The organism is Arthrobacter alpinus, from assembly GCF_900105965.1.
Classification (GTDB): Bacteria; Actinomycetota; Actinomycetes; order Actinomycetales; family Micrococcaceae; genus Specibacter; species Specibacter alpinus.
Map to the genome: position 1 here is coordinate 2,874,506 of NZ_FNTV01000001.1, position 225,259 is coordinate 3,099,764.

Consider the following 225,259-nt stretch of genomic DNA (forward strand, 5'->3'; position numbering starts at 1 on the left):
CGAGCTCGCCAAGGCTGATGCTGCAGCCCGCGCCGCGATTGAAAATCCCTTCGCCGAGCTGGATAAGGAACTGCTCCTGCTGCAGGCTGTTGAAAAGTCCCGCAGCGACCGCCTCGAGCAGGTTGGCCCCGAGGCCCGCGTGATTCTGGAAGTAAAGAACCTTTCCATCCGCTTCCCGGCTCGCTTTGACGACACCCCCATTGTGGAAAACGTCTCCTTCACGGTTCGCGAAGGCGAAACCATGGGCCTGGTGGGCGAGTCCGGTTGTGGCAAGTCCATTACCTCCCTGGCCATCATGGGCTTGCTGCCCAAGACCGCTGTGGTCACCGGCTCCATCAAGTTTGACGGCAAGGAACTGCTGGACCCCGTAACGAAGCACAGCTCCGTGAAGGCGTATGAGGGCCTGCGCGGCGAGCAGATCGCCATGGTCTACCAGGATGCGTTGAGCTCCCTCAATCCGTCCATGTTGATCAAGGACCAGATGTTGCAGCTCACCCGCCGCAACGGCCGCAAGACCCCGGCCGAGTTGCTGGAACTGGTCAAGCTGGATCCCGTGCGCACGCTCAAGAGCTACCCGCACGAACTCTCCGGTGGCCAGCGTCAGCGCGTACTGATCGCCATGGCGCTTTCCCGGTCGCCCAAGATCGTGGTTGCCGATGAGCCCACCACCGCCTTGGACGTCACGGTTCAGAAGCAAGTTGTTGACCTGCTCAATGAACTGCGGGAGCAGCTTGGCTTTGCCATGGTGTTCGTGAGCCATGACTTGGCCCTGGTTGCCTCTCTGGCACACAAGATCACTGTCATGTACGCCGGCCAGGTAGTTGAATCTGCCCAGGCTGCGGAACTGCTCACGCACCCCACCCACGAATACACCCGTGGCCTGCTCGGCGCCGTGCTCTCCATTGAGTCCGACGCCGTCCGCCTCCACCAGATTCCCGGCACGGTTCCGTCACCGCGTGAATTCGCCTTCGGTGACAGGTTTGCCAGCCGTTCACAGCGTCCCGACGCTGATCCGAGCCAGAAGTTGGCTTTTGTTCCCATCACCCGTGATGGTGTGACAACCGATCACTTCTGGGCCAGCCACACGTCCGAGGATGCACTGGCAGTTTCCGGAACAGAAAAGGAAAACGCAAAATGAGCAAGCACACAGCGCCCGTTTCCGCGACGACCCCGGTCATCGAGCTGAAAGACCTGCACGTCCACCACAGGACGCGTTCCGGCGGCCTGTTCAAGCCCAGCTACGTCAAGGCCGTCAACGGCGTTGACTTCTCCATCAGCCGAGGCGAGACCGTTGGCATTGTGGGCGAATCCGGCTGTGGCAAGTCCACGCTGGCTTCGGTTCTGGTTGGTTTGCAGACACCCACCTCCGGTGAAGTGTTGTTCCACGGCAAGCCCGCCATCAAGCGCAACGCTGCCATGCGCAAGGAATTCGGCCGTTCCGTATCCGTGGTCTTCCAAGACCCTTCCACGGCGTTGAACCCGCGCATGACCATCCAGGACATCCTGCTCGATCCCCTGGTTATCCACGGCATCGGCAACGGCGCATCGCGCCTGGCCAAGGTCGCTGAACTGCTCTCGCTGGTTGGCTTGCCGCAGTCGGCAGCCGAGGTCACGCCGTCGCAGGTTTCCGGCGGACAGCGCCAGCGTGTGGCAATTGCCCGCGCGTTGGCCCTGGGCCCGGACATCATGGTGGCCGATGAGCCCACCTCCGCGCTGGACGTTTCCGTCCGCGCGCAGGTGTTGAACCTGCTCTCCGACCTGAAGAAGGAACTGAACCTGGGCATGGTCTTCATCAGCCATGACATCCAGACGGTTCGCTATGTTTCAGATCGAATCTGCGTCATGTACTACGGCGAGATTGTTGAACAGGGCTCGGCTGAGCAGATCTTCGACAACCCCACCAATGACTACACGAAGAAGCTTCTCGGCGCCGCGCCGTCGCTCCTCCACATCTAGTCCCCCCATCCTCCCGGGCTGGCGATGATTCGTCAGCCCGGGCGAGCGAACCCCTAGTTTTTCCACAATAATCAAGCACAAATTTGGAGTAATCCCGTGACTACCGTCGCTTCCCGTTTCCAGGGTGTCATTCCCCCCGTTTGCACCCCCCGCACCGCTGATGGCGCCATTGACGTCCCCTCACTGGAAAACCTGACCCGCCACCTGCTCGACGGCGGCGTGACCGGCCTGTTCGTCAACGGCTCCTCAGGTGAAGTCACCCACCAGACCAACGACGAGCGCGACACCGTGCTGAAGACCATTGCCGGCGTCAACGCCGGACAGGTCCCCCTGCTCGTTGGCGCTGTTGAGCAGACCACCAACCGCGTTGTTGAAGAAGCCCGCCGCATGGTCTCCTTGGGTGCCGACGCGATCGTAGCCACGAGCCAGTACTACGCCATCAGCAACGCTGAAGAGACCGGCCGCCACATCCGCACCGTAGCCGCCTCGGTGGATGTTCCGTTGTTCGTCTACGACGTTCCGGTCCGCACCCACTTCAAGATGCCTACCGACCTGCTGTTGGAGCTGGGCCGCGAAGGCATCATCGCCGGAGTCAAGGACTCCTCCGGTGACGATGTTTCCTTCCGCCAGCTGCTTATCGGCGCCAAGGACATCCCGAACTTCGACATCTTCACGGGTCACGAAGTTGTTGTTGACGGTGCACTGCTCGGCGGCGCCCAGGGTGTTGTTCCGGGTCTGGGTAACGTTGACCCGGCCGCTTACCGCCGCATGTACGACCTCTCCGTTGCCGGCGACTGGGCCGGTGTTGCAGCCGAGCAGGACCGCGTCGCCGATGTCTTCAACATCGTCTACACCCCTAAGGCTGGCCGTGTATCCGGCAACGCAGCAGGCCTGGGCGCGTTCAAGACCGCACTGGTCCTGATGGGCGTCATCAAGACGAACGTCATGAGTGCACCCATGCTCGCCTTGGATGAGGACGAGACCGCAGCCATCAAGGTCATCCTTGAGCGCACGGGCTTGATCTAATCCCCACGCCCTCCCCAACCGAATCCGCTGGCGCGAATTCGGTTGGGGCCCCTCGGGCGCGTGGGCCCAGGGACGCGGTTGGGGGAACACTCCGGCTCCGCTCCCTAGCCGAATCCGCTGTTGCGAATTCGGCTGGGGAGTGTTCGTTTTTGCTTGACCTAAACTTTCGAAGGATTTCTCAATGCGGTACGTAGTTGGCGTTGACCTTGGCGGAACCAAAACAGCTGCCGGCGTGGTGGCGCAGGACGGCTCGGTGCTGCTCACCGATCAGATCCCCACGTTGAACCGCGACGGCGGCGAAGCCATCCTGGACGCCACAGCAGCCATGGTGCGTTCCCTCATTGAACGCGCCGAAGCCCAAGGCGCAGTGGTGGACGCCGTTGGCGTAGGCTCCGCCGGCGTCATCGATGCCAGCGAAGGTACCGTGATTTCCGCCACCGACGCCATCCTCGGATGGACCGGAACGGCGATTACAGCGGGACTGACTCAGCGGCTGGGACTGCCGTCCGCCGTCGTCAATGATGTGCATGCCCACGCACTCGGCGAAGCTTGGCACGGTGCCGGGGAAGGCGCCACCACCGCACTGATGGTGGCCTTTGGCACCGGTGTTGGCGGCAGCTTTGTTGTCAACGGCCAACCCCTGCTGGGACACCATTTTGTGGGCGGGCACGTGGGCCACTTCGCCTCACCGTTGGCCGTCCACGAGGGCACGCCGTTACCCTGTTCCTGCGGACACGCGGGACATGTTGAGGCCATTTCATCGGGTCCGGCCATTCACGCGGCTTACCTTCGTTTGGGTGGCAGCGCCGCACTCCCCGATACCCGGGCCGTGTTCGATTCAGCACGGGCCGGAGATGACCTCGCCCTGCAGGCAATCGCCCATGCGGCAACCGCGGCAGGTCAAGCGGTGGGAGGATTGATCAATATCCTTGATCCTGCGGTGGTGGTCGTCTCGGGTGGCTTGGCAGATGCCGGGGAGCTTTGGTGGGACACTATGGAAGCGGCAGCACGTGTGGAACTACTAGCACCGCTGGCTTCCGTGCCGATCGTGAAGGCAGCCTTGGGCAACACAGCCGCGATTGTTGGCGCAGCTTCTTTGGTATTTGCGAAATAATTAGTTCTATTTTTTCTAGGAGTTACAGTGACGCTGAAATTGACCAACCTTGATGACCTTGCCGGTCAGCTTGTTGTCTCCGCCCAGGCCTACCCGGGCGAGCCCATGCGCGATCCCCGCACCATGGCACAGATCGCGGCATCAGCAGTAATCGGTGGCGCCGCAGCGATCCGTGTCCAAGGCATCGCCGACATCCAGTTTGCACGCGCCGCTGTTGAGGTTCCTGTCATTGGTCTCTGGAAGGACGGGCACGACGGCGTTTTCATCACCCCCACGCTGCGCCACGCCCTTTCCTGTGCCAGCGCCGGAGCCCACATCGTTGCCATCGACGGCACCCGCCGCCCCCGTCCAGACGGCCTAACACTGGCCGAAACCATTGCCGGCATTCACGCGAACTCCAACTCATTGGTGATGGCGGACTGTGGTTCCTTTGAGGACGCCGTTGCTGCCGCCGAGGCTGGCGCCGACCTGATCGGCACCACGTTGGCCGGCTACACGGGCGAACGCCCCAAGACTGATGGTCCAGATCTGGAGCTCATCGCCGAGATCGCTGCCGCCAGCCTGGGCAAGCCGCTGATCGCTGAAGGACGCATCCACTCCCCCGCCCAGGCCCGCGCGGCCCTGGACGCCGGCGCTTTTGCCGTGGTTGTTGGTACGGCCATCACCCACCCCTCAACGATCACCGGATGGTTTAGGGACGCACTGAGCGCCTAACGGCTCCCCAGCTTGCATGGCAAGGCGGTTTCCCCGAGGTTCAAATGGGGGAGCCGCCTTTTTGCGCTCCGAGCAACAGCTCCGCGCCCCGGCGCCGCATGTGCTGCAGATTGGAATTGAGGCATCGGGTGCGGGGCACCCTTGGGTTCAACTCGCCCATGTGGAAAAGTGGAACGTGATTCACCTCATGTTTACTTGTACTGACCGGTCAGTTCTTGGTATTTTATGGCAGCCCCTCCGGATGAAGGAACGTCAATGCTCACCACCAACCAGCTCCACATCGATGGTCGGCACCACACCTTGCTGCCCGCCACCACCGTTGAAGCCCGCCGTTCCGAAGTCCTACTAATTCAGGCCGATGGACAGGAACGCCGCACCGCTTTGGCGCTGGCCCTGACCGGACGAATGAAGCCCTCGGCCGGAACCGTGTCGATCGGCCACGACGCGTCGCTGGCAGGTTTACGCCGCCGCAGCGCCATCATCGATGCGCCGGAGGTCAATGCTCCGGAGAACCACCTCACGGTCAAATCCCTGGCATCAGAGGACTTGGCCCTGGTCCCGTACAAATTTCGGGATCGCACCCGCCCCACGGCATGGCTGGTCAAACATGGTTTTCGCGACATTCTCGATGAATGGATCGAAGCATTGGAGCCCACCCGGCTGCTCCATCTGCAGCTGGAGTTGGCCCTCGCCAACCGGGATGTTGACCTGGTGGTGGTTGATTCGCCCGACCGCCACACGGCAGACACTTCAGCCTGGCTGCCCCTCCTTGAACAGCTTGCCGCCGGCACCCTGGGCCGCGGCGAGGAAGTCAACGCGAGCACTCCGCTCCGCCCACTCGTGGTGGTGGGCGTCGTGGGCCGCATCCCCGATGAATGGGACGGTGCCGTGGACGTGGCTGGCAATGCGCTGCTGACACACGCGGACCGCGCCGATCTCCCACCTTCGCCCGATCCCGGCGGCGCTGGTGATGACCCAGGCGACGGCGACGAGGCTGGGCTAGGCGCTCAGGACGACGCCACCGAAACCTCCGAACTCCCCGCGCTTGTTGTTGAGGCGCAAGAACACGGCATCTCCGCAGCAGGCGAAGCTGACGAGGTAGACGAAACAATCAGTGCACCCGGAACCGAACAGGTCCCGTCACAGCAGGAAGAGGAAACCCGATGACCGTCTTCAGGCTGGCCATGTCCGAGCTCAAACGCATGACAGGCGGCATCCTGCCTAAGCTGACCATCGTGGCCATGGTCATGGTCCCCTTGCTGTACGGCGCCGTGTATCTCTATGCCAACTGGGATCCGTACGGCAACCTCGATCAGCTGCAGGCCGCCGTCGTTGTTCAGGACGAGGGTGCGCTCACCAAGGACGGCAAGGAGCTGAAGGTTGGTGAGGAAGTAGCCCAAACCCTCATAGACGGCCACAAGTTCGATTGGCAGGTCGTAGACACCCCGAGGAAGCCAGCGACGGCGTCCGGGACGGGCAATTTGCCTTTGCCCTGACCATCCCCAAGGATTTTTCGGCCAATCTGGCCTCACCCGAGAACTTTGATTCGGCCACGCAGGCCATGATGAGCGTGACCACCAGCGACGCCAACAACTACCTGCTGACTTCCATTGTGGACAAGGTGACCACGCAGGTCCACGAATCGGTGGCGCAACAGGTGGGTGAGCAAACCGCCAACTCGCTGCTGACCGGCTATGGCACCATTCACGCCCAGCTCGTAAAGGCGGCCGACGGCGCCCAACAGTTGGCCGATGGCGCCGCCACCCTGGATGGTGGGGTGGGGACGTTGAAAACCGGTACGGGAGATCTGGTAACCGGCACCAATGATCTGGTGGCCGGGCAGACTCAGCTGGTCACGGGCGCCAAAAAGTTGCAGGCTGGTGCTGCCGCCCTCAACAAGGGGTTGGGGCAGCTGGAAACGCAGACGGCCACCTTGCCTGATGACACCAAGCAGCTATCCGACGGCGCCACTGCGGTTTCCGACGGCAACGCGGCCCTGAATGCGAAGGTCCAAGAGGCGATCGGATCGGCCGACAAGCTCGATGATGCCGCTACGGCGGCCATCTCGGACAAACTTGGGTCCCTTGTGACTGATGGAACCCTCACATCTGAACAGGCCGGAAAGATTAGCGCAGCGCTGGCCAAGGATGCCGCGAGCCCCAGCATTACCGAACTCAAGGGCAAGCTGGCCACTGATGCCGCCGCTGTTCAAAAGCTAGCGGACGGTTCGGCCGCAGTTGCCGCGGGAGCGCAGAAGCTGGCAGGTGCCACGCCCACCCTCACCGCCGCGATTGGCCAGGCGCATGCCGGGGCCGGGGAGCTGACCACGGGTGCCGGAACACTGGCCGACGGACAGGAATCGGCCCTGGATGGGGCCAATCAACTGGCCGCCGGCGCAACGAAGCTGGACACCGGAGCAGGCGATCTCAAGGACGGTTCAAGCAAGCTCTCCACGGGCGCCGCAGAGCTGTCCAAGCAATTGCGCAGCGGTGCAGGTTCCGTCCCGGATCCCAATGACAAGGACAAGCAGAATGCCGCGGGAGTCATTGCCGATCCCATCCGCGTGGATTCGGTGTCCCAGGCCAAGGCTGCCAACTACGGCTCGGGACTGGCGCCGTTCTTCCTGGTGCTCGCACTGTGGATTGGTGCGTTCATGCTGGTGCAGGTCATGCGCCCGCTCACCGTACGGGCCCTGGCATCCAACGCACCGGCGTGGAAGATCGCCGTGGGCGGCTGGATTCCCTTTGCCACCGTTGCCACGGTGCAGGCCATTGTGCTGTATGCGGTGGTGCACTTTGGGCTTGGACTGGAGCCCAGCCATCCGTGGCTGACGCTGGGCCTGCTCCTGTTGGCCTCCATGGCTTTCACAGCCTTGATCCAGGGAATCGTGGCCCTCATGGGGACGCCAGGCAAGTTTGTGGTGCTGATCCTGCTGGTGCTCCAGCTGGTGTCCTCCGGCGGAACATTCCCGTGGCAGACCACACCGGAGCCACTGCACATCATGCACCAGATCCTGCCCATGGGGCATGTGGTGGAGGGTATGCGACACCTGATTTACGGTGCCGATCTAGCACCGCTGTTGCCCATTGTGCTCGGCCTGCTGGGCTACACCATCCTTGGTTTGCTGTTCGCCTGGGCCGCAGTGTCCAAGAAGAAGACGTGGACCTTGAAGGCGCTCATGCCAGAGATCGAGTCCTAAGCGCTCGCAGGTTAGCGCGGCACCACAAAACTGTTTAGCTGGGCATCCTGTCCGTCAAGGGATGCCCAGTCGCCGCTATGTTCCAACACCGCGAAGGCACTTGTGGGGAATCCGGACGCCAGGTCCATGTAAGCGTCCTGGTCCGAATCCCGTGACGCCAACCGCAGTGCCAAGGATTGAACACCTGGCATGTGGCTGATCACCATGAGCGTGTTGACGGTTTCCGGCACGTGATTGATGACCGAGAGCATGGACGTTGCCCCCGCCGCGTAAAGCCCCGATTCCAGCTTGGGCGTGGGCGCTTTATCGCCGAGCTGTTGGCACACCCACGTGCACGTCTGGCGGGTTCGCAGCGCCGAGGAACAAAGGATAAAGTCCGGCACCACGCCATTGTCCACGAGCCATTTGCCGGCCAGTGGCGCCTCGGTGTGGCCGCGCTGGGCCAGCGGCCTGTCGTGGTCGTCCACTCCCAGCGGGAAGGCCGCCTTGGCGTGGCGCATCAGGATCAGCCGTTTAATGTGGTGTTCGCTCATTCCCACAGTTTAGTGAGGTTTAAAGCAGTGCGACGGCGGATCGCCCAACTGAGGTGGGCGATCCGCCGTCGAACGTGGCATAACTACTCCGGTGCCGACAGGGGCCGCGTGCCCGAGGGCCCCACACCGGGCTTGCGAGGTGCGGGAGGGCGTGGGTGGGCCCACGCCGGCAGGGTTCCCTGGCCGAGGTACGAGGCTAGGGTGCCGACGGGGATTAGATGGAGTATTCCGGGGCGGCCCAGACAACCACTTCGGGGTGCTCGTAGAAGCGGTAACCTTCGCCACGGACGGTGCGCACCGTATTGGCCAGGCGGCCCAACTTCGAGCGCAGGCGGCGGATGTGGACGTCGATGGTGCGCTCGTTGGGGACCTCGTCCGCGTTGCTCCAGAGACTTTCAAGAAGTTCGTCGCGACCCACGGTGCGGGTGCCGTTTTCCACCAGGTAGTTCAGCAGCTCGAACTCCTTGAACGTCAGGTTCAGGGTGTCGCCGTCGAGGTGAACTTCGCGGCGAGCCAGATCGATCAGCACGCCGGTGGGGCGCTGATCCACGGCTGCCACACGGACGGTTTCCTGACGGGGGCGGGCGGCCACGGTGGGATCGCCGAAGGTGGAACGCACCACGTCCAGCGCGGTGCCAACAGCGTCCGACGGTGCAATGGCCACGGCCGCGTAGCTCTGGGCCTGCGGCACGAGGGACTGGGCGTAGGCCCTGATGTCCTGCGCCAGCTTGGCCAGCGAGGTGCCGGCAGCAGCAGCCGTGTCCTCGTCCACGCCTACGTACAGAACAAAGCCCCGGGCCACATTGTCGGGGCTGACGCCGCGCAATTTGTCGGCACCGGCAATGACGGGGGTGGGTGCGGTCATGGGGTTGATCTCACTCGCGGGAACGGCACGCAAGCGGGCAGCAGGAGCTACTGCCTCCGGGCGGTAGCTGTTGCCGTAGCCGGGGGCATCGACGTGGGAGGTGCGGGCCGAGGGGCCTGCGTTGCGGGCAACTGCCCTGGCGGCGTTGCGGACTGAGATGTGGACGTATCCGGATGCTACTGACATTGAACTACCTAAGTGTATGGCCGTACTCAACGGCGCGAATGCTTCCATGAGTCCTGAGGTTCCAGAACTATTTATGCCCCTACCGTCGGGGCGGGCCCATGGGCCAAGACTGGAGCCGCCACTAATTTGCCGTGCGTGGCGTCCAGGGTTGTGCGTTAGGCCTGCATTCGACAACCACAGATAAACCGTCCGGTGGTTCCGAGGCGGACAGCTGCTGCGGCTGCAGGATTCACTGAGTGGGTGTTCACGTAGCCAGTGTGCTACGTAACAAAGCGAACTTGCAAGTAACATAGGCTCAAAACGTCCACATTGTGGGATTGTGTACTAATTTGTGACGAACGACACTTTGTCATTTTGCTCTCAATTGACGAGCAAATGACGTAATGCGTCAAACTAAATGAGCTATGTGACGCCAAAAGTTGCCATAAATTCTATGAATAGTCGTTTTGAAAGAAAATAGTTCATTCACACAAAAAGCACGCTTATGATGCCCTCGGCAACTCGACTCGGGAACTCAGCGTACTCCCAGAGTTTGACGCTAAGGCAACAGCTGTTTACGTTATGCGCATGACGTAATCGGCCCTTTCGACCACATCCACCTAATTCACCTCGCGCCGCAAACCCGGCACCATAAACGACGGACGTAGATCTCGGATCTGATCGCGCAGCCGGACATGGTTGCGCCGGTTCATCAAGATGAGCGCGGTAAATCCGGCCACGACAGCAACTACTGCTCCCAAACCGAGCGACCATCTGGCGCCAAACTCAGTAGCAATCCACCCCACCAGCGGCGCACCGATGGGTGTCCCGCCCTGCAGGACAACCATGTAAACGGCGAGCACCCGTCCACGCATGGTCGCATCGGTGGTCAGCTGCACGGTGGTGTTGCACGCGTTCATGAACGTCAGGGACGCCAACCCTACGGGTACCAACGCCACCGCGTACCAAAAATAGCTGGGCATGATCGCTGCGACGGCCACAGTGACGCCGAAGGCCAAGGCGCCGCCCACAATGTAGAGCATTCGCATGTTTTTTCGCTTGGCCGCCAGAAGGGCAGCGGCCAGTGTGCCGATGGCCATGACCGAACCCAGCAAGCCGTACTCCCCCGGCCCCAGGTTGAAGACAGTCGTGGCCATGAGCGCGTTGGTGATCTGGAAATTCATGCCAAATGTGCCAACCACAAACACCAGGATCATAATCATCAGCAGATCGGGACGCTGGCGGATGTAGCGCAGCCCTTCCCGAATCTGGCCCTTGGCGCGTGGGACCCGAACGGGAGGAAGAAGTTCATTGACGCGCATTCTCCAGAGAGAGAAAATCGCGGCCACAAAGCTGGCGGCGTTGATCAAGAAGGCTGGACCGGTTCCCACCAGGGCAATGACAAGACCTGCCACACCAGGGCCGGCTAGACGGGCCAGATTGAATGATGCGCTATTCAGAGCGACGGCGTTGGGAACATCGGCCTTGCCGACCACTTCCGAGACAAATGCCTGCCGGGACGGAGCGTCAAAAGCGCTTGCCACACCCAGCAGAAGCGCCAGAGCATAAACATGCCACAGTTGTACAGACCCTGTGACTACTAAAATTCCCAACAAAAGCGCACAAAAACCCATGGCTGCCTGTGTAATCAGCAGCAATTTGCGCTTGTTGACCCGGTCACCGAGCAGCCCCGCGTAGGGTCCGAGGAAGATGATCGGCAGGAATTGCAGACCCGTGGTGATGCCGGCGGCCGTGCCTGAATGATTGGTCAGGACGGTCAGCACCAGCCAGTCCTGAGCGACACGCTGCATCCAGGTGCCGATATTGGAGACCAGCGCACCCGTCACCCAGAGTCGGTAATTGAATACCTTCAGCGCCCGGAACATTGAATTCATCTAGGCACTCATCTCCTGCAAAATGAGGGCCGCCTCGTGCAGCGTGGCGCGTTGCTGGGGCGTTAGGGCAGCAACGCGGCGTGCCAGCCATTCCGTCCGTTTGGAACGGGCCCGCAAGAGAGCGGCCGATCCCGAATCGGTGATGCGGACCAAGACCTGGCGTTTGTCCTGCGGGTTCTCTTCTCGAGCAACGAACGCCGCGTCCGCCAGCCCGTTGACAATCCGGGTCATGGACGGCGCCTGAATCTGTTCCCGCGCCGCGAGCTGGCCCACGGTCCTTGGCCCGTTCATGAGTGCGGCCAAGACCGAATACTGGCCGGGGCTGATCTCTCGTGAGGCTGCTTCGGCGCGAAGTCTGCGTGAGGTGCGCATGACGGCCACCCGCAGTTCCGCGGCCAGTGGTCCTGCGCCGATCCCCCGCGTGGACTTTCGCACTGGCGCCACGCGGTCCGGCGCCGGGCCTTCCGGCGCAAGGGGACCCGGGCCACACAGGCCGGGGTCCGGCGTCGTACTTGGCGGAGATTTTTTCGAGGCTGAGTCTGGGGGGAAAGTTTCGGTCATGGTCGCTGCGCTATCTACATCAAGAGTTTCGTATCGTCTGAAGCTAAGCCTAGATCGTTAGCAATGCTAAGTAAATACCCGTCTCGTCACTTGGTACAAAGGTTGTTACCAAAATGTGACATAAGGAAATGCTTCAGTTATTCTGACTAGAGTGCCCGCCTACCATTAACGGTTTTTGGCACCGATGGACGGTTCGCCGAGCTCTGCCGCCGACCATCTCCCTACACACCCCATGGCAGAGACGGGGGACCCAATCTTTACGGGCCCTTCCGCATGGAAGCCCTTGGGGTTAAGCCGACGCAGCCGAGCAGTGGAATCCACTGCCGATCTGGCGTTGACCGGATTCTCTAGTCCGTTCCCGACAGCTCACCTCGCAGGCGTAGAGAGGCAATAAAATCATGACCGCTGCACCGCAGCGCGGCAGACGCCGCGCAGAACAAGTACGCCGCCAGTCGCTTTTTGGGCTGAGCTTCGCCCGCACCGCCCGCATGGGAACCCATGCCGCCGGTGCCGCAACATCCCCGGTCACCAAGACCGCCAAGTGCATGGCCGCCGTAGCAGTTGTTGGCGGATTGGTAGCCGCAGGCGCAATTGCCCAGCAGGTAAACCACACCGTGGACCCGACCCTGGCGAGCATGGTTTCATCCGCCGAAACTTCGGCAGCACCTGAGTCCATTTCAGCCTCGGACAACGCCACCATCAGCTTCCCCGGCCTATCCGTCACCTCGAAAGCCTCGGCAAGCGCATCGCCCAGTGCCTCGGCAACACCGAGCGCTGCGGCGCTCGGTTCCGATGTCTTGCCCGCGGCCGCTGAGGTAACACCGGTGGCCCCGTCACCAACACCTGTCCCGGCAGTTGCTGTGGATGACCCCGCAGCAGCAAAAGCGTACGCCGCGACACAAGTGAGCGCCCGCGGCTGGGGCGCCGGCGAAATGAGTTGCCTGACCCAACTATGGGAACGGGAATCCAACTGGCGCACCACTGCAATGAATCCCGACGGCGGAGCTTACGGGATCGTGCAGTCGCTGCCAGCTGAGAAGATGGCCAGCGTTGGCGCTGACTATCTCACCAATTACGAGACCCAAATCAAGTGGGGCTTGAACTACATCACGGACACATACTCCACACCATGCGGCGCGTGGGCGCACTCAAATGCTGTGAACTGGTACTAACTTTCAAGGAGGGGCATGGATCGGCAGGAATATCTGGGCCTGGTTCCCATCCCCGGCGGCACCATCGCCATGCGCGACGCCCGTTCGGCAACCACCCGCGATGTCATGTTGCGCCCGTTTTCTCTGGGCCGGATCCAACTCACCCGGGCTGATTGGTCCGCAGTAATGGACGACGCCGGGACTCCACCTTCACTGCCTCGCCTGCCTATGCATCCCCTCACCTGGTTTGACGCCATCGATTGGTGCAACGCAGCGTCAGGGATGGCTGGCTTCCCGCCGGCCTATGCCGTAGATGGACGTGAAGTTCATTGGGATGTTGGTGCCGACGGTTACCGGCTTCCCACCGAGTCCGAGTGGGAGTGGGCTGCCAGGGCAGGAACAACCACCCCGGTCTACGGACCGTTGGCGGACATTGCCTGGACGGCGGCGGATGCTGTCGCGGGGCCGCAGCTCGTTGCCGGTAAGTTGGCGAATGACTTCGGCCTCTTCGACATGATCGGCAACGTTTGGGAGTGGTGCTGGGATTATGCGGACACTGCCCGCTACGGCGACTACAGGAGTTTGCGCGGAGCCGGCTGGGACGATCCCCACTGGAGCGCACGCGCCTCGGTCCGCCGGGGCAGCGCCCCCGATGCACTTCTGGAAGATGTGGGATTCCGGGTTGCCCGCGGAGCAGTTGGAGTTACTGGCACCTTGTCCGCGCAGGGCTGGTCAGCCGATGCGGACAAAACACGCGCCTCCATCAAGGGGCCCCGGCCCGTCGGCTGGACACCGTTGCGCAGCCTCTAAACCCCTTCGCAACGAAAAATGACACCGATTCCGCTTTACGACACCGGGATATCGGTGTCGTAAAGCGGAATCGGTGTCATTGGCTAAATTCTTTAGTCCACGACGCCGTAGAGGCGGTCGCCGGCGTCGCCCAGGCCCGGAACAATGTAGGAGTTCTCGTCGAGGCCCTCATCGATGGAGGCCAGGACAACGTGAACGTTGTCGCGGTCGCCGTGAGCGGCTTCGAGCTTGGCCAGACCCTCCGGCGCGGCAAGCAGGCAGATGCAGGTGATGTCCGCGGCGCCGCGATCAAAGAGGAACTTGAAGGCCTCGATCAAGGTTCCACCGGTGGCCAACATGGGATCGAGCACGTAGACCTGACGGCCCGTGAGGTCCTCCGGAAGGCGCTCGGCGTAGGTGATGGCCTCGAGGGTTTCCTCGTTGCGTGCCATGCCCAGAAAGCCGACTTCGGCGGTGGGCAGGAGGCGGGTCATGCCCTCGAGCATGCCGAGCCCGGCGCGCAGAATCGGCACGACCAAAGGCGTGGGCTTGACCAGTCCGGTGCCAATGGCGCTGGTAACGGGGGTTTCGATGTTGACCGGTTCCACACGCACTTGGCGGGTTGCTTCATAGGCCAACAACGTGACCAGTTCTTCGGTCAGCTGACGAAAAATGGGGGACGGAGTGTTCTTGTCCCGCAGAACGGTCAATTTGTGGGCAATAAGCGGATGATCCGCAACGAATACGCGCATAAATAAAAGCTACCATTGAGCCGTGCCCAATTCCCCTAAAATCCCGCGATTCGAGACCACCACCACGGCACTTCACGCCCAATGGATGGGCCTTGCACTCTCGGAAGCACAGCGCGCCTTATTGACGGCGGATGTGCCGATTGGCGCCGTCGTCATTGGACCGTCCGGGGAGATCCTTGGTTTGGGCCGCAACGAACGTGAAGCGCATGGGGATCCGACGGCGCACGCGGAGATTGTCGCGATCCGTGAGGCTGCCGCAAAATTGGGCGAATGGCGGCTGTCCGATTGCACGCTGGTCGTGACGCTTGAGCCGTGCACCATGTGTGCCGGGGCGATCGTGCTGGCGAGAATTCCGCGCGTCGTTTTCGGTGCGTGGGATGAAAAGGCGGGCGCGGCCGGGTCGGTCTTTGATGTGTTGCGCGAGCGCCGGCTAAATCACTGGGTTGAAGTATTTCCGGGAGTTCGCGAAGAGGAGTGCGCGGCGCTGCTCAAGGACTTTTTCGGCAACCACCGCTAGAGCTTGGGTGTGATGGTCAACGGCGCCGATGGCATGACACAAGAGACACGTTCGATGCCCGTTCCTGCTGCGAGGCCCACGCGGTTGTTCCGCCCGGTGTCATCACACCAATCCAGGTTGTGCGGATAAGCGCTCACCATTCCTGGGCCGGGGACGGCAGTGGCCGGGAGGTCAAGCATGATACTGAACCCGCCGGCGTCGTTCATGGGAGCGAGTTCCGTGACGATCGTGGCTCCGGAAGCGTCCATCACTTCCACCTGGATCTGGGCACCATCGCCGTATCGGGGATCGCATGTGGCGTCTTCGGCACTGATCGAGAGGCTCCCGCCGGCGCTGGCGGTGTCCTGACTCAAGGAAAACGGCGGCGGGAAGCACGCCTGCGACGCGGGAAACTGCGAACACGAGACCACCCCGGCTGCGGCAAGCAAGATTGTGCCTGCCGCCGCAGTAGTTCTCAGCCATCGCATGCGGGCCACCTTTACTTGTTGGCGTCGTTGATGGCGTCGATTCGCTTTTGCCGGCTCGCAGGAGAATCGAGGCTGAACGACCGAAAATCACCCAGATCCTCGCGAATGAAGTCCTCAACCTCCGCGATCCGCTTTGTCACGGCCTTTGTCGGGGCGTCGAAGAGCCAATGGGCAATGCGCTCGTGCCCGGGATCGTACTGCCACAGGCCGATGATGCGGCCGCGATCAACGATGGGGTGATCCGGCAAATCGGCCTGGAGCGCGAGCTTGGCGCTGAGCAGCTGGCGGTCCCGATCATCCTCGGCAAAGTGATTGGCGGCGTTGCGGCGCAGCAGGAAGAGGGAGTCGGTGCCCGCGAGCAACTGGATTTGCTCGTCCTTTGGGGCTACGAAGTTGGCTGATTCTTCCGCATCCGCAGGAAGCATCCACAAGCCGGGAGTGTCGGAGTCCGGGGATTCCACGGCCCCCGCGGCTGCGAGCGCGGCCTTGGTTTGGGCAACCGTGAAGGCCGTGAACCATTGGGTTTGGTTGAGCGTGGCGCCACCCGTCCAGCCCAGATACTTCTCCATCAGCTTCGCGCGGGACTGATCCGCTGTTTCCGCAGCCGGGCTCAGACCCCACATGGTGTAGGCGTAGCGCTGCTGGTCCATCCTCCCGTTGACGGGCACACGGCGTATCCTGCCGTCGGCTTGCAACAGTCCAAGGACCGTAGGGAGAGTTGTGGAGGCGCCCTTCTTCTTGCCTTCCTCCCCCAGACTGTGCACGGCATCGCCCAGCTGATCCTTGAGCTGCTTGGGATCCAGGGGCTGACCCGCATCCTGGAGAACCTGCAGTGTCTTGTCAGTCAGCTCCGTGACCTCGCCGCGTTCGACGCCGAGCTTGTCCAGAATCTTCACGGTCGCCTCGGCTGCCCCTTGGCCAAGCTTCAGCGCCCAGGCGAAGTCGCCTGCTCCCAGCACATAGGTGCAGCCCCGCGCCGTCGGAAGTTCATGGATGCGCAGGGCGGCCACATCGGCGTCGGCCTGTTCGCGCCGGATGCCTGCCCTGGAGAACAGCGTGAGGTACGGATTGGCGCCGCCCACCGATCGTGCCCACCCCGCTTTGGCGAACACCTCCGCGGCGTTGTTGCCCGAAAGCGAGCCGTCCAGGCCTTGTTTGTGCCAGCTCCAGGCACGTTGCGTTGCACTGTCCATGTGCTCATCCTGCCCTATTCATGAACGGGCGTCTTGGCTCATTTTTGATGTTGGGCTTTGAGCCGGTAAGGTTGACGCGTTGGTGACGTGTCCGAGCGGCCGAAGGTGCAACACTCGAAATGTTGTTCAGGTGAGAGCCTGACGTGGGTTCAAATCCCACCGTCACCGCGTAGAGTAACCCCGTAGATCCTTTGATCTACGGGGTTTTTCTTTGCCCCGAACGATCGGTGTTGACTCAGACGCCGGTTTTGTTGATTCATGCTCAAGGAGGCATTCGGTGGCAAGCATAAGAGTGAACACACTAAGGGACGGGACGCACACGTGGACGGTCCTGTGGCGAGACCCGATCAAGGGCCATAAATCCAAGACCTACCCGGTGGAGGAAAAGGCTGAAGAACTCGCTGAGTTTCTCACTGCGAACCGCAACAGCCACACTCTTGCCAACAAGGCGAAGGGCATCAAGAAATCCAAATCCCCCAACGTTGCTGAAATTATCAGCCGACACATCGACCAACTGGGCGGCGACGTAGAGCCTGGAACGAAGGGGACATACAGGGGCATGGTCCCCATCTATTTCCCTCAAGCAGGACTCGGCGGGACACCCATAGATAAGCTCACCGTCAAGGCTGTCAGGGATTGGTTTGACGCCATGGAGCGCGCACCCAAGACGAAGAAGAACGTTCATGCCCTACTATCAGCGGCCCTAAGAACTGAACTTCGGTCATCAGATCCCCGCATAACAAGCAACGTTGCTGAGGGCATCCGCACTCCAAAGTCCACCAAGAGGACCAAGGACCCGGTGTTCTTGACGAAACAAGAAGTCTCCGACTTGGTAGATGCCATGCCCGACGAGGTTTATAAGCGGATGGTGGATCTCATTGCCTATACCGGAATGCGCTTCGGTGAGGTTACGGCGCTACATGGACGCAACGTCAGCCACTACAGGGGACGTGTGCAAATTAGAGTTCGTGAGGCATGGAAGCGGCACGCTGGGAAGGATCTAGGGCAACCACTAGGCGCTCCAAAGACCTCCAAGGGAACGCGGACCATAACACTTGGCTCAAAGGCGGCAGAGCGCTTCCTGCCATGGGCGGAGGATATTGCGGATGACGAGCTGGTGTTCAAAGTTCCATCGACTGGGACGCACATAACGAGTTCCTACTTTGGGCGCATCGTCTGGAATCCCGCCGTCGAATCACTAATGGATACAAGCGATGGCAAGAAGAAGAAGCTGCACTCACGCCCTACCCCGCACGATTTGAGGCACACGCACGCGTCGATGCTGATAGAGCAAGGCAACGATCTGGTGGTTATCCAAGATCGGCTAGGGCATGAGTCGATCACCACAACGGTGGGAACATATGGACATCTGCGGATCGACGCAGACGCCAACGCTGCTGACTCACTCGACTAGTGCCGACATAATAGTGCGATGTCACACCCTGCATATAGACTGCAATTTCATACACTGGCACCACTTTATGGGGAACAAATGAAGAAGATCATCACGGCTCTGGCCATCGCCGCGGCGCTTGCGCTCACCGGCTGCTCAGCCGCCACGGACACCGCAGACTCTAGCAAGGCTGCAAGCTCAGAAACGAAGGCACCCGACGCGCCAGCCGCGGAAGAAAAGAAAGCTGACGATGTTCCGAGTGAATACAAGTCAGCACTAAAGAGTGCCGAGAACTACAACAAAATCATGCCGATGAGCAAGGCTGGCCTATTGGCACAACTGACCAGCGATGCTGGTGACAAGTTCTCTCCGGAGGCCGGACAGTATGCCGTTGACACCATCAAGGCAGACTGGAATGCGAACGCTCTGAAGTCTGCAAAGAACTACCAGGACATGATGTCAATGTCTCCCGAAGGTATTCGCGAGCAGTTGACTAGTGAGGCCGGAGACAAGTACACCGCCGAAGAAGCTGACTACGCCGTCTCGAATCTCGGCTGATTTCGGGCAACAAAAAATGGCGGCACCCGGTGAGGGGTGCCGCCATTGTTATGCGTCGTCGCGGGTTGCGAGGTGGTAAGTGTCCGTCAGGTTGGGTTCCGCTACATCGGTCTTGGGCTTCGGCTCAGCACCCAGCCCAACGCGCTGCAGGAGCTCGTTGACGTACGGGACGGCCATGAGTCGGGTGATTGCTGCGGACACGCCAAGGAAGACGGCCAGTGCGCCTCCTGCTGCTTCTGCCGAGTCGCCTGTGATCGCTGCGACCACGAGTGGGGCGGCGACTGCGAGGCCGATCACGAGCTGCAACACTGTCCGCGCCACAGCTTTCCATGGGTACTGTTCCTGTGTGGACACTGCCACCCGCCGGCCGGTCACTTGTCACCGCCAGCCACAGTTACGTCCACCTTCACGACAGACTCAGCAATGGAAGCCTTCACGGCGTCCTTGATCTGGTCCACCGTCGCACCATCAGATGCCGCTGCTGCTGCGACGGCCGCGAGAACTTGAATGACATGGTCATCGTTCCAGGCAATCATCAGCCCGAGTGAAGTCTTCCGGCCCTTCATGGCGCCGGCACTAGTCATGGGTCGGCTCATGACCTCATCGACAACACGCTTCACTCGGTCACCGCGGCCCCATGGCGTGCAGAGTTCCGCGTAAATATCTTCTTGCTGCTTATCTGTCAGTGCCATGAGAAAGCCTTCTTCCTTGATTGGTGTGATGTTCCCGGACTGCGGGTTGGCGGGCTGGAATTCTGATTCCCAGAGATCCCAGTCGGCGGGGCTGTTGTAGTCGGCGGGGTTGCCGGCCACAGCGTCGCCCCAGTAGTAGTCGAAGACGGCTGAGACGTGGATGTGGTCGCCGTGCCAGTCAGTTCCGGTGTAGGCGACCCACTCCCAGCCGGTGTGGTCGCCTGCGATTCGGCCACGATGGATGATGTAGGCGAGCCGGTCAGGATGGCCGGGGATTGAGCCGCGCTTGCCCTCGGCTCGGAGCCGTTCGGCAAGGTCGATGCCCTGCGCTTCGGTCAGGTTGCCGGGCCCGACAAAGATGTCCATGGCGTGGGCTTGCCCGTTCGCGTCGGCGTTGTGGCCGGAGACATTCCCTGCTGACTTGTAGCCGGTCACGAATTCGTAAGTGCGCGCCGGGTTGCCGTAGACCTTGCGCAGCTTCGAGGCAAGAACTGTGAGGCCACCATTCGGCCCTGCGTAGGGGATTAGAAGATTGACCATGCGCCCTCCTTAGGGGGTTGGTTCTGCTGTTGATTCGGGCTTTGATTCGACTTTGCAGGGACCGGATGAGTGGTCGGTGGTGCCGTCTGTGTAGGTGATCTGCCAATAGGACTCATCACCGTCACCCACACACTGGACGTCAGCAACCCCGCGCCCGTTGGCGCCAGTCGTTCCGGTCGCCCCCGTGGCTCCCGGTGCGCCGTCCTTACCTGCCGGTCCAGCTGGGCCGGGAACGCCTGGCTCACCCGCGTTGCCTGGTTGGCCTTGTATGGATTGACCATCGGTACCCGCGGCACCGGGAACGGTTGAATCTTTTCCGTCCTTGCCTGCCGGACCGCTGGGGCCTGGGACGGTGGAGTCCGCCCCATCTTCACCGTCGAGGCCGTCCTTGCCGGGATCACCCTTAGGCCCGGGGATCGCCTGCGAGGGGTCCTCCTGAACCTGCGTAGCCTTTTCGCACACGTCCCTGTCGTCAACGAGCAGCGTGCCGCTTGTGTCGCAAATGCGAATGATGTCCGCGGAAAGCGTTTGAGAGTTGGCCTGAGCTGTGCGGGTGTCGGACTGGGCTTTGAGCTGGAGGCCGACGGTCAGCATCACCCCGATGAGGATGATGCACCAGAACAGGATCGCCAACCACCTAGGCGGGAAAGGCCGTGCGTGATTTCCAGTGGAGTCATTCATACGGCACTTTCCTCGTCTCGGGTTCGGCGTTCCGCTTCGGCTTCCTTGAGGTCTTTCCGGAGTTGGTCGCGTTCCTCGCGGAGGGTTTTGTTGTCCTCGCGAAGAGACTCCCGCATCTCTGCTTCGAACTTCCGGTACAAGAGGTAGAAGCCAAGGACGCCTCCACCGCTAAGGACAGGCCCAACGACGGCCTTGAGAGTTTCCACAATCTGGGGGTCCACATTTAGCCCTCCTGGGACGGTCCGGTTGGCCAGTGCCCGGTCATTCCGTGGCCTTCAAAGGTGATTGCATGTGAGCCCCTTTCGGGCATAAAAAAGGGCCCGAGGTGGGCCATTGGAGATGGGGAAGATACCGGTCTTATCGGCCCCTTAGCACTTGGCTGCTATGCTTCCGCCATGGGGAAAATACCGCCGATCTACCGGCTACGCGCATGGTTCACCGAAGCTACAGCCGACAATGAGACACGCAATCCTCGCGAGTGCCGCTATGGCAAAGCATCGGGAGCCGTAGATAACTGCACCGAAGTAGTTCAGCCGGGCGCGGGCGTCATGTACTCCGGTGCAGTCTTCTGTTCAGAAGATCACGCGATCCTAGATCAGGCCGAAGCCCTCATCTAGGCCGCGTCGCTGTACACGGATCCAGTGGCAGCACAATAGGCCTGACCGGTGGCCGCGTGAAGTCCAGCCATGAGCCACGTGGCCGCGGTGTCAGTGAATTGGCCCTTGAGCGTTCCATCGATGTAGACCTTTAGCGCATTGGTCGTGGCATCGTAGTCGATCTCAATCATGGTTCGGACAGTTCCTGTGGCGGGAAATACGCCAGTGATTACCTGATCTACGATGCTCGTTGCCGAATCGAATGTTCGCAAGATTAGGTTTGCGCCATTGCGTAGGGCCAGGTACCCATACCGGATCAGAGCGCTATTGTCCGAGACGGATTGTGCGAGCATCGGACCGTCCGCACCTGTTCCCAGCGTGGCCTCGAACATCCACCGTGCAGGGATCTTTGTTGCACCATCACGCAAGCTGACGCCTGAGAGTGTGTCAATCATGGCATCCGATCCGGTGAGGGAGAACCGGTTGGCCACTCCACCGACTGGATGCAGTGCCAGTGCCTTGTACTTCTGGCTAATTGCGGCAGGCTGTGAGGGGCGTACTGCAACGAAAGTAATGGCGTCAATTTCGATTCGGCCAGCGGTGCACGTAATCGTGATGTTGTCCGGCCCCAATCCACGGTATTCGTGCAGTGGAACGTAGGCCCAATGATTGCCAGATGCTGTTGGTGGCGCGGTTAGTGTTACCCGCTTCGTGGCCTTGCCCAGCGCCCCGCCGTTGTAAATGATTTCGAAGGTTCCGAATCCTTCTTCCGCCCGGTACATGTACAACTTGAGTACAGGCGTTACAGGAGCTTGTACATCAATTGCTAGGGTCAGAGTCTGCCCAGCAATGACAGCAATGGTTTGGCCCGTGGCTGATCCCGTCAGCGTGGAGTGCGTACCGCCTACATGTGCGCGCTGCCGTGCAACGTATTTCATTCCTGGTGCTACACGGATTGGGTAAGCACCCTTGGGGCCGGTTAGTGCGGCCAGTCGGCGTCCGACTGTTCCATAAAAGGCCGGGGTCCCGTGAATGCCATCAGTCCAATAGGCGTCCAATTCAGGGAGACCCTGCACGAGCTCAGCGATATCGACGTACCGTGCCCCGTACCGCAGTGCGGTTGCTCGGTCCGCGGCGGCCGCGGCGAAGATCCTTCGTGCGTGTGCAGTGGTGGTTACCGGCGAACCGCCAACAACAATAACCTCAGCACCGCGGGCGTTGGCTCGGTCGATGAGGGCACGAAAGTTAGCCAAGGTTTGGGCGTCCGTAAGGATTCCGCCCCGGTTCCCGTAGTCCATGGCGTCGTTGGTGTCGAGCCAGAACAACTCTACGTCACCCGATTGCCCCGCTACCCATCGCGTGAGGGCTTGCTTGGTCTGGTCTCCGGGGTAGGACTGGTTTATGACACTGACCGCAGACGGGTTATTCAGTGTTGCTTGGGATTCGAAGGCCACGGTGGTTGGCGTGGATGAGCGGGCTTGGGTGGCACCGTTCGTGGCGGGGGTGGTTCCTGATGCGCTAACGTCCTGCCCGTACAACAACGAGTGCCCCGTTAGCGCAATGGTCTTGGTTGCCCCATCGGCGGACTTCTTGAGACCCTGACCTTCGGACGGTCGATCGAGGGCAACACCGTCTACGATGGCGGCGGTTAGGACGACTTCCGCAGCTCCCCCCGGACCGATTGCAGCGATTACCGCTGACCCTGCCGGCGCACCAACAAGACCTGCCGCTGCCTGTGCCGCAGCCTTGGCGGCTTCGGCCTGGGCCACCGTGGATGCGAGTTGTTCAGCCACAGCGTTAGCGGCATTTGTAGCCGCTGTCTGCGCGGCAACTCTCGATGCGTCCGCGTCGGCAGCCACGCCCGCAAGAGTCTCAGCGACCTCCCCAGCAGCGTTCGTAGCTGCCAGCGCAGCAGCACCAGCCGACGCATCTGCGGCACCCGCCGAAGCATTCGCAGCAGCAGCCGACGACTCAGCAGCATCCTTCATGCCCCGGTACGACTCGAAAGTGCCAGTGAAACCGCCACCATCCCACGCGACCTGGTCCAACGTGGCATGCCTGAACGCCGGGCCAAACCCATTGGCGTTAATCGCCACCGGGTTAGCAATCGTCAAGGAACCGCTAATATCAGTGATCGTCACCGGAGTCTTGGTCGGGTCGCCCGGAGCGTAGAGAAGAATCGTCCCACCCTTGGCAACATTTTCTGAGTTGTTCGGGTCAACCGCAAACATCTGCGTGAAGGTATAAGGTGCTGGCATTGAAGCCTCCTAAAGAAGTTGAGACAGAAAGGTCAAGAGACGGGAAGCTTCCATGCGATGGTTGCCGTGATGCGAGACCCGTTAGAAATTGGTGTGTTGCCGCCCGTTGAACGGACTGTCACAGTGCCAGCGAGGTTGACGCAGATGCCTACGCCACCCCATGACGGGCCAGAAACCACGCCAGCACCGAACACGGATGCATCAGCAGGCCGCCACCCAGCCGGGATGAGCGTGCCAGTTACCAGATTTCGCTCAGAAGCGGCCTCAATAGTGAACGCCGGGCCAGAGATGCGAACGACAAGGAGGCTCATAACGATCTGCGCTTCCTTGCCATCCACAGACAAAGTACGAGACAACCGAACCCCATACGCCCAACCAGTATCCGGGGCGCTAACAGCAATAACATCAGCACCAATCGAGTACGGCGCCGACCATGCCCACGTCCCATTCGGCCCCTGCGCAAACCGCCACGGGGTGGAGCCGATCATCACATCAGCACCCGGGCGAGCCAAGTAATTCAAGGCCAGAACATCAGCCGCAACCATGCCGCCATTACCAGCCCAGCAACGCAGGTCAATGATCTGGGAAGGAGTATTGACACCACCAACCCACTTGACCAAAGCAAGCGGCTGATCGTCCTCAACACCGGGGCCCTTGGTTCGTAGCGTCTCAATGTTCGGGGTTGTCGAGCCACCCTGAATAGCAACGAGCGTTGACGGTCCACCAAGCAAGGGTTGCCAGTTACGGCGCACCACAATCAGATCCCAACGAGTCCCGCTAGCAAGCGTGGAGCACTGGACCGTCTGCGTCGTCTCAGCCGTATCCGACACACCGTAACCGTGAGCCTTCCCGGCAGCAACGTTCAACGCATAGGGAATGGACGGGTGTGTGGCAACCATGAAATCACCCTCACCAATAACGCCATAGTCCGCGGCGCCAGCACGATTGGTTGCCCGGTCAGTCTCAGTCACCGGGCCGTCATAAAACTTGCTCACCAAAACCATTAGCGGGCCATCCTATCCATGTTGTCGCGCTTCAAATCGCGGATTCGTTTAGCAAGCTTCACGTCGGGATCGTCCGTGCGCTCGCCGATGATTGGGGTGGCAAGGTCGCCGTCTTTGTTCCAAGACAGCTGCACCTCGCGCAGGGTATCCGTGAATAGTTGGCCATTGATTCGGGCAGTCACCCTGTCCCCGATCCGCAGCCCATCACCGCCATAACGGAAGTGCGGCGTCTCGGAGAGCTCCAAGGACAGGCCCGACATGGGCGCCCCGTCGCCCAGTGCCTCGGCCGCACGTTCGGCGTACACGTCACCAACAGAAGAATCGCGAGCATCTTGGAACACCTCGATGATGTCCACCCACTCGGATTCACGGGCCCCATCTGAGAAGCCCTTGAAGGTGCGCGCAACTCCCTCGCCCTGTCCACCGACGACTACGCGGGTGGCTGTTGGCGCGGCGAGTGAGTATGTGCCACCAATTACGGTTCCGGATGCAGGGCTAAGAATGTGTGGGTAGTCGCGGGGTGTGTAGCAATCCAGCAGAAGCCCGTCACCGTCCTGTCGAACAGTTACGCCAATGCCTGCCTGATCGACTGCGGGAAACAGCCGGTCATAGGTGGGATGGAAGCGGAAGGTGTACGTTCCCACGGCGCCACGGCCAAGGTCAGGGGCAATGGTCAGCGGGTAGCCAAGGCGTGTAGCAGCCTCGGCCATGACCGTCTTGACTACCGTCTCGGCCGGGCCGGTGATCGTCCGATACTCCACGTTCTGCCCGGTCAGTGGCGCCGTTGGTTTCGGCCATGCCAGCCAGTTATGCAGGATGCGAAAGTCACCCTCGACGTTGAATGTCAGCACCGATGCCATGTTGAAATCGCCGGTAGCGAGTCGCACCGGGCCGGACATTTGAAACTCGCCATGGCGGTAGATCATGACCCGCGCACCCGGGGCCATGAGATCCGCGGCGCGCAGGTGATCGGAATCAATCGCGAACGTCGCCGTGGGCTTCATGTTGTGCCGTGGAGTTGGCTTCAAATCGATCGGGTTGCCCACCCAGCCCTTGAACGTCCAGCCCTGGTAGACCACGATTGAATACGGTGTCTCGTTAGCCATTAGCGGGCCCTCCAATACTTATTGCGAACTTCCGCAATGACCGCGCCTTGGCCGGTCATTGTGATTGTCAGGGCGCGATTCTGGCCGCGAGGAATAGCAACGAACTTTGATTCAGGGTCAAGGTCGCTGGTTCGGTCTACGGGGTCGGTGATCTTGCTGCCGTCCCATTCGCCGTACCAGAGCACCTGGCCGTTGATCGGGTCCGTGTCGATCTGCACCGCGTACCCCCCGGCGATGTCGAAGGGAACCGCGATATTGGAACCCTCAACACCGACAGAGACCGCCGTCGTAGGGCCAACCACCGTCCAGATCGGATAGGTGGGCACATCTCCATCGTTAGAGAACTTAGCGCTGCCCAAACTGCCACCAGCGGACAGGTAATGAATGACATCATCGGCGTACCCGTAAGTGATGCGGTCTTCTGCGGTGACGTAGTAGTTCCGCAAGTCACCCTGCGCCCACGAATTCCTGACCGTCTCACCCAACCAATAAGGCTGATCAGCAAGCAGGGTCACCCCATACTTTGCCCAACCCCGATACACCGAGTCATGCAAAGTCTCATCATCAGAGCTCACAAGGCGAAGGTTCAGAGTGCGCCGGCCGCCACCTGGAATGTGGCTAGTCCAAGTGCCCTCAAAGTCAGGATCGAGACTCCGCCAAAATGCCGAATCACGGGCCATGAACTCATCAGAACCAGTGTCCGAATAGAGGAACAGCGGCCAGAAGCACTCCCGATCATTCGTAGATGTGCCACGATGACGCGACCCAGCAACCATGGGAGACTTCGTTGACTGCCGCTCAAAGTCAGGCAGGTGCAAACCGCGCACACCCGGCATAAGGAACAGGCCAGACTTCGGGTTAGTCAGCTCCCACTCAGACCCATCCCACCCCCGCCACGACAAGTCCTGCGCCTGCCATGGCGGGGCTGGTGGCGCCGGAGGAACGTACGGCAACGCATAAGCAAAATTCACCATACTGGCCTCCTAGAAGTAGACACTGAAGGTGTCACGTCGCTTCGTTTCAATGCGGTTGGCAATCTCGTATGGATCCCAGCCAACGTTTCCGTTGAAGATGACGTCACCGCCGCCAGCCTTACCGCCCACGCCTTCTGGGAGGTGCTGTGAAAGCTTGGACAGTGGGATGACAGCCTCGGGCCCAGCCTCACCAACAACGGCGAGAGTGGGCCGGGTGATCACACCGCCCTCAGCGAGCATGGGGATGGATGGAACAGACCAGCCATTGCCGCCCACGCCAGGAACCCAGTCAGGAATCTTGAAGCTGATCTGCCCAACAGTGCCGTTCCAGAAGCCCGCGATGGCGTTGAATGCGTTCCGGAATGGGGACATGATCGAATTGGCGATGCTCTGGAAGATCCCAGACACAGTGCCAATGGCGCCACTGAAAAATCCAATGATTCCGTTCCAAGCGCCGGATACGAAAGAACTTATTCCGTTCCATGCGCCGGCCCAGATGGAGCTAATAGCACCAAGGACGTTTGAAATTACGGCTCGAACCGTGTTGATGTAGCCGGTTATGAAGCCGACTATTCCGCCCCAGATCGCAGAGGCCACGGAGCTGACCAGATTCCACGTATTGGCCCAGATCATCTGAGCCGCCATGACCCCGACGGTGATTATTGTCCGGATCGTGTTTATGTAGCCAGTTATGAAACCGACAATTCCGGACCAGACGGCCATTGCCACCGACGAAACAAAGCCCCATACAGCGGCCCATGTGGTACTAATCCAGCTCAGGACTGTTCCGATAAGGTTGCCGGCGTTGGTGATCGTGGCCTGAATGAACCCCCACACCGCGCTCCACACGTCTTGGAAGAATGTTGTCTGAGTTGCCAAGTAGATGATGCCTGCCACCAGCGCGACAATGATCAGAATGAGCCACGTGATCGGGTTCGCAAGCAGGGCTGCGTTCGCTGCCCAGATACTCGCTGTCCATGCAACAAAGGCACCCACGAGGGTGGCGCCAATAATTCCGGCAACCACGCCTAACACCCACGTGTTCTCGCTAAGCCATGCGCCGAATTGCTGCAACATGGGCATCGCGCCCGCTAGCGCCCCGGATATCTGACCGAAAACATTTGACGCCAAAGGCTCCAGGGCCAGCATTGCGTTGTTCTTGACAAGCTGCCACGACTCAGCAAAGTCGGCAGTGTCGGCGGCCGTTCCAAGGATGGAATCCGACGTCTGCCCAGCAGCCTTACTAAGGTCATCAAGGTTGATAGATCCGGACTTGAGTGCACCAACAAACTGTGATGCGCCCTTAGTTCCGAAGACCTTGGCCGCCAGATTGATCGCACCAGCCTCGTCACCGCTCGCGATGAAGCCTTGCAGCTCACCAGTCACGCGCTTGAACGCGTCCTTAGGTGCCTCGCCATCCTTCGCCAGTGTCACAAGTGACTTGCTCATGGATGCCATGACGGCGCTAGAGTTCAGGCCAGCCTTATCGAGTGAACCAACCAGCACGGCGGTCTCTTCGAAATTGAACCCAAGCGCCTGAACTGCCGGCGCATTCTTTTGCACCGACGCGGCAAGGTCATTCATGCCAACGCCGGTTGCCTGCGACACCTGAAAGAGGTGGTCCATGGCGCCGGAGACATCATCACCAGTGATCTTGAACGCGCTGAAAGCTGCCGATGTCTTTCCAATATCGACGGACTCCCCGAGGATGTTCCCGGCCTGCAGGTACTGTGACGCCACGGTTTGCAGTGTGTCCCCAGTGAGGCCCATGCGAGTGTTGATGTCAGCCACGGCAGTACCAATGTCACCAAATTCGGCAGGCACCGTCTTGCCAACGTTCTTGGCTACATCAACGAGGCCGTCCAGGGCCTCGCCTGTGGCTCCCGTTCCAATGCGGATCGTGTCAGCAACGTCATCAAATGATTCCGCAATCTTCCACAGGCCAGTGAATGCGCCAGTGACAGCGGCCGCCCCGGCAAGGGCCGCCAAGCCCTTGCCGAAACTGCCGGAGAACTTACTGCCAGCAGCGGAACCAGCCCCATCACCGGCCTTGGAGGCGCTAGGAATGAGGGCATCAGCAATCGCACCCTGACCACCCTCGAAAGACGGGATCAGATGGACATACGCCTTGGCAATATCAACGCCGTTCTCAGCCAACGTGACCCCCTTTTGGGCATAATGGTGATAGAATATATGTATGGCAAAAGAATGCAGTTTCGACGGATGCGAACGAGTTCACGAATCACGCGGCCTGTGCAAATCACACGCCCAACAGCAGCGCGAAGGGAGGTCATTAAAGCCCATCCACACGAAGACTTCCTCCAAGGAGGTGTTCTTTTGGGAACGTGTGGAAAAGTCCAGCGGGTGCTGGAACTGGACGGGAAAGAAGACAACCCATGGATACGGACAGATGAAGCACGGCGGAACCGTACGGGCCGCGCACCGGTACTCGTGGGAGCTAGCGCACGGGGAACTGGACGAGAATCTTTCGATTGATCACTTGTGCCATAACCCACCGTGCGTAAACCCTGATCATCTAAGGGCCGTAAGCCACCGGAGCAATATGGAGAACCGGATTTCTTCCCATAGCAATAGCAAGTCCGGAGTCAGGGGAGTTATGTGGGACGCCGAAAAGAAGAACTGGCGAGCCCGCGTAGCGTCGGACGGAAAGAAAATAAACGTCGGAAGATTTTCTAGTCTCGAAGAAGCCAATGCAGCTGCTCTAGAGGTGCGCGCAAAACTATTCGAAGTAACCGACTGATCGCCCCGACAGTCGGTTACTTCGGCAATAAAAAAGACCCCTAAAGGTCAGTTGGATTCCCACCAGTCATTGAATTGACTGATCGGTATTGGCTCACTGCCGAATGTTTTATCGCCAGATTCCACACCGGGCCGTTTGATCGGCTTCGGGTGCGGGGAATTCTTGCGCCCCGCTCGTTGCCAATTGCCCTCAGCGAGCATGTCTCCGATGAGGGCTAGTAGCTGTGCGTTGACTTCGCCATTCGCCCAGGCTGCCGTCTCTGGATGCATCACCCGAGCAATGGACGATGATGTGGGAGCGTGCCGAATGATCACCCATAGGTCACGCCACGACAAGGCCGGTGTGCCAAGGTCGCCAATGTGCTTCCCGATGGTCAGCAGATGGTACTCAATGGCCTCGCCGAACTCGTCTAGGAGTTGGACAAGGCCGAAGATTCCCCCAAGCTCACGGAAGACTCGTCACGGCTCTGTGACCATGCCGTCCAAATCTGAGTAATCTCATCCTGTGTGCCCACCATGAACGCGCCGGGTGCGTACTTGTCGAACACCTCACGCTGCAACACGACCACATTGGAAAGCGCCGACTGATCGAATGACTCGGGAAGAACAATTTCCTCGCCGGTCGCGTCAGCAATCGCCTTAGCCTTGTCGTAGATTTCTTTGCCGGCGTTGGCTGCCATTGCCGCGTTGGTCAGGCGTGATGCAAGATCCGCGTTCAAGTACTCCTTGGTCGGAAGGGTGTAAACCTTCTTCGGCGCACTGGCGAAACTAAACTCAAAAACGTTTTGCTTGAAGCTGGGAGTGAAAACCATTTGCGGGAACACCTTTCAAAGAATGGGATGGGAGCGCATGAGGGTGGAACGGCGGGCCGGGGAGCGCTCCCGCAAGAAGAAACCCCGGCCCGCCAGCTTGTTAGGCGACTTCCAGAACAGAAGCCGCTTTGTTTACGGACTCAACAACACTCGATGCGCGTGAGTTTTCCAGATATGAAATGGCAGTTGAAAGCGTGTCGATACTGTCGCCCAGCAAGCCAAGCGACATGTTGCACCGCTGGCACAAAAGCCCACGAACTCGACCGGTCTCATGGTCATGATCAACTGCTAGGCCCTTGTAACTTTCCTCTGGGAGGGTGCCGCATATCGCGCAGCAACCATTTTGCAGTTCAAGGATTGCGTCGTAAATTTCCGCCGTTATCCCGAAGTTGAACATCAGGTGACGCTCACGACGCTTATCGACGTTCGCAGCATTCCATGCGTTAGATGTGAGCCGAGCGCGCTCACGATTCTTGGACCGCCATTTGGCGTTGGTTTCTTTGCCCGCCGCATGAGCGCAAGGTTTGCACCTTGCTTGTCGCCCATCCGTCTTATTGTGCGGCGCCTTGTGGAACCGATCCAGTGGCTTAGTTTCCCCGCAGAGCTTGCATGTTTTCTCTGCAATGAGGGGACTATGCACTATAGATTCCATCGTCGGTGTAGATGTAGACATTGACGCCGGCCGCGTCAGGGAAAGTCTTGAGCGTGATCGGCCACGTGATAGCACCAGACTTGGTAAAAGCGATCTCGCCCTGCTCTGAAACCTGGGCATCAGGGACAACGATAAGGATCTTCGCTGCGCCATCCTTGACACGGAAGATCCATGACTTGCGCGGCATCTCAGTCGCGCCCATCGTGGCCTTAATGATCTTGCCGGACGTGGGAGTTGCCGCAGTGACAGTCACGTTGTCATCGCCGAAGTAGTTCTTCAACGCGGCCTCATTGGTTTCAAGATGAGCCCATGCCAGGGTGCCGTTGAATTCCTCCAACGTCTCCTTGACGGTCGCACCTGACCAGTCCTTGATCCCGGCCATGGAACGCTCAGGCGTCATGGTCAGACCGTCTTCGGAGATGTAACCCGAGTCATCAAACTCAGCACTGGGAGCTTCGGACGGCAATACGGGCAGGTCAGTTCCCAACGGCGCCGAAAGGATGGCGCCGGTAGTCGCCTGATCGGGACCACCTACTAGAACATTTTTGGCATCAACAGCCATGATTTTTACCCCTTCCGGGCGTTAGAGAACTTCGCCTCGTACCGCTAACTGGTACGTGGCTGTGAATCGTGCATGAGTTGGTGCGAGCGGGTCCGGGTCGTTGTAAGCGCCGGAGAATTCATTGACAGAATCAACTTGATTGCCGCCCAGAAGATTGCCCTCTAAGGCGTTCATAAGGGAGCGGACGAACTGGGCCACCCGGAACGCCAGCGACTCATCAGGCGAGCTCTTGGAGCGGCCGTAACACTCGATGGTGAGCTGGGGCTGATCGGTCACCATGTCCCGACGAGGCCCGCCCGTGCGGTGAATGTAAATGAACGACTCCGGCAAGGTCGCCGGCCGCTTTACATAGGAGGGTTGACCGAAGCCAAACCCCGGAAGAGTCGCATTGAAATGCTGCCGAAGATCATCCTCAACATCAGCGAACAGGACCAGATCACCCATCAGCCACGCCCCGCATCAATAGCCTTCGTAAGCACCTTGTCAGTAGCCTCGGCCTTGCGCGCCTCAGACGTGTTCGCAACCACCATCACACCCGAACGCTGTGGATTCTCCGTCTTGACGATGACAAACCCATCAACACCCGTCGCTTCTAAGATCCGCTCGGCACGCGCCAGCAGATCAGCGCGCACACCCTCAGAACGACGAACCGCATTGAACCCCTCAATATTGGGAACAATCTTGATCTTCGTAGCCATCAGCCCTCCCAATCCACAAGCTGCAAAGTGGTGTTCGAGACAGCACCAGAAGGAGACTTCCAGTAAGCGGCCGATCCAGAGAGTGAGTACCGGACGCCATCAAAGACAACCGCCACATGATCACCGACCGGAACAATCCGCTTGATGAACACCGTCCATCGGATCGTGTTCTGAGTACGGTTCTGCAGATCCTCCGACGACGCCCCAGGCTGCACAGAGCAACCATCAATAGGCGTCACCGAAACAGGGCTGTCAAAGTCAGGCCGCGGCGTGCCACGATCATCAACCCATGACGGATCAACCACCTGCACGGACTCACTGAAAATCATCAGACCCCCTTGAAGATCCGGTAACGATCCAACATGACCCGCTCGTGATCCATCAGCACGACGCCACCAGCAACCCCAGGGGCGACCAGCGAGAACGACACGGACACTTGGCCCGCTTGCTCCCGCGTGATGCCGCTAGGGGACAGTGACGCACGCCCAGCAATGGCGCGCACAATCTCGGCAACCTCGGGCACGGACTCAAAGCCATGCTCAACAGTCAGCCGCACACCACGCAGGCGTGAAGTCCAACAGCCATCAGCACGCAAGAAGCCAGCCTTCGACCACTCCAACGTCAACGGGTCCATGACCGCGCCGGCATTTGTTGCGGCCGTAATGTCCACGACACGCAACGACGGGATAGGTAGCGAGTAGGCGCCGTTACCGTCGATCACCATTTCCTCAGTGATCACCGGGGCAATATGCCAGCCGCAATAAGACCGAACGGCAGCCTCAGCAGCGGCCAAATAATCGGCCTCTCGGTCAGCGCTTGGTGCGGGTAGCAGGCTTTCCATCAGCCACCGCCTTATTGTCAGGCTCGACCGCCTTGTTCTCCGGCACGTCAGCCTTAGCCTCGGCGGCAGGCTCGATCTCCGGCACATCAACGACCGTTGCGGCGATTACTTCGAGTGCTCCATCCGGTACATCCTGGTCATCGAACTGGAAGGTGAGACCGTTCAATTCATAAATCTTCAACGCCATTTTGACTCCTTGGTAAAGGTGCTGCGCTGGGGACTCGAAAGCCCCCAGCGCAGCGTCCGGTTACGGGGTGGGCTCAGCCGCCGACAGGGTGACCTTGACGAATGCAGCCGGGTACTTGACCTGCAAGCCCAGGCGTTCGCGAACTCGGATCGTGATCTTGTCGTTCGTGAAGTCGTCAGCGTGGGAGTTGGTGGACTCAACGCGAACGCCTCCCTTGCGGAAGACCTTGGCGGAAGTGAACGCACCAACCAGCACGGTGCCGGCGGCAACGGCGTTGGTCACTACCGTGCGCAGACCCCACAGCGGGGGCTGCTCGATGATTCCGCCCTGGCCGTACTGGCCAGCGAAGAAGCCACCACCGAAGTACTGGCCGTTGCCGTCCTTACGCAGGCGCAATGCCTGGTAGTCCAGGGGGTTGATGACGATGCCATCAGCGGAGAAGATCGAGCCGAGACCGACCTTGGTCATGGCGCGGAAGATCGCGTCAGCGTTGTCCGTTTTGTCAGCCGAAGCTTCCACCTGGACACCGACACGGTTCAGCAGGCCGCGCAAATTCGGGCTGGTGCCGTTACCGGACAGCAGCGCCGCTTCTTCCTTGGAAGCCAGATCGTACAGCGCGGTCGAGTTGACCTCGGACACGACGTAAGGCAGATCCTCAGCCATGTCATCGCTGATCTTGAACCAGCCAGCGACCTCGCCGAGCGCGTCCGTGACCCAAGTCGGATCGGCAACGTGCATCTGTGGCTTCTGGCCACCCTCACCAACGGCGCCGGTTCCACCTTCGAGCGCGCCATAGACGGGGTAGGAGATCGCATTTCCGGAGACGTTGCCGCCACCCAGTAGGTCGGCGATAACAAGACGCTGTCGAACCGGCTTGACGAACTCGGTATCGATGTCCGTAACCAGCGGACCGTACGCGCCGCCGTTGCGTCCAACGAGCTGCGTGTCAGTTGCGGCCTTGAACTCCGGAGTAGCAATGGTGCCGGGAGTCTTGAGGCTGCGACCCTTGAGGGACTTCACAAAGTGATCACCCAAGGACTTCGCGCCAACCTCGTCCGGGCGAACCTCAGGATCGGCTTCACTCATGGACTTAACCAGAGCCTCGCCATCGGCGATTGCCTTCTCGTGAGCCTTTGCCTTCACGATGTCACCCTTGATGGATTCCATGCGTGCGGCCTGCTCGTCGGACAACTGACCGGACTTACCGGCAGCGACCAGGCCCTTGGCCTCGTTCATCAGTTCATCAAACTTAGACATTTGAAATTCCCCTTTCAAGGGATTCAGTTAGGAAAAAGGATTCAAACGACTTCGCATTGACGGACACCTCGGCGGCAGGTTCCTCGGACTTGACCTTGCCCAGTTCCTCAGGCTTATCGCCCTTGACCGCGCTCAGTTCCTCGTCCTTGACCTGGTGGCCGGTGCTGGTCTTGCCTTCGTCATTCGTTGCTGCATCAAGCAGCGCGGACAGGGCCAGTTTGGCCGCGTCCAAAGCGTCGATCGTCTTGGTGACAACCGCCGCGTTCTTGGCCGAGAGAACCCGGCCGGCCTTGACGCCATCAATGACGTCAAGAAGATCTGATTTTGCAGACAGCAAATCGGTCGCCTGATTTGCCCCGACGAGCGTTGGCCCAACCTCGTAAACCTTCAAGGCTCGAAGCTCGGTCGCATCCTTGCCACCCACTTTCGTGGGGCCGGAGTCTTCCACCGAGTAGGCGAAGGAGAACTGTGTGACACGGCGGGCCTTGAGTAGCTTGAAGACCTGGACCGCTTTCGGGTTATCCATGTCCAGCTGGGCTTTGACCTGTAGGCCGGCGTCGGTCTCGGACGCCTCAACGACGTGGCCGATGTGTGAGAACGGGTCACTGGAATCGTGCGACCACACCACGGGGATAGGGTCACCGCTGTCTGACCAGTCCTTCAACGTCGCAGCAAAGGCGCCCTTCACGATCACGTCCCCGTACGAGTCAATGTTTCCGAACACGGCCACAACAGCCTCAAATTCGCCAGCATCACCAGCCGCAGCCTTGACGCGGACGGGCATATTCTTCGTAAGCACTAGCCCTCCTTGGGCAATAAAAAAGACCCTCTCGGGTCACGGTTGATGATGCGGATTATGGGATAGTGATCTCGACTTCGCACATGCAATTTGCTACGCCCTCAGCACCGCCAGCCGGATCGCCCGGCCAGTTTTGTCCGGATGAGAAGGTGTCATTCATGCCCACCGTCTCGCCGTCCATCGCCGCATGTTCCGGCCTTGGATTGCCAGAGCTAGTCACCCATGTCTTCGTTGCCTGGTCACCGCCGCGCTGCTTGGCCGCCTCAGTAACAGCGAACCCGGCAAAGGTAGTCAGCAACGTTTGAGCGATACCCTTGCCTCGCCCTTCCTCCGCAACATCGAAGACATGCTCAGGCGAGTTGTCCTCACCCTCATAGTCCTCATCCTCGGAGTTATCAATGGCGTCCTGAACCTGGGCCTCGGTGGTCTGGTTGATCATCTCCGCCCGCGACTTAGCCACGGACTGCAAGAACTTCTGAGTGCGGCCCATGTCGTACGCATCAGGGTCATCCCCGATACTGTCCAACGTGTCCGCCGCGACCTGACCAGTCACGCTCACAGCCGCCTTGTACAGGTCGTCTGCAAGCTCCTTGTCCCAGCGCTCCTTGTCCCACCAAGCGGCCGAAGCTTTAGAGTTGATCTTCGCCAACACGCTCTTGCGCTGGCGCTTGAAGAACTGCGCTAACAACTGCTCGACGGTCTTCTCAGACTCACGAGTAGGCGCACCCTTCAACTTGATAGGGTCACGTTTCGTCAATACCCGGCCAGACTTAGGGGCCGAGTCACGCGGGGATGCCTGCCCACCAACAAGGACGTTCAACGGAGTCACAAGCGCAGCAGCATCGCCGCCCAACGCTGGCATATTCTCCAACGCCCGAGCCTCATCAGCAGTCATCCAAGGACGACCAACAGAAGACGAGAGAACCGCAGCCTGCTCATCGAACGATGCAGCAAGTTTGGCCTTCACATTGAACTCAACATAAGCGGCCGGATCTTCCCCAATCATGGGGATAAGGAACCGGTTGATGCGGTCCTGAATCATCTTGAGCCAGGGCCCAAGCGTTTCGCCGTACAGCATCTTGCGGAACTCGCGCACGTTCGCATAGGAGACACCGCCAGTAGCGCCCAGCATCGCCGGGTTGATATGGAAAGCACGAGCAACAGTCTCAAGAGCAAGCTGTGCAGCCTCGGCCCACTGCTCATCCTTGGCATTGAAGCGGGTTTGGTTGATCGTCATGCCGTCTTCAAGGACTGGCATCTTCCCTTCCTTGCCACCGCCACTGCTGTAGCCGGCCATGCCTTCCCTGAATCTGTCCGCTGCCTCAGCAGACCACGCCGCAGCATCCTTAGGACGGGTGATGTACTGGCTAATCTGTCCGCCGTTCTCCCACACCTTGAGCCGGAACTCTTGGGAAGCGACCTGCTCAGCCAGTACATCCCGCAACGTACGGACCGCGGGGGAAACCGTTCGGCCGTAGCCAGGGTCCCAGCCGCGGAAATGAAGTAGCTGCTCCTGCTCGATGACTAGCGGCTTATTACCGGTGCCCATCGAATAGGAGACAACAAGGTTCCCGTCGATCTCATACCCGGAAGTAATCGACACGCGGTCAACAGCCAGCGGGCGGATCTCCCAGCCACCCTCACGGGTCGGCCTAACCAGCCACCACGCCTCATCGAACAACGCCAGGTCAGACACCAGCGCAACCATCAAGTCATAGCCGGTCATCTGCGCATTAGGCGCGGACAACAACCGAGTCAACGGCGAATCACGCAACCGCTCACGGCCACCATCGCCAGCCATCTTGAACGACTGCAAACCAAGCTGGCCAATATTGCGCGAAAGGAAATCAACGACCATGCGGACGCTATGCTGCGTCTCCCACAACCGACGCGGGCCCATGCCCTTGATCGAATGAGCGAGAGCGCGCACCATCTCATCAGTAACCGTCGTCTGACCAGCCGGCAACTCAATGCTCATCATGCCCTGAGGCGCGAACGCACCAGCAGACTTCGCCTGATTGATAATCGAATCCTTACGGAACAAGTCACCGAGACCCATCAGACCACCACCAATCCACGTGTTTCATACGAGCTCACTGTTTGCTTACCTGCCCTAGTCTTCAAAATGGACAAGCCCCAACGAGCCTGCTCAACAGCAACCAGCGGGGCCACATCAACAGGGGACTTCGAACGGTTCAACACCTGAACATCCCCCAAATCCTTGACCACCGCAGCCGCAGCAGCCACGTTCAAAACATCCTGATCACCAACATGGAAGACATCACCAGAGCGCACAGCATCGAACATGCCGCCATGAACCGCAGCCAAGTCCGAACCCTCACACCGAGTCACCGGAATACCAGCAGCCTCAAGATGCTCGATCAGTGCAGACGCCGGAGCGCCGCGGCCCTGAACCACAATCGACTCAGCACCCAACTCATGGAAGTGTTCGGACAGATACGGCACAACCCACTCAGTGCCAGCACGTTGCAGAATGACTTCGACGTGAGTCTTGCCATCAGGTCGGAAACCAGCCACCGCCAGATACGCCATCGCCCTGTTATGAGAGACATCAACCGAAGCGACAATCTGCGAACCCTTCACGATCTCCGAAGTAGGATCACCCTGCGTCTCCCAGAACCCATCACCAAAGATTGCCGACACATCAGCCGTCACCCACTGGCAAAGATTCTCAGTACGGAACACATACTCAGGCACGCCATCCTCACCAGGCTTACCCACAAGGGCGGCCTTAGAGGCGAGCGTTTCCTCAGTGATTAGAGCGATGCCGTTCTCATCCTCATGGCCCATGGACGGGTTAGCCTCGGCCCACCCGTCACGGTCCCAGATGTCACAGCCATCAGGCGCCGACCACTCCATAAGGGCAAGGGTTGTGTCGTGCTGGTTAGCGAACGTCTCAGCGTCCATGAGGCCAGACTCAACGTACTTCTCCCAGTCCGCAATCCGGTCAAGCCCTTGCTTGCGCAAACCGCGCAGCACATCAGACTTAGCGGTGCCAGCGTTCGACACGGCCAATGTCTGTGAGGAATACCGGGCGTTCGTCGTGTTCGTCAGCGCAGACCAGGACTCCCAGTCACGCTGCTGCCGGAGCTCATCAAAGGCAAGATCCGTTACAGACAATCCGCGGCCACCATCGTCAGACGCAGCCTCGCACTTGTAACGGGAGCCGTTCGTAAGCTCCAAGTATTTGTTGCCGTTCACGTTCGACTTATGCGCAATGTACTTGCGCGCAGCAGACCGACGCAACGCCATCGTCGTCAAGTCAAGGATTTCCTCGGCCGCAGACAGCTTATGAGCGGCGCCAAGAATCAGAGGGGACTCAACCTCGGGCCCATCCCACATCAACATGCGCCAAAGAAGGCGGGTAGACATAATGAACGACTTGCCGTTCTGCCGGCTAACCAGCAACAGCACGGTCTTGAACCGCAGCTTCGGGAACTCGTCATAAGAGAACGATCCAAGAGCCAGCTCCAACGAATGAATCAGGAACCATTCCTGCCAAGGATGCAGGCGACGGCCAGCAATCTTCGCCGCCTCAATCGCCTCATAGCCAAGCGACGTATCCTCATTCAATTCACGCAGCGGCTTCGTGTGAATCCGCGGAACAGTCTTACCCAGACGCCGCTTGCTTCCGGCCCCGTCGCTTCTTGAGCTCGTCAACAGCATCACCCTCAGCCTTCACCTCGGCAACAAGTGCCCGTCGCGTGGCAGGCGTCAAGCCCAGCGCCTCGCAATATCGAAGGAACGTCGGAAGGGAAGTATTGTCATGCGCCGGGACAGTCGGCTTACGCTCAGACTCCGCAGCCTGCTCCATCGCAAGATCCACAATCTCGTCCCAAGCATCAATCTTCTTAGCCAAGGCCAGCATCGCCTCCACCGTGCCAGCATCAGCACCCACCCGATCCACATAAGGCGCCGAAGCAATAGCCATCAAAGTGGCCTCATGAACGCCCATGTCACATCCTTAGGTATAATCACGCACGCACACGCGGGCGACCCCAGGTAGAACTTGCAGGGGGAGAGATTAGTTTCGAGGTGGACCTTGCCGGTGTTTTGGGATTCTCAACATTGGGACGCCCCTACCCCTGCACTTACCCGCTGAACCATTTGCGTGAGAGGGTGCCTAGTCCGGTCACGTGTAGTTTGTTGCTGCGTGTGCGGTTGCATCCTCGGTGGCTAGCACGAAGCCCACCAGGATCTTCCGCATGCTGCGGGTGCGTAGAGCGCGGATACAGATGATCAGGTTCCCATACTCCATCGTCGTGTATGTCGACAATGGAGTAGTCGATGGTCATGCCGCAGAGCCAGCAGTTCGCGTCTTCTTCGATGCACTTGGCTTTGAATTGCGGGCGGATTACTTCGCGCCATCGCCTGCTTGTCTGTCCGTCGCCTGCCATACCCCACCCCCTAGGTAGTACCCCCGGGCGTTAGTAGTACCCGACGATGTCCCCACCCTTGATGGAGAGGGCCGGCCGGATCGTCATCATGTCGTCATGGCTGGTTCCGATTGGGACGATGGCGAGGGTTGCTGAGTATCCGCGGAACCGGTCAGCCGTGCGGACAAGTGCGATCTGTCCTCCCGAGTGGAACTCCATGCCTTCGCTGCCGTTTGTTCTGCGTGTGGTGTGTGCGAGTTCTTGGCCGCTGTTGTTCAGCAGGTCGGTAAGTACGTCACGTGGCTGCTTGGTGAGGATGACGACTAGGCCGCCTTGGTTGGCGACCTGCACGGCTTCCCATGCGATGAATGCTGGCAGTGTCACTGTGCCTCCGTAAGTAATACCCCTGATCTGCCCGCTGCATTGCTGCGCAATAGTGTGTCGGGGTCAGGGGAAGTGTTGGTGCAAGAGGGCCGGCGCATATGGGGATACGCCAGCCTTCTTGCTCGTGGATATGGGCTGAGTCGAACAGCCGCCAGTGCCCGCCTGACATACCCTTGCCGTCATCATCCCGACGATGGCGTGTGCGGCTAGACGCTTAGCATTACCTGAATTTTATTAGGGGCGATCGGAACCGGAACCTCTACGCGCTTAGCGGAGGCCCACTGATTCGCATTGTAAGACGCCAGATTGCCAGTTGCGCTGACCACGTGGAGGCGCCCATCGTCGTCAATGACCCAATTGGTGCCATCCGAGTAGCTGTCATCGTCAAGGTCTGGATGTTTGTTGACTGTAATTGCCACGGCTCTCCTATGGTTATTTTTATGATCATGCACCCCAAGGGGCTTAGCTGCTTGCTACAGCGTGGAACGGGTTGGAGTTGAACCAACGCACCTGCACGGCCTAAGCGGGCCCGCTTACCGTCAGAGCTCTAACCATCTGAGCTACCGTCCCTTGTGCCGCTGTCTCTCGACTGTGGCGGTGCGCGTGACCCTGCGCGGGAGATAAGCCTCCTAGGAGATCCATCCATGCCTGCCCACTGTGGATTTGGGCATAAAAATAACCTCGACCAGTTGATGCTGGTGAGGTTTATCAGAGACTTGTGGGCCTCTTTGGAACACTTTACATGGGTTTTTTAACACATGCAAGCTATGTTGCCATGCGATCCTTTCGTGCCTCTAAGACTTCATGCGGCCAGTAGGTGGGTGATGGGTCGCGGGTGACGGGTTTGAGGTAGCCGCGTTGTGCCCAGTGTCGTATCTGCTGGGAGGTGATGGTGATCTTAGAGTTCGTCCTGAGCCATGGCAGCAATTGCTTCGTGGTCATGGGTGGCGCAATCTCCTTGACCCTCTCAGCGTTGGCGGCGTGGTCGATGCGTGGTTCTTGTGGGCCGCTGATTATTGCTTCGGCTTTGGTTTCCCATTCGGCGATGATCCAGGCGGTTCCTGCTGCATGGTCCATGAGTGCGTACTGGGCGGCGGTGTTGGTGACTGTCAGCATTCGCGCCTTGAGTTCGATTGCGTCAAGGTTGGCGGGTGCTGCTGAGCCAGCATCGTTGCTGCTTTTGGTCTCCGGGTTGCCGGGCCTTGTCACATCCAGCCGCGCAATGGCCACGTCCATTTCTGGCAGTAGGAAGTGAATGCTATCGATACGCGCTTGCAGGTCGGATACGCAGGCGACACATAGGTAGGTTTCGGTCGGCTCTTCACAGTCTGGCGTGGTGCAATTCATTTGCCGCTGGCTCCTTGCCTTAGTAGTTCGATGGTGGCGAGTTCGGCGTTCGGAGCGCTCCATCCGGCTTTGATGAATTGGGCTTTCACTCCGGTGAGTGATGCGACGGCTGTTGCTACTTGTTCCTGCATCATCATCAGTTGCTCGACGTGGCTGGGCGCTTGGTTGGGCTTCATGTTCAGCCTTTCGTTTGGTATCGGTTGGTGCGTCCGCGTGTTCGGAGTGGCTCTGGTGCCGGCCCGGTGCCGCGGTGAAGTTGAGTCCAGAGCGCACGTTCTCGCGGGTCGGTTGGTGGTTGGGTTGCGATGACGCCGAGGTCTTGAAGGGCCTTGATGGTTGGCTGGACTGCTTCGGAGAGTTGCTGGAAAACGTCCGTGAATGCGTCCCAGATTCCCTGTGCTGCTTCTGCGAGTGTTGGCGGCTTGGGTTTGGCTGGCATCGGTATCCGCCCGTCCAGCAGGTCGCGGAATAGGTCGTTGGTCATGGCTTACTTTCCAGTTGCATGTCGTATTTTCGGGTAAGTCGGAGGAAGTGGTCGGCCCGTTCTTTGGCGGTTTCAAGTTCTTGCCAGATCCGTTGTCCGGCGTTGGCTTCACGTGCTCGTGGCCCAACTGGCGTGTTGAGCATGCCGTGGTCGAATGGGTGCCGGTTGGCTTCGCGGTTGTCGAGCTTGGCTTGCGTGCGCTCAACAGCGTCGGCCCACCATTTGGCGCGGTTCTCGGCTTGGTCCCGGAGTCGCTGGACTTCGTAACGTGACCTGCCACCGCGCTTGGGTTGCTGGGTCTTGTCTGGCGGGCAGCAGATCGCCGGGTGCTGGTCGGGCGTCCATCCTGCTGCGATTGCGTCCTTGGCTTGCTGTAGCCGCTCTGCTTCAACACGGGCGATGGTGGCGCCGAAAGTGTTCAGCTTCATCGTGTCTCCTTGGTTTCGGGCAATAAAAAAGCCCCGGTGCCGGGGCAGTGGTCGAGGTGGGTGGTTTGTCCGGTCCAGCCTCCGGGTATTGGTGTGAGTCGCATGGTGACGCCGCAGCATAGGTAGGTGTCAATGGGGTCCGTGGGTTGCGGTCTCGCTGCCCGGATGTTGACGCATGGCGGGCACGGGCAACCCTCGTAGTGTTCCTGTGGTTGGTGGCAGTCGCAGGGACACGGCACGGCATGCTCCGTTGCCTCGCACCATCCGTCTGTGCTGCATGCTTTGTGAGAACCATCCAAGCAGTCAGGACTCTTGAGGACGCTCATCTTCCATCTCCTTGCATACGTCGGCCATTGCTTTGTCTAGTGCGCGGTACAGAATTGCGGAGCGTTGTTGGTCGCGCTTATCGGTGCCATAAACGACCATGATGGCGAGGCCGCTGGTAATACGAACCGTGAAGCCCTTCATTCCCGTAAGCAGCAATGACAGGAATGCGCCACGGGTTCCTGATTTGCCTAGTGTCCATCCGTTCCAGCCCTTGGGGTCGCCATACTGAACGGGCATCTCGACGGGCGGTAGTTTTCGCCAACGCGCTTGGCTCCACTGGTCGATGAGATGCCATGCGCCGATGGTCGCTCCAACTGCTGCGGCTGCGGCCAGGACGATGATTGGGAGCGAGAGTACGCCCCACCAAAACTCGGTCATTTTGCTTTCCCTTTGAATTCGTCATTGAGTTTGTCGAGTTTGCGGAGGGCTTTGAGAGTTCGTCTGGACCATCGTTCAGCGCCCCGGAGTGTTGAGAATGGCTTTTGGTTGACGCGGATCCCGTTCGAGCGAAGTTCACCCCACCATGGGTATGTGCCGTCGTGCGGCACGATCCTTACTTCGTAGTCGTTCATCGTGCCCTCGTTGCGTAGGCGTGTGCCACCTGTACCCATCGAGCATCTTCCAAGGCGTCATGCTGGCCTGTCTTCTGCTGGGGTAGGTGTTTGTCTGGCAGGTAGTCGATGAGTGCGCGCAGGTCGTGCGTGTACATCGGGATGCCCTCGGGCAGGTCAAGCATGCGGCCGAACAGTTGTGATAGAACAACGTGATCATAGGCGGCAAACCATGCCCACAGCTCTGGCAGTGTGTCGGCCAACAGGAACGCTGTCACTTCTCGCTTGATCTGCTCCTTGGGCTTCCACTCGCCGGGGTGTGGCAGCTGATTGACGACGTTGGCAGCAAGCCAGTCATGCTTCTTGATTCGCGCCCAATCAGCCTCAGCGTTGACGGCGTAGTATTCGCGGCCATCCTCAGCGACGATCCCGATGCTGATGAGGTCGATGGTGTGGCCGTCATCGTGGAACTCAGTGTCGTAGAAGTACTTCATGCCTTGTTGCCTTTCGTTCGGTGTTGCTTGGCGATGTTGCCGCCGGCCCATTTGGGTTTCGGGAGTGGTGGTTTGGTGCGGGCTCCATTGTCGTGGTGGTCGCATTTGAACCCGACTGTTGGCTTTTCTTCTCGAAGCTCGTGCAGTCGGTGCGTGGGGCAATGGTCGTCAGGTGCCAGTCCGAGCTTCGTGAGGCAGTCGGGGCATACCGCGCAGATCAGGTTCATCCTCGTCCTTCTCTCATTGCGTTTAGGTAGACGTCATGGTTTTGCGGTTCGGGCAGTGGTTCGATCAGGTAGAGCCGCCCGTATCGTTCGGCGCATTTTCCGCATTCCTTGATGGTTAATGGCACCGTGTATGGGTTGCCGTCGTCGCTGGGGAATAGGACGGCTCGCAGGTACACGTCACCAGCGCGGATTACTCGACGGTCGCAGCTTGTGCATCGGTGACTCTTTCGCGCCTCAACCCGTCGCTCCTGGTAGGCGCTCATTCACTTTTCCCTTCGAGATGGTCAGCACGGCGCCGTAGTTCTTCGGCGTTTTCGTGGGTCATCTGCATGGCGGCGGCAACATCTCGGTCCTCGTTGCCGTCTGACTTGAGCTCGGCGCCATATGCCCAGCCAGCCTCAAGTGCGTCCGCAGCGTCCCGCAAAGCCTGCGCGGCGACGTAGGGTACTGCGGCACCAACTGCAGCCGTGGCGTCTCGGCGGTAGGAGCGCTTCCAGTTTGGCTGCACCTCGTCCCAGCCCTTGGTGTCAGCATGTCCACGGTTGACACTGCGGTAGATTGCCCGTGCTGCGGCTTCGATTGCTTCGGTGGGCGCGGTGCTCATTTTACTTCCTTTCGGTCGTGGTCGTTGTGAGTGAAAAGTTCATTTCGCTTGGCGATCGCGGCCCGTTCAGCATCGGCAGCAGTGCTGAACGTTCCGAGATTGACTTGTCGGCCGCAGTGCCTGACGCTGGCTATCCACGCATTTCTAGTGGGTGCCCAATAGACTCCCCGGATGCCTGATTTGCTGTTTTTCTGAGCGCCGATTCGATGCTCAGAGTTTTGCTTGTGGGTAACAAGTCTTAGGTGAACTGGCCTAACGCATTTCTCGTTGTGGCACCGGTGGTCAACGACCATGCCTGCCGGAACTTCGCCGTTCTCCATCTCAAAGGAACGAATATGTGCACGGATGAATTTTCCGTCAATCTTCAATCGGCCATACCCGCTCTTGTTGAATCCGCCTATCCAGTTCCAACAAGTTTCCGTCTTATCAACCTTTGACCAGAACCGTTCTTCAACTGAGGCCCAATGCCTCTTTTGCGCCAGCAGGTGACCATTGTCTTTCTTCCAGCGCTGGTAGTGCATAGTGCACATGCGCCTACAGATGGAAGGCTGTTCGCACTCTTTGACTAAGCATGTCGATGCCATGATTTTCCTTTCGAGTTCTGGGGGCGGGTGGTTACTTGGTGATGGCGAGGGCGATGAATTCGATCATCGACAACTCGGTTTCGTAGTCGTACATGAACACGTCCAGTTCGGGGCGGATCTCCGGGTGGCGATTGATGAGCACTTCGCAGATGGCGGCGCTTGTCATGCGCTCGACAGGTCCGGTGAGATTGTCAGCCAGAAGGGCCGCGCCGATCAGCACATCATCACTCTTGTTCTGATCGGTGATTACCTTGATGAGCTTCTGCGTGGCGTTCATGTTGACTCCTTGTTAGTGGCTTGCTCTTGATAGTTACTGTACACCAAGAACTAGGTTTATGTAAACCACTATCCACATGTTCTTGTAAACCTGTATCCTAGGAGCATGGAACCCAACAAAGGCGGACGCCCGCCACTTGAAAACGCCAAGAGCCGATCCCGCCAAATCCGCCTCACCAAAGAGCAGGACGACTACATCACCGAGCAGCTAGAGCCCGGCGAGTCATTCGCCGATTACGTGCGCGCCAAGATCCTGCCTAAGCGATTGCGGTAATCGTCAGCACCATTTGTTTTGGTTCGCCCGGTCGATAGACGATGCGCGGCATGTGCTTGACCATGAGATCCGGCGTGTCATCCTCTACGATCTTGTGATCTCCGGGTTTCGTGCCTGCCAGCGCGTCGCATAGCGGCTTTGTTGTCCAAACAAGGTTGTCTGCATCCCGCTTGATCTTGTCCGGCACGTACCAGGTCAGCACCACATCGCACCTGCCCAGCCATGGAATGCCCGCGCTTCTTGCGAGCAGGCCCATGGTTCGGCGGGTGCTTTTTACTTTGGCGGCGTGTGCGTAGATGTTTCCGTGGCCACCGTTGGGCTTCACGGGCGGCACTGACCATGGGAGGGTGATTTCCCATGAACGCACAGGAGGCGATTTAACGGGCTGGTTTTGGTCGGGGCCAACATCTCCCCGCTCAGCCTCTCCGGATGCGCTGGTGACGTCACCGGGCTTTAATGGCGGGGTCACTGTGCGGCCTCGGTTGTTGCGGGTTCCTCGGCGAGCACGAGGAAGTGTTCTTCGATGGGTCCGAACGCGATGCCGTTCACGACGATCACGTATTCCCACCAACGAACCCAGCGGCTGATGTTCCGAACCTGACCCACCTCGTCAAAGATGGTCGAATCTGCCCGGGTCACACGCACCCAGTTGCCGACGCTGAACTTGCTCATGATGCGTTCTCCTTGGGGAAGTGTTGGGCGAGTAGGTCCGGGCGGAAACCACTCCAATGCGTGTCTGCGTCGATCCAGATCACGGGGGCTTGTGCGTAGTTCAGTGCAACGATCTTGGCCAGTGCGTCGGTGTCCACGGTCACGTCAACGATGGGTAGCACGGTGCCGTTACGATCCAGCCACTTCTTCGTCATCGTGCACTGAACACACGCGGGCTTGGAGTAGAGGGTTGGGGTAGTCATTTGGCGGCCTCCGGGTTGTAGTCGAGGTCTAGGCGGGTGACTGTCTCGCCAATGAGCGCGTCGTAAACGGCATGGTTTCGGTAGTTCAGTGGGTTGCGCTTCTTCTCACCACCGTTCCTGCTAGATGTTGCAGATCCGAGGTGGTAGCCACGTCCACCGAACCAGACAACGGGGGTTCCCTCTGCGCTCTTCTTGATCTTGGATGGCTTCGGCAGTTCGTCATCCGGGACGGCGGCGAGAATGGCCTTGATCGCTTCAACTGCTGTTTCGTACTTCATTGCTTCTCCTTGGCATAGCAAAGGCCCCGACGTGCGCCGGAGCCTTGAGGTGGTTTTTATTTGGGCCTGCCATACAACTTCTGGCGTGTGGCTGGGTTGATCTCGGGTGCGCACCAGGGGAACGGGCCACCTTTTTCGAGCGTCTTGGGCCAGACTCGTTTGCGGTCTCGCTCTCCACGCCAACGCTGAACAATTGCATTGCCGTTCTCGTCTGGCGCTAGGCCGAATCCGAACTCTGGCCATCCCATGAGTGCGGCTGATCCTCGTGGGGAAAGGTCACGTGCAGCATTGGCCGATCCCTTGGGCGAGTGGCCTTCCATGACGAGCACCAATCCACGGTCCCTGAGTGAGTCAAGGGCCGTGATGAGTGGCGCCGCATCGTCATCGTTGCTGATGCCATGCGGGACCAACTTGTAAATCGGGCCAATGAACAACACGGAAGGCTTGTGAATGTCCACGAGCCGGTGAATCTCTCCCAGTGACGAGCCCTTGGTGATGTCCACCCGACCATTGCAGGACAGATGAAGGTTCTCCATAGGCGACACTGGGCCGTAGCCCTGTGCCGTCTTGGCCATGCCGCGGACCTCGTTGCGCCACTGCGATTCGGTGTTCTCAACGTCGATCACAAGAACTTTCTGCGGTTCGCAATGGTCCAGCGTGACCGGGTTGATGCCGGCCGCCATACAGATTGCCATCTGCCGTATCCAGGTCGTCTTGCCCAGACCCTCATATCCGGTAATGATCATCCGATCGCCACGCTCAAATAAGCCCTCGATAACCCAGTCGTACGAGTCCTCGACGGCTAGCAGGTCGCCTAGCGTGATGGTCTTCATGCCGTTGCCCGGTGAGTTGTCGCTGATGCCTGTGAGTGCCGTCATGGCTTCACTGAGAACCTGCGCTGATGGGACTGCTTCGTTCTGCGACTGCTGAATCATGGATTGGCCAGCACGAGCGATGGACCTGCGCACTGATGCTTCACGAACCAGCTTGGCGTAGAAGTCCACCGAATGAGATGAACCAACAGCTTCCATCCACTTGAACAACTCAGTAAAGCCGACGCCACGGATGCCAGCCTCAGCAACACCGGCCGTTACGCTTGCCGGCTCGATAGGTTTACCCGCGGCCCGCATAGCAACCATCACGTCAAACACGTTGCCAAGAACCATCGATGCGAAGTCGGTTGATTCGACGTGATCAACCGCAAACCTGATAGCCTCGCCATCCAGCAAGCAGGCACCGATGACTTGTTCCTCGTAGCCCATCAGTTAGCCCACCCATGCTGAGACGCAACCTGAGCGGGTGCGGCTGTCTGATTGTTGACCGCCTGGGCTTTGAGTTTCAACTGCTCGAACTTGGCGCGCAGTGTTGACATGGACATGATGTTGGTTTTCCAGAATGAATCGGTGGTCGCGTATCGGATGACAATCTTGATCTGTTCGACGGTGTACTTGTCGATGTCAATCAAGCGCCGGCCTTCGACGTGCCAGGACTTGCCTACTTTGAATCGCACGTCGTTCCTTTCAAGTGCTGCGGATAGGTAGTCGATGATTTCTTGGACATCGAAGCGGGGAGGAATCACATCGTCAGGACCGTCAGGTTCGGACGTAGTTTTCTTTTTAGTAGCTGTAGTAGTAGCTGTAGTAGTAGGCAGGGCTTGGGTTTGCCTCGCCGTTGGGGTAACCGGAAGGGTAAAGGCAGGGGTAACGCCAAGGGTAAATTCATCCATTGACCGACCTGGCTGCTTGAGCAATGTGAGAACCTTCGTATTCTCAAACGCCTTAGTCCCCGGCGCTTCTGCGTAGAGCCGATTGAGCTCATGCACGATGACCTCACGGATATTGTTTGACGACACCGCGGCATAAGCGTTGACCATTGAGATAGTCAGCTTGGGCTGCTTCAAGATCCCGTCGTGACGCAGGAAAGAACGGATCAGGACTTCTTCCGTGTCCTCATCAATGAAGATGAACCGCTCGGCCTGTAGCTCAGCGCCGATACGTTCAATCTCCTGCCGTGAAGTCCCGGCCGAGAACTGCATGAGCCTGCCCGGACGCCAATCAGATACGCCGGCATAGGAAAGTTCCGGGTGAGTCAGTAGGAGCTCGTACAACCACTGCTGATCACGGGTGAGCTGTCGCCAATGCGTATCCGTCCAAATGTTCGTGTTGATATTCGCTCTGTCGCGAGCCATTTACGGATCTCCTTTCTTGTTCATTGGTTAGTCATTCACCCAGTCGCGTTTGCGCATCTCGCGGTAGGTGGCACTGCTATACATGGAGTCGCCCCCCCTGGCTTCCTCGTCGTACGCGAGCATCCACCAGAGACCTACGCCGGGTGCGCGGTCGAGCACCTGCCATAGCCCGGGGTTAGTGGTTAGCCGGACGGTCATGCCGATGCGGGGCTTGATGTTTTCTACGAACTTCGATTGCGCGGTCATGTCATCTTCCTTTTTGCGTCGTAGTGGACTTGCCGGATGCCTTTTCGTGGGCCTTCGTTGATGCGTCTGACTGCGGTGGTGTAGTCGATGCACTCTTGTTTGGTCCACTGGCATCCGGGAAAGTGGCGGTTCAGGGTGTCTACATGGACGCCGGTTGTGCGGATAATTTCGGCGAATGAGCAACCGTCATCGAGTAGGGCTTTCACTTCTTGCCGGCGCTCGTCGGTGAACCAGTTCTGTGTCCCGGCGAATGGCGGCAGCTCTAGGCGCTTGTGCATGCGTGATGTTGTGGCCGGGTTGCATCCGAAGTGCGCGGTGAGTTCGGCGTGGTTTAGTCCCGCGTCGAACTGCCGGCGAAACTCGGTCCGGTCAACGTGCTTGTACGTCATATCCGCTTCCTTCCTCTTGTTCGGGCTCGCCGTTCGATGCGGTTTATTGCTTGGCCGGGGACTGGATCGTGGTAGTAGTGCTTGGTGATTGGAGCCTCTTGTGTGGGCAGTACGGGATCGTCCGAGTGGCAGGCGCATTGGCGTTTGGTGCTGCATGTGAATGGGTTCCAGCAGCAGCCGCGTTGGCACCGGGTTATCGGGTCACGCGTCGGGTTTAGTGGGTCATGCACGAAGTCTCCTTCCGAGTGCCCTGCGCAGATGGTGAGTCTGCGCAGGGCGGGTTTTGGGTACAAAAAAGACCCGCATGTGACGGGCCTAGAGGATGGTGGTGCGGTCGTGCTATTTACGCTTGCTTGGCGGTATCTTTCCAATCAGCCACGCGAGGCCGAAGCAGATGACGGCGATTGCGAACCATGGAACGTCGCTCATCAGAAGGGGGCCTCCGAAGTTTGTCCGTTGCCCCAGCCGCCGCTGTTCTGTTGCTGCTGTCCGCCGCCGAACCCTTGCTGCTGCGACTGCTGGCCTGGCTGCTGCTGCTGCTGGTAGCCGCCCTGGTTGTTCTGCTGTGCGAGCTGGCCGTTCTGCTGTTGGGGATTCTTTGGCACGAGTCCGACAAAATCAGCCACAACATCCAAGGATTGGCGCTGCTGGCCATCCTTTTCGTAGTCGCGGGTGTTCATCCGGCCAGCGAACGTCACTCGGCCCTTGCCCTGGTTCGCGGTGATCTGCAAGTCGAGCGCTTCGGATGCGCCGCCGAACAAGGTCACGTTGAACCAAGTCGTCCCGCCGTCCGTCCAGTTGCCGGACTGATCCTTGATGCGGGCAGTCTCGGCAGCTGAGAAGCTGATTCGCGCCTTGCCGTCCTGCCCGAACTTGAGCCCGTAGTACGTGCCGATGTTTGCTGTTGTTGCTATCTGCGCCATTAGTTGGCTTCTTTCAGTTGTGCTGCTCGGGTTTCGATGTCTGCTTGGAGGTTTTGTGGTGCTTGGCCCCAGAGTTGCTTGAGTCCGTCAATGTCGGCCGCCGCTATCTCAGCCGCCCAGTCACGCTGCCCGGGTTCGGCAAGGGGCTTGACAGTGAATGGCTTCCTGTTGCCTCGCGTGGCAGTAAGTTGCAAGGTCAACGCCTTGCCGATGTGGCTAAGGTGCGAGATCTCAACACCACCAAGCGTCTTGCCGCCATAGGTGACAGTCGGGTTGCCGAACAGTGTTAGTGCCCGGCCAACGTATGCGGCCGATTTGTCGCCCCATGCCTTGATAAGAACGCGCCTCATGGACTTGTTGGGCTTGAATGGTCGGCCCGGGTACTCGGCCAGCTCGATATGGACTGGCTGCTGATCTCCCTTGATTACCTTGACGCCAGTGACCGTTACCGTGCGTGGTCCAGTTTGGTAATCGTCAAAGCTCTGCTGGTCACTCTTTGGGTCTACTGTGTCGCCGATGTCAGCCATCAGAAAATCTCCATTTCTTCCCAGTGGTCGATGCGCTCAGTGGGCGGGTTACCCTCGGTCGCTTTCAGGTATTTGTCGAGCATGTCCTCGGCGTTGGTTTCGAACTGAACCAACGCTGCGATGATGGCGGCGAACCATTTTTGATCCGGGTACACGCGATGGACGAACGGTGGCATCCCACCTGTGTAGCTGAAGTAATCGAGCCAGTCACGGCCAGAGACGAGCAGCCCTGTTTGAATCTGGGCCATGTTCGCGCCGGGTACTTCATCGTCCAGGAACGTTGCGAGCTGGATCTTCTGCTTGCGTGACTTGATCTCAATGAGCCCATCTTCAGCAACTAAGCCATCTGGTGAATAGCCCAGTCGGTAGCCGTTGATCTCGCGCACCATGAACCCAACCTCAGTGACCGGCGCGTATCGTTCGCTGTAGACCTCACGGGCGTAGGGCTCGTCAAGGTTTCCGCGCTCCATGTCGCGTGTGGTGGCCATCGGTTCCACGTAGTTCGTGATCCGTTCGGCGGCCAGTGCCATCGTCAAGCTCTTTGATGTGAGGTTGTCGGCAACCTTTAGCCCCGCCGTGAGTAGTTGGTGAACCACGGACGCGGTAAGAACACCACAGCGCGCCTCGAACCATTCCGGCGTGCCCTGCTCCAACTCTTTGTAGACGGTGAGTTTGTCGGCAGGCAAGGAGAGCTTGGGTGGCACGTACGCTGGCATGTCCTTGTAGCTTGGTGAGTCGAACGGATCAGGCGCGGCGGGTGCTGGCTTGCTGGATACAACTGCGGGCGGCGTATCCACTTTCGGAGCCACCGCCCGCGCACCTGTCTTGATCATCATGCGAGTTCACCATCCGAGAAGAAGTACTCTTCGTCGCCCTTATCTTCCTTGACGATCTCGATGAAGATTTGGAAGTCAGTGGACTCTGCCATGTCCGTCAACAGCTCCATGCCTTCCATGTCGAGAACGTTTCCGTCACGGATTACGATGACGCGGATCTCAGGGTTGGTGGCCATGATCATGGCGCAGGAGACAATCAGCTGTTCGCGGCCCGATGCGCGGCTGAATGGTACGCCCTGGTAGAGCACACCTTCCTCATCGAACGTCAGCCCCTCGATGGGCATCTCAGCCGCGGCCAGTCCGTCAGCCTTGCGTTTGTCGATGGCTCCAAGTTCGGCAGTCAATTCTGTGTACTTCTCACGCAGGTTATGTTGGCGCTTGGCCTGCTGAATGGCTGCGTTGTTGGTGCGGATTGCCGCGTTGGATTCCTCGGCGCCGTCGATGCTGGCACGGATCGCTGGCACGTCAGGCATTGGAGCGTGGTTGCCGATCTTTTCCTTGAGTGAATCCACGTCCCTTTCGTGCGTGGACCGCAGCGCGATGAGATTGCCGATCTCGGCGTTGATCCGATCAATCTCGGCATGAGCTCCGGTGAGGCAGTCGCGATCATCTCGATGCGACTGCTCCAAAGCTTCGGCGGCGCGGTACTCTTCCAGCAAAGCGGCCACGCTGGTTTCTTCGGTCGGCAATGACTTGTCAAACACGACGTCACCGATTGCCTTGCCGTCGCGCCCAACGTTTGCGCGCTCATCAAACACGCGCTTGCGTTCGGCGTCCATCTCGGCGGGATCGAACGGCAGGTCCACGATGGACAGTAGCGCCTTGAGTTGATCCTTCTCGCCCATGCTGATGAACTTTCGGCCGTCGATACCCAGGCTGCTAATGCGTGCGTCAAGTTCCCTCTGCCCGAACTTGTTGCCCGCAGCATCAAGGCCCTTCAATGTGGTGCCAGACGGTGTGTAGCCGCGGATCAGTGTTGAGCCATCGGAAAGCTTGACCTCGATTGACGCCTTGCCATGTCCGTCCTTCACTGGCCGCTTGATGTTGCGACCATTGTGTCCGGTCAAGGTCGCTTCCAGGCCGTCGTTGGTGGACGTCTTGCCAGCGCCATTCTTGCCAGCCAGAACGACGAGGTTCCCAGTCGGTTCGATCTTGGCGTAGCTGACCTTCTGGAAGTTGTTCAGTTCTGCGGTAGTGATTTTCGTACTCATAGTGATTCTCCTAGTGAGTTGGTTTGTTGTCCCTCGGTGATGAGGTAGGCGAGGTGTTCGTTGCTGGCCCAAACAGTGCGTAGGGCTTGGTTGGTGCGTTTCCAGCTGTGCGCTGTGGTCTTCGTGAAGTGCCAGACGAACGGCTGATTCGCGAACCGGATATGGATCTGTGAGCCGATGGGCTTAGCGATCAGATCAACCTCAGTGCACACGCTCACGGGGTTGGCTGCTCTCGTAGGACCGTGATGGTTTCGTAGTCATCCAGAACGGAAATGACTGAGTATGTGATGAAGTGATTTCGCCATGCTGGCCTGCCTGCGAGATTGAGGACCAGAGTGAAAGTCTGATCGCCATCCCCTTCACCTGTTCGCTCGCCGGCGCAATGGATCACGTCGCCCAGATGTAGGGCCTTGAGCTCATCCTCAGTAGTGACTGTGCGTTCCTTGGTCCATCCGACGGCAATAAGCGCGGCAGCCATCTCCTTGTAGCGTTCGATGCGGATGGCGTACCGCGGCGTTTCCTCAAACCATTCCCAGTCCACGATTGATTGCTCTCGTGGCTGGTTGCTGTTGTCCGCGATGAAGATTTCGCGGGCTAGGTCGTCTCGTTGGGTGGTCATTGGGCTGCTGCTTTCTGTAGGTCGCGAAGTGTTTTGCGTTTGGTGTTGGCTGCGGTTCGGCATGGTTCGCAGTCGTCGTCGCCGCGTGCTTTGTGCTGCTGATATCCCCAGACGGTGCCGTGGGTGATTTCGCCTAGTACACGCGCCCGGTGTCGTGGCTTCGGTACGGGCCTAGGCTTTGACTTCGAGGCGGGCTTGGTCTTGGTTACCTTGGGCTGCGGTAGCTTCGGGTCATAGGGTGCACAGAATTCGCAACACCGCGTGTTCGCCGCCTTATGTTGCTGCCAACCCTTCAACGTGCCGCAGTTCATCGTCCCCACCACCATTGGTCGAAGCTGCGGCAGTTGAGCGCGAACAAGGCGCCGATGAGGACAGCCAGGATAAGGACGCTCACTTGATCACCTCGGGCATCAATTGGTGCGGGGTGTCTCGTGGCTCAATACCGGCAGCAAGACACGCCGGGCAGATGTCGCCGAACGTTTTGCCAATGAACCAGCCCGCCGCAACGAACTGATCCAACGGCGGCTGCTGAACACTCGGCTCAGACTTAGTAGCGCACCCCGTCTCGTCACACCGCATCACCCATCGCTTATCCAGCGGGAACGGTGAGCGGTCATCCACCCATTCGCGGCTCACTTGGAGGCTCCTACGATGGCGACGGCTCGGTTTCGCAGATCCTTGATTGTTGTGATTGCCTGATCGAACTGAGGACCGGACATTGGGCGTTCGCGGTTCTCAAGCGCCGTTAGCATGTCCTCGGCAAAAGCAATAAGCGCTTCGGCCTTTGCTTGGGCGGTGATGATCGGCAGTGCGGCCACCAAGGTGGCCTCAGCACATTTGAGCCACGTAGCTTGGTAGCCGTCTGCTAGGTCGCGCCACTCCCAGTGGTTGAACTCGGCCATCGACCGCGCTGCTGCTGCGATTGCTTCTGCGGGGATTGTCATGGGGTTACTCCTTCTTCGACGCCGCGCCATGAGCAGATAGCTGAGCCTGCGCGGGATGGGACGGTTGAACGTTTGTGGTGCACGTACTTGATGTAGCCGCGTCGTGCTGCGGTGGAGAATGCGGGGCCGACCATGTTCCCGTGCGGTGGTGGGCGGAAGTCTCGGCGGAGATCATCGGCGCTGAATAATCCGGGCTTCTTAGCGCGGCCCTCGATCCATTCCAGAGCGTCATCCAACCAACCGACATCCTCAAGAGCTGCGGGCCTAGCCACGAGTGAGCTCCGTAATCAACATGTCAATGGCCGCTTGCGTTTCGCTCGTGTGTTGGTTGTAACTGCCGTCTCGCCAGTCATTCCATCCAGCGTTCTTAGCGACTTCCCTAGCCATTTCGTCCTGTCGGCTGCGGAGACGTTCAGAGGCTTCCTTCTCGGCGGCTGCGGATTCCTTTTCTCGGGCATCCAAGAGCTCGACGGCAGATAGGTATTGAAGTGCAATGAGTCGAAGTGTTGCCGTCTTAGCGGAATCGATGTGCGCGAGGTAATTGTTATCCGCTTTCATCCAGCCAGCCTCGTTCACCACCACCTTGGGCAGGTCGGCGCGGTCGATGGTGATCACGTCCGCGGTTGCCAGTTCAACCTCGTCACGGGTAACAAAGTCCTGATTGTCGTTACCGCAGTCAATGACCAGCCCGGATTCGTCCGCGCTGACTACTTTTACAATGTCTCCGTGGCTGTAGTGCGTGGCGTTTCTGGGGGCAACAATCCGTACTCGGTCACCTTTATTGAAGTCGTTCATGAGATAATTTCCTTTGAGTAGGTATAACGAAAGCCCGTCACCGTGCATGGTGGCGGGCTTGCTTATTTGGGTGGGGTTACAGGCTGGCGTAGTGCTTGCGTGCGGCGTCACGTACCAACAAACGCATAGCCTCAGCGCGCTCAGCCTTGGCTTCCTCTAGTCGGATTGATGCTCGAGCGACCGGTTCAGCTTGGTTGCGAGTGACGTTTTGTTCCCGCATGATGCGACGAATAGCTGCTTCAAGTTCAGCCTCGGCGGAATTCATTGGCGCTCCTTATTTCTTGGTCATTCGGTCGATCCAGTCACGAGCGCAGAACTTGCACGCATGGTCAACGTGGTTGCAGGTCATAGCCCGTCCAATCGGTCCAGTCGCGAATACTGCGGGTCAGGGTCAGCGGCGATGATGTGACGGGCAAACCACGACGCGATAAGGGCGATCATGCTGTGACTCCTGTCATGACGTTCTTGATTGCCTTATTGGCGGTGGGGTCTGAGTGACCTATGAAGCGGTACAAGCCCATGGGGTCAAGGGCCATTAGGTGGTTGTAGTTGCGATCGAAGAAGGACTTCGACTTATGCGGGTGGGATTCGTGCAGGAACGTGACGGCATTCTTCTTGTCCATGCCGTGAACGTCAGCCTGCAATTGGGCATAGTTCAACAAGGGAGAACCTCCGACTAAAAAGCCAGTAGGGGAAAGGTGGGGGTTGCCTTGATTAGGCGAAGTGGTCGATCTCGCCAGTGGCGGTGACCTTGTTTTCGTTCTGGGTAACTACGAATTCTTGCAGTTGCTCAAGCTGCTCGCGGGTGAATACGATCTTCCCGCGGCTGATCTTGCTGTAGATGCCGGACTCTTTGGCGAATCGGCGGATCTCATGCTTGCTTACGAAGGGACGGTTCTGCTCGTCGTACCCAAAGGCCTCAACGGCTTGCTCTGGGGTTTGGTAAACGTTCACTCAGCGGTGCTTTCCACGCTGGGTTTTGCAACTGGGAAAAGACTCTCAACCGGCAGACGCAGCGCGTCTGCCATGCGAAGGAGGTCACGGTAGGTGAAGCTGTACGGGTTCATCAGGCGGCTATTGAACGTCTCTCGGCTGATGCCGATTGCGTTGTAGATGAAGGTCTTGGAGACTCCGCTGTTGGCGACGAGGCTTCGGATGTGGGCCGACATATTCTGTTCGGCGTTCTGGGTGGTGATCATGGTTCGACTCTAAGTCGTAAATCCATCACATGTCAACACCCAATGTCGTAAAACTTTCGCACGAAGTCGGGTTTTGCACTTGATTTGTCGATCCTCCATCACATATAGTGATGTTCATGAGCGATCTAGAAGATAAGAAAATCCTTGCACTCGGCAAGGCCATCAAGATGGAGATGGTCGGCCAAGACCTTACACAAAAGGTCCTGGCCGACAAGATAGGCATCCACCGCGAAACACTATCCCGATACCTGAGTGGGGCGGCTGGCTATAACATGCCAATCGGAATCCTGTTTCAGATATCAAACACCCTCGGAGTCAGCGTCCAAGATCTTGTCGAACGAGCTGAAGCTCGTCTATAAGATCCTTGGTAGGAACGCCTTGGAGGTGCGCGGCCCTAAAAAGGTCGCGCACCGTTTTGATTTCTTCACTCGGCACCATCCAATCACCCCCGTTCTACTAGAACATAACTTCGAACTAGTGCATGACCCTTATCGTACTTCAAGGGTCCGACAAAGAACATGTGTGACGTGAGATCGACATGATGTCGGCTAGTGATTTGTTGATTAAATCAACAACACCGTGGCGGGGTCGTAAATGCATCACACTGGGTTGATAGTGATAACTGCGCGGTCATGGGCAAGTCGTAGCGATCTGGACATATACCAGACGGCTAGGTGAGTTTTCAAATCCCACCGTCACCGCCAATGAAAGCCCCGTGGATCCTTGGATCTACGGGGCTTTTCTCTTTCCTGGAGCACCCGCGATGGCCGCTACGTCGCGAGAGCGGGGTGAACTCGCCAACCGCCCCACAACATACACCGTCTTCGCGGGTTGGCCCCGTCTTCAGGGATTCAGTCCGTGGCGCGAGCGGTTTTGCCCCTGTTTCGGCGCCTTGGTCCCAACCGTCATCATCCGGACAGCCTCATACACAGACAACACTCGGGAATCATCCAGCCAACTACGTGGCGCATAACAGAGAATAAAGTCATGGCATCTTCCACTCCCGCATCAGCCTTGCCCAAGCTCACCAGGGCTGACGGTCAACCCATCCGCGCCTTGGTGGTTGATGACGAACCCGAGCTCGCGGACCTCATGCGCCGCGGTCTGGAAATCACCGGTTGGGAAGTTGCCACGGCCCATGACGGTTTTGAGGCGCTGAAGATTGCCCGCGAGTTCATCCCCGATGTGCTGGTCCTGGACGTCATGATGCCGGGCATGGACGGTGTGGAATTGTTGCATAAAATCCGCAACATCTACCCAGAGGTTCCTGCCCTATTCCTCACCGCCAAGGACGGCGTCTCGGACAAGGTCACGGGGTTGCAAGCCGGCGGGGATGATTACGTCAGTAAGCCGTTCAGCATGAAAGAAGTCCTACTCCGCCTGCACCGGATCGTCCAACGTTCCGGCATTACTGCCCCGCAATTTGCGCTGTTGACGGTAGGCGATCTGACTCTCAACAAGGACACCAAGGCCGTGCAACGCGCTGGCGTGGACATTGCCCTGACCTCCACCGAGTTTGAGCTCTTGAAATTCCTGATGGAAAACCCGCGCCACGTGGTGAGTAAATCACGCATCCTGGACCGCGTCTGGAACTACGATTTCGGCGGTCAAAGCAACATCGTGGAGCTTTACATCTCCTACCTCCGGAAGAAGATCGACGCCGATCGGGAACCCATGATCCACACCGTCCGCGGCTCCGGCTACGTGATTAAGCCATGTCCCTGAGCAGCACAACGCGCCAGCTCCTGCACCCGGGCAACTGGCATCTGAGCACCCGTCTGGTGGTCGTCATGTTGGCGCTCTTGACAGTCATCTGCGCGTTGGTGGGCATGGTGGCCTACACAACCTTGAGCGTTACGGCCAATAGCCAACTCGATACCGCCGTCCAGCAGGCCTCCGTTCGCACCGCCGCGTACTACACCGGATCCCCCACCCAGCGCGATCCCCTCGACGCCCGTGCCACCAGCGCAGGCCAGTTGAGTGCGGTTCTCAGTGATGACGTGGTCCATTACGCGGGAATCCTTGCCGCCGACGGAACCCGTCAACAGCTGACCATCACCGACGCCACCGTTCTGGCAGCCTTGCCCACCGATGGGACGTTCACCGACAAGACACTGACCCTGGGCGATTACCGTTTGCAGGCTCAGGCCGTCCCCAACGGTGGCATCCTGATCACCGGTCTGCCCCGCGCCGCCACTGAGCAGACGTTGTCCACCCTGGTTCTCTCCATCGTGCTGGTCTCGCTAGCCGGGCTCATGGCGCTTGGCTGGGCTGGCACCGTCATCATCCGCCGCAGCCTGCGCCCCCTGGGTCAGCTCTCGGACACGGCCACCCAAGTTTCCACGCTAAGGCTCGACGCCGGAGAGGTCGCCTTGAGTGCGCGGGTCCCGGACGCCGCGGCCCGGCCGGGCACCGAGGTGGGCAATGTGGGCAACGCGTTCAACGCCATGCTGGACAATGTGTCCCACGCACTGCAAGCGAGGCAACACAGCGAGACCAAGCTGCGGCGTTTTGTGGCCGATGCCAGCCACGAATTGCGCACTCCACTAACGGCCATCCGCGGCTATGCCGAGCTGCTGTCCATGACCGAACCCCTCAGTGACGACGGACAAACCGCCTTGAGCCGCGTCCAAGACCAATCGGTCCGCATGAGCAGGCTCGTCGAAGACCTGTTGACGCTGGCCCGGCTGGATGAAGCGAAGCAAACCGTCACCGATGGCGCAACCGGCACCGCCACGACTGGAAATACAGCCTTGGCCCTGTCGAAGAGTGTGAATGTGAGTCCGCTCGTCATGGAGGCCGTGAGCGACCTCCAGGTAGCCGCCCCCGATCACCAGTGGACCTTCGCTGTCCCGGATGAACCGGTTGAAGTGTGCGCTGATGACAGCGCCCTGCGCCAGATCCTCTTGAATCTTCTGTCCAACGCAGCCAAGCACACACCCGCCGGAACAGCGGTCCACGCGTCCCTGGCTCAGGCGCCCGGTGGTTGGTGCCTGCTGGAAGTAACTGACAACGGCCCAGGGATCGATCCCGATTTCCAAAAGATCGTCTTTGACAGATTCTCCCGCGCCGATCAGGCCCGCACGGGAACCACAGGGAGCACCGGCCTCGGCCTGAGCATTGTTCAGGGACTTCTCCAAGCCAATGGCGGATCCGTCAGCGTGACCAGCGCCCCGGGAAAAACCACCTTCACCGTCCGGCTGCCGAGCACACCAGCCCACTAGGCACGGCCGGTGCCCGGCTCCCTGACAGACCTGTCCAATCCGCAAGGCCCTCCGCCCCGAATGCCAGACAGAGGAATTCCCCGATAAGATGGGAAAGTTGGCTGGACGGCGGAAGGGAGCAGAAGTGGACCACGCGCCCTTTAAATTGCTCCGAACCACCCTGGTGGGCTCTACCATCCTCGGCCTTGCGGCCGGTGCGCACCTCCTGGCCGGCGGCACGCTCCCGGCCTGGCCCGTCATGGCCGCCATCGTGGCTTTACACATCATGTTCTCAACGATTGTCACAAAGTTCCGCCTGACACTTCCCACCATGTTGGGTCTCCTGGCTGGCAGCCAGGTAGTGCTGCACAAGGGCTTTGACGTCCTGTCCCACAGCGCGCATTTGATGCCGGGCGCTGTAACAAATAGCGGCTCCGCCCAAACTCTGGGCCACCACACCCTTTCCCCGGAAGCACATGCCTCGGCCATGCTGACCCAGGCCACTTCCACGGGCGCCAGCGGCCTTGAAACCATCGGCCATGCCAGCGCGATGTCCGGTTGGATGTTGGCAGCCCACATCGTGGCAACTTTGGCCGCGGCCGGTCTGCTGGCCTACGGCGAAAATGCGCTTTGGTCCTTGGCACGCTGGTTGCGACCGCTATACCGGCGCGCCGCCGTGGTACTCCTCCAGCCAGCACCAAGTGCCCCTGCCGGCGTCATTCCGCGTCCGCTCCCCAGGCTTCCATGGCGCAACATTCGCCCGGATACACGTCGCGGGCCGCCGGTACGGACGGCAATTTTCGCTTAACACCCCTCGAACTCGTCGCGGGGTGTCCATTCCCCGTACCTTGCGCGTAATCCGCGTTCGAAAGGCTTTATCCCATGCGTATTTCCCGTACCCTCAAGACCACCGCAGCTCTCGGCTCCACCGCCGCCCTGATGATGCTTGGCCTCGGCGCAGCCTCCGCCCACGTGTCCGCAACGCCCACAGAAACCGCTGCTGGTGCGTCCTCTCTGGTCACTTTCTCGGTGGGCCACGGCTGCGACGGTTCGCCCACCACAGCCGTGAGGATCTCCCTGCCAGAGGAGCTCAACGACGCTACGCCCACCGTCAACCCGAACTGGACCATTAGCAAGTCGGTGGAAAAGCTCGATACCCCGATCACCTTGGCCAACGGCAGTAAGGTCAGCGAGCGCACCGCGTCCATCACCTACACAGCGAAGACCCCGCTGGAGGATCACCAGCGCGACACCTTCACACTGTCCCTGCAACTGCCCGAAACCGCCGGAACCACGCTGCATTTCCCCACTCTGCAGACCTGTGAGACCGGGCAGACGGACTGGAAGGAAATCCCCGCAGCCGGTGCTGACCATGACTCAGTGAAAGCACCGGCGCCGGAACTGACAATCACCGCCGCGGTAGCCGAGGATGCTCACGGCGCCCATGGTTCTGCCGATGTCGCCGCGTCAACTGACACGAACGACGCCGGCACCTCCTGGCCGGCATGGATTGGCTTGGCAGCCGGGCTGGCCGGGTTGGTTCTGGGTGGCTTGGCCTTCTGGCGCACCACCCGCAAGGCGTAACACCTCCCTGCCCTGTGCTTGCTCTCCACCTGCTCTCTGCGCAGGTGGAGAGCAAGCGGAGAGCGGCGTCATATCGCGCTCGCGCGGCGGGGGAGATTGACTCTAGAAACCATGAACGCAAAAGTGGGGTCATGACAACTGATCAGCGAACCCCGACCAAGCGACTTCACACAGGCAAGTTCCTTACACTGGCGGCCCTGATCGGACTGGGCACAGTGCTCGCCGCCTGTGGCGCCCAGGACTTGCCCCTTGCCGCGGAAACCACCTCCTCACCCGCCACCACCCAGGCGAGCCCCAGCGCAACTGCCACGGCCAGCCCCACGGAGGCAACGCCGTCGTCCGCGCCAACAACTGCACCAACAACCACGCCGGCCACACCCCTCTGCACAGCAGCCTCGCTCACGGGCGCCCTGGATGACACCGGGGGCGGCGCGGCAGGGAGCATCTACATGAGTCTTGTGCTGACCAATGGCTCCAAAGCCAGCTGCATTCTAGATGGCTACCCCGGAGTTTCCTTGGTTCAGGCCGGCACTATTGAGCCCATCGGCGCACCGGCGGAGCGTGACGCGCAGGCTCCGTCGAACGGCCCCATCACGCTTGCCCCAGGCGAGCACGCCACCGCCACGTTCCGCTACACCCAGGCCGGAAATTACCAGGACTGCCAACACGTGGATACCGATGCGGTGCTGGTCTACCCGCCGAGTGCAACCGACAGCTTGGAAATCCCGCACGCATTGACCGCGTGCAGCAACGCCGACATTAAGTTGCTGACCATCGGCGCGTTCCAGCCGTAACAACCCTTAAAAGTTACGGGCGCAGTGCCTCGTCGGGATCGAATTCTTCGAAGGACCCGATGAAGCCCGGGTCGCTGTCCTGTGCCTCGCGACGTCGTCCGTGGCGCAGGACGTGCAGCTTGTTCGAACCAAATGCCAGCAGGGCCGCGGTCAGCAGTTGCAGGGCTCCGCCCCACACGTCGGCGTGAATAACCATCGTGAGGAAACCGGTGAAAGCCACGGCACCGCCAATGGTCATGAGAAGGCGCAATCGCTCAAAGTGGCCATAAACAATCACGGCACCGCCAAGTATGAACCAAGGCCCCGCACCATTGAGGAAGGGCACGAGGGAAGCCAGGATCATGCCGACGAGCGCTCCACCGGCCAGGTAGAGGTAATGATTTCGCGGCGCCAACCACCAGGAGGGATTTTTCCACAGCCAGGCCGCACTCAACACCGCCAGCAAGAGTGACGCCAGCACGAAGAAGCCGGATGAGGCACCGTTTCCGCGCAAGGTCATCATGCTGATGGCGCTGCCGAGCAAGAACAGGAACGACATGCCCAGCAACGGAACCCAATTGTTCCCAATGTGCCGTGTCTGCACTGCCTCCGCCCTCCCCCTCAAAACATCCTTCAGGAGCTAAGGCAGGCACACGATTTACGCCGGACCGGCCCCGGCAACCATTGCCGCTCCTACCGATAGATTACCGCCTGCTACTGACACTCATGCACCGGAGGCGGTGTCGCCCTCGCCACGTCGCAACAATGTCCCAGGCATGCGGCATGATGGAGCCGTGGAGGGAACAAAGTCAACAGCCCCAATGAGCCAATTCGCCGCACCCACGCGCGAATGGTTCCTTGGCGCGTTCGGCTCCCCTACGCCCGCACAAACCGGCGCCTGGAAAGCAATCGCAGGCGGCGCCCACTCGCTGGTGGTGGCCCCCACCGGCTCGGGTAAAACCCTTGCCGCTTTCCTCTGGGCACTGGACGGTCTCATCGCCAAGACCGCTTCTTCAGGTACGACGCCGGATCCTGGGCAATTGCCGGGCCTCACCTTGCCCCCCGTCGCCGGTCATAAGACTGGCACGAGGGTCCTTTACATCTCACCCTTGAAAGCCCTGGGAGTTGATGTTGAGCGGAACCTGCGGGCGCCGTTGATCGGCATCACGCAGACCTCGGCCCGGCTGGGATTCGCGGCACCCCATGTCAGCGTGGGCGTACGATCCGGGGATACCCCGGCCAATGAGCGCCGCCGTTTGCTGACCAACCCACCTGACATTCTCATCACCACGCCCGAATCCCTGTACTTGATGCTGACCTCCAAGGCGCGCGAAACGCTGGGCGATGTCCGCACCATCATCATCGACGAGGTCCACGCGGTCGCCGGGACCAAGCGCGGCGCGCACCTGGCAGTGTCCCTTGAACGGCTCGATGCCTTGTTGGAAATTCCGGCCCAGCGCATCGGCCTCTCGGCCACGGTAGAACCACATTCCACGGTGGCACGCTTCCTCGGCGGCAACGCCCCGGTGACGATCGTGGCACCTAGCAGCACTAAAACCTGGGACCTGACCGTCACAGTGCCCGTCGCCGACATGACTGAACTTCCCGCACTCGCCTCAGCTCACGATCTCGGCCCAGCCTCGGGTCTTGCCCCGAATTCGTCCATCTGGCCGCACGTTGAGGAAAAGATCGTCGACGCCGTGCTGGCCAAGAACTCCACCATCATCTTCGCGAACTCCCGCCGATTGGCCGAGCGGCTCACGGGCAGGCTCAATGAGATTTATGTGGAGCGGCTGGAGCTCGATTCGCTGGTCGAGCCGGTCCAGACCCCGGCGACCGATATCAACGAACTCAATCAGCGATCCCCAACTCGACTCCCGGCGGAGATGATGGCGCAGGCCGGTGCCACGGCCGGAGCGCCCAATGTGCTGGCCAAGGCGCACCATGGCTCGGTGTCCAAGGAGCAGCGTGCGCTCATTGAGGACGATCTAAAATCGGGCCGGCTGCGCGCTGTGGTGGCCACCTCCAGCCTGGAACTGGGCATCGATATGGGTTCCGTGGATTTGGTGATCCAGGTGGAGTCACCGCCGTCGGTGGCCAGTGGCCTGCAGCGTGTGGGGCGAGCCGGGCACCAGGTGGGCGAGATTTCCGAGGGTCTGCTGTTCCCGAAGCACCGGGCGGACCTGTTGCATTCAGCGGTGACCGTTGAACGGATGTTGGCCGGCCAGATTGAGCCGCTCTCCATTCCCACGAACCCACTGGACATCCTGGCCCAGCAAACCGTTGCGGCCACGGCGCTGGAAGCCCTCGACGTCGACGTGTGGTTTGAAACCGTGCGCCGCAGTGCACCTTTTCTTGCCCTGCCCCGCTCAGCCTTCGATGCCACCTTGGACCTGCTGGCCGGGCGCTACCCCTCGGACGAGTTTGCCGAACTCCGTCCACGCATCATCTGGGACAGGACCGCCGGCACCATCACGGGGCGGCCAGGTGCGCAGCGGCTCGCAGTAACCTCCGGAGGAACCATCCCGGACCGCGGACTGTTCGGGGTCTTCATTGTCGGTTCCGAAGAACCAGGGACGCCCGGGACAGCCAACAAGGGAGGGCGGCGTGTTGGCGAGCTCGACGAGGAGATGGTCTACGAGTCCCGCGTTGGCGATGTCTTTGCGCTCGGCGCCACGAGCTGGAAGATCGAGGACATCACCTTTGACAGGGTTCTGGTCTCCCCCGCGTTTGGACAACCGGGCAAGCTGCCGTTCTGGAAGGGCGACTCCCTGGGCCGCCCTGTGGAGTTGGGCCGGGCACTGGGCGCGTTCATCCGCGAGGTCAGCGCCGCCCCGCGCAAGAAAGCGCTGGCCCGCTGCACGGCCACAGGTCTGGATGAGTGGGCGGCCAACAACCTACTCGGATATCTGGACGAGCAAAAAGCCGCAACCACGGTAGTCCCGGACGACAAAACCCTCATGGTGGAGCGCTTCCACGATGAGCTGGGCGACTGGCGCGTGGTGCTGCACAGTCCCTTCGGCATGCCGGTCCACGCCCCGTGGGCCCTCGCCGTCGCCGCCCGCCTGCACGAACGCTACGGTCTGGACGGCTCCGCCATGGCCTCCGACGACGGCATCGTGCTGCGGGTGCCCCTCATGGACGACGAGCCTCCCGGCGCCGACCTGTTCCTTTTTGATCCGGAGGAACTCGATGGCATCGTGACCGCCGAGGTGGGCGGCTCCGCCCTGTTCGCCAGCCGTTTCCGGGAGTGCGCCGCCCGCGCACTGCTCCTGCCCCGGCAGAATCCGGGCAAGCGCTCACCCCTGTGGCAGCAGCGCCAACGCTCGGCCCAGCTGCTGGACGTAGCGCGGAAGTATCCGCAGTTCCCGATCGTGCTGGAAACGGTACGCGAATGCCTGCAGGATGTGTACGATCTGCCCGCCCTGAAGGACATCGCCGCCTCGATTGAGCGTCGCGAGCTGCGCATCGTGGAAACCACCACCAGCGAACCTTCGCCTTTTGCCCGTTCCCTGCTCTTTGGTTACGTGGCGAGCTTCCTTTACGAAGGCGATTCCCCTCTGGCCGAGCGCCGTGCCGCGGCGCTCTCTCTGGACCCGGCCTTGCTGGACGAACTTCTGGGCAGGGCCGAGCTCCGCGAGCTTTTGGACCCCACAGTCATCGCCACCACCGAGGCCCAGCTCCAGCGGCTCGCCGGCCGCGGCAAAGACCAAGACCGCCGCGCCCGCGGCATGGAAGGTGCGGCAGATCTGCTGCGCCTGCTCGGCCCCCTCACAGTTTCAGAGCTTGCCGAAAGATTGGTCCCCGCCAACGCCTTGGAGGCGCCTTCCCCAGTATGGGACGACGCCGGGCACTCGCCTGACGCTGCCATCTCACCGGCCCACCTGGCCGACACTGCGGCGCATTTGGCAGGGCTGACCGGCGCGAACCGCGCATTGCGAGTGAACCTGGGCGGTGAGGAACGCTTCGCCGCCATAGAAGACGCCGCCCGCCTGCGTGATGCCCTCGGGATTCCGCTGCCCATGGGCGTGCCACTGGCTTTCATCGAGCCCGTGGCCGATCCGCTCGGGGACTTGATCGGCCGTTATGCCCGCACTCACGGGCCCTTTACCGCAGCGGACGTTGCGGCAAGGCTGGGACTGGGTATCGCCGTCGTGCATTCCGGGCTTGCCAGGCTTGCCGCGGACAAGCGGGTCACGGAGGGGGAGTTTTTGCCAGCCGGGTTGGCGCGCACCGACGGAGGCAGCGAGTGGTGCGATGTTCAGGTGCTGCGGCAGTTGCGAAGCCGCTCGCTCGCCGCGTTGCGGGCCGAGGTGGAGCCGGTTGATGCTGGGACTTACGGGCGGTTCCTGCCTGCCTGGCAACACATCACAGCAGCTTCCAACTCGCCTGCTTTGCGCGGATTGGACGGTGTGCTGACGGTGGTGGACCAGCTGGCGGGCGTGCCCATTCCGGCGTCGGCGTGGGAACCCTTGGTGCTGGCGGCGAGGGTTGCTGACTACTCACCCGCCATGTTGGACGAGCTGACGGCGACGGGCGAGGTTCTGGTATCCGGCGCCGGTTCGCTGGGCTCCAATGATGGCTGGCTGAGTCTGCACATTGCGGAATCGGCTGATCTCACACTTGCGCCAACCGTTGACTTCACCCCGGGCGAACTGCACCAGAAGGTGCTTGCAGCCTTGGAAAACGGCGGCGCGTACTTCTTCCATCAACTGCGGGAAATGACGGCCGAGGGTCCTGACATTATCGCTTCAGATACCGAGCTGACCACGTCTTTGTGGGATCTGCTGTGGGCTGGGCGCGTCAGCAACGACACGTTCTCGCCCATCCGGGCGCTGCTTGCCGGCGGTCACACGGCCCACAAGCAAAAGACACCTCCCTCGCGGTTGCGACCTGCCAGGGCGGGACGATACGGGCGGCTGCCCGGACGGGCCGCCGGTGTGCAACGCGGCGCACCTCCCATGGGTGCCGGGCGTTGGAGCCTCCTGCCTGCAGGCCCCAACGAGGAAGTATCCAGTGCCCAGGCCACGCTGCGCGGCCACGCCCTCGCCGAGCTGTTCCTCGATAGGTACGGTGTGGTGACGCGCGGATCCGTCATGAATCAAGGGATTCCGGGCGGATTCGGGCTCATGTACAAAGTCCTCGCACGGCTGGAAGAAGGCGGAAAATGTCGCCGTGGTTACTTCATCGAGCATCTTGGCGCAGCACAATTTGCGGTGTCGGCCACCGTGGATCGGTTGCGCACCTTCAGCGAGGATGCGGCCCTGAAGATACGTGCGCCGCAGGCCCTGGCCCTGGCGGCCACCGACCCCGCCAACCCATATGGCGCTGCACTGCCGTGGCCGCCCCTGGATTCCGGACACAGGCCTGGGCGCAAGGCCGGGGCCTTGGTGGTGATGGTCGACGGCACTTTGGTTCTGTATGTTGAACGGGGCGGGCGCACCTTGTTGTGCTTTAGCGAGGATGAAGCCGCTGTTTCGCTGGCCGCCGCAGCCCTGGTTCAGGTGGTCAAGCGCGGAGCGATAGACAAGATGGCCATAGAGAAGGTCAACGGCGTGGAGGTCCTGACCACTCCCCTGGCAGCAGCCTTGTTGACCGCCGGCGCCTACAGCTCCCCGCGAGGGGTGCGGATCCGTGCCTGAGGGAGATACTGTTTGGCGCCAAGCACGGGACTTGCGCGCGGTTCTCGAAGGACAAACGTTGGTCTCGAGTGATTTCCGGGTGCCGGCTTATGCCACCGTCGATTTCAGTGGCGAGCCGGTCTCCTCTGTTGCCTCGCGTGGCAAGCATCTGCTGATGTTCGTGGCGGGACACATTATTCATTCGCACTTGTCCATGGAGGGGCACTGGGATATTTATCCTTCAGCGGCTGGTGGCCCTCCGGCGCGCTGGCGGCGGCCCGCGTTCACGGCGAGGGCTGTCTTGAAAACTGACTTGGCAACGGCCGTCGGGTTTTCCTTGGGCACGCTGGAGGTGCTGCCGGAAGCGTTGGTGGGCGACGCCGTCGGACACCTTGGTCCGGACCTGCTGGGTCCTGATTGGGATGACGAGGAAGCATTGCGCCGGTTGCTGTCGGACCCCGGGCGGGCAATCGGAGTCGCATTGTTGGACCAGCGAAATCTTGCGGGAATCGGCAATATTTACCGCAATGAGCTGTGTTTCCTGGGCGGAGTCCATCCGGAAACGGCCGTTGGGGACGTCCCGGACCTGCCGCGGATGATTGGGCTGGCCAAGCGGCTGCTCGAGGCCAACAAGGACAGGGCAACCCGGTCAACAACGGGTGGACCGGCGCGCGGCGAGGCGGCCACCTGGGTATACGGGCTCGCCAGGAAACCGTGCAAACGCTGCGGTTCCCTGATACGCCAAGAAACCCTGGGCGATCCGGCATTCCCTACACATGCGCCACGGGACATATATTGGTGCCCGCGCTGTCAGGGCTCCTAGTTGGCGCCCGTCACCGGGCGCACAACGCACCATTCGTTGCCTTCGAGATCCAAGAGCACCTGAAAAGTGCCCACGGAATCTGAGTGAATTGCACCGACCTTCACGGCACCAAGAGCAATGGCAGCGATGGTGGCCTCCGGAACATCATCCACCAGCACATCAATGTGGAGCCGGTTCCTGCCGTGCTTTGGCTCGGGCACTTTCTGAAAGGCCAACCGGGTCCACCCGGGTGGGTCCACAAAAGACCATGACTCATTTCGGTCCACCGGCTCACCGCCAAGAACGGCTGACCAGAACCTCGCCAGCGCCGACGGATCCTGGCAATTCACAACCACTTCATCAACCTGTCCAATCATTGTGCGAGCCTACCGGTGATCCGGTCATGGGTCATAAGGCAAGCAGGATCAAAGAAGCGCCCCACCGTGGTTCCGCCTAGAGTGAGTGAGCAAAAGCAGATCTTCGAGAGGACACGGCCGTGAACACCACCTTCAGCAAAGAGGAAAAGGCTGCAATGCGGGCGGCCGCAGCGGAAGCCAAGGCAGCAAAATTAGGAGCGGACCTCGAGGAAGCCTGCCTCGCCGCAATCGCCGAACTCAGTGGCACCGACCAGGAGCTGGCCCAAACGCTTCACGATCTGGTCAAGAAGCACACAAGCCTGGGCGCGAAGACCTGGTACGGAATGCCCGCGTACACCAACGCTGATGGCAAGGTCGTGGTGTTCTTTCAGGGCGCGGCCAAGTTCAAGGTTCGTTACGCAACGATTGGTTTCCAGCCAGACGCCAACCTCGACGAAGGCAATTTCTGGCCGAGTTCTTTTGCCGTCACCAAGTTGAGTGCCGCAGATCAGAAACAGCTGGTAGAGCTGCTCAAAAAGGCCGTCAGCTAGGCTGCGAGCATGTCCATCAGTTTTGAGCCGATGACGCCGGCGGACGCTGACGAGGTCATGGCGTTCCTTTCGAGCAACCGGTTCCCCTTCCATGTCCAGGCCGCACCCGAGACTCCGAATGTCCGGCAGGGCATCGAAAACGGCCGGTTCTGGAACGCGGACACCCAAGGCTACTGGGTGCTGTCCGAGGGAATCCGCATCGGTTTGGCATCCCTGGAGGACCTCCAGGACGCTGGTTCGCCGCTTTTTGACCTTCGCCTGGGGGAAGCCCACCGGGGAAAAGGTATTGGAGTGGAGGTTCTGCGCGCGCTGTGCAACCTGGTCTTCACCACCATGCCCGAGGTCAGGCGTTTCGAAGGGCAAACTCGGGAAGACAATATCGCGATGCGCAAGACCTTCATCCGCGCGGGCTTCCTCAAGGAGGCCCACTACCGTTTGGCTTGGCCAAACAACGACGGCGGATACGTCGCTTCGATCGCCTACGCGATCCTGCGCCAAGACTGGGAAAACGGTACTGTGACCGAATTCGACTGGGACGATATCCTCATCTGAGACTGCGGCCCTCCACTAACCGAGGCTGGCATCTCCTACGAGGTGCCGGTTTCGCGTCTCAATCAACTTCTGTAAATAACTGGCCAAAAACAATTTCTCCACCAGCCGCCCCAGCGGACCAAACGGTGCTTGGAACTCAATACGGTCAATCATGGTGGTTACACCGGCAAGCTCACTGAACTCATGGACGTGCCGGAAGCGTTGAAATGGACCGCTGATCTGCTCGTCGATGAAAACGTCCGGCGCCTCCATGCACGTAACCCGACTCGTCATCCGCAGCGGTAGCCCAAAATGCCAGGCCCGCCACGTCACGTCTTCGCCCAAGGAAATCAGACCGGAGGTAACCCCGGAAATGGCCTGCTCCCGTGATGCGGCCATCGATTCGGTATGGGCGTCAATGCTGCGCGCCAAATCAAACAGCTGGGCTTTGGGGAGGTTGGCCCGGGTGATGCATTCGAAGGCAACGGTCATGGTCCGAGTATGTCAGGCGGAGCCTGCCTCACCCCCTGGGAACAGGCCCGGCAGACCAAGTGTTTCATTCCGCCTCCGCGTAGATCCGTTCCCCTTCGTTCACGCAGGAACTCCTGTGACACGATATTGAGGTGACCGCACCACTGAAATTGACCACTAGTCGCGAATTCGAAGCTCAGCGCGAGGCCGCAAGAATTTGGTCCCTCGCCAAGGCCCGTCGGGATCAGAATTCCGAGTCCGACCCCGTTGAGAAAACACTGCCCGGGATCCAGCGGCGGCTGGACCTTGCAGGTGCCGAGTTGATTCTGGCCACCAACAGTAAAGGCTCCGTTGGCTTCACACTATTTGCCCCACATGAAGAAACCCTGGAGATCTTTTACCTTGCCGTGGCACCCGATTCATGGGGCGGCGGTGTGGCCGGGGCGCTGCTTGCCGGCGTTGAAGAATACGCCAGGGAAATCTCGCGAGGCATCCTGGAATTGTGGGTCATCAGTGACAACGAGCGCGCCATCAACGTCTACCAGCGAGCTGGCTTCATTGGCACCGATCAGCTGCAATACCTCGAGTCCTCAGGACAAACCGAACGTCGCATGATCAAGCACCTTGGCTAGCCGCCCGCCTGCCTCACTTGATTCGCGGTAGTTACTGCGAAAGCTTTGAGACACTCACAATGATGACCTGGATTTCCTTGCCGCCGTCGTAGCGCAGATCGTACCCAACATCGAACCCCAAGGAGTCCCCCACGCCCACGGCATAGCTGGACTTACCGCCGGGATCATCCCGGGTTCCCTCGATCCAGCGCTCCACCGCCTCCGAATCCAACCCGTAGTCAGATACGGCATCCCGCAACAGCTGCCCATACTCGTCGAGCGTTTCTGCAGTCAAGAAATAGGTGACAACGCTCAACTCGGGGCTGGTGTCGGTGGTGAAGAAGCGCACGTGATCGGTGTCCGCTTCGAGAGTTCCTGTGGTGCCCCTGATGGTCAGTTGCAACTTTTCGCCCTTATTGGCAACCACGTCCGGGCCATGGGAGGAGTCCGGCAGTCCGACGTCGGCCTTGGCAATGGTGCCCGCACGGAAATCCAGCCGCAGCGATTGTGATTCCTTGGCTCTGGCGATCCCCAGTTCGTCCAGGGTGGAAAACTCCCCGATGTCCACGAGTTCTTCCGGGGTGAACGTTGGTGGGCCACTGGTGCGGCGGACAGTGAAACCACAGCCGCCTAAGGCTGCCCCAAGAACGACGGCGGCACTCGCCAACACTGCGCGGCGGCGGATGAGCGGGGCAAACGAACCGGGCAAGACGCATCCTTTCGGCGACAATGTGGCCAGCCTACCCTGCCGATCCCGGCTGGTCTGGGCGCCATGGAACCCTCGGTACTCTTGAAAGGTGATGAAATCTCCCCTTCCCGTGCGCAATGGCGTCAATGCAACCCGAGTGCGAGTGCCCGCTGAAGGTCCTTGGGACACGGCGATGGACTTTGTCTTGGAGAAGTTCGGCCACGTCGATTCAGCCGGAATCGTCGAGAGATTTGAACGCGGCGAGGTCCGGGCGCTGGACGGGGAAATCGTCACACCCACCACACCGTTGAACGAGCACATGTTCATTTGGTACTACCGCGAACTCCCCGAAGAAGATCGCCTCCCCGTGGAAATCTCCATCCTGCATCAGGATGAGAACTTGGTTGTGGTGGACAAGCCACACTTCCTGCCAACCACCCCGGGCGGCATGTACGTGCAGGAATCGGCCCTGGTTCGCCTGCGTGTGCTTCTCGATCTGCCGGATCTTGTCCCGATCCACCGTTTGGACCGCATGACGGCCGGCGTGCTGCTGTTCTCCGCCAACCCGGAAACTCGGGGCAAGTACCAGCTGCTCTTTGAAAAGCGACGCATCGAAAAAACCTACCGGGCGGTGGCGCCCGTCCGCGAAGACCTGGAATTCCCGCTGGTGCTACGTAGCCGCATGATCAAGTCCCGCACCTACCTCCTTGCCCAGGAAATCGAGGGTGAACCCAACGCCGAAACGCGCATTGAGCTCATGGATACCCGGATTGACGCCGCGTCGGGGCAGACACTGGGGCTGTATGACCTGCAACCGCATACAGGCAAGACGCACCAGTTGCGCGTGCACCTGGCCTCACAGGGCATCGGGATCCTCAACGACTCGTTCTACCCGGTCCTGTTTGACCAGGCTCCGGACGATTACACCAAACCCCTGCAGCTACTGGCCCACAGTATTTCCTTCACCGATCCGCTGACCCGCGAGCCCGTCAAGTACTCCTCAAATCTGGAACTGGCCGAGTTCCCGAACCACAAATAGGGCTCGACAAACTCGGCCAGTGGAGTCCACCTAGACGCCCAGGGCCGCGACCTCCACGACTGTTTTCACGTCCACTTCGGGTCGCTGGCCCACCACGAGGGTACGGATTTCGGCTGCGACTGATCGGGCCAGTGCCGGCGCCGGCACCGAACCATCGGTGCCGATGCGTACCTTGACGGTCATCAAGGGGCGGTCATCGGTCTCTTCCTCAGCACACACCACGAATGGCACCGATGTGGCGGATTCCCCCGCCCCCACCAACGCACCCAGTTGCTTGACGGCCGTCAGCCACAAGGGATCGGCCGAATACACGGTATCAACGCCGTCCAGGCCCATCACCCACTGGTGAATCTGATCTTCTAGGCTCATGGCCGTTCCTCTCCGGTCACGTCGATTTCATTACCACCGATTTCAGCAGCGTCGTCCAAGGGCGGCCTCATGTCAGTGAACGCCACGTGCACAGCCACAACATTAAGCTCGGTGTGCACCAGCATCTCGGCTGCTACCGCGTCCCGCAATTCCTGTGCCAGAGGGGGCAGCGGATACCCATACCTGGCCGAAACGTTGATATGTACATCAACAGGCGCACCGGCAACACTGACGTCGCCTTCCAGACGGCAGCGCCCTATCAACACGCCACCTAGCGAGTCACCAACAGAGCGAACCATGGCAATAACCGCGCCTTCTGTCTCACTCAGTTCATCCAACGGGCCACCACTGAGTGGAATGGAACGCCCTGCACGGGTTTCCATGCGCAGGTTGGCCAACATGCCATCGAGCCAGCCCGGGCCATCGGCAGCCGCGGAAGCAACGTCGTCGGCCATTAGATCCAAAGCTGCGGCGCCCAGGCTGCGCAGCCCCGCGAGGCGCGCCTGGCACTGCGGGCAGTGTTCAACGTGCTGGATATCGGCGCAGACACCGGTGTCGAGGTAGTCGCTGAGGTCTTCGATGCGCCGGCCGCAATCATGCGTGGGGTTCATCGCCATTCCTCCATTTCCGTCACAAGCGTGGTCCGTGCCCTGGCCAGCCGGCCGCGCACGCTGGCGGCGCTAATTCCCAGCGCCTCGGCGATCTCGTCGTAAGACTGACCACCAAATTCTTTCAGAACCCAGCATCTTCGCTGTTCCTCAGGAAGGCGGGCCAGTGCCCGGCTGAGGGCCAGCCGGGCAGACCCGGCCACGGCGGCCTGCTCCGGAGTAGGTTTTCGGTCGGCAGGATCGGCCTGGTCATCGAGGTTGTCGTGGACCTTGCGTCGGCGTCCGGCGTCGACCGCCCGGTGACCAACAATGCGCATGAGCCAGGCCTTCACGGCGGCACCATCTTGCAGTGACCCGATATCTTTCCAGGCCGTGACCAGCGCGTCTTGAACCACGTCGTCGGCTTCGTCAAAGGAACGGGTTAAGCGCCGGGCGTAGGCGCGCATGAGGGCTCCGTGGCGGCGGGCCAGCGTTTCAAAGGCCGCAACATCGCCGTCGGCGGCTCGCTCGGCCAACATCTGATCGGGAGCGTCGGCGAGCTTATGCGGCAGGTCTTGCTGAGGTTTCACCGGCTTGCGCCCTTTCTTCTTTCAAGGCCGTCATGGTTACTTGAGGCTGAGCCTATAGGCACTACTGGCCGGCAGGATGCAAGCGCCTGCCGGCCGGGGTGTTTGCGCTACTTGCGGCCGCGGATGGCGCCGTAAGCCGCGGCAACTACCAGGCCGCCACCAATGGACAGGAGCCAGGTTTTGATGTTGAAGAACGTACCGAGATCAGCGTTGAAAATGATTGATCCCAACCACCCACCAACAATGGCGCCCACAATGCCCAAGATGATGCTGGTAACCCAGCCGCCGCCCACCTTGCCGGGCATGATTGCCTTAGCAATCGCTCCTACGATCAAGCCGAGAAAAATAAATCCAAAGAAACCCACGGGTTTGCTCCTTTTGTTGTGTTCCTACTTAGTTGGTGAAGCCGTCTTTGATGTCCTTGGCGGCGTCCTTGACCTTTTCGCCGGCCTGCTTGGCTGATGCGGAGGCCTGATCGGTGCGGCCCTCCTGTTCAAGCTCTGGGTTGTTCAGCAGCTTGCCGGCCGTTTCTTTAGCCGAGCCGAGACCCTTTTCGGTGTTGTTGCTGATCTTGTCTGTCAATCCCATGGTGTGCTCCTTTAGTAGTTCCTCATGCCACGCGTTCTGTGCGGGCAAATTTGCTGCGCGTTCCGGCCTTGATACGGACCAGAACGGGAAGTTGGATGCCCAGAAGTTCATCCAGGCCGTCCACAAGCTGTTCGATGGCGGCGCTCACCTCAGCAGGCGAGGCCCCCTTCCGCGCCTGAACACTGATTTTCAGTCCGGTTCTGCCTGCGGTGCCCCGTGTTTTCCACGACTGAACCGAGGTTGAAAGAACCTGAGTGTTCTCTGCCAGCGCGGCCTTGATTGCCTGCGCGGCCACTGCGGTGTCGACTCTTGTGCTTCCGGCATCACTGTCCTGCCGAGCCAATTGGTTGCTGCGGCCGGTGCCTTGTGAGGCAATCCAACACACGGACAACACGGCAATCAGGATCAGCAATGCCAGTAGCGCAACGGTCCACCAACTGGTGTCCGTTCCTGGAATCCGGGCCGCATCCAGCCGTTCCTGAATGCGGGCCCAGATCGTGGTGCCGGCGAAGGTCCAACGTTGGGCGAATCCCCTGTTGGTCCCCGCCACTAGTGCGGCAGCTCCTGCCAAGGCAAGTACCAGACCGAACACGGCCAGCAATGCGCGGTTCAGACCGCGATTGGTGCCGTTCATGCTCCCACCGCCCCTTGCGAGCCGGTGGAAAAAGTGATGGCCAAGGGCTTGCGAAGCCCGTAACCGGCCATCTCGCGTTCCACTGCTTCGCGAATGGCATTCGTGTCCACGCTCCGGCCAGCGCCGGGGCGGATTCTCACGTCAACACGCTTGCGACTGACGCTGCTGGCCACTTGTTCAGGGGCCAGCCTCGCTGCCGTGCGGGCAGTCCGTGAGACGGCTGCGGCGAGAACTTCGCTGTCAACAACGACGGCGGAGCGATCGTTTTCGATGATGTGCCGCGGCTTGGTGCCGGGCAAGAATGCTGCCACCAAAAGGGCCAGGCCCAACAAAGCTGCGACCGTACCGGCTGCGGCAAGCGCTCCGGGGATGGTGTCCGTGGCCAAGGATGCCGTGCGGCTGGCCAGCTCTGCCGGCGCCACCAGCAAGGCTGGATCTCCCTTGAACGAAAGCACCTGTTCAACCCCCAGCCAAACAACGGCCACGAATACAACAATGGCGCTCGCGATGGACAAGAAGGACCGGCTGGAACGCGTCTCCCGCAGGTTCAGCCGCTTGATCAGCTGTGGCTGCACTGCCTGCATATCTCTCATAGGACCCTCCCTGCGGTTGATGGTTTTCCGTGGTGGACACCGGTGAACCGAATATCCACCTGCCCTACGCTTGTCCCGGCCAGATCATGGAGGCGTTGGGCCACAATTTTCCTGGCCTCTGCCGCGCGCTCGAACAGGGTGCCAGCACGGTTCTTTACTTGTTCCTTGCCCGCGGTCTCAGGCGGCATCGGGATGACCAGAGGCACGGCGAGCTGGACGCTGACTTGCCCCTGCCCATCGTGGATCCCGGCCCGCACGTCCCGTAGCGGAACGTTGAAGGCGTCGGCGGCGATGGCTGCAACCAATTGATGCATGGTGCCGGAGGAAATGCTGGTGTATCCGGCACGCATGGTGTGGTGGTTGGCTAGCTGTGCTTCCTGCTCAAACCCCAGCGTGCCGGCACTCATGAGGAAGTGCGCTTGCCGCGAAGGGCGTCGAGAACGCCACGCAGATCCAAGCGGCCGTCAATGCTTCGGCCCACCACGGCACCCACGGCCATGAACAGTGCCACCAGAAGCATGGCCCAGAATCCGAAGGCCAGGGCACAGATGGCCAAGGTGGCGGCTATCGCCGTTCCTGCAATGGTGGCACTCATGAGACTCGGGCTTCGCGCTGGCCGCCCTGGTCATCGGTCCGCTTGGCTGCGACGAGCTTTTCATCAGACTCATCAGACTCTGATGCGATGTGGATGTCCGTGATGGAGACGTTGACCTCGGTCACTTCCATGCCCACAACGTCTTCGACGGCGGCGTAGATTGCGTCCCGAACATCGTCGGCAACCTTCTGCAGCGGGTGGGGGTACTCCACAACAAGCGTCACATCCACGGCTACCTGGGTCTGGCCAACTTCAACGCTGACGCCCTGGGTGAGATCCTTCTGGCCCACGGCTTCGCGAATGCTTCCCAACGCGCGGGCTGCCCCGCCGCCCAAGGCGTACACACCGGGGATGTCCTGCGCTGCGATGCCGGCAACCTTGGCGACAACACCGTCAGCCACTGTGGTGGTTCCACGGCTCGTGACCGTCTGCTTGGCCGGTGCGCTCGTAGCGCCCTGGTTGCTGGCCTGGTTCTTGATCTGAGGCTGAGTAGTCAAAATAATCACTCCCGAAGTTTTTCGTTTAGATTCTTCTTCTAGCTCGGCGCCTTGTTGGCGCCTACACAGATAAGGCGTACTGACCGGTAGATTCGTCACGGTCAATCTTATGTGATCCGCATCACATAAGAATTTAGCCTGTGGCGGTGATGAGAAATGTCCGCTGTCTAGAGCGCGAGCCACTTTCCCGCTGACCTGCGGTAGCTGCGCAGCGCACCCGTAGTGGCCACCTCGTTGACTCCGTGAGCCATCGAGACGGCGGCGTTGCGCGCAAACTGGTTCTCGGCGTCGTACTCGCTTGCCTCAACCATGAACCGCACGGTGATGCGCGGGACACCTGCCACGATGTCCAGCTGGTTGGCCTCAACAACGTGGGCGGACTCCACAGTGGCAACAGCCATGTTCATGACATCTTCAGGGGCGTGACCAGGACGCAGGCCGGTGATTTGAAGGGTGGCGCGGAAGGAAGGCATGGCTCCAGCCTATTTGGAACGGGCTCCACACAAAAATGCCGCCGTTCCCGCATATTGCCGCAGCTGTAGCGGCGGCAATATGCGGGAACGGCGGCATTTTCAAAGTGGGTGACTACCCCGTGTTGCGCAGGCCGGCGGCCACACCGTTGATGGTGATCAGCATGGCCCGCTGCAAGCGCTCGTCCACCTCGGACTTGGTGATGTCTGCTTCACGGACGCGCCGCAGCAACTCCACCTGGAGGTACGAGATGGGGTCCAGGTACTGATCGCGGACGTTCAGTGAACGCTTGAGCAGCGGCTGGTTGTCCAGCAGTTCGCTCTCGCCGGTGAGCAGCTGAAGTTCAGCCACGGTGAGATCGTATTCTGCGCGAATCGTGGTGAACAGGTGCTGCAGCTCGGCGGGAACCAGGCTGGCCACGTAGTGCGCGGCGATGTCCATATCCGTTTTGGCCAGCGTCATTTCCACGTTGGAGATGGTGGAGGAGAAGAAGTGCCAGTGCTTGAGCATCTCCTTCAGGTCTTCGGAACGGCCGGCTTCACGAGCAGCCTTCAGGCCGGAGCCAACACCGAACCAGCCCGGCACGATCTGGCGTGACTGGGTCCATCCGAATACCCACGGGATCGCTCGCAGACCGCCCAGGCCGGAGCCCGAGTCGGGGCGCTTGGACGGGCGTGAGCCGATGTTCAGCGATCCGAGCTGCTCCACGGGGGTGGAGGCCAGGAAGTAGGCAGGCAGGTCCTCGTGGTCAATGAGCGTCCGGTACGTATCAAAGGCGGCATCGGACATAACTTCCATGATGGCGCCAAAACGCTCAAGGTCATCGTCCGAGTGGCGCGGAGCCTGATGCAACGCCGAACCCTGCATGACGGCTGCCAGCGAGAGTTCAAGGTTTTCACGGGCCAGTTCCGGCAGGGAGTACTTGTCGGAGATGACCTCGCCCTGTTCTGTGAACTTGATGGCGCCTTCCAGAACGCCGTTCGGCTGGGCCATGATGGCGTCGTACGTGGGTCCGCCACCGCGGCCCACGGAACCACCGCGGCCGTGGAACATGCGCACGTTGACACCGTGCTTGAGGGCCACATCGCGCAGCTTGCGCTGGGTCTTGTGGATCTCCCACTGGCTGGTCAGCACACCGGATTCCTTGTTGGAGTCCGAGTAGCCGAGCATGATTTCCTGCACGTCTCCGCGCAGGCGCACCAATTCGCGGTACGAGGGATCGGAGAGGAGCTGGTCAACAATTTCTGCTGAAGCTCGGAGCTCGTCCACGGTTTCCAACAGCGGGGCGAAGCCAATCTTCGCGTAACGGTTCTCGCCTGTCAGCTGGACCAGGCCGGCTTCGCGGGCCAGCACAGCAGGGGCCAGGACATCGTCGGCACCGCGGGTCATGGAGACAATGTACGTCTCCACTACGTCCGGACCGTAGGTGCGCAAGGCGCGGCGAACCACACGGAAGACGTCGTACGTACCGTTCGCTGCGCCGTCGAGCTCGATCGGGTGACCGGACAGCGGGCGGTGGCTGGCCAGCTCGGTGCCCAAAACAGCGAGGCGCTCGGCCCGGTCCAGATCGGCGTAGGGCTTGGCAAGCTCGCCCACGCGATCCATCAGCTGACCCACGGCATCGTGGTGGTAATCAGCGTGCTCGCGGATATCCAGCGTGGCCAGGTGCAGGCCGAAGGAGGCGATGGCGCGGCGTACCGAGGCGAGTGCGCCGTCGGCCACGAGTGCTGCGGAGTTGTTGCGCAACGATGCTTCCAAAAGCTCGATGTCCGCAAGGAGCTCGGAGGTGGCGCTGTAATCGCGGCCGGGCTCATGGTAGCCGTCAGCAGCCACACGCTTCTGGGTGTTGATGAGCTTGGCCTTGATGCAGGTGAGCTTCATGCGGTAAGGCTCATCGGCGTTGAGTTCAAGAACGCGCGGGTCAATCGCGGGCAGGTTGGCAAGATCGACGGCGATGGAATCAGTCAGCGCAGCGTCCGCACCATAGAGGGCGCTGGAGTTGGAGAGGACGCTGAGCAGCTCATCGATCAGGACCAGGGAGATCTTCACGGCGTTCTGGTTTTGCAGGATCAGGACCTCGCGCGTCACCTCGGAGGTGACGTTCGGGTTGCCGTCGCGGTCTCCACCAATCCAGGAGCCGAAGCGCAGCGGGGCGGCGTCGGCCGGCAGGGAGACACCGTGCTCGCCCAGCAGGTCGCTGAGTTCGGTCAGGACCTCCGGCATGGCATCGGTGAGGATGTTGCGCAGGTAGTAAATCGCGTTCCGGGCCTCATCCATGGGGGTGGGGCGGACCTTGCGAAGCTCATCTGTCTGCCACATCTGGTCAATAATTTCGGCCAGCTTGCGGTCCTGGCGCGTGCGGGCGGTGCTGCCCTCTTCGGAGGGCGTGGCCAGGATGTCGGAGAGCTTGCGGATCTTATCCAGCACCGAACGCCGTGAGGCTTCCGTGGGGTGAGCCGTGAAGATGGGGCGCACATCGAGTTCGTTGACTACCTTTTGCAGCGCCTCGGCACCCGCTTTTTCGGCAATCTCGGTAACGGCCTTGGCGAGCCAGCCGTCCTTTTCCGGACGTGAGCGCAAGCTGCGCACGCGGTGTACCTGCTCGGCCGCGTTGGCTAGGTGGAAGTAAAACGCGAAGGCGCGCACCAAATCGGTTGCCTGCTCGAGTGGCAGGGAGGCGAGGACCTCACGGACCTGCTCTGCGACGTCGTTCGCGCTCCACGGGCCGGTGCCGGATTCGCCGCGCGCGGCTTCCTTGGATTCCTTGGTCAGCAGGCGAACCTGCTCCACCATGGCCAGCAGCTCGGGGCCGTGCTGGCGGACCAGGGATTCGCCCAAGAGGGTGCTGACGCGGCGCACATCGGCACGCAGGTCTGTGTCCTGCTCCGGTTCTTGAGCGGCGCCCTGAGGGTTGGATTGCAAGTCTGAGCTCATGAGTCAGCGTCCTTACGGTCTGTGAATCTGGGGTGCTCGTATGCATCGTTGGATACGGTGGGGCCCAAGACAGGGCCTTTTGGATCTTACGTTGCGTTGGAGCGGCGGAGCCAATCTGTCTCAGATACTGAGGTGTTTAGGCGCCGGCGTAGAGTGCGTGAGCCTGCTCCCAGCAAGGGTAGAAATCATCCCACCAGTGCTGCCAGTCAACGCTCTTGCCGTCCAAGGCTTCCTGCAAATGATCAAGGTGGACATGCCAACCAGCTAGCGACATCAGCACCACTTCCGGCTGCACGGCAATGACGTTGCTGAAGACCAGCCGGGTTCCGTTTTCTGCCGGTGTCAGCTCAATGCGGATGCGCCCGTGCATGTCATTGGAGAATTCCAGCAGGGAGGGCTCGTTGGCCTCCACGATCCGGCCATACCACCAGTCGCTTTCGATCCCGTGGCCCTCGTCCTTGAGATTGAGCCACTTCACGTCAAAGGAGGACCCGGTTTTGGCCTGGCCGCGCACCTTGGCCCACCACATCTGGGTTTTTTCCGGATCGGTGAGCATGGCCCAGACAACCTCCGGGGCCGCCGCGTACTGCCGGGTCAACGTCAGTTCCGTGCGTTGCGCATCCAGCGGGACGGCGTTGCCCAGGGGGAATCGGGACATGTCCTTATTGAGTGCGGCGTTGGGTGAGTGTGTTGATCTTGTTGCCATGGGTCCATTCTTCCATCACTTGTGCTTCTTCGGTTGGTGCCTCGGCGACGTCTTGGAATACGCGCCCAGCCGAAATCGTTGTGGGTAGTGTGGATCTTCCGCACAGTCTGCAAGGAGCATCATGAGCACCAACACTGCCGAACTCGACCGCCTCACCCAGCGATGGGAACGCTTCCGCACCGGTCGCAACACCTCGCTGGCCGGTCCCCACGGCTGGCTCACCTTGACCTCCTTCCAATGGCTGCCCACCTCCCCGTCCCCCTTGGCCGGAGTCCCCGGACTGTGGGGTTTTGAAGGCACGACGGCGTCCCTCACCGCCGCCGTCGAGGATCACCTCACGCTGGTTTCGACTGGGGAGCCGGTGATCGGCACCATAACCGCCGATTTGGTGGATGAAGAGTCTCTGAACTGGGTTTCTGCCGGGTCCGTGGTGGTTGAGCTGGGTGTACGGGCCAATCGCTACATGATCCGCACCCGCGACTCCGAGTCGCCCACTCTGGTGAACTTTGCCGGTGTTCCCGTGTTTGATTACAACCCTGAGTTGGTCGTCACCGGCACCTTTACCCCCTACTCTGCCCCTCGTGCTGAGGTCATCAAGACAGCCAACCCAGAAGTTGCCGGGCGCGCCGTGCTGGTTGGTGAGGTGTCCTTTGAACTCTTCGGTGTCCAGTACTCCCTCGCCGCGGAGGAGGGATCGCTTGGTTCCCTGGTGGTGGCCTTCCGCGATGCCAGCAACGATGACACTACCTCGCACTGGCGCAAGGTGGAGCTGACTCGCCCACGGCCAGACGGTTCAGTGGTGGTGGATTTCAACCGGTCCATCAACTACCCCAGCGCCTTCACCGACTACGGCACCTGCCCCGCACCAGTTATTCAGAACAGGCTGCCCTTGGCCATCGAAGCCGGCGAGCGCGACCCCCGCTAACGGCTCGTCTCGGCGCCTTAGACGATCGCGGAGACGCCTGTGATGGCCCGGCCGGCAATGAGTGTGTTGATCTCGTGCGAGCCCTCATAGGTGTATATCGCCTCGGCATCGGCAAAGATCTTCGCCATGCCGTAATCGCTCACGATCCCGTTGCCGCCCAGAATGGATCGCCCGAGGGCTACCGTCTCCCGCATGGCTGCCGTGGTGTGTGCCTTTGCCAGGGCAACCTGCGCCATGGAGGGGCCCCCGTCCGAGCCATCCTGGAGCCCCGCGATGCGGACCATCATGGCCAGCGACGAGGTTGCGTTGCCGAGCATTCTCACCAACTGGTCCTGCACCATCTGGAATGAGGCGATCGGCCGGCCGAACTGTTGGCGTTTCACAGCGTAGGCGCGGGCCACGTCAAAGGCGGCAAGTTGCTGCCCCACGGCCTGCCAGGCAACGGAGATGCGTGATCCCAACAGCAACTTGTTAATATCCACGAATGAGTTAACCGTGGCAATCCGGTCTTCCTCTTCGACCCGCACGTCCGTCAGGGTGATGTGTGCGTTTTGGACGGTTCGCAGGGCGATCTTGTTTTCAATCTTGGTCCGCACCACGCCGGGTGCGGAGGCGTCCAGGAAAAATCCCCGCACCTGCCCACCCTCAGCGTCACGGGCCCACAGCAGCATCCGGTCGCAAAACGTCCCGTTGCCAATCCAGCGCTTGGCACCGTTAAGCACCCAGTGGGTGCCGCCGTCGTCGCTCACGCGCTGAGCGGTAGTGACCATCCCACCGGCCACGTCGCTGCCATGGTCCGGCTCGGTTAGTGCGAAGGCGCCGGTGCTCCGCAGCATGAGCGCGTCCGGGAGCAGCCGTGCCTTCTGCTCCTCCGAGCCGAAGTCGATCAGCGCCTGGACGAAGAGATCGTGATGAACCAGGAAGAACGTGGCCATCGAGGTGTCAGCGCGGGTCATCTCCGCCACAACCAGCCCGGTGAAGAGATGGCTCAGTTGGCGGCGGTCCGGGGCGGCGAGGTCCAGCGCGGCGATCTTGGGCAGGATGTGCGCCGGGAACTGCGCCTCGTTCCACCAGCCGACGGCGTGCGGCGCCACCTCTGCTGCGAGGAACGAACGCAGTTGCGCCAGCTTGGCCGTCTCCGTGGCACTGAGCAATGACTCAAAGTCATAGAAGTCCGCGGCGGGCAACGTGCTCATTTCGGCGCCATCCGGATTGCGCCGTCGAGCCTGATGGTCTCGCCGTTGAGCATGGCGTTCGCTGCAATGTGTTCCACGAGTGCGGCGTATTCGGCCGGTTTGCCCAGGCGCGAGGGGTGCGGGACCTGCTGGCCCAACGAATCCTGCGCGGCCTGTGGCAACCCGGCCAGCATGGGTGTCTCAAAAATGCCTGGCGCAATCGTGACCACGCGGATCAGCGAACGGGCCAGCTCGCGCGCCAGTGGCAGGGTCATGGCGGCGACGGCACCCTTGGACGCGGCATAGGCGGGCTGCCCGATCTGGCCGTCAAAGGCAGCGACGGATGCGGTGTTCACAATGACACCGCGCTCGGCGCCGAACTCCCCCGCCAGCGGCTCGGCGGTGGCCATGGCCTCGGCACACAACCGCACCACGTTGAAGGTGCCGATCAGATTGATCTGGACCACGCGGCTGAACTGCTCCAGCGGCAGCACACCCTCACGCCCCAGAACCTTGCCCGGCGTCGCAATTCCGGCGCAATTGACCACAATTCGAAGCGTCCCCAACCCGGCAGCGGCCTCGATGGCGGCACGTACTTGGTCCTCATTGGTCACATCGGCCGGAGAAAATACGGCGCGCTCGCCCAGTTCGGCGGCAAGGTCCGCGCCGGTTGAGTTTGGCAGGTCAACAAGTACCACGGCGGCCCCAGCCGCATGTAGCCGCCTCGCCGTTGCCGCACCCAAGCCGGACGCGCCTCCCGTAATGAGCGCGACCGTGCCGTTATTCGAAATTTCCATGGTTCCTCCTCGTTGAGGTGCGCCCGCTGCGGGGCCGGAAGATGTTGCGTTAATGCATACTAACCAAAATTTCTGGCAGGTGGGTTCCTCCCGCGGCGGGATCCCGCGAGGTGATGCAGCGTTGACGAAAAGCCGACGTTAAGTGATGCAGCGTCTGGGACAGGCAGGACAGTACGCTTTACTCCATGACTGGCTTTGACGCACACGCCCGCAACCCGGCCACCACGTGGGCCGCGCTCGCCGCAGAGGCCGGCGCAGACGTGAACACCCGCTTTGGCCACCGCCTGATGGGAATACCCGGAACCTGGATTGGCGCCTTGGAAGCAGGCGCAGCAGAAGGTCCCGATGCCCACCTTCCCTCCGGCCGGCGGCGTCGAACGGATACGCGCCAACGGCCGTGGTCCCAATGGCATTACTGGTGGCAATCGCACTATCTCGACTCCATCATCGATGCCGCGTTCCAGGCGTTGTCTCAAGCAGATCGGATTACCGCTCGCGCAGCGTTGCGCCAGGCCCGACAGCTTCTCAGGGGCATCTTGATCCGCAACTTTGGGGTGTTTCCCAACTACTACTTCGATGACATGGCTTGGCTGGCGCTCGCAGCGGGGAGACTCAACGCGCTCTCTGTGCGCCTGGAGGCCAGAAGCTCACCGCTTGCGCTTCATGCTGTCAAGACTTTGACCAAGCAGCTGCACGGCGCCCACGATTCCGTGGTGGGCGGTGGCATTTACTGGTCCCGAAAACGCGATTTCAAAAACACCCCCGCCAACGGACCGGCTGCTCTTCATTTTGCCCGCATGGGCGAATCGGACACTGCCGGGGCAATTGTGGGCTGGTTACGCGCAGAGCTCTTCGATCCAGAGACGGGACTGTATCTCGACGGTATCCACCCGTCGGCCACGGGCCGGGACGTGGAGCGCACCGTCTACACCTACAACCAGGGGCCCATCCTGGCCGCACTCCTGAAACTTGGCCGGCCGCAAGACCTCACCGATGCAACGGCACTGATCGAGGCTGTTGGCCGGGGCCTCCACACGCCCGGTCAAGGCCTGCGGCTGGAGCCAGGCGGAGACGGCAGCCTTTTTACTGGAATCCTCTGCAGGTATCTGGCGCTCGCGGCCCAGGACTTGCGGCTGCCGGCACGAAGCCGGGAGACGGCGTCGACCATGGTCCTCGAGACGGCTGCCCGGCTCGGCGGCGAACCACCCGCCCAGCTTTCGGCGGCAGTGCAGCGCTGGACAGTTCTCGCGGCGGCGGCCTCCCTCTAGGCGCGAAAAAGCCGCGCGTTACGGACGGTTTTTTTGCGGATACGGTGTCTCGCCGGCCTCGAGCATCTGCACGAATCCGGCGATCTTTGACGCCCTGACGGCCGGGGTCTTGACCGAGTTGGTGCGGTAAATCAAGGCATAGCGGTTGACCGAGGTGAGCACGTCAAACATCGCCTGCGCCCGTGGACTGGCAGAAATCGCCTCGGCAAGATCATCGGGGACTTGGGCATCCGCCTGCCCGGAGTAGGCAATCTCCCATCGACCGTCGGCCTTCGCTGCATCCGCTACTGCCGTCCCTGCCGGCTGCATGAGCCCCGCCGCGACCAGCCGCTCATAGTGCCCGGTGTTGATTCTTGACCATTTGCTGGTCCGCGTCCGTGGCGTGAACCGGCGCAGGTGACTGCCGTCGTCGCGCTTGCCGGCCACTCCGTCAATCCAACCGAAGCACAGTGCCTCGTCCAGTGCAGCAGCGTAGTTCAGCTCCGTCACATTCCCGCCCTTCTTGTGCAGCACCAGCCGCACACCAGGGCTGGACTCGTGGTTGCGCACCAGCCATTCGCGCCAGGCAGCAGAGTCGGGGAGCAGGAGTTCAGGAAGTTCAGCCATGGCTCAACACTAATATTGGAAGCACCCCCGGAACCACCAGGAGAAACCATGCTGCGCGTCCGCCCCGTCCACTACACGTCACGGATCGATGATTTCGCCGCGGAACTCCTCACTCAAGGGTTGCGCTGCGTGGAGAACCAGGGCGGTTGGCGCGTCTTTGACTCCGGCAGTGGCAAGGTAGGCGTGCACGCGGTGGATGCTGGCAGCGCCGGTGATGGCACCACGGATTTGGGCTTTGAGGTGCGCGACTGCGAGATCTTTGTCCGCCGCACCCTCGAGGACGGCACCGCCGCTGAACTCATCGAATCCGCCCACGGCACCTCTGCGCGCGTCACGGCCCCCGACGGCTTCACCTTTCTGGCCGATCCCTCCACCGATCTGCGTCTCCCCGCCGACGACACGCCGCTGGCGGTCACTGTCGTGTGGCGGACCCCGGATATCGCCGCCGCCAACAAGGTCCTGTCCAACATCGGTGCCCGTCTCGTCGCCGAGCACCCGGGCGGCGGATCCCTGTTCCGGGCCAAAAACGGTGGCTTCGTGACCACGGCGGCCGGTGCGGTGTCCGGCGTCGAACTTGAGCGATTTCACAGATCCGGTGCGGCACTCGGGGCGGGTATGGGGTAAAACTTAGGTATGAGCGTTCGCACACCTGATCCTTATCCCGGCTGGCTGTCCGATGAAGACCTGTACGAAGCCCGAAACCGGCTTCCCATGGTCTATGTGGAAGCCGTTCCGGTGCGTCTTGATCCCCTCGGCTACGTCAACGAGGTTGGATTGCTGCTGCAGGCCGACGACGAAGGTTCCATGGTGCGCACCCTGGTCTCCGGGCGTGTTCTGTACCGTGAAACCATTCGCGCCGCCCTGATCCGCCACATTGAAAAGGATCTGGGGCCGCTCGCGTTCCCGCAGCTTCCAGTAAGCCCTGTCCCGTTCACCGTGGCCGAATATCTGCCTTCCCCCTCTCAGACGGGCTTCACCGACGAGCGCCAGCATGCCGTGGCCATGGTCTACGTGATCCCGGTGACGGGTGAATGCGAACCCCGCCAAGACGCGCTTGAACTGACCTGGATGACACCGGAAGAAGTCCTGAGCCCCGGCGTGCAGGAAGAGTTCGTGGGCGGCCGCGGCTCGTTGGTGCGTCAGGCGATCTCCTACGCAGGGTTGGGGCGCTAGAAGCCTCATTCGGCTCTTGGGCGTGTAACCCTAGCCCCGTGAACTATCCGGCGTAGATTACGTTCCATGGCGACCACCCAGCTCTCTGTCCTTGTTAACGCAGATGCCGAACAGTTGTGGCTCATGCTCCGTGAACCGGGCCGACTCGCGCAATGGCACGGGTGGGAAATGGAAGGTCTGGATGATGAAATCCAGCAAATCTATTACTCCAACGTGACCGAGCATCCCGATCACCTGCGCCTGGATCTGGAAATGGGCGACGTGTTCACGCTGGAGCCGCGGCCAGATGGCACCCTATTGACCCTCACCCGCGGCGAGGCCACGGGTGAATGGGCCAAGTATGACGATGACATCACCGAGGGCTGGACCATGTTCCTGCAGCAGCTGAAATTCGCAGTGGAGCACCATCCCAGGACCCCGCGCCGAACCATCTATGTTGACGGCACCAGCTCTGCGCACACCAACCTCTGGGATGCCCTGGGCATTGACACCGGGTGGCTGCCCGATCCCGGCGAACCGTATGAACTCACACTCAACACAGGGGCAACCCTGAAGGGCAAGGTTTGGTATCGCACCGAAACTCAGCTGGGCCTGACGGTGGCGGACTACGCCGAGCACGGTGACGGACTGCTGGTGATGGCCCGCCAAGCACAGCTGGAGGGAGTCCGTGAGCATCCCGGCGCCCAAATCATCGTCAGCAGCTACGGGCTGGGAACTGCGGCCTTTGAAGCCATCGGTTCACAATGGGACTCCTTCATGGAAGACCACTTCCCCGAGGGCTGACCCGGCAAGCCTCTCAAGTGTCAGCCCTGCGCAGTGCCCGAAAGCGCAGCGTCGCCTAACCGCGGCCAAGGCGCATCCTCCATTGTTTCCACATCCTGGTTGAACTCCCGCAAGAGCACCATGAGCTGCTGCCGCTTTTTCTCGGGCCACGTGCCCACTACTCCGCGGAGCCCTGCCTCGTAAGTTGCCCTTGTCTGGACCAAGGCCGCGAGCCCTTGTGTTGTGGGAGCTACGCGGCGGGCCACTTCGCCTGCCGCTCCCGGCACGTATTCCACATACCCCAAACGCAATAGTGCCCCCAGCTGGCGATGCACCGTGGAAGTGTCAAGGCGCAAGGCGTGCGAGAGTTCCTTGAGCGTCATCGGATCCACCAGCTCAAGCCTGCTCAACAACAAATAGGCCGAGCGCTCGATCATGGGCGTATCCCGCGGGTGGGGGCGGAGCTGATACCGGGATAGAAGCATGAGTTCGTATTGCATCTGCTGTACCGAATCATTGGCGTCCGTCATGTGTCTCCCTGGGTATGGGCTGGCTTCCGTTCAAGTTTAGCAAGCGGTTGCTTCATGCAAGTTGCTTGCACTGCACAAATGAGTTGTATGATGCATAAGCGCTTTGCGTGCCGAATTCCCTTATCCAGGAGCCCAGTGAGCCAAATCAGTTCAACACCCAGCAAGAAATCCCCTTCCCCACGCGCCGCCGTCGCAGTCTTGGCGTTCGTGGGCATTGTCGCCTCACTCATGCAGACCATCGTGGTGCCGCTCATCCCCCAGCTGCCGGCGCTCCTGCACACCTCCGCCACAAACACGTCGTGGATCATCACCGCAACCCTGCTGGCCGGAGCGATTGTCACGCCCATTGCCGGCCGCCTGGGCGACATCTTCGGCAAGCGGCGCGTACTGGTCATCTCACTGGTGCTACTCGTGGCCGGTTCCATCATCTGCGCCCTCACCAGCTCCCTGGGCATGATGCTGGCTGGCCGAATCCTGCAGGGGTTGGCCATGGGTGTGATCCCGTTGGGAATCAGCATTCTGCGCGATGAACTGCCTCGTGAAAAAGTTGGCTCGGCCGTCGCCACCATCAGCGCCACGATGGGTGTTGGCGGCGCCATCGGTCTGCCGATCTCGGCCCTGATTGCACAGAACGCCGATTGGCATGTCTTGTTCTGGGCCGCCGCCGGTTTGGCCGTTCTGGCCTTGCTGTTGGTTCTCGTTGTGCTTCCGGAGTCCGCCTTGCGCACGCCGGCGAGGTTCGACGGCGTGGGTGCAGCAGGTCTGGCCGCTGGACTCGTGGCCTTGCTGCTGCCGATCACCAAGGGTGCAGACTGGGGCTGGGGAAGCCCTCTGACGCTGGGCCTGTTTGCAGCCGCCGTGGTCATCTTGGTTCTGTGGGGCATCTTTGAGCTGCGCGTCTCCGCTCCCTTGGTTGACCTGCGCGTCTCTGCCCGCCCCCAGGTGCTCTTCACAAACTTCGCCTCGATCGCCGTCGGCTTCGCCATGTACGCCATGAGTCTGGCCTTCCCGCAGCTGCTCATGGCTCCTACCGCCACCGGATACGGACTCGGCCTGTCCATGGTTCAAGCCGGCTTGGCCATGGCCCCGGGTGGTCTGGTCATGATGGCACTCTCACCCGTCTCGGCACGCTTGTCAGCCCGCCGAGGCCCCAAGGTGACCTTGATCGCCGGCGCGGTTGTGATTGGCACCGGTTACGTCCTTGCGTTCTTCCTGACGGACGCCGTGTGGCAGGTCATCGCTGCCGGCATGATCATCGGAGCAGGCATCGGCTTGGCTTATGCCGCCATGCCCGCCCTGATTATGGGAGCCGTCCCACTGAAGGAAACAGGTGCCGCCAACGGCTTGAACTCACTCATGCGCGCCGTGGGCACCTCCACCTCGGCCGCCGTGATGGGCGTGGTCCTGGCCAACATGACCATGTCGATCGGACCGGCAACTGTGCCAACCCTGGCCGGTTTCCACACCACATTCCTGATTGCCATCCTCGCAGCGGTTGTGGCCGTTGTGCTGGCTGCACTCATTCCACGCAAGAAGAACGCCACCGAGGAGGCGCCGAGCGCGCCTCAAGTGCTGGTCGACGCCCACCACTAAGGGCTCCGCACCGCAAGCAAGGTGTTCCCTCGTTCTGGATCTTTACGTCCCGGAGCGGGGGAACGCCTTGTTGGCGACCCGTTGCGTGAGGCAAGCAACGCCGTCGTTCTTCTCACACGGTGTCATGACGGGACACAAAGACTGGCAAAATGGAACAATGCCCACCCCAGAAACCGTCACGGATCTCATCACGCCAGCGCACACCACCGAACCGCACTCCGTCCCCGGCGGGCCGGCGTCACAGGCTGAATTCGGCTTTGAGGTCACCACCCGGCTGAACGAGACGTGCGCTCCTGACGCCGATGCCATTGAACGCAATGGCGGCAAATTCCAGGGCCGAACTGGCGTCATCACAACACCGCACGGCACCATTAAGACCCCGGCATTCATCGCCGTGGGCACCAAGGCCACCGTGAAATCCGTGTTGCCGGAATCCATGACAGAACTCGGCGCGCAGGCGTTGCTCTCCAACGCCTACCACCTGTACCTGCAGCCCGGCGCAGATATTTTGGACGCTGCCGGCGGGCTCGGCAAGTTTATGAATTGGCAGGGGCCCACATTCACCGACAGCGGCGGCTTCCAGGTCATGAGCCTGGGATCGGGATTCAAGAAGGTCATCAACATGGATGCGGCCGCGTCCTCCCCACATGCCGGAGCCGATGATTCGGTGGCCGTGGGCAAGGAGCGCCTGGCCCATATTGACGACGACGGCGTCTGGTTCAAGTCCCACCTCAACGGTGACATGCACCGCTTCAGCCCCGAAATTTCGATGCAGGTTCAGCATCAAATTGGTGCCGACATCATGTTTGCCTTCGATGAGCTGACCACTCTGCTGAACTCGCGCGGCTACCAGGAGATGTCGCTGGAGCGGACCCGGCTGTGGGCCCTGCGCTGCATTGACGAGCACTTCCGCCTCACCGAGGACCGCGTGGGCAAGCCGTACCAGGCGCTCTTTGGCGTGATCCAGGGCGCCCAGTATGAGGATCTGCGGCGCAAGGCCTCGCACGATCTGGGCGAAATGAACTTTGACGGATACGGCATTGGCGGGGCCCTGGAGAAGGAGAATCTGGGCACCATTGTGCGCTGGTGCTCCGAGGAATTGCCGGAGAACAAGCCCCGCCACCTGCTGGGCATCTCCGAACCGGACGACATCTTCACGGCCATCGAAAACGGGGCAGACACCTTTGACTGTGTCTCCCCCACCCGTGTGGCCCGCACCTCCGCGTTTTACACCCCGGACGGCCGCTTCAACCTCTCCGGCGCCAAGTACAAGCGTGATTTCACGCCCTTGTCCGACGAGTGCGATTGCTACACCTGCGAAAACTACACCCGCGCGTACATCCACCACCTGTACAAGGCCAAGGAGATGGTGTCGGCCACCTTGATCTCCATCCACAACGAACGCTTTGTGGTCAAGATGGTCGACGACGCCCGCCTGGCCATCGAGGACGGCACGTTCTTCGCGTTCAAGGCCGAAGCCCTGCGCCGCTACTACCCGAAGCGGTAGTCCCTTCGCGCCGAAGCCGACAGACCCCTGTTGAGCTGGACGTTGTGCAGCGTCCAACTCAACAGGGGTCCGTCTGTCTCGGCGAAACTGCTACGCCTTGTAAGAAGGTTCGTTGCGCTTGAACCAGCCGATCGCGACCGAGGTGACGGGGATCAGCGCGTACTGCACACCCACCTTGTAGAGGAAGCCGACCACCACGTAGTTGGCGAACATGCCAAAGCCCACGATCCCGATCACTGGCGCGGCCACGGCGCAGAAAATGAGGGTGTCAAGGAATTCGCCGGCACCGCTGGAACCCATGAGCCGCACCCACAGCTTGCGCTCGCCGTGCCGCGCCTTCAGCCGCACCATGATCAGGGAGTTGACTGTCTGGCCGGCCAAGAACGCCAAAAGGCTGGCCAGAACAATCTGCGGCACGGGGCCCAGGGCATCCTGCAGGGCCTGCTGCTTCGCCACGCCGTAGTCGTCGGTGAAGCCGGGCAACACGATGATGACCCAGTAGCAAAGTGACGCGAAGATGGACAGCGCAAACGTGGTGAGGATGGCCTTGCGGTTGACCTTGAAGCCGTAGATTTCGCTGATCACGTCGCCCAGGATGTAGGCGAAGGGGAACAGGAAGAAGCCGCCGTCGGTGATGATGGGGCCAAACTGCACGCCCTTGGAGGCGCCAATGTTGGAGAGAATGACGATCACCGCCATGCACGCCAGCAGGATCCCAAAGTAAGGGCTTCCGACGGCGGCAAAGGTGGGGGCGGCACTGTCTTTAAGAGGGGTTGCCGAAGCATTGCTTTGCAGCGAGGACATGATGAAGTCTCAAATTTCTTTTGTTTAAGTGGTTTGCTCATACCGGCGGCCCCCGGAGGAGATTGCTGGTCGGCTGTATTATCACTGGACCCGTCTGCACCCAGGTCACCCTCAATTCTGCCATGAGCTGCACTTTCTGCCCACAGGGGTGCCATAAGGGTTACGCTGAATTGGAACGCCGAATGCCACAGCAAGGACGCGAGGAGTTACACACATGAAGTACTGGTGGGTCAGCCACGGACGCAATTACGAGTCAGCAATCGACGATGGAATCCTCTGGAGTTGTCCGGATCCTGAGGGTGAGGCCGAGGCGGAACGTAAAATCATCAAGGAGCTCCGCAAGGGCGATGTGGTGTTCAACTACTTTGGCCCCTACGTGCGAGCCGTCAGCGTGGTCGCTGAAAAGTGGCAAGACGCCCCGCGTCCCGAAGGCTTTGAAAAGCAGCTAGGGGAACCAGACAATGGCTGGTTGGTGCGTACCCATCCTCTGGCCCAAAACCTGCAGCTGCACCGCCAACGAGCAGCGGACATCACGGCAGAGGGTGGCCCCGGGCCGTTCAACGCCGCCGGAAAACCCATGCAGCGCTACATTTCAGCTCTCTCTGCCGAAGAGGGACAGGAACTGCTGGCAGAGGCCGGCGTGACAGCTCCGCAATCCTCGGCCACGAGCCTTCGCGGCTTGCCCGGCAGCGTGTGGGGAGCCGATGAACCTGATGAAAAAACCTTAACAACCATTCGTCTGGAACAGGCCTATCTGCGCAAGAACTTGCTGCGGGGACGCTTGACTGCACCGTGCGCACTTTGCGGGGAACTGTACCCCGCCCGGTTGCTGATTGCCGGTCACATTAAGCCGCGTCCCGAATGCACCGACGACGAGCGCATGGACTACGAATCCAACGCCATGCTCACCTGCGCACTGGGCTGCGACGCACTCTACGAGTGGGGGTACATCGTAGTGGGCCCCTCCGGCCAGATTCAGGCCGGCCAGCCAGCCGAAACTCCGCGCATCGAGGCCGCCGCGGAAGCCTTGATAGGCGGCAACTGCACTGCCTTCGATGAGCACACCGCCAAGGCCTTCGCCGAAAACAAGCGGCGGATGCTCGAGCCACAGCCCTAACCCGGGCCCGTGCAGCCTGCCCGAGCGCGGGCAGGCCGCCTCTGCCGTCACCTAAGGGAGGCCACAGGTTCCTGCAATTCGGTGACCCACTGCTCCGGGTCCTCGCTCATGCCGTAGTCAAGATACAGCTCCCGGTTCAGCCCCAGGGAGGTGAACCCGTTTGAGGCGATCCAACGGGCCAGAGCCTGCACAGACGGCATGACATTGTCCATTGTCCCGCGGTGGATCAGCGTTGCGGCCTGCTTCACCGCAGGCAGCGTGACGACGTCGAACTCCCCGCCCCGAACGGAATCGGGGATGGGGCAGCCGGCGTGCACGCGGACGCGACCGCCGTCGAGCGCTTCGTAGTAGGCAACCCCGGGACCCGCGGGTGACATTCCGGCAGCCGCCAGCGCCGTGTACAACTGCTTGTACAGCGGCTGAATGACGGGGCTGATGGACTCCGGTTCGAAGCTTGCCGCCTCGGCGGAAAGTTCCGCGAGCCGGAGCGCCGGCAGGGACTTGATGATGACTTCATATTCAGGCATGACGCCCTCACTTTCAATGACGCGGAGCCTCGCCTCCACTGATGCCAGCCTGGCGGCGTCAGCGGCAAGCTGATCCTCCAGCTCCTCGCGGCGCAGCCGCAACATGCCGCGCAAGTGCCGTGGCTTCGTAGAGCCTGTAGCCGGTGGAATCGACGTGGTCAGGGGACAACAGCCCGATGGCGTCATAGTGGTGCAACATGCGCACCGACACCCGTCCGACTCTGGCGAAATCTCCTATGTAAAACATGACATCTTCAGGTTTACGCCCCTCACACTGTGTCAGGGTCAACACCCTAGTTCTCAAACATGATAATTTCAGCCGCCCGGCTCCAAATACCCATGCCATGACCGACTTGTCTCGGAAAATATTTTCTGACCATGCCCACCCTCAGCATATGCACAGCGCTCCCCCGGAACCTTGATATTTGAGATTCTTGCAATTTCGATTGCTTTTTCAACATTCCTGCAATCATAATTGCAGAGTGACCCAACTAACACCCCCTGCCAAGGCAACCGCAGCTGGTACCCCGTCTCGCATGGACCCCTCCGGCCCCGGCATCGATTGGCTCGATGACATCATGGCCGGCCAGAACCTGCCGAAGGCCCAGGACCGTGTGGCCGAGGTGATCATTCGCAACCCACAGCTCGCCTCATACGCGGAAATCGCTGAGATCGCGGCCCTCGCCGAGGTCAACAACTCATCAGTGGTGCGGGCGGCACAATCCCTGGGATTTCAGGGATGGCCGGACCTGCAGCGTGAATTGCGCTCACGCTACCTCGTGAAGATCTCCACGGAAGACACGCTGGTACAGCACGGGGAGCACAGCAGCCCGCTGCGCGCAGCACTGACACGTGACATGGAAAACCTGCGTCTCACCCTTGAAGCCAACGCACCCGAGGAAGTGGAAGCGGCCATCGCCACCTTGGCCGCGGCGAAGTCCATCCTGGTCCTGGGCCACGGATCCTATGCCGCCCCGGCCGGCGTCATGGCGCACCTTGGCGCCACCATGGGCTACCCCATCACCTTGGAAAGCAGGGGTGGCGTTCACCTCGTCACGAGCACCAACACGCTGGGCCCCGGCGATGTTCTGGTGGTCATCAACATTTGGCGCTCAATCGGCCAGATGATCGCCGCAGCAGAGGCCGCACACCAGGCCGGCGCCACCATCATCGCCATCAGCGACATGCGCCGCGGCCGCCTGGCCACCATCGCCGAACACCTCTTGGTTGTCCCGTCCGAAGGGATCGCCTTCTTCCAATCCGTCACCGCCACCACCAGCGTCGTCTACGGCCTGCTGGCCGGCATGCAGGCCGCCCACCCGGAGCGCAGCCGCGAAACCATCCGCCGCTCGCAACAACTCTGGAAAGACCTCGACATCCACCTCGATTAGCACCAACATTTTTCACCGCACTCTTTTCAAGGAATCCCACCATGAGCCCCACCAATACCACCCCAGCGGCAGCCGCCCTTCATACGGAACTCGCGTCCGGCGTCGAACTGTGGCGTGAAAAGGTCCACGCCCTGGCCCGCGACATTCATGCCAACCCGGAACTCTCCTTCGAGGAGGTCCGCGCCTCCGCCGCCATTGTTGAGCTGCTGCGCGAGGGCGGCTTCGAGGTCGAGACAGGCACCTCTGGACTGCCGACGGCGTTCACCGCCACCGTGGGCAGCGGCGAACTCACCGTTGCCCTGTGCATTGAGTACGACGCCCTCCCGAAGATTGGCCATGCCTGCGGACATAACTTGATCGCCGGAGCCTCGGTTGCCGCCGCGCTGGCCCTGGCGCCGCACGCCGACGCGCTAGGCATCACGCTCAAGGCCATCGGCACGCCCGCCGAAGAACACGGCGGCGGCAAGGCGATCATGCTGGAGGCTGGCGCGTTCGACGGCGTGGGGCTGGCTTTGATGGTCCACCCGGTTCAGGACGGCATCACCTACAACCCTGCCGGAACCAGCGCCCAGGCCGTGGGTCGGTATCGGGCCACCTTCACGGGCAAGGCAGCTCACGCGGCCGCCGCACCGCACCTGGGCGTCAACGCGGCGGACGCCGCCGTGCTGAGCCAGGTGGCCGTGGGCCTGCTGCGCCAGCAGATTCCGGGCGACCATCGCATTGCCATGTACGTGGCGGAGGCCGGGCACGTCACCAACATCATCCCCGAACTTGCCGTGGTTGAATTCGAATGCCGCGCCTTCACCTTGCCGGAATACGAGTCCCTGCTCATCCGTGTCCGCCGCTGCTTCGAAGGCGCAGCCCTGGCCACCGGCACGGAGCTCACCATTGAATCCACCGAGCCCCTGTATGAACCGCTAAGTCAGGACGATGACCTGGCCGCACACTGGACCGCAGCCATGGACTTCTTTGGCAAGGACACCTCCCCCGCCGCCGGGCTGGGCGGCGGCTCCACCGACATGGGCAATGTCTCCCAGGTCATCCCGAGCCTGCACCCGTGGCTCAGCATCCCAGGCGCGGACGTCCCCATCCACTCGCACGCATTTGCGGCACTCGCCGATACCCCGGAGGCCTACACGGTCATGTTTGAGGCCGCCACAGCCTTGGCCTGGACCACGGCCGACGCCGCCAGCAACCCGCAACAACGCCAGCGCTTCATCGCAGCTGCCTACACCCGACAAGACTGAGGTACACACACCATGAGCACTCGAATCGCCCCTGCCAAAGCGGGCCTCAAGCACACCCTGCCCATAGCCGCACTGGCGATTGTCATCGCCGTGGCCGTGCAGTTCATCGGATCCACCAAGATCAACGTTGGCATTGGCTCGATTGTCATCTTCCCCATGGTGTGGGGCCTGATCGTGGGCCTGCTGATCTCCATTCAAAAATTCAAGCCGCTGGGCCTTGACCTGCAGAAGGTGGCCTCGGCGCTGGTGGGCGTTGCCGTCATGCTGCTGGTGGCGCGCCTGGCCTTCAATATTGGCCCCAGCCTTCCCGTACTGGTCAAGGCCGGCCCCGCCCTGTTGCTGCAGGAGGTCGGCCACCTGCTGGGTACCGTCTTCCTTGCACTGCCGCTCGCAGTACTGCTGCGCATGGGCAAGGCAACTGTCGGCGCCACGTTTTCCCTTGACCGCGAGCCATCATTCGCCATGGTCTCGGAAAAGTACGGAGCCGATTCCGACCAGTACCGCGGCGTCCTTGCCATGTACGTTTTCGGCACGCTCTTTGGCGCCGTTTTCATCACCCTTCTGACCTCCCTGGTGGCCAATTGGGGCATCTTCAACCCGCTGGCTCTGGCCATGGGTTCGGGCGTGGGCTCCGGTTCCATGATGGCCGCCTCCGCAGCCAGCATCATCGAGGCCTACCCGGGCGATGAGCAGGCCATCCTTGGCATGGCAGCCGTCTCCAACCTGATCACCACCATCCTTGGTGTCTATGTCGGCATCTATGTTTCGCTCCCCCTTGCCGACAAGTTCTACAAGCTGCTCACCCGAAAGGGCCGCGCCGAGGCTGCCGCCGTTGCCGCCACCCCCGTTTCTGCAACCGCACCCGCGGACGACGACGTCAACCGCGACTTCCGCGAAAAGGTGGCCCAGTCCTCGGCCGAGGTCAAGCTGCCACTGTGGCTCTCGCTGAGTGTGTTGAGCATTCTGGGCTTGGCCACGGCGTCAGTGGCCGCCAAGGGATTGCACTGGAACGTCTTTGGCGGCTACGCCGTGCTCATGGCGCTGGTGCTTCTTGGCCTGTTCCTTGGGAAGGTGTCCCGCAAGATCTCCGCGATCATCTGGATCACCACCATCGGCGCCTACATTTCCAGCCCGTGGTTCTTCGCCGCGCATTGGCTGACCACGCTGGTCTCGGCCGTCGACTTCCTCTCCATCGCCACAGTCATGCTGACCTTGGCGGGCCTCTCGCTGGGTAAGGACGTGCCGCTGCTGAAGAACATTGGCTGGAAAATCATCCCTGTGGGCCTGGTGGCCATCACCGCATCGTTCATGCTTTCGGTGGTCATTGCCGAATTCGCACTCGGATATTGGTCTTAACCGCTAGCATCGAGGCATGACCACTTGGGAGCAGGACGTCCTAGGGCCCGATTTTGAAAAGCTCACCCTTGAGCTGTCCTCCGGGTCCCCCGCAACGCTTGTCCGCTACGTTGGCAACGTGCCGCAATGGGCGCCGTCGTCCTTGAGCGGGGCGGATGTCCTGTACGTCCACGGCTGGTCGGACTACTTCTTCCAGCACGAACTCGCGGAGTTTTGGCACCGCGCCGGCGCCAACTTCTATGCGCTGGATTTGCACAATTACGGTCGCAGCCTGCGCCCGGGCCAGATCCCGGGCCAGGTTTCCTCCCTCACCGAGTACGACGCCGACATCGCGGCCGCACTCGTTGCCATGGGACGCAGCAAGGTCCCCGAGCAGATCATGCCGTTTTCGGAACCGGAAGAGGCCACGGATCCGCGTTCCTTTGAAATAGCGTTTTTGGAGGAGGCTCGGCACCGCCTCAGCGCCGCTTTTGACGCATTGGCGGGACGGGAACGTCCAGAGAGCCACCCGGAGCGCCCACACGAACGGCCCTTGATTTTGCTGGGCCATTCCACCGGCGGGCTCACCCTAAGCCTGTGGGCCGCGCGTCACCCGGGTGCGGCAGCCGCCGTGGTTCTTAACAGCCCCTGGCTGGAGTTTCAGGCCAGCGAGGTGGGCCGGGCCATGGTTGCCCCGCTCATCCAGGCGCGGACGCGGTTCAAGCCGTTGGCGCCGCTGCCGCCCCTCGATCCCGGCTTTTACACGCGGGCCGTGTCCAAGAAGTACGACGGCGAGTGGGAGTACGAATCGCAGTGGCGCCCCGACCGAGGCTTCCCCGTGACGCCTTCGTTCCTTAACGCGGTGTTCCAGGGACAGGCGCAGGTGGCCCGCGGCTTGGGGGTGCAGGTGCCGGTGCTCGTCATGCTTTCGGACAAGAGCTACCTGCAGCCCAAATGGTCCTCCACAGCGTTGGCCGCCGACGTTGTGCTCAATGTGGACGCGGTGGCCAAGCGCGCCTTGGACTTGGGCACCCACATAACCCTGCACAAGATTCCGGGAGCCTTCCACGACGTATTCCTCTCACCGGCCCAGACACGGGTGCAGGCTTACGCCGGGATGGGCCGGTGGGTGGAAGCCGTCCTTGACACAGCCGCCCAACGCCGCTGGACGGAACGCGTGGTGCAGGCGGAGCAGTCTCAGCCCACGCGCGGATGAGTCGCCATTGCCCCCTGATGTGACACTGCAAAGCTGTCCGAATGGCTAGAAATCGGTGAAGTACTAGGCCCCGCTAGGCATGGCCGTTAGTGTCAATAACAGCTGGACAATCCCTTCCGCTGGGATTGTCGGCGCTTGGGGGCTTGCGGATTCCTGGGAGGGTCTGTGACACAACCGAGCAAGGATACTAACTCCATCGGTTCAAAGACAAGGTCTCAGTCATGAAAACCCCCTCTTCGCTAACACGCAAAATCGCCATGTTCGCCGCCGCACCGGTGGCCGTCATGATCGCTGGCGGCATGGTCTGGCAAGGCTCACAGGCCGCCTTTACCGCCTCCACCCGCAACTCCGGCAGCTCCTGGTCCACCGGCAATGTGACCCTCTCCGACGATGACCTGGGTGCTGCCGCGTTCACGGTGGAAAACATCGTCCCGGGCCAAACCGGCCAAAAGTGCATCGTGGTGACGTCACAGTCCAACGTCCCCGGCGTAGTCAAGCCCTACACACAGAATCTCATCTCGGCCAAGGGCCTGGAAAACCGCATCTTCTTCGATCTGGAACAGGGCACAGGCGGATCCTTCAACGATTGCACCGGATTCACCCCCACCTCCAATAACGTCCCAGAGATGACAATCGCCGCGCTGTCCACCACTACGCAGAACTTCGCCACCGGCGGATCCCCCTGGGCGACGGCGGGTACCCCTGGCGAAACCCGAAGCTACCGCGGTACCTGGCGCTTCGACACCACGGGCATGAGCCAGGAAGAGATCAACGCCCTGCAGGGCGCCCGCGTAGGCCTCGATCTGGTCTGGGAACTCCAGTCCAACGCTTCCCCGACAACGCCGTAGCCGGGAGGCAACGGCAGCGTTAATCTGTGAACCGGGAGGAACCCGGGTCCGCCCGGAATTCCTCCCGGCTGGGCCCGCTATTGTCAGCTGACGGTTGGGTGCTCTTTCTGGCATCCCTTCTTTCGCGGCTTTATCTGGGCGTGCTTTTGTGTCTGGCCCTTGTCGCCGTGCTGCCTGCCCTTCTAGGCTGGCACGGCACGGTGGTCCAGAGCGGATCCATGGAGCCGCTTATCAGCCCCGGCGATGTGGTGCTCGCAGCAAGCTTCGATTCCTCACATAAGGTCCCGGTGGGCGGGGTCGTGGAATTCACCAGCCCCGCCGAAGCCGAACCCAGCGGTGTCGAGAAGACCCGTCTGCACCGGATCGTTGCCGAAAACTCAGACGGCACTTTCGTCACGGCCGGCGACGCCAACGCCGAGCCAGACAGCAGCCCCCTCAAACGGGAACAGATCACCGGCCAGGCCCGGCTCCTTGTTCCGCTTGTGGGGCTACCCGGCCTTTGGCTGGGGCTAGGAAACTTTCCCGCCCTTGCCTGGTGGAGCGTCCTGACCCTGCTCGCCGTGGTCCTGGCCGTTTTCGGTTTGCGGCCGCCCAACGATGGTGAGGAGACAGGCGAATCGCCGGACTCTGCGGGTGACACTCCAGACGACTCACCAGATGGTGGCGCCGAGGAACCAGATTCAGAAGGTTCCGAGATTTCTGAATTGGCGGGTTCCGGAGCAGCCGAAGGCCCCACAGCCCCGCCACCCCCGCGTGCCCGTGCCCGACACCTGAAGGCAAGCACCGCCGTCGGCCTTGTTGCCGCCCTGACGGTCCTGGTGGTCGCCTCCTCCACAACGTTCTCCTCGGCTGCGTTCACAGCAACCACCGCCAACACGGGCAGCACCTTCGCCACGGCGGCTGACTGGACGCCTCCTTCGGTCACCCTGGCCAACCCCGGCACGACGATCCGGGCAAGCGTTGCACTGACAGCTGTTGCCAGCGACGCCGAGGCAGGCGTCCGCAACGTCACCATCCAATACCTGCCATCCGGCGGCACATGGACCACACTGTGCACCCGGGTGGTCGAACCCTATTCGTGCACGTGGAACACCCAGACCGTGCCGGACGGGGTCTACAGCCTCCGGGCCATTGCCACGGACAACTCGGGTCTCTCCACCACATCAGCCACCATCCAAACCACGGTGACCAACGCTTTCGCGGTGCTCTTCAACAGTCCCGGAGATACTGTCCGCGGCAACGTGAATCTCGGCGTTACCCTAAACAGTCCGGGCAATGCCATCTACACCGTCCGTGTGGAATATTCCGTGGCGGGCGCCAACAAGTGGAACACACTGTGCCTAAACCTGTTGTCCCCCTATCAATGCACCTGGGCCACGAGCCTCTTCGCCAATGACTTCTATGACCTTCGCGCCGTTGCCGTCTCGGGTTCCACCTCCACGTATTCGGATACCGTTGCCGATGTGCAGGTAGACAACCTGGCGCCCACAGTGACAATGAGCGATCCCGGCTCGCCGTTGCGCGGCGTCAGCACTTTCACCGCCGTGGCCGCGGACGCGGACTCGGGAGTCAATAACGTTCAGATTCAGTATCTCCGCACGGGCACAAGTACCTGGGCCACGCTTTGCACTGTGACGGAAGCGCCATACTCATGCCGGTTCGACACCACTGCGCTTGCCACCGCCTCCTACAATTTCAGGGCCATCGCAACAGACGAGGCCGGTAACAGCACAACGTCGGCGCAGGTCACCAACAAGTTGGTGGACAACACCGTGTCCTCGGTGTCCATGGAGGATCCAGGCGCGTACCTCTCGGGTAACGCAACACTCACGGCGGCGGCGAACTCGACCGCGGGCGTGACCAATGTGCGGATCCAGTCATCACCGGCCAGTACCAACACCTGGACCACGCGTTGCACCCTGGCCGCGACACCGTATGTGTGCGCTTGGGACACGCGGACCGTGGCCGACGGGCTGTACGATTTCCGCGCAGTCCTAACCGACGGTGCTGGCAAGGAAACAATCTCCACCGTGGTAACAGGACGGCGCGTGGACAATAGCCCGCTCCGTGCTGCTGATGTTCAGGCCGCTAACGGCACCGGAGCTCTCGGCAAGTTTGATGCCGGCGACACCCTGACCTTCACCTACAGCCAGCAGGTCAATTTGGCATCCGTCAGTCCGGGATGGGCCGGCGCCGCCCTGCCCGTGACGGTGCGGCTGCGTGATGGCAACGTCTCGGGGCTGGGTACCGGCAACAACGGGGACACTGTGGATGTCCAGCGCCCAGGCAGCTCAGTAAACCTTGGCTCGGTCAATACGAAGGGGAACTTCGCGAAGAACAAGAAGACCGTCTCCTTCAACGCCACGATGACGGCCACAACAGTGACCGTCGGCGGCCTGCCCAGAACCGTGGTGACAGTGACCCTGGCAGCACCCGCCAGTGGGGCTGGCAGCCTCCGCACGTCCACTACGTCACCGGCCATGGTGTGGACGCCAACCTCGTCCGTCTCCAGCACATCCGCAGTGCCGTGCTCCCTCGCCCCCATCACCGAATCGGGCACCCTCGACCGCGACTTCTAAGCTTCGTGTCCGTGCACCGTCAAGGACGAATCCGGTGCCGCCCCAAAAGTGGCGCCAGAGTCCCAGTAGACGGCTCGCAGACAGACGAGGAATCTTCGGCGAGTCCGCGCCGTTGCACACCATGGACGCCCACAACGGCTCCTAAGCAGTAAGGAAAGGAACCAACACCATGAGTTCAACTATGAAGGCCATGACGTACGCACAATACGGTGGCACCGAGGTCCTGGAACAAACGCAGCGGCCAATACCCAAGGTCGCCCCCGGCGCCGTGCTGATTCGGGTTAAGGCTGCCGGCGTCAATCCCGTTGATTGGAAGATCATGTCTGGTGGACTGGACGGGCTCATGGATGTGAACTTCCCGGTTGTTCCAGGATGGGATGTTGCGGGTGTGGTGGAGGCTGTGGGCTTTGACACCCCCGATTTCGCGGTGGGAGACGCGGTCTACTCCTACGGCCGCCGCGACACCATCCAGGGCGGCACCTTCGCCGAACTCGTGGCTCTCCCGGCCGCCATCGTGGCCCATAAACCCGCATCGCTGAGCTGGGAACAAGCAGCCGCACTCCCGCTTACGGGCATGACCGCCCAACGCACACTCGATGCCCTGGCCGTTATGACAGGTGAAACACTGCTGATCCACAACGGTTCCGGAAGCGTGGGCCGCTCAGCCATTCAAATTGCCGTCAACGGCGGTGTACAGGTCATCGCCACGGGATCCGCTAAGAATCACGCTCGCCTGCGCGAATTGGGTGCCGAGCCCGTGGCATACGGCCCGGGCCTGGTGGAACGCGTCCGCGCGATTGCACCCGAAGGCGTCGACGCCGTTGCCGACTTCGCCGGTGACGTTGTTCAGGACACCCTCGCGTTGCTCAAAACTGATGGCCGGCATGCCTCCATCGCCGATTGGACCGTGTTTTCTCACGGCGGGCAGTACATCTGGGTCCGCCCTGGAACCGGGGAACTTGAACGGCTGAGCGCCCTGGTCGAAGACGGCACACTCAGCGTCGATGTTGCCCAAACATTCCCGTTGCAGGAAGTGGCACAGGCCTTCGAGGCAAGCATGTCTGGCCACGGCACTGGCAAGATCGTCCTGACCGAATTCACCAACTAGCAAGACCACTTCAGCGATTCCTCAGCCAAGCCGCGCCTGAAGTACGACGGCGAAACCCGCCTTTCTGTGCGGGGCGAGCCGCCCGCCGTCGTACTTTGGGCAAGTGCCGCTACGGTTAAGGGGTCCTACCCCGCTGACCGCAAGGAACCCTGTGGCCCAGAAGAACAAGAAGTCCCGTTTCGGCAACCCGGCCAAAGCCGCCGCCGACGCAGCCGCCCGCGGAAAGACAGCGGCGCCCACTGCGGATATGCGGTTGGAGCGGGCCATGGAATCGTTGTCGCCGGGATTTGTGGCGTGGCTGGAATCGCAGAGCCGGCCGGACAAGTCGATCGACATGAGTCTGATGATCCTGGACGATTTCTTTGACATGTACCGCATCATTGAGCCGCAGACCGATCCCACAGCGCTTGTTCCTGCCGCGGTCCAGGAGGTCATGGAAGTCACCGCTCACGCCAATCCTCTCGGTGTGCTTTCCTTGCGTGGCGGTGTCAGGGATTATGTGAACTATTTGGCTCATGCCAAACTCTGGACGGGCACGGCAGAAGATCTTCCCGCAGTTCAGGCGGAGCTGACCCGGACCGACGGTGCCAATGAGGCCGGCGGTTATGAAGATGGCGTGGTGGACGTGGACAATTACGAATTCGCCGATGTCTACATCCCGGAACTCACGCAGCAGGAAACCCTCGACACGGTGTTGAACACTCCGCTGTGGAAGAACGCGATGGCGCTGCTGGATTGGATCGCGGACGGCAAGGACGTCACCGAGCACAACACACTGGTGGACCATGAGGGCGGCGCGGCTGCTCTAAGCCACAGTGGTTTGGGCCTCATGAGCGCCGCCACCGCCTTCACCACGCCGGAGGAGTACCGCGCCGCCCGGCTTTCCCTCTACTGGGACATGCTGGATGTTGCCGGCCTGATCACCATCAAGGATTCGCTGGCCTACGTTACAAAGCCAGCCGTAGATTCTTCCGGCGATGAGGAGGACGTCATTGAGACGATGAGGGAACTCATTGGCCTCTTCATCTTCACGGTCACCCTGGCCGGCACAGAAGAGCTGGACGTCGAATACTGGCAGCTGGAAATGACCGATTGGTTGGTCCAGTGCTCCTCGGAATACCCTCCGGAAGCTGAGCCCCTAATCCAGGCTCTGGTGGATCCTGACACAGTGCATCCGGACATTCTTGCCGCTGCCCAAAACATTGCCCAATGGGCTGACGAAGGCTTGGTCACCGTGGGCGAATTCATTGAAGTGCCGCCGGCTTTCCGTGCGGACGTCTTCGACATGCTCAGCGACGACCTGCCGATCAATGCGGTTGGCCCGGGCGCCACGCAACTGCCGTAAATGTGATGCGGGGTTCTCGAAAACCCGAGGTCAAGTGATGCGGCGTTGAGTAAACCGGGAACTACCGCAGCGGCTGCATGGTCCGGGCGAAGAAATCCGCCAGCTCCGTGGTCGCCTGAAGCGGCAGGACGTTGGCCACATACTGGTCAGGGCGGACCACCACCACGGCGCCGTCCCGGCTGATCCCCCGGGCTTGGAAAATGTCATGGTCGGGATCCGCAGCATAGACCAGCTCGTAGTCGATCAGCCCGAACGGTCCGGTGCGCGGCATGAACGTGACCGGCACACGGCGCAGATCCACACCCTCAAAATCCTGTTGGGCAATGAGCAACACATCAAAGACGGCGTCAATGTCGCCGTCCGCCGGCGTGTACTTCAGCAACGGCGAATCATCCGATGTGGACAGCCAGCGGGCCCACTCCAACAGCGCCGACGGCTCCCCCACAGCGGGCGAATCGGCAAAGGCGTAGAGCCGCCAACGTCCGTCCGCCCGGTGATGGTGGCCTAGTTGCACGGGGTTCACATCGGCCACGCGAACCACGGGAGCCGACTTGAACCGCTTGCCCACAGGGAATCCGGTGGCCAGCTCCTGATGCGTAGCTTCGGCCACGATCATGGACGGCTGGTACTGGGTCATGAATCCGGCCGGAAACTCGAAGGTCCGCACATAGAAGTCCTCAAGCTCGGTGGAATCCCCTCCGTCCTCGGGCCGCTTGGCCATCAACGAAGACCACTGAAGATCAAAGTCAATGAGGTTCTTGGCAATGACCTTCCGCTCCGCCGAATACGTGGCAAGCAGGCTGGCCGGGCTGCGTCCCTCCAAAACATGCGCGATCTTCCACGCCAGATTGAAGCCGTCCTGCATGGAGACGTTCATGCCCTGCCCCGCCTTGGCACTGTGCGTGTGGCAAGCATCGCCTGTGATGAAGACCCGCGGCAGGCGGTCATCGAGCTGATCCAGTGGAACGTCGTCGAACCTGTCCGTCAAGCGGTGCCCCACCTCGTAGACACTGTTCCAGGCAACGCTGCGCACATCCAGGGTGTACGGGTGCAGGATCCTGTTCGCCTTCGCAATGACCTGCTCGATCGTGGTGTCCCGGACGCTGCGGTCGCCGCCTGCCACCACCTCGCCAAGGTCAACATACATGCGGAACAAGGAGCCACCCTCGCGCGGAATCAGCAGGATGTTCCCGCCGTCCTCGGACTGGATGGCGCACTTGGAGCGGATGTCAGGAAAATCCGTGACGGCCAAAACGTCCATGACACCCCACGCGTGGTTTGCATGGACACTCGTGTGCCGGGCGCCGATCGATTCACGGACCGCGCTGTGCGCCCCATCCGCGCCCACCACATACTTGGCGTGGACAACCCGTTCGACGCCGGCCAACTCGCCCTGGGTGCCCACCAACGTCACAGCCACCGGATATTCGCCCTCGGCGGCAATCTCCAAGCTGCGGAACTCCCACCCGTAATCGGGCTTGATCCGTGCCGGTGAATACGCCATGACCTCGGCAAAGTAGTCCAAGACGCGGGCCTGGTTCACGATCAGGTGCGGAAATTCGCTGATGCCCGTGGTGTCATCGGGAGCCCGCGCAGCCCGCACAATCTTGCTGCGGTCCGCTGGGTCCGGTTTCCAAAAAACGGTGGCCGTGATCCGGTACGCCTCTGCAATGATGCGCTCGGCAAAGCCAAAGGCCTGGAAGGTCTCCACGCTGCGGGCCTGAATGCCGTCGGCCTGGCCAATCTCCAGACGTCCGCCGCGGCGTTCCACAATGCGGGTGTTGATGTTCGGGAATGCCGAAAGCTGAGCTGCGGCGATCATGCCAGCGGGCCCTGAACCCACGATCAGCACATCCATCAATTCTGGCAATTGCGCCGGCCTGTCAACTCCGGTTCCGGCCGCCGGTTTGATGCGCGGATCCCCTGAAACGTATCCGTGCTGATGGAACTGCACCCAGGTTCCTCCTCGTTGCGCAACCGGTTCTCTGTGATCATCATGTGCCACTTGGGCACCCCAATCAAGAGGCACGCCGCGCACCCAAGGCAAGGTTCCGGCGTCGGGCGTTATCCAAGGCCCGACGCCGGGACTTTTAGTCCGCGCTTAGCCCTTGTCGCGCAGGGCGTTACGTTGTGCAGCGGCGGTGACCGCCGAGACGTGCAGCTGCTCGGGTGAGCGGCCGTCACGGTTCAATGGCGGGCAGAGTTCTTCGCGCATGGCATCCTCGAGGCCGGAGACGGGTTCAAGCTCTGGCACCACGGCAAACGACATGCCAAGGTTCGCCACCATCCACGCGCTGAGCACCTCTTCGTCGACATCGGTCAACCGTGGATGCGCTGATTTTCCGTGCCACTGCGCCTGCAGCCCCAAGATGGCTGCCAGGGAACGGCGGAGGGTGGACTTGGAAGTTTGCACCGCGTGGTGCTTGGCGCGGCTGCGCAGGTTCGTCGCCTTGCCAACGTACAACAAGTCACCACGCTTCAGCGGCGTCAATTCTGCGGGCCAGTTCGCGTCCTTGGGCAGGGCGCCCGTCAAGAATATTTTGTACATGCCGGGGGCAAAAGGCATCGCCTGCCACGATTTTTTGGCAGGGGCCGTGCCTGTCCATTTGAGATTTTCCATGGCTTTGAGCCTACGGCAAAGCAGGGTTCCTACTTTCCCCAGGTTCCAGAAATTCCAAGGGTGGGACACCTTGCGGCGCCCCACCCTTGTGCCTGGCAGGAAGATCCAGCTAAGCGTCGGCGAGTTCGTCGTCCAGCTCAAATTCAACTGTGGCAATGACTTCCTGCGCCCGCGGATCGATCATGACGGCCTCGATGTCATCGTCGATCATGATGAATTCGCCCTTGTCAGTGGTGAAATGCCACGCCAAAACCTTCGCACCGTTGTGCTCATAGTTGGGATCACCCATGGTGATCTTGACGAACTCGTGGCCGGCAACTGAGCAAAGCTCGCGGATGACCTGCTCAAATTCGGGGGCATCCTCCAATTCTGCCTCGGCCCGGCGCGCCTCGAGATCGGTGACAGTTGCCACACGAGTGGCGATGTGTGCGGCCAACTCTTCGGCGTCCAAAATCAGCAGCCCCTCTTGCCCGCGCAGCCACTGGGCGTTGAGCCCGGTGACGTCCTCGGATTCGAACAGCTCCTCAAATTCGTTGTCCAATTCCTCCATGGCGATGACTCCCGCTGAGCGCTCGGACTCCTCGTCGGATTCGTCCTCAAGGTAGGCCTCGGCGTCCTTCTCGGAGAGGAGATCGTAGAGCCCGGCCGTACGGTTGAACAGTTCCAGATGCGCCTTTGCCCCCATCGCCTCAAAGCCTTCCCGAATGTAGGCATCGAGCTCCTCGCGATCGGGCGTCATGAAAACGTACTGGGCGAATCCGCCGTCAAGCGCTTGGGTGAGGTAAAAGTCCACGAAGTAGCTGCGCAACGCGTTGGGTGCAATTTCATCTGCGTTCAGGAGGGCCAGGTACATCTCATTCACCACGGAAACATTGTCTCCAACAACATCTTCGTTATCGGCAGCTGCGCCGTCGGTGGTCAATACGACTGGGAATTGGTTCGTGGTCATGAAAGTTCCTCACTCTTGGGAGCCTTGGTGCTCTTGACACCTTCACGCTATGTTGCCCCGCCGGACCGCAGACCCATTGTGAGGTGAACTTGGGGCGAAGATCTAGGAAACGTTGCCCCGGCACCGATCCCACCTGCCGACCCGTCACGTAGTGCTGCTTTGAACATTCAAAGCAGCACTATGTGACGGGTCACCGGGATGCTCTACCGCCCTTCGTGGGCCGCCAGGAACTTGTACACCTCTGTCTCATCAACTCCGGGGAATGCGCCCTGCGGCATGGCGGCCAGCAGGTGCGAATTGGCGCGCGTGGACGGCCAGGCGTTGCCTGCCCACTCCGCAGACAGTTCGGCAGGTGGCCGGCGGCAACAGTCGGGGTCCGGGCACTTGGACTGCGAACGCTCGGTTGTCTCACGCCCGCGGAACCACTTCACATGGGCATAGGGAACGCCGATGCTCAGTGAATACTCACCCGAGGAATGCCGCTCCGTCCTTGCCGTGCACCAGTAGGTTCCGACGGCGGTGTCCGTGTATTGGTTGAACGCCCTGAACTTGTCCGGCACATCAAACACCGCGCGTGAGGTCCAAAACCGGCATACGGACTGCCCCTCGATCGCGCCGGTGTGATCGGCCGGGAAGTTCACGCCGTCGTTCTCATAGGCCTTGTGAATGATCCCCGATTCATGCACCTTCTGGAAATGCGTGGTGATCCCCAAGTGTTCCGTGGCCAGATTGGTGAATCTATGCGCCGCAGTCTCATAGGAAACGGAGAACGCGTCGCGAATGTCCTCGATGGCCAGTTCCTTGGCAGCCTTGGCCTCCTTGAGAAAGTCCACTGTGGCCCGTTCCGGCATCAGCAGCGACGCCGCAAAGTAGTTGGTGTACACGCGCTGGCGTAGAAAGTCTGCGTAGTCCGTGGGTGTCTGGTGACCCAAAACGTAGTGGCCCAGCGCCTGCAACAGCACCGAACGGGGGTCATGGTCGGAGCGTTGGCCCTGCGTGAGATAAATTCGGCGATTCTTCAAATCCGTCACCGAACGGGTTGAGTGCGGCAGATCCCCCACATAGTGAAGGTCGAATCCGAGGTGCTCGGCGACGTCGGCCGCCACGTGGTGGGACAGCGGTCCGCGGTCATGGCCCACCTTGGCCAACAGCTCCTGGGCCTGGCGTTCAATTTCCGGGTAATAGTTGTTGCGCTCACGCATTTCCATGCGCAGTTCAGTGTTGGCCCGGCGCGCCTCCTCCGGGGTTGCAGACTGCTCATCCAACCGCCGCTCCAGCTCGTGCTGCAGACCCACCAACGACTCGAGCACTTCCGTGGAAAGCCGTGAGCTGACGCGGACGGTGGGCAATCCGAGCGACTGGTACAGCGGTCCGCGCTGCGCCCTCTCCAGCTCGATTTCCAGCGCCGCCCGCCGGCTGGGAGGCTCGGCCCCCAAGAGCTGTTCAAGCCCGACGCCGAGTGCCCCGGCAAGTGCCTGCAGCAGCCCCAGCTTGGGCTCCCTTTTCCCGTTTTCGATCAGCGAAAGTTGCGACGGCGCGGCGCCCACCTGGACGCCCAGATCATCCAAGGTCATGCCCAAGTTCTTGCGCAGGTGCCGCACCCTCCTGCCCAAGGAGATGATGTCCAGTTCCGGTTTTGCGCCGGCTCCCTTGCCACGCGGCGTCAACGGCACTCCTGTGTTCCAGCCCACATTCGTCATTTCTTGAGAATACGCGAAGAACTGCCATTCTTTCCAGCGATTACCCCTAGTAAGCCCTTGAAAAGCGCTGAATAGTAGAAATCACGAAGAAGAACGCAAGGTTTCAGCTTCAATCGCTGAAATCCCCATCGCACAAGGAGCAAGCAACATGAGCGCAGCATTTGAACCCGCAATGACGCCGGAGCAGAGCAACGCCCAGGCAGCCGCAGCCCTCGAACTCGAGTGGGCTGCCAACCCCCGCTGGGCCGGGATCGAACGCACCTACTCCGCAGATGACGTGGTCAGGCTCCGTGGCCGCGTCACCGAAGAACAAACTTTGGCCCGCCGCGGCGCCGAAAAACTCTGGGACCAGCTGCGCAATGCCGGCCCGGAAGACTACACGAACGCCCTCGGCGCACTGACCGGAAACCAGGCAGTTCAGCAGGTCAAGGCCGGACTGAAAGCCATCTACCTTTCCGGTTGGCAGGTTGCCGCCGATGCCAACACCTCGGGCAACACCTACCCAGACCAGTCCCTGTACCCCGTCAACTCGGTCCCTACCGTTGTCCGGCGCATCAACAACGCCCTGCTCCGTGCTGACCAGATCGAGTTCTCCGAAGGAAAGCAGAGCGTTGAGGACTGGTTGGTGCCGATCGTGGCCGACGCCGAGGCCGGCTTTGGTGGCCCGCTGAACGCCTACGAACTCATGAAGTCCATGATCGCCGCCGGAGCGGCCGGTGTGCACTGGGAAGACCAGCTCGCCAGCGAGAAGAAGTGCGGACACTTGGGAGGGAAGGTCCTGATCCCCACGGCCCAGCATGTGCGCACGCTGAACGCAGCGCGCCTCGCTGCGGACGTCTCCGGCGTTCCCTCGGTCATCATTGCCCGCACAGACGCCGAGGCAGCCACCTTGATCACTTCCGACGTCGACGACCGCGACAAGCCGTTCATCACCGGCGAGCGCACTCCGGAAGGTTTCTACAACGTGCGCAACGGGATCGAACCGTGCATTGCCCGCGGCCTCGCCTACGCACCCCACGCCGATCTCCTCTGGATGGAAACTGGCACCCCGGACCTGGAGCACGCAAAGAAGTTTGCGGACGCCATCCACGCCCAGTACCCGGACCAGATGCTGGCCTACAACTGTTCACCGTCGTTCAACTGGAAAAAGCATTTGGACGACGCCACGATCGCCAAGTTCCAACGCGAACTCGGCGCCATGGGCTTCAAGTTCCAGTTCATCACCCTGGCTGGTTTCCACGCCCTGAACTACTCGATGTTTGACCTCGCCCACGGTTATGCCCGGGATGGGATGAGCGCCTACGTCGAACTGCAGGAGCGCGAATTTGGCGCAGAAGATCGCGGCTACACCGCAACCAAGCACCAGCGCGAAGTGGGCACAGGCTACTTCGATCTGGTCGCGAGCGCACTGAACCCAAACAGCGGCACCCTCGCATTGGCTGGTTCCACCGAAGCCCAGCAGTTCCACTAACGTCACTCTTTCCCATCTGCGTGGCAGTTGTTGGACCGATTTGGCCGAAAATGGCGCATTTTCGTCCAGCAACTGCCACACAGATTAGCCAGACTTGGAGACTCCCATGAACTCGACGAACAGCCTGAACGGAATCACGTTCAACGGCATCACCCTGACCGCTCCGCCCATCCACCGCCAGGAGGAAATCCTGACCCCCGAGGCCCTGGATTTCATCGCAGCATTGAATCGAACCACGACGGCGCGGCGTGCGGACTTGCTGGCAGCCCGCCAAACCCGCCGCAGCCAGATCCTCAGCGGCAGCGACCCCCGCTATTTGCGTGAAACCTCCGCCATCCGGGAAGACCCGCGCTGGCGTGTTGCTCCCCCGGCTCCGGGCTTGGAAGACCGCCGCGTGGAAATCACCGGCCCGGTTGACCGCAAGATGACCATCAACGCCCTCAACTCCGGTGCGAAGGTCTGGCTGGCGGACATGGAGGACTCCTCCACCCCCACTTGGGGCAATGTCATCCGCGGCCAGCTCAACCTGATCGATGCTTTGGAGCGCCGGATCGATTTCACCAGTCCCGAAGGCAAGGAGTACAAGCTGGCGCCCGCCGAGGAGCTGCCCACCATCGTGGTCCGTCCCCGCGGCTGGCACCTGCCGGAAAAGCACCTGCTGATCAACGGCAAGCCCATGGCAGGCGGCGTCGTGGATTTCGGCCTCTACTTCTTCCACAACGCCCGCCGGCTCATCGCCCAAGGCAAGGGCCCGTACTTCTACCTGCCGAAGATTGAAAACCACCAGGAGGCACGCCTCTGGAATGACATCTTCATCCAGGCACAGGACCTGCTCGGCATCCCACAGGGCACCATCCGTGCGACGGTTCTCATCGAGACCATCACGGCAGCCTTCGAGATGGAGGAAATCCTTTACGAACTGCGCGACCATGCATCAGGCTTGAATGCTGGCCGCTGGGATTATCTGTTCTCCGTCATCAAGAACTTCCGCACCCGTGGCCCACGGTTTGTCCTCCCTGACCGCAACCAGATCACCATGACGGCACCGTTCATGCGCGCCTACACCGAGCAGCTTGTCCGCGCCTGCCACACCCGGGGTGCCATGGCCATTGGCGGCATGGCAGCATTTGTGCCCAACCGCCGCGATCCGGAGGCCAATGCAAATGCCATGGCCAAGGTGCGCGCAGACAAGACGCGGGAGGCCAACGACGGTTTTGACGGTTCGTGGGTGGCCCACCCGGACCTGGTTCCCGTGGCCATGGAAGTCTTCGATGCAGTCTTGGGCTGGAACCCGAACCAGATCACCCGCACTCGCGAAGATGTGGAGCTCGATGACCGCGCCTTGCTAAACGTTGAAGCCACCCAGGGCAACATCACCGAACAAGGCATCCGCGACAACATCTGGGTAGGAGTCCAGTACATCGAGTCCTGGCTGCGTGGCCACGGGGCCGTGGCCCTGAACAACCTCATGGAGGACGCCGCCACCGCGGAAATCTCCCGCTCCCAGATCTGGCAGTGGATCCACAGCCAGGCCATCACGGATCGGGGCGAACTCATCACCTACGACTGGGTCAAGGAGATGTTGGAGGAGGAATTCGCCAAGCTCCCCCGCTTCGAAGACGACCGCTTCCAAGACGCCTTGGAAATCTTCACGGACGTTGCCATGGGCGAGGAATTCCCGGCCTTCCTGACCACCTCCGCCTACGCCAACTACCTCCATGCAACACCGGAGCGTGAGCTGGCGACTGCATAAGTTTGCTTGCTTTCACCGGATGCGACGCCACTGCAAGCCCGAGATCCGGGTCCCGGTGAAAGCAAGCAGGACAACCCCGTCCCTCCCCACGGCGTGCCAACTTTCCACCACCCTCGCCGAGGGCGTGCCAAACGGGTGGGGGCCCATGAAATTTCATGGGCCCCCACCCGTTTGGCACGCCGCCAGCAATCCATGCAAGTAAGGTCAGTCACTGGAACCGGCCCCCGCGGAATAATCGCCGCACCCTCCCAGTTTCCGCCAGTATGAAGATTGAGATCTGGTCCGACGTGGCCTGCCCCTGGTGCTACATTGGCAAGCGCCGTTTTGAAACAGCCCTGAACGGCTTTGCACACAAGGATTCCGTGGAGGTGCAGTGGCGCAGCTACCAGCTGGACCCCACCATCCCCGAGCACTACGACGGCACCGAGCTGAGTTACCTGAGCGACCGCAAGGGCATGGACCCGGCGCAGGTCAAGGGCATGTTCGCCCACGTCACCGAGCAGGCTGCCGGTGAGGGCCTGAACTACAAGTTCGACGACGTTGTGGTGGCCAACAGCTTCAACGCCCACCAGCTGCTGCACCTGGCCAAGGCGAATGGAAAGGGCGACGCCGTCAAGGAAGCCCTGCTCTCGGCTCACTTTGAGCACGGCGTGGACATTGGCGCCCGCGAGGCACTGGTCAAGGTCGGCACCGAAGCCGGACTGTCCGCCGTCGACATCAACGAGGCACTGGACTCCGATACGTATGCCGATGACGTCCGCCACGACTTCGCCGAGGCCCGGGCGCTCGGCGTGACCGGCGTTCCATTCTTCGTGATCGACCGCAAGTACGGCCTGTCCGGCGCCCAGCCGGCCGAGCTGTTCTCACAGGCCCTCGAGCAGGCCTGGCAGGAAGCCAACCCGCTGACCATGGTCGGGGCCGGCGGAACCGATGCCGAGGCGTGCGGCCCGGACGGCTGCGCTGTCTAAAGCAGCACCTTTGTGGGCTGGCCGGTTCCCACCGGCTGGCCCGCTTTTTTGTTGAAGCACCGATCCGGGGGCCGGACACAGCGCTGCCGGCGTTGACGTAGGCTGGGATTTCTGGCAGTTCCCGCTGATGTCTCGATCGGAGCCCTCCTTGCATCAAACGCCCAGCATCCCCTGGTTCAGGCGCCTGCCGCTGTCCGCAGTCATCGCCAGCGCCGTTGCCGTGGCACTAGTGGCGGGGCTGGCCGGAGGCTGGATCACCTACCTGCTGACGCGTCCCGCGACCACAAGCGTTGCTGCCGGTGCAGGGGTGTGTGATTCCACAGCCGTTGCCAATCAGGTGCTGCCCGGGGTGGTCACCGTATCCGTCAGCAATGGTGACGCCAGCGGCGTGGGAAGTGGCGTCATTGTCCGCAAGGAAGGCTACATTATGACGAACAACCACGTCATTTCCGCAGCGGCAAACGGTGGCACCATTGAGGTGTTGTTCAGCGATGGCAATAGCTCCGAGGCGGAACTTGTGGGCCGTGATCCCAAGTCGGATCTTGCTGTCCTGAAGGTAAAGTCCGGCAAGACGCTGCCCACCGTTGAACTGGGCAGGTCTGCCAACGTTTTGGTGGGCCAGCCGGTGGTGGCGCTCGGCGCGCCCCTGGGCCTCTCCAGCACCGTTACCTCCGGCATTGTCAGCGCACTGGGCCGGAACGTGCCCGTTCCCAGCGACGACGACTCAGCAGCCGTACTGGTTGGCGCCATCCAAACTGACGCCTCCATCAACCCCGGAAATTCCGGCGGCGCACTGGTTGACTGCGCCGGGCAACTGATTGGCATCAACAGCGCCATCGCCACCATCCCCAACGAAGCCAATGTTTCCACCGGAAGCGTGGGCATTGGATTCTCCATCCCCGTTGACCTGGCAGCCCGGATCACGGAGCAACTCATCGACACAGGCAAAGTGGCTTACCCATTCTTCGGCGTGAGCGCCGTTCCGCTCCCGCCCGAGGCCGCGGCGCAGTTTGGCGTATCGGACGGCCTGTACCTGCAGTCTGTACTGCCCGGCGGCCCCGCAGACAAGGCCGGTTTGCAGCGCAGCGACGTTGTGACGCTCCTGGACGACCGCCCGGCCACCAGCATTGCCGTGCTGTCGGAAGTCACGCTCGGCAAGAAGGCCGGGGACATCATCAAGGTCACTTATGTACGCGACGGCAAGACGGCCACCACCAACCTCACCCTGGGAACAATTCCCTAAAGCCAGGCCCGGTCGAGTCGCCTGCCTAGTGGTCATCCATTGGGTAGGCGACTATCGCGATCCTGGTGCCCGTGGGATCCCAGCTGGGCACATTCATGGTGCCCTGGCCGCCGAACACTTCGGCCAGGGTCACCGTGGTGCCGTCCTTCTCCAGTATCCGGACCTGGACGTCAACATCCTCCGGGTGCCCCAGCGTGCCGGGCGGGAAACTGACGTAAGCAAGCCGGGTCCCGTCCGGTGACGGGTGTGGGAACCAGTTGACCCGCTCGTCGTGGGTGAGCTGTTCCGGGGTGCCGCCAGAGACCGACATCCGGAACAGTTGGGCGTGGCCAGGGACCGTGGAACCACGTTCGGAGTTGAAGTAGATCCACTGCCCGTCGGGCGAGAATTCGGCACCGTCGTCCGGGTGAGCGTCGTCGGTGAGCTGCACATCCGCCCCGCCTGCCACCGGTAGCACATACACGTTGGTGCGGACCTGCCCGTCGTTGAGCGCCAGTCCAATGTAGGCCAGCCACGAACCGTCCGGGGAAACGCCGTGCAGGTAGTGCTTGAAGTGGGGTCCGTTGTCATTCGTCACGCGGCGCGGCCCCGCACTCCCTGCCGCAAGACCCACGGCGTAGATATGCCCGTCCTCGCTGGAAACAAAGGCGGTCCGCCCGTCGGGGCCGATCACGTGGTCATTGTTGATCTCGGCGATGCCGCCCAAGAAAATCTCCTGGAGTTCCCCGGCGTCGACCCCCAGCTGGAACAACCCGCCGTCACCGTTGATCAGCAGCGACGAGCCGTCGGGGCTCCAGTTGGGCGCCTCGAAGAGCAGCGTGTCGCTGGAGTACCGCAGCGTTGGCTCTGCCGTCTCCACATCGATCACATAGAGTTCGGCTCGTTGCCCGTTTCGAAGCTGTCGTGCCATGGTGTCCGCCTTGGTTGGGCCCACACGCCCGAGGGACCCGACGCGAGCTAGCGAGCGTTGGGAGGGCGCGGGGACTAGTTAATGAATGATTCCCAGGCCGGATTGCTCACCACAGGGTGCGCCCGGTGCTGATTCGGCTGCGCCACCCAGCCAACCCCGTTGGCGAGGACGCGCTGAACCTGCGGATGGTGGTAAACAGGGTATTCCTGATCGCCCGGGCTGAAGTAGAAGATCCGTCCCTTGCCGCGTGAGAAGGTGACGCCGGAGCGGAACACCTCTCCCCCGGCAAAGGAGCTGATGAAGATCAGGTCATCGGGCTCGGGGATATCAAACAGTTCACCGTACATTTCCTGCTTCGGGATGACGATGGGGCTTTCAATGCCAGCCGCGATGGGGTGTGAGGGCTTGACCGTCCACACAAGTTCGCGTTCGCCCTCATTGCGCCATTTCAAAGAGCAGGTGGTGCCGAGCAGCTTGATGAAAATCTTGGAAAAGTGCGCCGAGTGCAGCGCCACGAGCCCCATCCCGCCAAGCACGTGGCGCTGCACGCGCTCCACCACCTCGTCGGCGACGTCGCCGTGGGCAATATGGCCCCACCAGAGGACGACGTCGGTCGCCGCCAAGGTTTCTTCGCTCTGGCCATGCTCGGGGTCGGCCAGGGTGGCCGTGGTGATGTTGGCGTCAGGGTAGTACTCGCGCAGCGCCTCGGCGATGGTGCCGTGCATGCCCGCAGGGTACATGTCCCCGATGGTGGCGGGTTCGTTGTTGAGCTCGTGGACGCCTTCGTTCCAGACCAGGATGTTGAGCTTTTCAGCCATGGTTAGAGCCTCACTTCACGCTGTTCAAGGGCGGATTTGTAGCACGCATCGATAATAAGTGCCCGGTTCAGGGCTACGGAACCGTCGTACTGGCCCCAGACCCCTGCGCCGCTGCGGACGGCCGCGACGAACTCGTCGATAACCGATTGGTGGTTGCCATCTTCAAGGGGCTCCGCCACATAGTCGGCGTTGACGTCTTCTTTGTCGGTGAAGACGCGCAAGCCGGAATCGGATATCTGGAGTGACTGCGCAGCGCGCAATTCAGCGCCGCCGTCGGTTCCGTAAACACGGAAGTCCATGAGATCGGCGGGATCGCGGTAGCTGGCCCAGCCGGCCTCCACCACCAAGGTGACGCCGCCTTCCAGACGGATGAATGCCGAGGCGAAGTCTTCCACCTCAAACTTGTTGTTTGCCGAAGCTGCGATGTAGGTGGCGTCGCCGCCGCGACCCTGGGCACCCAGTTCTGAGTAGGCAGAAGCTGAGACGGAGATGACCTTGGGCTCACCCAGCAGGTGCAGCGCATAGTCCAGGACATGCACCCCAATGTCAGCCAAGGGTCCGCCACCGGACAGCTCGGGGTTCGTAAACCAGCTGCCCAGCGTGGGGATTCCTCGGCGGCGAAGCCAGGAAGCCTTCGCGTAGTACGGGCGTCCCAGCTCGCCGTCGTCAATGATGCTCTTGAGTTTTTTGACGTCGCCACGTCGTCGATGATTGAAGACAACGTCCAAGACACGGCCGGCCTGGCGGGCAGCAGCAACCATGGCCGCGCCCTCTTCACCGTTGCGGGCCAGCGGCTTTTCGCTGAGGACATGCAGTCCGCGTTCCAGCGCGGCGATGGTGATGGGCGCATGCAGGAAGGTCGGAACGGCCACGCTGACTGCGTCCAAACCTTCCAGTTCCAGAAGATCTTCCCAGCGGGAAAACCCATGGGGGATGTTGTACTCGGTCTGGAGCTGGGCCAGGAGTTCGGATTCCATGCCCGCCACAGCAACAACTTCCACACCGGCCACATTGCTAAAGGCCTTTATGTGTTGCTGCCCGGCCCAACCAACACCCACTACACCAACCTTGAGAGGTACGGTTTTGCTCAAATTTGAATCACTCATCGAATGCCTCTTCTTGTTTCGTACCGGGAACGGAGCGCCAATCCGGGTTAACGAAACTTGGGGCACCGGATGTTCAAGGTTGTGTTGGTGGCCTGCCTAGGGACAAGCCACCTTACGAACAAGCATTAAATCTAGATGAGCTTATGACGACCGTCAATCAAAAGTGGCTCATGTTCAAAGATTACTTAAAATCAGAGGAAATTCGATGACGGCTTTACTTCGAGAAGATATGTCAGGGTACTTATGGCACTCATCTGGTAAAAGTCACCACTCCCTTTGCTGTGCTCTCGCCGCACCCTGGGTGCGGTGCCGGTGCAGTCCAAACTGCTTTGTCTCCGGCACCGCGGGCCTTACTTAACGGCTCCGGCCGTCAGACCAGCCACAAAGTTCTTCTGGAGAAGCAGGAAGCCGATCACGATGGGGATGCTGACAACCACCGAGGCGGCCATGATCTGGTTCCAGTAGACATTGGTCTGTGTTGAGTAGAGCTGAAGGCCCACCGCCAGGGTCCGGTTCGCGTCGGTAGTCATGACTGAGGCGAACAGGACTTCACCCCAACTGGTCATGAAACTGTAGATGGCGACGGCGACGAGTCCGGGCCGGGCCGCGGGCAGGATCACCTTGATCAGTGCGCGCATGGGACCGCAGCCATCCACCTTGGCGGCTTCATCCAGTTCGCGCGGGATGCCATCGAAGTAGCCTGCGAGCATCCAGATGGAGAACGGCAGCGAGAAGGTCAGGTACGTGATGATCAAACCGACCCGGGTACCTACCAGCTGAACACCGAAGTTGGTGTTGATGTTCACGAATATCAAGAACAACGGCAGCAGGAACAGCACGCCGGGCAACATTTGAGTGGACAAGACCGTGCCGGAGAAAAGCGCGCGGCCGCGGAAGGTGTAACGGGAGATGGCATAGGAGGCGAAGATCGCGATGATCAGGGAGAGCAGAGTTGCAACGGTGGAGACAATGACGGAGTTCAGGAAGTAGTCTGCCAGCGGAACTGTCTTCCACATGTCAATGTATGGCTGAATCGTCAGTGTTTCAGGCCACCAGGAGAACGAACCTTGTACGTCCTTCAGTGGCTTCAGTCCTGAGATCACCATGACGTAGATGGGGATGATGGTGAAGATGCTCAGCAGGGTAATGGTGACGATTCTAAAGACCTTGGCGCCGGTTGTTTCATGCATTGTCTTTCCTCCGGTTCATCAAGAGCAGGTAGATTCCGCTGGCGACCAGCAGGAAGAGCAGTAGCAGGACCGACATTGCGGCACCCGAACCGAAGTTCCAGGTCAGGAATGAAGCGTTGTAGATATGGAAGGAGATCAAGTCACCTGCCGGTGGCTGCGAGCCGCCGAACAAGACGAAGGGGGTGTTGAAGTCGTTGAAGGTCCACAGGAACATGACGAGGACAAGAACCATGTTGACCGGGCGCAGCATGGGCAAGGTGATGTGCCACCACTGGCGGAACGGCTTTGCACCGTCAACGGCCGATGCCTCGTACACATCGTTGGGGATGGACTGCAGACCAGCCATCAACATCAAGAACGCGAAGGGCCACAGGCGCCAAATGCCTACAACAACGACGGCGAGGAACGCGTTGTCGCCGATCAACCAGAACGGCTTGTCCCGGGCAGGCCCAGGTTGTCGAACAGCAGGTGGTTAAGCGCTCCGCTGTCCTTTTGCAACATGAACTTCCAGGCGATGACACCCGCGTACATGGGCAAGGCGTAGGGAATCAGGAACAAGGTGCGGAAGATGGCGCGTCCGCGGAAGGTCTTCTGCAAGGCGACGCCGGCGGCCATTCCGAGGCTCCAGGAGATGCCGACCACCAAGATGGTGAATGCGGCGGTGATGCCGAATGATTTCAGTAATCCGAGCCCAACGGCGGAATCGAAGTCGAGGGCAACCTGGTAGTTCTTCAACCCAACGAAGGGGGCGTTTCCCCAGTTGGAGATGAACATCTTGGTGAGTTTGAGGAAGCTCATCCAGATTCCCGTGACCATGGGAACTACGTGGATGAAGAGCTCAAATATGACGGCTGGTGCCAGCAGCGCATAGGGCAACCACCAGCCGGCGCGACGGGGCTTGCGGGCTTTCCTTCCGGTGGCCCCGGCTGCGTGGCCGGATTTCTTTACGGCGGTGGATGCAGACACTGCGAACACGCACCTTTCTGAGAATGTTTGAAAAATGAAGGGGGCGGAGGACTCACGCCAGGTGAAGAACTGAATAGACCAACGGCTGAAGAAGACAAGCTGAGTTGGTGTGTGAGGCTGAGAGAAACCGGCTGGGCCCGTGCTTGGGACGAACTGTCTGGGACCACGCCGGCGAGGGCCCCAAGTTACGGGTCGCTCAGCAAGCCAATCCTGGGTGGAACCGGTTGGGCCCACGGCTCCGAGGGCCCCAAGCTACGGGTCGCTCAGCGACCCGTAGCTTGGGAGGAGCCGGGGACTAGCTTGCTGCTTCGACCGCCTGCTGTGCGGTGGTCAGTGCTGCCTTGATGTCGTCCTTGGAGACGGTTCCGCCGGAGGCGATTGTGGCGAACATCTGGTTCATGGCCTTGCCTACGGTGCTCTCGAACTGGTCTTCAGCCGGTACCAGGGGCAGGGGCTTGGACTTGTTTTCGTAGATGTCGGCGAAGGTCTTGGCCAGTTCTGCATCTTCGGTGAAGCTGGGGGTGACCCCGGCGAGAACTGGGAGGGCTGCGAACGGTTTGTCGAGTTCGGCCTGCGTGGTCTCGCTAGTCATGAATTTCACGAATTCCAGTGCGCCGTCCTTGTTCTTCGTGTTCTTGAAGATGGACATGTTGATACCGGCAACCATGGTGGCTACGTCCTTGGCGCCTGACGGTGCGGGGAAGGCAACTACGCCAAATTCGTCGCTCTTCATGCCTTGGGAGTTGATGGAGCTGTTGGCGTTGCTCTGGCTCAGCACCATGCCAACCTTGCCGTTGGCAAAGTCGTTGACGGCCTGGGTTGCGTTGTCGTACTGGGCGTTGGCGGGGTCAACAACCTTGTCGGTTTGCATGAGGTCTAGGTAACGAGAGATGCCATCTACAACACCGTCTTCGGTGAACGTGGGCTTGCCTTCAGCATCGAAGAATTCTGCGTCGTTCTGGGCTGCGTTGATGAAAGCAAAGTGGGAGTTCTCGGTGTAGCTGCCGGCGGCCAAGGCGAAGCCGTGCTTGTCACCGGTTGTCAGCTTCTTGGCTGCTGCAACCATTTCTTCCCAGGTGGTGGGCGGGGTGAGACCGGCGTCCTTGAACATTGCCTTGTTGTAGTAAAGGCCGTAAGCCAAGCCGTACAGGGGTACGGAGGTGGGGTCTTCGCCGGGGACTCCACCGGTGTCCATGGCGGTTTTGACGAATTTGTCCTTGCCACCAATGGCGTCGAGGGCAGTTGAGTCGAAGGGCATGAACGCGCCGGTTGACTGCAGTGAGGCTGCCCAGGTATTGCCGATATTGAGGACGTCGGGTGCCTGACCCGAGGTGACAGCGGTCTGGATGCGGGTCTGGAGATCGTTCCAGCCGATGACTTCAAGGTTGACCTTGATGCCGGTCTCTTCCTCAAACTTCTTCAGCTGCGGTGTGAGAACTTCCTTGTCGTTGTCCAGGCTGGTGCCTTGGTTGCTGGCCCAGTAGGTCAGCGTCTTGCCGTCTGACTCGCTGGATGCGCTGTCGGCAGGTCCGCTACAACCGGTGAGGGCAAGTGCCGCGATGGCCGCTACCGCGGCAAAAGATCGAATTTTCACTTCAATGACTTCCTTGTCTGAGGGGATTAGCCCGGAAAAATCTTCAAATCTCAGGTGTGGCGCAGGCCATACCGAGGACGTGAATCCCAACCTAGACGAACTTATGACGAGCGTCAATCAAAAGTCGGGAAATTAATAAATTCTTATGGCTTCATGACCGCCTAATCGCGCACCGTAGCCCAGCAAAATGGCAGGCCCAGTGAATTGAATCGAGTAAGAATCCTTGGTTTCTAGGCTTTTTTGACGCTCCACCTACAACGAGATGCGTAGCACTGAACCGGTTAACTTAAGTAGCGAAATCGTTACATCCACCGATTCGTGCGACCTAGCTGCGCGCAGCAGCCAAGCTGGTCCGGCGTCGCAAGATACCCGCTGGCATGGGCACATTCGCCCGCTCGTGACCCTGAACAATATCCAGCAACAGCAGGGCTGATTGGCGGCCCAATTCACCAATATCGCGGTTGAGCGCTGCAACAGGCGGGGAGCTGAATTGGCACATAATTGAGTCGTCCCAACTGACCACGGAAACCTGCTCGGGCACGGAAATTCCCAGTTTTTTCAGTCCGGCCAACCCACCCACGGCCATAAGATCGTTTCCGTAGAAAAGTGCAGTGGGAAAGTCTTTCGAGGCAGGATCCAGACCCGCCATCAGCGCAATGGTGGCCATCTCCCCGTCGGCCGCGGTGTAATCCGACGCCGTGACAACGGCGGAGATCCCCAACGCTTGCGCATGATCCACGACGGCGGCGCTCCTGGCACGCTCGTGCCCCAGCGTCGGCAGGCCCGAAATGTAACCGATTCGGCGGTGTCCCAGCTCATGCAGCGCCTGGACCACTGTGGCCGCATCGGCCGATTGGTCCACAACGGTTGCTGCACTTCGGGTTGCGAGTGCCCGGGTGCCGCCCACAACAACGAAGGGCAGGCCAAGATCGTTCAGCAACTGACCGCGGGGATCGTTGCTGCTCTCATCGAAAAGCAGGACCCCATCCACGCGGCCCTCCCCCACCCACCTGCGGTACACGGCCAGGTCCCGACGTTCGGTTGCACAGTCACCGGCAGTGTCCGGCGCAACTATCCGCAGCATGAGGTTTTGTTCGCGCTCACCCAGGACCGCCTCGATGCCCGCCAAAACACTCAGGTAGAAAGGCTCGGAACCCACGTGGGCAGGGTCGCGCAATAGGACAATGCCAATGGTTTCACTGCGCGATTGTGACAACGCCCGGGCACTTGAACTGGGGTACCAGCCCAGCGCCGCGGCCAACGCCAAGACCTTTTCACGCGTCTCCTCGCTAACTCCGGGCCGGCCGTTGAGCGCATAAGAAACCGATGCCTTGGAGATGCCCAACTGCTGTGCCAGGGAAGTGATTGTCACGTTGGGCATGGGAATTCCTAAGGCTGTTGCTGGACTAGAAGTTCCACACTTGCTGGTGAAAGGATGTGGTCGATGACCATGTGCCCGGCACCTAGGACGCCCGCGTGCCCGCCTGCCATCGACTGCACAATGCGCAATCTGGCCGTTGCAAGCGGAAGCGAACGTTGGTACACAATCTCGCGCACCCCGGCCATGAGGTATTCACCAGCAGAGGAAAGGCCTCCGCCAATCACAATGACGGAGGGATTCAAGAGGTTCACGCTCGCGGCAAGCACATCCCCCACATCGCGTCCGGCCTGTCGCATGGCGGCAATGGCGGCCAGATTTCCGCGCCTTGCCAGCTCGAGGACGTCCTCGGCTGTTGCTGCCGGAACTCCTGCCGCGGCCAGCGACGACGCCACGGCCGGGCCCGATGCCATGGCTTCCAGGCAACCGATATTCCCACAGCGGCACATCACATCACCGCCACGAGGAACGCGCACGTGCCCAATATCCCCGGCCGTTCCGTCGGCTCCTCGCTGAAGCAGCCCGCCGCTGATGATGCCGGCACCAATACCGGTGGCCACCTTTATGAAGAGTAAATTCTCGACGTCGGGCCAGTAGGAGGCGCGTTCTCCCAGTGCCATGATGTTGACGTCGTTGTCCACCAGAACGTCTACATCAAAGCGATTCTGAACGTACGCTGGCACATCAAAGCCATCCCACCCGGGCATGATGGGCGGGCTGGCCGGCTTGCCTGTGGAGTGCTCCACCGGCCCCGGCAGACCGATGCCGATCCCCACGAGCTCGCGTTCATGGCGCCCGGCCGTAGCGAAAATCTGGCCGCACAGTTCAAGCATTTGATCCAACACTGGCGTTGGCCCGGCAGCAATGTCGATGTCTTCGCGGACCTCGCTCAGCACAGCGCCACGAAGGTCCAGCAACGCCACGAGCATGTGCGTGGCCCCTACGTCCACGGCCAAGATGACGCGTGCGGAAGGCTGAAAAGCAAAGCGCGACGGCGGCCGCCCACCTGAGGAGACTGCCTCACCGGCAGGACCGATGAGTCCGGCTGCACTCAGGGCATCAATGCGGGCAGCAACGGTGGAGCGGGCCAATCCGGTGATGGTGGCTAGTTCCGCCCGGGTCCTGGCGCGCCCATCGCGCAAAAGTTGAAATACGTCGCCGGCGCGGGACTGCCCGTACGGCTGACCGGCAGAATCAGGGCTGTCGGCAGTGCTTGGCGACTCCCTGCGCGACTGGGGCAATCCTGGTGACTTTGGCATCCCCAATAAATAACACATGGGCTTCCAACTGTCACAATTCTTTAGATCGGTCATTAAATACAAACTTTTGCTTGACCATCGTCAAAAGTTCCCATAAGTTGATCTGGAACACACATTCATGCCTTTCAGGAGTTCCCAATGACGTATTCTCTGCAGCTGTACACCGTTCGCAAGCCCCTCGAAGAAGATCTGCCCGGCACCATTGCCCGCGTGGCAGAGCTTGGCTTCACCAAGGTTGAGCCCTACAACTTCGTTGCCACGGCCGACGCCTTGGCCGCAGCCTTTGCCGAAAACGGCATCACAGCCCCTTCAGGCCACGCCCCGCTGCTCAAGGATGACCAGGACGAGATCTTCGCCGCCGCCAACAAGTTGGGCATCACCACAGTGATTGATCCCTTCATCCCGGCCGATCAGTGGCAAACCGCAGAAGACATCCAGAAGATTGCAGACGGCCTCAACGCCGCAGCGAAGAAGGGCGCCGAATACGGCGTCCGCGTGGGTTACCACAACCATGCCTGGGAGCTGGAGTCCAAGATCAACGGCACCAGCGCCCTGGAATACTTTGAGACCCTGCTGGATCCGGAACTTGTTCTCGAAGTGGACACGTACTGGGTTTCCGTTGGCGGCGCCAACGCCGTTGACGTCCTGACCAGCCTCGGCGAGCGCGTCAAGTACATCCACATCAAGGACGGCCCCCTGACCACCGACAATCTGGCGCAACTTCCCGCCGGCCAGGGCAAGGTCCCGGTCTGGGACGTCATTGAAGCCGCCAAGTCCTTGGAAGTTGGCGTCGTTGAATTCGATGACTACGCGGGCGATATCTTTGAAGGCATCGCTGAAAGCCTCGCCTTCCTCAATGCAGGAAAGGCCTGATCCCCCATGGCAAAGACAGGACCCGTAGGCGTTGCCTTCATCGGCGCCGGAAACATCAGCAAGCAGTACCTGGACAACCTGACCAAGTTCCCCGACGTCAAGGTACTTGTCATTGCGGACCTCTTTGAGGAAGCCGCAGCCGCCCGCGCAGCCGAGTACGGCGTCGAAATTTCCGGCGGTGTGGACGTAGCCCTGAACCACCCCGACGTTGAAATCATCGTGAACCTGACCATCCCGGCGGCCCACGTTGAGGTTGCCACGGCAGCGATCAAGGCAGGCAAGCACGTCTGGACGGAAAAGCCGTTCTCCCTGGACCGCGAAAGTGGCTTGGGACTCTTGAAGGAAGCACAGGCTGCAGGCCTCCGCTTGGGTTGCGCCCCTGACACCTTCCTTGGTGCAGGCCTGCAGACGGCTCGCCGCCTGATCGACGCCGGCGAAATCGGTACGCCGCTCACGGCACTGACCATGTTCCAGTCCCCCGGCCCGGAGTCATGGCACCCGAACCCGGCATTCCTCTTCCAGGAAGGCGCCGGCCCGCTGTTCGACATGGCTCCTTACTACCTGACAGCGCTGGTTCAGGCCTTTGGCCCAATCGCCAAGGTGGCCGCCGTGGGAAATACCGCATTCCCCACGCGCACCATCGGCTCCGGCCCGAAGGAAGGCGAGGTGTTCGACGTCGAGGTTCCCACCCATGTCAGCGCCATTGCCCAGTTTGAATCCGGCGCATCCTCACACAGCGTCTACAGCTTCGAGTCACCCAAGGCCCGTATGGGATTTGTGGAGATCACGGGCACCGAGGGCACCATCTCCTTGCCCGACCCGAACAACTTCGACGGCGACATCAAGCTGTGCAAGCGCGGCGAAGATGACTGGACGTCCATCCCGGCAACCGGTCCCGCCGATGGCCGCGGCCTGGGCGTACTGGACATGGCCCGCTCCATCCGTGCCGGTGTTCCGCACCGTGCCACGGGCGAGCTGGCCTATCACGTCCTGGACGCCATGGTGTCCATCTCCGAGTCCGTGGACAGCGGCGAATTCGTTCAGGTCACCAGCACGGCTCCGACCTCCGAGCCCGTTCCGGTGGACTGGAACCCCGCCGCAGCAACCCTTTAGGAATCCTACGACTATGACCTCCCCTCAAACATCCGGCACCCGCCCCCTCGGCGTGGCCGCCATTGGCTACGCCTTCATGGGACAAGCCCACTCCAACGCATGGCGCACCGTTGCCAACCACTTCGACGTCCCTGACTTTGAACAAAAGGTTCTCGTAGGACGGGATGCCGTGGCCGTTGCTGCCGCCGCAAAGAAGTATGGCTGGAGTGAATCCGCCACTGATTGGCGGGAGGTCATAACGCGGGACGACATCGACATCGTCGATATTTGCGCCCCGGGATGGCTCCACGCAGAAATTGCGACGGCGGCACTCGCCGCAGGCAAGCACGTGCTGGTTGAGAAGCCGCTAGCCAACTCCTTGGCCGAGTCCGAGTCCATGGTTGCCGCGGCCCAGGCAGCGCGCAATGTTGGCGTACGCTCCATGGTCGGCTTCAACTACCGGAGGGTGCCGGCCCTGGCGCTGGCCCGCAAACTCATCGACGAAGGCGAGTTGGGCACTGTCCGTCAGGTCCGCGCGTCGTACCTGCAGGACTGGCTGGCCGACAGCGAAGCCCCCATGACGTGGCGGCTTCGCAAGGAAACCGCGGGATCGGGCGCCCTGGGCGACATTGCCTCTCACGCCATCGATCAGATCCAGCACCTGCTCGGCGACACCGTCACGGCCGTTTCCGGCAAGTTGCACACCTTCACCACCGAGCGTCCTGGTCCGGACGGGATCGAGCCTGTCACGGTCGACGACGCCGTGTGGGCAACGCTGTCCATGGCGGGCGGAGCCATGGCAAGCGTTGACGTTTCACGCGTGGCACTGGGACAGAAGAATGCCCTGCGCGTAGAGGTTTATGGCACGGCCGGGTCACTAACCTTCAACCTGGAAAACCCCAACGAGCTGTACTTCCTCAACGGCACCGAGCCCATTGAGGTTCAGGGATTCCGACGCATCCTTGTCACGGAACCCGAACACCCCTATATTTCAGGGTGGTGGCCGCAGGGACATGTGATTGGCTGGGAGCACAGCTTTACCCACCAGATTCGCGACTTCCTCCACAGCATCGCCGACGGAACCGATCCGTCACCGTCATTCGAGGAAGGACTCGGTGTCCAGCAAGTACTGGCCGGCATCGAGGCCTCATCGGCGGCAGGCGGATTGACCGTCCCGGTAGTGGCTGTCGAAACCACCCCGGCGGTTGAGCCTGTCGAAACCCAACTCCTCCACAACTCTTAAGGACCGACCCATGGCACGCCCCTACACATTGTTCACCGGCCAATGGGCCGATCTCCCCTTCGAAGAGGTAGCGCGACTGGCCTCCGACTGGGGCTACGACGGCTTGGAAATTGCCTGCTCGGGCGATCACCTTGACCCGTGGCGCTGGGACGAGCCCGGCTACGTTGAAGGCAAGCTTGCGGTGCTGGATCGCTACAACCTGAAGGTCTGGGCCATCTCCAACCACCTCAAGGGCCAGGCCGTGTGCGATGATCCCATCGACTTCCGCCACCAAGCGATTGTCAGCGCCAAGGTGTGGGGAAACGGCGACCCCGAGGGCGTGCGCCAACGCGCTGCCGAGGAAATGAAACTGACCGCACGGTTGGCTCAGGCGCTGGGCGTCAAGACAGTGGTTGGCTTCACCGGATCCTCGATCTGGCAGTACGTGGCCATGTTCCCGCCCGTTCCGGAATCCGTAATTGAGGCGGGTTACCAAGACTTCGCCGATCGCTGGAACCCCATCCTGGACGTCTTCGACGAATGTGGTGTGCGCTTCGCCCACGAGGTTCACCCCTCCGAAATCGCCTACGACTACTGGACCACCGTGCGTTCCCTTGAAGCCATTGGCCACCGTGAGGCGTTCGGCCTGAACTGGGATCCGTCGCACTTCATGTGGCAGGGCATTGACCCCGTCTCCTTCATCTGGGACTTCAAGGACCGGATCTACCATGTTGACTGCAAGGACACGAAGCTGCGCCCAACAGGCCGCAACACTGTCATGGGCTCGCACCTCCCGTGGGGAGATCCGCGCCGCGGCTGGGACTTTGTCTCCGCCGGCCGTGGAGACGTGCCCTGGGAATCATCGTTCCGAGCCTTGACGGCCATTGGCTATGACGGCCCCATCTCCGTGGAGTGGGAAGATGCCGGCATGGACCGCCTCCAAGGTGCGCCCGAGGCCCTGGCCGCCCTGAAGAAGTTCGACTTTGCACCGTCCGCACTGTCCTTCGACGCCGCGTTCAGCAACCAGGCCTGACGCCGCCGCGCCGAGCCAGACGGATCGCCGCAGGTGGAGATGTTGTGCAACGTCTCCACCGCAGCGTTTCGTCTGACTCGGCGTCCGGCGTAGATCGCCCGTTGTGTGACGGTGATCCTAACGAAAAATGCTGCTCGCCGGTAATCTTGGTAGCGGGGGAATGCCCGATGATTGCCGTCCAATGGCATCACACTTGCGGCACCGTCTATTAAAACGTTAGGCATTTCGCTATCTTTTTGCGCCTTTTCCACGCCCGCCGTCGATCCATCACCACAATTGCCGCCCTCATCGCCACACTGTCAGTGGCAATGGGAGTGTTCTTGGTGGCCGGAGCCGCGGCAACCACCCCAAAACTCGCAACAGCTTCGGCACCCGCTGCCGCGCCCGTTGCCCCAATCCAGGCGAGCATGGACACCACCACCCAGCCATCTCCCACTGCACAGACAGCAACCCCGGAAGCAGCAGTGAAGGAAACCACCCCCGCCGATCCTGCCCCCCAACTGGCCGCGCAGGGAAGTGTGGACTCCGAACTGGCGGGCTCGGTCAAGGCGATCGATTCCGCCAACATCATCACCGACCCCGCCTGGTTCACCAAGGCCTACGCGGACGGATTCCGGCTGTACGTGATGCACTCAACCATGTGGGACAGCTGCACGCAGTGGGAACACACCCTTCCGCAGCTGGAAATGGCGCTCGACGCCGGGCTGAAGATCGCCGTGTACACCCGTGACCCGAATTGCTGGGAGGCGGGCATCGCCGCCGCCGGGCCTTACGTCAACCGGCTGCAATTCTTCGCCCTGGATGTGGAAGACGGCGGAGTGCCCGTCACCCGTGCCATGGTCGACGGAGTGGCAGCCACCGGTGTTCGCCCGGTCATCTACACGGGTTCAGGCATGTGGGGCGGGCTTCAGGGCGCCACAACGGACAGCTTCTCCGACGTACCCTTGTGGGACACAGACACCTCCGCGTTCCCGTTTGAGAGCTGGCAGCCGGATCATTTGGCTCCTGCCCCGCTCCCCTACGGCGGCTGGAACACCCCGGGCACCATGCGCATCGCCAGTCAGCAGCAATTCGAGTTCAACTACAACGGGGTCGCCATTGACCTGAACTCCTTTGATGCCAGCTTCCTGACGGTACCGTAGGCTGCCGCACCGAGTCAGACGGAGAGCCGCAGGTGGAGATGTTGCGCAACGTCTCCACGGCAGCGTTCCGTCTGATTCGGCGTCCGGCGCTAGAGTAGATGAACTATGAGCATTCCCAAGAACGCACCCGCCTCAGTGCGCATTGACGCCTGGTTGTGGTCCATCCGGGCCTACAAGACACGTTCAATGGCCACGACTGCGTGCCGAGCGGGCCATGTGAAGCTCAACGATGCCAACGCCAAGGCCTCCCAAACAGTGGTTCCCGGGGACACCATCCGCGTCCGCCAGCCCGGCTACGACCGTATTTTGGAGGTCCGTGCCCTCATCAACAAGCGGGTCGGCGCCGAGGCGGCCAGCCATTGCTTCACCGACCACACTCCCCCGCGCCCGGTGTTGCCCGCGCTTGGCTTGCCTCAGCGCGACCGGGGGACCGGCCGGCCCACCAAGAAGGACCGCCGCGACATGGATAAGCTCCGCGGCGAATGACCCCTTTCATGGCTACCGCTCACCAAAACGGGGCGAAGCCGCCAAGCGCCCCACAAGATACGCCGTTCTCGCGGGTTGGCCCCGTTCTCGCGAAGTAAGCACCGTTAAAGCCACGTGCCGCCGTCGTTCATGGTGAACGACGGCGGCACGTGGGCCGAGCGAAAAGCTGGTGACTTATGCCTCGACGATGATGACCGTGTAGACCGGCTTGCGGCGCAGTGCGCGGTCCGACCAACGCAGCAGTGCCTCGGCGATGGCCTTCTCGGCGCCGTGGCCCGTCTTCTCGCCGCGGAGAGAAGCAATGGTCTTCTCAACGATGACGGTGGCCTTGTCGGTGTCCTTCTCGGCGAGGTTGAAGCCCACGGCGAAGTACTCCGGGTCTTCTTCGATCTTGCCGCTGTCGGGATCAACGATCAGCAGAACGGTGACCGCACCGTCTTCGGCCAAACGAATACGATCCTGCAGGGACTCCTCGGTGGCCGCACCCGGAATCATGTTCTCAACGTAGACGTAAGCAGCCGGAACGCTACCGGATACCTTGACAACGCCGTCCTTGAGGTCGATCGTGGTGCCGTCTTCAAGGATGAACGCATTCTTCGGGTCAACACCGGTGCGGACAGCCAGCTCGGCGTTGGCCTTCAGGTGACGGTATTCACCGTGCACGGGCATGACGTTCTTCGGGCGAACCAAGTTGTAGCAGTACACCAATTCGCCGGCACTGGCGTGACCGGAGACGTGCACCTTGGCATTGCCCTTGTGGACAACGTTGGCACCCTGCTTGGTGAGGTCGTTGATGAGGCGGTAGATCGAGGACTCGTTGCCGGGAACCAGCGAGCTGGCCAACAGGACGGTGTCGCCCTCGGTCAGGTTGATCTGGTGATCGCCACTGGCCATACGCGCCAAGGCAGCCATGGGCTCACCCTGTGAACCGGTGCAAATCAGAACGGCCTTGTTGGGGGCCATGCGCTCAAGTTCCTTGGCGTCAACGAGCATGCCGCGCGGAATCTTCAGGTAGCCAAGTTCGCGCGCCGTGGTCATGTTGCGGACCATGGAGCGGCCAACGAAGGCGATCTTGCGGTTGTACTTGTGGGCAGAGTCGATGATCTGCTGGATGCGGTGCACGTGGCTCGCGAAGCTGGAGACAACAACACGGCGCGGGGCTGTGCGCATGACCTGGTCGATGGCCGGGATCAGGTCAGCCTCGGCTGCCAGGAAGCCCGGAACCTCGGCGTTGGTGGAGTCAGGCAGGAACAAGTCCACGCCTTCCTCACCCAGACGGGCAAAGCCGGCCAGGTCGGTGATGCGCTTGTCCAGCGGGAACTGGTCCATCTTGAAGTCGCCGGTTTCCAGCACGAGGCCGGCGGGCGTACGGATGGCGACAGCCAGGCCGTCCGGGATGGAGTGGTTAACGGCAAGGAATTCGACGTCGAACGGGCCGAACTTGCGGCGGTCGCCTTCCTTGACCTGGACCAGCTTGCCCTTAATGCGGTGTTCATCAAGTTTGGTCTTCAGGAACGCAAGGGTCAGCTTTGCGGAGATCACGGGAATGTCGCCGCGGTGCTTGAGCAGGTACGGGACACCGCCAATGTGGTCCTCGTGGCCGTGAGTCAGCACCAGGCCAACAACGTCCTGCCAGCGGTTCTTCAGGTAAGAGAAATCGGGGATGATGACGTCAACGCCGGGGTGGTGCTCCTCTGGGAACAGCACGCCGCAGTCAACAATCAGCAGCTTTCCTGCGAACTCGAAGACGGTCATGTTTCGGCCAATTTCGCCCAAACCACCGAGGGCCACGATGCGCATGGCACCGTCGGCGAGGGCGGGAGGGGTTTGGCGAGCTGTTCTTCTCATGGATTCCAGACTTTATGGTGTTGTGGGCGTCAGGCTGGCGATGTTGCGCCGCCGTTTGTTGCGATTCTTTCGGCCAGTAGCTGACCGGTATCGCTAAAAAATTAGGGGGTTGCTATGCCGATTTTACCACCGTGGCCGCCGTTGCATTCCCCAGCCCTCCGGAAGGCGCGAATGAGGCGCAAAGCCGGGTGCCGGCGTCGCACGTTTAAGTACGACGCCGGCACCCGGCTTGGCCCGAATCGGGACCTTATGCGGTGGCTGGCTCCCATCCGATGGCGGGGGCGATGTGCTCGGCAATGTTGGCCAGCATCTTCGTGTTGTAGGCAACTCCGAGCTGGTTGGGCACCGTGAGCATGAGCGTGTCCGCGGCCTGGACGGCGGCGTCGGCGGCGAGGTCGCGAGCAATATCTGCGGGGTCTCCCATGTAGCTCTTGCCGAAGCGCGAGAGCAGGCCGTCAATCATGCCCACCTGGTCCTTGCTATCGGCTTGGGCGCGCAAACCAAAGTACATGCGGTCCGTGTCGTCGACCACGGGGATGACACTGCGACTGACCGAAACCCGCGGAGTGAACGCGTGACCGGCCTTGGCCCACTCATCGCGGAACAACTGAATTTGTTCGGCCTGGAGCTGGTCGAACGGCACGCCGGTGTCCTCGGTCAGCAGGGTTGAACTCATCAAGTTCATCCCCTGCTGCGCAGCCCAAACTGCGGTTGCGCGGGACCCCGCACCCCACCAAATACGTTCGGACAGGCCGGGAGCTTGGGGTTCGATGCGCAGCAGACGCTCCCCGCCCATGTACGCGTGCTCGCCGGGTTCAGCCACGCCGGCGCCGGAAATCGCGTGCCGGAAGGCGGCTGTGTGCCGGCGGGCCATGTCAGCCGCCGTTTCACCGTCGAGCGGGTGGTAGCCAAAATCGGCCGCACCGTTGGCGGCAGGTTCGGGTGAACCACGGCTTACGCCGATCTGCAGCCGGCCATCGGCGATCAGGTCCGTGGCTGCAGCCTGCTCAGCCATATAGAGGGGGTTTTCGTAGCGCATGTCGATCACGCCAGTGCCGATCTCGATTCGGCTGGTGCGCGCCGCGATGGCGGCCATGAGCGGAAAGGGCGCAGCCTGCTGCCTGGCGAAGTGGTGGACGCGGAAGAAGGCGCCGTCAATGCCAAGTTCCTCAGCCGCAACGGACAAATCGATGGCTTGGTGCAGGGCATCGGCCGCCGTATTGGTCTGCGAGCCGCGACCCGTTCCGTAGTGGCCGAAGGACAGGAACCCTATGCGCTTCTTGAAGTTTGTTTCCATGATTGGCACAACGGAACCCGCCAGCCAACTATTCCATGCATACGCATATAGCTAGCGGGCGGTTCCGGATTAGCTCATCGCTTCTTCGTGATGTGGGCGACGGGATCGGCGGATTCATCGGCCGCGCCTCGCGCCTTCTTCAGTGCGCGTTTGGCCTTGATGGCGTGACCCTTGTCCACCTTTTTGTGTTCGTGGTGGTGTGGTTGTTTGTCGGGCATGGTTAACTCCTTGTGATTCCAAGTCGTTACGCACCGGGCCGGCCGGTCCAACGCGTCCCCCGCTTTGAACGGTACGCGCTTTTCCGGCCGACCAACAGGATGACTTCCTAGCCCCTATGCGTCTTGGCGCCACGAATTCCACAGTGCGGCGTAGGAGCCGTTCTGTGCCAGCAATTCATCGTGCGAGCCAAGCTCCGAGATCCGCCCCTTTTCCACCACGGCGACACGGTCGGCGTCGTGAGCTGTGTGCAGCCGGTGCGCAATGGCCACCACGGTCCGCCCCTCAAGAACAGCGCTGAGCGAAAATTCCAGATCGCGGGCAGCCTGCGGATCGATCAAAGATGTTGCCTCGTCCAGCACCAGCGTGTGCGGATCGGCCAGCACCAGCCGGGCGAGCGCCAACTCCTGCGCCTGAGCAGGTGTCAGAGTGTGCGAACCTGAGCCCACTTCCGTAGCCAAGCCCTTGGGGAGGGCGCGCACCCACGCCAGGGATCCGACGTCGGCCAGGGCCTTTTCGATCTCGGCGTCACTGGCATCGGCCTTGCCGAGGCGGACGTTGTCGGCCAGGGTGCCCACAAATACGTGATGTTCCTGGGTCACCAGGGCAACTTCGCCGCGCAGCTCGTCCAATGGGCGGTCCACCAGCGGCACCCCGCCAACAGTGACCGAGCCGGCGGTAGGTCCGTGAATGCCTGCCAGCAACCGGCCCAAGGTGGACTTGCCTGCGCCGGAGGGACCCACCATGGCGAGCCGCTCCCCTGGCCTGAGCGTGAGATCGATCCCGTGGAGCACATCATGCCCGGGGCGGTAGGCGTAGCGAGCCTTGTCCACCACCAATAGATCACCACTGGGGACGGCGTCTGTGGCGGTGCGGTCAGCCTTGACGTCTCGAATTCCCACAATGCGGGCCAGCGATGAGGCACCCACCTGAATCTCATCGATCCACATGATGAGTGTGTCCACGGGATCAATGAGTTGCATGGCGTAGAGGGCAACGGTTGCCACCATGCCGGTGGTCACCAGATCCTGCGAGGAAAGCCAGCCACCCCACAGGAGCACGCCTGCCACCGGGAGCCAGAAGGAAAATTCGGCCACGGGGAACAGCACTGTGCGCAGGCCCAGCGTGTATTTTTCCTTCTCAAAACAGTTGCGCAGTGCAGCATCAATCCGGTTCCGCCTGATGGGCCCCAAGCTGAGCGCATCCACGGTGCGGGCACCTTCAATGGTCTCGGTGATGGAGCCGTTGAGGCCCGCGTAGCTTTCCCGCTCCGCCAAATAGCCGGGGGTGGCACGCTTGAGATACCACCGCGTCACGGGCACCAAAAGTGGCACCCCGATCAGCAGCGCCACGGCCACGAGCGGGCTGGTCAGCACGGCGGCTGCCACCGTCAACGCAATGGTCGCCACGGAAACCAGCACCTGCGGCACACCAAAACGCACGGTGTGTGAGACCGCGTCAACGTCATTTGTGGTGCGGGAAACCAGATCACCGGTTCCGGCTTTTTCCACTGTTGAGAGTGGCAGCGAGGTGACCTGCTCCATGAATTCCTCGCGCAGCTGGGCAAAGACCTTCTCCCCGAGCACCATGCCCTTGCGTCGTGCCCACCGGGCCAGCAGGGTCTGGACAATCACGAACCCGGCAAGGCTCAGCGCCACAGTTGCCACGAAGCTGGCCGTGGTGCCGTGACTGATGGCGTCCACCAGCCTGCCCAGCAAAAATGGCCCGGCCAGCCCGGCAATTGCGGAGACTACGTAGAGTCCCACCACGCCGGCGAGTGGCTTCTTGTGCATGCGCATGAGCCGCAGCCCCTCGGCCTTGACCTGGGCGGAATTGGCCACAGGCAGCTTGGTTTCAGCCATTACTTCTCCCCTCCGTGCGTGGTGATGTTGTCCAAAAGTTCGACGCCGTTGCTTGCGCCGGTGCCATCGCCGGCCTGAGCGCCGCTGGTCTCGCTCGCGTGGCCGTCCATGCCTTCGCCACGGATCACCACCTTGCGGTAGTCAGGGACGGTGTCCAGCAGGTGGCGGTGCGTGCCCTGAGCCTGCAGCTTCCCGTCCTGAAGGAAAGCCACGGTGTCCATGGCGCCCAGCAATAGCGGACTGGCCGTGACCACCACCGTGGTGTGGCCCGGCGTGTTCCGGGCCCGGCGCAAGGCGGTGGCGATCCGTGATTCGGTGTGCGCATCAACGGCACTGGTCGGTTCGATCAGAACCAAGACCTCCGCGTCCGTCAATACGGCCCGCGCAAGGGTTAGACGCTGCCGCTGACCGCCGGAGAAGCCGCGACCCTTCTCGGTGACCTCATCATTCAGTCCGTCTTCCAGACCATCAAAAACATCATCCGCGCTCGCCACGTCAATGGCGGCCATGATTTGGGCATCGCTGTGATCCCCTGCGGGATCCAGTTCCTCACGGAGCGTTCCCGTAAAGAGCTGCGGTTCCGCATCCGAGACCACAATGCGTGAGCGCACCTCGCGCAGCGGCATCAAGTGCAGGGCCTCATCACCCCAACGCACCTCGGCCTCGCGCAACACGGCGTCCTCAAATCGTCCAAGCCTGCGGGCAAGATCGGCCGACTGGGCAGGATCGTCCGAGACGATGGCGCTCAGCCCGCCCGGGGTGATCACCACACCCGAGACCGAGTCCAGCAAAGCGCTCGGCGAGGCGGGAGACGGCACTGTTGTCTCGGCGTCGTGCACGGCAGAGGGGGTCGCCAAAACATCGATGATGCGCTTGGCACCAACCTGGGCGCGGATGAAGCGGGACACGGCATCGGACGCGGTACGGATGGGCGAGACCAGGAAGACCGCATAGCCGTAGAGCGCAACGAGCTGACCGGCTTCGATCTGCCCGGACAGGGCCTGCATGGCACCAATCCAGGTGAAGGCAACGCTAAACACGCCCACCACAAACACCTGCGTGGCATCCAGATCGGCCAGCGAGTAGGCAACCTTGTTGCCGGCTAGCTGAGTTGCCCGTGACCGTTCCCGGTAGCGCTCAACGAAGATGTGCTCGCCGCCGATGCCGCGCAGCACGCGGAGTCCAGCTACGGTGTCGGCACCGAGCGCCGTCATCTGGCCGGAAGCCTCGCGCTGTTCTTTTTGGCGCCGTTGCAGCGGGCGGATCACAAACAACATGCCGGCACCGCAGAGCGGCACGCCAAAGAGCACCACAAGTCCTAGTTGCCACGACGTTTGGAATACCAAGAAGGCGACCAGGAGGTAGCCAATCACTGAACCGGCAAGGCGCGCAGCCACATCAAAAATCTCGCCAATGCGCATGGCGTCGGAGGCGGTTGTGGAAACCACCTCACCCGTGGAGAACTTTTGCGGGAGCGCATCGCCGCTGCGAGTCACCTTGTGGCCCACCACTTGGGCGGATCGGTAGGCGGCCTGAAGCCAATTGCTCACGGCGGCGCGGTGGCGCAGCGTCGCGGAGACCGATTGGACAATGGTCAACCCAATAAGCAGCCCAACCCACATGGACAGCCGGGCAAAATCGCCGGGCAGAATGCCCAGATCGATCGCCTTGCCAAGAATATAAGGAGTCAACGCCTGGCATACGGTCCAGATGGTGCCATAGGTGACGCCAAGCAGGAGCGTTCCGCGCTGCGCACCGGCGAGCCACAGGAGGTATCGGCCGGGCGAACGGAGATCGGGCTTTCCAGCGGGTTTATAGGGAAAAGAGCGCACTACGGCCTTCTAACAGGAATCGTGGATTGGCAGACGTACAGAGCGCGATCCAGCAATCCACCTTTAAGGCGGAGCGATCGGCGCGGGGGCGGGGGCTGCGTTATCTATCTCACAATTAATTACCCTAACGCACGCCGAGCCAAGCATTCAACACAAAATCACACAGATTTGCCCCGGTTTCGGATTCCACCTCCGCCGGTCCCCCTCTTGCTGTTTTTCGCCACGAGTGGCAGCAATTCATTTCTTTCCGCCGAACCTCATTTCTTTCGCCGCTGTAACCGGACCCGTTCCGAAAAGACAAGTTGTCGACTGTGCACTCGATCCGGACCGGCCTCCTCGATGATTGGCAGGGGAATTAGCGGAACAGACCGCTGTAAGCGTTGAGCGCCAGCTGGCCGCCGAGGTGTGCATAAAGAACGTTGCTCGTGGCGGGAATGTCTTTGGTGCGGACCAGGTCGATGAGGCCGGCCATGGATTTGCCCTCGTAGACGGGGTCGATGATCATGCCTTCGAGCGAGCCGGACAAGCGGATGGCCTCCATCGTGGACTCCACGGGGATGCCGTAGAGGTCGCCGGCCCAGCCTTCCCTGACGTCGATTTCCTCGTCGCGGAGCTCGCGGCCCAGCCCGATGAGCTCCGCGGTGTGGCGGGCGATGCGGGCCACCTGTGCGCGGGTCTTCTCGATCGTTGCGGAGGCGTCGATGCCGATCACGCGGCGGGCGCGGTCCTGGCCGGCGAATCCAGCGATCATGCCGGCGTGGGTTGAGCCGGTGACCGTGCAGACAATGATCGTGTCGAAGAAGACGCCCATTTCCTCCTCCTGCTTTTCAACTTCATAGGCCCAGTTGGCGAAGCCAAGTCCGCCGAGATGGTGCTCGGAGGCTCCTGCCGGGATGGGGTACGGTTTGCCTCCGGCGTCCTCAACCTCCTTAATGGCTTGTTCCCAGCTGCTGCGGATGCCGATGTCGAAGCCAGCTGAGTCGAGCCGGACGTCGGCACCCATAATGCGGGAGAGCTGAATATTGCCCACGCGGTCGCTCAGCGGGTCCGGCCAGTCGACCCAGTTTTCTTGCACCAGACGGGCCTTCATGCCCAGCTTCGCGGCTACGGCGGCAACCTGGCGGGTGTGGTTGGACTGATATCCGCCAATGGAAACCAAAGTGTCGGCACCTTGGGCGATGGCGTCCGGGACAATGTATTCAAGCTTGCGGGTCTTGTTGCCGCCGAAGGCCAGGCCACTGTTGACGTCTTCCCGCTTGGCCCAGATCTTTGCACCGCCCAAGTGTGCGCTGAGCCGGGGCAGATCATGGATGGGACTGGGCCCAAAGGTCAGCGGGTAACGTTCAAAATCTGAGAGGGCCATGGTGTCCTTATCGACTTGGATCAGCAAAACTCGAATGCAATATATTGCATACCAATGAAGTGATGCTGTCAAGGGTTTAGCGATGACGGTACGTACCTTGACCGCGGCGATATATCCTATGTTGCATGCCCACTCCCCTGCCCCATGGAATCCACAAACGCTCCCTGCTGCGCAATGACGTCTACCAATCCATAAGGGATGCGATCATTGATGGCACTTTTGCGCCTGGTGAACGGCTGCGCGATCCCGAACTGGAAGCTTGGTTAGGCGTCAGCAGAACCCCCATTCGTGAGGCGCTCCTGCGGCTGGAGCGGGCCGGACTCATTGTGTCCCAACCTGGCCGGGCAACGATCGTGGCCCCCGAGGACCCCGCCGCAACGTCCAACGCGAGGCAGGTGGTGGCCGCAATGCACGAGCTGGCCGCCCGCCTGGCCGTACCGCTGCTGGTCCCGGATCAGCTCTCCGCCATGGTTGTTGCGAACGCGGACTTCTCCGCTGCTCTGGAGGCGGACGACGTCGATGCAGCCTTAGCTGCTGACGACCAGTTTCACGCCGTGGTCGTTGACGCATCGGGAAACGCCATGATTCCAGTGGTGTTGGAACAGGCCATGCCGGTGTTGCGGCGCAGCGAGTTCCAACACTTCAGCACCGATGCCGCTAGGCACTCAGTCACGGTGCACGCACAGATCATCAAGCTCGCCAGTATTGGGGATGCCGATGGAGCCGCGCTAGCAACTCGAGACAACTGGCTTTCATTGGGCGCAGAACCAAGTATTTGAACTCAGCGAAACCGGCGGCTAGGGCCGGGTCACTTGTAGCGGACGAATGGAGCCGGGTCGGCAAAACTGGAGCGCCAAAATGGCCCCGGAATTGTGTCCCGGATAAGGCCCCTTCACCGGGCATTTTTGCGGACCGGTCTTATGGGACACCCGAACACGCCGAAACATAAAAGCACAGGTCAGCGAGGGGTTTGTCCGGTCAGGGACCGGCTTGCTGGACAGATTTGCGGCGTCTATACGGGACACCCCTTTTGGGGACGTACGACAGCTTCGGAGGTAAGCAAACGTCGTACCGTTCTATCTGCGCTTATCTGTCGCTTGGTGAGTGATGAGCCAGTCATTGCACATTCGTAGCTACCTTCAAGGAGTCGGAGCGCTTGTGTGAAAGACTCGTAATCATGCGAGAAATTATTTGGGGATGGCTTAGCTCTGCGCTTGGGTTAGCTGTATTGGTTTTACTGTTCGTCTACGGCATGCAGAGTGGAACCTGGCTGGATGAAGTCGGTTCTTTGCGTGTATCGCCACCGACTTTCATGGTTCCTTTTGCTATTGGCGGCCTTGGCGTAGTCCTGTTCCTTGGTGGACTGATCATAGGTTTAGTTGCGACCGGTGAACGCGCACAGCAACGCCGTTAGCGCGTTATTCCTCATGGCCCCGCTCCGCTCTTTCACCGCTGTGGTGAGTGCAGCTACCACCGCCTTAGACTTGCCGAATACGCCCATCGGAACCAATACAGAAGCCAATCCTCAAGAACACAAGGGCAATCATTCGGGGAAGACGTGAAATCTATCGAAACGCCTCTGCATGCTGTCCACTGGATCGACAGTTCAGTCGATGGCCCTCATGGGTCTATCCCCGTCCGGAACTACTCACCGCCACGCAGTACGTCAACCGCCAGCACCACACCGATCGTTTGGATCCACGGGGAGGATTCTCCAAAGGAAACCTCGATCAAGCGGAATCTCACGACGTCGCCCTAGCCTTGGCAGCAGCTGGATTTCGCGTCATCACCGTTGCATATCAACTCGCAACCGTCTCGAAATTTCATTGGTCTGCACGCGGATTGCGGCGGTCCCCGGCCATTCACTACCCGATACCAGTCAACGAGGTCGTTGCTGTAGTTCAGGAAGTGCAACGCGAAGCTCAAAACGGGGTGATTCTGGGCGGCGCAAGCGCCGGTGCGTGTTTGTCGGCCGCTGCAGTACTTCGCCTGGCAGGCGATGGGACTGATGCTCTTGCGGGCGCCTTTTTTGCTTACGGACTTTTTCATGCCCGGCTTCCGATCCGGTCGCGCGAATTGCGCCGCCGGCTCCGTGGCTTGCGTCGTTTCTTTCACACGCCGACGGCTCTCAACTTGATGAATCTTCACTACGCAGGCAAGCGATCGGCCCTATACGAATCCGATGCTTTTCCTGGTGGACACCCTTTGCATGGGTTCCCGCAGACACTCATGATTGATGCCGATCATGACTCAATGCGCGCATCTGGCAGTCAATTCGCCCAGGAACTTTCTGCGGCCGGGATCGCAGTAGACCGCCAAGTGCTGCCCGGAGCTTTCCACGCCTTCCTCAACCGTCCGGAAGACCCGAGCTTTGTCACGGGCCTAGACCTTATTATCGAATGGGCCCGCGGGGTATGAACGTGTGACCTTCGCCCACGGCCAATGAACCGGAGCTGGACATGCCCGGTGAACTTTCCCCCTGCGGACAGCTTTGTTGATCTCGTAGCTGTTGTTACATTGGGCCATCCACCCGGCCGGTGCCGGACCGGCCCACGGGCGCAATCGATGCCTAGAGCGTGTAGGACTTTGTTGTTAATTCCGGCTCGGGCCAGGCGTGGTTGAGTCGAGGTCTAGCTTGGGTTGGCCATGGCTTGACGGCATGCCGGTGCGATTGCTCACCCGGGGATGATTCCGAGGGAAGGCCAACGGCAGGCTTGGTGTTTCTGCTGAAGGGAACGCTGTGGATTGTGTTTGGTAACCGCAGACGAGCAGGAACTGCCAGCTCGCGGATGGATCGCATCAGGCTAAGTACGCCCACTCGAGTGGTCTTCGGCACGGTGGCCGATAGTGTTATTCCGGTTGAGGATCACTCGACCCAAGAATTGAGACCTGATTGGGGAATTACGTGAAGAAGTTTGCGATGCATGGCGCCGCGGTATCGGCGCTTGTAGTTATGGCACTAACTGGCTGTGGTGGGTCCGGGGACGCAACCGTGCTGGCTGGGTCGACGGCTTCCGAGACGCCGACTCCGAAAGCGGCGAAGCAGTACAGCAATGACGAGCTCATGGCGATGGTCAAGCAAATCAAGCCCGGGAATGGCACGGAGCTGACGACCGCTTCCGCTGAAGAACTCGCCGAGGCCAACCCGGTGAAGGCGCTCATGAGCATGTTCACCGTCGAACCGGCCGAATGCAAAGAGCTTGAGACTTTGGGATCTTCGGAGCCGGTGGCAGGCTCGACCTCGGCCGCCGGCGCGGAGGTGAACAACGAATCTGGGGTGATGACCATGGTGACGCTCACTTCAGGGGTTGATGTTGGGGCGCTGCAGCAGAGTCTCGACGCCAACGTCGCCCATGCGGCCCAGTGTGCGAACATGACGCTGTCTATGGCTGGTCAGTCCATGACCGTGACCACGGAGAAGTTCGCGGGCATCAGCACGGTTCCGGGAACTATCGCATACAGGACAGCCATGACATCCCCAAGTGGTGCTGCACAAAGCACCTACATGGCTTACGCCATCAAGGATGGTGTCCTCATTTCCGTCACAGCATCCGGCAAAGGTGCCGAAGCCAGCGGTGTCACATCAGCCGGGGCACTGATGGACCAAGCCGCAGCACTGGTCAAGTAACAGCGGCCCACGCGACGGCTATCTCAGGGACAGGGCCGTGATCCTCCTGGGGGATCACGGCCCTTACTCGATCTGTCGCCAGGGTCAGGAGGAGGGTTCTGGCATTGCGGGTACTGTCCCTTCGGATTTGTACCCCACCCCGCGGAGCCCTGTCCCGCCGCCGAACACAAGGAGGGTGCCCGCTAAAGGATGGTGAACTTATCGAATTCGCCGACGGACACCCGTGGACTTGGTATTGCGAGTCCGACCCACGGTCTCAACAGTTGCGGCATTGTTGGGTAAAGATTCGGCAGAACTCATCGATGAGTCGTTCGCCGTGTTGTCAGTGGTCGCCCAACCATTGGCCGGACGCCCCGGCCTCGGCGCAGAACGCCTTGATGCGCTGATGACTGCAGCCCAAGCAAAAATCTACTGTCTTCAAACAACAGTCCCCAATGGTCCTGCCCCGCGGCTCTACAGGCGCAAGGTTTTCCGGATCCTTGGATCCGGACCGGACGTACCAGATGGACTGCCCCGTTCAGCAACTGAACGTCCCACAGAAGGTCCGGCATACCGGAGGCAGGTGTTCGCGATAATCGAGGCCGGCAACCACTGATTGAAAGACCGTCCGTCTGTCAACCCGATACGATCTTGTTCATGGATTGGGTTGCGGGAACAGTGCCGGCGTACATGGATCGGTGGGCCATAGGGCAACGCGGGGACATGGTCATCACTCCCTCCAGCTGGCTAGTTCCAGGTCGCTGGCATGATCGAAACGTCATGCTCAAGGTCGCCCGCGTTGCCGAAGAGGCCCGCGGTGGCCGCGTCCTAGCTTGGTGGGCCGGTTGTGCCGCAGTGGACGTGCATGAAGTCACCGACCAGGCCGTCCTGATGGACCTGGCCTCCGGCCGACGGACCTTGACAGCGATGTGCCAGGCAGGCCGCGATGATGAGACTACTAGTATCCTCTGCGAGACCATCACCTCCCTGCACGGCGTCCCTGACAAATCGTCTGCTCCCAGTGATCTCGTGCCCTTGGCGCTTTGGTTTCAAGACCTGATCGAGCCACATGCTGCAAAGCCTCATGCAGGCAACCTTGAGCGAGCCGCAACCATCGCGCAGGGGCTGCTGGAGGCTTCGGCCGCAGAAGCCCATGTGGTTCTCCACGGGGACGTCCATCACGGCAATGTTCTCGACTTCAACGGGCGTTGGCGTGCGATTGACCCCAAAGGATTGTTTGGCCATCGGGCGTTCGACTACGCCAATATTTTCTGCAATCCGTCCACGGACGTGGCGTTGTCAAATTTCCACAGACGACTTGCGATCGTCAGCGAGCACTCAGGGCTCGACGTCGATACGGTGAGATCATGGGTCATCGCTTGGTGCGCCCTTTCGGTCGTGTGGAGCGACAAGAGCGGCGGCCAACCATGGACGGCCCACGCCATCTTGAGCACGTTCGGCTAGCACCATGGGCTGCGGTTCAGCTGGCGAAACCTGTCCGCAGGAAGTTCCGTTTGCGGGATGGTCCGAATGCCAAAGAGCCCACCCGATATCTTCCAGGCTCCCCGACGGGCATATCCTTCAATAGGGCTAAACTAACGTGATGTCTTCCGTTGACGCTCCTGACCCCATGCAAATCCATCCGATCGCAGGACAGGACCGCGTGGTTTTTCTCAAACCTCTTATTCAGAGCCCCTTGATTGAAGTTGGCGAGTACAGCTACTACGACGATCCTCGGCATGCCACTGAATTTGAAACCAGAAACGTCACCCATCACTACGGGCCAGACAAACTGATAATCGGTAGATTCTGCGCCATCGCCTCCGGAGTAACGTTCATTATGAACGGTGCCAACCACCGAATGAACGGAGTCTCCACCTACCCGTTTCCCATCATGGGAGGCGCCTGGGGCGAACACCGTGATCTCGTGACTGACCTACCCTCTCGCGGGGACACGATAGTCGGCAACGATGTCTGGATCGGCGGAAATGCGACGATCATGCCAGGTGTACGCATCGGCCATGGGGCGGTAATCTCCACAGAAGCCGTCGTTGCCAAGGACGTGCCAGACTACGGGATAGTTGGAGGAAACCCGGCCACGCTCATAAGGCACAGGTACTCAGAGCAGGACATCCGAACGCTCATCGAGCTTGCCTGGTGGAACTGGCCTGTACCGATAATTACCAAAAATGTTCGTGCCATTTCGGACGGATCTGTCTCCGCACTAAGCACGATAGCTTCATCGCTCGACCGCTGATCAGCGTCAGCGTCAGCACGGCAACTCGAAACAAGATGCCCCACTGAGCGCTAGCCATGCAGGACTGACTACGTTCGGAGCAAGCTTGTCCCAGCCCGGCCTGAACCCTTACCGTGAATATCCGTCCCGATCAGCGACAGATCCCGAACCGCTAACGCCGGATACTGTTCCATTGTTCGTGGAGGGACGGAACGCAGCAAGGCCGTCATCTTGGGCAAAGGGCGTCGCTGAGGCGAAGTAGACCGGCACGGGGAGCAGCGGGCCGGGACGGACCAAGAGCGGCCCCGGCCGCTAGGTAGCGCGCAAGATTCACGCCCTCCTGATACCGAGGGTTCACACCATTGGCGCCGATCCGGCGAGGCCGGAGCATCGCCTGTCGCTTACTGGTTTCTGGAACCACCCGCGGTCAGGCACGCCCTGGCCAACTGACATACTGTTGAGTGACTTAACCGGGGAGACTCTTTGAAGATTGCGCTGTACATCATCTGGGCGCTATTTGTCGTCGGCGCCATAGCGGCTCTGACACAGACCATAAGGAAAGCCAAGTACCAAGAGCGGCTCATCGCCAGCTGGCCGAAGGTCCAGGCCACCGTGACCGGCAGCCGCCAGGGCTGGACAAACGGCGGGGCCAACACCAACCGCAACGTCCGTTTCTGGCCCCAGTACCAGTTCATCGACCCGCAGGGCGCCCTCTACTTCGGTGAATCCGAAGTCTCCTACGCGAACAGGCCTGAGCCTGGAGAGATCTTGGAGGTGGCCTTCAACCCGGCCAACCCGAATCAGTCGTTCCAGGTCGACGCGCCCTCCAAGTTGATGATCGGCTGTCTGATCCCGGTCTTCGTCTTCATAGGCATCATCATGTTCTGGGCCATCGGCTGGTTCACGCAGGCATGACCCGCGGGCAGCCGGCGCGGCGACCCAGGCGCCGACCACCGCTGGCAACGCCCTGCCGAAACCGTGCTTGACTTGCACCGGCCGAACAACTGCATGGCCCCTGCGCGCTCGTCCTTGCCTTATTTTCAGTCAGACAGCTGTTGGCATGTCGTCTACAGGGTCCCCGCCACGAAAAGTTCAGGCGCAGAACAGACCGAGAAATTTTGTCCCAGCCACAGTTACGCTATCGGGCATGGAGTGGGTGCAGGACTTGCGGCTTGGTCGAGGACCGTCGCGCCGCGCTTGTCGAGCGCATCCGGGATGAGGGTAAGGAGTGCTGCCAAGACGAAAAGCGCGCCAATCCAGAGCGGTGCGAGCAGGCCAAGGCCGGAGTCCACCACCACGCTGCCCAGCGATGTGCCCAGGAGGATGCCTCCGGTGACCACGGTGGGGAGCATCGACATGATGGCCGGGTGCTGTCCAGCTGCCGCGATGGTGCGTGCGGCATGAGCGGAGTTCAATGACACGCCACTGACTCCAATGGCGATCATCGCCAGGATAACGACAGGCAACGAGGTCGGTGCCGCCCAGAAAGCGAGCAGGCCGGCGGCGAGGACGATGAGGCCGATGGCGAGCACTCGGGCGGGGCCCCGGGAGGTCAGCCGTCCCACAGCCCAGTTGCCCAGCACTGATGCGGCGCCGTAGAGGGCAAGCAACCAGGGAACGAGAGTTGGTTCGACACCAGTGACCCGTTCGAGGATGGTGGGAAAGAAGGCGAACCCGAGGAGCGTCCCCCCGATCGAGAGTCCGGCAGTCGCCAGGGTCAGCCACAATCGACGGTTAGCCAGCGGCCGGAGCATCTGCCGAACAGGGAGCGTTGGCGTGCCTACGATGGATGGAACGAAGATGATTATCGCGGCGGCGGCTGCCAGTACCGCAATGGTGTCAATGTGGAATGCCCACTGCCAAGTGACGGCCTGGCCGGCGAACGTCGCCAACGGCAGACCGAGTGCCGTTCCGATCGTTACCCCTGCGAAGATCGTGGCGGTTGCCCGCGGTTGGGCGGCACCAGGAACCAGCCGCGTTGCTGTGCCCAAGGCAATCGCGAAGTAGGCTGACATCAACGCTCCCGAAACCACGCGCATGGAGAGCATCACCGTCCACGGGGAGATGACACCGATCGCCTGCGCCGCCGCGAATGCCACGAGCAGCCCGGCGAGGACCACGCGAGGGCCGAAGCGCGACAAGGGCATCCCAAGCAGCCAAGGACCGACGACTTGGCCAGCGGCGAACCCTGAAATCAGCAGCGCCGCAGCTCCTATCGAAACACCAACGCCGTCGGCAATGCTGGGCAGTAACCCGGCGGCCATGAACTCGCTGGTGACCATCGCGAAAATGCCACCCGCTATGAGCCAGATTATTGCCGGTACACGTTCTCTAGGAGTCACGGTTCGAACGGACTCGAGCCGAGGGATTGTCGTTTCAGGCATAGGTTTCCTCGAAGTAGATGGCAGCGGCTGATCGCCATCAGCCCTCGGGAGCCGCAACTCCCGACGGCGCCCACGTATTCCCTTGCACCTCACCTGGCACAACCGGATGCAGACAAACCAGACCCGAAACGAAAGTATTTGCTGATCGGGACGTGCTTCCTCGATCCGCGAAGGCGTCGTCGCGAGACAACACCATGATCCGTTCAAGGATCCCGTTTCGGGACTCCCTGCTCAATAATTTGTCTGTTGTTTCAGGGTGGACGCCCCCTGCCTGCAACAATGAGCGTATGCCGTTCGAGAATTACCCGGTCCGAGGGATAGCAGAACACTCCCTGAATGCTCTCGATCGTGGCCATTGGCCTGCAACGCTGCCAGCCGTAGCCCAGGTGCTGGACCGGGGCCTCACTCTGTCGCCCGCTACCGTCTTCGTTGGTGAGAATGGGGCGGGTAAATCCACCTTGGTGGAGGCGATTGCCCTGGCCTATGGCTTGTCCCCTGAAGGCGGTTCGACAGGCGCACGCCACACCACGAGGTCCACCGAATCTGTGCTTGCCGATCACCTGCAATTAGTCAAGAACGCCGGCACAACGAGGCGTGGCTACTTTCTGCGGGCAGAAACCATGCATGGCTTCTTTACCTATCTTGAGGAGAACCCTGGCAGAAACGGTGACATCCAGTTCCATGAAATGTCACACGGCGAGTCATTTTTGCAGTTGGCTGTCGATCGCTTCCGGGGACCCGGGCTGTGGGTACTCGATGAGCCGGAATCCGCCTTGTCCTTTTCGGGGTGTCTTGCCCTCTTGGGCGTCCTCAAGGAACTCCTGGCCGGCGGTAAGTCCCAGGTGATCCTGTCCACACACTCGCCAGTTCTCGCAGCCCTGCCCGGGGCCCAAATTCTGGAGGTTGGTCCATGGGGCCTGCGGCCTCGGGATTGGGAAGACCTAGATCTAGTTGGGAACTGGAAGTCATTCTTGGATTCGCCCGAGCGATTCCTCCGCCATATCTAAGGGCACCTACTCGTTGCACGTTCAGCGCTATCGAGCCAAGCCACCGACGTCCGCCACCGCCCGCTCAGCGTTCGGCTACCGGGCCGCAGAAGCGACTTTCGATTCTTTTGCGGGAACCTGACAGAGTTAGCGCATGGATATCACTTGGTTGCTCGTAGTTTTACTACTCATCGTCCTCTTCGCGAGCATCAGCATCGTCGGTGCGTTGCATCGGATTCGTGATGCGAGCGAAAAAGCTCTCGCAGTACTTGAGGACCAGTCCACTCGACAAGCCAAAGAGAACTCGTCCCAGTAGCCGTTCCGCTTGCCAGACAGATCAGAACGCCCGGCATAAGGTTCGGGTGGTCAAAATGTTCCAGAACCTTTGTGGCCTGTTGCCAACGAGCATCCGGCCCCAACGGGCAGGATGGAGGGCATGACATCTTCCCCAGAGATACGTTGGCAGCGCGGCGACAACATCACATGGACCTACATAGACCCAACCTTTCCAGACCTTCTTGACCTGCGACCAGTAACTGTCGTCGCCGACGATGACCGCCACTTGGCGGTCTGGTTGGCACCAGGCACCCGCATGCTCTATCAGGTGATTGCTGACGGGAGCGACATCCGCTCACTTGAAGGGGGCAAAAGGTTCATCGCACCACGTGCGCAAGCGGTCAGAAAATGGTCAGGCTCCGGCATTCTTGCCGTGTTCCAGCCTGAAACCATGTATTCCGTATGGTTTTTCGAAACCCAATCGGGACTGCGAGACTCCTACTACGTTAATATCGAGGAGCCCTTCACACGCACTGAACAGGGCATCGTTAGCTCTGATCTAGTGCTCGATGTGGTTGTAAAAGCGGATCACAGCTTCAAGTACAAAGACGAGGACGAACTTGAATTCGCCCACCAAGCCGGTGTGCTCTCGTCGTCCAGGGTCATGGAGATTCAACGGGCGGCAGCAGACGCCATTGTGACCGTGAACAGCTGGGGCTTTCCCTTTAACGCGGGATTCGAGGCCTTCCAGCCAGACCGAACCTGGCCGGTCCCTGCACTGCCAAATACGGCAACGTGGGACTTCCAGAGCTGAGCCAGTCACAACCGACTGCCTCGTTCAAAGTGGCCGTATCAAGGTTCGACCGTGGACTGAGAGAGCTTCCAATCGAAGCTGCGATTTAGCCGCAAAACAAAACTATGCCACAAAGGGTGGCGGTTGTCTGTGAACGGAACCCGTCTACAGTGCACTAGCCGTGGGGATCGCGATTCGGGATTTGACTCTGCCCCTGAGGGCAAGGTTTATCGTGAAGTCAGGAGGCAAGAATGCGTATAGGTGAGTTAGCTGAACGGGCCGAGGTATCGATCAAGGCCGTGCGCTATTACGAACAACTGGGTTTGGTGAAGCCGGGACGTTTATCCAATGGTTACCGCGATTATTCTGATCATGATTTACGCGTGATCAGTGAAATACGTGCTTTGTCCGGGTTCGGGATCAATCCTGCTAAGGCGGCCCCATTTGTCGAATGCCTCGAGGCGGGTCACCAACACAGTGACGAATGCCCGGCTTCGCTGGCCGCCTTCAGGGACAGCATCACAGAGTTGGATCGGACCATCGCATCCCTTACCTCCCGGCGTGAACACCTGGCTGAAAGACTGCAACAGGGCGCGTCCCGCACGTTTAGAACGGAGATCACCACCGTGATTGATTACTCCAAGGTCCTCCCCGACAATCTTCCCGTCCCCGTCGATGACGGAGCCGCTGACCATCTAGTGGGGCTTGCCCTGCCGAATCTAACCTTTTCGGCCACCGACGGACGGAAAGTGAACCTTGCCGAGCTCGGGCCTGGCCGAACCGTGGTTTACCTTTATCCACTGACCGGTGTTCCAGGGACAGACCTTCCTGAGGGTTGGGACGCTATTCCAGGCGCCCGCGGATGCTCCACGGAGGCCTGCGATTTCCGGGACCACTACACGATGCTGAGGGACGCGGGTGTCGAGAATGTATTCGGCATGTCCAGCCAAGAGGCGGGATACCAAGGCGAGGTCGTCGACCGGTTGGGCCTGCCGTTCCCGATGCTATCCGATCCAAACTTTGCCCTAGCCAAAGCGCTGACGCTGCCAACTTTTCCTGCTCCCGGTCATGACCGGCTCTACACCCGCCTGACGCTAATCGTGAAGGACTGCGTCATCGAACACGTCTTTTATCCGATCTTTCCCCCCAATGCTCACGCCCAGCAAGTTCTGGACTGGCTGCAACAATGAGCGGTTCGGGGAGTCGGCTCAAAGCTGTCCCACCATGGACGCTCGCCGTGGCTGCCATGTTGTCCGTGCAATTAAGTTCCGCACTTTCGGTATCTCTCTTTCCCGCCGTAGGAACATCTGGGGCGGCGTGGCTACGGTTGACGGCGGGAGCCCTGTTCTTCGCCCTGCTCTGTCGCCCTAACATCCGCAAGGTCCGCCGCGCCGATCTACCCTTGATCCTCGGGCTGGGAGTGACCACGGGAATGATGACGATACTGTTTTTGGCGGCACTCTCCCGCATCCCTCTGGGCACTGCTGTCGCGATTGAATTCCTTGGACCACTTACTGTCGCGGCTATCCGCAGCCACCGCCGGCGGGCCATGGTCTGGCCAGCTTTGGCATTGGCGGGGGTTGTGCTGCTCACGGAGCCATGGCTGGGAAGCATCGATCTCCTCGGCATCGGTTTTGCGGCCCTCGCGGCAGGGTGCTGGGGCATCTATATCCTGCTCACACAAAGACTCGGAGACCGTTTCTCGGGCATCCAGGGGCTCGCCCTGACCGCGCCTATCGCAGCAGTTGTTGCCGCCATCTTTGGGATACCCCAAGCGATCGGCAACCTAAGCTGGACTGTCATTTTGGCCTCCATCGGGCTGGCGATCCTCATGCCTGTCATTCCCTTTACCTTCGAACTACTCGCCCTACGCAAGATGACACACACCGCATTCGGAACCCTCATGGCACTCGAGCCCGCCTTTGGCGTCCTTCTCGGCCTGATCCTTCTTCACCAGAGGCCAACAATCGTCCAGGCCTTCGGCGTCGCGCTCGTCGTCGTCGCTGGCACTGCAGCCCAACGAAATGGCCGCCGACGCCCATCAACAAGAACTAAGGAACGCAGTGCACCTCAGCCAGAACTGATCCCATAACGGGAGCACCAACCTCACAACGATCTTGACAAGGTCATGATTCTGGTGAACCAACTAAGTGCCCGGCAAAGGTTCCCTGGGTAGACGGTGAGCACGACGAGTGCCGGCTGATGGGGATTTGGTTTTGGCGTTTACAACCACCTGGACGGCTGCCGCCGGACATTAGACTGATTCGTGTTGGCCAAAGAGGCTGGCACAGTATTGGGGGATGTTGTGGGCAGATATTTCAGGACAATTACGACGGCGGCGCTCGGACTTGCGCTGATGGGCGGACTGGGCGGATGCACTCCAAACCCGCAACAGCCACACTTGCCCACGGCCAGCCAATCCCTCGAATCAGTCCTTGACGCCAGCTGTCCCCTACTGCCACCGGATGCGGTCCAAGCCGTAAGGATCCCGCAGGGAACCCCTGAAGAATCAATCGCCAATGTCTTGAATTCCTACAGCTCTTGGGTCAATGCGGGAACGGATATACTCAGGGGCTGGGCCGGGACGGCGGGCACTGTACCGGATGCATGTTTGGACGGTTTGGCGGAACAAGGCCGTATTGCCTACTCACAAACTATCTTCACAACCCAAACCGACGTTGCTTGGCAGGACTACTATGCCGGGCAGCAGGAGCTCACGGCCCAGGCCCTTCGCAATGCCATAGGGACCAGTGTCGACCGCATAGGAAATCCAGGGAGCTTTGAACTGCTCAAGGAAATCTCTTCCAGTGCCACAGTGAATGGCACGTTCCTGAAATTTGATGCTATTTACCGTCCGGCCCCCGGTACACCAGCAGATCCAGCAGACTGGGCAGGGCTGGCCAAGCCAACCCGCTGGTACGTGGAGCTGGTGCCCTTCGACGGTTTCTTCATTATTAACTACATCGAGCAGAAGCCAGCAGCAGGATACTGACCCAGCTCGATTGCGGCATTGTCCGCTGTGTCCAGCACCGAAAATATCGATAAACGGATATGCCTGATCCGACATCGCTCCTCCCTAGTAGGCGTAGCGCAGGTATACGCGCAACTCACCGCCTGCGTAGCTGGAACCAGTGCAAATTCGGGTCAATGTGAGCAGGTTCCTGGCGCTACAGCGCTCCTGGGACAGATCCATCTCATTGATGAGCTCGTTAGCCACCATGGTCGAACCGGCTTCGATGGCCATTTCGCGCCAGCAGCCTCCCGAACCGCACTGCATCGAAATGCCCTTCACGACGGCCGGCCCGGGGACGCCCGGGAACGCTGAGTCGGGTGGTGTTTTCCCTTCGTTAACGAAGGTCAGTCCAACACTGACCACCCACACAAACGCCAACAAGGACATGGCAATGAAGAATAGTTTTCTACGGCGCTTTCCCATTGCACAAACCTATCCGGAATCGTGCTCTGACACTTCCGTTAGACGGCGAGGTTGCTTATCCTCGGACCATGAGCTGTTCAAGCGAAGCCGTGGTCTGGCTGACTGTCAGCCCGGTGAAAACGCACTGTGCGCATCAAGGGAGAGCAACGAGATGAGACCACTTCGATACTCGATCAACGTCACACTCGACGGCTGCTGCCATCACGAGGCCGGGCTCCCCCCGGACGAGGAGTCGATGCGCTACTGGACCTCTGAAATGGAGCGAGCCGATGCCCTGCTGTTCGGCAGAGTGACCTACGAGATGATGGAGTCGGCGTGGCGGAAGCCGGCCACGGGCACGTGGCCTGGCTGGGTGGATGGGTGGCAGATCCCGTTCGCCGAGGCCATCGACCGGGCGAAGAAGTACGTCGTGTCGAGCACGCTAAGCGGGGTCGACTGGAATGCCGAGCTGGTGCGAGGCGACTTGGGGCAAGCGGTTCATCGACTCAAGCAGGAGCCAGGCGAGGGTCTGTGGGTTGGTGGTGTGACGCTCCCCCTGGCGTTGGCGGATCTGGGACTGATCGACGAGTACGAGTTCCTCGTGCAGCCGGTCCTTGCCGGACATGGGCCGACGTTGCTCGCCGGTCTCCGCGAGCGCATCCAGCTCGAGCTCGTGGATCGCCATGAGTTCCGGTCGGGGGCGATCGCCCTGCGTTACCGACCTACCCGAGTAGCGGCTTGACTTGATTTGTCCTGGCACGTTGGCCGCTGCCTCGCGACGAGGCAGCGGTTCTCGCGCCTGAGATGAATTCTCCGTTATCTGCCGCCAAAAGAAACGCTTGGGACAAAGCGCCGACGACTTCACCGACGCCCAGGCCACAGCCACAGCCACAGCCACACACACGACGCCCAAACGCCTCAAGGAGCACCCCACATGACGTTCGATCTACGGGCGCGGACGCTCCCAAATAAGGACTTGGGCTAAAGAGCAGCATCCGGACGATTTGCGCACCGTTTCCCGTCGAAAAAATCAGATCTCAGGGCAAATGGTTGTTGGCACTAATGACGACGCGAGAAGGCAAACCTTCCTCGTCCACTGCAACTTGGAGACCGCGCAAAGGGTCCCCGGGTACAGGCGCCGGAGCCTGCATTTGACCTTGTCGTTCAAGCTCAATGCGAGCTTCATAGCTCGACGGTGCGAACAGGCTCTCCATCAAACCGATTCCGGCTGCCCCACCGGTCCCCGTGCGACCGCCAGGTTTGGCAAGATGCCGTTGGAACGCGACCAAAGAACTTACGACGACACCGGCGACGCCAACTATGAGTACGGTGTTCCAAAACCAATCCATCGGTTGAGCCTAACTCAGGGTGACGCTCAAAATTTCTGACTCAGTTCGCCTCCCGTTTGCACCGGACGCCGAAGACCATGCCCCTGCGAGCATCCCACTCAACACTGTCCGGTTCATGTTCGTGGTGGTGTGTCGCAGCGGCCTGCGCACACTCCATCACACTTTCCTGACGGCGGAAGCCCTGCACCGCCGGGGCTTCGCAGCCGGACCCCCGCATCTTTCGCACACTGGCACCAGGGAGGCTGTAACTGCCTCCCTGGTAGGGAATGGCCCTACTTTTGTGCCGGAAGAACCAGTTCCCCGGTCTTGTCCGTGGACAGGGCCAGCGAGGAGACGTACTGCGGTTCACCGTCGGGCCCGTCCTGGGCTGAGCGGATCATGTCCGGGCGTTCGAACTCTAGCCCAGTGACATGGCAGAGCAGTTTGTGGTCGCTGGGGTTGCCGTCGGCGTCGAACATGGGCAGGTCAATGCCGTCATCGGTGCGCCGCAGGTAGTACTTTCCGCGGGTCAGCACGGCCAGCAGGGGTGGCAGCAGCAATGCCAGGCCGACGGCGAAGATGGGTGAGTACGGCTGGATGGCCGAGCCAAACGCCCCGAAGAAAACAGCGATGGAAACGCCGGCCGAACCCAGCATGGAAACGAAACCCACAGGGTTGATGGCATAGAGCATCCCGCGGCGGAACTCCGGAACCCTGGGCGAGATCTTCAGCAGGTACTTGTTGATAACGATGTCGGAGGCAACGGTGACTATCCAAGCCATGGCACAGTTCGCGTAGAAGCCCAGAATGGTATTGAGGAACTCGAACATGTTTGCTTCCATGAGTGCCAGGGCGATCAACAGGTTGACCATCACAAATACCATGCGGCCCGGGTAGGTCTTGGTGACCCTTGTGAAGCTGTTGGTCCACGCCAACGAGCCCGAATAGGCGTTGGTCACGTTGATCTTGAGCTGCGAGATGACCACAAGAACCACGGCAAGGGTCATGGCCAGCCAGGCCGGCATCATCTCCTGATACACGCCCAGGAACTGGTGCACCGGTTCGTTGGCATGCACGGACGCCGCCGGATCCAACTTGGCGATCAGGTAGATGGCGATGAACATGCCCACGATCTGCTTGATGGCACCAAAAATGACCCAACCGGGGCCGGCAAGTATCACTGCACGCCACCAAGCGCCCTTGTTCGCGGCAGTTTTGGGCGGCATGAAGCGCAGGTAGTCGATCTGCTCGGCAATCTGGGCCATGAGCGACAGGCACACGCCTGCGGCGAGCATCACCGATGCGACATTGGTGCCTTCAGCACCGGACTTGCCCGTAAAGGCAAAGAAGTCATCAATGCTGCCCGGGTGGGACAGCAGCAAATAGCCCACCGGCACCACCATCAGCAAAAGCCACAGCGGAGTGGTCCAGACCTGAAGCTTGGCCAGGGTTTTCATCCCGTAAATCACAAATGGAATGATGACGATCGTGGATATTGCATATCCAATCCATTGCGGAATGCCGAGCCCCAATTGCAGCCCCTGGGCCATGATTGACCCTTCGAGCGCAAAGAATATGAAGGTGAACGTTGCAAAGATGACGTTCGTGACCACGGATCCGTAATAACCAAACCCGGATCCTCGCGTGATCAAATCAAGGTCAATATTGTACCGTGCGGCATAATATGCCAGAGGGAAACCGGTGGCGAAAATGATTACCGCGGCCACAATAATGCCGAGAATCGCATTTGTGGTGCCATAGGCAATGCCAATGTTTGCCCCGATGGAGAAGTCCGCCAGATATGCGATCCCGCCCAAGGCGCTGGTTGCCACCACCCCGGCAGTCCATTTCCGGTACGAACGCGGCGCGAACCGGAGAGTGTAGTCCTCCAGGCTTTCCTTGGTCGCGCTGATCGCAGCGTCATTGGCAGGCGCCTGCGGTTCAAGAATTTGAGTGCTCTTTGAATCAATACTCATCCGGGCATCACTTTCGTAGCGGGAAGGTCAGGTGAAACGCTATCCACACCATGCGACAGCCGGGTCACCGATTTGTTTCCAGAGCGTTAATTGCCGATTCCCGCAATGCCCACCATGAATTGTGAATCAAACAAAATAGATGACCTCCCGTTTCTGTGAACTGGGCACTGATTTGAGCATCCACAGGGCTGAGGATCTTGACTGGGTCGCCGCTCCTGACGTGAACGTTCCCCGCGCAGTGCAGATGACTTCTAAAAATGACAGACAGTTTGGAGCGTAGCTACTCCTGGCGGATCAGATCACGTTCAGTTGGACTGACCTCACCGAGAACTTTGTCATCCCACGGCAGTCTCAATTGTTTGGGTACTTACTACCCGCTACCTTTTGGACATATTCTTGCGAATCCTTGATGAATGCCAAGATATGTAGTTGTGCCCGCATCACCAGGGTATATGGGGGCCTTACGACGCCAACATAGTGTTGGGCGTACTCAGCCCCTCATGTTCAATGGCACAGCAATGGGTCTACAGACCAGTGATGTTTGTCTGGATTTTGGTTTTTGGAAGGAAAATGGATGAGCGTGCCAGTAAGAAGATCACTTTTCGGTGCCTTGTTTGGCCTGGTCGTTGGGGTTGCCGCTGAGGGAATCCGTTACGGCCTTGGGGATCGTCGATCTCTCGGAGAAATGCTCTTCATGGTCATAGGCCTCATGGTGATCGGCCTAATCGCAACTCTGTTTCGCATCTCAAAAAAGCGAGTCCAAGGGAACGTCTCGAACAAAGACTGACCACAAACACAATGCGAAAGAGGGGTCTGCCCCGCCCATTTGTCGACTCCCCAGGGCGGGTTGATGACATATGCAACACTGAGGCTATGGACCTAAAGTATCTCGCTCGTGGCGCGGCAGCGTTCTTAGTCGTTGGCGCCATGACTGGCTGCAACTCCGGCGCTGAGTCCGGAAGTGTAAGCGTCGAAGTTCGCACCATGACACCCGGCGCCCAAGGCGGGCCTTACGAGGTGAAGGTCCGAGGCTCCGATGGAGAGCTGGTCAATTCGCGAGAAGTGTCGGTCGGATCCACCTACGTCATCGAAGACGTCCCCTACGGTTGGGTGTCAGTCGAGGCAACTTCAGGGTGCACGGTTGAAAATGAGCTGACTTCAGAGTCGCCCACGATGCGGATGATCATAGAAGCGGGCAACTGCACCCTCGCCGACTAGTCCACCCGGACCCGCCCCTAGGTCGCCGCGGTGGTTGTCCTTCGGTGAATGCCAATGGAATCACCTTGACCTCAACATGTTGCGTTCGAGCGCGCTGTCACGCCAGTGTTTCACCTTCGGGAGTGAGCGAGGTCCGGCAGAACACGAGCCTGTTCGTCAAGGACCGCCTTTGCCGTTGGGGCTGCCCCGGTTGGCCCGGAATCAGTTGCGTGTGGCGCGATCGTGAACAGTGACGGAGTACCCGTCGAGATCCTGAAAGACGAATGTCATTCCGAACGGGCCCTCGAAGGGTTCCCGCAGGATGGTCGCACCCGCCCCCGCTACGGCACTGTGCAAGGCGACGGCCTCAGGATCATGCAGCCACAGCGCAACGCCGAGTCCCAATGGGCCAGATTCGAGATCCAAGCCGGGTTCGGGGTCGCGAACCGCGAAGGTCGGCTGGGTATCGAAGACGACGGCGTGTGGAGGCGAGAAGGGTGCGCGGGTCAGACCGACGGTGTTCTCGTAGAAGGCTGCCGCCTTCTCTAGATCGCGGACCTGCAGGGCAATGAAGTCGGGACCGGTGACGGCCATAATAATTCTCCTTGTATGTCAGTTTCCTTACATCCAGACTCTATGTCAGAATTCTTACATGAGCAACCGGGAACAACAGGTCGGATACGTAGTCAAGCAGGCACAATCAGTGCTTCGTCTTCGCATGGAGGAGGCGCTGCACCGGCACTCCCTCACTGTTTCCCAGTACTCATGCCTTCACCATCTGCTCCGCGATCCTGGTATCTCCGCTGCTGGGCTGGCCCGCGCCACGTTCATGACGCGCCAGTCCATGAACTCGATGCTGCAGCAATTACTCGAACGTGGACTGGTCGAACGCCCTACCCGCCCCGAGAGCGGTCGCGCTTTACCGACAGCACTCACGGCAGCTGGTGCTGATCTCCTCTCCGCCGCACAGGCTGATGTGGACGGAGTTGAAGAGCGGATGCTGTCAGGACTTAGCCCCTCCGAGCTCACCTCACTCACTTACGGACTCAACGCTTGCGTCAAAGCGCTGGAGGACTGAGCTTGCAAGAAGGACCACCCGCTAGACGTTTCGCAAAGGATGTACCTCGAACATGCACTTTCCGGAGCTAAAATCTTGTCAATCCAAAGTCTTGGCACCGCCCATGTTGGAGCCAATCACCCCCTTTCCCACTACCGAGGACATGGCCATACGCTCTTGGACGCCGTTCTACTGGCCACACTGTACGGTGGACGGAAAGAGCTTTTCTTGGCACCACCAACTTGGTGGTGCCAGATAGTTGGGGGTTTAGGTGACTGGAATGTTTGGAGTGTATGGCGGCCTATTGGTTGGGCTCTACCTTTTGGTGGTGGCCGTTGTCGCGGTACTCCTCGTCTGGGTTTTGATTCTGTCCATTATTTTCCTGAGGCTGCGTATTGCGGAGGTTCGGGGAACGATGGACTCCAGAAACCGAAGTAAGTAGAACTCGACCATTGCGTTTCGAAGCCTGAGCCCTCAGCGGTTTCAAGAAGGCTTTGTGTTCGATCGACTGTCCCGCAAACCGTTCCATTATGAACACCCCCGACGGTGGCGCGATCGTCTCACGATGCCGACATACCCGTCTGCCGTTGGCTCGTTGGGCAGTTGAACAGGAATCACCAGGAGAAGTCGTCACCGGTTGGCTTGTGAAAACGTGAAATATCCAACGCGAAGATGTGGCCGAGCGCCGTACCGGCCTGCATTTGTCGGGTTTGATCTTATTGGTGCGTGGCCAGGCGCCATCCGGCAGTGAGCCGCTCAAAAAATCTACGACTGAGACCAAGATTCTATGGCCAATCGCCGCCCTAGTCCTCACCAGGGCATTTTAGTGCCGCATGACTAAAGCAGGAGGAACAATGTCAAAGAGTCAAATATCAAAGTACTCTGGCTGCTTCGCAGTCTTCGTTCTAGCCGTATGCATTGAGCCAGTCGTCAGAAACCCAACTGGTAGTCACTGGCTCTTCCTCGCAGGCTCCGTAGTGTTCTTCACGCTGTGCTTCTATTTTGGTTTGTTGCTCATAGCAAAATACAAATCGCTCCACCGTTAACAACACCGCATCAGATTCAAGATGGTCACCGCAATTTTGTGGCGACCATCTTTGTTGATGTCGATCGTCCCAGAATCCTCCGAACGGATTTCTAAACAGTGGTCCCACCGATTTGGGCCGATGCAACCTATGTTCTAGCTACGGTTTTCACCGGGATTCATCGCAAAAAAGTGAGACACCAAGAGGACCAACCTGCCCTATGCCCCGGAATCATAATAATTTTGACCGTTGACATGAGATCCTCGAATTTCCGACTTTAGCGGTGTTTTGTCCGACGTTCTTGCCGCTGGAGGTCACGTAATGTTGTTGCAGGGCCTGCCTGCTCCCTGTGCCAAGCCTTGATGGCAAGAAGGGAGACAGTCACCAAAGCGCCGGTCGACAGCAGCCAGATCGGAAAGCCGCCAATGTCGCCCGCTGCGCCATCCGGACTGCCCAACGACATCAGCAGTCCGCTTGTCACCGCCGCACACACCGCCGAAACCACCGTCGCGATGTACAGCCAAAGAAAAGCCCGGTTCTGCCGGAACAGGCTCTTGGGCGCCACCACCAGGAACGCCAGTGGGGTTGCCAATGCAAACGTGATCGAAGCAATGTAGGCGGGACCGTACAGGGCATCCGTGCGAGGAAAAACGAGGCCACTGACAGCCGATAACACCGCCAATACGCCGGGCATGGCCTGGAGCCGGGGTGACCGCAACTGTTCTGCCCATTGCTTTCCCATTCGAACCCCCAAGTATCGGCATGACCTGCAGCAGACGTCTTCCAAATTTCGGATGCATGAACAGCGTAACCCGACAAGAATCCTGAATTCAGGGTTCGCCTGACCCTGGAGCCGCGGCGCCCTGCGCCGTCGTCCTCTCGACCAACCACGCGATCAGCATCTCCTTACCCTTTGTCGGCCGATACGCTGGGATCGTGCGCAGTACTTGGGACGTTGACGAGACCGGCGTGATGTGTTTGCCGTCGGGCCGACTCCTGCGCGGCCGTGGCCTTCACAAACCGCTCGCCAGTGGCGCTACCCCCGACTTCGCGCTCTACCTTTTGGGGCAGAGACCGGCACCGGTCGAATGGGAAGCACGTTGGGTGCCATGGCCCGACTTTCGGCTGCCAAGGGACCACGGCGATGCACGGGACGCGCTGCGTGAAGCATGGCTTCGCTCTGAGAAAGAGCGAGTCGAGATCGCTTGCGATGGCGGTCGCGGGCGCACGGGCACCGCACTGGCGTGTATTGCCGTCCTCGACGGCGTACCTGCTGACAAGGCAGTGAAGTTCGTTCGCGAGCATTACAACCCGCGCGCGGTCGAGACGCCATGGCAGCGCCGGTACATCGCGCACTTCACCGCGGACTGACCCACCCACCTGGCGACCGGCAAGGGCACGCTGTCCTGCAAGGGGTTTCTTGCAAGACATGCAATCACTGATGTTCCTCGCCCAGGTCCCACGGCATAGCGTCCCGCGTGTAATCCTTGTGACGGAGGTTCAGCACCTCACCCACTTGCCCCGGAGCGGCGCCACCAATGCGTAGCCGGAACCGCGGAGCGCTAAACTCACGTTATGGGTGAAAAAGCGAAGAGCGTCGAAGAGTATCTCAGCGCGCTCGACCCCGAGTACCGAGCAGAACTCGAACGGATCCGCGCACTCGTAACGAAACTCGTGCCGGACACCGAAGAGACCATAAGTTATGGGATGCCGACGCTCAAATATAAGAACCGGGCACTGGTGTACTTCACCGCATCCAAGAAGCATATGAGCTTCTACCCCTCTTCATGGGCGATCGAGGAGTTAAGGGACCAGCTCAAGAACTACAAGACCACCCAACACGCGATCCAATTTACGCTGGACAAGACCCTGCCCATCCGCCTGATCGAAGATCTGGTTCGCGTCCATGTGCGAGAAATTGACGCCAACAAGCAGTAAGCCGCCAGATGGATCATTGGTCAGAAAACCATCTAGGAGCTCCGTGTGAAAGCTTTCATCGCATCTATACTGGCCGCAATATTCGGGATTTTCACTATTCATGTTCCCGGGTTCTACATAGCCGCCATAGTTATTTCCATTGCCCTCTCGCTGTTAGCTGCGGTGCTTTGCTTCGTTTCGGCAAAGAGCAATCGTTCTCAAGCAGCCAGCGCCTCTCCTGTCTATGCAGTGGCAGGCATTCTTGCTCTTCTGACCGCTGTAGCGGGGTCTTTCCGCCTGTCAGATCTGACCAATATGGTGCCCGTCTCCGCCGGTTTTGATCTACTGGGGTGGCTGGCCGCCGCGGCACTGACCATCGGGCTATCCGGCGCAGCTTTACTCGCCTCAGGCTCTAAGCAGCGCGGCGCAAACAATTAGGATTCCAATAACAATGTCTTGCTTGTTCCCGGCGGCCCTTTGCGATGTTTCTTCTCACCCTCGACATGGCCAATGTGGATCTGATCATTGTTTAGCCCCGCTTGGGTAAGACTCATTCCGTAAGGCACCTTCGACTCAAGCGATGCGCCAGAGCATTCCATTTATTGAAACGGCAGACCGGAAAAGGCACAAATGGCGGCGACGAAGGGCGTCAGGGCTGACGTATTTTTCCTTTTGAAGCCAACCCGTTGATCAAAACTACACCAACGCAGGCAAGTAAAGTAGTAAGAAGAAGCCCAGTGAATGGTTCTAGATACCTGCCAAAGTTATACGCGGCGAAGGCACAGACTAAAACGGTCAAGCTAATCACGAGCTGTTTTACTCTCATGCTGCTGATCGTCTCACGAGCGTTCGACGTTTGACAGTAACTCACGGGGAGATGACTGAGGTAGATCCGCCTCTCAGGGTTCCAATTGGGGACGTCGCCGGACTGCGCCAACGCGGCTTCCGAAATGACGCGGCCCTACAAGCAGGCCGGCGGCGGCGGTGAGTACGTTTGCCCCAGGAAATAGAGGCCTAGTTTGATGAGTGCCGGCGAGTGTAGTGTGTTGATCAGTGCCCCACTCGTGCTGGTCTCTAGGAGTTGGCAATTGTGAAAGAACTTCGGAACATACCCCTCTGGGCGATGATACTTTCCCTTTGCGTCGCGGCAGCAGCAGCCACCTTTGTAGTCATCGGGCTATTCCACGCCCTAACTGGTGCCGGGGTGACGCAAGTCTTTCTTGATGCTGTGATTGCCGGCGCACTGACGCTCGGCGCGTGGTCAGTCGCGGTCAAAGGAAACCCTGCGCTTTCGAAGCATCGGGACAACCCACCGAACCGTCGGAGCCCACTCGAGTGGTAACTTCGGCCAACTTTGTTGCTTGGTGCCACCAGTTTCCTAGCTTTGGGTTCGCGAATCTGGCCTAGGTCCAATGCGTTTGTGGTCCTAAACGCAGCGAGCAACGGGCCATCCACTGAGGTGACTGTTGCGGGCTGGCCCCGCCAGCACGGAGAAGATGCCTGCGCTAATCAGAGACGCCCGAACAGGCAACAATTGCGGCGGGCACGCCGCCGGAAGGCTGGCCGCACAGGCCCAACCTGGCAGAAGTGGCTGCGCCACCCAAAGTATGAGCAGGCCCAGAAAGACGACACAAGCTGCGACTACTGGTGAGCGCGTGGCGCCGCGCGTCTTGATGGGCATGTCACCAGACTATCCAGCCGACACGTCCGTCGCGCGACGCCGGAGCCGAGGAGTCACGTTCTGGAGCGCAATCGTTGTATGCCTCGCGCGCTTCCGCAAGACGGTTGCCTAGAGACCTGTTCCAGTGAACAGTTCTCGAACAAACAGCGCAGGGCCTCTGAGTGAGAGGATCCAGAAGTATTATCGCCTTTAGATATCGGTTCCCGATATCAGGGACTTTGAGCGAGGTCTAAATGCGCGAACTAACTCGTGCAGCCGTCCGGCTACTCATCCTGCATCATGCCGCGGAGGAAGATATTCACGGCGCCTGGATGTCAGAGGAACTCTCCAACCATGGATACTCAATTTCCCCGGGGACGTTGTATCCAACCCTGCACAGAATGGAAGAGCAGGGACTGCTCAGCTCCCGCCGGAGGTCGTTAACGGGCGACCGCGCCGAATCTACCGAACCACATCACAAGGCATCCAAGCACTGGCCGAAGGCCGCATGGCCGTTGCTAAACTAGCGGCCGAAGTACTCCCCACTCGGCAAAGGGATAGTGAAAATGAGCCATCAGCCAACCTTGGCGCGCCGCCTGGGCACCACCGACGCTGTGGTCATCGGACTGGGATCGATGATCGGCGCGGGTGTCTTTGCCGCTTTTACTCCGGCCGCAGCGGCGGCAGGATCGGGTCTTTTGGTGGGCCTGGTAGTGGCTGCTTTTGTCGCTTTCTGCAATGCCACTTCCTCGGCACAGCTGGCCGCGGTCTATCCGGCCTCGGGCGGAACCTACGTATACGGGCGTGAGCGCCTCGGCCCATGGTCGGGATACCTGGCCGGTTGGGGGTTCATTGTCGGCAAGACCGCCAGTGCCGCAGCGATGGCGGTGACGTTCGCCGCCTATGCAGCCCCGAGTGGTTGGGAACGACCGGTCGCCATCGCGGCAGTCATTGGCCTTGCGGCTGTTAACTACCGGGGAGTCACACGGACCGCACGACTGACACGAATCCTGGTTGTTGTTGTGCTGATTTCCCTGGCTGTTGCCGTGGCAGCTGCATGGGGTGGCAGAGGCCCTGCACCACTGAACATTCTTGGTGAAGGCCTCCTGGCCCACGGGTGGTACGGGATCATGCAATCCGCGGGTCTGCTGTTCTTCGCGTTCGCGGGGTATGCACGGATCGCTACGATGGGCGAAGAAGTTCACAACCCCCGTCGAGCCATTCCTCGTGCCATCGGGATCTCCTTGCTCATCACGATAATCATTTACGCGGTCATCGCAGTGACGTTGCTGGCAACCATCGGACCCGATGGAATCACGGACTCTGCAACACCCCTGGCCAGCGCCGTAGGTTCAGGCACTTGGGCGTGGGCCGCACCTGTTGTACGCGTTGGTGCTGCCGTCGCCGCACTGGGTGCGTTGTTGGCCTTGGTTGCCGGGTTGGGCCGCACCAGTCTGGCCATGGCCAGGGAACAGGACCTGCCGAATTGGTTTGCAGCCGTCCATCCCCGATATCAGGTTCCGCATCGTGCCGAAGTGGCCCTGGCCGCCGTGATTTGCGCAGTGATAGCCGTGGCAGATCTACGCGGCGCCATCGGGTTCTCCTCCTTTGGCGTCCTCGTCTACTACCTGGTGGCAAACATTGCTGCATTCACCCAACCCGCCGCTGATCGCCGATACCCCAAGGCGCTGCAAGTTATCGGTGCCGTGGCATGTGTTTCCTTGGTAGCGACGCTGCCACAGTCTTCGATCCTGACCGGAGTGGCCGTGTTCGTGGTCGGTATTGGGCTGCGAATGCTCCGACTACGCCAACACCGGTAACTTCCAGAACGGCTAGCGCCAAATACTCACCCCGCTCCAGCCCCCTCCTGTTGAAGGTTCCCCAACCAGACGCCCTGGTGTAAGAATGAGGCCATGAACATAGAGAACTGGTGGCCCCTTCTGGACTCATCGACCCAGCAATGGTTAATCAACAACAACGGAGACGTTGTGCCGGCATCCATCCTTGATCAGATCACGGCTCTAGCAGGCCACCCCACGGCAGATACTTCTTGGGTTGGATCCAATGTTCCGGAGGAATTTTACCTCGCGGATGAAGCAATCGACTGGATAGAAAAAATAGCGAACGACGAGGACTCTGAGAGCGAGTAGACGATCCAAATTCGGGTGTCCACTCGCCTGACATCAACGCCCTCGCCCTCCGCTGGAGGGGTCGCCAGTACGCTAGGCGAACCCGAACAGGGGCGGGAAGATGAGAACTACGACGGCGGCCCAGGCGCCGTAGACCGGCAGGTACCGTGTTTGCCAGCATTCGACTGCGGCGAACGGGCGCCGGCCGCGCAGGAAGCCGAGGGCGTGCCATGCCGCGCCGAGCAGGTGGACCAGAAGAACAACATTGAGGCCAAATGCGGCGATCTTGTTGGGGCTGTAGCCGAACTCGGCAATACGCGTAAGCATCGCCGTCAGCATCACCACATCGACGGCAAGTGCCGCAACCACCAGGACCAGCTGCAGCGCATCGAACAGGCCGGGCGGAGCAAGCGAGTCGCGGGCGGAAATTGAGTAGAGCAGCAGGCACAAAACCAGCACAAGAATTGCATCCATGAGGATGAGCAGGTTCCGGTCAATAGCGGCGAAGCCACCCGCTGTGGCAAGCACGGGCAGAAGCGCCAGCAGCATGACAACCGTCAAGGGCGTGAACACGCGTGTGAGCACGGGTGCGATGTTTTCAACGACCTGTTGCTTGGCCTCGACGAGCCAGCTCGCAACCACAAGCGCCCCCGGCACCGCAAACGGCAGAATCCAGTTTTCCAGGACCGGTTCGAAGTCGATCCCAATGATCCGGAGGGTGGCGAGTGTGAGCGCGATCAGGACGGCACCCCCAAGTGCCAGCAGCGTGAAGTAGATTGCGAACTCACCTGTAAACCGGACAAAGTCCATGCGGCGCCTGTCGGACCGCCACCTCCCTCCTACATACGCCACTCCCACCAGAACCCACAGGGCCACCAACGCGTGGAGGGCAGCGAGCATCCCGGTGGAGCCGCCTGACACAAACGGGTAGACGTTGAGAGCGACTGCCAGAAGAACAAAGGGAACGCACAGTGTCACCAACACCGACACAGAAAATCGGCGCTTCCATGCGAAGAACCCGGCCAGGAATGGGAAGACGAGAAGGCCGGCGTTGCGCATCAGCGCTTCGCCTCCGCCGATCCAGGCAAGGCCAGCCTTGACAGCCATGCCCGCCCCGACAGCCAGGGCAAGGACGACTGCCAGTTCGCGCCAGTGCGGCGTGCCGGCGTCGTTCGAACCTTCTGGAACCAGGACAAGCTGCTTCCACAGCCGGTCGGAGTGTTCACGGGCAAACTCTCGGGAGACGGCATCGAGGTTGCCGAGGCGCTTGATGGCGACGAGGAATGCCTCCTCGTCATCCAGGCCTGTCGCCTGCCGCTCCGAAATTTGTTCGCGCAGGTGGTCCTCGAGCTCGTCAACGTCAGCGGGTGAGATGGCTTGGCTGCGCTGAACAAATCCACGCCACCTGTCGATCTGGGCCTCCAATTCGGCGTGTCCCTCCACTATGCCCATCCCTCCACCGAGGTGGGAAACCGTGGCGTGGTCTCCCACACTTGGCGTAGCGCGTCTGCGACGACGGTCCACTGCGCCTGCCGGTCGGCGAGAGCTTCCCGGCCCGTGGACGTGATGGCGTAGTGCTTGCGCCGGCGTCCGGCGTCGGAGGTTCCCCACGACGACGACACGTAACCGAACCGCTCGAGCCGGTGGAGCAGCGGGTAGAGCATCCCGTCGGTCCACTGCATGTTTCCGCCCGACAACTCACTCACCCGTTTAAGGATTGCGTAACCGTACAGGTCCCCGTCCGAAAGGATGCCCAGCACCAGCGGGGTGGCCGAGGCTGCGACCAAGTCTTTATCAATGCGCACTGCAACTCCCATACATAGATCAGAAGGGTATCTAACATAGTAGCTCTATGTATGAAAACGGCAAGTGCCCGACGCCCCTTCGAGTGCCCGTATCCTGACCTCATGGAGATTGTTTTGCTGGATCAGGTTGTCAAAACCGACTATGGGCAACTAGACGTCATCTGGATTTTGGACGGTGGCTTCGATGGTGACTCCGACCGGTACTTCGCCGGTCAGGTCAACGGCTTGGTTGGTGCATCCGCCTCGAGCGGCGTGTACATCAACCTGGCCCGCCGTTCAGGAGGCTCTCACGTACGGATGGTCCTACGCGAAGCGCCTCCGGCCAACGACGACGCGCGCTGGGAAGACGTCGTCGAGGTTTCGTTCGCAATCCCCACCGGGCATGAAGTGCGGTGGTGTAGTTGGGCGGGCGAGAGCTGGGGAGCGCTGAAGGCCATCATCCCGGGCAGTTACCGGATGCGGGTCAGCGCAAGCGGCCGCGATGAGGGCCGAGACGGCGAATTCTTCCATGGCGTGGTGGACACCTATTTAGTTCAACTGTGGCCTGACAATCTGAAACCAGATGCCATATTGCGCGCAACGAGTGAAGACGGCCAATACTGGCATAGAGAATTCGGCTCCCGCCGATAGTCACGCTTTCCAATGTCCTAAATTAATAACTCATGGTGTGATCAAGTGAAAGAAACGGCAATGAACCTTTCAAAAAAAACTCATCTGACCCGAGGGTCAGCAGCCGTAGTGCTGGCTGGCCTGATTGCAGCATTCACCGGTTTTTTCTCATACATAACACGATACGCAAATCTGGATTCCCTTGCCGGCACTATCGATGAGTCTCTCTACGAACAGATCACTCAAATGTTCATCCCAGAGAAGGTGCTACTTCTTGGGGAACTATTCTCATTGTCATTGGTGCGATCGGTATTGTTTGGGGCCTCTCCGCTAGATCGAAAGTACTCCGAGCAAGGTGACCGGTATTCGCACGAGAAATTTCTAACGTTCAGCGATGAGAATGTTCTCGGCGATCTTTATCCAGCCAGATTCGATTTTTCCAGTGTCGGAGTCGTCGCCTAGAAGAATCGTTGAAAAAGCCCCCTCCGATGACGACAAATTAACAATTTCGCCGGCGTTTTTCGTATCTCCGCAACCTACATGCGAACCGGAGGCATCACCCGACGGAACAAGGGCCATGCAGGTGGTTCTGGCATCGTCGCTTTGGGCCGCGAAGTATTGCACACCGTCCTTGGAGGCGAGCAGGCGCGCACTGTCCCGGTTCACCTGGTCCGGGAGAGCGACAACCGCAGGTAGCGCGTCCTCGACCGTGGCGGCACGGTTTAGTTCCTTGAGCCCGGCCTGACCGGAACAGCCTGTCAGAAGGAAAAGCACAATTCCGGCCGCGCCAACGAACCGAAGTGAAAAATGTTTCACAATTGCCCCCAGTCAATTTTGGATTGAGGCTACAGGATGTTTCGACCTCAAGGAAGGGGCAAGAGAAATCCATGGCAGTCAATCTGGGACGAACTTGAGGGCAGCTGTGGCGCCACGACGCTGGAGTTAATCGGTGCGCCTTGGTAGCTTTCAACACATGGCCATAAAACTTGAAAACGTTGGTATCGCCGTTCGCGACCTCGAAGAAACCATCGCCTTTTTCACCGATCTGGGTCTTACCGTGGTCGGCCGTGACACGGTCAGCGGCGATTGGACCGACACCGCCGTCGGACTTGATGGGAATCATGCCAATATCGCTATGCTCCAGACCCCGGACGGTCATGGCCGGCTCGAGCTCTTCGAATACATCCACCCCGAAGCGATCGAGACGAACCCCACCCGCCCCAACGACATCGGAATGCACCGCGTGGCCTTCTCGGTAGACGACATCGATGCGGCCCTCGAAATAGCTGCAAAGCATGGATGCCATCCACTACGTGGCGTGGCAAATTACGCCGACATCTATAAGCTCACATATCTTCGCGGCCCCAGCGGAATCCTCGTGATGCTCGCCCAAGACCTGACGAAAGACTGAAACCCGAATCGGTTCAGCGTTTCTTCCCTCCAACACCTGGCACTGACGTGACTTGTTTCATCCACGCCGCGATCTGGTGTTCGTCGAGGTCCTCCATGGATTCGATCTCCACGCCCCGCGTCGCCTTGCCCATGCCTATTGGCGTCACAGGAGGTACTGGATCGAGCGCCGCGCCATTGATAAACATGAGCTTGACGTGGCCGGCAAAACCGCCGCAACTAAAGCACCAACCGTCACCGACACCGTAGTAGGACATGCCCCACTTCACGGACCGCTGGAGGTTGGGCAGGGTCTTGGCCGCCAGCGCATCCACTGTTTCGGCGAGGCTGCGCTGCGGCTGCGGCAGAGTGGCGATGTACGCGAAGACCGGTCTATCTCCGACCGCCGCTTTCGCTGGACTTGCCCTGCCGGTCATGGCTTCCGGCAGTGCGAACGTGGCGTCAATGGGCGCCGCTGTGCGCGTGTCCGGCTTTTGTGCTTCCTTTTTGCCGTTCTCCCCGCTGGTCATGGACACTATTCTTCCTTACGCATAGCTGTACGTCACCGGTCTGGAACTCAGCCAGCGGTCATCCGTGCGCCTGGAGTAGGCTGGTGACGTTCGCTTCTGAACAAGAAATCCCGTGGGGGGAAAAGCTTATGGCATTCGTTCTAGCTATCGTATTTGCGGTGATCTTCTTTTACGTCTTGTACGGGGTCATACGGTCAGGAACGCGGGACGGCATTATTGACGCCCGAAACGCCGAGATTGCTGCCCAAAGACGTGACGCAGACTCCACAAATCCCAGCTAGGCGAATCTATTCTGGGTGGTCCATCCTTGTCCCTAAGAGGCCGCCGAGGACTGCATCATCGTTCGTCTTTCGGTACCCAGTCAAAGCTGGATCCACCTAGTTTGTCAGCGATACGCCAAAAACTAGGGGCAGCTGAAGATAGCGTCAGGCGCAGCCGGCGGGCGGAGAGGAACCCCATGTCCAAGGCGACAACGATCGTGAACGCGAAGGTGTTCGACGGGACGACGCTGAAGGACTGGACCTCGGTCCGGTTCGTTGGCGGCTTGATCACAGAGTGCTCTGTGGCCTCGGCTGCCCAGGAGGGCGACGAGGTGATCGATGCAGCGGGTGGGACCGTGTTTCCCGGGCTGATCGACGCCCACGTGCACATCGTTTCCGGGGCACTGGCCCAATCTTTGAACTTCGGCGTCACCACCGTCCTGGACATGTTCAGCAAGCCAGACGTTGTCGCCAGGGCCAAGGAGCAGGCTGACTCGCGCCCTGACGTGGCCGATGTTCGTTCCTCGGGGGTCGGCGCCACCGCGCCAGGCGGGCACCCCTCTCTGATGTACGCCCCGTTCCCCACGTTGACCGCCGCTGAGCAGGCAGAACAGTTCGTCGCGGAACGGATTGCTGAGGGCTCGGACTACCTCAAGATTATCTCCGGCACCGGGGGCCTGTGGCCCTCGCTAAATTCCGGAACCATCAAGGCACTGGTCGTTGCGGCCCACGCCCGTGGCCTGCTCGTCGTCGCGCATGTGAGCTCGACGGCGGGGCTCGAGGAGGCCGTGTCCGCCGGCGTCGACGTGCTCGCCCACGTTCCCGCCGACGTCGAGCTTGGCATGTCCCTGATCGAACGCATTGCCGACGCCGGAATGGCTGTTGGTCCCACGCTTGCGACCATCGAAAATACCCTCGGTGAACAGGGCGGCGCGGCCGTGGCCGAGGATCCTCTGCTCGCTGATGCGCTCGGGGATGCCTGGGTACACCGGTTGACATCGGCTTCCAAGGGGTTCCGTGGCCGCGCAATGCCGCCTTATTCACGTGCCGAGGAGAACGTGCGGCGGCTGGCCAATGCTGGCGTGACACTCCTTGCAGGCACCGACGCTCCGAACCCCGGGACCGTGTTCGGGGCAAGCCTGCATCGGGAATTAGAGCTCCTTGTCCGGTGCGGCCTGAGCCCAACGCAGGCACTGGTCGCTGCCACAAGCCAACCGGCACGAGTCTTCGGCCTGGAGGACCGAGGACGCGTGGGCGTTGGACTTCGAGCAGACCTGGTCCTCGTTTCCGGTGACCCGCTGGAGGACATCACCGCGACCCGAGCCATTGAGTGGATATGGCGCGGCGGTTCAGCCTGCGATCGAGGCGCTTTCGTTGCGAGCGCAGCCGAGGCTGAACAGTTGGACGCTTTCGACGCTCAGATTACCAAGGTCGTTGCGGCCGTGCGCGAGCGCCGGGCCGTCGGGAGCCGTACGCATAGCCGCCGCCTCAAGTGAGCGTCCACCAGTTTTCCCCACGCCAACGTTGCCTGATGACTACATCTGGGACCATGGCGGTATGAATGAGTTCATGAGATCACTGGCAACCGACATTCTCGCCGCAGTGGGTCCCGGTCGGCGGTTCCTGGGAGTTGACGGCGTCGATGGCAGTGGAAAGACTGCCTTCGCCGCCAAGTTAAAGGCCGCGATCCAGGATCGACCCGTGATTGTCATTCACATGGACGACTTCCTTAATCCCTCGGCCATTCGGCACGCCAAGGGCCGCAGCTCGGCCGAAGGCTTTTGGCAGGACACCTACAATTACGCAGCCGTGCGGAACCAATTATTCGCACCCCTGCAGCCGAACGGGAATGGGTGGTACTCGCCTGCCTCCTATGGCCACAAAGCCGACCGCACCGCACCGGCGGAGTTCATTCAGGCTCCCTCAGATGCGCTGATCTTGGTGGAAGGCATGTTCCTGCACCGTGACGAAATTCGCCACTACTGGGATGCGTCAGTGTTCCTGGACGTACCCTTCACCGAGACAGCAGCGCGAATGGCCGTTCGCAACGGCAGCAATCCCGACCCGGAACACCCCACACTGCGCCGGTACGTCGAGGGGCAGCGTCGCTACTTCGAAGCGGTTCAGCCGTGGAGCCACGCCACCTTCGTCATTGATAACACCGACTTCGCCTCGCCCACAGTCATCCGTCCTAATGTGGTGGCAAACGTCCCGAAAACCGGAGCCAACTCATGAGGAACGTAGCCCGCTTTGTTAGCTTTGCCGATGTTCACGATGGAGCCAACGGTCAAAACGTTTCAGTGTCAGTGCTGCATGAGGCCGAACTCGATACTGGGAAGTCAATTTTAGTGCTGGACGACCGCGGTTGGGCTTCGAGCCAACCCTGGTCTGAGGCTCATCCCCAGGAGATCGAGAAGACAGCGCGCGACGTAGTGGGTCCCGATGAACCATTCGGCGAGCAAAACGCCGAGGACGCCACACTGGCTTACTGGAAATACATTCAAGCGATACTGGCCAGGAATGGTGTCAAGATCAGCGTTGAGTTGCTCCAGAAAGTCCCGCATGACGTGGCGCTCAGTAAGCGGCTTCGAGAACGCATTGGCAATTCCGGCACTACCGTCGAGTGAACCGGTGGGCCCACAATTCGATGCACTAGGCTCACACTATGGCCAAGATATTCGATTCCATTGACGAAAAGTTGAAGACGTGGATCGAGGAGCAGCCCATGTGGTTCGTCGCCACGGCACCCCTCGGAGCGGACGGACATGTGAACATGTCGCCCCGCGGTCACGACTCGTTCTCGATCTTGGCCCCGCACAGGGTCGCCTGGGTCGACTACACCGGCAGCGGCGTCGAGACCATCTCGCACATTCGAGAAAACGGCCGCGTATGTCTGATGTTCAATTCGTTCGGCAGCCGGCCCCGGATCGTTCGGCTACACGGGCACGGCTCTGTCCACCTTCCCGGCGAGCCAAGCTTTGAAGAGGTGGTGGCGCTCCACCCGGATCACCCGAGCACCAGGGCGGTCATCGTTGTAGATGTCACCCGGGTCAGCGACTCGTGCGGCTGGGGTGTTCCTGTCATGGAGATGACCGGAGAACGTGACCTGCTCCGCCTGCAGGCGGAACAGAAGGGCGTGGACGGCATGTCCGCGTACCGCCAAGAGCGGAATGCAAAGAGCATCGACGGTCTCCCCGGACTCCCCTCGAAGATCAGCTAAGTGGCGCGGGGCTCCTAGCAGACGGCGCCACTGCATGAACTAGACTTTCGACGATGCAAACAACTGCCTTTTCAATACGACGAACGGTTGCTTCAGACTGGCGTGCGATCCGTGATCTGCGCTTGGAAATGATTCGCGATACGCCCACTGCTTACGCCGAAACGCTTCATGATGCCCTGAGCCATGATGATGCCGAGTGGAGAATGCGCGGAAGCCGGGGCACTGCTGAGCACGGCATTTCGATCGCGGCGATCACCGATTCCGGCCGCTGGGTGGGGGCGATGGGTGGTTACGTTCCAGATCCAATAACCGGCCCACTCCTTGTTGGCGTTTACGTTGCCCCCGCATTTCGTGGCCGGCAGGTGGGTCTGAGCGATGCGCTCCTGTCCGCAATGGAAGATTGGGCCGGCACCGAAAACAGCCGGCTAACTCTTCATGTGCACGAGGAGAATTCCCGCGCACGGAGGTATTACGAGCGCAACGGCTTCAGCGCCACTGGACATAGGGTTCCGTACAATCTCGACCCCATGAAAAACGAACTGGAAATGGTCAAAAGCCTGACCTTCCAGGGAAGCGCAGGCTCCTGAAGGCGTTGGTGGGGCACAATGGTTCCCCTTTCTGCCCCACCATTGCTCAAGAGCACCGCGGACTAGTGGCTGATGGCGTCCAAACGGCTGGCGAACCGCTCCAACGGTGAACCCCAGCCGGACAATACGGCCTTGACGTCCGTCCTCTTCTCAGCATCCATGGCCTGGGCGTAGGCGGCCATCAGAACATCATCAATCCGAACACGCTGGCCGGTTTCTGCGGACTGCACAGCCGCCTCCACCATGGCCAAGGAATGCACGTTGGAATGAATCTGACCGTCCGGCATTACGCCAGTCCGCACAGCAGAGACGAACTCGGCCAGGGAGCCGGCAATCTGCTCCGGGCCCTCGCCTGCAACTGGCACAGCGAGCTGGCTGCCGGTTGCATCTGTGGCATCAACAATGGGAGCCTGCTCACCATCCCACAACGCTGTTCCGCGTTCCCCGTTGACGCGCCATTGACCATTCCAGGACGTTTCCTGGCCATCTGCGCACCACGAACCGGAGTACACATAGCGCAGGCCGCTGGAGAACTCAAAGATGGCGGTAGCAGCGGCGTCGGCCTTGTACCAGCTCCAGGACGGGTTGAACTCTTCGCAGTACACGCTGACCGGATCCTGCCCGGTGAGGTACCGGACGGCGTCGAACGGGTGAATGGCCATGTCAACGAGCAGCACATGGTCCATGTCCTCACGGAAGCCACCAAAGTGCGGCGCCTTGAAGAACTCGGTGGTGATGACACCGATCTCGCCCAGCTCCCCGGTGACCGCCTTGAGCTGGGCCAATGAGTTGAAGTAGCGCCGGGACTGGCTAATCATCAAGAGCTGACCGCTGGCCTCAGCACCCGCCGCGAGGGACAGCGCCTGGGCAACCGTAGGCGCAGCAGGCTTCTCACACAGCACGGGCAGGCCCGCAAACATGGCCTCAACGTTGACGGGATGGTGTGCAACGGGAACTGTCACGTTGACCACCGCATGGGCGCCCGTTGCTGCCGCGACCTCGCTGACGCTGGTTCCCACCAAAACGCCATCGAGTCCCTTTTCGGCGAGCGCCTCCCGGGCCGTGTCCGTATTCAGGTCAACCAAGCCCACCAATTCCACGTCCGGGTTGGCGGTGATCGCTTCGATCCAGGCCTTCCCCATGCCGCCAGCGCCAACCTGGACCAGGCGGAGCGGGCCGGGGGTATCAATTGTGGCGAAAGTGCTCAATTTGAGATCGCTCCCTGGTAGCCGTGGCCGGTGTAGAAGTCTTCGGTTTCATAGCGCAGCAGAACTGGTTCCGCGCGTTCCGGGCGAAGCGTCCTGGCCCATTGGACTCCATTGGCAATGACCTTGCGAACCTCTTTCTGGTGGTACACGGGGTAGTCCTGATCGCCGGGGCTGAAGAAGAAGATCTTGCCGAAACCGCGGCGGTAGGTCATGCCGCTGCGGAACACTTCTCCACCTGTGAACGTGGAGAGGAAGATGAGCTCATCCGGGGCGGGAACGTCAAAGTACTCGCCATACATTTCCTGGGCCGGAATGATGAATGGATGTGGCACTCCTTGGGCGATGGGGTGGGTGGGGTCAACCGTCCACACGATTTCGCGGTCCTGCTCCGAGCGCCAGCGCAGGGTGCACGAGGTGCCCATGAGCTTGCCGAAGATCTTGGACCAGTGGCCCGAGTGCAGCACCAGCAGCCCCATGCCGGCCAGAACGTGCTTGTGCACGCGTTCAACTACCTCATCGGAAACTTCACCGTGAGCGGCGTGGCCCCACCAGACGAGGACGTCGGTTGCAGCGAGGACGTCCTCGCTCAGACCATGTTCGGGATCGTCCAGGGTCACAGTTGTTACCTTGGCGTTGGCGCCGAGGTTCTCTTCGATGCCTTCCTTGATGGTGGTGTGCATGCCGGCGGGGTAAATGTCCCGGACGCTCTGCTCAACTTGCTCGTGCCGGTTTTCTCCCCAGACAACTACGGTGATGGGAGTTTCGGGGCTGGTAATTCCAGACATTGTTGTCACTTTCTTTACATGGTTTTGTGTGGTTTGCCCGTTGGGCTTCATGCTGGCTAGCTGGTGGGGTGGCTATTTCACGGCTCCACCGGTGGCACCGGCGGCAATGTATTTCTGCGCCACCACCAGAAGCACAATGGCCGGCAGCGAGGACAGCACTGCGGTTGCCATGACGGCGCTCCAGTTGGAGACCTGGGTGCCGAGGTATTGGTAGACGCCCAGTGTTACGGGGCGGATCTCATCCGTGGTGGTCAACGTCAGTGCGAAGAGGAAGTCGCTCCATGCGAACAGGAAAGCAAACAGGCCTGCCGTGATCAGCGCATTCTTGGCGATGGGCATGGCAATCGAGACGAAAGCCCGAACCTGGCCTGCCCCATCCACGCGTGCCGCCTCAATGATCGACGCCGGAATGCTCATCATCGACGCCCGCATGATCAAGATCGCGAAGGGGATGGCATGGCTGGCGTCCGCCAGGACCAGGCCGGGGATGGTGTTCAAAAGTCCCAGATTGTTATAGGCGGCGTAAAGCGCATTGGCGATGACAACACCGGGAATCATCTGGGCGATCAGGATAGCCAGCAGCGCCCAGCTGATCCACCGGAATTTGAACTGGGCCAGCGCATAAGCGGCCGGTGCTGCAATGGCGAGCGTGACCACTACGGTTCCGAGGGCAATGACAAGGCTCGTCAGTAGATTCTTGCCCTGGTCTGCGATGGCCTTTTCATAGCCGGCGAAGCTCGGATTCCATGGAAAGAAATCCGCCGAGAGGGTGTTGCCAGACGGTTGCAACGAGGCGTTGACCATCCAGTAGATGGGGAACAGCATGAAGGCGAGGAAGATGATGCCCAGGACGGTTGATGCGCGGGTTTTCAAGGCTCGGCGCCGTAGTGCACTCACGCGAACACGGGATTGATTCAAGGTTGCAGTAGTCATTGAGATCTCCTACTCATCGACGGCGCGGCGATTGGCCCGCAGGTAGATGACGGCGAATACGAGGGAAATGATGATCAGGATATTGGAGAAGGCTGCACCCACCCCGAACTCGAAATTGACGAACGATTCCTGGTAGGAGCGCACAGCAATGGTTTGAGTCGAGTTCGCGGGGCCACCGTTCGTCAGGCCCAAGATGATGTCCAAAACCTTGATGGTGTAGACAACGCCAAGAATCAGCACCACGCTGACAACGGGGCGTAGGTTGGGCCAGGTGATGTACCGGAAGGCCTTCCAGCCGGTGGCACCGTCCAACTGCCCGGCCTCGTAGAGTTCGCCAGGGATGTCCTGGAGGCCACCGTAAATCAGCGTGACATTGAAGGGGATGCCCACCCAAATGTTGACTAGAATGACCGCGATGAGCGCCACGTCCGGGCTGGTCAGCCACCCGATGGCCGGGATGCCGAAGTTGCTCAGGAATTGGTTGAGGATTCCGGAGTCCTGATCAAGGATGGAGCGCCAGGTTGCGCTGGCCACGATCAAGGGCAACAGCCACGGGAGCAGCAGCATGGCCCGCAGGAAGCGGCTGAGCGGAAAGTTGCGGTTGAAGAAGCAGGCCAGCGCAAGGCCAATTGCGAACTGCCCGGCAATGGAGGCCACCGTAAACAGCGCCGTGTTAAGCAACGCCGGCCCAAATAGGTTTGAGCTGATGACGGTTACGTAATTCTGGAAGCCAACCCACGGGGCTTCACCGGTGAAGAAGGTCTTTGTGGTGTAGTCCTGCATACTCATGATCAGGTTCTTGAACACGGGATAGCCGAAGAACAAGAGCATGTAGAGGCCAGCGGGAACTACAAAGAGGATTTTGGCAAGGTTTTCGCGAGTCCAAAAACTCTGCCGTGGCCTTGGTGCCGTAACCCCTGCATCCTTACCGGAACGGGTGGCTGGCGCAGAAGGGGCGTCTGTTGAAAGGGAAGTCATGGTGGCCTCTCTGCCGGCTCCACCGCCTCAGGGGCTGTGGAACCGGCGTCGAAATGGTGGTGGCGTTAGCCCTTGGCGGCTTGGGCGAAGGCCTCATCGACGGTGGCCTTGTCCGTCAGCACCAGCTGGATGGCCGTGTAAATGATGGTGGCGGCCTTGGGCCACTCGGCGCCAAGATTTCCCGTGCGTGAGCGTGCATTGGCAATTTGTTCGGTGAATGAGGCCATGTCCGGCATCTTCTCAACGTATTCCTTGGCAAGCTCGGGCTTGGTGGGAACCGTGTAGCGCTCTGTTCCCAAGGCCACCTGGGTGTCTCCCGCAGTGAAGCAGCTAATGAATTCGGCAGCCTTGGCCTGCTTGGCTTTGTCCCCTGTCTGCGGAACCGTCCAGACCTCGCCACCCAACGGTGCGGTGGGTGTCTGGCCTGCCTTGTTGACGGGCACCTGGACGGATCCCCATTCGAGGGAGGCGTCGTCGTTCAGTGCGGGGATCTGCCACGGCCCGTTGATCATCATGGCGGCCTTGCCAGCCATGAACTGGTCCTTGACATCGCCCTGGCCCCAATTGATGGCGCCCTTGGATACCGAACCGCTGCCGATCAAGTCCTTCCACAGCTGCAGGGCTTCCTTGTTCTCGGTGGTGTTCAACTCCGTTTCGCTGCCACCATTGGTCCACATGAACGGCAGGAACTGCCATGCGCCTTCATAGGTGGCAATGGCGGAGAAGGCCAGGCCGTACTGGTCTCCGGTGGTCAGCGCCGCGGCCGTTGTTTTCAGTTCCGCCCACGTTGTGGGCGGTTTCAGGCCGGCGTCTGCCAGAAGCTTCTTGTTGTAGAACAGGCCCAACGTGTTGGCGGTGGGAGCCAGGCCGTAGACCTCACCCTCGAACGTGCCGGCGTCGAGCATGCCTTGCGCAAACCCGGAGGTGTCCACACCAAAATCGCTCAAGGGGGCCAGACCGCCAGTGGAGGCAATCTCCTGCACGTCCGGGTTATCCAGCATCAAGATGTCAGGCAGCGTCTTGGAGGACGACTTTTGCAAGACCTTCTGGATCAGGTCCTTACCGGGAACTACTTCACGGGTGATCGTGACGCCAATGTCTGCGGCACATTTATCGATGGCCGTCTGAATCAAACCCTTGTCAGGATCGTTGTTGTAGTAATCCATGAGGGTCAGGCTGGTTGCGTCACCGGAGGCACTGGCGCCCCCTCCTCCACAGGCCGTCAGGACAAACGGTGCGACGGCGGCCAGGGCCAAGAACTTGGTCAGGCGGGTATTGCTTTGCTTCTTCACGAGTAGCTCCTTTGCTTGGTTACGTGATGCGTGATTCCATGCGCTTTGTGTAGTTCAACTTGTGCGCGCAAGCCAGGTTCCGGCGTGCAGTGGCTGAGTGAATTCTCGCCATTGGTGAGTTCCAGCCAGCTCGGCATGGTTTACAGTAAAGCGCTTTACTTTGCTTGTGACATTGATCATGCCTGTGCCGAGGCTGCCGTGTCAAGGAAAAATTAAAGCGCTTTACTTTATGTCAAAGCTAGAGCAAACTATGACTAAAGTTGGGTGAGGTAGCTTTGACCCAGAGCAACTGGGAGGAGCAACGTGGCAACCATGCAGGATGTGGCCAATCTGGCGAACGTGTCTTTGGCGACGGTTTCATTCACCATCAACAATTCAAAACCCGTCTCACCCAAAACGCGGGCCAAGGTTGAAGCCGCCATGAAGGATCTGGGCTACCGCCGCAACGCAGTTGGCAGTGCCCTGGCCCGGGGCCGCACCCACGTCCTCGCCCTGCTGTACCCGGCCCTGCAGCATCGCTTCTCACCAACCTCGGTGCGATTTTTCACCAGCGCCGCAGATCAGGCCCGGCTTCGTGGCTACAACTTGGTGCTGTGGCCCATGAGCAACGACGCCGAGGCCATCACCGAGCTGACGTCCTCAGGCCTGGTGGATGGAGTGGTTCTCATGGAGGTTCAACTCGATGACCCGCGCGTGGTTGAGCTCTCCGGAAGCAATATCCCCTTTGCCCTCATTGGGCGAACCCGGGACACCACAGGGATCCCCTTTGTTGACGTTGACTTTGAATCTGCCGTTGAAAACGCCGTGGACCGGCTCATTCAACTAGGACACACCGACCTTGTGTTGATCGACGGCGGAGTGGGCAACCAGCTGCTGGGCGGCTACGGCCCCGTGGCCAGAACCCGCAAGGCGTTCGGCGAAGTCACAGCCCAACGCGGCCTTACGGGCGCCATCATGAGTGGATTGCATTCTTCAATTGGCGGCCGCGAGCTGGCCAAGGAATTTGCAGCAAAGCACCCTAAAACGACGGGCGTTTTGATGATGAACGAACACGCCGGACCGGGGTTCATCGCCGGACTGCAACAGGCCGGTTACCGGCTGCCTCATGACATTTCCGTCTTGGCAATAGCCTCGTCACTGGACACCGCCAGCATGTCTGAACCGGAAATGGCCGTACTCATTTCCCCGGCCGATGAACTTGGCCGGCTGGGCGTTGACGCGCTGATTGACCAGATTGACAAGAAAAACGATCCGCTCCCCCAGCTATTGATCGAGTGCTCATATTCCCCCGGCGCAACCATGGGCAAGGCTCGGTCCAGAAAGGCCTAAAGCGACCGGCTACTTCTTGCCTTCGCCCAACATTTCTTCGACGGCTTCGCAGGCCCCAAGGCTGTGCTCAGAAACGGCCGGCGCCTCACAGGCCACGCGCCGCAGCAGCGAACGGAAGACCTCGCGTTCCTCATCAGCCAGGACGCCAAGAACCGTATTTTCGGCCTCGAGAACAGCGTGCTGCAGCCGCTCCAGTTCGTTGCGGCCGCCATCCGTGGCCACAACCAGGCGGGCGCGGCGATCGGCCGGGTTCAGTTGCCGCTCCACCAGACCGGCCTTAACGAAGTCATCGATCAGATAGGTCATGACGGTTCGATCTATGCCCAGGTGCTGGGCCAGCGCCAATTGATTGGGCTGCTCCCCACTCACCACGGCCACCAAAACCTGATAGCCGCGCGGGCCATGAGGGAACTCACCCATGGCCGCCATGGAGGCGTTTTGATAGTTGCGCACCAGAACACCTAGCGTCCAACCAAAGTCATCCCGGGAATCGACGGGCCGGGGTTCCATTGCGGTGCTATTGCTCATGGCATCCATCATAACGGACAATTGAGCTTTACAACAGATCATATTTGAGTAAGATGATCTGTATGACAACGCATATTCATGATGCGGTGGTTGCATCACCCGGATTTGAGGAGCACTCGATGGAACTTGGCATTTACAGCTTTGGCGACGTCCATGCGGACCCCGTAACGGGAGCCCTGATCAGCCCCGAGCAACGAATGGCGGATCTCCTGGAACGGGCCCGACTGGCCGACGAAGTGGGCTTGGACTATTTCGGCATCGGTGAACATCACCGTGCCGACTACGCCGTCTCCTCCACGATTCCCGTCTTGGCCGCAGCCGCCGCGCAAACCAAACACATCAAGGTTGGTTCCGCCGTCACGGTCCTGAGCACCGAAGATCCGGTTCGCGTCTACCAACAATTCGCCACGCTTGATCTACTCTCCGGCGGCCGCGCCGAAGTAACGGCAGGGCGCGGCTCCTTCATCGAGTCCTACCCATTGTTTGGCGCCAACTTGAACGACTATGAGGAACTCTACGACGAGAAGATCGATCTTCTTCTGGCGCTCAACAAGGCCGGAAACAACGAAGAACCGATCACCTGGAGCGGGAAGTTCCGCCCCGCCCTGGACCAGGCCACCATCTACCCACGTCCGGTAAACAACAACCTCGACATCTGGATCGCCACGGGCGGCACTCCCAGTTCAACGGCACGCGCAGCCGCACTTGGCACCAACGTCATCTACGCACTGCTGGGCGGTTCCATCAGCAACTTTGCCCGGCACGCGCAGCTGTTCCGCACCGGAGCACAGCAGGCCGGGCACGACGCCAGGGCACTGAAGGTGGGTGTCAGCGCCGTCGGACTTGTGGCCAAGAACGGTGCCACGGATACCTTCTACCCGTATTGGCGCCACCTCATGGAGGGCATTTCCCGCGAGCGCGGCTTTTCACAGCCCAACCGGATCAGCTACAACATGCAGACAGCACCCGCCGGAGCCATCTATGCCGGCGCCCCGGAACAAGTGGCGGAGAAGATTCTGCTCACGCACCAACGCATGGGCCACGACCGCCACATCCTGGAAATGGACCTCGCCTCGGTGCCGCAGAAGGATGTTTTGAAGTCCATTGAACTCTTCGGCACCGAGGTCAAACCATTGATCGATGCCGAACTCAAAACCACCAACACCAAGGGGCCCACAGCATGACTACACAAACCATTGGCATCCTCGGGGCAGGGAAGGTCGGCACGGGCGTTGCCCGGCAGGCATTGAAGGCCGGATACCGTGTGCTGATCGCGGGCTCCGGCGACCCGCAGAAGATTGACCTGATCATCTCCGTCATGGCCCCCGGTGCCAGTGCAGTGACCGCCCAGGAAGCGATGGCGCAGGCCGATCTAGTGGTCCTGTCCGTTCCCCTGCACAAGTTCCGCACCCTCGACCCGGCCGCCCTGGCTGGCAAGCACGTACTGGACACCATGAATTTCTGGCACGAGACCAACGGTGACATGCCCGAGCTGGAGGATGCGCCGTCGAGCTCTGAAATGGTCTTGGCGCACATCCCCGAATCCCATGTGGCGAAGTCGCTGAACCACATTGGATATCACGAACTGGAGCTCGACGCCCGCCCCTCCGGCTCGGCGGACAGGCGTGCGCTGGCGGTTGCCGCAGACCACGAGGACACGCGCGCCATGGTTCTGGAGTTTGTGGAGCGGTTGGGTTTTGACGCGGTCGACGCCGGCCCCCTCAGCAACGGCGCCGCTTTTGAACCGGGCACGCCAATCTTCACCGGCTCCTACGATATGGCAGCTTTGGAGGCTGAGCTGGACGCACACCCAGCCGGCCGCGGCGAGCTCACCGCGGCCGCCTAGGCGCGCAATTCCGGCGATGGCCGGTACGTTCGAATCCCTTTGCTTATTCCTCGATGACGCACCGGACAATGCAACCCGCTTAGACCTTCGTGATCACCGTGCTGAACGGCGTGGCGTTGCTGAACAGGTCCTGGACGGGGCAGCGGGCCTCCACCGTCCGGGCGAGTTCGTCATAGCGTTCCTGCGATTCCGGGCCCGTGATGTTCACGGCCAGCCGGATGTCGCTGAATCCCGGGCGGATGGTGTCGTCGATGCCGAACAGGCCGCGCACGTCCAGATCGCCCTCGGCGTTGATGGTGATGTCATCCACTTGGATGCCCAGCTGCTCGGCGTACAGGCGGTAGACAACCACCTGGCAGGAGATGACCGCGCCCAGGGCGTACTCGACCGGGCTCGCGGCCGTGTCATCACCGGCCAACGCGGCGGGCTCGTCCACCGTGAACTGGTGCTTGCCGGAGCTGATGCGTGTGGCCACCGATCCCACGCCAACTCCGGCCACCTTGTAGGTCAGTTTCGCGTTCTCCGGGTTCGCCCCGATCCGCTGGGTCCAGGCCGCACCGGCCTCGCCCAAGCGGGCCGACCGCTGTGCGGCGTCGTCGATAGTTTCGGACTGCTGTGATTGCGCCAGAGTTGATTCGCTCATGGTTTTTCCTTCGCGTGAAGGCGAGTGCCGTGCACCGCGCCATACTTACGCCATCGGCTGGTGCCGAGGCGTCGAATCGTCACCTGGGGCACCCCACTATGGTTGCGAGGGTTGCCGTTCGACCGGCCAGGGCCGCATGGTCGAAACTCTTGATTCTGCTCTCCAGTGTGCCCGTGGTCAGCGCCCGGCCCCAAGGTTGCCGTCATCTGGGGCAACAATGTCCCATGCCCTACGCCGGCACCTCCTCCCTGCCTGGCCGCCGTCTCGCTGCCTCGGGAAAGAATGCGCCCGCCTCCCATAAATGCGCCCCGTAGACCGGGCGCATTTATGGGAGGCGGGCGCGCTTTTCGATGGAGCCCGAGCCCAGACCGCATGCGGCGGAGGGTGAGGAGCCCCGCTCGCCCCGGCGAGACCCATGCCACGCCCGTCCGGCGGGCCGCTGGAAGCAACTTAAGATGGAATCATGAGCGCAACCCTTGTCGCAAAGGACCTCTCCGGAGGCCACGCACACCGCACCCTTTTCAGCAACCTCTCCTTCACAGTGGCCCCGGGCGATGTGATCGGAGTTGTGGGCGCCAACGGCGCAGGAAAGTCGACCCTGCTAGGTCTGCTGGCCGGTGCCACCACACCTCAGGGCGGCACCGTGAGCACGGCCCCATCCGATGCTTTCGTGGGCTGGCTGCCGCAGGAGCACGAGCGGGTTGAAGGCGAATCAGTCGCAGCTTATATTGGCCGACGCACGGGGTGCACCGAGGCAACTGTGGCGATGGAAAGCTCCGCGGAAGCCCTCGGATCCGGCAAATCCGAGGATGACAATCGTTACGCGGCAGCCCTTGACCACTGGCTCGCCTGCGGTGCCGCGGATCTCGATGACCGCATCCCGGCAACCCTGGCCGAGCTGGGTCTGGACATTGGCCCCGAGGCACTCATGACAGGCCTCTCCGGTGGGCAGACCGCCCGGGTGGCCTTGGCCGCCCTCCTGCTGAGCCGCTTCGACATCGTCCTTCTTGACGAGCCCACCAATGACCTTGACCTGGCCGGACTGGCCCGGCTCGAGGAGTTCGTCAAGGGACTGCGCGGCGGCGTTGTGCTGGTCTCGCACGACCGTGAATTCCTGGCCCGCACCATCACCTCCGTGGTGGAGCTGGACCTGGCGCAGAACAAGGTTGCCGTGTACGACGGCGGATACGACTCCTTCCTCGAGGAGCGTGCCATCGCCAAGCGCCACGCCCGTGAGGCCTATGACGAGTTTGCCGACAAGAAGGCTGACCTCGTGGGTCGCGCCCGGACGCAGCGTGAATGGAGCTCTCAGGGCGTGCGCAACGCCATGAAGAAGGCCCCTGACAATGACAAGATTCGCCGCAAGGCAAGCTCCGAATCCTCCGAAAAGCAGGCCCAGAAGGTACGCCAGATGGAGTCCCGCATCGCCCGCCTGGACGAAGTTGAGGAACCGCGCAAGGAGTGGGCGCTGCAATTCAGCATTGCCGCCGCTCCGCGTTCCAGCACTGTGGTCTCCACGCTGAATGCGGCCGTGATCAAGCAAGGCGACTTCACAATGGGCCCCGTCTCACTGCAGGTCAATTCCGGGGAACGGATCGGCATTACCGGCCCAAACGGTGCCGGCAAGTCCACCCTGCTGCGCCTGTTGCTGGGCCGCACTGCCCCGGACAGCGGTGTTGCCTCCCTTGGCGCCAATGTGGCAATCGGCGAGATCGACCAGGCCCGCAGCCAGTTCCCCGAAGATGTACCACTGGGAGACGGTTTTGAGACCCTGGTTCCGGAGATGAACCAGGCAGAGGTTCGGACCTTGCTGGCCAAGTTTGGGCTCAAGGCAGACCAGGTGACGAGCCCGGTGGGCGCCCTCTCCCCCGGCGAACGCACCCGCGCGTCGTTGGCATTGTTGCAAGCCCGCGGGGTGAACGTCCTGGTGCTCGATGAGCCAACGAACCATCTCGACCTGCCCGCGATCGAGCAGCTCGAAGAAGCGTTGGAAAGCTACGAGGGCACGCTCCTATTGGTCACACACGACCGCCGGCTCCTTGAAACCGTACGCCTTGACACGCGTTGGTCCGTGGAAAATGGCCAGGTGGCACAGCTCTAACACCCTTGACCGGTAAGTATTCCTAACCCATTGCTTCACTTTGACTTAAGAAATCTAAGATGTTGCAATGGGTAACGGGTTTGCTGCCTTACTGGATCGGCAGCCAAACTTTCTCGAATCCTTGGCGGCTGGCTTTGCCGCCGCCAAGATCAGGGCCGTTTCTCCCGCCTTTTAGGTTGCTGGGATCGATTTTCTTGGGCCCCGGGCAGCATCCGCTGCCTGCACAACTGCCGCAGTTTGTACTGCCGCCGCACATCATGTGCTTTTTAGCTCCGCCACGGATGCGCCGCCCTTGGCCACCCACTTTGCCGGAGTGTGGATTCGAACCGTCACCTGCGACGAACGAAACGAACCAGTGGTTGAGGAGTGCAGCATGACATTGCGAGTCGGAATCATTGGGGCCGGTCCCAGCGGCATGGCACAGTTGCGTGCCTTTGAATCAGCACGCCAGAATGGCGCGGACATCCCCGAAATCATGTGCTTTGAAAAGCAAAACGACTGGGGCGGCCAGTGGAACAGCAGCTGGCGTACCGGCCTGGACGCCCATGGCGAGCCCGTGCATTCGAGCATGTACCGCCATCTCTGGTCCAACGGGCCCAAGGAATGTTTGGAATTCTCCGATTACTCCTTCGACGAGCACTTTGGACGCTCCATTTCATCCTTCCCGCCCCGCGAAGTCCTCTTCGACTACATCAAGGGCCGTGTTGAAAAGTCCGACGTCCGCAAATACGTGCAGTTCAACACCGTCGCCCGCCATACCAGCTACAACCCTGACACTGAAGAGTTCACGCTCACCGTGGAAGATCTCGCCACAGGCACCACCACAGCGCACACCTTTGACAAGCTCGTCGTGTCAACCGGCCACTTCTCCACTCCCGCCGTCCCTGAATTCAAGGGCATCAACAGCTTCCCCGGTGAGGTTCTGCACGCCCACGACTTCCGAGGCGCCGAGCGCTTTGCCGGCAGCAACCTCTTGTTGATCGGCAGCAGCTACTCGGCTGAAGACATCGGGATGCAGGCTCACAAGATGGGTGCCGCATCCATCACCTTCAGCTACCGCTCTGGCCCCATGGGTTTCGACTGGCCTGAAAACACCGCTGAACGCCCGCTCGTGACACATTTTGAGGGCACCACGGCGCACTTCAGCGATGGCACCCAAGGCGAATTTGACGCCGTCGTTCTGTGCACCGGATACCAGCACAAGTACCCGTTCCTGCCCAGTGACCTGTCATTGACCTCCAAGAACGTTTTGTACCCGTCCAACCTCTACAAGGGCGTGGTGTGGCAGCAGAACACGAACCTTTTCTACCTTGGCGCGCAGGACCAGTACTACACATTCAACATGTTCGATGCACAAGCATGGTTTGCCCGCGATGTCATGACGGGCGCCATTGGGCTGCCTTCGGCCGCCGACCGAGAGGCCGACATCCAGGTGTGGCTTGAACGCCAAGCCGCCCTGGTTGACCACAACGCCGAGGCCGATTTCCAATCGGACTACCTGCGCGAACTCATTGCCGCCACCGACTACCCGCCCTTCGATCTTGACGCCGTCTCGCAATTGTTCAAGGACTGGATGGGCCACAAGGAAAAGGACATCCTGGGCTATCGCGACATGGTCCATCGATCTGTTGTCACCGGCACCATGGCCACGACGCACCACACCCGATGGATCAACGCCATGGATGATTCGCTTGGCCGCTACATGCACGGCCCGTCACAGAATGTGGACACCGCAACACTGGCCACGGTCACGGCTGCATACAGCGCCAAGTAACGCCTTTCGCTGGATACAACAACGCCCCGGGCGCGAATGGCACCCGGGGCGTTGCTGTATCCAGCAGTTGTTTCCAGCAGAGGTGCTTAGCTGCCTACGCCTGCATAGGAGTGCAGGCCGGAGAAGTACATGTTCACAATGGTGAAGTTGAAGACCACGCACAGGTAGCCAACAATTGAGAGCCAGGCGGCGCGGGTGCCCGTCCAGCCCTTCGTGGCACGGGCGTGCAGGTAGCCGGCGTAAACAACCCAGATAACAAAGGTCCAGACTTCCTTGGTGTCCCAACCCCAGAAGCGGCCCCACGCCTTTTCAGCCCAGATGGAACCGAACATGAGCGTCAAGGTCCAACCAACAAACGCGATGCCGTTGATGCGGTATGAGAGGTTTTCCAGGCTCAACGCGTTGGGTACCAGGCGCATCACGAGCGCCTTGTCCTTCTTGCCGGAAGCGATGGATGCCTCGCGGCGGGACTGGAAGAGTTGCAGGACCGACATGGCGAACGTCAGGGTGAAGAGCGCCGAGGAAAGCACGGCGATGGAGACGTGGATGACCAGCCAGTAGCTCTGCAAGGCCGGAACCAGGTGGCCCACGGGAGTCCAGAACGCCACCGAGGCGGCCACCACCATGAGCAAAATCAGGCCCACGACAAAGGTGCCGAGGAAGCGCAGATCGCGACGGGTCAGGACCAGCAGGAAGACGATGGCTACGGCAAAGCTGCCCGTGGTGCAGAATTCGTACATATTGCCCCACGGCACGCGACCTGCGGCCAGACCGCGGAAGACCACAGCAAAGCCCTGGACGACGGCGGCAACAACTGTCAGCGCCACGGCAACCCGGGCCACCACGCGGCGCTCCTTGCCATAAAGCATGGAATCTCCGGCGGTTACTCCGTCAGATCCAGAATGGGTCTTGCTGCTGGGGCGCACACCGCGATCCTGCGGTCCGCTTTCAAGGCCCTGGCCTGCTGCTCCGCGAGAGCCGACGCCGGCAAGCACGCCGGTCTGGGCTGCTGCCTCTTGGCCGGCCAGACCCATCTTGGCGGCCTTGCTGAAGGTGAACAGGTCCCAGACGTAGGCACAGAATGCCACCGCGTACGCCATACCGGCAACCAGCATGAGCTGCTCGCTGAGTTGGGCAAAGCCCTCATTGATATCTTGCATTACTGATCCTTAGTTGCGGGGGTGTCGCCGGGTGCGGGATTTTCGGTTGCCGTTGGGGGCTGCTCACTATTTTGCTCTGCATCCTCCAATGGCACCAGCCACTTGGCGTGCAGCGCCTTGTTGATGGCGATGTACTCGCCCGCCAGGCGATGATCCTCACCACGAGCCAGCAGGCCAAATTCCACCATGGTGCACCCATCCGGGTGGTTGCCCGTGCGGACCCACACGCGGCGGCGGTTGAAGAACAAGGACGCGATCAGGCCGGCCAGGGCCAGCACGGCAAAGATCAAAACGAAGACCTGTCCCGGGTCATGGCGGATGTCCAGGGCCGCAAAACGCTTGATGCCGTCAAAGCTAATGGTGCCGTTGTTGCCGGGAAGGTTGTAGCTTTGCCCCGGTGCCAACGTGATTCCACCGGCGTCAAGGTTGCGTGAGTTGATTTCGGTGAGTGTGGAGGTGTCCAGCGTGTACACGTTCCGCGGCACACCGCTGTCCAGGCCAAGATCGCCGGTGTAGGCGTTCAGGTTGAGCTGCGGGTTGAACGGGTCAGGGTCGGAGCCAAAGGCCACACCCTTGTCATCGACCAAGGCCGTGGGGAGGAAGAAGCCCACAAAGCCGAGCTGGTTCGGTTTGGCATCGGGAACTTTGATGACCACTAGCGAGGTGTAGGCGCCATCGGTGGGGATGGTGATGACAGGTCCCTGGAATGAGACGTTGCCTTCACCGTCCTTGACAGTGACAACCGGGGCGTATCCGTTGCCCACCAGGTAGATGTTGGTTCCACCAATGCCCACAGGCTCATTGACCTTGAGGGTCTTTGTCTCGGCTTCAGCATCCGGGCTGTCCTTGACCTTCAAGGTGGCGTTGAAGTCCAGCGGCTGCCCATAGTGGGCCTCGGTGGACCTGTCATACTTGACCGCCAATTTTTCCAGCTGCGCCGAATACGGAGACAAGGTGTCGTCGGAGAAGTTGGTGCCGGGGGTGAAGGTGTCGTAGCTGCTCAAGGTGTTGACGAAGGTTTCTCCTTCAACGAGCACGCGCTGGCCGCTGTAGCCAAAGAGTCCGCTGTAGGCGATGGCCGCCAAGACGCCGATCATGGCCGTGTGGAAAAGCAGATTGCCGACTTCCCTCAGGAATCCAATCTCTGCACCCACCGACGGCCGGTCGGTGTCAAGGTCCCGGACATCCACGCGGTATCCACGCTGCTTCAGCGCAGCTGCGGCGTCCTTGACTGCCGTCTCCGCGTCGATCGCGTTGGCGGCGGGGATGGTCACCGTGCCATATTCGGCCAGGCGGGAGAGCCGCTTGGGAGTCCGCGGGGGTGCCGAACGCATGGCCTTCCAGTGAATTTTGGCGCGCGGAATGACACAGCCAATCAAGGAGGTGAACAAAAGCAGGTAAATGGCGGCAAACCACGGCGAGGAGTACACGTCGAAGAGCTTGAACCAGTCCATGATGGGACCCGAGCCCGGGTTGTCCTTCAGGTACTGGGTGACCTCCGACGGCGCCGAGGACCGCTGCGGGAACAAGGAGCCGGGGACGGCACCCACGGCCAGCAGGAGCAACAGGAACAGGGCCGTGCGCATGCTTGTCAGCTGCCGCCAGGCCCAGCGAATCATCCCGAAGAACCCGAGTTGCGGCAGCACCACCTCACCGCCGGCGGGCTTCGGTGCCTTGCTCTTGGGTTCTTTCACCACTGTCTCTTTCATTAGATTGGCAATCTCACTTCATTAGCAAACCAAAACTGCAGTTCGTTGATCCACGTGCCCCACAACCCGGTCACCATCAACAATCCCAGAACAATCAACATGCCGCCGCCAAAGTACTGCAATCCGCGCCGGTGCTTCCGGAAGAACGCCAGCGCACCCAGCCCCTTGCGAGCACCCAAGGCGATCAGCAGGAACGGCAATCCCAGTCCCAGGCAATAGACAAAGGTGAGGAACGCCCCCTTGGCCGCGTTGGGACCATCGGAAAAAGCCAACAGCTGCACGGCACTGAAGGTTGGGCCAATGCAGGGCGCCCAGCCCAAGCCAAAGGTCAGGCCCAGGATTGGTGCACCCCAGAGCCCGGCTGGCGGTTTCGTGTGAATCTTCGCTTCACTCTGGAACCAGCTCATACCACCGAGGAACACCACACCCATGAAGATCACCACAAGGCCAAGGACCTGGGTGACCCAAGCGGCGTCGGGCCCCATGAGCCACGCCCCCAGCTGTCCAAAGACGGCGCCAATGAGCATGAAAACCACCGAGAAACCGAGCACGAACAAGCCGATCCCGGCAAACATTCGTCCGCGGCGCTGATCTTGCAGATCGGCCCCGCTCAGCCCGCTCACGTAGCCCAAATATCCCGGCACCAATGGCAAAACGCAGGGCGAGAGGAAGGAAACGAGCCCGGCCAGGAGTGCAACGGGAATGGCCAGCAGCATGGAGCCGGTCAGTACCGTCTCAGCAAAGGGATTGTTCATGGAGTTGGAATGCCGCTAGTTTTCCGCGAGCGCGGAGGTGATGAGGGCCTTCAAGGTGCCCTTGTCGGCCACGCCAAGGATGCGGGCGGAAACGCGGCCCTTCTTATCCAGCACCAAGGTGGTGGGAACGGCGGCGGGCGGCACAAACTTGGTCAGCGCCAGCAAAACACCGCCATCTTTGTCCACAATGCTCGGGTACGTCAGGGAGAAGTTGCGCTCAAACGCCTCGGCCGCGGCGATTTCATCGCGGACATTCACGCCAAGGAACTTCACACCCTTAGGGCTGAATTCGGTGTTGAGAGCCTGCATGTCCGGGGCTTCCAAACGGCACGGGGCGCAAGCCGCGTACCAAAAGTTCATGATCGTGACCTGGCCGGGGAAATTAGCCGCGTCCACCTTGGTGCCGTCGAAGAGGGCGGCCGTGAACGTGACCGGATCCTTGCGATCGTTGGCCCCGTATTCGGTGACAGACCCGTCGCCGGCAATGTAATTCTTGTTATCGCCGGCATTGGCTTGGTCCGCCAACGGATCGTTGCTGGAGCATGCGGCCAAAGCCACCGTCAGTGCGGCGCCGCCGGCGGCAAATAACGATCTACGGCTCATCGAGGAAGTCACGACGCAAGTCTTTCGTTTCAAGTGGAAGCCATCGGGCGGACGCAGAAATGGCATTGTCTTCTACGCTACGTCGAATAGCTGATTGTCAGCTGTGTACCTTGAGCTTGTGGGGCTAGGCGCCGGGAGTGGTTGCGGCGCCCGGAAGCAACGCGGCAGCCGGTTCGCTGTATACAACCTTCACAATGTCATCACCGTTGAAGGTCAATGACGTCAATGACGCCAAGGTGCATTCGCGATTGCGCGGATCATGCCACAGGTGCTTGCCCTCGGCGCTGCGCCGGGTGGACCAGATCGGGAGCTGATGGCTGACCATAATGGCTTGTGCGCCGTCTCCCCCAATTTCGAAAGCACGACGGCGGGCATCCCGTGCCGCTTCCAACATGCGTTCTGCTTGGGCTGCGTACGCTTCACCCCAGGAAGGGCGCAACGGATTCACAAGGTAAGGCCAGTGCTTGGGCTTGAGTAGTTCAGCCTTGTTGACCTTCATGCCCTCGAAGTGGTTGCCCGCCTCGATGATGCGCGGATCGGTCACGATCTCCAGACCCAACGCCTTCGCCGTGGGCTGCGCCGTTTCCTGGGCGCGAGTCAAAGGTGAGGCCACAAGGTAAACGGGAGCGGCGCCGTCGTTCTTCAGGGCCGTGAAGTGCTCGGCAACCATCACCGCCATGGCTTGGCCACGCTCGGAAAGGTGGAACTCGGGGAGCCGGCCGTAGAGGACGCCATCGGGGTTGAAAACCTCGCCGTGGCGCAGAAGATGAACAGTTACTTCAGACATGCTTCCCAGTTTCTCAAAGTTAGTTGGCTAGGGGTTAATCAGTCCCTGGAAAGTTTTTTTGGAATCTCGGGAATATTAGATACAAACGCATGCTTATACGTGGTGAAGGGCAACCACTACGGATGCCCTAACAACAGCTTTGACCCAATAATTTTTCTCAAGGAGACTCCCATGTCAGTAACCACCATTGAAGCCACTGGACTCACACAGGGCACCTGGAACCTCGACGGCTCACACAGCACCGTTGGCTTTACAGTCCGCCACGCAGGCATCTCCAAGGTTCGCGGCCAGTTCACCGAAATTGAAGGCGCCCTGACCCTCGGCGAAACCCTCGCCGATTCCTCCGTGACCGCCACCATCCAGGCCGCCAGCTTCAGCTCAGGTGACGCCGGCCGCGACGGCCACGTCAAGGGCGCCGACTTCTTCGACGTCGAGACGTTCCCCACCCTCACCTTCGTCTCCTCCAGCGTTTCCGGTGACGCCGAGGACTTCGAGCTGACCGGCGAGCTGACCATCCGCGGCATCTCCAAGACCGTCACCTTCAAGGGTGAATTCAACGGCGTTGCAGTTGACCCGTTCGGCCTGACCCGCGCAGGCTTCGAAGGCAAGACCGTCATCAGCCGCAAGGAATTCGGCCTGACCTGGAACGCAGCCCTGGAAGCTGGCGGCGTATTGGTCTCCGATAAGGTCACCATCACCTTGGACGTTGCATTCGTCAAGGCCGCATAAGGGTTCTCCCCACCGCAAAAGCCCCTCTTCCCAGAGGTCAAAAGGGCCGGTCCGCCACCATGGCGGGCCGGCCCTTTTTGTCACCGCCAGCGAGGCCTATGCAAGTGTTCATCCCACAGCTAGGGTTTTGACTATGAGCACACCGAATGAGCAATCAGGTCCCAGTCAGCCGGTCCCTCCCGGTTATGGTTCTACGCCAATTCCTCCCAACCAGCCCGGCGCTCCAACACCGCCGCCTCCGGGATACCAGACCCCGCCGGGGTACCAGCCTCCTCCGGGATACCAGCAGCCGGGCTATCAGCAGCAGCCGCCACCCCAGCAGACTGGCGACTTCAAGTTTGAAATGCCCAAAGACATGCCAAAGTCCATGAACGATGTGATGCCCGTGGGTGGCTTCGCCGGGCTATTCAAAATGAACGGTCTGCCACAGATGCTGAAGGTTTCCTACATCTTGTGGCTTGTCACCGCCGGATTGGGGCTTCTCGTTGGCGTCATCTCCTTCCTGGGTTCCTTGGTTTTCCTTGGCTCAGGCTTTGGCAGCGTCCGGGGATTGATTGCCACACTGATCTCCCTGGCGTTGATGGTTGCCGTGGTCATCTGTGCCATGAAACTCAAAGAAGGCATGCAATGGGCTCGACTGGCCCTTTCGGCCAGCGTAATCGTGAGCTTCATACTCCTGTTCCTCGGTGGCGGCGGCGTGGGCCTGCTCGGCGTTGTGGCAGCCGTGTTCATGTGGCTGCCGGAATCGACAGCATGGCTGAATTCACGCTCCAGAACTCCGGGATACTAGTTTTCGCCGGCGGCTTTACACGGTAGGTGCCACAGGAGAGGTCGCGTAGGGTTATTAGAAACCCGCCGCGGCCTCTCTTCACATTTGGTGACGCAATGGCTCCACGGAAACACTGAAAGAGCATCTCTCATGACCACCTCCGGTGAAGAACCCCAAGAGCAACCCACAACCCTCCCGGGAAGCTACGGCGAGATCGCCCCAGGCGTCCCCCGGTACGGCCAGTACGCTCCGGCAGGATGGGAGCCACCCCAGGAGATCAAGGACGCGCAGGAGGCCGCTACATCGGCACAGGCGCTGCCTCCGGCTCAGACTTACCCCGGCTTTGGCGGCTCGCAGGCCGGCATGCCTTCACAGCCGGGCCAGCCCGGCCAAGCCAACGGCTTCGGCACCCACTTGGCGCCACCCAGCCGGGTTCTGATGGCGACCAGGATGATTCTGGCCGCTGGTGTCATGCAGGCCATCTCGGTTGTGGCCCTGTTGGCCGTGATGCTGGTGCCCTCCGTCAAGTCATCGGTCATTGACGCCCTGCAATCAGCATTGGGCAGCACACCCGAACTGGCCGAGGTGTACGCAGATCCGACACTGGTCAATGTGGCGTTGTTCTTTGCCTTCATCTTCAGCATTGCCATGACGTTGACTTATTTTTGGCTAGCCAGGAAAATCCGCAAAGGCGCCACCTGGGCCAGAACCACAGGCCTGGTTCTGGCGATCCTCTCGCTGGTCTTTCTGAGCCAACCAAATCCGCTGACCATTGTTCAGGTCGGCCTGGGTGTCATAGGCGTCATCTTGCTTTTCGGCTCCCCTGCCAAGGAATTCTTCGCAGCGCAAAAAGCCAACCGAGCCACTAACAAGAGCTAGCCGATCCCACCCCGACTCGGACTCCACGGCGGGAGGTCACCTTTGCAACAAAGGTGACCTCCCGCCGTCGTACATTTCGAATCGGTTAGGCGCCGGGACGCTCCTGTGTCAGCCCCGGGGCCTGCAAGCTTTGCGCGTGATAGGCCAAGATCTGCAATTCCGTGGCCATATCCACCTTGCGCAGGTTGACATGCTCGGGCACGGCCAGCGCCACGGGGGCAAAGCTGAGGATGCTGTGGACGCCGGCTGCCACCACGCGGTCGCACACCGATTGGGCCACAGCAGCGGGTAGCGCAAGAACAACCATATTGGCCCGGGTGGAGGCCAGGACGGCTTCAAGATGCGCAACGTCGCCCACGCGCAACCAGCCAATTTCGGTGCCAATGATGAGCTCGTCGGCATCCAGCAGGGCCACCACGTCAAAGCCGCGCGATTCGAACCCGGCATATCTAGCCAACGCACGGCCCAAGTTACCGGCACCAATAATGGCCACACGCCACTCATGGGTCAGCCCCAGGGCTTGCGCAATTTTTCGGCTCAGGTTGGCCACATCGTAGCCCACGCCGCGGGTTCCATAGGAGCCCAGGTAAGAGAGGTCCTTGCGAACATTGGCCGATCCAACGCCGGCTGATTCCGCCAACGCTTCGGAAGAAACGCTCTCGGCACCCTCGGCCAAAAGCGCGTTCAAGGTCCTCAGGTAAAGGGTGAGGCGCGAGACCGTGGCAGACGGAAGTTGCCGGGCCGGCTCGGCCATCGACTCATCCGGGGTCTGTACTGGGCTCAAAACACAACTCCACATTCTCGCATCATGGCTGCGCCTGATTGCTGGGCACGAGGCACCAACACCCATACCCACTTTCAACCACTTTAGGACCTGGCCCGGCGCAGCCCAAAACGTGGGTCTCCGCGAGTGCGTGTTGAGCTACGCCTTGCCGATGGCCCGGGCGAGGATGCCGCGCAGCCGGACCGGATCGATCTGCCAAAAATCGCGCTGGACACCGTCCACCAAGACCACGGGGACTTCCTCACCGTAGCGGGCAGTCAGCTCAGCTTCCCCGTCGATGCGAATTTCGTGCCACGACAGCCCGAGCTCGCGCGCCACGTCACTCACAATGCCCACGGCATCCTCACAGAGGTGGCAGCCATCCTTGGTAACCAGTTCCAACAGGGGTGCCGGCCGGGCTGCGGGTGTCGTATCAGTGGAGTCCATGCTTACAACGGTACCCAATGTCTGGTCCCTGGCCCGCAGCCCAAAATACCCGTGGGCCTGCCCGCGAATGAAAGTTTCACCACAGTTAACCCCATGGGCAGGTGGCGGATCAGGCACGAAACGGTGGGAATGACTAGACTCGTTGCATGCCCGACGTGACTACCAACAGTGCCGAGGCCTCCTCGACTGCTGCACTACACCAGGGTGAGGCCGCTTTCTTCGATGTGGACAACACGTTGATGAAGGGCGCCAGCTTGTTCCACGTGGCCCGAAAAATGTATCAAAAGCGTGCCTTCACGCTCGGGGATGTGGCCGGATTCGCTTGGAAACAGCTCAAGTTCATCACCCGTGGCGAGAACATGAAGGACGTTCATTCCGTCCAGGATTCCGCCCAAAAACTGGCTGCGGGCATCAGCGCCGAATTTGTCCGCCAGCTGGGCGAAGAAGTCTACGACGAGATGATCGTGTCGAAAATTTGGCCAGGCACCAAGGCCCTGACGCAGGAGCATCTCAAATCCGGCCGCCAAGTATGGCTTGTGACGGCCACCCCCGTGGAGGTTGCCGGCGTCATTGCCGAACGCCTGTTCCTCACCGGCGCCTTGGGCACAGTTGCCGAGATTGAGGATGGCATCTACACGGGCCGGCTTGTAGGCGAAATCCTGCACGGACCCGCAAAGGGGCGTGCGGTTCTTGATCTGGCGGCCAGTGAAAACCTGGATTTGACCCGTTGTTGGGCGTATAGCGATTCCTTCAATGACATCCCGTTGTTAACCGCTGTAGGCAATCCCGTGGCGATCAACCCTGATGCGAAACTTCGCCAGCACGCCAAGGACAACAACTGGCCCATTTACGATTACCGCTCCGGCCGCCGTGCAGCCACTCTTGGTTTGCGTGCCGCCACGGGGGTGGGCATCGTGTACGGACTCTGGAAGGGCATCACCATGGTGCGGAAACGTTGAGCACGGTTACGGTCCCGGCACGCGCCGTGAGGGCATAAAAAAACACCCGTACACCACAAGGGTGAACGGGTGCCTTCGCAAAAATAGAAGATTTACTTCTTGTTGCGACGCTGGTGACGCGTCTTGCGAAGCTGCTTACGGTGCTTCTTCTTGGACATCCGCTTGCGGCGCTTCTTAACTACTGAACCCATGAAAGTTCCTCACAAACTGCATAGAACAACCTCGGATGAGGCCGTAAACGATTAGGTCGACCGATCTCAGGAATCGGTCAAAGCCGAAAATGGATCTTTCCTAGGGTACCGCCTTTACCCTGTATGCGCCGAACTGGAGGGTCCTTGGGTATCTGTGCCATCGACCACGGCGGAACGAAGGTAGCTTTCGACGGCGTTTGCGGGCACTCGATATGACCTTCCAAAACGCACTGCAGGGAGCTCGCCAGCGTGCACCATGCGGTAAACGGTCATTTTTGACACCCGCATGAGCTCGGCCACTTCCTGAACTGTCAAGAAGGTCACATTGGAGAAGTTTTGCTCCTGAGTCATTGTTGTCCTCGGTATCCAATTTCTTTCACTGTGGAGCTGCCTGTTGGCGCCCAGCACCTTATGCTCCTAGCGCTAACTCTAGGGGCAAATGTGGCCCTTGTGAAAGTTGTTGCCTGTATCAACGCGTATGCAGCCCCCGAAGCGATCTGCGGAGGCTGCAGCCAGTGCCCCCGCACAATTTAGGCGGTGCGGCGGGCGCGTGAGCTGCGAGCCAAGTTCGCCAGAACATCGGCCGTGACATCCCAGTCCATGCAGGCATCCGTGACACTTTGCCCGTAGGTCAGTTCAGCCTCGCCGGCGGCTACCGTTTCCACGTCCAGGCTTTGCGCGCCGCCCACAAGGAAGCTCTCGAGCATGATCCCGGCAATGGTGTGTGCGGAGTCGTCACCGGATTCAAGTTGGGCGCCGATTTCCAGGGCCACCTCGGCTTGGCGGTGGTGGCTCTTGCCGGAATTGGCATGGCTTGCATCCACGATCAGGCGGGGGTTGACACCTGCCGCGGTTGCCTTGGCAGAGGCTTCTGCAACGTCCGCAGACTTGTAGTTGGGGCCCTTGCGCCCGCCGCGGAGGATCACGTGGGTGTCTTGGTTTCCAGCCGTGGTGACGAGAGAGGCCCGGCCGTCCCCGTCGATCCCGAGGAATGACTGCTCAGCGCTAGCGGCGTTGCAAGCGTCCAGGGAAACCTGCAGATCACCGTCGGTCCCGTTCTTGAAGCCCACCGGCATGGAGAGGCCGGAGGTCAGCTGGCGGTGGATTTGGCTTTCGGTGGTGCGGGCACCGATGGCACCCCAGGAGATGAGATCGGCAGTGTATTGCGGGCTGATCGGTTCCAGGAATTCGGTTCCCGTTGGCATACCCAGCCTGGCCACGTCCAGCAGGAACTCCCTCGCCATTTCCAGGCCCTTGGCAACATCGTGACTGCCGTCCAAATTGGGATCGTTGATCAGACCCTTCCAGCCCACGGTGGTGCGTGGCTTTTCGAAGTAGGCCCGCATGACTATCAGCAGGTCTTCTTCATGCTCCTTGGCCGTTGCGGCCAGGCGGCGGGCGTATTCCAGACCGGCAGCCGGATCATGAATGGAGCAAGGACCCACCACGACCAGGAGACGGTCATCGAGCCCGTCCATGACGGCGCGGACCTGATCACGGCCGCGTTCGACGACGTTGCTTGTGGCGGCGTCCAGCGGCAGCTTCTCTGAAAGATCCGCGGGCGAGGGCAGTTCGGTGAACCGGCTGACGCGCAGGTTGGCGGTGGAATGCGCGGCGGCGGGAATGGCTTCTGTGACGCTCATGGGGGTGGTTCCTTTGGATGAGGGCTGGGAGCGAGCCCGCATCGGAGCCCGCCGGAAATGGCGAAGGACAGAGAAAAAGATTCTCTGTCCTGTTGGCTCTGAAGGAAGGTTGGATGCGTGTCAGTTAGACGCGGGCCCCTCCAGAGCCAACGAAAAATACGCATACCAACGGTTTGTCATGCCCACACCATACGCCTGAAATTATCCGGCCAGCAAATCGGCCACGTAATGGAGCTGCCGCAGCCGGTGATGCTCCTGCCCGCCTTCGTGGTTATTAAAGCGGTAATACTCCATCTCCTTGACCGGCGGCTGGGGTGTGGCGGTGCCGTAATTGTTGAAGGAGGCATACACCGTGGAGGGCGGGCAAACGTCATCCATCCCCGCACAGGAGTAGAGGGCCGGAACGGTGCAGCGGCCGGCGAAGTGGACGCCGTCGTAATAATTCAGGACATCGAGAACGCTGTCGTAGGAGGTGCGGTGGCGGTTCAGGAAGGACGCGATTTCCGGATATGGCCCCCGCGGAGCAATGTCAATGGAGCGGGGGAAATCCTGCAGGAACGGAACATCGGCCATGAGGGCGATGACGCCGTCGAGCCTTCCGGCCGTGAGGCCTGCAGCGGCAATGGCCAGGCCACCGCCCTGGCTGATGCCGGTCACTAACACCTTTGCGGCATCCACTTCGGAGTGGCTTTGGGCGGCCTCAATGGCACGGAAGGCATCAACATAGACGCGTCGGTAGTAGTAACTTTCGCGAGAATTGACGCCGCGAGTCATGAGGCCCGGGTATGCCACATCGCCGGCGGACGGATGCGGATCGGCGGTCTCCCCCAAGAGACCTCCATAGCCCTGGCCGCGGGTGTCCATGATGAAATGCGCGTAACCGGCCTGAGCCCATGCGGTGTCCTGTTGAATCAGGCCGCGACCGCCCGAATAGCCAATGAATTGCACTACGACCGGGAGCCTTTCCCCGGCAATCCGGTTCGAGGGGAGGTGCAACCAAGCCTTGATCGGGGCGCCGTCGAACCCTGCGAAGGTGACATCAAAGCTGTCGATGACCGTCAGGAGATTCTCCGTCGGGGTGAAACTTGCCGCGAGAGGAAAGGCGCGTGCTACGGCGATGGTTTCATCCCAGTAGCCCTCAAAGTCCGTTGGCTCCGTGGCGCTGGAGGTGTACGTGGGGAGTTGATCAACTGGCATATCAAAGAGCGGCATGGCTCGGAATCCGTTTCAGTCGGGGTCCGGCGTCTGCTCCGGACAGGCTCACTGGACATCCTATGTCCTTCGCGGTGCGGGTTCGGCAAGTCCCCCTATCTCGGCGAAGGGGAAAACACGCGCGCACATCCACATGGAAAGGATGACGCACGACACAATATGGCAACGCTTCCCGGTTTGGGCAGAATTACGGTTATCCAAGTAGGTTAGACATTATAGATGGTTACAATTCCGTCCAGCCAAACGCGAATTGAACATCAATTATGAATGCTAATTCGTTGAGTTGAGAGGCTGCCCGTGCACGATGTTTTCTGCGTTGCACCACAGGTGAACAATGCTTTCCGAAAAGCCTTCATCAGCTCCCCCATGCGTGGTCACCTCACAGCTCTCGCAAGATTCAGTCATGACGCCTGCTGAGGGCCCGGTGAGCAGGCCGGCAACAATCCGTGAGGTTGCCGCTTTGGCGGGGGTTTCGCATCAGACAGTGTCTCGATTCTTGAACCAGGACACCAGCATGCGCCCGGCTACCATCGAGAAAATCAAGATAGCGATGGCGGAGCTCCATTACTCGCCCAACCTGGCGGCCAGGGCTCTTCGTTCTCGTCAAAATTACCGCGTTGTTGTGGTCCTGCCAGAGGCTTCCCAATATGTTCCCATCCGGGTCCTCAATGGCGCCGCAAAGGCGGCCCATCTCGCGGGATACCGTGTGGATGTGGTGGCCTTGGAGGGCACGGCCAAGGAGCGCATGGAAAGTATCGCCACCTTGTTGGCGGGAGCCGATTTGGCTGGAGTGCTCTCCTTCGCCCCGCTGCCGCCGGAAGCTCTAGGCGGTGCGGAACTTGTCACGAGAGTGCCAATCGTGGTGGCCGGTGCCTATGATGACAAAATGAGAGCCAGCGGCACTTTTGCCAACGGTAAGGCCACCATCAAAATAATGGAGTACTTGCACGGTTTAGGTCACCGAAATTTCTTCCACGTTGCGGGCCCCTTGGACTGGATTTCAGCCAGAAATCGCAAAGATGCTTACGAATTTGCAATTGCTGACCTTGGATTACACTCGCATGGAATTGCCCGGGGGGATTGGAGCTCGAAATCCGGTTACCTCGCCGCTAGCCAAATCATGGCTTCCCCTGATGTTACGGCCGTGGTCGTTGCCAACGATCATATGGCCTTCGGGGTTATGCGGGCCCTTCACGAAAATGGGATCGCAGTACCCACTACGGTGAGTGTCTTTGGTTGGGATGATCTGGCCGAATCTGAGTACTTCATGCCTTCCCTTTCCAGCGTCCACATGGACTTGGAAACCCAAGGCTCCATCGGAATGAAACGTTTAATAGCCCTCATGCGCGGCGAAAATTTGGCACCAGAACTCTTGTCGGAGCCGACCATGGAGCTGGTTCTTCGCGAATCCTGCGGCCCGGTAAGACCAAGTTCCCAAGGTTTAACCATCCCGACCAGTTAGCGGCCCATGGTGGTTGAATTCCTCGCCAAACCCACCGGCGAAACTGCCTCACCTGTGAAGAAGGGAAGGGTCTTGGTGAGTACGCGTAGCCAGTTCACCAGCCGCGTTTCCTCACCAAGCCCCTTCCCTAATTTTTGGAAACGACCTACTTGATGCCCGTGGTGGCGATGCCCTTGATCAGGAACCGCTGACCAAAGAGGAAGACCAAGAACACCGGCAAGAGGGACACGATTGACATGGCAAACAAGGAGCCCCAGCTGGTGCCGGCCTGGGAGTCAACGAAGGCCCGCAATGCCACCGGAACCGTGAACATATCCGGATCCGTCAAGTAAATCAGCGCGCCGAAGAAATCATTCCACGTCCAAATGAAGGTGAAGATCGTGGTGGTGGCCAAGGCCGGAACCATGAGCGGCAGGATGACGCGGAGGAAGATGCGGGGGTGGCCGGCGCCATCGATCCTGGCAGCTTCATCGAGATCCTTGGGGATGCCGCGAATGAACTGCACCATCAAGAACACAAAGAAGGCGTCCGTGGCCAACAGCTTGGGCACAATCAGGGGCCAGAATGTATTAACCCAGCCGATCTGCGAGAAAAGCACATACTGAGGCACAATCACCACATGGAATGGCAGCATGATGGTCAGCAACATGATGCCGAAGAATATCTTGCTGGCGGTGAACTTCAACCGGGCAAAGGCATACGCAGCCATGGAGCAGGAGATCAGGTTTCCAAGGATGGACCCGATCACCACAATCGCCGAATTGAGCATGTAGTGACCGAACGGATGTGTCAATGCCGACCAACCGCTGGTGTAGTTGCTCATATCCAGCTCACTCAACCACAGCCCTGGATCTTTGAAGATGAGCTCGTTGGGTCGCACCGATGAAACCACCATCCACAACAGCGGATAGATCATCACGGCACCGCACACAATGAGGACCAGATGCTTCACCATGGCTCGGGTGCGGGCCTTGCGGCTATAGGACAAGGTCCCCCGGGACTCACGGACCTTTTCTTTCCTGCTCTTGGGCGCTTTCGGCGCTGCGGGAATGGCCGGAGTTTCAGAGACAGTTTGCAGATTAGTCATCGTAGAACACCCAATACTTAGACGCGACGAAGTTGATGGCGGTAAAGGCACCGATGATGACCAGCAAAACCCATGCCATGGCGGATGCGTAACCCATGTCGAACTGCCCAAATCCCTTTTGGTAAAGGTACAAAGTGAAGAACATGGTCGAATCGGATGGGCCGCCACTGCCGCCGGAAACGATGAATGCCTGAGTAAAGGACTGGAAAGCACCAATGATCTGCAGGACCAAGTTGAAGAAGATAATGGGGCTGAGCAGCGGGACTGTGATCTTGACAAATTTTTGCCAAGCCGAGGCGCCGTCCACTTCAGCCGCCTCGTAGTACATGGCAGGGATCTGTCGCAAGCCGGCCAGGAAGATGATCATGGGGGCACCAAACGTCCACACGTGCAAAAGGATGATTGACCCAAGGGCTGTGTTGGGATCAGAAATCCATCCAGGCCCTTCGATGCCAACCATGGCCAGGAGCTGGTTGACCAGCCCCGTGGTGCCGAAGATCTGCTTCCACAAGATGGCGATCGCCACGGAACCGCCCAAGAGGGACGGCAGGTAAAAAACCGAACGGTAGAAAGGCAATCCGCGAATTCCCTTATCCAGGACGAGCGCAATCAATAGCGCCACGGCCAACTGGATGGGGACTCCCACCAGAACATATGTAAAGGTGACCCCGAGCGAATTATGCAGCCGGGTATCCCGGAGCATGCGCGCAAAATTCTCCAGTCCAACCCAGTTGGGCGCCTGCAGCAGGTTGTAGTCAGTGAATGACAGGTACAACGAGGCCATCATGGGACCTATGGTGATGAAAACCAGCCCTATGAGCCACGGCAAGAGGAAGATGTAGGCGGCTTTATTGTCTCGCCGGTCATCCCTCTTCTCGGCTGCGGTCTTAGGGCCGGTGCGGCGCTTTATCTTGGAGAGTTCACCCAGCGCACTCATGGCCGGACCTCCATTTGCGCTATTCCGGCCTCGATCATGCGTGCGATGCAGCCACCAACGCGTTGGTCATGAACCAGCATGCGAACCTCCTTTGGTTTCATGTCGGGGAAATTGACGGTTATTTACTACGTTCAATAGGTGCGTGCGTGAAGGCCGGTTGCCAGCCAGTGGGAATCCCTAAAACGAGATCCACGCCACAAAATCCAAGTGACTTAATCCAAAGTAAACGTTTTCTCGACGCCTGTACAGCCCATTTGGGTAAATTTAAGAAAACGCTTTCTTAAACTGTAGGATTCACAGCGCCAAGTCCTGCATGCTCACCGGCAGGCCGGATACCTGCCCGGGGCCCCAGGTTTGCAAGAACCCGCACATTCCCAGGCCGAACACCTCGGACGTTGGCGAGGCTCGCCCCACGGCGGCTCTAGCGAAGTGAGCGTACCGCCCTGCCGCCAGCTCTGTGAGGTAGGCCTCGGTGTCGGCTGCCTCCGCGGCCACCCGCCCTTCCCACAGTTCACGCCACTGCGGTACGTGAGCTCGAATTAGCCGGACAGCCTGGGCATGAAATTCCTCGACCGGACGCCAATCGCCAGCCAGTGCCGCGTTCTTTAGTCTCTGATACCCAATCATGGCCGCATCCCGCCTAGCCAGCGCCGCGCGTTCCCCTGCACCCACCGGCAGTTGCGCCGTGCGTCGGTAGCCTTCGGGATCCGCCAAGATTTCAGGCAGAAATGTCAGGACGGCATCTCCAGCCTCTGGAAGGCCCGAATTCTGCATGACGACCAGCAGATCCAGATTCCCGTCATTGATCAGCCGATGAATGGTGCCGGGACTAAACCACAGCAGGTCCCCCACCGCCAGGTCGTGCACGTCGCAGGCCCCGGAGCGCAGCGTTTCCACCCGTCCTTGCCCTCCAACCACCAGGTAGGCCTCTGTGGAGGCAGTGTGCATGTGGGGAGCTCCCCCGCACAGCCCGTCGGCCGCTTCCCAATCGTAAACAGCAAGCCGCGTCAGTGCCGTGCCACCAGGAAAGAACGGCACCTCTTCTTCGATCGATTCCTCTTCCTCACCCATCACATCTGCACCGTGCCGACCACGCCCTGCAATTCCGAGGTGGCTGTCTCGGCTAGTCGGGCAAGCCGGGCGGAATCGGATGCACCGTCGGCAATCACCATGGCATATCGGTTGTTCATCGTGGTTTCAGCGGCGAAGACCACCTCGGCACTGAAGAACGGAGCGGGGCCCATGCACGCGAACGGCTCGGATCGGGTAAACCATTCCGGTGGATGCTGGGCATTGCGGGCATCGTCCACCATGAGGATCGTCGACACTTTGTCGGTCTCGTCATGCTGGCCAACAAACGCCAGCCATGGGGCTCTGGTACCCCGAAGCTCCTCGCCTGCCTCCCCGTTCGGCCCTATGATCGCACCACCTGTGAATGACCTCGGCCCCCGCCAAAACAAGCCGCCATAGCCGGCATTTTCCCGCCCCTCGGTGGTGGGGGAACCAATGGCGATGTCCTGGCCGGAGATGTTGCGCATTCGGGTTTCAAACACCAGGGTCCAAGACTCCCCTTCGGCACTGGGCACCAGCCCGAACGTGCGAGTCTCGCCCACCACCTCCTCGCCGGACTGCGTCAGCCACATCAGACGATGCGAAAACGTGAACCGTCCACCAGAGATTCCGCACTCGAGGATTTCGATGTGGTCCATGCGGCCATTGTTGGGCAGCCACTGATAATCATGGCCCTTGCGGTAGCTGGGCCCACCCCAGAAATTGTCGTCCCCGAAATGCGGCAGCGACCAGGCCAGGCCCTTGTGCCACAAATGGTCGTGAGGGCGGTAGATGGTGACGTCGCTGCCGCACGGGGTACGCAGGGGATGGAAATACGGCCGGGGTGACTCGGTCAGGGCATCGGTGGCTCGAAAGGTGTAGTTGGCCACGCTCGTGCCGTTCAACGTGACCTCAACAGAATCAGTGGTGAGTTTCCAATCCAGCACATGGACTGGATTGTCTTTTAGCTGCTCTTGTGCGAAATTCATGCGAATGACACTTCCTGCTTCCAGGGATCAAGGTGACCGTCCATACGGCCAAAAAAGGGACTTTCGGGGCCAATATCCCCGCTGGCGATGGGTTTTCCCGTGATGCTTGAGGCATAAATTGCGGCGGCCAGTTCCACAGTTTGGTATGCGTCCCGCAAACTGACTGGGGGCTCGCTGCCTTCACGTAGAGATTTTGCGATGACGGCGTATTGCGAGGCGTGCCCGCTGGGCGAATTGGCGCCTGAACTCCACAGCTCGGTCAAATATTCATGCCCTGGGGCGGGTGTCAGCACCCAATTCCCATCGTCGTAACCGTAGAGGTGCTCCAGTTCCACAGTCGCGTACTCAAAATCGAGCCGGATGCTGGACGTTTCACGAGGTGAGATGACCGAGTTGATTACCGTGGCGATAGCTCCGGATTCGAAACGCACCACGCCCGCCGAGATGTCCTCGGTATCGGTCTTGCGCGCAAGTTTGGCCGCAAAGGCGCTCACCTGCGACCAGGGACCCCACAGGTGAAGCAACAGATCGAACTGGTGAATGCCATGCCCCATGGTCGGGCCACCGCCTTCTACATCCCACAAGCCGCGCCACGGAACATCAAAGTAGGCCTGGTTCCTAAACCACAAGGTGTTGCAAACGCCCACAAGCGGCCGCCCAAGCTGCCCGGACTCCTGCAGCTCCCTCAGACGCTGAACGGCGGAGCTGAATCGGTGTTGGAAGATGCAACTCACCGTTCCGCTGGACCCTTCTTCGGCGGCCTGAAGTTGCTTCATTTGCGCCAGTGACATGGCGGGCGGCTTTTCAATAACCACATGCAGGCCGTGACCTAGGGCCTCCAGGGCCAGCGGCACATGGCTGGAAGGTGGAGTGCAAATCACCACCACGTCCGGCGCAGTTTGATCCACGGCGTGGGCAATTGATGCCGCCGTAGTGCCTATCTTCCACTTCTGCGCGAATTCCTTCGCCCGGTCCGGGTCGATGTCGATGGCTGCGGTTATGGCCAGGCCGGGTTGGGCAGATAAGGCTTCGGCGTGTGCGTTTGCGATCCCTCCGGTACCAACGATGGCAACGCTAGTGGGACGGACAGGAGAACTTGTGACTGGGCCTGCGGTTAGGGTTTCTTCGATCCTCATGGCTACCTTTGAATAGTGGTTTTAATTTCTTCGATGAACGCCGTCGCCGCGCTCACCGGAGTTGTCTTTTCAAAAAGTACGTCGGCCATGTAGCGTGCCAAAATACTCTCGATGATGCTCCCACCAACAGGCGTAATGGGTGGAGCGGGGCGTGCTTCCTCAGCAATGGCGTTGGAGAACTCGACGGCAGCAGTGTCTTCAGGACCTAGCTTTCCGGTGATGGATTCGCGAATCTTGGCATTGGCTGGAATGCCGCGCTCTGTCAAAATCAGATCGCCAGCCTCCTGACTGTTGGACAAATAATTGAGGAACGTTTCTGCGGCCCCCTGATGCTTGGTTCGGGCAGAAAGGGACCAAAACATGGAGGACTTGTAATAAGCGGCGCGTTCCTTGGCCTGAGCCTCTCCCGGAATCCGAAGTAGCTTGAGGTCCTGTCCCTTGGCTGCGTTGTACGCCGGCAACTGGGTATTGAAAATGCCTCCAAAGGCCATTTTTCCCGTGGCAAGGCTGGACTGGTCCAGCGGCGCACCTGCCGATTCAAAAATTCCAGCCGGCTTGTCCGTGGAGCCGCTCTTCGAAGCGTCTAGGCGGAGTTGCCAAAAGCTGGACAACGTTTCGGGTTTGATGACAACCTTTGCCTCACCGTCGTAGAGCCGGTCGCCTTGTTGACGTGCCCAGTAGTACAAATCGATGTCCGAATAACCCAAGCCAATACCAATGGACCCGGGGACTTTTCGGCTGACCTCGGACCCCAACTCAAGATAATCCTGCCAACTCCAGCTCTTGTCATCGGGCATGCTGATCCCCGCCTTCTCCAGAATTTCTGGATTGACGGCGATAGCAAAGGTACCCAGCCCAATCACGAGTCCATGGAGCTTGCCATCAATTTCACCGCTTTTGACGGCGTCCGGCGCGAAGTCGGCGATTTCTAGGCTCTCCAGTCTGTTCAGGTCCAAAAGAGCACCCCGATCGCCGTACTCACGAACATACTTTTCGTCCATCTGGATAATGTCAGGGGCGTCGTTGCCAGCCACCTGAGTGGCCAATTTGTCCCAATACCCGGTCCAGTCGCTGTATTCACCCTTGACCGTGATGTTGGGGTGTTCCATATTGAATTTCTCAATAATCTGTTGAGTCGTTTTGTGCCGGGCGTCCCCTCCCCACCATGTGAAGCGCAGCGTGACGGGTCCATCCGCACCGGCTTCGCTGCCGCAAGCAGCAAGCCCAACAGCGCTTGCCGCGAGAACCGATAACTTGAGATATGTACGTCTGTCGGGCATGAAATTCATGGCATTTCCCTTCATGGCAGTTGCAACTTCTTCGTTAGCCGTGCGCAAGGAACACTCCTAAAGTGATCGATCACCCTAGTATTGTGAACGTTCACTTTGTTGTCAATGGTTCTCGGTAAGCCTTTTCCGTCCGCGCCATTATTGCCGGGACGGCAACGGCACAAGGGTCACGACTTCGTCTGAGTAAACGTTTTCTTGACGCCTATGCAGTCCATTTGCTAAATTTCGAGAAAGCGTTTTCTGTGATGGGGACCACAAGGGTGCCAGCGCCGCGGAACGCAACAACGAGAGGTTGGACAATGATGTTTCAGCTCAGGAAATCCATTGCGCTCGGCACAAGCGCACTCGTCGCGGCATCGCTGCTATTGACCGGCTGCGGGGCTTCCGCCTCGACAGAGAAAGTTGGAACCGCGGACGATCCGGTCACCATCCGCTTTGCGTGGTGGGGCAATGACGCCCGGGCCAAGGCCACATTTGACGTCATCAAGGCCTTTGAGGCAGAAAACCCCGGTATCAAGGTCAAGGGCGAGAATACCGAGTTCAGTGCCTACTGGGACAAGATGGCCACACAGGTTGCCGGCGGCGACACCCCGGATGTACTCGCCCTGAGCGGCTCCTATCCCAGCGAATACTCCAGTCGGGGCGTCCTCTTGGATCTGGACAAGGTCAAGGATGAAATCGATACAACCAAGTTCGCTCCCGGCACCGTGGAGCTTGGACAAATCGAGGGCAAGCAGTACACCATCACAGCAGGGGTGAACTCCATGTCCATGGTGGTTGACCCGGCAGTTTTCAAGGCAGCCGGCGTCGAACTTCCTGATGACGAATCCTGGACGTGGAAAGACTACGAGGACCTGTCCGCCCAGATCACGGCCAAGTCGCCCAAGGGCACTTTTGGCACCACACCCATGTCCAACGACTCCTTCCTCGCGGTCTGGGCCCGGCAGGGCGGTGAGCCGCTGTATGCCGATGACGGAACCAAGGTGGGCATCAGCGAAGCTCGCGTCGCAGACTGGTTGCAGATGAACCTGGATCTGCAAAAGTCCGCGGGATCGCCGTCCGCTTCACAAGTGGTTGAGGACGGTTCGGCGCAACCGGAACAGACACTCATTGGTCAGGGAAAACAAGGGATGAAGATTTCCTGGAGCAACCAAATGAATTCTTATTCAGGCAATGAGCTGGTCATGATGAAGATGCCGGGCGAGACACCCACAGGAGGTGCGTGGCTGCGTTCTTCCATGGAGTACGGCATCTCAGCCAAGTCCGAAAACACGGCGGCCGCAGCAAAGTTCGTCAACTTTCTGGTCAACAGCGAGGAGGCCGGAAAGCTGATCAAGAGTGACCGCGGCATGCCCGCCAACCTTGATGTCCGTGCCACTGTCCTCCCACTGCTGAAGGAGAACCAGCAAAAGGAAGCCTCGTACCTTGACCGCATTGCGGAGATGGATCTGACCCCGCCGCTGCCGTTCCCGGCCGGGTCCTCGGCTACCTTGGAGATCTTGAACCGCAACATGACCGATGTTCTCTTTGAAAAGACAACTCCGGCGGATGCTGCCAAGAAGTTCGTCGAAGAAGTCAATCTAAATCTGGACAAGTAGTTCTCCTCCCCCGCTTGCCGGGTGCCTGAACATTCTCGGGCGCCCGGCATCCTCATCGAAAGGCTCCTGTGGATCCCTCCGCCCGGCCCAGTGCCATCCCCGGTTACGAAGACTGGCCCGGATATGTCCGCAGCAGTGGCCCGGCCACGGTGCCGCCCCGCTCTCAACGGCTGGCGGACACCTTGGGGGTTCCCTCGCCCCCCGCCGCCATTGAGGCAGCAACGCAGTGGGAGGAAACGCACGACGGCGTCACCACCACCGCACTCAGCTGGCAGTTGGGCTTTGGGCCTGCCACGCGTGCCTGGCTGGTCCGGCCGGCCGGCACCGCTGAACGTCTACCCGGAGCACTCGCGCTGCACTGCCATGCCGGCAACAAATACACCGGCGCCAGCCGGCTGATCGAATTCCCTGCCGGCCGCAGTGAGCCCGGCGCGGCAGACGACCCCGCCCGGCACGATCTTTATGATGGCAGGGCATCGGCAACTGAGCTGGCCAGGGAAGGCTTCGCAGTCTTGGCCCATGACACGTTTTCATGGGGCAGCCGTCGTTTCAACCTGGATGAGCCGCCATGGCGGACGGCCGACGCCCTGGCCGCGAGGCAGGCCCAGTGGCGCGAAGCCGACCATGTTCCCGGCCCGGCAGAGGCGTACAACGCGGCCGCCGCATTTCACGAGGACACGGTTGCCAAGGCCGCCGGGCTGATGGGTACAAGCCTTGCCGGAATGGTGGCCCACGACGATCTGGCCGCCCTCGGCGTATTGGCGTCACTCCCCGGCGTCGACCCTTCACGTCTGGGCTGCTTCGGGTTCTCCGGTGGAGGCGGGCGGGCATTGGTGTTGGCCGCGCTCTCACCAACTGTTCGCAGCTACGCGGTAACGGCAATGATGACCACCTTCGAATCACTCTTGCCCGCGTATTTGGATGCACACTCCTGGCTCCTGCAAACGCCCGGCTTGGGACGGCTCGGTGAATGGCCCGAGTTCACGGCCTTCGCCGCCGCGGAAAATTTCATGGTGCAGTACGCCTCTCAGGATCCCCTGTTCCCGCCGCAGGGCATGAGGGATGCCAACAGGCTGCTGGATAATCTGCATTCCGTCGGCAGCTACACCGGCACGTTTTGGCCAGTCGGCCACGAGTTCTCAGCCGGGATGCAACAAGAGGTTTTTGATTTCTTCCGCACCTCGCTCGGAACAGGAGTCACGCCATGAGCCAACGCCCGTGGCGGGAAATATTTTGCCCTGAAGAACTTGCCGGGCGGCCCATTTTCATAGTTCTTCCTGGTGGCGGCTACCACCGGCAGGCCGATCATGAAGGTGCGCCTGTAGCGCACTGGCTCAATTCCCTGGGGCTGAACGCCATGGTGCTGCACTACGCCGTCGCCCCTGATTACCCCGGCAAGGCCCTTCATCCTGCACCGCTGAACGACGCGCAAGAAACCCTGCGTTGGTTGCGGTCCGGCGAATCCGGGCTCGAGATTGATGCGGAGCGCATTGGCGTCTTGGGATTCTCCGCTGGAGGGCACCTGGCCGCAGCGCTCAGCACTGGAGCAGGCTCAACTCCGACAGCAGACAGGCCAGAGCTTGCAGTCCTCGCGTACCCCGTCATCTCCCTTGTCTCACACTGCCATCAGGGTTCTGTGAACGCCCTGCTAGGCCCCGAAGCCACGTGGGAGCAGCGGCGGGCGCTTTCGGCTGAGCTGACAGTCGATACCGACACTCCCCCAACCTTTCTCTGGCACACCGCGGACGACGACGCCGTGCCGGTGGAGAATTCGCTGGATTACGCGGCCGCGCTGGCCCGCCACCATGTTCCCTTCGAGTTGCATGTTTTCCCACACGGGCACCATGGCCTGGGCCTGGCTCTTGATGAGGGGGAAGCTGGACGGCATCCGGCGGCCGAATGGACCAGCCGGTGCGCAGCATGGCTAAGCGGCCAGGGTTGGCGCACCACCGCCTAGTTCTTTCTTTTCCTGTGAGCTCCTCACGTCAATTATTTGTAGTCAACCGAAAGCAGGCACAATGCGTTCCTCGATCAACAGGCGCCAGTTTGGGCAGCTCCTTCTCGGCACCGCTGCTGTGGGACTCCTAGCCACCGGCTGCGGCAAGGACACCGAACAGTCAGCGGATGGAAGCGTCACCCTGGGCTTTGCGTGGTGGGGCAATGAGTTCCTCAACGCCCAAACCAATCAGGCAACTGCCGCCTTTACGAAAGCAAACCCAGGCATCAAGATCGATCCCCGGCCAGGTGACTGGGCTAGCTACTGGGACAAACTTGCAACCGTAACGGCAGGCAAGGACTCACCTGACGTTATTCAGATGGATCAGAAGTACATTGCCGAATATGGTGGCCGCGGCGCCCTGGCAGACCTTTCAACGCTTGGTGTGGATATCACGGGGATTGATAAGGCAGCGCTTGCCACCGGCGAATACTCAGGCAAGCAATACGGCTTTAGCACGGGTCAAAATGCTTTGGTCGTTATGGCCAATACCGCCGTATTCAAGGAGGCTGGCGTTGATCTTCCAGACGATCTCAGCTGGACTTGGGACGACTACACAAAATTGGCCGCCAAGATTACCGCCGCCGGCAAGGGCAAGCTTTTTGGGGCGTCGTACGGCAACAATGAATCGAGCCTCATCATCTGGCTGGGCCAACACGGCGAACAACTGTACACAGATGACGGCCAGTTGGGTTTCAAGGAAGAAACTGCCGCCAAATTCTGGGACCAGTTGAAGTTGCAGCGGGACCAACAGGCAAGTCCGCCGGCAAGCATCAACAGCGAGGATGCCTCGGCAAGTTTGGAGAGCAGCCTTTTTGGCACCAACCGGCTGGCCATGGGCTGGAGCTGGACCAACCAGCTTGCGTCGCTGGAAAGCGCCACGGGCAGTGAAATCAAGATGCTGCGTGCCCCGAGCTTGAAGGGGACGGCCAAAGACAACGGCATGTATGACAAGCCCACCATGTATTGGGCAGTGTCCGCACAATCCAAGCATCCGAAGGAAGCCGCCGCCTTTGTGGACTACCTGCTTAACAACGTAGACGCCGGGAAGATCCTCATGACCGATCGAGGCATTCCAACCAACAGCGCCGTCCTGACAGCCATCACCCCTGGTCTCAAACCATCTGATGCAACCGTGGTGGCGTTTCTGGCAGACATCAAAGCCGACATCACAGTGGCGCCGCCCATTCCCCCTGTCGGCGCAAGCGGCATGCAGGACTCCATCATTCGCTATACGGCCGATGTCCTCTTTGATAAGTCATCACCCGAACAAGCAGCCAAGGCCTTTGTTACAGAGGCTCAAGGAATGCTGGATTCGGCCCGCAAATAGCCGTGTCTCCCGATGGGGCGTTGGAGGGCATCGAACGCCTCCACAGCCCCTCTTGTTAGTCGCATCACATTACTCTAGGATAAACCGAGAAAACGTTTTCTCACAACTTGAAGGGACCGTCATGTCTTTGGCCGCAGCACCCCTGCAAACACCCCAGGACGTAAATTTGGGCAACCGGATCAAATGGGTCAAGTTGTCTTCGATTGCATTGCCATTGGCTGTCCCCATCAGCGACGCGAAGGTCTTTACCGGCCGTCAGATGCCGATGACGGAGGTCGTCTTCCTCTTCACCGAGATTCGTACCGCCGATGGGACTGAGGGGATCGGCTTCAGCTATTCAAAGCGCGCCGGCGGCCCCGGCCAGTTTGCCCATGCCAAGGAAATTGCCGGAGAGCTTCTCGGCGAGGACGCCAACGACATCCAAAGACTGTGGACCAAACTGGCCTGGGCAGGCGCCTCCGTTGGCCGTTCCGGACTGGCCACCCAGGCCATCGCCTCCATGGACATCGCCCTGTGGGATTTGAAGGCCAAGCGGGCAAGCCTTCCCTTGGCAAAATTGCTGGGAGCCCACCGCGATTCCGTCCGCTGCTACAACACCTCCGGAGGGTTCCTCAACACCCCGCTTGAACAGGTCTTGGACAATGCGGATGCAACGGTTGCCAACGGCATCGGCGGAATCAAGATCAAGGTGGGGCATCCCGATTCTTCAGTGGATTTGGCGCGAGTAGCTGCCGTCCATGAACGGCTTGGCGGTTCCGTCCCTCTCATGGTTGATGCAAACCAGCAGTGGGACAGGTCCACTGCCCAGCGCATGGGCCGAATCCTGGAGGAATACAACCTCGCCTGGATCGAGGAGCCCCTCGACGCCTACGACGCCGAGGGCCATGCCGCGCTCGCTGCGTCGCTGGACACACCCATCGCCACGGGCGAAATGCTGGCCAGCGTGGCCGAACACTGGGAGCTGATCCGCCACAAGGCGGCGGACATCATTCAGCCCGACGCTCCCCGGATCGGCGGCATTACCCAATTCCTGAAACTGGCAACCTTGGCAGATCACAACGGCCTGGATCTGGCTCCGCATTTCGCCATGGAGATTCACCTGCACCTTGCGGCCGCCTACCCACGGGAACCCTGGGTGGAGCACTTTGACTGGTTGGAGCCTCTGTTCAACGAGCGGCTGGAAACCAAGGACGGCCGCATGCTGATACCCACCCGCCCCGGATTGGGCATCACACTCACTGACCAGGCCCGCGCCTGGACCGTTTCCACCGCAGAATTTGGTGGCCCCAGCCGAAACCTTCTGTAAGCGGCTCTTCACCGCATGCCGTGAAACATCGGCCCTAAACCATTGGTACACCCCGCAAGAATCAGTCAATGTAGATTGGATTATTCAGTGTCAAACTCCTCAAAGAACGCAGCTCTTTCCGCCTTGGAAGCCCCCATGTCCCGCAGGGGATTCCACCGGATGTTGGGTGGCGCAGCGGTGGCAACCACCGTTTCCCTGGCCCTTGCTGCTTGCGGGTCGGGTGCTCCCGCCACGAATGCGGACGGCCAGGTTGAGATCCGTTTCAGCTGGTGGGGATCGGACACCCGCGTCAAGGTGACCACTGCCGCCATCGCTGCATTCGAGAAGGAAAATCCCAGCATCAAGGTCAAGGCCGAATACGGCGACTGGAGCGGCTACTGGGACAAGCTGGCCACCCAGACTGCCGGCAACGACGCCCCGGACGTCCTGCAGATGGACGAGAAATACATTTCGGAATACTCGTCCCGCGGCGCCCTCCTGGACCTGTCCAAGCAGACGGTGGACACCACCAACCTCGTGGCCGACGTCCTCAAGGCAGGCGAGAGCTCTGACGGGCTGACGGGCATCCCCGCCGGCATCAACGCCGCCACGATCATTGCCAACCCCAAGGTTTTCAAGGATGCCGGGGTTGAGTTGCCGGACGACAAGACGTGGACCTGGGAAGACTACAAGCGAATCGCCGCGGAGGTCACTGCGAAGTCCAAGGACGGCGCCTTTGGCTCCACAGCCTACAGCGGCGACCAGGCATCCCTGTGCGTCTGGTTGCGGCAGCGGGACAAGGAATTTTACACTCCGGAAGGCGGCCTTGGATTTGTTCCGGAGGACATGGGCGGCTGGCTGGCGTTCCTCCTGGAGCTTATGGAAGCAAAATCAATCCCGCCGGCATCCCAAGTTATTGAGGAGCAGGCTTCGCCGCTTGACCAAAGCTCGACGGCAACAGGCAAGGCTGCCATGTCCTTCTGGTGGTCAAACCAGCTTCCAGCCCTTGAAAGCGCCGCCGGTTCCGAGCTGGTCATATTGAACTACCCCACCCTGACGGGCAAGGCGGCAGACGCCAAGCTTTGGTACAAGGCATCCCAGTTCTGGTCTGCTTCCTCGAGAAGTAAAAATTCGGAAGCGGCCGCCAAGCTCATTGATTTCCTGGCCAACAGTACGGCAGCAGGCGAGGCGCTTTTGGGTGACCGTGGTGTACCCGTCAGCACGGTGGTTCGGGCAGAGGTTGCCCCCAAGATGAAGCCGGCGGACGTGCGGGTCATCGAATTCATCGATGGCATCAAGGATCAGCTGGGCCCCGTCCCGCCGGGTGTCCCTCAGGGCGGAGGCGCCATGGAAGACATCATCAAGCGGTACGCCTCGGAGGTCTTGTTCAAACGCCAGACACCTGCCGAGGCGGCAGGAAAGGCTGTCGAAGAAATGACCGCAGCGATCGCCAACTAATTCTCCCCTGTCCGCCGGCTGGCCCGCAGGCCAGCCGGCGGACATTACCAACCGCAACACACCGAAATTACACTAGGAAAGCGCTTGCCGAGTAATGTAGAGGCAAACCCCGCAATGATGCTCGGACAGATTGGACTCCTCCATGGAACGCACGGCACAGCTCCCTGCAATGGCAGCCCCGCTCCCCTCCCCAACACAACTTCCACGCATCGCGTTGGTGGGCGTGCATGGCTTCGGCGCGCACCATTTGGCAAACCTTGACCGGTTGGCGCAGGCAGGGGCCTTGCAGTTGGTGGCCGTGGCTGATCCCAACCCGCCAGAGCCGGGTCAGCTGTCGGAGGACGTACGCATCTTCAACAACCTTCAGATGCTGCTGGCCGCCGGTATCGCACCGGATGTTGTCATTATTGCCACCCCCATTCAGACCCATGCAGCCTTGGGACTGGTGGCCCTGGCTGCGGGCGCCGATGTCTACCTGGAGAAGCCCACCGCCGCCTCGATGGCCCAGTTTGACGAGCTTCGCGTGGCGGCGGTGGCAGCCGGGCGGGCAGTTCAGATCGGCTTCCAATCCCTAGGTTCGCTCGCGTTGCCGGCTCTGGCAACCATGATCGCCGACGGAAGCCTGGGCGCCATCCGCGGCTACTCCGCCACCGGCACGTGGCTGCGGGACAAGGCCTACTACCAGCGCTCCCGCTGGGCCGGCAAGCGGACCATCAACGGTGTCGATGTGGTGGACGGCGTCACCACCAATCCCTTGGCCCACTCCATCGCCACGGCCCTGCGCATCGCCGGCATCCGCAGCGCCGAGGACATTGACACCGTGGAGACGGATCTCTACCGGGCCCACGACATCGAAGGCGACGACACCTCGGCTGTTCGGATCACACCCAAAGAGGGGCCCGCCGTCGTCAGCGCCTTGACGGTGTGCGCACCCGAGCAGACAGAACCGTTCGTAACCGTCCACGGAACATTGGGAAATGCCGTTTTCCACTACACACAGGACATTCTGGAGGTCACCACAGCATCTGGAACCGCCAGCGAAACATTCGCCCGCACCGACCTGTTGGAAAACCTTCTGGCGCATCGGAAAGACGGGACACCGCTGCTGAGCTCCCTGGAAAACAGCGGCGCCTTCATGAGCGTCCTTGAGGCCGTCCGCACGGCCGAGGACCCGCAGCGGATCGCCCCTGAATACGTCGAATGGGTCGGCGAAGGGCCGGCCGCGCACCCCGTGGTTGAGGACATTGGCGCCTGGATAGCACGCGCGACGGCGGCGCAAGCCACCTTCTCCGAGTTGGGTGCACCCTGGGCGAGGCCCGCCACGGCAACAGACGCCATAGTGGTTTCCGGCATCGAGGTGGCTCGCGAAATCAGCGGCCACCAGCTCGCCCCCACCCTTTCGCCGCGCCCCTACCTGCACCCCGTCACCACGCTGGCCGGCACCATAGTGACCGATGCGATGCCGCTGGACCATGTGTGGCACCTGGGTGCGGGGGTGGCCCTGCAGGACGTCAACGGTGTGAACTTTTGGGGCGGCCGCACGTACCGGCGCGAACAGGCCGGGTACGTGTGGCGCCCGGACCATGGCCGGATCGAAAGGACCTCCTCCCACGACGACGGACCATCCCGGACAGAGAGCCTAACCTGGTTCGGCCCGGACGGAGCTGAAATCCTGCACGAGACCCGCAACTGGAGCTGGATCCCCGCCGGGGACGGCGCGTGGATGCTGACGCTTTCCTTCACGCTGGCACCGGCCGGAACCGGTCCCGTCAGCCTCGGAAGCCCCGGCTCCAACGGACGCGAGGCTGGCGGCTACGGCGGCTTCTTCTGGCGCCTGCCAGCTGTCGAAAACGCGCACATCCGCACACCGTCAGCCTCCGGGGAGGATGCCGTGCACGGCAGCCGGGCCCCATGGCTGGCCTGGTCCGGCAACTTCTCCGGCAGGCCCGCAACCCTCGTCTTCACAACACCTCCGGAGGCCACTGACCCCTGGTTCGTCCGCGCCGACGGCTACCCGGGGGTGGGCTCGTCACTTGCCTGGGATGCCGCCGTCGTGCTTCAACCGGGAGAAACCCTGGCCCGGACCATCACGGTGACCATTGCCGATGGCCTGGCCACCGACGAACAAATCAATGATTGGACGGGCACCAAATGACCACAATGACCGTTGCAGCACACCACAGCGGTGAAAAGGCCGCCGATTGCTCGGCCAAGCGTGCCCGCGTACTGGACATCCTGGCCGCGGCCGGGCGGGACTCGGTGCTCCTCACCAGCCACAGTGCGCTCAGCTGGTATTTGGACGGCAGCCGCGTCGGCATCAGCCTGGCCGGGGACCCCATCGCAGCCCTGCTGGTCACTGCCGACGGCGACCATCTGGCAGCCTTCAACAACGAGGCCGAACGCCTGGCCGCCGAGGAACTCCCGCCGGGCGTCACCATCCACCAGGTGCCCTGGCCTGATTCGCTGATGGACGTCGCAGCCTGGTTTGGCGCCGGGGTTGCACCTGCCTCCGAAGCCGAGCTGGCTGTTGAGCTGCGCCTGGCCCGCCGCTCGCTGCTGCCAGGCGAATTGGACCGCTACTCCCGCCTCTGCCAGGACGCTGCAGGGATCCTGACCGATGTCTTGTCCCTCGCGACGCCGCACACCACCGAGCGGTCCATCGCCGCCGAGCTGGCCGGGCGCACGGTGGCCGCCGGCGCCGACCCCCTGGTGCTGCTGGTCAACGGCGCCTCCCGGGTGGACTTCCGCCACCCGCTTCCCACAAATGCTGTGCTTGGCCGGCGGGCCATGGCCGTGGTGTGTGCCCGCCGCGATGGCATGATTGCCAACGTGACGCGCTGGGTGAGGTTCGACGCCGGCACCCCGGCCGAATTGGATGCGGAGGCCCGCATTGCCGCCGTTGAGGCCGACATCTTTGATGCGACAGTGCCCGGTGCAACCGTTGCAGAAGTCCTGGCGGAAATCCGGACGGCCTACGACCGGCACGGTTTCGGCCCCGAACAGTGGAAGCTGCACCACCAGGGCGGACCTGCAGGGTACGCCGGGCGCGACCCCCGAGCCACTGACGCCGTGACGGACACCGTGACGCTGGACCAGCCGTTCACGTGGAACCCCTCCGGGCCAGGCGTGAAGATCGAGGACACGGTACTGCTTTCGGCCGACGGGATCCGGCCGCTGAGCGTGGATTCGCGCTGGCCCGCCGTCCCGGTGAATGGCATCCTTCGCCCCGAGACTCTCCAGCTCTAAGCATCCGGACGCCAGCTCTCCTCTCGAGGGCGTGCCAAAGTGGCGGGGACCCATGAAATTTCATGGGTCCCCGCCACTTTGGCACGCCCTCGCAAACGAACATCTACGCCAAGCGGAGCACACCGTCCACGCGGCGCGGCACACCCAGCGGGTTGGCCTCACGCAGCGCCTCGGGCAGGAACTGATCGGGCGCATCCTGGTAAGCCACGGGGCGCTGGAAGCGGCGCACCGCCGTAGCCCCGACGGACGTGAACAGCGATGTGGTGGCCGGGTAGGGGCCACCGTGCTGCTGCGCCCAGTTCACGGACACGCCCGTGGGCCAGCCTCCGAAGAGCACACGCCCAGCCAGGCCTGTCAGCTGGGCCACCAGGGCCCCAATGTCCTCGCCATCCTCCGCGTGGACTGTGGCTGTCAGACTCCCGGGCACCAACGCGAGGGCCGCTGCCAGTTCCTCCTCGGATCGGTACTCGATGAGCAGTGTGGTGGGGCCGAAGCACTCCTCCAACAGCTCGGCCGGGCGGGCGATGACGCTGGCCGCCGTGGTGGAAAATACGACGGCGCCAGCCCCGTCCGCTTCAGCGTTCTGCTCCGTTGAGCCGCTGATGACATCCACGCCAGGCTGGGCCGCGAGGGCCGCCAGTCCTGCCGGGTAGGCTTCGGCGATGCGGTCGGTGAGCATGGGAGCAGCAGCCTTGCCAACGCATTCGGCAGCCACTGTGGCACCAAAGTTGGTACCGGCCGGAATAAAGACCAAACCGGGTTTGGTGCAGAACTGCCCAGCCCCCATCGTGAAGGAAGCCGCCAGGCTTGCGGCCAGCGCACCGCCACGAGAGGCAATGGCCGCCGCTGTGATGACAACAGGGTTCAGGCTGCCCAGCTCACCGTAGAACGGGATGGGTTCGGGGCGGGACACCGCCAGGTCGAACAGGGCCCGACCTCCGGGGATGGAGCCGGTGAAGCCGACTGCCTTGATGAACGGGTCCTGGACCAGCGCGGTGCCTGCTTCGCGCCCGGCGACCAGGGCGAAGAGACCCTCGGGTGCGCCGGCGTCGTGCAGGGCCTGGGTGACGATTTCCGCTGTCCGCTTGGACAGTTCAAGGTGCCCCGAGTGAGCCTTGACAATCACGGGGCAGCCAACGGCCAGCGCCGAGGCGGTGTCGCCGCCGGCCACCGAGAAGGCAAACGGGAAGTTCGACGCCGAGAACACGGCAACCGGGCCCACGGGATGCAGCATCCTGCGTAGCTCGGGTGACGGCGGGGTGGAATCCGGATTGGCGTGGTCGATGACAACCTCCAGGTAGGAGCCCTCGGTGACAACCCTGGCAAAGAGCCGCAGTTGGCCGGAGGTGCGTGCCACCTCACCCGTCAGCCGGACGGGGCCCAGCCGGGATTCGGAATCTGCAATCGCCACCAACTCGGTCACGTTGGCGTCGAGCGCATCGGCGATCGCCAACAGCCAGGACGCCCGCTCGACGTCGCTGGCTGCCGCGGCCGGTCCGGCTGCCGCGTGGGCGGCTGCCGTCAGGTCTTGAAGTTCTTGCGTTGCGGTCTGCACGAGAATTATTCCTCTTACTTGTTGGTAGTGATACCTGGGAAGGGCTAATGGGAGGGGATGCCTGCAGCAAACTGCAGGCCAAGCCCGGGGCGGCCAGTGCTGTAGAGCCTGCTGTTGCGAATGGTGATCGGTGAGGGGCCGGAAAGAATCCCGAGTTGCTCAAAGGAAGCATCCTCCACGTCCTCCACGGCCACCGGGCTGGCCAGCGTCAGCGCCAGCTGTCCGGAGAGTTCCGGCAGCAGGTGCGGTGCCACCGCGATGCTGTTGGTGCGCGCCAGTTCCACGATTCTGCGGAACGGGGTGATGCCGCCCACCCGGACAATGTTGGGCTGGATGATGTCCACGGCCTCCGCGTCGATGAAGTCGCGGAAGCGCTGGATGGTGTGCACGTTCTCGCCGAGGGCAATGGGCACGGGCGAGTGCTTGCGCAGGCGCTTGTAGGCCCAGAGGTCGTCGGCGCGGATAGGCTCCTCCAACCAGTGGAGGTTGAACTGCTCCAGTCTGGACAGCGCCCGGATGGTGGTTGGCAGGTCCCAACGCTGGTTGGCGTCGATCATAAGCGCGCGATCCGGACCGATCACGTCGCGAACGGCGGCCACACGCTCCACGTCCTCCGCGATGTCCGGTTTTCCCACCTTGATTTTGACGGCGGAATGGCCGGCGGCCACCCAGCGTTCGGCTTGCGCCACCAGTTCCTCGAGCGTGTAGTGCAGGTTCACGCCGGAACCGTAGACCTCCACGGATTCACGACGCTGGCCCAGCAGTCCCGGCACGGAGGTGTTGGCATTGCGTGCCGCCAAATCCCACAACGCCAGGTCGAGACCGGCCATGGCAATGGTGGTCAGCCCGCCGCCGCCGGCCTCGTGCAGGCGCAGCCACAGGGCGTCCCACAGCGGCTCCGGATCCGATGGCAGCCCAACGGCAAAAGCGGCAATGTCGTTCTCCAGCAGTGCCTTGACGGCTTGGGGGCCGATTGTCGGCGTCCAGGAGAACCCGTGGCCCGTGCCGCCGTCGTCCGTTTCCACTGTGGTGGCGATAATGTGGTTTTCAGGCGCCTCCACACCCCAGCTGCGGCGCAGGGGCACCGTCAGCAATCGGGTGTGGAGGGCTGTGATCTTCGAGCTCATGGGGCGGTCAACCTCAAGCGTTGGTCAGCGCGTGGCTAGCGGCCAGTTCGTAGCCCTTGGCCAAGATGGCGGCCAGACGGGCTTCCTGATCGGCCGTGGGGTCCACCAGCGGAGGTCGGACCGAGCCAACCGGCAACCCGGCTTGGCGCAGCCCGGCCTTGATGAGGGAGACGCCGAAACCGGGCGTTTCATCGCGCAGGCGAACCAACGGGGCGTAGAAGCCGGCAATCAACTCTTCGCGGCGCTCCTCATTGCCGTCGATGTAGGCGCGGTAGTAGGCAGTGGCGATTTCCGGAGCCATGGCAAAAGCCGCTGAGGAATACAGCGGCATGCCCAGGCCACGGTAGGCGCCTTGGGTCAGCTCGGCCGTCAGCAGGCCATTGAAGAACTGGAAGTCTTCGCGCCCCGAGGCGCGGACGGCGGAGACAATTTCCTGGGCCAGGCCCACGTCTCCAATTCCGTCCTTGAAGCCAATGACCTTCGGGTTGGCGGCCAGCTGGACCATTGCGGCGGCGGTGAATTTGGCGTTGGCTCGGTGGTAAACAATTACCGGGAGTTTGGTAGCGGCGGCGACAGCTTCAACGTAGGCCACCAGCCCGGCCACAGGAGCACCCACCAGGTACGGGGGCAGGACCAGCAGGGCATCGGCCCCGGCGGCTTCTGCCGCACGTGCCGCGTCGAGGGCATGCCCCAACGGGCCGCCGGCCCCGGCGATCACCGGGACGGCACCGTCAACAACCTCGACGGTGGTGCGCACCACCGTGGCGATCTCGGACAGGCTCAGGGCATGAAATTCTCCCGTGCCGCAGGCTGGAAAGATACCGCCGGGGCTAAAGGGCAGGCGCGAGGCAATGTGTTCCTTGAGCAGGGCAACATCCACCTCACCGGCGGCATTGAACGGGGTGACAGGGAAGAATAGTACGCCTTCGAAATTCAAGGGTGCTCCTAGTGTGAGGCTGCGGAAGCGAGGTCCGCGCGGTTGGTTTCGGTGAGCTCGGTGCGCCAGCTGCGTTGCGGCGTCCAGCCCAAAATCTCTTGCGCCTTGGCAATGGAGAAGGCCGGGCGGGTGCCGGTCAGCCCGGCGGCCAAGGCTTCACTACCGGGGAGGAACTGTGGCATGAGCTTGTCCAGGGATTCCACTGCGAGCGCGTCCGCGGCGCCCACAAAGAACGTTTGGGCGTTGTCAATGATGTCCATCTTCTCCAGCAGCACGGCAAGGAAGTCCGCCACGTCTCGGGCGTCCACATAGTTGAACAGGGCAGGCGCGGAGAGCGCCGGGTCTGCCAAACGCTCGGCGAGTGTGTGTCCTTGCTGGGTGGGGGCCCCTTCCCATTCCTCGGGAGAGATGACATAGCAGGGGCGGAATGCGGCATAGCGGGTGGTGTCCCCGTTGGCTGTGGCAAACATGCGCATCACCTGTTCGGCCACCAATTTGGACAGCGCGTACGCGTTCCAGGGTTTTGGTGTGGTGTTTTCATCCAACGGGAAACTCTCCGGCAGCCAGCCCGCCGGATTGCCATAGCCCAAAACCGTGGGGCTGGAGGCCGTGACGATTCGGCGCACGCCGTTGCTGGTGGCAGCGTGGAAGACGTTGTACGCCAGCATGGTGTTGGTTTTCAGGATCACGTCCTCTGGTGCGCTGAAGGGAACGGCGATCGCGGCAAGGTGTATGACGGCGTCGGGCAGGTGCTTGGCCATGGCCTGGTTGACGGCCTGGGCATCGAGGAGGTCCACGGACTCTTGAACCACGCCGGTCAGGGCGGCAATCTCCGGCAGCGTGTCCCGGTCCAAGGAGACAACGTGGTGGCCGGCAGCGGAGAAGCCGGCCACCACGCTGCGGCCCAAGCGGCCGGATCCTCCTGTGATGAGTATGGTAGTCATTTTCACTCCCCCTGTGCGGCCTTGGAAAGATCCGCACCAAGGCCCAGCTCGGGGATGCGGATGGGCAGGCCGGTGGCCAGGGACTCATTGCCGGCAATGCCGACGGCGACTGCCCGCAGTCCGTCCATGTAACCGGACGGGCGGCCCAGCGGGTCCTCTCCGGGTCCGTTGAACAGGTCTGCCAGCAGCAGGCTGTCGCCACCGCCGTGGCCACCCTCGCCGTTGACGATGGGTACCTCGTAGGCTGCCCCCCAGTGGCGCTGCACCACGAGGCGTTCGCCGTTGCGGCGCACGGCGTCCTCTTCCTCGATGGGCGTGGCGCTGGGATCGACCACGTTTTTCTTCTCTGTGCTGTCGTGGACTGCGGCGCGTTCCACCACCTCCAGCTCAGCCCGGCCCTCGGTGCCGTTGATGCTGACCCGGTAGCCTTCCCAAGGACTGTGGGCGTTCAGGGAGTAGCTCAGGGTGGGGCCGCCGTCGTAGTCCACCGTCAAAGCCAGGTTGTCCTCGATGGTGATGCCCTCGGAGAACACGTCCTGGTCGCGGATATAGCCGTCAAACTTTTCGTTGTCCAGATACAGTGCCGCAAGTTTCTTGTCCTCGCGCAAATCCAAGGCGAAGGGATCGCCGGCAGCACCGTCAACTGACCCGCGGGCCGGCCGTTCGCCCAGCCCGCGAGTGGCTGCATTGTCCGCACCGTAGAAGCGCAGCCCACCGGAGGCATACACGCGAGCGGGGACGTCATCGATCCACCAGTTGACGAGATCGAAGTGGTGGGAGGCCTTGTGGATCAGCAGGCCACCGGAGTTCTTCTTCTCGCGGTGCCACCGGCGGAAGTAGTCGGCACCGTGGACAGTGTCGAGGACCCAGCTGAAGTCAACGCTGGTGACCTTGCCAATGACCCCGCTTTGGATGATCTCCTTCAGTGCGCTGTTGCGCGGTGAGTAGCGGTAGTTGAAGGTGACCACCACGTTGCGCCCGGTCTCGGCAATCGCCGAGGTGATGCGTCGGCAGCCCTCAACATCGATCGTGAGCGGCTTTTCAACCACTACGTCAGCCCCGGCGTTGAGCGCCTCAACAATGTAGTCGGCGTGCGTGAAGTCCGGCGTAGTGATGATGACGCGATCAATGGCGTTGGCCTGGATGAAAGCCGTTAGCTCGGATGGATCGAATGCCTCGGGAGCTTTCTGGCCAGCTCCTGGCTGTTCGGCTCCAAGCCGGCCTGCCAAGTTCGTGTAGTAGGCGGTGCGCCCGGGGTTCACATCCCCGATGGCCACCAGCTCTGCCGTGTCAGCATGGGTGCCCATGATGGCTTGAATGTACATCTCGGCGCGGGATCCGGCCCCCACCAGCGCTATGCGTGCTCTCTTCCTTGATGGCACTTCTGCGGTCCTGTCGGCGGACGCCACTGCGGTACTCATGAGCTTGGATGACCTTTCACAACGTTGTATGGAATCCTGCCTGTCCCGCCTTGGGTGCTTCCCCTTTGAGCGGTTGAGCCTGATGGAGTAGATTATGAGAAAGCGTTTTCTCAAACCGTTATATGCTTTCTATCAAGAGTCCGGGCATCCCGTCAAGGCCAGGCATCAAGCCGATGCAGTTGATGCCGCCACCTCCGAGCCGTAAGGAACCACCATGGCCAAACGCGCAGGCCCCACCCGCATAGGCATTTCCGATGTCGCCGCCAAGGCAGGGGTTTCGCTGGCGACCGTCTCCCGGGTCATGAACGGCAATTTCAGTGTGGATCCCCAGATTGCCGCCAGAGTTCGTGAAGCCGCCACGGAATTGAAGTACCAGCCCAACCCCATGGGGCGAAACCTGGCCCGCGGAAAGACCGAAACCATTGGTGTGGTTGTTCCCGACTTGGGCAACC

General features: G+C 60.7%; 244 protein-coding genes, 2 tRNA genes, 1 pseudogene and 2 riboswitches (2 of these 249 cut by a window edge). Of the genes and pseudogenes, 102 read left to right on the plus strand and 145 right to left on the minus strand.

Features of this window, described 5'->3' with window-relative positions; all coding sequences use genetic code 11:
* The 7 genes and pseudogenes from BLV41_RS12990 to BLV41_RS13020 all read left to right on the plus strand — a co-directional run.
* Positions 1–1,138 carry the 3' portion of a dipeptide/oligopeptide/nickel ABC transporter permease/ATP-binding protein gene (locus tag BLV41_RS12990; RefSeq protein ID WP_074711939.1) on the plus strand. 899 nt of this gene lie to the left of the window's left edge, so 1,138 of the gene's 2,037 nt are visible here — the last part of the coding sequence; its start codon lies beyond the left edge, outside the window; it ends in the stop codon at positions 1,136–1,138.
* Positions 1,135–1,956: an ATP-binding cassette domain-containing protein gene (locus BLV41_RS12995; protein ID WP_044575687.1), complete on the plus strand. Its 822-nt coding sequence runs from the start codon at positions 1,135–1,137 to the stop codon at positions 1,954–1,956. Before BLV41_RS12990 ends, BLV41_RS12995 begins: the two co-directional genes overlap by 4 nt.
* A 96-nt stretch (positions 1,957–2,052) precedes the next feature.
* Positions 2,053–2,982, plus strand: a complete 930-nt coding sequence (locus BLV41_RS13000; protein ID WP_044575691.1) for a dihydrodipicolinate synthase family protein — start codon at positions 2,053–2,055, stop codon at positions 2,980–2,982.
* 181 nt (positions 2,983–3,163) lie between these two features.
* Positions 3,164–4,096, plus strand: coding sequence for an ROK family protein (locus tag BLV41_RS13005; RefSeq protein WP_074711940.1), 933 nt, complete (start codon positions 3,164–3,166; stop codon positions 4,094–4,096).
* 27 nt (positions 4,097–4,123) lie between these two features.
* Positions 4,124–4,810, plus strand: a complete 687-nt coding sequence (locus BLV41_RS13010) for an N-acetylmannosamine-6-phosphate 2-epimerase (protein WP_074711941.1) — start codon at positions 4,124–4,126, stop codon at positions 4,808–4,810.
* A gap of 255 nt (positions 4,811–5,065) precedes the next feature.
* Positions 5,066–5,977: a hypothetical protein gene (locus tag BLV41_RS13015; RefSeq protein WP_074711942.1), complete on the plus strand. Its 912-nt coding sequence runs from the start codon at positions 5,066–5,068 to the stop codon at positions 5,975–5,977.
* Positions 5,974–8,009 (plus strand): annotated as a pseudogene (locus BLV41_RS13020) (YhgE/Pip family protein). Before BLV41_RS13015 ends, BLV41_RS13020 begins: the two are co-directional and overlap by 4 nt.
* An 11-nt stretch (positions 8,010–8,020) precedes the next feature.
* On the opposite strand, the gene BLV41_RS13025 reads toward BLV41_RS13020, so the two are convergent.
* The 4 genes from BLV41_RS13025 to BLV41_RS13040 all read right to left on the minus strand — a co-directional run bounded on the left by BLV41_RS13025 (position 8,021) and on the right by BLV41_RS13040 (position 11,902).
* Complete coding sequence (locus BLV41_RS13025) at positions 8,021–8,542, minus strand: SixA phosphatase family protein (protein WP_044575705.1); 522 nt, start codon at positions 8,540–8,542, stop codon at positions 8,021–8,023.
* A 214-nt stretch (positions 8,543–8,756) separates the two neighbouring features.
* A complete protein-coding gene (locus BLV41_RS13030) occupies positions 8,757–9,593 on the minus strand; it encodes a winged helix-turn-helix domain-containing protein (RefSeq protein WP_074711943.1) in 837 nt (278 codons plus the stop codon).
* A gap of 599 nt (positions 9,594–10,192) precedes the next feature.
* Complete coding sequence (locus BLV41_RS13035; protein ID WP_074711944.1) at positions 10,193–11,467, minus strand: MFS transporter; 1,275 nt, start codon at positions 11,465–11,467, stop codon at positions 10,193–10,195.
* Complete coding sequence (locus BLV41_RS13040; protein WP_244516898.1) at positions 11,468–11,902, minus strand: MarR family winged helix-turn-helix transcriptional regulator; 435 nt, start codon at positions 11,900–11,902, stop codon at positions 11,468–11,470.
* Between the two features lie 323 nt (positions 11,903–12,225).
* A riboswitch (cyclic di-AMP (ydaO/yuaA leader) is annotated at positions 12,226–12,422 on the plus strand.
* A gap of 4 nt (positions 12,423–12,426) precedes the next feature.
* On the opposite strand from BLV41_RS13040, the gene BLV41_RS22310 reads away from it, so the two are divergent.
* Positions 12,427–13,200, plus strand: a complete 774-nt coding sequence (locus tag BLV41_RS22310) for an aggregation-promoting factor C-terminal-like domain-containing protein (RefSeq protein WP_074711946.1) — start codon at positions 12,427–12,429, stop codon at positions 13,198–13,200.
* Positions 13,201–13,215: 15 nt separating this feature from the next.
* A complete protein-coding gene (locus BLV41_RS13050; protein ID WP_074711947.1) occupies positions 13,216–13,989 on the plus strand; it encodes a formylglycine-generating enzyme family protein in 774 nt (257 codons plus the stop codon).
* 92 nt (positions 13,990–14,081) lie between these two features.
* Here the strand turns inward: BLV41_RS13050 and upp are convergent, their stop codons facing one another.
* Positions 14,082–14,720, minus strand: coding sequence for a uracil phosphoribosyltransferase (upp, locus tag BLV41_RS13055; protein ID WP_044575719.1), 639 nt, complete (start codon positions 14,718–14,720; stop codon positions 14,082–14,084).
* Between the two features lie 22 nt (positions 14,721–14,742).
* On the opposite strand from upp, the gene tadA reads away from it, so the two are divergent.
* On the plus strand, positions 14,743–15,237 hold the full coding sequence (tadA, locus tag BLV41_RS13060) for a tRNA adenosine(34) deaminase TadA (RefSeq protein ID WP_280138617.1): 495 nt from the start codon (positions 14,743–14,745) through the stop codon (positions 15,235–15,237).
* Here the strand turns inward: tadA and BLV41_RS13065 are convergent.
* A complete protein-coding gene (locus BLV41_RS13065) occupies positions 15,234–15,704 on the minus strand; it encodes a hypothetical protein (protein ID WP_244516900.1) in 471 nt (156 codons plus the stop codon). The two genes, tadA and BLV41_RS13065, sit on opposite strands and share 4 nt — an antisense overlap.
* A gap of 11 nt (positions 15,705–15,715) precedes the next feature.
* A complete protein-coding gene (locus tag BLV41_RS13070) occupies positions 15,716–16,897 on the minus strand; it encodes a DNA glycosylase AlkZ-like family protein (protein ID WP_074711948.1) in 1,182 nt (393 codons plus the stop codon).
* A gap of 81 nt (positions 16,898–16,978) precedes the next feature.
* On the opposite strand from BLV41_RS13070, the gene BLV41_RS13075 reads away from it, so the two are divergent.
* The 3 genes from BLV41_RS13075 to BLV41_RS13085 all read left to right on the plus strand — a co-directional run bounded on the left by BLV41_RS13075 (position 16,979) and on the right by BLV41_RS13085 (position 18,848).
* A tRNA-Ser gene (locus tag BLV41_RS13075) sits at positions 16,979–17,065 on the plus strand.
* 109 nt (positions 17,066–17,174) lie between these two features.
* Positions 17,175–18,311, plus strand: coding sequence for a tyrosine-type recombinase/integrase (locus BLV41_RS13080; protein WP_074711949.1), 1,137 nt, complete (start codon positions 17,175–17,177; stop codon positions 18,309–18,311).
* 78 nt (positions 18,312–18,389) lie between these two features.
* Positions 18,390–18,848: an Ltp family lipoprotein gene (locus BLV41_RS13085; protein WP_074711950.1), complete on the plus strand. Its 459-nt coding sequence runs from the start codon at positions 18,390–18,392 to the stop codon at positions 18,846–18,848.
* Between the two features lie 48 nt (positions 18,849–18,896).
* Here BLV41_RS13085 and BLV41_RS13090 read toward each other — a convergent pair whose 3' ends face one another.
* Genes BLV41_RS13090 through BLV41_RS13105 form a run of 4 tightly spaced genes read right to left on the minus strand, consistent with a single transcriptional unit; the run spans position 18,897 to position 20,982 of the window.
* Positions 18,897–19,202 (minus strand): hypothetical protein, encoded by a 306-nt coding sequence (locus tag BLV41_RS13090; protein WP_211481631.1) that lies wholly within the window; start codon positions 19,200–19,202, stop codon positions 18,897–18,899.
* A gap of 17 nt (positions 19,203–19,219) precedes the next feature.
* Entirely contained in the window at positions 19,220–20,080 is an 861-nt protein-coding gene (locus BLV41_RS13095; RefSeq protein ID WP_074711952.1) for a hypothetical protein, read from the minus strand.
* 9 nt (positions 20,081–20,089) lie between these two features.
* Positions 20,090–20,761, minus strand: a complete 672-nt coding sequence (locus BLV41_RS13100) for a collagen-like protein (protein WP_074711953.1) — start codon at positions 20,759–20,761, stop codon at positions 20,090–20,092.
* Positions 20,758–20,982, minus strand: coding sequence for a hypothetical protein (locus BLV41_RS13105; protein ID WP_074711954.1), 225 nt, complete (start codon positions 20,980–20,982; stop codon positions 20,758–20,760). The genes BLV41_RS13100 and BLV41_RS13105 overlap by 4 nt, the downstream gene beginning before the upstream one ends.
* Before the next feature lie 174 nt (positions 20,983–21,156).
* Here BLV41_RS13105 and BLV41_RS21705 point away from each other — a divergent pair, with 174 nt between their 5' ends.
* The gene (locus BLV41_RS21705) at positions 21,157–21,378 is read left to right on the plus strand and encodes a hypothetical protein (RefSeq protein ID WP_139244321.1); all 222 of its coding nucleotides are present in this window, start codon (positions 21,157–21,159) and stop codon (positions 21,376–21,378) included.
* On the opposite strand, the gene BLV41_RS13110 is transcribed toward BLV41_RS21705, so the two are convergent.
* Genes BLV41_RS13110 through BLV41_RS13130 form a run of 5 tightly spaced genes read right to left on the minus strand, consistent with a single transcriptional unit; the run spans position 21,375 to position 28,856 of the window.
* Entirely contained in the window at positions 21,375–23,615 is a 2,241-nt protein-coding gene (locus tag BLV41_RS13110) for an SGNH/GDSL hydrolase family protein (RefSeq protein ID WP_074711956.1), read from the minus strand. The genes BLV41_RS21705 and BLV41_RS13110 overlap by 4 nt on opposite strands.
* Before the next feature lie 32 nt (positions 23,616–23,647).
* Complete coding sequence (locus BLV41_RS13115; RefSeq protein ID WP_074711958.1) at positions 23,648–24,619, minus strand: hypothetical protein; 972 nt, start codon at positions 24,617–24,619, stop codon at positions 23,648–23,650.
* Positions 24,619–25,725 carry a Gp37-like protein gene (locus BLV41_RS13120; RefSeq protein WP_074711960.1) on the minus strand — a complete coding sequence of 369 codons (1,107 nt, stop codon included), beginning with the start codon at positions 25,723–25,725 and terminating at the stop codon, positions 24,619–24,621. Before BLV41_RS13120 ends, BLV41_RS13115 begins: the two co-directional genes overlap by 1 nt.
* On the minus strand, positions 25,725–26,699 hold the full coding sequence (locus tag BLV41_RS13125; RefSeq protein ID WP_139244322.1) for a phage tail family protein: 975 nt from the start codon (positions 26,697–26,699) through the stop codon (positions 25,725–25,727). Before BLV41_RS13125 ends, BLV41_RS13120 begins: the two co-directional genes overlap by 1 nt.
* Positions 26,700–26,708: 9 nt before the next feature.
* Positions 26,709–28,856, minus strand: coding sequence for a phage tail tape measure protein (locus BLV41_RS13130; RefSeq protein ID WP_074711964.1), 2,148 nt, complete (start codon positions 28,854–28,856; stop codon positions 26,709–26,711).
* A gap of 253 nt (positions 28,857–29,109) precedes the next feature.
* On the opposite strand from BLV41_RS13130, the gene BLV41_RS23060 reads away from it, so the two are divergent.
* Positions 29,110–29,460 carry an HNH endonuclease signature motif containing protein gene (locus tag BLV41_RS23060; RefSeq protein WP_425284294.1) on the plus strand — a complete coding sequence of 117 codons (351 nt, stop codon included), beginning with the start codon at positions 29,110–29,112 and terminating at the stop codon, positions 29,458–29,460.
* A 409-nt stretch (positions 29,461–29,869) separates the two neighbouring features.
* On the opposite strand, the gene BLV41_RS13140 is transcribed toward BLV41_RS23060, so the two are convergent.
* The 26 genes from BLV41_RS13140 to BLV41_RS13270 all read right to left on the minus strand — a co-directional run bounded on the left by BLV41_RS13140 (position 29,870) and on the right by BLV41_RS13270 (position 45,371).
* Positions 29,870–30,271 (minus strand): hypothetical protein, encoded by a 402-nt coding sequence (locus BLV41_RS13140; protein WP_074711968.1) that lies wholly within the window; start codon positions 30,269–30,271, stop codon positions 29,870–29,872.
* Between the two features lie 100 nt (positions 30,272–30,371).
* Complete coding sequence (locus tag BLV41_RS13145) at positions 30,372–30,911, minus strand: endonuclease domain-containing protein (RefSeq protein WP_074711970.1); 540 nt, start codon at positions 30,909–30,911, stop codon at positions 30,372–30,374.
* Positions 30,904–31,485, minus strand: a complete 582-nt coding sequence (locus BLV41_RS22100; RefSeq protein WP_074711972.1) for a phage tail tube protein — start codon at positions 31,483–31,485, stop codon at positions 30,904–30,906. The genes BLV41_RS13145 and BLV41_RS22100 overlap by 8 nt, the downstream gene beginning before the upstream one ends.
* Before the next feature lie 21 nt (positions 31,486–31,506).
* The gene (locus tag BLV41_RS13155) at positions 31,507–31,929 is read right to left on the minus strand and encodes a hypothetical protein (RefSeq protein ID WP_074711974.1); all 423 of its coding nucleotides are present in this window, start codon (positions 31,927–31,929) and stop codon (positions 31,507–31,509) included.
* Positions 31,929–32,183, minus strand: coding sequence for a hypothetical protein (locus BLV41_RS13160; RefSeq protein WP_074711975.1), 255 nt, complete (start codon positions 32,181–32,183; stop codon positions 31,929–31,931). Before BLV41_RS13160 ends, BLV41_RS13155 begins: the two co-directional genes overlap by 1 nt.
* Complete coding sequence (locus BLV41_RS13165; protein WP_074711977.1) at positions 32,183–32,512, minus strand: hypothetical protein; 330 nt, start codon at positions 32,510–32,512, stop codon at positions 32,183–32,185. Before BLV41_RS13165 ends, BLV41_RS13160 begins: the two co-directional genes overlap by 1 nt.
* Complete coding sequence (locus BLV41_RS13170; RefSeq protein WP_074711979.1) at positions 32,512–33,024, minus strand: hypothetical protein; 513 nt, start codon at positions 33,022–33,024, stop codon at positions 32,512–32,514. The genes BLV41_RS13165 and BLV41_RS13170 overlap by 1 nt, the downstream gene beginning before the upstream one ends.
* Entirely contained in the window at positions 32,993–33,211 is a 219-nt protein-coding gene (locus BLV41_RS13175; RefSeq protein ID WP_074711981.1) for a hypothetical protein, read from the minus strand. Before BLV41_RS13175 ends, BLV41_RS13170 begins: the two co-directional genes overlap by 32 nt.
* A 60-nt stretch (positions 33,212–33,271) precedes the next feature.
* Entirely contained in the window at positions 33,272–34,468 is a 1,197-nt protein-coding gene (locus BLV41_RS13180; protein WP_074711982.1) for a phage major capsid protein, read from the minus strand.
* A complete protein-coding gene (locus tag BLV41_RS13185) occupies positions 34,461–35,267 on the minus strand; it encodes an HK97 family phage prohead protease (protein WP_139244323.1) in 807 nt (268 codons plus the stop codon). The genes BLV41_RS13180 and BLV41_RS13185 overlap by 8 nt, the downstream gene beginning before the upstream one ends.
* Before the next feature lie 55 nt (positions 35,268–35,322).
* Positions 35,323–37,326, minus strand: a complete 2,004-nt coding sequence (locus BLV41_RS13190; protein ID WP_074711984.1) for a phage portal protein — start codon at positions 37,324–37,326, stop codon at positions 35,323–35,325.
* Positions 37,326–38,948 (minus strand): terminase large subunit domain-containing protein, encoded by a 1,623-nt coding sequence (locus tag BLV41_RS13195; protein ID WP_170835472.1) that lies wholly within the window; start codon positions 38,946–38,948, stop codon positions 37,326–37,328. The genes BLV41_RS13190 and BLV41_RS13195 overlap by 1 nt, the downstream gene beginning before the upstream one ends.
* Entirely contained in the window at positions 38,899–39,243 is a 345-nt protein-coding gene (locus BLV41_RS13200) for a terminase small subunit (protein WP_074711988.1), read from the minus strand. Before BLV41_RS13200 ends, BLV41_RS13195 begins: the two co-directional genes overlap by 50 nt.
* A gap of 177 nt (positions 39,244–39,420) precedes the next feature.
* The gene (locus BLV41_RS22105) at positions 39,421–39,564 is read right to left on the minus strand and encodes a hypothetical protein (protein WP_170835473.1); all 144 of its coding nucleotides are present in this window, start codon (positions 39,562–39,564) and stop codon (positions 39,421–39,423) included.
* A gap of 151 nt (positions 39,565–39,715) precedes the next feature.
* Positions 39,716–40,048, minus strand: a complete 333-nt coding sequence (locus BLV41_RS13210) for a hypothetical protein (RefSeq protein WP_074711991.1) — start codon at positions 40,046–40,048, stop codon at positions 39,716–39,718.
* A 206-nt stretch (positions 40,049–40,254) separates the two neighbouring features.
* A complete protein-coding gene (locus tag BLV41_RS13215; RefSeq protein WP_074711993.1) occupies positions 40,255–40,467 on the minus strand; it encodes a hypothetical protein in 213 nt (70 codons plus the stop codon).
* A gap of 62 nt (positions 40,468–40,529) precedes the next feature.
* Positions 40,530–40,618: transfer RNA gene (locus tag BLV41_RS13220), tRNA-Leu, on the minus strand.
* A gap of 195 nt (positions 40,619–40,813) precedes the next feature.
* Positions 40,814–41,284, minus strand: coding sequence for a MerR family transcriptional regulator (locus BLV41_RS13225; protein ID WP_139244325.1), 471 nt, complete (start codon positions 41,282–41,284; stop codon positions 40,814–40,816).
* Between the two features lie 107 nt (positions 41,285–41,391).
* The gene (locus tag BLV41_RS13230) at positions 41,392–41,571 is read right to left on the minus strand and encodes a hypothetical protein (protein WP_074711997.1); all 180 of its coding nucleotides are present in this window, start codon (positions 41,569–41,571) and stop codon (positions 41,392–41,394) included.
* 2 nt (positions 41,572–41,573) lie between these two features.
* Complete coding sequence (locus BLV41_RS13235) at positions 41,574–41,879, minus strand: hypothetical protein (protein ID WP_074711999.1); 306 nt, start codon at positions 41,877–41,879, stop codon at positions 41,574–41,576.
* Positions 41,876–42,307, minus strand: a complete 432-nt coding sequence (locus tag BLV41_RS13240; protein ID WP_074712001.1) for a hypothetical protein — start codon at positions 42,305–42,307, stop codon at positions 41,876–41,878. Before BLV41_RS13240 ends, BLV41_RS13235 begins: the two co-directional genes overlap by 4 nt.
* A gap of 303 nt (positions 42,308–42,610) precedes the next feature.
* On the minus strand, positions 42,611–43,012 hold the full coding sequence (locus BLV41_RS13245) for a hypothetical protein (protein ID WP_074712002.1): 402 nt from the start codon (positions 43,010–43,012) through the stop codon (positions 42,611–42,613).
* Positions 43,013–43,202: 190 nt separating this feature from the next.
* Positions 43,203–43,679 (minus strand): 3'-5' exoribonuclease domain-containing protein, encoded by a 477-nt coding sequence (locus tag BLV41_RS13250; RefSeq protein WP_074712004.1) that lies wholly within the window; start codon positions 43,677–43,679, stop codon positions 43,203–43,205.
* Positions 43,680–44,165: 486 nt separating this feature from the next.
* Entirely contained in the window at positions 44,166–44,510 is a 345-nt protein-coding gene (locus tag BLV41_RS13260) for a hypothetical protein (protein ID WP_074712008.1), read from the minus strand.
* Positions 44,507–45,031, minus strand: coding sequence for an HNH endonuclease signature motif containing protein (locus BLV41_RS13265; RefSeq protein WP_170835474.1), 525 nt, complete (start codon positions 45,029–45,031; stop codon positions 44,507–44,509). The genes BLV41_RS13260 and BLV41_RS13265 overlap by 4 nt, the downstream gene beginning before the upstream one ends.
* A gap of 94 nt (positions 45,032–45,125) precedes the next feature.
* Complete coding sequence (locus BLV41_RS13270) at positions 45,126–45,371, minus strand: hypothetical protein (protein ID WP_074712011.1); 246 nt, start codon at positions 45,369–45,371, stop codon at positions 45,126–45,128.
* 105 nt (positions 45,372–45,476) lie between these two features.
* Between BLV41_RS13270 and BLV41_RS22110 the strand changes: the two genes are divergently transcribed.
* Complete coding sequence (locus BLV41_RS22110) at positions 45,477–45,644, plus strand: hypothetical protein (protein WP_170835475.1); 168 nt, start codon at positions 45,477–45,479, stop codon at positions 45,642–45,644.
* Here BLV41_RS22110 and BLV41_RS13275 read toward each other — a convergent pair.
* From BLV41_RS13275 to BLV41_RS13375, 22 genes are all read right to left on the minus strand, one after another.
* Complete coding sequence (locus tag BLV41_RS13275; RefSeq protein WP_074712012.1) at positions 45,628–46,113, minus strand: RusA family crossover junction endodeoxyribonuclease; 486 nt, start codon at positions 46,111–46,113, stop codon at positions 45,628–45,630. The genes BLV41_RS22110 and BLV41_RS13275 overlap by 17 nt on opposite strands.
* Complete coding sequence (locus BLV41_RS13280; protein WP_074712013.1) at positions 46,110–46,316, minus strand: hypothetical protein; 207 nt, start codon at positions 46,314–46,316, stop codon at positions 46,110–46,112. The genes BLV41_RS13275 and BLV41_RS13280 overlap by 4 nt, the downstream gene beginning before the upstream one ends.
* On the minus strand, positions 46,313–46,558 hold the full coding sequence (locus BLV41_RS13285) for a glutaredoxin domain-containing protein (RefSeq protein WP_074712014.1): 246 nt from the start codon (positions 46,556–46,558) through the stop codon (positions 46,313–46,315). The genes BLV41_RS13280 and BLV41_RS13285 overlap by 4 nt, the downstream gene beginning before the upstream one ends.
* Positions 46,555–46,836 (minus strand): hypothetical protein, encoded by a 282-nt coding sequence (locus tag BLV41_RS13290; protein ID WP_074712016.1) that lies wholly within the window; start codon positions 46,834–46,836, stop codon positions 46,555–46,557. The genes BLV41_RS13285 and BLV41_RS13290 overlap by 4 nt, the downstream gene beginning before the upstream one ends.
* A gap of 56 nt (positions 46,837–46,892) precedes the next feature.
* A complete protein-coding gene (locus tag BLV41_RS13295; protein WP_074712018.1) occupies positions 46,893–48,098 on the minus strand; it encodes an AAA family ATPase in 1,206 nt (401 codons plus the stop codon).
* Complete coding sequence (locus tag BLV41_RS13300; protein ID WP_074712020.1) at positions 48,098–49,024, minus strand: hypothetical protein; 927 nt, start codon at positions 49,022–49,024, stop codon at positions 48,098–48,100. Before BLV41_RS13300 ends, BLV41_RS13295 begins: the two co-directional genes overlap by 1 nt.
* Positions 49,025–49,051: 27 nt before the next feature.
* Positions 49,052–49,270, minus strand: coding sequence for a hypothetical protein (locus BLV41_RS13305; RefSeq protein ID WP_074712022.1), 219 nt, complete (start codon positions 49,268–49,270; stop codon positions 49,052–49,054).
* Entirely contained in the window at positions 49,267–49,659 is a 393-nt protein-coding gene (locus tag BLV41_RS13310; protein WP_074712024.1) for a helix-turn-helix domain-containing protein, read from the minus strand. The genes BLV41_RS13305 and BLV41_RS13310 overlap by 4 nt, the downstream gene beginning before the upstream one ends.
* A gap of 428 nt (positions 49,660–50,087) precedes the next feature.
* Positions 50,088–50,582 carry a single-stranded DNA-binding protein gene (locus BLV41_RS13315; RefSeq protein WP_074712025.1) on the minus strand — a complete coding sequence of 165 codons (495 nt, stop codon included), beginning with the start codon at positions 50,580–50,582 and terminating at the stop codon, positions 50,088–50,090.
* Positions 50,582–51,109 carry a hypothetical protein gene (locus tag BLV41_RS13320; protein WP_074712027.1) on the minus strand — a complete coding sequence of 176 codons (528 nt, stop codon included), beginning with the start codon at positions 51,107–51,109 and terminating at the stop codon, positions 50,582–50,584. The genes BLV41_RS13315 and BLV41_RS13320 overlap by 1 nt, the downstream gene beginning before the upstream one ends.
* The gene (locus BLV41_RS13325) at positions 51,109–51,945 is read right to left on the minus strand and encodes a lambda exonuclease family protein (RefSeq protein WP_244516902.1); all 837 of its coding nucleotides are present in this window, start codon (positions 51,943–51,945) and stop codon (positions 51,109–51,111) included. Before BLV41_RS13325 ends, BLV41_RS13320 begins: the two co-directional genes overlap by 1 nt.
* Positions 51,942–53,156, minus strand: a complete 1,215-nt coding sequence (locus BLV41_RS13330; RefSeq protein ID WP_074712029.1) for an AAA family ATPase — start codon at positions 53,154–53,156, stop codon at positions 51,942–51,944. Before BLV41_RS13330 ends, BLV41_RS13325 begins: the two co-directional genes overlap by 4 nt.
* Complete coding sequence (locus BLV41_RS13335) at positions 53,153–53,374, minus strand: hypothetical protein (protein ID WP_074712031.1); 222 nt, start codon at positions 53,372–53,374, stop codon at positions 53,153–53,155. The genes BLV41_RS13330 and BLV41_RS13335 overlap by 4 nt, the downstream gene beginning before the upstream one ends.
* Complete coding sequence (locus tag BLV41_RS13340) at positions 53,371–53,775, minus strand: hypothetical protein (protein ID WP_074712032.1); 405 nt, start codon at positions 53,773–53,775, stop codon at positions 53,371–53,373. The genes BLV41_RS13335 and BLV41_RS13340 overlap by 4 nt, the downstream gene beginning before the upstream one ends.
* A 390-nt stretch (positions 53,776–54,165) precedes the next feature.
* Positions 54,166–54,411 (minus strand): hypothetical protein, encoded by a 246-nt coding sequence (locus BLV41_RS13345; RefSeq protein ID WP_074712034.1) that lies wholly within the window; start codon positions 54,409–54,411, stop codon positions 54,166–54,168.
* Positions 54,408–54,719 carry a hypothetical protein gene (locus tag BLV41_RS13350; protein WP_074712036.1) on the minus strand — a complete coding sequence of 104 codons (312 nt, stop codon included), beginning with the start codon at positions 54,717–54,719 and terminating at the stop codon, positions 54,408–54,410. The genes BLV41_RS13345 and BLV41_RS13350 overlap by 4 nt, the downstream gene beginning before the upstream one ends.
* Positions 54,716–54,991: a hypothetical protein gene (locus BLV41_RS21710; RefSeq protein ID WP_139244326.1), complete on the minus strand. Its 276-nt coding sequence runs from the start codon at positions 54,989–54,991 to the stop codon at positions 54,716–54,718. Before BLV41_RS21710 ends, BLV41_RS13350 begins: the two co-directional genes overlap by 4 nt.
* Positions 54,984–55,514: a hypothetical protein gene (locus BLV41_RS13355; protein ID WP_074712037.1), complete on the minus strand. Its 531-nt coding sequence runs from the start codon at positions 55,512–55,514 to the stop codon at positions 54,984–54,986. Before BLV41_RS13355 ends, BLV41_RS21710 begins: the two co-directional genes overlap by 8 nt.
* 76 nt (positions 55,515–55,590) lie before the next feature.
* Positions 55,591–55,779, minus strand: coding sequence for a hypothetical protein (locus tag BLV41_RS13360; protein ID WP_074712038.1), 189 nt, complete (start codon positions 55,777–55,779; stop codon positions 55,591–55,593).
* Positions 55,780–55,951: 172 nt separating this feature from the next.
* Positions 55,952–56,176 carry a hypothetical protein gene (locus BLV41_RS13365; RefSeq protein ID WP_074712039.1) on the minus strand — a complete coding sequence of 75 codons (225 nt, stop codon included), beginning with the start codon at positions 56,174–56,176 and terminating at the stop codon, positions 55,952–55,954.
* A 52-nt stretch (positions 56,177–56,228) separates the two neighbouring features.
* The gene (locus BLV41_RS13370; protein WP_074712041.1) at positions 56,229–56,468 is read right to left on the minus strand and encodes a hypothetical protein; all 240 of its coding nucleotides are present in this window, start codon (positions 56,466–56,468) and stop codon (positions 56,229–56,231) included.
* Complete coding sequence (locus BLV41_RS13375) at positions 56,465–56,713, minus strand: hypothetical protein (protein WP_074712042.1); 249 nt, start codon at positions 56,711–56,713, stop codon at positions 56,465–56,467. The genes BLV41_RS13370 and BLV41_RS13375 overlap by 4 nt, the downstream gene beginning before the upstream one ends.
* A gap of 116 nt (positions 56,714–56,829) precedes the next feature.
* Between BLV41_RS13375 and BLV41_RS13380 the strand changes: the two genes are divergently transcribed.
* The 6 genes from BLV41_RS13380 to BLV41_RS13405 all read left to right on the plus strand — a co-directional run bounded on the left by BLV41_RS13380 (position 56,830) and on the right by BLV41_RS13405 (position 62,294).
* Positions 56,830–57,072 (plus strand): helix-turn-helix domain-containing protein, encoded by a 243-nt coding sequence (locus tag BLV41_RS13380; protein WP_170835476.1) that lies wholly within the window; start codon positions 56,830–56,832, stop codon positions 57,070–57,072.
* A gap of 628 nt (positions 57,073–57,700) precedes the next feature.
* Positions 57,701–58,438, plus strand: coding sequence for a response regulator transcription factor (locus tag BLV41_RS13385; protein ID WP_044572807.1), 738 nt, complete (start codon positions 57,701–57,703; stop codon positions 58,436–58,438).
* The gene (locus tag BLV41_RS13390; protein ID WP_074712045.1) at positions 58,429–59,937 is read left to right on the plus strand and encodes a sensor histidine kinase; all 1,509 of its coding nucleotides are present in this window, start codon (positions 58,429–58,431) and stop codon (positions 59,935–59,937) included. Before BLV41_RS13385 ends, BLV41_RS13390 begins: the two co-directional genes overlap by 10 nt.
* 124 nt (positions 59,938–60,061) lie before the next feature.
* The gene (locus BLV41_RS13395) at positions 60,062–60,724 is read left to right on the plus strand and encodes a hypothetical protein (RefSeq protein ID WP_139244327.1); all 663 of its coding nucleotides are present in this window, start codon (positions 60,062–60,064) and stop codon (positions 60,722–60,724) included.
* Between the two features lie 74 nt (positions 60,725–60,798).
* The gene (locus BLV41_RS13400) at positions 60,799–61,500 is read left to right on the plus strand and encodes a YcnI family copper-binding membrane protein (protein WP_074712048.1); all 702 of its coding nucleotides are present in this window, start codon (positions 60,799–60,801) and stop codon (positions 61,498–61,500) included.
* 131 nt (positions 61,501–61,631) lie between these two features.
* Complete coding sequence (locus BLV41_RS13405; protein ID WP_074712049.1) at positions 61,632–62,294, plus strand: DUF4232 domain-containing protein; 663 nt, start codon at positions 61,632–61,634, stop codon at positions 62,292–62,294.
* A 13-nt stretch (positions 62,295–62,307) separates the two neighbouring features.
* On the opposite strand, the gene BLV41_RS13410 is transcribed toward BLV41_RS13405, so the two are convergent.
* Positions 62,308–62,877 carry a hypothetical protein gene (locus tag BLV41_RS13410; protein WP_074712051.1) on the minus strand — a complete coding sequence of 190 codons (570 nt, stop codon included), beginning with the start codon at positions 62,875–62,877 and terminating at the stop codon, positions 62,308–62,310.
* Between the two features lie 217 nt (positions 62,878–63,094).
* On the opposite strand from BLV41_RS13410, the gene BLV41_RS13415 reads away from it, so the two are divergent.
* Together BLV41_RS13415 and BLV41_RS13420 are read left to right on the plus strand one after the other, a co-directional pair.
* On the plus strand, positions 63,095–67,915 hold the full coding sequence (locus BLV41_RS13415) for a DNA glycosylase AlkZ-like family protein (protein ID WP_074712053.1): 4,821 nt from the start codon (positions 63,095–63,097) through the stop codon (positions 67,913–67,915).
* Entirely contained in the window at positions 67,908–68,717 is an 810-nt protein-coding gene (locus BLV41_RS13420) for a DNA-formamidopyrimidine glycosylase family protein (RefSeq protein WP_074712055.1), read from the plus strand. The genes BLV41_RS13415 and BLV41_RS13420 overlap by 8 nt, the downstream gene beginning before the upstream one ends.
* Here the strand turns inward: BLV41_RS13420 and BLV41_RS13425 are convergent.
* Positions 68,714–69,073, minus strand: coding sequence for a VOC family protein (locus tag BLV41_RS13425; protein ID WP_074712057.1), 360 nt, complete (start codon positions 69,071–69,073; stop codon positions 68,714–68,716). The genes BLV41_RS13420 and BLV41_RS13425 overlap by 4 nt on opposite strands.
* A 119-nt stretch (positions 69,074–69,192) precedes the next feature.
* On the opposite strand from BLV41_RS13425, the gene BLV41_RS13430 reads away from it, so the two are divergent.
* Entirely contained in the window at positions 69,193–69,603 is a 411-nt protein-coding gene (locus BLV41_RS13430; protein WP_074712059.1) for a DUF1801 domain-containing protein, read from the plus strand.
* A 9-nt stretch (positions 69,604–69,612) separates the two neighbouring features.
* On the plus strand, positions 69,613–70,155 hold the full coding sequence (locus tag BLV41_RS13435) for a GNAT family N-acetyltransferase (RefSeq protein ID WP_074712061.1): 543 nt from the start codon (positions 69,613–69,615) through the stop codon (positions 70,153–70,155).
* Positions 70,156–70,170: 15 nt separating this feature from the next.
* Here the strand turns inward: BLV41_RS13435 and BLV41_RS13440 are convergent, their stop codons facing one another.
* Complete coding sequence (locus BLV41_RS13440; RefSeq protein WP_074712063.1) at positions 70,171–70,626, minus strand: SRPBCC family protein; 456 nt, start codon at positions 70,624–70,626, stop codon at positions 70,171–70,173.
* Between the two features lie 131 nt (positions 70,627–70,757).
* On the opposite strand from BLV41_RS13440, the gene BLV41_RS13445 reads away from it, so the two are divergent.
* On the plus strand, positions 70,758–71,237 hold the full coding sequence (locus BLV41_RS13445) for a GNAT family N-acetyltransferase (RefSeq protein ID WP_074712065.1): 480 nt from the start codon (positions 70,758–70,760) through the stop codon (positions 71,235–71,237).
* Positions 71,238–71,268: 31 nt separating this feature from the next.
* On the opposite strand, the gene BLV41_RS13450 is transcribed toward BLV41_RS13445, so the two are convergent.
* Positions 71,269–71,925, minus strand: a complete 657-nt coding sequence (locus BLV41_RS13450) for a hypothetical protein (RefSeq protein WP_074712066.1) — start codon at positions 71,923–71,925, stop codon at positions 71,269–71,271.
* Positions 71,926–72,016: 91 nt separating this feature from the next.
* Here BLV41_RS13450 and BLV41_RS13455 point away from each other — a divergent pair, with 91 nt between their 5' ends.
* On the plus strand, positions 72,017–72,943 hold the full coding sequence (locus BLV41_RS13455; protein ID WP_074712068.1) for a pseudouridine synthase: 927 nt from the start codon (positions 72,017–72,019) through the stop codon (positions 72,941–72,943).
* A gap of 30 nt (positions 72,944–72,973) precedes the next feature.
* Here BLV41_RS13455 and BLV41_RS13460 read toward each other — a convergent pair whose 3' ends face one another.
* The 13 genes from BLV41_RS13460 to BLV41_RS13520 form a co-directional block, all read right to left on the minus strand.
* Positions 72,974–73,312, minus strand: coding sequence for a hypothetical protein (locus tag BLV41_RS13460; RefSeq protein ID WP_074712070.1), 339 nt, complete (start codon positions 73,310–73,312; stop codon positions 72,974–72,976).
* Positions 73,309–73,923, minus strand: a complete 615-nt coding sequence (locus BLV41_RS13465; protein ID WP_074712071.1) for an Asp23/Gls24 family envelope stress response protein — start codon at positions 73,921–73,923, stop codon at positions 73,309–73,311. Before BLV41_RS13465 ends, BLV41_RS13460 begins: the two co-directional genes overlap by 4 nt.
* Positions 73,920–74,438: an RNA polymerase sigma factor gene (locus tag BLV41_RS13470; protein ID WP_074713317.1), complete on the minus strand. Its 519-nt coding sequence runs from the start codon at positions 74,436–74,438 to the stop codon at positions 73,920–73,922. The genes BLV41_RS13465 and BLV41_RS13470 overlap by 4 nt, the downstream gene beginning before the upstream one ends.
* A gap of 158 nt (positions 74,439–74,596) precedes the next feature.
* Positions 74,597–74,854 (minus strand): GlsB/YeaQ/YmgE family stress response membrane protein, encoded by a 258-nt coding sequence (locus BLV41_RS13475; protein WP_074712072.1) that lies wholly within the window; start codon positions 74,852–74,854, stop codon positions 74,597–74,599.
* A 28-nt stretch (positions 74,855–74,882) separates the two neighbouring features.
* A complete protein-coding gene (locus tag BLV41_RS13480) occupies positions 74,883–75,077 on the minus strand; it encodes a CsbD family protein (protein ID WP_074712073.1) in 195 nt (64 codons plus the stop codon).
* A gap of 22 nt (positions 75,078–75,099) precedes the next feature.
* On the minus strand, positions 75,100–75,711 hold the full coding sequence (locus BLV41_RS13485; RefSeq protein ID WP_074712075.1) for a hypothetical protein: 612 nt from the start codon (positions 75,709–75,711) through the stop codon (positions 75,100–75,102).
* Positions 75,708–76,304: a DUF6286 domain-containing protein gene (locus tag BLV41_RS13490; RefSeq protein ID WP_139244328.1), complete on the minus strand. Its 597-nt coding sequence runs from the start codon at positions 76,302–76,304 to the stop codon at positions 75,708–75,710. The genes BLV41_RS13485 and BLV41_RS13490 overlap by 4 nt, the downstream gene beginning before the upstream one ends.
* A complete protein-coding gene (locus BLV41_RS13495; RefSeq protein ID WP_074712079.1) occupies positions 76,301–76,711 on the minus strand; it encodes a hypothetical protein in 411 nt (136 codons plus the stop codon). The genes BLV41_RS13490 and BLV41_RS13495 overlap by 4 nt, the downstream gene beginning before the upstream one ends.
* A complete protein-coding gene (locus tag BLV41_RS13500) occupies positions 76,708–76,899 on the minus strand; it encodes a DUF2273 domain-containing protein (protein ID WP_074712080.1) in 192 nt (63 codons plus the stop codon). Before BLV41_RS13500 ends, BLV41_RS13495 begins: the two co-directional genes overlap by 4 nt.
* Positions 76,896–77,396 carry an Asp23/Gls24 family envelope stress response protein gene (locus tag BLV41_RS13505; RefSeq protein WP_083360970.1) on the minus strand — a complete coding sequence of 167 codons (501 nt, stop codon included), beginning with the start codon at positions 77,394–77,396 and terminating at the stop codon, positions 76,896–76,898. The genes BLV41_RS13500 and BLV41_RS13505 overlap by 4 nt, the downstream gene beginning before the upstream one ends.
* A 167-nt stretch (positions 77,397–77,563) precedes the next feature.
* Positions 77,564–77,869, minus strand: coding sequence for a hypothetical protein (locus tag BLV41_RS13510; RefSeq protein WP_044572869.1), 306 nt, complete (start codon positions 77,867–77,869; stop codon positions 77,564–77,566).
* A gap of 112 nt (positions 77,870–77,981) precedes the next feature.
* Entirely contained in the window at positions 77,982–80,801 is a 2,820-nt protein-coding gene (gene ppc / locus BLV41_RS13515) for a phosphoenolpyruvate carboxylase (protein WP_074712081.1), read from the minus strand.
* Between the two features lie 136 nt (positions 80,802–80,937).
* On the minus strand, positions 80,938–81,507 hold the full coding sequence (locus BLV41_RS13520; protein ID WP_074712083.1) for an SRPBCC domain-containing protein: 570 nt from the start codon (positions 81,505–81,507) through the stop codon (positions 80,938–80,940).
* Positions 81,508–81,628: 121 nt separating this feature from the next.
* On the opposite strand from BLV41_RS13520, the gene BLV41_RS13525 reads away from it, so the two are divergent.
* Positions 81,629–82,432 carry a DUF1684 domain-containing protein gene (locus BLV41_RS13525; RefSeq protein ID WP_074712085.1) on the plus strand — a complete coding sequence of 268 codons (804 nt, stop codon included), beginning with the start codon at positions 81,629–81,631 and terminating at the stop codon, positions 82,430–82,432.
* Between the two features lie 17 nt (positions 82,433–82,449).
* Here BLV41_RS13525 and BLV41_RS13530 read toward each other — a convergent pair whose 3' ends face one another.
* Positions 82,450–83,628, minus strand: coding sequence for an acyl-CoA dehydrogenase family protein (locus tag BLV41_RS13530; protein ID WP_074712087.1), 1,179 nt, complete (start codon positions 83,626–83,628; stop codon positions 82,450–82,452).
* On the minus strand, positions 83,625–84,404 hold the full coding sequence (locus BLV41_RS13535) for a 3-hydroxyacyl-CoA dehydrogenase (RefSeq protein ID WP_074712089.1): 780 nt from the start codon (positions 84,402–84,404) through the stop codon (positions 83,625–83,627). The genes BLV41_RS13530 and BLV41_RS13535 overlap by 4 nt, the downstream gene beginning before the upstream one ends.
* 185 nt (positions 84,405–84,589) lie before the next feature.
* Between BLV41_RS13535 and BLV41_RS13540 the strand changes: the two genes are divergently transcribed.
* Positions 84,590–85,672 carry a glycoside hydrolase family 76 protein gene (locus BLV41_RS13540; RefSeq protein ID WP_074712091.1) on the plus strand — a complete coding sequence of 361 codons (1,083 nt, stop codon included), beginning with the start codon at positions 84,590–84,592 and terminating at the stop codon, positions 85,670–85,672.
* 18 nt (positions 85,673–85,690) lie between these two features.
* On the opposite strand, the gene BLV41_RS13545 is transcribed toward BLV41_RS13540, so the two are convergent.
* Entirely contained in the window at positions 85,691–86,278 is a 588-nt protein-coding gene (locus BLV41_RS13545) for a YdeI/OmpD-associated family protein (RefSeq protein ID WP_074712092.1), read from the minus strand.
* Between the two features lie 48 nt (positions 86,279–86,326).
* Here BLV41_RS13545 and BLV41_RS13550 point away from each other — a divergent pair, with 48 nt between their 5' ends.
* From BLV41_RS13550 to BLV41_RS13560, 3 genes are all read left to right on the plus strand, one after another.
* Entirely contained in the window at positions 86,327–86,902 is a 576-nt protein-coding gene (locus BLV41_RS13550) for a hypothetical protein (RefSeq protein WP_074712094.1), read from the plus strand.
* Between the two features lie 9 nt (positions 86,903–86,911).
* Complete coding sequence (locus BLV41_RS13555; RefSeq protein ID WP_044572888.1) at positions 86,912–87,451, plus strand: NUDIX hydrolase family protein; 540 nt, start codon at positions 86,912–86,914, stop codon at positions 87,449–87,451.
* A 66-nt stretch (positions 87,452–87,517) separates the two neighbouring features.
* Positions 87,518–88,234 (plus strand): SRPBCC family protein, encoded by a 717-nt coding sequence (locus BLV41_RS13560; RefSeq protein ID WP_074712096.1) that lies wholly within the window; start codon positions 87,518–87,520, stop codon positions 88,232–88,234.
* 20 nt (positions 88,235–88,254) lie between these two features.
* Here BLV41_RS13560 and BLV41_RS13565 read toward each other — a convergent pair whose 3' ends face one another.
* On the minus strand, positions 88,255–88,743 hold the full coding sequence (locus BLV41_RS13565) for a MarR family winged helix-turn-helix transcriptional regulator (RefSeq protein WP_074712098.1): 489 nt from the start codon (positions 88,741–88,743) through the stop codon (positions 88,255–88,257).
* Positions 88,744–88,878: 135 nt separating this feature from the next.
* Here BLV41_RS13565 and BLV41_RS13570 point away from each other — a divergent pair, with 135 nt between their 5' ends.
* Both BLV41_RS13570 and tgt read left to right on the plus strand, forming a co-directional pair.
* On the plus strand, positions 88,879–90,336 hold the full coding sequence (locus tag BLV41_RS13570; RefSeq protein ID WP_244516904.1) for an MFS transporter: 1,458 nt from the start codon (positions 88,879–88,881) through the stop codon (positions 90,334–90,336).
* Between the two features lie 157 nt (positions 90,337–90,493).
* A complete protein-coding gene (gene tgt / locus BLV41_RS13575; protein ID WP_074712100.1) occupies positions 90,494–91,843 on the plus strand; it encodes a tRNA guanosine(34) transglycosylase Tgt in 1,350 nt (449 codons plus the stop codon).
* 90 nt (positions 91,844–91,933) lie between these two features.
* Here tgt and BLV41_RS13580 read toward each other — a convergent pair whose 3' ends face one another.
* Positions 91,934–92,647 (minus strand): queuosine precursor transporter, encoded by a 714-nt coding sequence (locus BLV41_RS13580; protein ID WP_074712102.1) that lies wholly within the window; start codon positions 92,645–92,647, stop codon positions 91,934–91,936.
* Positions 92,648–92,861: 214 nt separating this feature from the next.
* On the opposite strand from BLV41_RS13580, the gene BLV41_RS13585 reads away from it, so the two are divergent.
* Positions 92,862–93,764 (plus strand): hypothetical protein, encoded by a 903-nt coding sequence (locus BLV41_RS13585; RefSeq protein WP_074712103.1) that lies wholly within the window; start codon positions 92,862–92,864, stop codon positions 93,762–93,764.
* Positions 93,765–93,811: 47 nt separating this feature from the next.
* On the opposite strand, the gene BLV41_RS13590 is transcribed toward BLV41_RS13585, so the two are convergent.
* On the minus strand, positions 93,812–94,396 hold the full coding sequence (locus BLV41_RS13590; RefSeq protein ID WP_244517023.1) for a GyrI-like domain-containing protein: 585 nt from the start codon (positions 94,394–94,396) through the stop codon (positions 93,812–93,814).
* Entirely contained in the window at positions 94,350–94,637 is a 288-nt protein-coding gene (locus BLV41_RS22950) for a MerR family DNA-binding transcriptional regulator (protein WP_342028201.1), read from the minus strand. The genes BLV41_RS13590 and BLV41_RS22950 overlap by 47 nt, the downstream gene beginning before the upstream one ends.
* 190 nt (positions 94,638–94,827) lie before the next feature.
* On the opposite strand from BLV41_RS22950, the gene BLV41_RS13595 reads away from it, so the two are divergent.
* The 8 genes from BLV41_RS13595 to BLV41_RS13635 all read left to right on the plus strand — a co-directional run bounded on the left by BLV41_RS13595 (position 94,828) and on the right by BLV41_RS13635 (position 105,360).
* On the plus strand, positions 94,828–95,682 hold the full coding sequence (locus BLV41_RS13595) for a MurR/RpiR family transcriptional regulator (RefSeq protein ID WP_074712104.1): 855 nt from the start codon (positions 94,828–94,830) through the stop codon (positions 95,680–95,682).
* A gap of 41 nt (positions 95,683–95,723) precedes the next feature.
* Positions 95,724–96,929 carry an amidohydrolase gene (locus BLV41_RS13600; protein WP_074712106.1) on the plus strand — a complete coding sequence of 402 codons (1,206 nt, stop codon included), beginning with the start codon at positions 95,724–95,726 and terminating at the stop codon, positions 96,927–96,929.
* Between the two features lie 12 nt (positions 96,930–96,941).
* On the plus strand, positions 96,942–98,285 hold the full coding sequence (locus BLV41_RS13605; protein ID WP_074712107.1) for a DUF3100 domain-containing protein: 1,344 nt from the start codon (positions 96,942–96,944) through the stop codon (positions 98,283–98,285).
* A gap of 16 nt (positions 98,286–98,301) precedes the next feature.
* On the plus strand, positions 98,302–99,480 hold the full coding sequence (locus BLV41_RS13610; protein WP_083360776.1) for an alpha/beta hydrolase: 1,179 nt from the start codon (positions 98,302–98,304) through the stop codon (positions 99,478–99,480).
* 221 nt (positions 99,481–99,701) lie between these two features.
* On the plus strand, positions 99,702–100,328 hold the full coding sequence (locus BLV41_RS13615) for a hypothetical protein (protein WP_139244330.1): 627 nt from the start codon (positions 99,702–99,704) through the stop codon (positions 100,326–100,328).
* A gap of 26 nt (positions 100,329–100,354) precedes the next feature.
* Positions 100,355–102,907 (plus strand): signal peptidase I, encoded by a 2,553-nt coding sequence (locus BLV41_RS13625; protein ID WP_083360777.1) that lies wholly within the window; start codon positions 100,355–100,357, stop codon positions 102,905–102,907.
* 169 nt (positions 102,908–103,076) lie between these two features.
* Positions 103,077–104,015, plus strand: coding sequence for an NADP-dependent oxidoreductase (locus BLV41_RS13630; RefSeq protein WP_074712111.1), 939 nt, complete (start codon positions 103,077–103,079; stop codon positions 104,013–104,015).
* 151 nt (positions 104,016–104,166) lie between these two features.
* Positions 104,167–105,360: a hypothetical protein gene (locus BLV41_RS13635; RefSeq protein WP_074712113.1), complete on the plus strand. Its 1,194-nt coding sequence runs from the start codon at positions 104,167–104,169 to the stop codon at positions 105,358–105,360.
* A gap of 61 nt (positions 105,361–105,421) precedes the next feature.
* Here BLV41_RS13635 and BLV41_RS13640 read toward each other — a convergent pair whose 3' ends face one another.
* The 4 genes from BLV41_RS13640 to BLV41_RS13655 form a co-directional block, all read right to left on the minus strand.
* Entirely contained in the window at positions 105,422–107,314 is a 1,893-nt protein-coding gene (locus BLV41_RS13640) for an FAD-binding monooxygenase (RefSeq protein ID WP_074712114.1), read from the minus strand.
* A gap of 147 nt (positions 107,315–107,461) precedes the next feature.
* Complete coding sequence (locus BLV41_RS13645) at positions 107,462–107,980, minus strand: GIY-YIG nuclease family protein (RefSeq protein WP_074712115.1); 519 nt, start codon at positions 107,978–107,980, stop codon at positions 107,462–107,464.
* Between the two features lie 109 nt (positions 107,981–108,089).
* Positions 108,090–108,929 carry a DMP19 family protein gene (locus BLV41_RS13650; RefSeq protein WP_074712117.1) on the minus strand — a complete coding sequence of 280 codons (840 nt, stop codon included), beginning with the start codon at positions 108,927–108,929 and terminating at the stop codon, positions 108,090–108,092.
* A 203-nt stretch (positions 108,930–109,132) separates the two neighbouring features.
* Positions 109,133–110,629, minus strand: coding sequence for a helix-turn-helix transcriptional regulator (locus BLV41_RS13655; protein ID WP_074712119.1), 1,497 nt, complete (start codon positions 110,627–110,629; stop codon positions 109,133–109,135).
* 148 nt (positions 110,630–110,777) lie between these two features.
* Between BLV41_RS13655 and aceA the strand changes: the two genes are divergently transcribed.
* The 4 genes from aceA to BLV41_RS13675 all read left to right on the plus strand — a co-directional run bounded on the left by aceA (position 110,778) and on the right by BLV41_RS13675 (position 116,064).
* Positions 110,778–112,100 carry an isocitrate lyase gene (gene aceA / locus BLV41_RS13660; protein ID WP_074712120.1) on the plus strand — a complete coding sequence of 441 codons (1,323 nt, stop codon included), beginning with the start codon at positions 110,778–110,780 and terminating at the stop codon, positions 112,098–112,100.
* 106 nt (positions 112,101–112,206) lie between these two features.
* Positions 112,207–113,853 (plus strand): malate synthase A, encoded by a 1,647-nt coding sequence (aceB, locus tag BLV41_RS13665; protein WP_074712122.1) that lies wholly within the window; start codon positions 112,207–112,209, stop codon positions 113,851–113,853.
* A gap of 263 nt (positions 113,854–114,116) precedes the next feature.
* Positions 114,117–114,821 carry a DsbA family oxidoreductase gene (locus BLV41_RS13670; protein ID WP_074712123.1) on the plus strand — a complete coding sequence of 235 codons (705 nt, stop codon included), beginning with the start codon at positions 114,117–114,119 and terminating at the stop codon, positions 114,819–114,821.
* A 148-nt stretch (positions 114,822–114,969) separates the two neighbouring features.
* Positions 114,970–116,064: a S1C family serine protease gene (locus tag BLV41_RS13675; protein ID WP_244516906.1), complete on the plus strand. Its 1,095-nt coding sequence runs from the start codon at positions 114,970–114,972 to the stop codon at positions 116,062–116,064.
* A 25-nt stretch (positions 116,065–116,089) separates the two neighbouring features.
* Here the strand turns inward: BLV41_RS13675 and BLV41_RS13680 are convergent, their stop codons facing one another.
* The 9 genes from BLV41_RS13680 to BLV41_RS13715 all read right to left on the minus strand — a co-directional run bounded on the left by BLV41_RS13680 (position 116,090) and on the right by BLV41_RS13715 (position 125,285).
* Positions 116,090–116,974 (minus strand): TolB family protein, encoded by an 885-nt coding sequence (locus BLV41_RS13680; RefSeq protein WP_074712126.1) that lies wholly within the window; start codon positions 116,972–116,974, stop codon positions 116,090–116,092.
* A 74-nt stretch (positions 116,975–117,048) separates the two neighbouring features.
* Complete coding sequence (locus BLV41_RS13685; RefSeq protein WP_074712128.1) at positions 117,049–117,792, minus strand: ThuA domain-containing protein; 744 nt, start codon at positions 117,790–117,792, stop codon at positions 117,049–117,051.
* A 2-nt stretch (positions 117,793–117,794) separates the two neighbouring features.
* Positions 117,795–118,898, minus strand: coding sequence for a Gfo/Idh/MocA family protein (locus tag BLV41_RS13690; RefSeq protein WP_044573425.1), 1,104 nt, complete (start codon positions 118,896–118,898; stop codon positions 117,795–117,797).
* 350 nt (positions 118,899–119,248) lie between these two features.
* Positions 119,249–120,088 (minus strand): carbohydrate ABC transporter permease, encoded by an 840-nt coding sequence (locus tag BLV41_RS13695; RefSeq protein WP_044573427.1) that lies wholly within the window; start codon positions 120,086–120,088, stop codon positions 119,249–119,251.
* Complete coding sequence (locus BLV41_RS22560) at positions 120,081–120,512, minus strand: carbohydrate ABC transporter permease (protein ID WP_244516908.1); 432 nt, start codon at positions 120,510–120,512, stop codon at positions 120,081–120,083. The genes BLV41_RS13695 and BLV41_RS22560 overlap by 8 nt, the downstream gene beginning before the upstream one ends.
* Entirely contained in the window at positions 120,509–121,054 is a 546-nt protein-coding gene (locus BLV41_RS22565) for a carbohydrate ABC transporter permease (RefSeq protein ID WP_244516909.1), read from the minus strand. Before BLV41_RS22565 ends, BLV41_RS22560 begins: the two co-directional genes overlap by 4 nt.
* Positions 121,055–121,349: 295 nt before the next feature.
* A complete protein-coding gene (locus BLV41_RS13705; protein WP_074712130.1) occupies positions 121,350–122,648 on the minus strand; it encodes an ABC transporter substrate-binding protein in 1,299 nt (432 codons plus the stop codon).
* Between the two features lie 325 nt (positions 122,649–122,973).
* On the minus strand, positions 122,974–124,029 hold the full coding sequence (locus tag BLV41_RS13710; RefSeq protein ID WP_074712132.1) for a LacI family DNA-binding transcriptional regulator: 1,056 nt from the start codon (positions 124,027–124,029) through the stop codon (positions 122,974–122,976).
* A gap of 8 nt (positions 124,030–124,037) precedes the next feature.
* Positions 124,038–125,285: an ROK family transcriptional regulator gene (locus tag BLV41_RS13715; protein WP_044573439.1), complete on the minus strand. Its 1,248-nt coding sequence runs from the start codon at positions 125,283–125,285 to the stop codon at positions 124,038–124,040.
* Positions 125,286–125,423: 138 nt separating this feature from the next.
* On the opposite strand from BLV41_RS13715, the gene BLV41_RS13720 reads away from it, so the two are divergent.
* From BLV41_RS13720 to BLV41_RS13745, 6 genes are all read left to right on the plus strand, one after another.
* Positions 125,424–126,158 carry a sugar phosphate isomerase/epimerase family protein gene (locus tag BLV41_RS13720; RefSeq protein ID WP_044573442.1) on the plus strand — a complete coding sequence of 245 codons (735 nt, stop codon included), beginning with the start codon at positions 125,424–125,426 and terminating at the stop codon, positions 126,156–126,158.
* A gap of 6 nt (positions 126,159–126,164) precedes the next feature.
* Entirely contained in the window at positions 126,165–127,271 is a 1,107-nt protein-coding gene (locus BLV41_RS13725) for a Gfo/Idh/MocA family protein (RefSeq protein WP_074712133.1), read from the plus strand.
* A gap of 13 nt (positions 127,272–127,284) precedes the next feature.
* Complete coding sequence (locus tag BLV41_RS13730) at positions 127,285–128,493, plus strand: Gfo/Idh/MocA family protein (RefSeq protein WP_074712135.1); 1,209 nt, start codon at positions 127,285–127,287, stop codon at positions 128,491–128,493.
* 10 nt (positions 128,494–128,503) lie between these two features.
* Complete coding sequence (locus BLV41_RS13735) at positions 128,504–129,505, plus strand: sugar phosphate isomerase/epimerase family protein (protein WP_044573451.1); 1,002 nt, start codon at positions 128,504–128,506, stop codon at positions 129,503–129,505.
* Positions 129,506–129,741: 236 nt separating this feature from the next.
* Positions 129,742–130,647, plus strand: coding sequence for a glycoside hydrolase family 25 domain-containing protein (locus tag BLV41_RS13740; protein WP_074712137.1), 906 nt, complete (start codon positions 129,742–129,744; stop codon positions 130,645–130,647).
* A 105-nt stretch (positions 130,648–130,752) separates the two neighbouring features.
* The gene (locus BLV41_RS13745; RefSeq protein ID WP_074712139.1) at positions 130,753–131,133 is read left to right on the plus strand and encodes an RNA-binding S4 domain-containing protein; all 381 of its coding nucleotides are present in this window, start codon (positions 130,753–130,755) and stop codon (positions 131,131–131,133) included.
* Positions 131,134–131,307: 174 nt separating this feature from the next.
* Here the strand turns inward: BLV41_RS13745 and BLV41_RS13750 are convergent, their stop codons facing one another.
* The 6 genes from BLV41_RS13750 to BLV41_RS13770 all read right to left on the minus strand — a co-directional run bounded on the left by BLV41_RS13750 (position 131,308) and on the right by BLV41_RS13770 (position 139,551).
* A complete protein-coding gene (locus tag BLV41_RS13750) occupies positions 131,308–132,981 on the minus strand; it encodes a ribonuclease J (protein WP_044573465.1) in 1,674 nt (557 codons plus the stop codon).
* Positions 132,982–133,228: 247 nt separating this feature from the next.
* Positions 133,229–134,278 (minus strand): LLM class flavin-dependent oxidoreductase, encoded by a 1,050-nt coding sequence (locus BLV41_RS13755; protein ID WP_074712141.1) that lies wholly within the window; start codon positions 134,276–134,278, stop codon positions 133,229–133,231.
* A gap of 74 nt (positions 134,279–134,352) precedes the next feature.
* Positions 134,353–134,496 (minus strand): hypothetical protein, encoded by a 144-nt coding sequence (locus BLV41_RS22115; protein ID WP_170835477.1) that lies wholly within the window; start codon positions 134,494–134,496, stop codon positions 134,353–134,355.
* Between the two features lie 114 nt (positions 134,497–134,610).
* Positions 134,611–136,356 carry an ABC transporter ATP-binding protein gene (locus BLV41_RS13760; protein ID WP_074712143.1) on the minus strand — a complete coding sequence of 582 codons (1,746 nt, stop codon included), beginning with the start codon at positions 136,354–136,356 and terminating at the stop codon, positions 134,611–134,613.
* The gene (locus BLV41_RS13765; protein ID WP_074712144.1) at positions 136,356–138,188 is read right to left on the minus strand and encodes an ABC transporter ATP-binding protein; all 1,833 of its coding nucleotides are present in this window, start codon (positions 138,186–138,188) and stop codon (positions 136,356–136,358) included. Before BLV41_RS13765 ends, BLV41_RS13760 begins: the two co-directional genes overlap by 1 nt.
* Before the next feature lie 355 nt (positions 138,189–138,543).
* Positions 138,544–139,551 carry a 1-aminocyclopropane-1-carboxylate deaminase gene (locus BLV41_RS13770; protein WP_074712146.1) on the minus strand — a complete coding sequence of 336 codons (1,008 nt, stop codon included), beginning with the start codon at positions 139,549–139,551 and terminating at the stop codon, positions 138,544–138,546.
* A gap of 125 nt (positions 139,552–139,676) precedes the next feature.
* On the opposite strand from BLV41_RS13770, the gene BLV41_RS13775 reads away from it, so the two are divergent.
* The 8 genes from BLV41_RS13775 to BLV41_RS13805 all read left to right on the plus strand — a co-directional run bounded on the left by BLV41_RS13775 (position 139,677) and on the right by BLV41_RS13805 (position 146,309).
* Entirely contained in the window at positions 139,677–140,330 is a 654-nt protein-coding gene (locus tag BLV41_RS13775) for a GntR family transcriptional regulator (RefSeq protein WP_074712148.1), read from the plus strand.
* A gap of 398 nt (positions 140,331–140,728) precedes the next feature.
* Positions 140,729–140,965, plus strand: a complete 237-nt coding sequence (locus tag BLV41_RS21715) for a hypothetical protein (protein ID WP_139244331.1) — start codon at positions 140,729–140,731, stop codon at positions 140,963–140,965.
* Positions 140,966–141,393: 428 nt separating this feature from the next.
* Positions 141,394–141,969: an alpha/beta hydrolase gene (locus BLV41_RS22120; RefSeq protein WP_170835478.1), complete on the plus strand. Its 576-nt coding sequence runs from the start codon at positions 141,394–141,396 to the stop codon at positions 141,967–141,969.
* Positions 141,970–142,456: 487 nt separating this feature from the next.
* Positions 142,457–143,179 carry a hypothetical protein gene (locus BLV41_RS13785; RefSeq protein WP_139244332.1) on the plus strand — a complete coding sequence of 241 codons (723 nt, stop codon included), beginning with the start codon at positions 142,457–142,459 and terminating at the stop codon, positions 143,177–143,179.
* Positions 143,180–143,402: 223 nt separating this feature from the next.
* Positions 143,403–143,774, plus strand: coding sequence for a hypothetical protein (locus BLV41_RS13790; RefSeq protein ID WP_074712150.1), 372 nt, complete (start codon positions 143,403–143,405; stop codon positions 143,772–143,774).
* Between the two features lie 41 nt (positions 143,775–143,815).
* Positions 143,816–144,622 (plus strand): aminoglycoside phosphotransferase family protein, encoded by an 807-nt coding sequence (locus BLV41_RS13795; protein ID WP_074713322.1) that lies wholly within the window; start codon positions 143,816–143,818, stop codon positions 144,620–144,622.
* A 139-nt stretch (positions 144,623–144,761) separates the two neighbouring features.
* Positions 144,762–145,415 (plus strand): CatB-related O-acetyltransferase, encoded by a 654-nt coding sequence (locus tag BLV41_RS22805; protein WP_083360782.1) that lies wholly within the window; start codon positions 144,762–144,764, stop codon positions 145,413–145,415.
* Between the two features lie 462 nt (positions 145,416–145,877).
* A complete protein-coding gene (locus BLV41_RS13805) occupies positions 145,878–146,309 on the plus strand; it encodes a DUF3592 domain-containing protein (protein ID WP_074712152.1) in 432 nt (143 codons plus the stop codon).
* A gap of 218 nt (positions 146,310–146,527) precedes the next feature.
* On the opposite strand, the gene BLV41_RS13810 is transcribed toward BLV41_RS13805, so the two are convergent.
* Positions 146,528–147,778 carry an MFS transporter gene (locus tag BLV41_RS13810; RefSeq protein ID WP_083360783.1) on the minus strand — a complete coding sequence of 417 codons (1,251 nt, stop codon included), beginning with the start codon at positions 147,776–147,778 and terminating at the stop codon, positions 146,528–146,530.
* Between the two features lie 287 nt (positions 147,779–148,065).
* Between BLV41_RS13810 and BLV41_RS13815 the strand changes: the two genes are divergently transcribed.
* The 5 genes from BLV41_RS13815 (at position 148,066) to BLV41_RS13835 (ending at position 152,825) form a co-directional block, all read left to right on the plus strand.
* Entirely contained in the window at positions 148,066–148,785 is a 720-nt protein-coding gene (locus BLV41_RS13815) for an AAA family ATPase (protein WP_074712156.1), read from the plus strand.
* A gap of 415 nt (positions 148,786–149,200) precedes the next feature.
* The gene (locus tag BLV41_RS13820) at positions 149,201–149,854 is read left to right on the plus strand and encodes a ribonuclease FAU-1 family protein (RefSeq protein ID WP_074712158.1); all 654 of its coding nucleotides are present in this window, start codon (positions 149,201–149,203) and stop codon (positions 149,852–149,854) included.
* 230 nt (positions 149,855–150,084) lie between these two features.
* Positions 150,085–151,023 (plus strand): MerR family transcriptional regulator, encoded by a 939-nt coding sequence (locus BLV41_RS13825; RefSeq protein ID WP_074712160.1) that lies wholly within the window; start codon positions 150,085–150,087, stop codon positions 151,021–151,023.
* Positions 151,024–151,079: 56 nt separating this feature from the next.
* Complete coding sequence (locus tag BLV41_RS13830; RefSeq protein ID WP_139244466.1) at positions 151,080–151,925, plus strand: EamA family transporter; 846 nt, start codon at positions 151,080–151,082, stop codon at positions 151,923–151,925.
* Positions 151,926–152,099: 174 nt separating this feature from the next.
* The gene (locus tag BLV41_RS13835; protein ID WP_139244333.1) at positions 152,100–152,825 is read left to right on the plus strand and encodes a hypothetical protein; all 726 of its coding nucleotides are present in this window, start codon (positions 152,100–152,102) and stop codon (positions 152,823–152,825) included.
* Positions 152,826–152,909: 84 nt separating this feature from the next.
* Here the strand turns inward: BLV41_RS13835 and BLV41_RS13840 are convergent, their stop codons facing one another.
* Complete coding sequence (locus BLV41_RS13840) at positions 152,910–153,269, minus strand: hypothetical protein (RefSeq protein WP_074712164.1); 360 nt, start codon at positions 153,267–153,269, stop codon at positions 152,910–152,912.
* Positions 153,270–153,420: 151 nt separating this feature from the next.
* On the opposite strand from BLV41_RS13840, the gene BLV41_RS13845 reads away from it, so the two are divergent.
* On the plus strand, positions 153,421–153,990 hold the full coding sequence (locus BLV41_RS13845) for a dihydrofolate reductase family protein (RefSeq protein ID WP_074712165.1): 570 nt from the start codon (positions 153,421–153,423) through the stop codon (positions 153,988–153,990).
* An 879-nt stretch (positions 153,991–154,869) separates the two neighbouring features.
* Here BLV41_RS13845 and BLV41_RS13855 read toward each other — a convergent pair.
* Positions 154,870–156,552 carry a purine-cytosine permease family protein gene (locus tag BLV41_RS13855; protein ID WP_044574015.1) on the minus strand — a complete coding sequence of 561 codons (1,683 nt, stop codon included), beginning with the start codon at positions 156,550–156,552 and terminating at the stop codon, positions 154,870–154,872.
* 873 nt (positions 156,553–157,425) lie between these two features.
* Here BLV41_RS13855 and BLV41_RS13865 point away from each other — a divergent pair.
* Entirely contained in the window at positions 157,426–157,770 is a 345-nt protein-coding gene (locus BLV41_RS13865) for a hypothetical protein (protein WP_139244334.1), read from the plus strand.
* Between the two features lie 201 nt (positions 157,771–157,971).
* Here the strand turns inward: BLV41_RS13865 and BLV41_RS13870 are convergent, their stop codons facing one another.
* Positions 157,972–158,343, minus strand: a complete 372-nt coding sequence (locus tag BLV41_RS13870) for a VOC family protein (RefSeq protein ID WP_074712169.1) — start codon at positions 158,341–158,343, stop codon at positions 157,972–157,974.
* 58 nt (positions 158,344–158,401) lie between these two features.
* Between BLV41_RS13870 and BLV41_RS13875 the strand changes: the two genes are divergently transcribed.
* The gene (locus BLV41_RS13875) at positions 158,402–158,827 is read left to right on the plus strand and encodes a MarR family winged helix-turn-helix transcriptional regulator (RefSeq protein ID WP_074713324.1); all 426 of its coding nucleotides are present in this window, start codon (positions 158,402–158,404) and stop codon (positions 158,825–158,827) included.
* 1,281 nt (positions 158,828–160,108) lie between these two features.
* Here BLV41_RS13875 and BLV41_RS13880 read toward each other — a convergent pair.
* Positions 160,109–160,525: a hypothetical protein gene (locus tag BLV41_RS13880; protein WP_139244335.1), complete on the minus strand. Its 417-nt coding sequence runs from the start codon at positions 160,523–160,525 to the stop codon at positions 160,109–160,111.
* A gap of 242 nt (positions 160,526–160,767) precedes the next feature.
* Between BLV41_RS13880 and BLV41_RS22575 the strand changes: the two genes are divergently transcribed.
* From BLV41_RS22575 to BLV41_RS13915, 6 genes are all read left to right on the plus strand, one after another.
* Positions 160,768–161,202, plus strand: a complete 435-nt coding sequence (locus tag BLV41_RS22575) for a protein-tyrosine phosphatase family protein (protein ID WP_139244336.1) — start codon at positions 160,768–160,770, stop codon at positions 161,200–161,202.
* A gap of 204 nt (positions 161,203–161,406) precedes the next feature.
* Positions 161,407–161,769, plus strand: a complete 363-nt coding sequence (locus BLV41_RS13890) for an iron chaperone (RefSeq protein ID WP_074712171.1) — start codon at positions 161,407–161,409, stop codon at positions 161,767–161,769.
* A 45-nt stretch (positions 161,770–161,814) separates the two neighbouring features.
* Positions 161,815–162,186, plus strand: a complete 372-nt coding sequence (locus tag BLV41_RS13895; protein WP_074712172.1) for a hypothetical protein — start codon at positions 161,815–161,817, stop codon at positions 162,184–162,186.
* A gap of 1,476 nt (positions 162,187–163,662) precedes the next feature.
* Entirely contained in the window at positions 163,663–163,935 is a 273-nt protein-coding gene (locus BLV41_RS13905) for a PadR family transcriptional regulator (protein WP_074712173.1), read from the plus strand.
* 39 nt (positions 163,936–163,974) lie between these two features.
* Positions 163,975–165,228, plus strand: a complete 1,254-nt coding sequence (locus BLV41_RS13910) for an APC family permease (RefSeq protein ID WP_074712174.1) — start codon at positions 163,975–163,977, stop codon at positions 165,226–165,228.
* Between the two features lie 93 nt (positions 165,229–165,321).
* A complete protein-coding gene (locus tag BLV41_RS13915; protein WP_044573979.1) occupies positions 165,322–165,558 on the plus strand; it encodes a hypothetical protein in 237 nt (78 codons plus the stop codon).
* A 72-nt stretch (positions 165,559–165,630) separates the two neighbouring features.
* Here BLV41_RS13915 and BLV41_RS13920 read toward each other — a convergent pair whose 3' ends face one another.
* Positions 165,631–166,989, minus strand: coding sequence for a permease prefix domain 1-containing protein (locus tag BLV41_RS13920; protein ID WP_170835479.1), 1,359 nt, complete (start codon positions 166,987–166,989; stop codon positions 165,631–165,633).
* Complete coding sequence (locus tag BLV41_RS13925) at positions 166,980–167,342, minus strand: PadR family transcriptional regulator (RefSeq protein ID WP_044574089.1); 363 nt, start codon at positions 167,340–167,342, stop codon at positions 166,980–166,982. The genes BLV41_RS13920 and BLV41_RS13925 overlap by 10 nt, the downstream gene beginning before the upstream one ends.
* Positions 167,343–167,444: 102 nt before the next feature.
* On the opposite strand from BLV41_RS13925, the gene BLV41_RS13930 reads away from it, so the two are divergent.
* On the plus strand, positions 167,445–167,972 hold the full coding sequence (locus tag BLV41_RS13930) for a hypothetical protein (protein WP_139244337.1): 528 nt from the start codon (positions 167,445–167,447) through the stop codon (positions 167,970–167,972).
* 360 nt (positions 167,973–168,332) lie between these two features.
* Here the strand turns inward: BLV41_RS13930 and BLV41_RS13935 are convergent, their stop codons facing one another.
* The gene (locus BLV41_RS13935; RefSeq protein ID WP_074712176.1) at positions 168,333–168,767 is read right to left on the minus strand and encodes a hypothetical protein; all 435 of its coding nucleotides are present in this window, start codon (positions 168,765–168,767) and stop codon (positions 168,333–168,335) included.
* Positions 168,768–168,924: 157 nt separating this feature from the next.
* Between BLV41_RS13935 and BLV41_RS13940 the strand changes: the two genes are divergently transcribed.
* Positions 168,925–169,362 (plus strand): VOC family protein, encoded by a 438-nt coding sequence (locus BLV41_RS13940; RefSeq protein ID WP_074712177.1) that lies wholly within the window; start codon positions 168,925–168,927, stop codon positions 169,360–169,362.
* Positions 169,363–169,375: 13 nt separating this feature from the next.
* On the opposite strand, the gene BLV41_RS13945 is transcribed toward BLV41_RS13940, so the two are convergent.
* Entirely contained in the window at positions 169,376–169,870 is a 495-nt protein-coding gene (locus BLV41_RS13945; protein WP_083360785.1) for a DUF1801 domain-containing protein, read from the minus strand.
* A gap of 457 nt (positions 169,871–170,327) precedes the next feature.
* Between BLV41_RS13945 and BLV41_RS13955 the strand changes: the two genes are divergently transcribed.
* The 5 genes from BLV41_RS13955 to BLV41_RS13975 all read left to right on the plus strand — a co-directional run bounded on the left by BLV41_RS13955 (position 170,328) and on the right by BLV41_RS13975 (position 173,937).
* The gene (locus BLV41_RS13955; protein ID WP_074712178.1) at positions 170,328–171,626 is read left to right on the plus strand and encodes an amidohydrolase family protein; all 1,299 of its coding nucleotides are present in this window, start codon (positions 170,328–170,330) and stop codon (positions 171,624–171,626) included.
* A gap of 73 nt (positions 171,627–171,699) precedes the next feature.
* Complete coding sequence (locus tag BLV41_RS13960) at positions 171,700–172,365, plus strand: nucleoside/nucleotide kinase family protein (RefSeq protein WP_074713328.1); 666 nt, start codon at positions 171,700–171,702, stop codon at positions 172,363–172,365.
* On the plus strand, positions 172,362–172,757 hold the full coding sequence (locus BLV41_RS13965) for a hypothetical protein (protein WP_074712179.1): 396 nt from the start codon (positions 172,362–172,364) through the stop codon (positions 172,755–172,757). The genes BLV41_RS13960 and BLV41_RS13965 overlap by 4 nt, the downstream gene beginning before the upstream one ends.
* A 38-nt stretch (positions 172,758–172,795) precedes the next feature.
* Positions 172,796–173,350: a pyridoxamine 5'-phosphate oxidase family protein gene (locus BLV41_RS13970; RefSeq protein WP_074712180.1), complete on the plus strand. Its 555-nt coding sequence runs from the start codon at positions 172,796–172,798 to the stop codon at positions 173,348–173,350.
* Positions 173,351–173,403: 53 nt separating this feature from the next.
* Positions 173,404–173,937: a GNAT family N-acetyltransferase gene (locus BLV41_RS13975; protein WP_074712181.1), complete on the plus strand. Its 534-nt coding sequence runs from the start codon at positions 173,404–173,406 to the stop codon at positions 173,935–173,937.
* Positions 173,938–173,999: 62 nt separating this feature from the next.
* On the opposite strand, the gene BLV41_RS13980 is transcribed toward BLV41_RS13975, so the two are convergent.
* From BLV41_RS13980 to BLV41_RS14000, 5 genes are all read right to left on the minus strand, one after another.
* Positions 174,000–175,145 carry a Gfo/Idh/MocA family protein gene (locus BLV41_RS13980; protein WP_074712182.1) on the minus strand — a complete coding sequence of 382 codons (1,146 nt, stop codon included), beginning with the start codon at positions 175,143–175,145 and terminating at the stop codon, positions 174,000–174,002.
* On the minus strand, positions 175,142–175,930 hold the full coding sequence (locus BLV41_RS13985; RefSeq protein WP_074712183.1) for a ThuA domain-containing protein: 789 nt from the start codon (positions 175,928–175,930) through the stop codon (positions 175,142–175,144). Before BLV41_RS13985 ends, BLV41_RS13980 begins: the two co-directional genes overlap by 4 nt.
* 72 nt (positions 175,931–176,002) lie before the next feature.
* Positions 176,003–176,863 (minus strand): carbohydrate ABC transporter permease, encoded by an 861-nt coding sequence (locus BLV41_RS13990; RefSeq protein ID WP_083360787.1) that lies wholly within the window; start codon positions 176,861–176,863, stop codon positions 176,003–176,005.
* 9 nt (positions 176,864–176,872) lie between these two features.
* On the minus strand, positions 176,873–177,841 hold the full coding sequence (locus BLV41_RS13995; protein WP_074712184.1) for a carbohydrate ABC transporter permease: 969 nt from the start codon (positions 177,839–177,841) through the stop codon (positions 176,873–176,875).
* Positions 177,842–177,906: 65 nt separating this feature from the next.
* On the minus strand, positions 177,907–179,133 hold the full coding sequence (locus BLV41_RS14000) for a sugar ABC transporter substrate-binding protein (RefSeq protein WP_074712185.1): 1,227 nt from the start codon (positions 179,131–179,133) through the stop codon (positions 177,907–177,909).
* Positions 179,134–179,445: 312 nt separating this feature from the next.
* Between BLV41_RS14000 and BLV41_RS14005 the strand changes: the two genes are divergently transcribed.
* Positions 179,446–180,462 carry a LacI family DNA-binding transcriptional regulator gene (locus tag BLV41_RS14005; RefSeq protein WP_244517025.1) on the plus strand — a complete coding sequence of 339 codons (1,017 nt, stop codon included), beginning with the start codon at positions 179,446–179,448 and terminating at the stop codon, positions 180,460–180,462.
* Between the two features lie 9 nt (positions 180,463–180,471).
* On the opposite strand, the gene BLV41_RS14010 is transcribed toward BLV41_RS14005, so the two are convergent.
* The gene (locus BLV41_RS14010) at positions 180,472–180,990 is read right to left on the minus strand and encodes a MarR family winged helix-turn-helix transcriptional regulator (protein ID WP_074713330.1); all 519 of its coding nucleotides are present in this window, start codon (positions 180,988–180,990) and stop codon (positions 180,472–180,474) included.
* Between the two features lie 62 nt (positions 180,991–181,052).
* Between BLV41_RS14010 and BLV41_RS14015 the strand changes: the two genes are divergently transcribed.
* Both BLV41_RS14015 and BLV41_RS14020 read left to right on the plus strand, forming a co-directional pair.
* On the plus strand, positions 181,053–182,174 hold the full coding sequence (locus BLV41_RS14015; RefSeq protein ID WP_244516910.1) for an LLM class flavin-dependent oxidoreductase: 1,122 nt from the start codon (positions 181,053–181,055) through the stop codon (positions 182,172–182,174).
* A complete protein-coding gene (locus BLV41_RS14020) occupies positions 182,123–182,836 on the plus strand; it encodes an NADPH-dependent F420 reductase (RefSeq protein ID WP_483073315.1) in 714 nt (237 codons plus the stop codon). Before BLV41_RS14015 ends, BLV41_RS14020 begins: the two co-directional genes overlap by 52 nt.
* Before the next feature lie 79 nt (positions 182,837–182,915).
* Here the strand turns inward: BLV41_RS14020 and BLV41_RS14025 are convergent, their stop codons facing one another.
* The gene (locus tag BLV41_RS14025) at positions 182,916–183,479 is read right to left on the minus strand and encodes an OsmC family protein (protein ID WP_083360788.1); all 564 of its coding nucleotides are present in this window, start codon (positions 183,477–183,479) and stop codon (positions 182,916–182,918) included.
* A gap of 36 nt (positions 183,480–183,515) precedes the next feature.
* A riboswitch (SAM riboswitch) is annotated at positions 183,516–183,634 on the minus strand.
* A 308-nt stretch (positions 183,635–183,942) separates the two neighbouring features.
* Here BLV41_RS14025 and BLV41_RS14030 point away from each other — a divergent pair.
* Complete coding sequence (locus BLV41_RS14030) at positions 183,943–185,580, plus strand: ABC-F family ATP-binding cassette domain-containing protein (RefSeq protein ID WP_074712189.1); 1,638 nt, start codon at positions 183,943–183,945, stop codon at positions 185,578–185,580.
* A 373-nt stretch (positions 185,581–185,953) separates the two neighbouring features.
* Positions 185,954–187,354, plus strand: a complete 1,401-nt coding sequence (locus tag BLV41_RS14035; RefSeq protein ID WP_074712190.1) for an NAD(P)-binding domain-containing protein — start codon at positions 185,954–185,956, stop codon at positions 187,352–187,354.
* 86 nt (positions 187,355–187,440) lie between these two features.
* Here the strand turns inward: BLV41_RS14035 and ccsB are convergent, their stop codons facing one another.
* From ccsB to BLV41_RS14060, 5 genes are all read right to left on the minus strand, one after another.
* Positions 187,441–188,514, minus strand: coding sequence for a c-type cytochrome biogenesis protein CcsB (gene ccsB / locus BLV41_RS14040; protein WP_074712191.1), 1,074 nt, complete (start codon positions 188,512–188,514; stop codon positions 187,441–187,443).
* On the minus strand, positions 188,514–190,223 hold the full coding sequence (gene resB, locus BLV41_RS14045; protein WP_074712192.1) for a cytochrome c biogenesis protein ResB: 1,710 nt from the start codon (positions 190,221–190,223) through the stop codon (positions 188,514–188,516). Before resB ends, ccsB begins: the two co-directional genes overlap by 1 nt.
* A complete protein-coding gene (locus tag BLV41_RS14050; RefSeq protein ID WP_074712193.1) occupies positions 190,223–190,978 on the minus strand; it encodes a cytochrome c biogenesis CcdA family protein in 756 nt (251 codons plus the stop codon). The genes resB and BLV41_RS14050 overlap by 1 nt, the downstream gene beginning before the upstream one ends.
* Positions 190,979–190,993: 15 nt before the next feature.
* A complete protein-coding gene (locus BLV41_RS14055) occupies positions 190,994–191,581 on the minus strand; it encodes a TlpA family protein disulfide reductase (protein WP_074712194.1) in 588 nt (195 codons plus the stop codon).
* 124 nt (positions 191,582–191,705) lie between these two features.
* Positions 191,706–192,368 (minus strand): histidine phosphatase family protein, encoded by a 663-nt coding sequence (locus tag BLV41_RS14060; RefSeq protein ID WP_074712195.1) that lies wholly within the window; start codon positions 192,366–192,368, stop codon positions 191,706–191,708.
* A 171-nt stretch (positions 192,369–192,539) separates the two neighbouring features.
* On the opposite strand from BLV41_RS14060, the gene BLV41_RS14065 reads away from it, so the two are divergent.
* From BLV41_RS14065 to BLV41_RS14075, 3 genes are all read left to right on the plus strand, one after another.
* Complete coding sequence (locus tag BLV41_RS14065; protein WP_074712196.1) at positions 192,540–193,097, plus strand: YceI family protein; 558 nt, start codon at positions 192,540–192,542, stop codon at positions 193,095–193,097.
* A 133-nt stretch (positions 193,098–193,230) separates the two neighbouring features.
* Entirely contained in the window at positions 193,231–193,887 is a 657-nt protein-coding gene (locus BLV41_RS14070) for a hypothetical protein (RefSeq protein WP_083360789.1), read from the plus strand.
* A 129-nt stretch (positions 193,888–194,016) separates the two neighbouring features.
* The gene (locus BLV41_RS14075; protein ID WP_074712197.1) at positions 194,017–194,745 is read left to right on the plus strand and encodes a DUF6264 family protein; all 729 of its coding nucleotides are present in this window, start codon (positions 194,017–194,019) and stop codon (positions 194,743–194,745) included.
* Positions 194,746–194,830: 85 nt separating this feature from the next.
* Here the strand turns inward: BLV41_RS14075 and BLV41_RS14080 are convergent, their stop codons facing one another.
* Positions 194,831–195,499 (minus strand): redox-sensing transcriptional repressor Rex, encoded by a 669-nt coding sequence (locus tag BLV41_RS14080; protein WP_425284295.1) that lies wholly within the window; start codon positions 195,497–195,499, stop codon positions 194,831–194,833.
* A gap of 168 nt (positions 195,500–195,667) precedes the next feature.
* On the minus strand, positions 195,668–195,955 hold the full coding sequence (locus BLV41_RS14085; protein ID WP_074712199.1) for a glutaredoxin family protein: 288 nt from the start codon (positions 195,953–195,955) through the stop codon (positions 195,668–195,670).
* A 146-nt stretch (positions 195,956–196,101) separates the two neighbouring features.
* Between BLV41_RS14085 and BLV41_RS14090 the strand changes: the two genes are divergently transcribed.
* Positions 196,102–196,914, plus strand: a complete 813-nt coding sequence (locus tag BLV41_RS14090) for an HAD family hydrolase (protein WP_044573881.1) — start codon at positions 196,102–196,104, stop codon at positions 196,912–196,914.
* Between the two features lie 92 nt (positions 196,915–197,006).
* On the opposite strand, the gene BLV41_RS14095 is transcribed toward BLV41_RS14090, so the two are convergent.
* From BLV41_RS14095 to BLV41_RS14110, 4 genes are all read right to left on the minus strand, one after another.
* A complete protein-coding gene (locus tag BLV41_RS14095) occupies positions 197,007–197,105 on the minus strand; it encodes a 30S ribosomal protein bS22 (RefSeq protein WP_074712200.1) in 99 nt (32 codons plus the stop codon).
* Positions 197,106–197,219: 114 nt separating this feature from the next.
* Entirely contained in the window at positions 197,220–197,456 is a 237-nt protein-coding gene (locus tag BLV41_RS14100) for a helix-turn-helix domain-containing protein (protein ID WP_044573878.1), read from the minus strand.
* 179 nt (positions 197,457–197,635) lie between these two features.
* Positions 197,636–198,748: a 3-deoxy-7-phosphoheptulonate synthase gene (locus tag BLV41_RS14105; RefSeq protein ID WP_074712201.1), complete on the minus strand. Its 1,113-nt coding sequence runs from the start codon at positions 198,746–198,748 to the stop codon at positions 197,636–197,638.
* 201 nt (positions 198,749–198,949) lie between these two features.
* The gene (locus BLV41_RS14110) at positions 198,950–199,960 is read right to left on the minus strand and encodes an acetylxylan esterase (protein WP_074712202.1); all 1,011 of its coding nucleotides are present in this window, start codon (positions 199,958–199,960) and stop codon (positions 198,950–198,952) included.
* A 403-nt stretch (positions 199,961–200,363) separates the two neighbouring features.
* On the opposite strand from BLV41_RS14110, the gene BLV41_RS14115 reads away from it, so the two are divergent.
* Complete coding sequence (locus tag BLV41_RS14115; RefSeq protein ID WP_074712203.1) at positions 200,364–201,422, plus strand: LacI family DNA-binding transcriptional regulator; 1,059 nt, start codon at positions 200,364–200,366, stop codon at positions 201,420–201,422.
* 145 nt (positions 201,423–201,567) lie between these two features.
* On the opposite strand, the gene BLV41_RS14120 is transcribed toward BLV41_RS14115, so the two are convergent.
* From BLV41_RS14120 to BLV41_RS14145, 6 genes are all read right to left on the minus strand, one after another.
* On the minus strand, positions 201,568–202,509 hold the full coding sequence (locus BLV41_RS14120; protein ID WP_074712204.1) for a carbohydrate ABC transporter permease: 942 nt from the start codon (positions 202,507–202,509) through the stop codon (positions 201,568–201,570).
* Positions 202,502–203,446 (minus strand): carbohydrate ABC transporter permease, encoded by a 945-nt coding sequence (locus BLV41_RS14125; RefSeq protein WP_044573863.1) that lies wholly within the window; start codon positions 203,444–203,446, stop codon positions 202,502–202,504. Before BLV41_RS14125 ends, BLV41_RS14120 begins: the two co-directional genes overlap by 8 nt.
* A 294-nt stretch (positions 203,447–203,740) precedes the next feature.
* On the minus strand, positions 203,741–204,517 hold the full coding sequence (locus BLV41_RS14130) for a cupin domain-containing protein (RefSeq protein WP_074712205.1): 777 nt from the start codon (positions 204,515–204,517) through the stop codon (positions 203,741–203,743).
* On the minus strand, positions 204,517–205,485 hold the full coding sequence (locus BLV41_RS14135) for a DUF6807 domain-containing protein (RefSeq protein ID WP_074712206.1): 969 nt from the start codon (positions 205,483–205,485) through the stop codon (positions 204,517–204,519). The genes BLV41_RS14130 and BLV41_RS14135 overlap by 1 nt, the downstream gene beginning before the upstream one ends.
* Positions 205,482–206,621 carry a Gfo/Idh/MocA family protein gene (locus BLV41_RS14140; RefSeq protein WP_083360791.1) on the minus strand — a complete coding sequence of 380 codons (1,140 nt, stop codon included), beginning with the start codon at positions 206,619–206,621 and terminating at the stop codon, positions 205,482–205,484. Before BLV41_RS14140 ends, BLV41_RS14135 begins: the two co-directional genes overlap by 4 nt.
* Positions 206,622–206,623: 2 nt before the next feature.
* Complete coding sequence (locus tag BLV41_RS14145) at positions 206,624–207,910, minus strand: ABC transporter substrate-binding protein (protein ID WP_074713333.1); 1,287 nt, start codon at positions 207,908–207,910, stop codon at positions 206,624–206,626.
* Between the two features lie 299 nt (positions 207,911–208,209).
* Between BLV41_RS14145 and BLV41_RS14150 the strand changes: the two genes are divergently transcribed.
* The 8 genes from BLV41_RS14150 (at position 208,210) to BLV41_RS14185 (ending at position 218,823) form a co-directional block, all read left to right on the plus strand.
* Positions 208,210–209,508 (plus strand): ABC transporter substrate-binding protein, encoded by a 1,299-nt coding sequence (locus BLV41_RS14150; protein WP_074712207.1) that lies wholly within the window; start codon positions 208,210–208,212, stop codon positions 209,506–209,508.
* A 68-nt stretch (positions 209,509–209,576) separates the two neighbouring features.
* Positions 209,577–210,716 (plus strand): acetylxylan esterase, encoded by a 1,140-nt coding sequence (locus BLV41_RS14155; protein WP_074712208.1) that lies wholly within the window; start codon positions 209,577–209,579, stop codon positions 210,714–210,716.
* Positions 210,713–211,465, plus strand: a complete 753-nt coding sequence (locus BLV41_RS14160; RefSeq protein WP_074712209.1) for an alpha/beta hydrolase — start codon at positions 210,713–210,715, stop codon at positions 211,463–211,465. Before BLV41_RS14155 ends, BLV41_RS14160 begins: the two co-directional genes overlap by 4 nt.
* Before the next feature lie 61 nt (positions 211,466–211,526).
* Complete coding sequence (locus tag BLV41_RS14165; protein WP_074712210.1) at positions 211,527–212,834, plus strand: ABC transporter substrate-binding protein; 1,308 nt, start codon at positions 211,527–211,529, stop codon at positions 212,832–212,834.
* Between the two features lie 121 nt (positions 212,835–212,955).
* Positions 212,956–214,140 (plus strand): L-talarate/galactarate dehydratase, encoded by a 1,185-nt coding sequence (locus BLV41_RS14170; protein ID WP_074712211.1) that lies wholly within the window; start codon positions 212,956–212,958, stop codon positions 214,138–214,140.
* 135 nt (positions 214,141–214,275) lie between these two features.
* On the plus strand, positions 214,276–215,577 hold the full coding sequence (locus BLV41_RS14175; RefSeq protein WP_074712212.1) for an ABC transporter substrate-binding protein: 1,302 nt from the start codon (positions 214,276–214,278) through the stop codon (positions 215,575–215,577).
* A 142-nt stretch (positions 215,578–215,719) separates the two neighbouring features.
* Positions 215,720–217,732: a DUF6807 family protein gene (locus BLV41_RS14180; RefSeq protein WP_244516913.1), complete on the plus strand. Its 2,013-nt coding sequence runs from the start codon at positions 215,720–215,722 to the stop codon at positions 217,730–217,732.
* A complete protein-coding gene (locus BLV41_RS14185) occupies positions 217,729–218,823 on the plus strand; it encodes a M24 family metallopeptidase (RefSeq protein ID WP_074712213.1) in 1,095 nt (364 codons plus the stop codon). The genes BLV41_RS14180 and BLV41_RS14185 overlap by 4 nt, the downstream gene beginning before the upstream one ends.
* A gap of 103 nt (positions 218,824–218,926) precedes the next feature.
* Here the strand turns inward: BLV41_RS14185 and BLV41_RS14190 are convergent, their stop codons facing one another.
* From BLV41_RS14190 to BLV41_RS14210, 5 genes are read right to left on the minus strand one after another with little or no spacing between them, the layout of a single operon-like run.
* A complete protein-coding gene (locus BLV41_RS14190; RefSeq protein WP_074712214.1) occupies positions 218,927–220,378 on the minus strand; it encodes an aldehyde dehydrogenase (NADP(+)) in 1,452 nt (483 codons plus the stop codon).
* 44 nt (positions 220,379–220,422) lie between these two features.
* Complete coding sequence (locus tag BLV41_RS14195; protein WP_074712215.1) at positions 220,423–221,505, minus strand: mandelate racemase/muconate lactonizing enzyme family protein; 1,083 nt, start codon at positions 221,503–221,505, stop codon at positions 220,423–220,425.
* A 13-nt stretch (positions 221,506–221,518) separates the two neighbouring features.
* Positions 221,519–222,442 carry a 5-dehydro-4-deoxyglucarate dehydratase gene (locus BLV41_RS14200; protein WP_074712216.1) on the minus strand — a complete coding sequence of 308 codons (924 nt, stop codon included), beginning with the start codon at positions 222,440–222,442 and terminating at the stop codon, positions 221,519–221,521.
* An 8-nt stretch (positions 222,443–222,450) separates the two neighbouring features.
* Complete coding sequence (locus BLV41_RS14205) at positions 222,451–223,386, minus strand: NAD-dependent epimerase/dehydratase family protein (protein WP_074712217.1); 936 nt, start codon at positions 223,384–223,386, stop codon at positions 222,451–222,453.
* Positions 223,387–223,388: 2 nt separating this feature from the next.
* The gene (locus tag BLV41_RS14210) at positions 223,389–224,807 is read right to left on the minus strand and encodes a Gfo/Idh/MocA family protein (protein WP_074712218.1); all 1,419 of its coding nucleotides are present in this window, start codon (positions 224,805–224,807) and stop codon (positions 223,389–223,391) included.
* Between the two features lie 214 nt (positions 224,808–225,021).
* Here BLV41_RS14210 and BLV41_RS14215 point away from each other — a divergent pair, with 214 nt between their 5' ends.
* Positions 225,022–225,259, plus strand: partial view of a LacI family DNA-binding transcriptional regulator gene (locus tag BLV41_RS14215; RefSeq protein WP_074712219.1) — the 5' end (the start) only. The gene runs 797 nt beyond the window's last position; 238 of the gene's 1,035 nt are visible here — the first part of the coding sequence; it begins with the start codon at positions 225,022–225,024; its stop codon lies off the right edge, out of view.

Coding starts and splice junctions, on each gene's coding strand:
- BLV41_RS12995 (WP_044575687.1), top strand. CDS start 1,135: ATGAGCAAGCACACAGCGCCCGTTTCCGCGACGACCCCGGTCATCGAG.
- BLV41_RS13005 (WP_074711940.1), top strand. CDS start 3,164: ATGCGGTACGTAGTTGGCGTTGACCTTGGCGGAACCAAAACAGCTGCC.
- BLV41_RS13015 (WP_074711942.1), top strand. CDS start 5,066: ATGCTCACCACCAACCAGCTCCACATCGATGGTCGGCACCACACCTTG.
- BLV41_RS13025 (WP_044575705.1), bottom strand. CDS start 8,542: ATGAGCGAACACCACATTAAACGGCTGATCCTGATGCGCCACGCCAAG.
- BLV41_RS13030 (WP_074711943.1), bottom strand. CDS start 9,593: ATGTCAGTAGCATCCGGATACGTCCACATCTCAGTCCGCAACGCCGCC.
- BLV41_RS13035 (WP_074711944.1), bottom strand. CDS start 11,467: ATGAATTCAATGTTCCGGGCGCTGAAGGTATTCAATTACCGACTCTGG.
- BLV41_RS22310 (WP_074711946.1), top strand. CDS start 12,427: ATGACCGCTGCACCGCAGCGCGGCAGACGCCGCGCAGAACAAGTACGC.
- BLV41_RS13050 (WP_074711947.1), top strand. CDS start 13,216: ATGGATCGGCAGGAATATCTGGGCCTGGTTCCCATCCCCGGCGGCACC.
- upp (WP_044575719.1), bottom strand. CDS start 14,720: ATGCGCGTATTCGTTGCGGATCATCCGCTTATTGCCCACAAATTGACC.
- BLV41_RS13065 (WP_244516900.1), bottom strand. CDS start 15,704: ATGCGATGGCTGAGAACTACTGCGGCGGCAGGCACAATCTTGCTTGCC.
- BLV41_RS13070 (WP_074711948.1), bottom strand. CDS start 16,897: ATGGACAGTGCAACGCAACGTGCCTGGAGCTGGCACAAACAAGGCCTG.
- BLV41_RS13085 (WP_074711950.1), top strand. CDS start 18,390: ATGAAGAAGATCATCACGGCTCTGGCCATCGCCGCGGCGCTTGCGCTC.
- BLV41_RS13095 (WP_074711952.1), bottom strand. CDS start 20,080: ATGGTCAATCTTCTAATCCCCTACGCAGGGCCGAATGGTGGCCTCACA.
- BLV41_RS13100 (WP_074711953.1), bottom strand. CDS start 20,761: ATGAATGACTCCACTGGAAATCACGCACGGCCTTTCCCGCCTAGGTGG.
- BLV41_RS21705 (WP_139244321.1), top strand. CDS start 21,157: ATGGGGAAAATACCGCCGATCTACCGGCTACGCGCATGGTTCACCGAA.
- BLV41_RS13110 (WP_074711956.1), bottom strand. CDS start 23,615: ATGCCAGCACCTTATACCTTCACGCAGATGTTTGCGGTTGACCCGAAC.
- BLV41_RS13115 (WP_074711958.1), bottom strand. CDS start 24,619: ATGGTTTTGGTGAGCAAGTTTTATGACGGCCCGGTGACTGAGACTGAC.
- BLV41_RS13120 (WP_074711960.1), bottom strand. CDS start 25,725: ATGGCTAACGAGACACCGTATTCAATCGTGGTCTACCAGGGCTGGACG.
- BLV41_RS13125 (WP_139244322.1), bottom strand. CDS start 26,699: ATGGTGAATTTTGCTTATGCGTTGCCGTACGTTCCTCCGGCGCCACCA.
- BLV41_RS23060 (WP_425284294.1), top strand. CDS start 29,110: ATGAAGCACGGCGGAACCGTACGGGCCGCGCACCGGTACTCGTGGGAG.
- BLV41_RS13140 (WP_074711968.1), bottom strand. CDS start 30,271: ATGGTTTTCACTCCCAGCTTCAAGCAAAACGTTTTTGAGTTTAGTTTC.
- BLV41_RS22100 (WP_074711972.1), bottom strand. CDS start 31,485: ATGGCTGTTGATGCCAAAAATGTTCTAGTAGGTGGTCCCGATCAGGCG.
- BLV41_RS13155 (WP_074711974.1), bottom strand. CDS start 31,929: ATGGGTGATCTGGTCCTGTTCGCTGATGTTGAGGATGATCTTCGGCAG.
- BLV41_RS13160 (WP_074711975.1), bottom strand. CDS start 32,183: ATGGCTACGAAGATCAAGATTGTTCCCAATATTGAGGGGTTCAATGCG.
- BLV41_RS13165 (WP_074711977.1), bottom strand. CDS start 32,512: ATGATTTTCAGTGAGTCCGTGCAGGTGGTTGATCCGTCATGGGTTGAT.
- BLV41_RS13170 (WP_074711979.1), bottom strand. CDS start 33,024: ATGGAAAGCCTGCTACCCGCACCAAGCGCTGACCGAGAGGCCGATTAT.
- BLV41_RS13175 (WP_074711981.1), bottom strand. CDS start 33,211: ATGGCGTTGAAGATTTATGAATTGAACGGTCTCACCTTCCAGTTCGAT.
- BLV41_RS13180 (WP_074711982.1), bottom strand. CDS start 34,468: ATGTCTAAGTTTGATGAACTGATGAACGAGGCCAAGGGCCTGGTCGCT.
- BLV41_RS13190 (WP_074711984.1), bottom strand. CDS start 37,326: ATGGGTCTCGGTGACTTGTTCCGTAAGGATTCGATTATCAATCAGGCG.
- BLV41_RS13200 (WP_074711988.1), bottom strand. CDS start 39,243: ATGGGCGTTCATGAGGCCACTTTGATGGCTATTGCTTCGGCGCCTTAT.
- BLV41_RS13225 (WP_139244325.1), bottom strand. CDS start 41,284: ATGGACGTGGCCATTGCGCGGCTGGATGTGACAAGGCCCGGCAACCCG.
- BLV41_RS13230 (WP_074711997.1), bottom strand. CDS start 41,571: ATGAAGCCCAACCAAGCGCCCAGCCACGTCGAGCAACTGATGATGATG.
- BLV41_RS13235 (WP_074711999.1), bottom strand. CDS start 41,879: ATGACCAACGACCTATTCCGCGACCTGCTGGACGGGCGGATACCGATG.
- BLV41_RS13240 (WP_074712001.1), bottom strand. CDS start 42,307: ATGAAGCTGAACACTTTCGGCGCCACCATCGCCCGTGTTGAAGCAGAG.
- BLV41_RS13245 (WP_074712002.1), bottom strand. CDS start 43,012: ATGACCGAGTTTTGGTGGGGCGTACTCTCGCTCCCAATCATCGTCCTG.
- BLV41_RS13250 (WP_074712004.1), bottom strand. CDS start 43,679: ATGAAGTACTTCTACGACACTGAGTTCCACGATGACGGCCACACCATC.
- BLV41_RS13260 (WP_074712008.1), bottom strand. CDS start 44,510: ATGAGCACCGCGCCCACCGAAGCAATCGAAGCCGCAGCACGGGCAATC.
- BLV41_RS13265 (WP_170835474.1), bottom strand. CDS start 45,031: ATGCACTACCAGCGCTGGAAGAAAGACAATGGTCACCTGCTGGCGCAA.
- BLV41_RS13270 (WP_074712011.1), bottom strand. CDS start 45,371: ATGAACGCCACGCAGAAGCTCATCAAGGTAATCACCGATCAGAACAAG.
- BLV41_RS22110 (WP_170835475.1), top strand. CDS start 45,477: ATGGAACCCAACAAAGGCGGACGCCCGCCACTTGAAAACGCCAAGAGC.
- BLV41_RS13280 (WP_074712013.1), bottom strand. CDS start 46,316: ATGAGCAAGTTCAGCGTCGGCAACTGGGTGCGTGTGACCCGGGCAGAT.
- BLV41_RS13285 (WP_074712014.1), bottom strand. CDS start 46,558: ATGACTACCCCAACCCTCTACTCCAAGCCCGCGTGTGTTCAGTGCACG.
- BLV41_RS13290 (WP_074712016.1), bottom strand. CDS start 46,836: ATGAAGTACGAAACAGCAGTTGAAGCGATCAAGGCCATTCTCGCCGCC.
- BLV41_RS13295 (WP_074712018.1), bottom strand. CDS start 48,098: ATGGGCTACGAGGAACAAGTCATCGGTGCCTGCTTGCTGGATGGCGAG.
- BLV41_RS13300 (WP_074712020.1), bottom strand. CDS start 49,024: ATGGCTCGCGACAGAGCGAATATCAACACGAACATTTGGACGGATACG.
- BLV41_RS13305 (WP_074712022.1), bottom strand. CDS start 49,270: ATGACCGCGCAATCGAAGTTCGTAGAAAACATCAAGCCCCGCATCGGC.
- BLV41_RS13310 (WP_074712024.1), bottom strand. CDS start 49,659: ATGACGTACAAGCACGTTGACCGGACCGAGTTTCGCCGGCAGTTCGAC.
- BLV41_RS13315 (WP_074712025.1), bottom strand. CDS start 50,582: ATGGCGCAGATAGCAACAACAGCAAACATCGGCACGTACTACGGGCTC.
- BLV41_RS13320 (WP_074712027.1), bottom strand. CDS start 51,109: ATGGCTGACATCGGCGACACAGTAGACCCAAAGAGTGACCAGCAGAGC.
- BLV41_RS13325 (WP_244516902.1), bottom strand. CDS start 51,945: ATGATGATCAAGACAGGTGCGCGGGCGGTGGCTCCGAAAGTGGATACG.
- BLV41_RS13330 (WP_074712029.1), bottom strand. CDS start 53,156: ATGAGTACGAAAATCACTACCGCAGAACTGAACAACTTCCAGAAGGTC.
- BLV41_RS13340 (WP_074712032.1), bottom strand. CDS start 53,775: ATGACCACCCAACGAGACGACCTAGCCCGCGAAATCTTCATCGCGGAC.
- BLV41_RS13350 (WP_074712036.1), bottom strand. CDS start 54,719: ATGACAATCCCCGCAGAAGCAATCGCAGCAGCAGCGCGGTCGATGGCC.
- BLV41_RS13355 (WP_074712037.1), bottom strand. CDS start 55,514: ATGAACGACTTCAATAAAGGTGACCGAGTACGGATTGTTGCCCCCAGA.
- BLV41_RS13360 (WP_074712038.1), bottom strand. CDS start 55,779: ATGAATTCCGCCGAGGCTGAACTTGAAGCAGCTATTCGTCGCATCATG.
- BLV41_RS13375 (WP_074712042.1), bottom strand. CDS start 56,713: ATGATCACCACCCAGAACGCCGAACAGAATATGTCGGCCCACATCCGA.
- BLV41_RS13380 (WP_170835476.1), top strand. CDS start 56,830: ATGAGCGATCTAGAAGATAAGAAAATCCTTGCACTCGGCAAGGCCATC.
- BLV41_RS13385 (WP_044572807.1), top strand. CDS start 57,701: ATGGCATCTTCCACTCCCGCATCAGCCTTGCCCAAGCTCACCAGGGCT.
- BLV41_RS13390 (WP_074712045.1), top strand. CDS start 58,429: ATGTCCCTGAGCAGCACAACGCGCCAGCTCCTGCACCCGGGCAACTGG.
- BLV41_RS13400 (WP_074712048.1), top strand. CDS start 60,799: ATGCGTATTTCCCGTACCCTCAAGACCACCGCAGCTCTCGGCTCCACC.
- BLV41_RS13405 (WP_074712049.1), top strand. CDS start 61,632: ATGACAACTGATCAGCGAACCCCGACCAAGCGACTTCACACAGGCAAG.
- BLV41_RS13415 (WP_074712053.1), top strand. CDS start 63,095: ATGAGCCAATTCGCCGCACCCACGCGCGAATGGTTCCTTGGCGCGTTC.
- BLV41_RS13425 (WP_074712057.1), bottom strand. CDS start 69,073: ATGATTGGACAGGTTGATGAAGTGGTTGTGAATTGCCAGGATCCGTCG.
- BLV41_RS13435 (WP_074712061.1), top strand. CDS start 69,613: ATGTCCATCAGTTTTGAGCCGATGACGCCGGCGGACGCTGACGAGGTC.
- BLV41_RS13440 (WP_074712063.1), bottom strand. CDS start 70,626: ATGACCGTTGCCTTCGAATGCATCACCCGGGCCAACCTCCCCAAAGCC.
- BLV41_RS13455 (WP_074712068.1), top strand. CDS start 72,017: ATGAAATCTCCCCTTCCCGTGCGCAATGGCGTCAATGCAACCCGAGTG.
- BLV41_RS13460 (WP_074712070.1), bottom strand. CDS start 73,312: ATGAGCCTAGAAGATCAGATTCACCAGTGGGTGATGGGCCTGGACGGC.
- BLV41_RS13465 (WP_074712071.1), bottom strand. CDS start 73,923: ATGAACCCCACGCATGATTGCGGCCGGCGCATCGAAGACCTCAGCGAC.
- BLV41_RS13470 (WP_074713317.1), bottom strand. CDS start 74,438: ATGTTGGCCGAGCGAGCCGCCGACGGCGATGTTGCGGCCTTTGAAACG.
- BLV41_RS13480 (WP_074712073.1), bottom strand. CDS start 75,077: ATGGGATTGACAGACAAGATCAGCAACAACACCGAAAAGGGTCTCGGC.
- BLV41_RS13485 (WP_074712075.1), bottom strand. CDS start 75,711: ATGAACGGCACCAATCGCGGTCTGAACCGCGCATTGCTGGCCGTGTTC.
- BLV41_RS13490 (WP_139244328.1), bottom strand. CDS start 76,304: ATGAGAGATATGCAGGCAGTGCAGCCACAGCTGATCAAGCGGCTGAAC.
- BLV41_RS13495 (WP_074712079.1), bottom strand. CDS start 76,711: ATGAGTGCCGGCACGCTGGGGTTTGAGCAGGAAGCACAGCTAGCCAAC.
- BLV41_RS13500 (WP_074712080.1), bottom strand. CDS start 76,899: ATGAGTGCCACCATTGCAGGAACGGCGATAGCCGCCACCTTGGCCATC.
- BLV41_RS13510 (WP_044572869.1), bottom strand. CDS start 77,869: ATGCCTTCCTTCCGCGCCACCCTTCAAATCACCGGCCTGCGTCCTGGT.
- ppc (WP_074712081.1), bottom strand. CDS start 80,801: ATGAGCTCAGACTTGCAATCCAACCCTCAGGGCGCCGCTCAAGAACCG.
- BLV41_RS13520 (WP_074712083.1), bottom strand. CDS start 81,507: ATGGCAACAAGATCAACACACTCACCCAACGCCGCACTCAATAAGGAC.
- BLV41_RS13525 (WP_074712085.1), top strand. CDS start 81,629: ATGAGCACCAACACTGCCGAACTCGACCGCCTCACCCAGCGATGGGAA.
- BLV41_RS13530 (WP_074712087.1), bottom strand. CDS start 83,628: ATGAGCACGTTGCCCGCCGCGGACTTCTATGACTTTGAGTCATTGCTC.
- BLV41_RS13535 (WP_074712089.1), bottom strand. CDS start 84,404: ATGGAAATTTCGAATAACGGCACGGTCGCGCTCATTACGGGAGGCGCG.
- BLV41_RS13540 (WP_074712091.1), top strand. CDS start 84,590: ATGACTGGCTTTGACGCACACGCCCGCAACCCGGCCACCACGTGGGCC.
- BLV41_RS13545 (WP_074712092.1), bottom strand. CDS start 86,278: ATGGCTGAACTTCCTGAACTCCTGCTCCCCGACTCTGCTGCCTGGCGC.
- BLV41_RS13550 (WP_074712094.1), top strand. CDS start 86,327: ATGCTGCGCGTCCGCCCCGTCCACTACACGTCACGGATCGATGATTTC.
- BLV41_RS13555 (WP_044572888.1), top strand. CDS start 86,912: ATGAGCGTTCGCACACCTGATCCTTATCCCGGCTGGCTGTCCGATGAA.
- BLV41_RS13560 (WP_074712096.1), top strand. CDS start 87,518: ATGGCGACCACCCAGCTCTCTGTCCTTGTTAACGCAGATGCCGAACAG.
- BLV41_RS13565 (WP_074712098.1), bottom strand. CDS start 88,743: ATGACGGACGCCAATGATTCGGTACAGCAGATGCAATACGAACTCATG.
- tgt (WP_074712100.1), top strand. CDS start 90,494: ATGCCCACCCCAGAAACCGTCACGGATCTCATCACGCCAGCGCACACC.
- BLV41_RS13580 (WP_074712102.1), bottom strand. CDS start 92,647: ATGTCCTCGCTGCAAAGCAATGCTTCGGCAACCCCTCTTAAAGACAGT.
- BLV41_RS13585 (WP_074712103.1), top strand. CDS start 92,862: ATGAAGTACTGGTGGGTCAGCCACGGACGCAATTACGAGTCAGCAATC.
- BLV41_RS13590 (WP_244517023.1), bottom strand. CDS start 94,396: ATGTTGCGGCTGCGCCGCGAGGAGCTGGAGGATCAGCTTGCCGCTGAC.
- BLV41_RS22950 (WP_342028201.1), bottom strand. CDS start 94,637: ATGGCATGGGTATTTGGAGCCGGGCGGCTGAAATTATCATGTTTGAGA.
- BLV41_RS13595 (WP_074712104.1), top strand. CDS start 94,828: ATGGACCCCTCCGGCCCCGGCATCGATTGGCTCGATGACATCATGGCC.
- BLV41_RS13600 (WP_074712106.1), top strand. CDS start 95,724: ATGAGCCCCACCAATACCACCCCAGCGGCAGCCGCCCTTCATACGGAA.
- BLV41_RS13605 (WP_074712107.1), top strand. CDS start 96,942: ATGAGCACTCGAATCGCCCCTGCCAAAGCGGGCCTCAAGCACACCCTG.
- BLV41_RS13610 (WP_083360776.1), top strand. CDS start 98,302: ATGACCACTTGGGAGCAGGACGTCCTAGGGCCCGATTTTGAAAAGCTC.
- BLV41_RS13615 (WP_139244330.1), top strand. CDS start 99,702: ATGAAAACCCCCTCTTCGCTAACACGCAAAATCGCCATGTTCGCCGCC.
- BLV41_RS13630 (WP_074712111.1), top strand. CDS start 103,077: ATGAGTTCAACTATGAAGGCCATGACGTACGCACAATACGGTGGCACC.
- BLV41_RS13645 (WP_074712115.1), bottom strand. CDS start 107,980: ATGGAAAATCTCAAATGGACAGGCACGGCCCCTGCCAAAAAATCGTGG.
- BLV41_RS13650 (WP_074712117.1), bottom strand. CDS start 108,929: ATGACCACGAACCAATTCCCAGTCGTATTGACCACCGACGGCGCAGCT.
- BLV41_RS13655 (WP_074712119.1), bottom strand. CDS start 110,629: ATGACGAATGTGGGCTGGAACACAGGAGTGCCGTTGACGCCGCGTGGC.
- aceA (WP_074712120.1), top strand. CDS start 110,778: ATGAGCGCAGCATTTGAACCCGCAATGACGCCGGAGCAGAGCAACGCC.
- aceB (WP_074712122.1), top strand. CDS start 112,207: ATGAACTCGACGAACAGCCTGAACGGAATCACGTTCAACGGCATCACC.
- BLV41_RS13670 (WP_074712123.1), top strand. CDS start 114,117: ATGAAGATTGAGATCTGGTCCGACGTGGCCTGCCCCTGGTGCTACATT.
- BLV41_RS13680 (WP_074712126.1), bottom strand. CDS start 116,974: ATGGCACGACAGCTTCGAAACGGGCAACGAGCCGAACTCTATGTGATC.
- BLV41_RS13685 (WP_074712128.1), bottom strand. CDS start 117,792: ATGGCTGAAAAGCTCAACATCCTGGTCTGGAACGAAGGCGTCCACGAG.
- BLV41_RS13690 (WP_044573425.1), bottom strand. CDS start 118,898: ATGAGTGATTCAAATTTGAGCAAAACCGTACCTCTCAAGGTTGGTGTA.
- BLV41_RS13695 (WP_044573427.1), bottom strand. CDS start 120,088: ATGCATGAAACAACCGGCGCCAAGGTCTTTAGAATCGTCACCATTACC.
- BLV41_RS13710 (WP_074712132.1), bottom strand. CDS start 124,029: ATGCCCAACGTGACAATCACTTCCCTGGCACAGCAGTTGGGCATCTCC.
- BLV41_RS13715 (WP_044573439.1), bottom strand. CDS start 125,285: ATGCCAAAGTCACCAGGATTGCCCCAGTCGCGCAGGGAGTCGCCAAGC.
- BLV41_RS13720 (WP_044573442.1), top strand. CDS start 125,424: ATGACGTATTCTCTGCAGCTGTACACCGTTCGCAAGCCCCTCGAAGAA.
- BLV41_RS13725 (WP_074712133.1), top strand. CDS start 126,165: ATGGCAAAGACAGGACCCGTAGGCGTTGCCTTCATCGGCGCCGGAAAC.
- BLV41_RS13730 (WP_074712135.1), top strand. CDS start 127,285: ATGACCTCCCCTCAAACATCCGGCACCCGCCCCCTCGGCGTGGCCGCC.
- BLV41_RS13735 (WP_044573451.1), top strand. CDS start 128,504: ATGGCACGCCCCTACACATTGTTCACCGGCCAATGGGCCGATCTCCCC.
- BLV41_RS13745 (WP_074712139.1), top strand. CDS start 130,753: ATGAGCATTCCCAAGAACGCACCCGCCTCAGTGCGCATTGACGCCTGG.
- BLV41_RS13750 (WP_044573465.1), bottom strand. CDS start 132,981: ATGAGAAGAACAGCTCGCCAAACCCCTCCCGCCCTCGCCGACGGTGCC.
- BLV41_RS13755 (WP_074712141.1), bottom strand. CDS start 134,278: ATGGAAACAAACTTCAAGAAGCGCATAGGGTTCCTGTCCTTCGGCCAC.
- BLV41_RS22115 (WP_170835477.1), bottom strand. CDS start 134,496: ATGCCCGACAAACAACCACACCACCACGAACACAAAAAGGTGGACAAG.
- BLV41_RS13760 (WP_074712143.1), bottom strand. CDS start 136,356: ATGGCTGAAACCAAGCTGCCTGTGGCCAATTCCGCCCAGGTCAAGGCC.
- BLV41_RS13770 (WP_074712146.1), bottom strand. CDS start 139,551: ATGGCCCTCTCAGATTTTGAACGTTACCCGCTGACCTTTGGGCCCAGT.
- BLV41_RS13775 (WP_074712148.1), top strand. CDS start 139,677: ATGCCCACTCCCCTGCCCCATGGAATCCACAAACGCTCCCTGCTGCGC.
- BLV41_RS21715 (WP_139244331.1), top strand. CDS start 140,729: ATGCGAGAAATTATTTGGGGATGGCTTAGCTCTGCGCTTGGGTTAGCT.
- BLV41_RS13795 (WP_074713322.1), top strand. CDS start 143,816: ATGGATTGGGTTGCGGGAACAGTGCCGGCGTACATGGATCGGTGGGCC.
- BLV41_RS22805 (WP_083360782.1), top strand. CDS start 144,762: ATGTCTTCCGTTGACGCTCCTGACCCCATGCAAATCCATCCGATCGCA.
- BLV41_RS13810 (WP_083360783.1), bottom strand. CDS start 147,778: ATGCCTGAAACGACAATCCCTCGGCTCGAGTCCGTTCGAACCGTGACT.
- BLV41_RS13815 (WP_074712156.1), top strand. CDS start 148,066: ATGCCGTTCGAGAATTACCCGGTCCGAGGGATAGCAGAACACTCCCTG.
- BLV41_RS13820 (WP_074712158.1), top strand. CDS start 149,201: ATGACATCTTCCCCAGAGATACGTTGGCAGCGCGGCGACAACATCACA.
- BLV41_RS13825 (WP_074712160.1), top strand. CDS start 150,085: ATGCGTATAGGTGAGTTAGCTGAACGGGCCGAGGTATCGATCAAGGCC.
- BLV41_RS13830 (WP_139244466.1), top strand. CDS start 151,080: ATGTTGTCCGTGCAATTAAGTTCCGCACTTTCGGTATCTCTCTTTCCC.
- BLV41_RS13840 (WP_074712164.1), bottom strand. CDS start 153,269: ATGGGAAAGCGCCGTAGAAAACTATTCTTCATTGCCATGTCCTTGTTG.
- BLV41_RS13845 (WP_074712165.1), top strand. CDS start 153,421: ATGAGACCACTTCGATACTCGATCAACGTCACACTCGACGGCTGCTGC.
- BLV41_RS13855 (WP_044574015.1), bottom strand. CDS start 156,552: ATGAGTATTGATTCAAAGAGCACTCAAATTCTTGAACCGCAGGCGCCT.
- BLV41_RS13865 (WP_139244334.1), top strand. CDS start 157,426: ATGGACCTAAAGTATCTCGCTCGTGGCGCGGCAGCGTTCTTAGTCGTT.
- BLV41_RS13870 (WP_074712169.1), bottom strand. CDS start 158,343: ATGGCCGTCACCGGTCCCGACTTCATTGCCCTGCAGGTCCGCGATCTA.
- BLV41_RS13875 (WP_074713324.1), top strand. CDS start 158,402: ATGAGCAACCGGGAACAACAGGTCGGATACGTAGTCAAGCAGGCACAA.
- BLV41_RS13880 (WP_139244335.1), bottom strand. CDS start 160,525: ATGCCCGGCGTATTGGCGGTGTTATCGGCTGTCAGTGGCCTCGTTTTT.
- BLV41_RS13890 (WP_074712171.1), top strand. CDS start 161,407: ATGGGTGAAAAAGCGAAGAGCGTCGAAGAGTATCTCAGCGCGCTCGAC.
- BLV41_RS13905 (WP_074712173.1), top strand. CDS start 163,663: ATGCGCGAACTAACTCGTGCAGCCGTCCGGCTACTCATCCTGCATCAT.
- BLV41_RS13910 (WP_074712174.1), top strand. CDS start 163,975: ATGAGCCATCAGCCAACCTTGGCGCGCCGCCTGGGCACCACCGACGCT.
- BLV41_RS13915 (WP_044573979.1), top strand. CDS start 165,322: ATGAACATAGAGAACTGGTGGCCCCTTCTGGACTCATCGACCCAGCAA.
- BLV41_RS13920 (WP_170835479.1), bottom strand. CDS start 166,989: ATGGGCATAGTGGAGGGACACGCCGAATTGGAGGCCCAGATCGACAGG.
- BLV41_RS13930 (WP_139244337.1), top strand. CDS start 167,445: ATGGAGATTGTTTTGCTGGATCAGGTTGTCAAAACCGACTATGGGCAA.
- BLV41_RS13940 (WP_074712177.1), top strand. CDS start 168,925: ATGGCCATAAAACTTGAAAACGTTGGTATCGCCGTTCGCGACCTCGAA.
- BLV41_RS13945 (WP_083360785.1), bottom strand. CDS start 169,870: ATGACCAGCGGGGAGAACGGCAAAAAGGAAGCACAAAAGCCGGACACG.
- BLV41_RS13955 (WP_074712178.1), top strand. CDS start 170,328: ATGTCCAAGGCGACAACGATCGTGAACGCGAAGGTGTTCGACGGGACG.
- BLV41_RS13960 (WP_074713328.1), top strand. CDS start 171,700: ATGAGATCACTGGCAACCGACATTCTCGCCGCAGTGGGTCCCGGTCGG.
- BLV41_RS13965 (WP_074712179.1), top strand. CDS start 172,362: ATGAGGAACGTAGCCCGCTTTGTTAGCTTTGCCGATGTTCACGATGGA.
- BLV41_RS13970 (WP_074712180.1), top strand. CDS start 172,796: ATGGCCAAGATATTCGATTCCATTGACGAAAAGTTGAAGACGTGGATC.
- BLV41_RS13975 (WP_074712181.1), top strand. CDS start 173,404: ATGCAAACAACTGCCTTTTCAATACGACGAACGGTTGCTTCAGACTGG.
- BLV41_RS13985 (WP_074712183.1), bottom strand. CDS start 175,930: ATGTCTGGAATTACCAGCCCCGAAACTCCCATCACCGTAGTTGTCTGG.
- BLV41_RS13990 (WP_083360787.1), bottom strand. CDS start 176,863: ATGACTACTGCAACCTTGAATCAATCCCGTGTTCGCGTGAGTGCACTA.
- BLV41_RS13995 (WP_074712184.1), bottom strand. CDS start 177,841: ATGACTTCCCTTTCAACAGACGCCCCTTCTGCGCCAGCCACCCGTTCC.
- BLV41_RS14005 (WP_244517025.1), top strand. CDS start 179,446: ATGCAGGATGTGGCCAATCTGGCGAACGTGTCTTTGGCGACGGTTTCA.
- BLV41_RS14010 (WP_074713330.1), bottom strand. CDS start 180,990: ATGAGCAATAGCACCGCAATGGAACCCCGGCCCGTCGATTCCCGGGAT.
- BLV41_RS14015 (WP_244516910.1), top strand. CDS start 181,053: ATGACAACGCATATTCATGATGCGGTGGTTGCATCACCCGGATTTGAG.
- BLV41_RS14025 (WP_083360788.1), bottom strand. CDS start 183,479: ATGAGCGAATCAACTCTGGCGCAATCACAGCAGTCCGAAACTATCGAC.
- BLV41_RS14030 (WP_074712189.1), top strand. CDS start 183,943: ATGAGCGCAACCCTTGTCGCAAAGGACCTCTCCGGAGGCCACGCACAC.
- BLV41_RS14035 (WP_074712190.1), top strand. CDS start 185,954: ATGACATTGCGAGTCGGAATCATTGGGGCCGGTCCCAGCGGCATGGCA.
- ccsB (WP_074712191.1), bottom strand. CDS start 188,514: ATGCAAGATATCAATGAGGGCTTTGCCCAACTCAGCGAGCAGCTCATG.
- resB (WP_074712192.1), bottom strand. CDS start 190,223: ATGAAAGAGACAGTGGTGAAAGAACCCAAGAGCAAGGCACCGAAGCCC.
- BLV41_RS14050 (WP_074712193.1), bottom strand. CDS start 190,978: ATGAACAATCCCTTTGCTGAGACGGTACTGACCGGCTCCATGCTGCTG.
- BLV41_RS14055 (WP_074712194.1), bottom strand. CDS start 191,581: ATGAGCCGTAGATCGTTATTTGCCGCCGGCGGCGCCGCACTGACGGTG.
- BLV41_RS14060 (WP_074712195.1), bottom strand. CDS start 192,368: ATGTCTGAAGTAACTGTTCATCTTCTGCGCCACGGCGAGGTTTTCAAC.
- BLV41_RS14065 (WP_074712196.1), top strand. CDS start 192,540: ATGTCAGTAACCACCATTGAAGCCACTGGACTCACACAGGGCACCTGG.
- BLV41_RS14070 (WP_083360789.1), top strand. CDS start 193,231: ATGAGCACACCGAATGAGCAATCAGGTCCCAGTCAGCCGGTCCCTCCC.
- BLV41_RS14075 (WP_074712197.1), top strand. CDS start 194,017: ATGACCACCTCCGGTGAAGAACCCCAAGAGCAACCCACAACCCTCCCG.
- BLV41_RS14080 (WP_425284295.1), bottom strand. CDS start 195,499: ATGGCCGAGCCGGCCCGGCAACTTCCGTCTGCCACGGTCTCGCGCCTC.
- BLV41_RS14085 (WP_074712199.1), bottom strand. CDS start 195,955: ATGGACTCCACTGATACGACACCCGCAGCCCGGCCGGCACCCCTGTTG.
- BLV41_RS14090 (WP_044573881.1), top strand. CDS start 196,102: ATGCCCGACGTGACTACCAACAGTGCCGAGGCCTCCTCGACTGCTGCA.
- BLV41_RS14095 (WP_074712200.1), bottom strand. CDS start 197,105: ATGGGTTCAGTAGTTAAGAAGCGCCGCAAGCGGATGTCCAAGAAGAAG.
- BLV41_RS14100 (WP_044573878.1), bottom strand. CDS start 197,456: ATGACTCAGGAGCAAAACTTCTCCAATGTGACCTTCTTGACAGTTCAG.
- BLV41_RS14105 (WP_074712201.1), bottom strand. CDS start 198,748: ATGAGCGTCACAGAAGCCATTCCCGCCGCCGCGCATTCCACCGCCAAC.
- BLV41_RS14110 (WP_074712202.1), bottom strand. CDS start 199,960: ATGCCGCTCTTTGATATGCCAGTTGATCAACTCCCCACGTACACCTCC.
- BLV41_RS14115 (WP_074712203.1), top strand. CDS start 200,364: ATGACGCCTGCTGAGGGCCCGGTGAGCAGGCCGGCAACAATCCGTGAG.
- BLV41_RS14120 (WP_074712204.1), bottom strand. CDS start 202,509: ATGACTAATCTGCAAACTGTCTCTGAAACTCCGGCCATTCCCGCAGCG.
- BLV41_RS14125 (WP_044573863.1), bottom strand. CDS start 203,446: ATGAGTGCGCTGGGTGAACTCTCCAAGATAAAGCGCCGCACCGGCCCT.
- BLV41_RS14130 (WP_074712205.1), bottom strand. CDS start 204,517: ATGGGTGAGGAAGAGGAATCGATCGAAGAAGAGGTGCCGTTCTTTCCT.
- BLV41_RS14135 (WP_074712206.1), bottom strand. CDS start 205,485: ATGAATTTCGCACAAGAGCAGCTAAAAGACAATCCAGTCCATGTGCTG.
- BLV41_RS14140 (WP_083360791.1), bottom strand. CDS start 206,621: ATGAGGATCGAAGAAACCCTAACCGCAGGCCCAGTCACAAGTTCTCCT.
- BLV41_RS14145 (WP_074713333.1), bottom strand. CDS start 207,910: ATGAATTTCATGCCCGACAGACGTACATATCTCAAGTTATCGGTTCTC.
- BLV41_RS14150 (WP_074712207.1), top strand. CDS start 208,210: ATGATGTTTCAGCTCAGGAAATCCATTGCGCTCGGCACAAGCGCACTC.
- BLV41_RS14160 (WP_074712209.1), top strand. CDS start 210,713: ATGAGCCAACGCCCGTGGCGGGAAATATTTTGCCCTGAAGAACTTGCC.
- BLV41_RS14165 (WP_074712210.1), top strand. CDS start 211,527: ATGCGTTCCTCGATCAACAGGCGCCAGTTTGGGCAGCTCCTTCTCGGC.
- BLV41_RS14170 (WP_074712211.1), top strand. CDS start 212,956: ATGTCTTTGGCCGCAGCACCCCTGCAAACACCCCAGGACGTAAATTTG.
- BLV41_RS14175 (WP_074712212.1), top strand. CDS start 214,276: ATGTCCCGCAGGGGATTCCACCGGATGTTGGGTGGCGCAGCGGTGGCA.
- BLV41_RS14180 (WP_244516913.1), top strand. CDS start 215,720: ATGGAACGCACGGCACAGCTCCCTGCAATGGCAGCCCCGCTCCCCTCC.
- BLV41_RS14185 (WP_074712213.1), top strand. CDS start 217,729: ATGACCACAATGACCGTTGCAGCACACCACAGCGGTGAAAAGGCCGCC.
- BLV41_RS14195 (WP_074712215.1), bottom strand. CDS start 221,505: ATGAGCTCGAAGATCACAGCCCTCCACACCCGATTGCTGACGGTGCCC.
- BLV41_RS14205 (WP_074712217.1), bottom strand. CDS start 223,386: ATGACTACCATACTCATCACAGGAGGATCCGGCCGCTTGGGCCGCAGC.
- BLV41_RS14210 (WP_074712218.1), bottom strand. CDS start 224,807: ATGAGTACCGCAGTGGCGTCCGCCGACAGGACCGCAGAAGTGCCATCA.